Origin of the sequence: Cohnella endophytica (assembly GCF_003628305.1) — a bacterium.
Classification (GTDB): Bacteria; Bacillota; Bacilli; order Paenibacillales; family Paenibacillaceae; genus Cohnella; species Cohnella endophytica.
This window is the reverse complement of the sequence record NZ_RBZM01000010.1, coordinates 115344-284025: the sequence shown is the minus strand read 5'-3', so window position 1 is coordinate 284025 and position 168682 is coordinate 115344. Positions and strand designations below refer to the sequence as shown.

Sequence of the window (168682 nt, the reverse complement as noted above, 5' to 3'; positions counted from 1 at the left end):
TCACCCGTCCGCCACTAACCTAGAAGTTAGCAAGCTAACTTCTAGATTCGTTCGACTTGCATGTATTAGGCACGCCGCCAGCGTTCGTCCTGAGCCAGGATCAAACTCTCCATAATAGTGAAGCCGAAGCTTCTTATTAAAGAGCCTTTGAGGCTCAATCTGTATTGCTGGTTTGTCTCCGCCGACTCGAAAGTCGACCTCGACGATTGTTTGTTTCTTACGCTCAATGTTCAGTTTTCAAAGAACAATTTGTGTTTCGTTTTTCGTCGTCCGCGCTAACGGCGACTTGATTAATATATCACAGCGCCTACCTCGATTGCAACAAGTAATTTCTACCAGTTAACTTCTTTCTCTCGAGCCGACCGATGTGTCCATCAGGCGCGAGAAATAATATATCACGTCCGCCAAGTGCCCGTCAACCATTTTCGTAAACTTTTTTCACTCCTTAAAGTCTTCCCTACATTCGGCCAAGCATGCAACGAACAAAGAACCCGCTCCCGCAGGTTCCTTCATACAAGTAACGCCCATTGCAAGCCTAGCACCAGACCGACTCCCGGAACGCCCAGCACCGCGACAGTCCCGATCGTGAAGGGATTTAGAGGGACATACCACCCGTTCACCCAACCGGAGAAGTTCAGCGCATATAACGCCAACGCCGCCATGACCAGATGCAATCCAAAGCGCATCAACCAACCTTTGGGGGCTTTCCGTCTAATAAGCACGTAACCCAGCGATACGCCCGATACGACTAACAGCGCGAGCCAGAACGTTTTCATCCCGCCCCCTCGCTTTCCTTGATAACGGAGACATTGTTCCAATGCCACTTCGCTTGTTTATGAAGCATGCTAAGCTTTTTCTCCGCTGCTTCGAGACAATAGATCGCATAATCCACTTGATCTTCGCCGAGCGCGTAATGGAACCTCCACTCCGCGACGCTCCGTTCATGCTCCGCTTTGCGAATATCCGCAACCAGCCTTTGTTGTTCGATCGACTGTACCGGCGCCGATTCCCGTTTCTTATTCCAGACCACGACGATCCCTCCCGCGTCTCGCAAGGGGCAGCCCATTGGGACAACCCATTACTATATGTATACACGGGACGAATCGATTAGAACTCCAACCTGACTCAACTACGAAAAAAAGACGCCCAGGGGCGCCTCATTGTATAAGTTCGTTATTACCGCCAATTCCGCCATACCGCTAATAAAGCTCTCTCCGGCCTTCTAAGGCTTTGGAAATCGTCACTTCGTCCGCGTACTCCAAATCTCCTCCGACCGGAAGTCCATGAGCGATGCGAGTCACTTTAATGCCGAACGGCTTCACGAGACGGGAAAGGTACATCGCGGTAGCTTCTCCCTCAATGTTGGGGTTCGTAGCCAAGATGAGCTCTTGCACGGTATCATCGCCCAGTCTGCGCACCAATTCGGCGATCCGGATGTCATCGGGTCCGAGGCCGTCCATCGGAGAGATCGCGCCGTTCAGCACATGGTAATGGCCGTTGAATTCGCGGGTCCTCTCCATCGCCACCAAGTCCTTCGGCTCCTGGACGACGCAGATGACCGATACGTCCCTGGACTTATCCGAACAAATCCGGCAAGGGTCCGTATCGGTAATATTGCAGCAAATGGAGCAATAGGTGAGATTCCTCTTGACGTTAACCAACGCCTTCGCGAAATCGATCACGTCTTCTTCCTTCATTCGCAACACGTAAAAAGCGAGCCTGGCGGCCGTCTTCGGCCCGATGCCCGGAAGGCGGGAGAAGGAGTCGATCAGCTTGGCAATCGGTTCTGGATAAAACAAGGGCTCCAGTCTCCTCTATTTATCGTTTGCGGGGGTTTAGAATAATCCTGGGATTTTCATTCCGCCGGTGTATTTGCTCATGTCTTGGTTAGCGAGTTCATCCGCTTTCGACAACGCGTCGTTAACGGCCGTAAGAACGAGGTCTTGCAACATTTCCACGTCTTCAGGATCGACGGCTTCCGGCTTGATCTTAATATCGAGAAGTTTCTTGTGGCCGTTGATGGACACGGTTACGACTCCGCCGCCCGCCGTGCCTTCGATCGTCTTGGTTCCCAGCTCTTCTTGAGCTTTCATCATTTGCTCTTGCATCTTCTTCACTTGCTTCATCATTTGGTTCATGTTGTTCATTGAGGATAGCCTCCTAGAATATAGTGGTATGCCATGCGGCCGACCAACCTAAGTTAGTCGTCTTTAATCGTGACCAATTGTTCCCCGAACAATCGGACGGCTTCGTCGATTAGCGGCTCGGCCTTCTCTCCCGATTCGTCGTCCGGGATGAGCTGCAGTTCCTCTCCCGCGCGATCGGCTTTCGGTTGACCGGAGCTTTCCGCAACCGCTTCTTGCCATTCCTTCTGCATCAGGGTGACCAACTGGGTCGGTTGACCGTAAATAGAACTTAGAACCCCTTCGATAACGCCTTTGTTCGCGGGTCTCTCGGTCGTCTCGCGGTGAATCGTATTCTTGAACGCGACCGCCATCGCACCGTCCGCATATGCAACCGGTTCTCCGTCGGTCAGCCACGCATGAACGGTTACCCGTTCCTCCTTGACTCTCTGGAGAATTTGCGGCCATTTCGCGATCGATGGCCCCGAGCCGGCATGCGCCTCCACGAAAGCATTCAGCTTCGCGCGCGAGACTTGCGCCGGACGCGATGCGCCGGACCCGCTACCGCCGCCGACTGAGCTCGCCCTAGAACTGCCGCTCGAGCTTGATGGCGAAGAACCGCCCGAAGCGTGATTGCCGCCACCGCCGGCAAGCAAAGAACCGAGCTTGCTCTCCAGCGCCGCGATCTGCTGCTTGAGTTGACCCAGCTCTACGCGCCCGACTCCGCCGCCGGCAGCGTTAGCCTCCCCGGCGCCCGACGAAGCAATCGGTTCGTCCGAGCACAGCTTAAGCAAGGCGATCTCGAACATCGTCTGCGGATGGGCCGCGTACTTCATCTCGCCCTGATAACGATTGAGCAAGTCAATAATAGCAAATAACCGCTCGCGAGAAAATCCACTCGACATTTCCTTCAGTTCCGCTGGATTGGCGATACGACCCGAAGAGTCTCCGGCATCCGGCGCCAATTGCGCCAGCAACAGGTCCCTGAAGTAATGCATGAGCTGCTCCAGACTCTTATCCGCGCTCTTGCCCGCACGCATCATCTCGTCGATCTCCAGCAACACCTTGGAAGCATCGCGGTCGCGAACCGCGATCGCAAGCCTCGAGAATTGCTCGGAAGGCAAGCCTCCCGTCGCCTCGACCGCATGCGCCAACGTTACTTGCCCGCCCGTAAAGGAAGAGATCTGGTCCAACAGGCTTAGCGCATCGCGCATTCCCCCGTCGGATAACCGGGCGATATAACGAATCGCTTCCTCTTCCGCCCCGATCTTCTCCACCGAGCAAATTTCCCGAAGCCGGCTCGATTGCTCTTCCAATGAAACGCGCCTGAAGTCGAAACGCTGACAACGGGAAATGATCGTTGGCGGCAGCTTGTGCGGCTCCGTCGTCGCAAGCACGAACATGACGTGGCCGGGCGGCTCCTCCAATGTTTTGAGAAGTGCATTAAAGGCTTCCGTCGTCAGCATGTGCACTTCGTCGATAATATACACCTTACGCCGCACTTCCGTCGGCGAATATTTCACTTTATCCCGAATATCGCGGATTTCTTCGACCCCGCGGTTCGAGGCCGCATCGATCTCGACGACGTCCATGACGGAACCGCTCGTAATCCGCTGACATTGAGAGCACTCATTGCAAGGCTCGGTGGAGGGGCCGTGTTCGCAGTTGACCGCTTTGGCCAATATTTTCGCCGCGCTCGTCTTTCCCGTTCCCCGAGGCCCGCTGAACAAGTAAGCATGGGATAACCGATCCTCGCGGATCGCGTTCTGCAAAGTTTGTACGATATGTTGTTGCCCGACCATGTCCTTGAACGTCTGGGGACGCCAGGCTCGGTACAAAGCAAGATGTGCCATTGCTTGTCGCTCCCGTCAGCTTACCGTTTCATTCATTATACAACATAGGGAGACCGCGCTCCACCGGCAGTATGTATATTAATCCCCGCGTTCTCCCCCGTCGTAAGGAATCCACACGATAAATTTCGTGCCCTCTTCGCTCGATAACACCTCGATGCTGCCGCCTAAGTCATGAACGATCCGCTGGCACACGGATAGTCCCAGTCCGGTTCCTTGCGGCTTCGTCGTGAAGAAAGGGTCAAACACTTTGTCCAGGAAATCCGGCGGAATTCCCGGCCCCGTATCTTGAATCTCGATCGCGATTTTATCGGATTCGTACGGATAATGATTCTCGCGAATTATTAATGTCCCTCCTTCGCCCATAGCTTCGATCGCGTTTTTGCCAAGATTCAAAAATACTTGTTTCAGCAATTCCTTGTCTGCCAGTATCGGGGGCAGCTCCGGCTTTGGGCGATAGATCACGGTTACGCTATGAAGAAGCGCCTCGTTCCGGATCATCGGGAGTATTTCCTGCAGCACTTTCCCTACGCGCATGGAAGCCCGTTTCGCTTCCTTAGGCTTGCTTAGCAGCAGAAAATCGCTGACGAGATCGTTCACCCGCTCCAATTCCGTCAGGACGATGCCTACGAACTCCCTTTCTTTGACCATCTCCCGATCGGCCAGCGTCCTGTTCAGCAATTGCATGAACCCCTTGATCGCCGTTAACGGATTGCGAATCTCATGGGCCGTCCCCGCAGCGATCTGCCCGATCGTCTTCAGCCGATCGGAGCGTCTAATCTGCTCCTCCAGATTCAGCAAATGAGACACGTCCCGGAAGAGCACGAATGCCCCCGTTATCAGGCCGTCTTCTTGCAGCGTTTCTCCATCCAGCATTAATTTGATGCTAATCTTATCCCTCGTCCAATTTAGCTCTCGGTTACGGAACGACGCGCCCTCGATCAAACTTCGGTCAAACGGCCGTTGTTGCATGTCAACGAAGCTCATCCAGGCTTCCACCGGTTGATCGATTACGTCCGAGCGTTCGCAGCCGAATACGGCGCAAATCATATCGCTCGCTTCGACGATACGGAAATCCGAATTTATTAACAGTACGCCGATGCTCTCCAACGTCAGAAAACGATTCGCGAATTGCCGGATATAAGAGTCAAGGTCGTTGCGCTTCAGTTGTACGGAATCGTTGTCTGCGAGCATGGCCGGATCGTCTTTCATACGTCTCACCTCCGGTCAACGAAGCCAGCCCAAATGTAAATATTCGGTATATTGGGGTAATTCCCTCCTTTAGGCCTAAGCCGCGAGAAGTATTTTCTGAAAGTACCTGAAAGAAATGGGCGCATAACAAAAAGAAGCATCATGGCATGAAAGCCAAGATGCTTCGTTTATTCGCATTTGAGAACCGTGCACCTGATCTCGATAATTGCGATCCAGCCGTATAAGAGTGTGTCGCTCGGGCCGAGCAACCCTCCAGCACAAGAACTAAACCACTTATGGCTGCTTCCTTCCGGACCTGACCGGGTTCATGGCCGTCCCTTGCGGAGGACTCTGCCGTCAACACGGCACGAAACTTACCGGAACCTGCATCGCAAAACCTAAAACAGGAATTCAACCTCGCTGGAGCGGATTGCGAGTTACAGGGCACCGCTACCTCCCCGTCTAGCACGGCAAAGCTAAGTATAGCGAATTGCGGCGGGAAGTGCAACTGACGGAAGAAGTTCCCTCCCAAGTCTTATTAACCGCGGTCCTATTTGATCGACGTAACGTGAATCGTGTAACGCGGATAGTTAAACCGAAGAACGGTAGCGGCTTGCTGCTCCATCGTAGGAACTTCCCTCGCCAGCATTCCCGCCTTCCGTTTGATCGTTACGTAAGCATCCGCGCCGTTAAACGTAACGGTGGAACCCGCGACTCCGCGCAGGTTCTGGATCGCCTGCGTCATCGTGACGTTATCCCTCGAGTAATTCGTTACGACGTGATGACCGGGCAGTTGCGGATGGGCGTTCGTCATACCGAGATAACCGTCGTTCTTATAGCTTTTGGCGCTTAGCCCCTCCGCGTTGTTGCCGGTATTATTTTTGCCACAGCCTGCCGATGTAAGCAACACGCTAACCAGCATTGCCGTTAACAGCATCCTAATCCCTTGCTTGAGCATGAAAAAAACCTCCCTTTTATCCGGTAGGATTTCAAGGGAGGCTTATCTCTATACGGCAATTCGATTAAATTCCGTATTTCTTTTTGAACTTGTCTACGCGACCGCCTGCATCGATAAACTTTTGTTTACCTGTGTAGAACGGGTGGCAAGCCGAACAGATCTCTACTTTAAGATTCGATTTGATCGAACCTGTTTCGAAAGTGTTTCCGCATGCGCAAGATGCCGTAATCACATTGTATTGCGGATGAATGGATGGTTTCAAAGGGTTCACCTCTTTCTGCCCTGAACCTCATGCGGATCCAGAGTAATTGACACGTGAAAAGATTATAGCACGGCGGACCCTCAATGACAACATCCAAACTAAAGCCCGTCCATTTAGCCGTTTAGTTACGATCGTTCCGTTTGCCGCGGGAGATTCCAATCAGAATCCACTAAATCCAATGATTGTGACTAGGGTATTGTCGGTTTTTTCCTTATAATGAAGCTACATCGGCAGAAAGGCTGGGAGAGCATGAAAATATTGGTGGTAGACGACGAAGCCAGGCATCGGCGAGGCATGTTGAGCTTAATCCGATCTCTCAGACCGGACTATGAGGTACTGACAGCCAATAACGGCCTTGAGGCGCTCGCAACCGTTCAATCGGAGTTGCCCGAGATCGTATTTACCGATATCCGCATGCCCAAGATGGACGGACTCGCGTTTCTGGAGAAGCTACACGACCTAAAGGTTCGTCCGAAGGTCGTTTTTTTATCCGCCTACAATTTGTTCGAATACGCGCAAACCGCCCTCCGGCACGGGGCTTTCGATTATTTGCTGAAGCCCGTGGACACGGAGAAGGTGGAGACGATCCTGCTCCGAATTGAAGCTCATATGAATGACGGACAAGCCGAACACGGCGGCGCGAAGAAGGAATTGCCCGTGCTGGCCTGGCTGAACGGCCGTCTTGATCCGCCGCAGTGCGACGCGTTGGAAAAGGCGGGAATCGCCGCGGGAACCGGCTTGGTCGCATACACGGAATGCGCATGCGCGGACGACGGAAGGCATGCGGTACAAGGCGAGGCGCTGCGCGGCGATCTGGAGCGGGCATGGGAGCCGTTCGGATCGGCCCGGGCATACCTGATCGAAGCCGGAGAGGAAAAGCTTCGCGCCGTTACTGTGGTGAGCGGTTCGGAGCTGGCACTGGCAAATCGCCGGGAAATTCGCCGGCTGCTCGAGGGGATGGCGGACAGCTCGCGTTATGAGGGCGGGAAGCTGATTCATGGCATCGGAGGGTTTTGCAATGATCTGCTTGCGCAAGGTCCGGACTCCTATCGGTCCGCGCATTCGGCACTGCGCCTAACGTTCTATGACCGATGGAACGGGATCGTGTTTCAAGACGAACGAATCTCGACGTCGAACGAAACGCTGGAATTGGACGCGGAGGCGTTGTTCGAAGCCGTCCGCGGCGGGCAATCCGACCGGGCGATCGAAAATTGCCGCACGGCTTTCGACAAGCAGGCAGGCGATGGATGGACGGATCCGGCACGCATTTTGGAAAGCGCTTCACTTACCGTCATGAAGCTCAAGAGCCGCTGCCGGGAGTTGCTGGACCGGGATACCGCCGCCCGGCTGACGGACGCCGCCTGGACGGAAATACCCGCGTGCGAAACGTATTTCGCCGTTCTGTCCGTTATGGAAGCGCGGCTTCTTGATTTGTCGCACGCATTGCAGTCAACGAAGCGAGGTCGTAGCGAATACGCCATGGAGTCGTGCGTCCGCTTGATTCAAGAGCGCTATATGGAGGAACTGACGCTTGAAGTCGTCGCCGAACGGTATTATTTCAACTCCTCTTATTTCAGCACGATGTTCAAGAGCTATACCGGCCGTTCTTTCTCGGAATATTTGACGGAGGCGCGGATGAAGAAGGCCAGGGAATTGCTCGGCGATTCCGATAGCGTCCTCAAAGTATATGCTGTCGCCGAATTGTGCGGCTACCGCGATACGAAGTACTTTTGCCGGCTGTTCAAGAAACACGTCGGGATGACGCCGGAAGCTTACCGCCATCAGCGACTCGGGAGGATGACGCCATGAAGCTTGGATCCAGGCTGCTAATTAGCAATCTGATCTTGATTGCGCTGCCGTTGATCGTTCTGGGTACGCTGTTCTACCGGACGAGCTTAAATGTCGTGACGAAGCAGGCGCAGCAGAATGTTTACCAGATCGTCAAGAAGAGCAATGAAGTCATGGACACCAAGCTGAATCAGATCGAGGCCGACAGCATGACCTTGTTCGCGGACAAGGAGCTGTTCGATATTTTTAACCGTCTCGATCCGACCAGTCAGTACGAATTGCTCCAAGCCGACCGCAAAATATCCGCGATCCTCAGTCGCCAATTCTCGCAGCAAGAGGATTTGTACACTTATCAAATTTGGACGTCCTACTACGCATTCGGTTCCAGTCGCACGATGCCGCAAGGCGAACCAGCGCAAACCCTCATTTATCGGGAAGCCGTGGAGGCGGGCGGCAAAATGGTTTGGTACCCCACCTACGACTTTGTAGAGATGTTTAATCTATCGTGGCTGAAGACAGCCAATTATTACGATTATCGGTACTTATTTTCGGCGACCCGACTGCTCAATTTCTCCCACCTTGAAAACAGCACCATGATGAAACTGAATCCGGGCGTGGAGCGGCCGGTGCTGACGATCAATCTGAAAGCCGATCTGTTCCGCTCGCTGTTCGAACGGAGCATTCCCGCCGACTCTACGTATTTCGTCATTGCTCCGAACGGCAAGATCGTGGCCCATTCCGATTCCAGCAAGTTGACAACCACGTTCGAGGACGACTGGGTGCGTCCGCTGCTGAATGAGGGAACCGGTACGCAGAAGCTCAGATTGGACGGGAAAAACAGAATCGTCTGCTTCGACCGGTCCAAGGTGACCGGGTGGCTGTCCGTCGTCGTCATACCCGAGACGGCCTTGGTCGATCAGATCGTGCCGTCGATCCTGACTTCCACTTTGTCCACGGCCATTCTGCTCGGTTTGGTCGCCGTCACGCTGGCGTTTTTCGTCCTGCGTCGCATCACCGATCCGATCAAGAAACTGATGGCAGCCATGCGCTTCGTCGGGGAAGGCGATTTTCAGACCCGCGTGGAGCCGGCGGCTAACGATGAATTCGGCATTCTGATCCGCAAGTTCAACAATATGAATAACCGTATTCAACTGCTGATCAACGAGAACTACGAAATCAAAATGAAAGAGCAGGAGGCCGAGATCCAAGCCTTGAACCTGCAAATGAACCCTCATTTCCTCTACAACACGCTAAATGTCATGAACTGGATGGCAATCGAGAACCAGCAGAAGGAATTGAGCAAAATGCTCGTATGCCTGTCGAACATGCTGCACTATACGGTCAGCAAGGACTGGGATCTCGTCCACTTGTCCGAAGAAATCGAATGGTTGAACAATTATTTTCATATCATGTCCATGCGTTTTGAAGGCAAGTTCGAGGTGCGCTATGCGATCCAGCCTGACTTGTACGCCTATAAGGTGCCTCGCCTCCTTTTCCAGCCATTCGTCGAAAACGCCATTCTGCACGGCTTCGATCAGATGGAAGACGGCGGCGTCATCGTCGTTTCCGGTCGGATCGAGAACGATCGCCGCGTATTCGCGATTACGGATAACGGCCGCGGGATCGGCGGCGCGATCACTTCGAGCAACAATGACGGCAAAAGAAAATCCGTCGGCATCGGCAATATAAGATCGCGCATCCGCCTACAGTACGGCGAGGAATACGGGGTCGAAATTCATCCTTCCGCCGCGGGAGGAACGATCGTGGAGATCCTCCTTCCGCTCGATTCCGCGGAAACCCAAGGGAAGTCCACCAAATCGAATCAAAATCGGATTTAGCGGACGACAACCGGCTGATATAGTGAAGACATCATAGACTGCAGCTATGAATCGAAAACTAGCGAATTCGGGAGGGGCTTGAATTTGAAAAGATCATCGAAAGCGTTTGCATTTATTCTGATATTCCTATTGACGGCGGCAATAGCGCTACCCGCATGTTCGTCGAAGTCGGAAAACCCGGCGTCATCGGACGGTGCCGGAGCAAGCAGCCCGGAAGCCTCACAGACGAGCGGCTCGGACGAATTGGCGTCCAATGACCCGGTTACGCTCCGGCTGACCTTGTGGGGAAGTCCCGGCGAAGTACAGACATACCAAAAAGCGATCGACCGTTTCCATCAGAAGTATCCGAACATCACCGTGAAGCTGGAGCACATCCCGACCGACTATGACACGAAGCTCACGACGATGGTTGCGGGTAACCAGGAGCCAGACGTGGCGATGATGGAGTCCGGCTCCATCGCCTTCCCCTTGGCCGAGGAAGGCAAGTTCCTGAACCTCCAGCAATTCGTCGATTCGGATTCGGAGCTCAGCGCCGACCGCCTTATTCCGAACATCTCCTATTATTCCGAGCCCGGTAATCTGATCGGCATTGCCCCCGGCCCGGAAACGTTCTCCTTGTACTATAATGTCGACATGTTCAAGGACGCAGGCGTTACGCCGCCATCCGCGAAAGCGGCTGAAGCCTGGACGTGGGACCAGTTCGTCGAAGCCGCAAAGAAGTTAACGATTGACGAAAACGGTAAAAACGCGTCCGATCCCGATTTCAATCCGAAGAAAATCAAGCAGTTCGGCGTCAACGGCGCTAACGGTTGGTGGGGCCCCTGGTCCAACTTCATCTTTAGCAATGGCGGCGATTTCTTATCCGCGGACGGCAAGACGTTCGGCCTGAATCAGCCGGAAGCGGTGGAAGCGTTGCAGAAGGTGGCGGATTTGGTCAACGTGCATCACGTGGCCCCATCCCCGGTGCAATCCAAAAACGTGCCGGGCACGAACGTCGCACTGCAAACCAAGAAAGTCGCGATGGTCATTGACGGACAATGGGCGAACTTCGACCTGAGCAACACGAACGTCAACTACGATGTTGCGCCGTTGCCGGTTATGAAGACGCCGATCACGACGGTCGTGTGCGGCATGTTCTCGGTCTTCAAATCCACCAAGCATCCTCAAGAGGCGTGGGGGCTCGTCAAAGCGCTCCTCGATCCGGAAGGCACGCTGGAGCTGAACCAGAAAGGACTTTGGATGCCTGCGCTAAAGAGTTGGTATGAGGATCCTTCGCTGATCGAGAAGTGGACGGCGAATTCCAAGGGACGGACGCCCGGCTACCAGGACGCCGTCATCGACATGATGCTGGGCTACAGCCATCAGACTCCGACCGGTTATGTCAAAAACTTCAACAAGATCATGGACATCGTCAATCCGGCGTTGGATAAGGTGTGGCTCGGACAGCAGACCGCGCAGCAAGCGATGGATGCGATCGCGGAGAAAGCGCAAGCGCAAGTGAAAGGTCGCCGCGACGTGAAATAGGCGGCAAACGGAAGGGAGACGAGACGGCGACCATCGTAATGATCGCCGTCCGTTCACCTTCATCGCTTTCGAACAAGGAGGGCCGAAATGACAACAGACATCCTCTCGACTCCAGCGCCCGCGCGGGGCAAATCGATCCGTTCCAGGGAACGGAAAGCGCTGCTGTACGGGCTGTTATTCACGCTGCCGGCCACGCTGGGATTTATCTTATTTACGGCAGGACCCATGATCGCGAGCTTCATCCTCAGTTTGACCGACTACAACGTGTTCAAATCAAGGACGAATTTCATCGGCTTCGACCACTATGCCGTTCTGCTCTCGGGTAAAGACGAACTGTTCACCAAATCGCTGGGCGTCACCTTCTACTACGTTGTCCTGAAGGTGCCGGTCACGATTCTGATTTCGTTCGCAATCGCGCTGCTGCTGAACATGAACGTCAAAGGAAGGTCGATCTTCCGGACGATAATCTATTTGCCAAACATCGTGCCGGCAGTCGCAACCTCCATAATCTGGATGTGGCTACTGAACCCGGATCTGGGGCTCGTCAACACGGCGCTGAGCTGGCTGCATCTTCCGACGGGTCAATGGCTATACGCCGAAGGCTCCGTCATTCCGTCCGTCGTCATTACCACGCTATGGGGAATCGGCGGTACCGTCGTCATTTTCCTGGCGGGCTTAAGCGGCATTCCGGACCAATACTACGAGGCCATCGAAGTGGATGGAGGCGGTTGGCGGCACAAGCTTCTGCACATCACGATACCGATGATCAGCCCGACTCTCTTTTTCAATACGGTCATGACTCTGATCGGCTCGTTCCAGGTGTTTAGCGAAGCGTATATTCTTACGCAAGGCGGACCGAACAACGCCAGCCTTTTCTATTTGTTCTATTTATGGCGGACGGCCTTCCGGGACACGGAGATGGGGTATGCTTCCGCCCTTGCGTGGATCATGTTCGCCATCATCCTGGTCTTCACCCTGCTCGTCTTTCGAACCGCCAAATCGTGGGTGTATTACGAGGGGGACGAACGTTCATGAGAGACTCCACATTAAAGCTGAGCGTCGGATACGCTTTTCTCGTCGCGATATCGGCCTTGTTCCTCATTCCGCTGGTCTGGATGGTCCGCAGCGCTCTGATGGATTTGTCGCAAATTTTCGTCATGCCGCCAATCTGGATTCCGCATCCGTTCAAATGGGACAATTTTACCCGTGCGCTCACGACTTTGCCGTTCGACAAGTTCTTCGTCAATACGGCGGTGATCGTCGTTCTCGGCGTCGTTGGAACGGTCGTCAGCAGCACGATCGCGGCATTCGGTTTCTCGCGCATCCAATGGAAGGGGCGGAACCTCGTGTTCGGAATTTTGCTGTCGAGCATGATGCTGCCGGGTGCCGTGACCTTGATCCCGACGTTCCTCGGATGGAAGTCGCTCGGGTTCTACGATACGTACGTTCCGCTTGTTTTGCCCGCCTACTTCGGCGGGGGCATCTTCAACGTGTTCCTGCTTCGGCAATTTTACATGACGATTCCGCGCGATTTCGACGAAGCGGCGGTCGTGGACGGCGCCGGCTTTTTCCAAATCTATTATCGCATCATTCTCCCGCTTAGCCGGTCCGCCGTCATCGTCGTTTCGCTGTTTACGTTTCTGGGCGCATGGAACGACTTTTTCGGACCGCTGATCTATTTGAAATCGAGCGAAAAATTTACGTTGGCGCTGGGACTGCAGATGTTTCAGGGATCCTACACTTCGCAATGGGACTTGCTGATGGCCGCGTCGGCCGCCGTCGTGCTGCCTTGCGTAGTCGTGTTTCTGATCGGTCAAAAATATTTCCTGGAAGGCATTACCCTGACGGGGTTAAAGGGATAGCATCGCGAAGCGATTCAAGGGGGATTGGATATGACGTCAAACATCTCGGCGCAGGCGCACTGGCGGCCTGTGCCGTTCCATCAGGTCGCGTTGGCGGACGGATTTTGGAAGCGGCGGCTCGAAACGCTGAACAGCGTGACGCTCCGGGCCTGTCTGGATCAGTGCGAGTCGACGGGACGCATCGCAAACTTCGCCAAGGCGGGCGGATCGGCCGAAGGCGAGCACAAAGGAATGTACTACGACGATTCGGACGTCTACAAGGTGTTGGAAGGGGCGGCCTACTCTCTGATGACCGTCCGCGATCCGGCGCTGGAGGCCGAGATCGACCGGATCGTGGATCTTATCGCTTCGGCGCAGGAAACGGACGGCTATCTGTCGACCTATTACACGCTGCAAGCGCCGCAGTCGAAGTGGACCGACATGGAAAAGCATGAAATGTACAACGGCGGCCACCTGATCGAAGCGGCCGTCGCGTACTTCGAGGCGACGGGCAAGCGAAAGCTGCTGGACGTCGCCTGCCGATTGGTGGATCATTACGGCGACTTGTTCGGTCCGGACAAACGGCATTGGGTGGAGGGCCACGAAGAGATCGAGCTCGCCCTCGTTAAGCTGTACCGGACGACCGGCGAAGAACGTTATCTGAAGCTGTCGCAATGGCTGCTGGAGGAGCGTGGTCGCGGCCACGGACACGGAGCGATCTGGGAGAAGCCGGACTGGGGTCCGGCCTATTGTCAGGACGACGTACCGGTCAGGGAAATCCGGAAAGTGACGGGCCATGCGGTAAGGGCGATGTACCTCTACGCGGCAATGGCGGATATTGTCCGCGAGACGGGGGAGTCGACCTATGTAGACGCTCTCCATAACGTGTGGGCGCATACGGTGGAACGCAACATGTACGTCACCGGAGGGATCGGGCCGTCGCAGCACAACGAAGGCTTCACGCACGATTATGATTTGCCGAACGAGAGCGCCTATTGCGAGACGTGCGCGGCGCTCGCCCTTGCGTTCTGGAACCAGCGGATGAACGCGCTGTTCGGGGATGCCAAGTATGCGGACATCGTGGAGCGCGTGATGTACAACGGCGCGCTGTCCGGCATCTCGCTGTCCGGCGACAAGTTTTTCTATGTCAATCCGCTCGCTTCGCAAGGGGAACATCACCGGGTGGAATGGTTCCATACGTCTTGCTGCCCGACGAATCTGGTCCGTTTCCTGCCGTCCATCGGCGGATATGCGTACGCGTTGACTGACCGGGGACTGGCGCTCAACCAGTTCGTCGGCGGCCAAGTCGCCTTTCGTCTTCCGGACGGCATCCGCGTGGATGTGGATACCCGGACCGGATATCCATGGGACGGCGGCGTGCGAGTCGAAGTAAAGCCGGAGCATTCGCATTCTTTTCCCATCCTGCTCCGTATTCCCGGCTGGTGCCGAAGCTTTCGTCTGAAGCTGAACGGGGAGCCGGTTCTAGAGGAACGACTGACGGTCGAACGGGGATACCTTGTGCTGGACCGGTGCTGGGAAACGGGCGATTGCATCGAGTATACGATGGAGATGGCCGTGGTCACGGTGCATTCGCGGCCGGAGGTGGAAGCGAACCAAGGTCGCTTTGCCGTACAGAGGGGCCCGATCGTCTATTGTCTGGAGCAGGAGGACAACCCGTCGTTTACCTACGACGCGTTCACTCTGCGTCCCGACCTGCAGCTGGCTTGCGAATATTGTCCGGACACGCTTGGAGGCGTGACGGTGCTACGGGGTCGGGATCCGGAAGGTCTCCCCGCCACGTTCATTCCGTACTATTCGTGGGATAACCGGCGCCCCGGCTGGATGCAAGTTTGGATCAACGAGAAAGAAACAGGCGCGATTTATACATCGTAATCGAGTACTGGAGGATTATCCATGAGCAGGCAAGCTATTGCATTGCCCCGCGCCGAATACCCCCGCCCGCAATGGGTTCGGTAGAAGGCTACCCCTACGAGGGACAACCGATCATCGTGACCGAGTTTGGCGGCGTCGCCCGAACGCCGAAGCTTCCTGTCGAGATGATCAGAGCAATAAGATTAAACCTGTAGTAAAAACAGCAATCGCCCTTTACTTGACCATCTTGGCCAAATAAAGGGCGATTGCTTTATGTTTTGCACCGTTGCTGTCATCAAGGCTTGCTCTTCTGCTTCCGAGACTCAAGTGCGGCAATCACTGGCGAGCGACCGGCGGAACATGAGTGTACGAGCCAATGACGACGTCCGGAAGCTCCTGCCGATAAATGTCCAGCAGCGTCTTCATCCCGTAGATCTCGCCCTTGGCAGGCGGGATCAGAGACAGGTACGCATCCGGGTCGATGTTCAGATTGCGCATCTGAATGAGCTTGAGTCCGGTTCTGCGCGCGAACTCGATCATTGCTTCGATCTCTTCTTCCCGGTCTGTTACGCCCGGGAAAACCAAGTAGTTAATCGAGGTGTACACGCCTTTGTCCGTCGCGTACTTCAGCGATTTCTCTACGTTCTTCAGCGTATAGCCGCGCGGCTTGTAGTACGCGTCGTAATGCTCGTCGAGCGCGCTGATCGTGCTCACCCGCATCAAGTCGAGACCCGCGTCGGTAATCGCCCGCATATGATCGGACAAGCCCGCGTTCGTATTGATGTTGATGTAACCGATCGAGGTTTGCTCGCGCACGCGCTTGATCGCCTCGATAATCGTCTTCGCTTGCGTCGAAGGCTCGCCTTCGCAACCTTGGCCGAAGCTGATGATCGATTGCGGCGTTTTCAGATGCTCCAGCATGATCTGGACGACCTCTTCGACGTCGGGTTTGAACTTCAGCCGCGTTTGCGGCGCGACGAAGCCGCTATCGTCCGGTTGCTCCGAGATGCAGCCATAACAACCCGCGTTGCACGAGAAGGATACCGGAACGGCGCCTTCCAGCCGCTGCAAGAACGTATTGGAAGCCGTCAGGCACTCATACTCCAACGCGCAATGGGATAAATGCTTATATAGCTTATTGTCCGGATAGGTCTCAAGCAGCCGGTCGACCTCGAGCTTCAGCTCGTTGCGGTCGCAGTTCTCCGGGTCCCAAGGCTCGGGATCGTCGCTCTGTCCGGCCGCTACGTAGAAGCCGCCGTCCTTCCATACGACCGCCGTATAGCCGAACAAGGGAAACTTCTGAGTCTTGTCCGTCTTGGAATAACCGGGAACATAAAACCGGGTGAAGCCTTGCGGCAGCAGCGCTCCGACGGCTTGATAAGAACCGGGCAGTACTTGCATTTTCCCGCTGACCGGATCCATTCCGACCGGGCGCGTATAAGGAAGTCCGACTAAGGTCGCTCCGGACGGCAGCGGAATGAGCTCGTCTTCGAGAAGCTCCACCAAATCGTTGCCGCTGCGGGCGATACCATATAGTTCGGGATGGTCGAATACATTGCCTTGCTCGTCTGCGTATACTAGATGCATAGGTTAAGCCCTCCTTTACTTCATGATCTAGGTGGGCTGCTTCTCGTCGGACGGCGTACTCCGCCGGATCCCGAGGAAGACGGGCTAGGCGCGCTAGGCAACCCGCTCGTATCTAGGGAATCCAGGAACTCCTGATTCGTCTTCGTATTCGCCAGCTTCTTGAGGAAGCCCTCCACGAACTCCATCGAATCGTTCATGCTCTTGCGGATGGCCCACAGTTTATCCAACGATTCCTGGTCAAGCAGCAATTCTTCCCGGCGAGTACCCGAACGGCGAATATCCAACGCGGGGAAAATCCGGCGTTCCGATAGCTTGCGGTCAAGATGCAGCTCCATGTTGCCCGTACCTTTAAACTCTTCGTAAATAATATCGTCCATACGCGATCCCGTCTCGACGAGCGCCGTAGCCAAGATCGTCAGGCTTCCGCCCTCCTCGATATTGCGCGCGGAACCGAAGAAGCGCTTCGGACGATGGAAGGAAGCCGGATCAATACCTCCGGACAACGTGCGACCGGATGGCGGAACGACCAAGTTGTAAGCTCTTGCGAGCCTCGTAATGCTATCTAACAAAATCACGACGTCTCGCTTGTGCTCGACCAGACGCAACGCGCGTTCCAACACCAGCTCGGCAACCTTGATATGGTTCTCGGGCACCTCGTCGAACGTAGACGCGATAACTTCGCCCTTCACCGAACGTTGCATATCCGTGACTTCCTCCGGACGCTCGTCGATCAGGAGCACGAACAAATCGATCTCGGGATGATTGGTCGCAATGCTGTTGGCGATTTCCTTCAACAGCAAGGTTTTGCCTGCTTTAGGCTGCGCGACGATCAATCCGCGTTGTCCTAGTCCTACGGGAGCTACAAGGTCCATGATTCGAGTGGAGAGATGGGTAGGTGAATTTTCGAGCTTGATCTTCTTCTGCGGGTATAGCGGGGTGAGGGCGGGAAAATGCAGACGTTCGGCGGCCGTTTCCGGAGTGACGCCGTTAACGGCGTTGACCTGAAGCAGCCCGAAATAACGTTCGCTTTCTTTCGGCGCGCGGCATTTGCCGGAGACGAGATCACCCGTGCGCAAGTCGAACTTGCGAATCTGAGAGGCCGAGATATAGATGTCCTCGGCGCTAGGCAAGTAATTGATCGGCCTTAGGAATCCGAAGCCTTCCGGCAGGACTTCCAATACGCCTTCCATGAACATCAAGCCGCTTCGTTCCGCTTGCGCGCGCAAGATGGCGATGATCAATTCCTTTTTCTTCATCTGTGCGTAATTATTGATCTGGTGCTGCTTCGCAAGCTTATACAGCTCGGTTAGCTTCAACCCTTCCAGATCGTTCATCATTAAATCCGTCAATAGAATCCCCACTTTGTATTCAGAAATCGACAGCATGCGTTCTAGCCGTTGCGCCATACCTCCGCGCCCAAGTTGCTAAGTTGGGTTACCAGCTTTTCGTAACCCCGGTCAATGTATTCCACTCCGCTGATTTCCGTCGTTCCGTCCTCGACGGTTAGCGCCGCGACGACAAGAGCGGCTCCGGCGCGAAGATCGGCCGCACGTACTTTCGCGGCGTTAAGAGGTCCGCCCTCGATGATGGCGGAACGGCCTTCCACCCGAATGTTCGCGCCCATGCGGGCTAGTTCGGGCACATGTTTGAAGCGATTGTTGTACACGTAATCCGACAGAACGCTTACTCCGCGAGCTTGCGTCAGCAAGCTGGTCATCGGCGATTGCAAATCCGTGGCGAAGCCCGGATACACTAGCGCCTTCACGTCGACCGCCTCGTAGAGAGACTGTCCGACGACGCGAATCGCCTCGTCCATCTCGTACACGTGCACGCCCATCTCCTGCAGTTTGGCGGTCATGGCTTCCAAGTGCTTAGGAATAATATTATCGATAAGGACATCCCCGCGAGTTGCCGCGGCGGCTATCATGTATGTTCCGGCTTGTATGCGATCGGGAATGATCGAATGTCTGCAGCCGTGCATTTCCTGGACGCCCTCGATGCGGATCGTCTCGGTGCCGGCGCCTTTGATCTTCGCTCCCATCGCGTTGAGAAGCGTAGCCACGTCGATGATCTCGGGCTCTTTGGCCGCATTCTCGATTAAAGTCAATCCTTTGGCCCTGGAAGCGGCTAACATAATGTTAATCGTCGCTCCAACGCTGACGACGTCCAAATAAATCTTGGCGCCCCTTAATTCTTTCGCGCGAATCCGGATGGAACCATGGTCATTGGTCACTTCCGCGCCCAACGCCTCAAAACCTTTAATATGTTGATCTATCGGCCGCGGTTCGAAGTTGCATCCTCCCGGAAGTCCGATCGTCGCTTCGCCGAATCTACCTAACAAAGCGCCCATTAAATAATAAGAAGCCCTAAGCAGCTTCACTCTACCATTAGGCATCGGCACCGATCTCATGGCGGACGGATCGATAGACATCGTATCGTCCTGCCAAGTTACCTTGCCCCCTAGCTCTTCTAACAATTCCGCATAAACCGCCACATCGCTGAGTTGAGGAAGGTTGTCCAGCCTCACTTCCGATTCAGCCAGTATTGCTGCGGGAATTAGAGCGACAGCGCTATTCTTCGCGCCGCTGATTCCGACCGTTCCTCTGAGCGGCCGGCCTCCCCGGACCATCAATTTATCCATGAATGCCGTCTTCCTCCTCGTGTTGTTGGCGGCGAGGGAAATCACCCGCACATGAAGGAACGGGAAAACGCCTTTAAAGACGTTTTCCCGCATCTCATACAAAATAATGTTGAGTTGGATTAAGCTTTGTTGCTGCTTCCGAACAAACGGATTTTTTCTTGTACGACTGCTTTCATCGCGTTGCGTGCAGGCGTCAAGTATTTACGAGGATCGATAACGTCCGCGTCTTTAGCGAGAACTTGGCGGATAGCCGCCGTGCAAGCAACTTGGTTTTCCGTGTTGACGTTGATTTTGCCGGCTCCGGAAAGAATCGCTTCGCGAATCATTTCGTCCGGAACACCCGAACCGCCGTGCAGAACGATCGGTACTGGAATTTTGGAGACGACTTCTTTAATGATATCGAAGTGGATTTTCACTTCGCCTTTATACATGCCGTGAGCGGTACCTACCGCGATCGCCAAGCAATCGACGCCCGTTTCTTCGTAGAAACGGATCGCTTCTTCCGGCTTCGCCAATTGAGCGTGCTCTTCATCGACGCTCAGATCGTCTTCGACGCCGCCGATCGTTCCCAGCTCGCCTTCAACGGATACGCCCATTGCATGAGCGGCTTTAACGACTTCTTTGGTCAAGCGGATGTTGTCTTCGAAGCTATGGTGCGAACCGTCGAACATAACGGAAGAGAAGCCCGCGCGGATACATTTCATAGCGATATCGAAGTTGCTTCCGTGGTCAAGATGCAAAGCGATAGGAAGACCGGATTTCTCGGCGGCCGCTTTCGCGATCGCAACCGTGTATTCCATGCCCATGTATTTCAGGGCGCCTTCGCTTACGCCGAAGATGAACGGAGAGTTCTCTTCGATCGCCGCGTCCGTGATCGCTTGAGCGAACTCCAGGTTGTTCATGTTGAACTGGCCGACTGCGTATTTACCTGCTTTGGCCTGTGGCAAAAATTCGGTCATCGATACTAATGGCATAATGTAAAATTCCTCCTGCGGTTTTCATTCGATTTCTCACGACTCGTACATACTGCGTTATTATAACACAAAATGACTTTGCGAAGTAAACCGAACGGGTGTTTCCAGCTTGACCGCAAGTCGGTGAGTCGTTATCGGGTTAGGATCCGGTCGCGAAACGCGAAGCCGCGTCTCCGCCCATCTGCATGTTAACGGCCAGCCGCATCTCGTCGATATCGAACGGTTTCGTAAAATGCATGAGCGCGCCGAGATCGGTCGCTTCTTTGATCATATCCAGCTCGCCATAAGCGGTCATCATGATGACTTTAATGTTGCGATCGTATTCTTTGATCTGCTTCAGTATTTCCAATCCGTCCATTCCGGGAATCTTCATGTCCAGCAAAACCAAGTCCGGACGATGGCTTCTTACGATTTCAAGAGCTGCTTTGCCATTCGCCGCCTGGAAAGTATCGTAACCTTCCGTCGCGAACACTTCCAATAGCAAAATCCGGATGCCCACTTGATCATCTACGATTAATAACTTCTTCTTCTCCAAGAGCTCATCCCCCCGATTCACTATCCTAGCTTTATTCGTGAAAGGATGTCATAATTCCTCCTGATTATTTGTAAAAATTATGTAGCGCAACTTAAATATATATTATTATCGGTTAACAACTCTTCCATACCGCGGAATGCCGCCGATATGCAAAAAAACCGTTCAGGCGAGCTGCCTGAACGGTTTTTATTCATGTGCGGTGCGCGATTAGGCTTCCGAACGGCGAAGCGCCGCCTTCACGAACTCGCGGAACAGCGGTTGCGGGCGATTCGGACGGGACGTGAATTCCGGATGGAATTGAACCGCCAAAAACCATGGATGATCCGGAAGCTCGACCATCTCCACGAGGCGTCCGTCCGGAGACGTACCGGAAATGCGCAATCCCGCCGACTCGATACGCTCGCGGTATTCGTTGTTGAACTCGTACCGGTGACGGTGACGTTCGTAGACGAGCTCGTCGCCGTAGCATTGCGCGGCCAAGCTGCCCGGAATGAGCTTGCAAGGGTACAAGCCGAGACGCATCGTCCCGCCCAAGTCTTCGATATCTTTCTGCTCGGGCAGAAGATCGATAACCGGATAAGGCGTAGCGGGGTGGATCTCGGAGCTGTTCGCGCCATCCAAGCCGACCATGCTGCGCGCGTATTCGACGACCGCTACTTGCATGCCGAGGCAGATACCGAAGAACGGCGTGCCGCTCTCGCGGGCGTAACGAATCGCGGTAATCTTGCCTTCGATTCCCCGATCCCCGAAACCGCCGGGAACGAGAACGCCGTTAACGCCACCGAGCAATTCGCCTACATTGCCTGGCGTAATCTCTTCCGCGTTGACCCAACGGATTTTCACTTCCGCGTCCGCGTCGATGCCGGCATGCGCCAACGATTCGACGATGCTGAGGTATGCGTCGTGCAGAGCGACGTATTTGCCCACGATGGCGATTTCCGTCGTCTTCTTAAGCGATTTGACGCGAGCAACGAGAGCTTCCCACTCCGTCATTTCGGGCGCGCCCACATTCAGGTTCAGATGCTTGACGACGTAATCGTCCAACCCTTGCTCGCGCAGGTTAAGAGGAACCTCGTACAAGGTCGAAGCGTCGCGGCATTCGATGACCGCGTTGGCGTCGATATCGCAGAACAGCGCGATCTTGCGTTTCAGATCTTCGGCCAAAGGATATTCCGTGCGGCACACGATCATGTTCGGCTGGATCCCGATGCTGCGCAATTCTTTGACGCTATGCTGCGTCGGCTTCGTCTTCACTTCTCCGGCAGCTTTAATGTAAGGAATGAGCGTAACGTGAATATACATTACGTTGTCGCGGCCGATGTCGCTCTTGATCTGACGGATCGCTTCAAGGAAAGGCAAGCTCTCGATGTCGCCTACCGTTCCTCCGATCTCCGTGATCACGACGTCGGAGCCGGCTTCCTTGCCTGCGCGGAAGACGCGGTCTTTGATTTCGTTCGTAATGTGGGGAATAACCTGCACCGTTCCGCCGAGGTATTCGCCGCGACGTTCTTTGCTGATGACCGTCGAATAAATTTTACCAGTCGTCACGTTGCTGTTCTTCGAAAGGTTAATGTCGATGAACCGCTCGTAATGCCCTAAGTCCAAGTCCGTCTCCGCGCCGTCGTCGGTCACGAATACTTCCCCGTGCTGATAGGGACTCATCGTCCCCGGATCCACGTTAATGTAAGGATCGAACTTCTGAATCGTAACCTTAAGGCCGCGATTCTTAAGCAACCTCCCCAATGAAGCTGCCGTAATTCCTTTGCCTAGCGATGACACGACACCGCCCGTGACGAAAATGTATTTGGTCACTCTGAACGAAACCTCCCACCACATGCCCTTGCGGCATCCTCATTATCGTTACCAATTTAGTGCTTTAGCCCTTAGAAAACAGGGCGAAAAAAGAAAAAAGTGTCACCCAATAAATGGGGGCACTTTTTAAATTCCTATGCTATGGAAATGCTCGCTTCTAAAGCCCAAGCATAAGTTTAACGTGTCGAATCTGCGGTGTCAAGCTACGATTCGAAGAGTTAAATCATGCCTCTTCGTCGTCCTCGTCGTCCGCCAAATCTTCCTCGTCTTCGTCGAATCCGTCGTCATCGTCGTCTTTCTCGTCGATCTCGCCTTCGATCTCGGCGTCGTCGTCTTCCTCGATGAGAACCTCTTCGTCGGCTTCCGCCGCTTCTTCGCCTTCTTCGAACACTTCTTCGCGCTCTTCGTCGAAGAGACCGTAGGTTTCTTCGTCGGCGGATGCAACATCCTCTTCCTCGCCGTACAGATCGTCGTCGTCTTCGTCGTCATCATCGTTGATGATGCGCGGACGTTTAGCTCCGCCGTTCATCGGGTCGTCGGAGCGTTCTACCGGATACCAACGTTTAAGGCCCCAAACGTTGCCTCCGACGCACGCGAAACGTCCGTCGATGTTGATCTCCGTGTAGAGTTGGGCAATTACGTCGACGACTTGGCTGTCGGACAAGCCTCGCATTTTGGCAATCTCGATCATTAAATCACGGTAGTAAAAAGGGGTGTTCGCTGATTTAAGCAATTCGTAGGCCAGGTCAACCATCGGCATCTCGCGAATTTTCTCGGAGTCGAGTTTCAGCACGTAGTCGGCGCTCACGTGACTTCCATCCTCTCTGTATGTGAACCGGCAAGCAAAACGCCTTCACGTTGATTTGTCAACCTTTAGTAAACCGTATTTCGTATGAAAATGCAAGTCGCGGGAACGGACTTCCCGCGAAAAGTTTTCTTGTCCGAAGGCAACGGAAAAAGCGAAGGCGCATCTCTGGCGGACGCACCTTCGCTTTTCGACTGTACCCCTTCCCGGCCGCTCCGCGGGCGGAGGAACCGGCATGACCAAGAGTCTCGCCGGGAAACTCTCCATTCATCGTATGTCGATAGACGGGAAATGACACGGAACGCCGCCTATTTCCAGTCAAAAAAGGCGACATTCCCAAGCTTTTATCGGCCCCCCTTCATACAGTAGAGGACACGGCAGCACGGGACGCTCCTTACCTACCTTTCGCCCAGCTGTACAATCGTCCGGGAGGGAAGCCGCATTGGACGCAAGCGAAATCGCGGAGTGGCTCCGCCGCTCCACCCGCTCCTCCGAAGAACACGGGCGCAGGAGCATCCTCCGCTTCTGGAATCCCGAGGATTACGATAAGTTCGTGCAAACGTTGCGGGCGGATCGCCTTCGCGCCAAGCCGCTTCGGAACATCCGACGATTAAGCCTCATCCGCGCCGTATCGTGTCCGCTATTTCCCGAAGACTTGCCCCCCTCCTTGATCGGCAAAGCCTATTGGGAGGAAGACGTCCCCATGCGCGTCCATGCTCTGCCCATGGGAACGATCGTAACGGATACCGGCGTCCCATGGGGGGTCAAGCATATTCAGGCGCCGCTCGCATGGAGCCGTACGACCGGTTACCGCGTCAAGGTAGGGGTCATCGATACGGGCGTCGATTTCGAACATCCCGACCTTCGCCATTCTTTGGAGAGGGGCATCAATCTGCTGCAACGCATGTATCCGCCCCAAGACGATAACGGCCATGGTACTCATATTTCCGGCACGATTGCCGCGGCCAACGAGCTCGACGGCATAATCGGGGTCGCCCCCAGGTCAAAGATTTATCCCGTAAAAGCGTTCGACCATAACGGCACGGCTTTCGTATCGGATATTATTCTCGGCATCGAATGGTGCGTTCGCAATCAGATGGACGTCGTCAATATGAGCTTCGGCATGAAAACTCGAAGCAAAGCCCTGCTCAACGCCGTCAACTACGCCTACCATTCGGGCGTATTGATCGTGGCTTCCTCCGGCAACGATGGCCGAATCGGGGAAATCGATTATCCCGCGCGTTATAACCATACGATCGCCGTTGGCGCCACGAACTTGCAAAGACGGATCGCTCCCTTCACGAACCGCAGTCCTTCCATCGACGTGTACGCTCCCGGCGATCGTATCGTGTCCGCCTGGCCGCGCGGCAAACATCGCGAGATGAGCGGCACTTCGATGGCTACCTCGCACGTGACGGGCGCGATCGCCCTGCTGCTTTCGTTGAAGCCCGAGTTAACCCCGGCCCAGATCAAGGCGATCGTGAAATCGTCGGCTAAGCCTCTGAGAAACGGCAAAGCTCTCCGGGCGGCCGGAGAGCTGAACGTAATGCGTATGATCAAAGCCGCCGATCGGTACTAGCGGATCGAAAAATTACATTTTCTCCGGCGCGGAAACGCCGACGAGCGCTAGCGCGTTAGCGATCGTGATCCGGATAGCCGCGAGCAGTTGTAATCGGGCTTGGCTTTGCTCCGCGTCCTCGGTAATGACCCGCTCCGCTTTGTAGTAGCTGTGGAATTGCGACGCAAGCTCGTACACGTATCGAATAATGGCATGCGGCGCGTAGTTGCGGGCGGAATCCGCTATCGCTTCCGGCAATTCGCCGATTTTGCGAAGCAAATCGTATTCCTGCTCGGCGACGAGCTTCGACAGGTCCGCTTGCTGCCATGGCAGTACGGCAACGCCTTGCTCTTCCGCTTGGCGGAAAATGCTGCAAATCCGAGCATGGGCGTACTGCACGTAGAAAACGGGATTCTCGTTGGATTTCGATACCGCGAGATCCATGTCGAAATCCAGATGAGAGTCCATGCTCCGCATCGTGAAGAAATAGCGGATGGCGTCGACTCCGACCTCGTCCATCAAATCTTCCATCGTGACGGCTTTGCCGGTACGCTTGGACATCTTGACCTTCTCGCCGTTCTGGAAAAGGCTGACCATCTGCGCGATGAGTACCGTCAGCTTGTCCGGATCGTTGCCGAGCGCTGCCATTGCCGCCTTCATCCGCGGGATGTAACCGTGGTGATCGGCTCCCCAGATATTGATCATCTGGTCGTAGCCGCGTTTGTACTTATCCATATGATACGCGGCATCCGGCGTCAGGTACGTATAGCTGCCGTCGTTCTTGACGAGCACGCGGTCCTTGTCGTCGCCGAACGTCGTGGACGCCAACCATACGGCGCCATCCTGCTCGTACACGTGACCTTGAGCCCGAAGCGCGGCGAGCACTTCGGTCACTTTGTCGTTCTCGTAGAGCGACGTTTCGCTATACCATTCGTCGAATTGAACTCCGAACCGACCCAGATCGCGTTTGATCTTAGCCAATTCTTTGTCTAGTCCGTACGTGCGGAAATAGTCGAAACGTTCTTCGTCGCCCAAGCTCAACAGACGGTCGCCTTGCTCCGCCGCCAATTCCTTGGCGAAACCGACGATATCCTCGCCATGGTAGCCGTCCTCCGGCATTTCGGCGTCTTGGCCGAGCGCTTGGCGGTAACGGGCTTCGATCGAACGGGCGAGATTGTTCACTTGATTGCCCGCGTCGTTAATGTAATATTCTCGCGTCACTTCGTATCCCGCCGCCGATAGCACGTTGCAGAGCGCGTCGCCGACCGCGGCTCCCCGCGCGTGTCCCAGATGCAGACTTCCCGTCGGGTTCGCGCTGACGAATTCGACTTGCACTCTTTTGCCTTGGCCGGCGTTCATGTTTCCGTATTGCGCGCCTTGCTCGAGCACCTGTCCGACAACGGGATGCAGGTAGCTCTTGTCGAGCCGGAAATTGATAAAGCCGGGGCCAGCGATCTCCGCGGATTGTATCGAAGCGCGTCCCGGTTGAAGATTGCCGATAATCGCTTCGGCGATCTGTCTTGGATTTTTCTTCGCGATTTTCGTCAGTTGCATCGCCAAGTTCGTCGCCAAGTCCCCGTGCGTCTTATCCTTAGGCACTTCCAGCGTAATCGCCGGCAATTCGTCCTCCGACGAGACAAGCCCCGCCGCCAATGCCGCTTCGGCCAGCGCTTCCTTCACCGATGTTTGCAGTTGTTCCAATACGTTCATCGTCATTGTTCCTCCCGAATGTCGAGCCGGATGTGAAACACCCCGGCCGTTACCCCATGCATAGTCAACTCGTATTTCCATTCCAGCACGCCCCCGGATTCCGACAGCTCGGATTCCAAACGGGACGTAATCGCTTCTACCTCGTGGGTACCATAGGGAGTTTCCATCTTGCCCGGTAGCGACTCTCCCTTGCGGAAAAGCTGCTCGAAATAGATCGTCCCCCGGCGTCTGAGCCTTAGCTCGTTCCCGTGTATGAACAGGGTATTGTTCGTTTCTTTGCCGTTCTCGTCCGCGGGCTCCAGATACGTAAGCACCCACCCGGTTTCCAACCGGTACAGCTCCCCCGGCATTTCAAGCCGCTCCGAGGCGCCGTCTTGTTGCCGGCTGTGGAATCCGACGATCACGCTGCGCTTGTCTGGCATCGTTCCCTCTCCCAATTCCCACTTTACTCTTGTTAATACTATATACAGTTCGTCCTTTCAATTCAAATGGGGAAATTGAGGGTTGTAAGCGGCGAAGGAGATGGCTATACTGAGAAAAATAACGAAAACGACGATGAACGAGAGAGTATCTCCATGATCCTTGTTATCAGCGAGCCGGGAAGGTGCAAGCCGGCACGGGACATCGAGAGAAGCGCACTCGGGAGTCGGTTTCCTGAAAACGAAAGTAGGGAAACCCGGCAGCTGCCGTTAACGCATCAAGTGGACTCCCGCCAGGTGGGGATTGCCATAAGAGTGGTACCGCGGACTCATCCTCCGTCTCTTAACGAGACGGGGGATTTTTATTTTATCCGGAGGAGGTTATACGTCATGTTAATGAAAAGCGCGGCAGCGGCCATCGCGCCTCACTTGCCGTCGATAACGGCGGAGCAATTGCTCGGAATGCTCGAGGTTCCCCCCAAGAGGGAAATGGGCGACGTTTGCCTTCCCTGCTTCACGTTCGCGAAAACGTTGAGGCAGTCGCCTCAGATGATCGCCGAACGGCTTGCCGGCCAGGTGAATTCAGGCGGCGGTAATGGAGAGGAAGCTTTCGGAGGCGGCATTCGGGCATCCGCGATCGGAGGTTACTTGAACCTCTTTTTCGCGGACGCGCATTGGAAGAGCGATATCGTCGAGGCGGCGTTGGAGGAAGGATACGGTCTCTCGGCGGTCGGGCAAGACAAACGCGTCGTCATCGACATGTCGTCTCCCAATATCGCCAAACCGTTAGGCATCGGGCATCTTCGTTCGACGATGATCGGCAACGCGTTGGTCAACTTGTACCGGGCGACCGGCTACAAGGCGGAGAACGTCAACCATCTCGGGGACTGGGGAACGCAATTCGGCAAGCTGATCGTTGCCTACCGAAGATGGGGAACGCGGGAGGCGCTCGAGTCCGAGCCGATCAAAGAGAGCTTGCGGCTGTACGTGAAGTTCCACGAGGAAATCGAACGGGAGCCCGGGCTGGAAGACGAAGCTCGCGAGGCGTTCGCGAACTTGGAGAACGGCGATGACGAGACTCGGAGGTTATGGCAATATTTCGTCGACGAGAGCATGAAGGAGTTCCACCGGGTGTATGCTCGTTTGGGCGTAAAATTCGATCATTATTTGGGCGAAAGCTTCTACAACGACAAGATCGATGGCGTGGTCTCCGCGCTTCGCGAGCAGGCTTTACTGGAGGAGAGCGATGGTGCGCAAGTCGTGCGCTTGGAAGAGCTGGGGTTGCCGCCATGTATTATCCTGAAAAAGGACGGCTCGACGATCTACGGGGTACGCGACCTTGCTACGGCGATCTACCGGAAACAGGAAATGCACGCGGACGAAATTCTTTACGTGGTCGGCGCGGAGCAAAGCCTGCATTTCCGGCAGGTGTTCGCCGTCCTGGAGAAGATGGGGCATAGTTGGGCGGAGGAATGCCGGCACGTCCCGTTCGGCCTGATGACGGTGAACGGCAAGAAAATGTCTACCCGCAAAGGCAAAGTCGTATTCCTCGAGGAAGTATTGGACGAAGCCGTCGAACGCGCGTTGCAAATCATCCTGGAGAAAAGCCCCGAACTAAAGGACAAGGAAAAAGTTGCCAAAGCGGTCGGCGTAGGGGCCGTTATATTCGGAGACTTGAAGCATCATCGCCAGCTTTCCGTCGACTTCAATCTGGAGGACGCGGTCAGCTTCGACGGGGAGACGGGGCCTTACCTGCAATACACGCACGCGCGGATCCGGAGCCTGCTCGCCAGGGGGAATTATTCGGTTCTGGGCGACTCCTATTCCGTTAACGGATCGCACCTCGCGTCGGAGTCCACCTGGGAATGCGCGAAGACGCTGTCACGCTACGAGACCGTCTTGCAGGAAGCGGTCAAAGACAACGAGCCGTTCGTCGTCGCGAGGTACCTGTTGGACTTGGCGAAGGATTTCAACCGCTTCTACAACTCCGGCAAAATCTTAACCGCCGACGCGGACAAAGCCGTCGTGTTCTCGCAGCTCAGCCTCGCCGCCGCCGTTGCTAACGTACTGAGCCATGGGTTGGCGATGCTCGGCATCGAGGCTCCTCAGGAGATGTGAGCGCGAGCCGCGGGCGACTGATGGCGAGCGGTGAGCGACTGTGGCGAGAGGTGAGCGACTGGTGGCGAGCGGCGGTTGGGCGATGATGCGGCCGCATGACCATCGCGGGCATTTGGTGCGCGGGGCGCCAGGTCACGGTGGGCGTGGTACGACAAATGAACAATTAGCACGCTGTGAGCGTACTACGTGCCGCATTTTAGGTGCCCGATCAACATATCAAGCTTATCCGCTAAACGAAAATCCCCCAATTTCCGTGAAATAACGGAATTTGGGGGTTTTTACATTCGCATATGAAAGATAACCTAACGGATATTACTTAACGAATCCCAGCAGCATCTCCCGAATGAACTTCGATGCGACGATCGGAGTCATTTCCGTAGGGTCGTAGATCGGAGCCACTTCGACGAGGTCGAAGCCTACGACGTTCACGCCAGAACGGGCGATCGCGTGAATCGCTTCGAGCAATTCCTTCGACGTGATGCCTCCCGCTTCCGTCGTTCCCGTTCCCGGGGCGGCGGAAGGATCCAGCACGTCGATATCGATCGTCACGTATACGGGACGCCCGGCCAAGGAAGGAAGCTCCTTCTTCAACGGTTCGGCAACCTCGAACGGATGGAAGTGGATGCCCGATTCCTGAGCATAGGTCCAATCTTCCTTGGAACCCGAGCGAATGCCGAACTGGTAAATATTCGACGGTCCCATCAGCTCTGCGGCTTTGCGCAGCGGCGTGGAGTGGGACAGCGGCTCGCCTTCGTATTCTTCGCGCAAATCGGTATGCGCGTCGAAGTGAAGAATCGCGAGATCCGGATACTTCTTGTATACCTCTTGGATAACCGGCCAGCTCACGAGGTGTTCCCCGCCGAGGCCTACCGGAATTTTATCGTCGGCCAGCACGCCGCGGACGAAATCCCCGATAATGTCGAGGCTCTTAGCAGCGTTGCCGAACGGCAACATCAGATCGCCCGCGTCGAAGTATTCCAAGTCGACGATGCTACGATCTAAGTAAGGGCTATATTCTTCCAGTCCGACGGAAGCTTCGCGAATGCGGCCCGGACCGAAACGCGAGCCCGGACGGAATGAAACGGTATAGTCCATCGGCATTCCGTAGATAACGGCTTTGGATGCCGCGTAGTCGTCGGAACTGCAGATGAACACGTTGCCGGAGTAAGCTTGATTTAAACGCATGGTGTGTCTCCTTCTCGCCGGTTAGGCTTATCTTATTTCGTCAGATCTTCTACGAACTTAGGCAGAACGAACGCGGCTTTGTGCAAACGCGGCGTGTAGTATTTGGTATCCAGCTCAGGAATCGCGGACTCTTCGACGGCCAGAGGATCGTGTTTCTTGCTACCCATCGTAAATGTCCATAGGCCGCTCGGGTAAGTCGGAATGTTCGCGATATATACGCGGACGATCGGGAATACTTCCTTCACGTCGCGGTTAACGCTTTGAATAAGATCGGCTTTGAACCAAGGATTGTCCGTCTGCGCGACGAAAATCCCGTCATCTTTCAGCGCGTCGTAGATGCCTTGGTAGAAACCTTTCGTGAACAGGTTCACGGCAGGTCCGACCGGCTCGGTCGAATCAACCATGATAACGTCGTAAGTATTTTTATGGTCATGGATGTGCATGTATCCGTCGTTGACGATCACTTCGACACGAGGATCTTCCAATTTTCCTGCGATAGACGGCAAATATTGTTTCGAGTATTCGATGACTTTTCCGTCGATATCGACAAGAACGGCTTTTTTCACCTGAGGATGCTTCAGCACCTCGCGGATAACGCCGCCGTCTCCGCCGCCGACAACAAGCACGTTCTCCGGATTAGGATGCGTGAACAGCGCAGGGTGCGCAACCATCTCGTGATAGACGAATTCGTCCTTCTCGGTCGTCATGACCATTCCGTCCAGCACGAGCATGTTGCCGTACTCTTCCGTCTCGATCATCGCAAGCTCTTGGAAATCCGTTTGCTCGTGTACCATCGTGCGTTTGATTTTCATCGTTATACCGAAATTCTCGGTTTGCTTCTCCGTGTACCACAGTTCCATGGAAGACATGTGATCCCTGCTTTCTCTTCGCTATAATACGCCTGCTAGAATGTACCGAACAACATGTATTATATAAAATCAACGCCAAATTGCAACCTTATACCCCTATTTTAACTTTCGCCTAATATTCGCCTATTTTATATAGAAGGAATAGCCATTTCGATCGGGTCCCATACTAAGAGGAAACGAATTCCTCGCGGAAGGTAAAGGGGCCTCATTCATGGAAAATAAAGCGCGTACCGACAGCCCCGTAGCCGCTCCGCTTTCACGTTGGGGCAAGCTGCGCCGAAGGCTGGGCTGGATGACCTTATTCGCCCTTCTCGCGTTCGCGGGAACGGGTTTCCTGCTGCTCCGATACGCTCCGTTACCGGCGGGAGCGACGATGCAATCGACGAGAATCGTCGACACGAACGGCCAGCTCATCGCCTCCTTGCAGGGAGGAATAAACCGGCAAATCGCGAAGCTGTCCGATATTTCGCCTTGGCTCGTCAAAGCGACCCTCTCGGTCGAAGACCGTCGGTTCTACGATCACGCGGGCGTCGACCTGCGCGGCATGGCGAGGGCGGCCTGGGTCGATATGCGGCATATGTCCAAAGAACAGGGAGCGAGCACGTTAACCCAACAGCTTGCCCGTAACTTGTATTTGTCGCACGAGAGAACGTGGACCCGCAAGCTGAAGGAAGCATGGTATGCGGCGCGCTTGGAGCAAACCTATTCCAAGGATGAAATTCTGGAGCTGTACCTCAACCAAATCTATTACGGCCACGGAGCGTACGGCGCCGAAGCGGCTTCCCGGCTATACTTCAATAAATCGGCCAAAGAGCTGACGTTAGCGGAGAGCGCGCTGCTGGCCGGCATTCCGAAAGGACCGCGTTATTACTCTCCCCATCTCCATCCGACGGAAGCCCGCGCCCGGCAGAAGACGGTGCTGCAAGCGATGCAAGACACGGATCAATTATCGGAAGAACATGCGGAACTCGCAGCGAAACAGCCCGTTGCCGTTCGCCCGTTGCCCGAAGAAGAGGAACGCTCGGCTCCGTACTTCGCGGATTACGTCAAGAAGGTGGCCATCGAGCAAATCGGCATCGACGAGCGTCTAATGAACGAAGGCGGACTCACGATCCGCACGACGCTGGACGTCGGCATGCAACGGAAAGCCGAAGCGGCGGTCAAAAAAGGGCTTCAAGGCGGCAACGCCGCGCTGCAGACGGCGCTTATCGCCATCGATCCTCGCAACGGCTATATCAAAGCGATGATCGGCGGAAGAAACTATCGGAGCAATCAGTTTAACCGCGTATTCGCTCGAACTCGCCAACCCGGATCGTCTTTCAAAGCTATCTTGTACGCTTCGGCGCTGGAGCAACATTCGGTTACGGAGGACACTCGGTTTCGCAGCGAGCCGACGATGTTCTACTTCGACCACGATAGGCAAATTTATCGCCCCAGCAACTATAACGACCGTTACTTCAACGGGGAAATCGGCTTGAAGCAGGCAATCGCGGCATCCGACAACATCTATGCGGTCAATACGATCATGCAGGTCGGTCCCGAGGCGGTCATCGACATGGCTCGCAGATTAGGTATCACCGCGCCCCTTAAAGCCGTCCCCTCGCTCGCTCTCGGCACGTTTCCGGTTAGTCCGTTCGAGATGGCCTCCGCATTCTCGGCATTCGCGAACGAAGGCAAGAAAAATGTTCCGATCGCGATCACGAGCATCGAAGACCGCAACGGGAAGACGCTGTACGAAGCGCATCCCCGTGGCGAGCAGGTCATTACTCCGGCGTTAGCTTACGTGACGACTCATTTGCTTGAGAGCGTCTTCGATTCCGGAGGTACCGCGCATCGCGTAGCCAATCTGTTACAGCGCCCCGTCGCGGGCAAGACGGGCACGACCGATTCCGACGCCTGGTTCGTAGGCTACACGCCGGAGCTCGCGACCGCGGTGTGGGTCGGATACGACCGGGGGCGCCCGATTACTTCAAGCGAAGCTCATCGTGCCGCTCCGATTTTCGCCCGGTTCACGGAAACGGCGCTCGAAAGCTTTCCGCCGCAACCCTTCCCTATACCGGAAGAAGGCGTCGTCAACGTATGGGTAGATCCCGTCAACCACCTGCTGGCCTCGCCGGATTGTCCGAACCCCGTATTGGAAACTTTCCTCGCCGGAACGGAGCCGACCGAATCCTGCAACGTTCACAGGTCTTCGGAAGCGGAGCAAGGAAACGGATACGGAGGCAATCGGTCCATGTGGAAGAAGTTCCGCCGCTGGGTCGGCATATAAAAATCCGCATAGAAGAAAGCCTTTCAGAAGAAGACTCGCGCGGGAACTCTCCGCCCGGGTCTTCTTGCTTTCCCGCATGCCCGGGAAGCCCCGGATCCGCTTCCCGAACGCCGGGGAATCGGTTAAGATGGGATGGGAGCAATTCCCACCAGAGGAGGAAAGCCGGTTGAAAATCAAAGTGCTGATCGCGGACGATAACTCCTTCATTCGGGAAGGCATGAAAATCATCCTCGCTACGTTCGAGGAATTCGAAGTCGTAGGCACCGCCGAGGACGGGCTTCAGGCCGTGCAATTTTGCCGCGATAACGACGTGGACGTCGTCCTGCTGGACGTGCGCATGCCGAACATGAACGGCGTCGAAGCCACCCGCCTCCTTACGGCCGAAACCAAGGCGAAGCCGCTTATCCTTACGACATTCGACGACGACGAATTCATTCTCGAAGCCGTCCAAGCGGGGGCTCGCGGTTACTTGCTGAAGAACAACGATCCCGAACGCATTCGCGACGCGATCAAGAGCGTATATAACGACCACCACGTCCTTCAGGACGTCGTATTAAATAAAATCAAAACGAATCTGTTATCCGGCGCAAGCGCTGGAGCCGACGCCGGCAACGGAAACGCGACTCCCCAACAGCCCCAAGCCGCCTCCAGTACATCCGGAGCGATCGATCGCAGCTTGTTCACGGAACGGGAGCTCGACGTCATGACGCAAATCGCGAACGGCTTGTCCAACAAAGAAATATCCAAGAAGCTGTTTATCTCCGAAGGGACGATCGCCAATTACATTACCGCGATCTTGAATAAAACGGGACTCGAGCATCGTACGCAGATCGCGATTTATTATTTGACCGGAGAGACGAGAGGTTTGGACGGGGGCGCTTAGGGATGGATTTCTGGATGATCGGCAACAAAGCGGGCGTATTCGTTTACGTAGTCGCGGTGACTTTTTTCCTGACTCCGGCCGACGATCCTTCGCTGCACTTACTCGCGTTATTGATCTGCTTATGCTTGAATATGGCGATTCCCATCTTCAAGGCCCTCCCGCCCAAACGCATACTCGCCGTCGTATCGGCTTGTTTCCTCATCGCGTGCGCCTGGAAATTCGATCCGATATTTCTTCTGTTCCTTCCCGCCAACCTATGCGAGCTCGTCTTGCTATCGGAGAAGCGCTCGCTGTTCGCCGGCCTGGCCATTCTCGCGGTTCTCCCCTTCACGCCTCACGGCCTGATCCCCGCGTACGTTCTCGTCGGATTCCTTGGCTTGCTGCTCTTCGCGAGCGGACGCGCATTCCTTCGAAAGCTGAACAAGCTCGAGAGCGAGCAGGAGAAAGCTCGCGAGGATCTGGAACGGCTAACCCGTTCCTTGAACGAGAATAAAGAATATATGCGGCAATCGGAATATACGATCAAGCTGGAAGAACGCAATCGGATCTCGCAGCAGATCCACGACGATATCGGCCACGCGATGGCGGGAGCGTTGATTCAGATGGAAGCTTCGCGCATGGTTCTCGCCTCCAACCCCGACAAAGCATCGGAACTGCTGCACAATGCCATCTCCATCTCCAAGGAGGGGCTGGAGCGCATTCGGCTGACGCTGAAGGACGCGAAGCCGAAATCCGAGGAGCTCGGAATTCACCGGCTGCGTTTAATGGCGGACAAGCTCTCCGCCGATCGAAACATGCAGGCGACGGTTGCCCATACCGGGGATATCGACGTCATCTCGCCGCTTCAATGGAAGATCATTCAGGAAAACGCCGTTGAAGCCATTACGAATTCGCTGAAGTACGGTAAAGCGACCGGAATTCATATGGAGATCCAAGTGCTCAATAAGTTCGTGAAGGCGGTCGTATCGGACAACGGAGTCGGCGCGGTCAAAATCGCCAAGGGACTCGGCCTCGTCGGCATGGAAGAACGGGCGGCTTCCGCGGGCGGCACCGTGATCGCGGACGGAACGAAAGGCGGCTTCTCCGTGACGACCTTATTGCCTCGCTAAGGCAATCGCCGGAACGAGATGACTATTTTCATGGAGGGCCTCTTGTACTCGTGGAATAGAATATGAATTTTCTCATGCTAGAGGATGAACTTATGCACTGACATAAGGGCATCCTTTTTCTTTACAATACATTCATAACCACTTAAACCAATGGAGTGATTCGGATGAACGTGCTGGAGATACGCAATTTAACGAAGAAGTTCGACGATTTCGTCGCGGTAGATAATATGTCCCTTAGCGTAAGCGAAGGCGAGATTTTCGGATTCCTGGGAGCCAACGGCGCCGGCAAGAGCACGACGATCAGCATGGTCGCTTCGTTGCTCCGGACGACCAAGGGCGAGATTCTCCTGCTGGGCAAAAATATCGCAAGTCACGGCAAGTTCGCCAAGTCCAACATCGGAATCGTGCCGCAGGACATCGCGATCTACGAGAACATGACCGCCTACGAGAACGTAAGCTTCTTCGCGGGACTGTACGGCCTGAGAGGCGCTCTACTTAAGGAACGGACGATCGAAGCGCTTGAGTTCGTCGGGCTTAGCGACAAGGGCAAAGCTTACCCGTCCACTTTCTCCGGAGGCATGAAAAGGCGCTTGAACATCGCCTGCGCGATCGCGCACCGTCCGAAGCTGATCATCATGGACGAACCGACCGTAGGCATAGACCCGCAATCGCGCAATTACATCTTGAACTCGGTCAGAAAGCTGAACGAGATGGGCTGCACGATCATATACACGAGTCATTACATGGAAGAAGTCGAAGAAATCTGCACGCGCATCGCCATCGTCGATCACGGCAAGATTATCGCGGAAGGCACGAAAGAGCAGCTCAAGGCGATCATAACGGACGCGAAGGACATCTGGATCGGCGTGAAGAGCGAACGGCCTTCGGCCATCGATAATCTCAAACAAATTCCCGGCGTCATCTCCGTCAGACTGGAAGACAATGTCGTGAAGATCGCTTCCAAAGGCGAGATCAACAACTTAAACCAAATCGTTCAACAGTTGATCAAGGACCAAATCGAAATTCGCTCCGTCGAAGAACAGGCTCCGAATTTGGAGACGGTGTTCCTCACTTTGACCGGCCGAAATCTCAGGGATTAAAGGAGGAGAACGCCATGAACATTCTGATTATCGCGCTTAAGGAAATCAAGACGACCCTCCGTGACAAAAGAACCTTTACCTTCATGCTCCTCTTCCCTATCATCCTTATGCTCATTCTCGGTACGGCCCTCTCCAACGCTTTCTCCAGCACGACGCCCGTGGGAGACCTTAAGCTTTTGTACAAAAGCGACATTGCCGACAAGCAGCTGACGCAGTTCTGGCAAAGCTTCTCGCAAGCGATCGAAAAGGAAGGCATTGTCTCCGTGCCGATCGAGAAAGGCGTCGACGGCAAACAAGAAATTAGCGCAAACCATTATGCCGCCTACGCCGAGGTCGGCGATCAAGGCATCGCTTACTACGGCAGCAGCAAGAAGACGATCGAAAGCAATATCCTGCAGGGCATGCTCACCGCGTTCGCCGACAAATACAATCTGGCCGCGGCAGCCATGGCGACGGATCCTTCCCTGGCGGAAGGCATCATCCGGGACGCGAACGACTCCGCCGCGAAATACGTGAAGGAAACGTCTTTGATCGCGGATAAACAGCCGGGCTCCATCGATTATTACGCGATGGCGATGACGACGATGATCGCTCTCTATGCGTCCATCTCCGGCACTTTGCTGTTCTGGGTCGAGAAAAAGCGCAACACCATCGTCCGCATGATCGCTTCGCCGGTAAGCAAAGGAGAGATTTTCGCGGGCAAGGTCATCGGATGTACCGTTATCAACATCTTGCTCGTATTCGCCGTCATGTTGGTCAGCAAATTCGTCTTTCAAGCCGATTGGGGCAATCATCTCGGCATCGTGCTCGTCGTTCTCGTAACGGAAGTCATGCTGGCCGTCAGCTTGGGCCTTGTCCTCAGCTATTGGAAAGGCGATTCCGCCCGCTCCATCGTCATGATCTTCACGCAGATTTCTTCGTTCATCGGCGGCGCTTACTTCCCGCTCGGAAATTCGGGAGAGTCGTTCATGGGCTTCATCTCCGACCTGTCGCCGCTCCGCTGGGCGAATCAAGCGTTAACGAAAATCATCTATAACGGCGACCTTGGCGCCGCGTGGCCGGCCATCGGACTGAATGTGGGCATCGCCGCCGCTTGCCTCTTCATCGCCGTCGTATCCATGCGCAAAAAGGAGGCTTTCTAATTATGCTGAAGGACATGGCTTGGTTAATTCGCAAAACGTTAACGAATACTTTCCGCAATAAGAGAAGCTGGATCGTCTACTTCGGATTACCGATCTGCGGCATCGTGCTCTCCATGCTGCTCTATGGCAACGCGAGCAACGGAACGCTGCGGATAGGCATCGCTAACCACGACGGGGATCAGACGCTCTCCCAAGACGCGATCCGGTTCGTGCAAAGCTTGAACAATGTCAAAGTAACGATGACGGACGACGAGCAGGCGCTAAGAAGCGATATCGCCGCCGGCAAGCTCGATAGCGGGCTCGTCATCGGCGAAGGCTTCTCCGACGCGCTGAAGAACGGCAACCCCGATCCGGAGCAATTGACGCTCGTCTCCGTCAAGGGCGCCCAAGTCACCGCGTACGTCAAAGCGCTCCTTCAAGGTTACGTCGGCAACGTCGCCGCGATCGGCAAGCAAACCCATGGCGACTCCGCGGCTTTCGACGCGATCTATGCCGCTTACGCGAAGAAGCCGTTCCAATTCCATACGGAAGCGGTAAAGGATACTTCCAACAAGAAAGACATGACCTACCAATCGATCGGTTATCTCATTACGTTTATGCTGTTCTCCGCGGCAAACCTGACCGAGCTAATCTTGAAGGAAAAGGAAAACCGTACGTTCCTGCGCCTGATGTCTTCTCCAATATCGGCGAGATCCTACGTGCTCTCTAACGTAGCCGTTAACATCCTTATTCTGCTCATGCAGATCGTCGTTGCGTTATTCGTCATGAAGACGGTGTTGAAAGTCGATTCCGGCATCCCGTTCGCTCAGATGCTTTCTCTCCTCTTGCTGTTCGGGCTGGCCGCCATCGGCTTGTCGCTGCTCATCGTCGCTTTCGCCAGAAGCAGCTCCAGCGCCAGCGCGCTGCAGAATCTGATCCTTACGCCGACTTGCCTGCTGTCCGGCTGTTTCTTCCCGGCCAATATTATGCCGGAGTCCGTCAACAAAATCGCGAGCTTCCTCCCGCAGCATTGGTTGCTCGACTCGTTGCAGAAGCTCCAGAACGGGGAAGGCCTCGGAAGCTTGGGCTTAAACGTCGGCATCCTGTTCGCTTTCGCCGCCGCCTTCTCGTTAATCGCGATCTACCGTTTCGCCCGCAATAACGATACGAAGTCGTTCGTATAGACTTCCCGCATACTAACGCAAAGCACACGAAACCCACCTGCGGCAATCAACCGCCAGGTGGGTTTCGGCATTGCGGGGCGAGCGCCAGATAATTCTGTTACCCCCCTATATTGTCAGCTCCTCGCCGAACTCCGTACGGTAAGCAGCTGCGAAAGTCGCAAAGTGCTTGCGGGCTTTGTCCGCGAATCCTCTCCGTTCATAGACTTCGAACAGCAATCTGTTCATCCGCTCATCGAGCGGTTCAATAACCAAGTAGGCAAGAAGCCTGCTCTCGGCCTGTTCCCACTCGCCCATCGTAAAGTGACGCGACACGAGGCCGCGCGCTGCCGTCTCGTGTTGTCTGCCGTATACTTCCGCGAGCGAAGCTTTCCAGCTATAATCCTTAGTCTCCAACAGTTTGCCTTGATAAGCCGAGCAGATGTCCTCTTCCAAGGAATGTCCAGCCATCCCCGCATCCGACGACGCCGACCGTTGGAACGCCGTCAAATCATAAGCCAATCCTCCCGTATCGAGAGAATACCCGTCCTGCGTCTTATGGACGTCCATCTCGATTCCTTGCTCTTTCAGCACTTTTTTCAGCCGGTATACCGTATTATACAGATTGTTCATCGCCCGCTCTTCGTCCAACTCCGGCCAGATGGCGTCCGCAAGACGCCACTTGCCGATCTCCCGGTCCGGGTGGCAGAGCAAATAGGCGAACAATTCCTCCGTCTTGCGCGTTGGCCAACGGACGAGTTTTCCCTTCGCGTTCCTCGCTTCGAAAGCGCCGAAGCAACGAATTGAGGTTCCGCGCTCCCTGCGCTCGACCGAAACTTCCGGCTCCGCGGGCTGCAGTTCGTCCAAACGCGCCGTTACTCTCGCGATCGCCGCGGGCGTTACCGGCTTCAGGACATAATCGACGGCGTTCACGTCGAACGCGTCGAGCGCGTAATGGCGATAAGCGGTCGAGAATACGATTCTCGTTCGCGGAGACGTTTCGACGATCTTGCGAGCGAGTTCCAAGCCGCTCAGCTTCGGCATCTCGATATCGAGAAACGCGACGTCGGGAACGAGCGTACCGACCGCTTCCAGCGCTTCGAGCGGATTCGCGTACGTTCCCGCTACCGAATATCTCCCGTTCATCCCGATTACGTGAGTCATCAACCGGAGAACGGGTTTCTCGTCGTCCACGATTATAGCTTTGTAAAGCTTCATTCCAGTTCCTCCTTTCCGTTCCTACGCTCTTCGTTCAGTCCGAAAATCGGCAAGTACATCGTCACCTTCGTGCCCCGTCCGACGTCCGAGTCGATCTGCAAGCTCGCGCCAGGCACCGCTGCCAACCGCTTACGGATATTCGCGATGCCGATGCTTCCCTCGAGTCCGTCCCCGTTCGCCAACCGGTACGCTAAGTCGTCCGGAATGCCGATGCCGTCGTCCTCGACGGTCACTTTCAAATACCGGTCTCCCTCGTCGATTCGCAGCGACACGGTCCCGTTTTCCTTCTCGAACAAGCCATGTCTGATCGCATTCTCGACGAACGGCTGGATGCAAAGAGATGGAATCCGTTCATGGATAACAGCATCGTCGACCTCAAGCCGAAATTCGAAGCTATCCTCGAACCTCGCCTTCTCGATCTCGACGTAAGCCTCGACCAATTCCAATTCCTGATGCAACGGCACATAGGACGTATCCCTGTCCATATCCAGAATGTGCCTAAGATATTGGCTCAGCATCGTCAGCAAGTATGCGGCTCTCTCTCCGTCGGTGTAACAGAAAGAAATGACGCCGCTAAGCGCGTTATATAGAAAATGAGGCTTAATCTGCGCCTGATGGAATGCTTGCTCGTTACGGATCGCTTCCTTGAGCGCGGATTTCATCGCCAGAAGCGTATGGATTCGAGCAAGGAGCGTCTCCCCTTCGAATGGCTTCGTCACGTAATCGTTCGCGCCTGCCCCGAAACCCAGCGCGATGTCGTAAGGGGAATCCTTCACCGTGGCGAACAGTATCGGCAAATCCAATATCGACCGCCTTCTTCTAATCGAGCGGCATAGCTCGATGCCGGATTCGGCCGGCATCATCACGTCCAGGACGACCAGATCGATCTCCGGATGCCGAACGAGCTTCTCCGCGGCTTCGCGGGAGGAGAATGCCGTCACGACGTTGTAATCATGCCGCTTTAAGATGCTTAGCAACGCGTGAATATTGGAGGCCTCGTCGTCGACGATCAGCACCGTTGCCCCCGGGCGGCCTAGTACGTCCGAGAACGCATCCTCGCGATTCTGGGCAGCCGGCACCTCGAGCGAAGCGGCCGATTCCCGCTCGGAACTCGGGAGTTCCGAAGAAGGCAAGACGAGCGCCATGCGCGTGCCCCTTCCGAGCTCCGACCATTCGACGGCCAAGCTTCCACTCATCCGTTCGGCTAGCATTCTGCTGATATACAAGCCGACTCCCATGCCTGCATGCCGGCCTCTGCCAGACGGTAACTCGAGCTGTTCGAAGTAGCCGAACACCTTCTCCCGATCGGCCTGAGGGATGCCGACTCCCGTATCTTCGACGACGATACGCTCGAACTCTCCTTCCGATATCGAGTAAATCCGAATCGTGCCTCTCTCCGTATGCTTGATCGCGTTCTGCACGAGATTATAAAGCACCTGCAACAGCCTGTTTTCGTCCGCTTCGACGCCGACGCCTTCGTCGACCCGGTTGTCCAACGTAATATTTTTGCCGCCAAGCTCGAAGCGAAGAACGTCGCAAACAATCTGAGTCGTAACCCTAACGTCGACAGCCGTCGTCTCCAGACGCAATTCGTCATGCTTGAGACGCGTTACGTCTACCAAGTCGCGAACGATCATAGATAGCTTAATCGAAGTATCGCGAATGAGACCGAGCTGCTTGCGGTGACGGTCCGACGGAGGAGCCTCCCCGTCGGCGAGCACGTCCGCCGATAAATTCAAAATCCCGTGGAGCGGCGTCTGCAGCTCGTGGGACGTCATCGTTAGAAATTCGTCCTTCCTCCGGTTGGACGCAGCGAGTTGGCGTGCCAGTTGCTCGGTTTCTTTTAATGCGCGACCGAATCTTAACGCCAGCATGATATTCGTCAAGACGATGAAGCAGACGAGCGCACCCTTCGAGATCAGGTCGTCGGACACGATGCTTTCCGAATACAAGGTACCGTCCACGAGAAAGACGAGGAGAGACAAGCTACCCCCGATGAACAACGCCAGCTCTCTTCGCCCGTTCGGTTTTTTCAGCTCGCTAATGAACAACATAAGCAGCCGGAATAAAATAAACAGCATTAAGACGCTCGCATACACGAACAAGTACCCTTTCACCTCGACCAGTGCCGAGTATGGAACGACCGACAATCCGGCCATGTACAGAAAATACGGAGCCAGCAATACCGCAAGCGTCTTTCCCTTAAGGATCCGCGTGTCGATCGAAGCGTAGAACAAGAAGATCAGCGCCATGGAGGATATTTGCGCGAGCTCCAACAGCTTGTACGCCATTTCGAATGGGATTCCCGGCCAGACCCGGAGCGCGATTTTCTCCCCGTAGAACAATTGAACAAGGACTAACGCGAATAAATACAGCCCTCCGAACAAATACGTCTTTTCCCTTTTGCGGATAAAATTGAAGCTGAGCTGATACGCGCCGAACATTCCCAGAACGAAGACGGATGCGATATCGGTGCCGAGTTGAATGCCGCTCTTGAACGCGATGTCCTCCGGAAGCCCGAATTGAATCGCGCTGACGACGCCTCCGGTCACGAACTCGAAGTTGGCGATCTGAAGCACGACGTCGATGGCCTTACCGTCCGTTTGGAAGAAAGCGCTATACGGCGTATTTCCCGGCTCGTGGGCGGACGGCTCCGCTGCCGGATTGCCGCTTGAACCGATCAACGCGCCATTGACGTATAAGCGGTGGGACATGCGGATGCTATGGATTTTCAGTCCGTACATGCCCTCCGCTTCGGGCAGCAGAACTTTCAAATGGTAAGTTCCGAACCCTTTGCGGGGAATTCCGGCATTTTCATTGTTGCCCTTCCATGTGCCGGGTACATTCGAATAGACCGGAGCCGGCATGTCGGGATTAATAGAATCGCCCGGTTCGAGCAACTTTCCCCCATAAAATTCCCATTCGCCATTCAAATGGGCCAAGCCCTGCTCCTTGAAGTTCCAACCGGATAGGTCGAGCACGCCCGATTTTGCTTTCGGCGAATCCGCGGGAGGCCGAGACAGATGAAATATTCCTATAAACAACGCGAGCGCGAGCGCCGAGAATCCGACGATGCCGAACGCGTTACGCATTCCCAACACTTTCAAGCGTATCTCTCCTCCGTACAAGCCGATCTTCATTCTTTTTTCATTGTACGACATTCCTCTCTCATAAATCTCTCAAAAGTCCCGGCCCGACTATCCGTCGTCCGCGCAAATAAAAACGCACCTCCGGAAACATTGCCCGGAGATGCGTTCGCAATCGATGATATTTCGTTGTTCTTGATCTTAATTTAAGCCAACAAGTCCTTCAAAGCCTGCGGCGAGTTATCCCACCACTCCGAATTGTGCTCGATCAGCAGCTTGCTTAACGCCGCCTTCTCTACCGGTCCGATATTGTCCAGCATATACTTGCGCTTAATCGAAGCGTCGAGGCGGTTCACATGATCGGGAAGGATTTTCCAACCTTTCCTCGCTTCCGTGTCAATCAGCATCTCGCAAGAAGTTGCCCCCGCGTAATACGATCCCGTTTCGTTGCGGTCGACGGCCACCCAGACGATCCATGCGGAACGTCCGTTCGGAACGAGCGACTTGTCCGGCGAGAACTTAATGCCCTTCTCGATCTTGCTCTTCGCATGCATCGCGCCTACGTCGATGTAGGCTTCGCCTTCGTCGATGATTACGCAAGCGACTTGGCTCAGGTCGATCGAACCCGCTCCGAATCCTCTATGTTCCTTATTGCTGACAACGTTCAGGGATAACTTCTTTTTCTCGACCGGTTTGTCCTGATTATCCATGTTCAACCTCCGTATGTCCTTAGATATGAAAAAAACCGGCCCGGGCCCCTCGAAATCAAGGCCTTACCCGCTTCTTAATGCTTGAATTTATAGGAGAACGTATGTTCTAGGTGTTTTAGGCAATCCTGTACTCAACATCATAACAAACCGGAAAACATAAGTCTATTGTTTTTTCTCGAAATGCGTCAAAATAAGTAAAGTCATTATTCATCGCACGTTTGCGCTAGGAGGCTCTAATCAGTATGGATCAACAGACCCCGCAATACCGGGAAGAAAATCGCAGGCTTCAAGATACGTTCGAGGAGATCGATCGGCAACGCTCCGACATCGGCCCCGTCTACCGGGGGCAGGATTTCACCGAGCAGCTGCTGGAGGAAAAAAGGGAAGAAAGCCGCCAACGGCTGGCGTTGCTTAACAATGACCCTTATTTCGGACGGCTAGACTTCCGAGAAGACGGCAAGACGGAGCCCCAACCGCTGTACATCGGCAAAAGAGGCATGGACCTTAAGAAGACGGGCGAACCGTACGTCATCGATTGGAGGGCGCCCGTCGCCAGCCTCTTTTATTCCTTCACCGGCGGGGAAGCGCCCGTGGAATACGAAGCGCCCGAAGGGATCATAGGCGGCGACGTTCACCTCAAGCGCAACTTATCCATTCGCGACCGCGAGCTTCAGAGAGTCGTGGACAGCTACGAGCGCGGAGGCGACAACATCGGTCTCAACGACGAATTCCTCCTCTACAAGCTGGGCGACAAAAAAGATAACCGGCTTCGCGATATCGTATCCACGATCCAAGCCGAGCAGGATCAGATCATTCGCGCTCCGAGGTATAAGGCGTTGATTATCCAAGGGGCCGCAGGCTCGGGGAAAACGACGGTCGCGCTGCACCGGCTGGCTTTTCTCCTCTATCAATACCAACAGCAGATCAAAGCGGAGCGGATGGTTATTTTCGCGCCGAATACGATGTTCCTCGATTATATCTCGGGCGTTCTGCCGGAGCTCGGGGTAGGCAACGTCAAGCAAACGACGTTCGCGGAATGGGCGACGGACCGGCTGAACGCCAACGTCCGGCTCGCGCCGGGAACGACGGAAGGCAATGTCTGGTTCTCGCTCGAGGGCAAGCGTCCTGCGATCAACGACGAGACGCCGGGCCGGTTCAAAGGCTCTCTTGCGTTCAAGGCATGGATCGACGATCGGTTGACCGAGCTGGAATCGCAATTTCTCGGGGAACAGATGCAGCCTTTCGAAGCTTGGGATGGCCGCGCGTTGTCCGTCGAGGTCATCCGCGAATGGTTCGAGGTCGAATATCGGCATTATTCGCTGGCTTCCCGCCGCGATCGGTTAACCGCAAGGATTAACCGTTGGCTGGAGATGCAATTGAACACGATCGGGGACCCCAAAATCCGCAAAGACAAGAGCAAGACCGGTAAGCAGCGGCTTCGGGCGTATACGAACAAATTGCCTAAGGCGGATGCCCTCGAGTTCTATAAGAGCTTGTTCGCTCCCCCTTCCTCCGGCTCGGACGCAACGCCGATTCCAGGGAAGATCGTTAAAGAGACGCAAGCCTATTTGAAAAAGGGGTACGTCCAGCCCGAAGACTTGCCCGCGCTCGTCTGGATCCATTATCGGTTCAACGGAGCCGAGAACTTGATCTTCGACCATGTCGTCGTGGACGAGGCGCAGGACGTCTCCCCCTTCCAGATCGCGCTGCTGAATGCTTTCATGAACGAGCCGTCGTTCACGATTCTCGGCGATTTGGCCCAGGGCATTCACGCTTATCGCGGCGTCCAGCGATGGGAGGAGCTTTCCGCCGTATTCGACGACGAGCACAATTCCTACCACGTCCTCCAGCAGAGCTATCGCTCCACGCTGGAGATCATCGAATTCGCCAACCGGATCTTGTCCCATACCGACACGGGCCTTCCGCCCGCCGTACCGGTGTTCCGAAGCGGAGATCCCGTAGACATCGTCCGACTGGACAATCAAGAGGAGCGCCTCCCTTTCATCCGGACCTTCCTTGAGGACAACCGGGAACGCGGCATGCGGACGATCGCGATTATTGGCCGAACGGACGAAGCCTGCATCAGGTTGCATGAGGAGCTGCAAGCGGGGGGCATCGACGCGAACCTGATTTCCGAGGGACAAACGCAATACCGCGGCGGCGTGACGATCGTTCCGGTCTACTTGGCTAAAGGACTCGAGTTCGACGCCGTCCTCGTGGCCGACGCGGGCGAACGGCAATACGCGTTGAATCCACAAGACGCAAAGCTACTATATGTTGGTTGTACGCGCGCGCTTCACCGGTTAACGCTCTATTCGTACGGCAACGTGACTCCACTGATTTCCTGAACGCCTAACCCCCAAAGCCGCATTCTTGCGGTTTGGGGGTTTTTTCGCGACCTCGATGTATACTTTTCCTTCGCCGCTCACCGCCCCTTTTCTTCTCCCTCAGACAGCTTACCTGCATAAAGTACAGGCAATCTTGCCGATTGAACAAGAGTAGGGGATGCCACCTGCATTTACTACAGGTTATTTGGCGAGTTCAGCCGTCTTTTACTGAAAATTCATAGAAACGACTGCAGTAAATACATCTTGCAAACAAGAAATTAGCCATATCGCCGAAAGTGCCTGTACCAAATACAGGACGCCTCTCCGAAAAAGACCAACTCCCCCCAACTAACTTCTCCGCAATAAACCTATCTCATGGAAGATATAATCCGCGGACAACCCACATATATATCTCGTAGATGCTTGTCAACGGGAGGGTTATCCGTATGCCTAAGCGCCGTTCGCTGCGAATGTTACTTTTCGTCGCTGCCGCTGCTGTACTAGTAATATCCTTTAAATTCGGATTTGCCGACGCTTGGGTGGACCAATATGCGTTGCCGGCCGCCGCGGTATCGGACGAGGTCCTGCCGGTCGCCTCGTCGGCCGCGACGCCACCGAAAGCCGATCCGGTGCCCGACGTTCCCCAGCAGTCCGAGGCCGTCGTGCTTAGCAATCGCATAACGGAATACCACATCGCCGTCACTTTGGACGAGAAGAACGGGAAGCTGCTCGGCGAACAAACCGTCACGTGGAAAAACCCCGGGCGCAAAGCCGTCGGCGAGCTTTATTTGCACCTGTATCCGAACGCTTTCTCCCCCGGCAGTACGTTCTTGAAGGAATCCAGCGGCCAGCTTCGCGGGGACAAAATGAAGCCGGGAAGCGTCGGCAGCATGAGCATCACGACCCTGACGACTGACCAAGGCGAAACGCTCCTGCCGCGTCTGCACTTCGTCCAGCCTGACGACGGCAACAAGAACGATCGCACCTTGGTAACTTTCCGGCTTCCCGAACCGGTCAAGCCCGGCATGTCCGTGACGCTCCGCATGGGCTTTACGGTTACGCTGCCGGACGTCTTCGCCCGAATGGGCAAAGCCGATGATTTCGTCATGGCGGGACAATGGTTTCCGAAGGTTGCGGTATACGAGACGGCGGGCACGCGAGGACGGGCAACCGAAGGTTGGAACTTGCACCAGTATCATGGCAATTCGGAATTTTATTCGGACTTCGGCATCTACAGCGTTCGGATCGACGTTCCCGAATCTTACACGATCGCCGCGACGGGCTTTCAGACCAAATCCCCGGCTCTGGCGGGCGGGCGCAAGAGCTACCAATTTTATGCCGACGACGTCCATGATTTCGCTTGGTCCGCTTCGCCGAACTTCGAATACGTTGAGGACTCCTTCTCTTCTGCCGGAATACCCGGCGTTCGCATCAAACTCTACATAGACCCGCTACACAAGGAATTGAAGGACCGTTACATGCATGCCGCGAAATCCGCGCTCGCCAAACTTGGACAATGGTACGGAGAATATCCTTATTCCACGCTGTCGATCATCGTTCCGCCGGCTAACGCCAATGGGGCGGGCGGCATGGAGTACCCGACGCTCGTCACCGCCGCTGCAGCCAAGGACGACAATCCCGGATACGAGCTGGAGCGCACGCTCCTGCACGAGATCGCTCATCAATATTGGTACGGCCTCGTTGCCTCCAACGAATTCGAAGAAGCTTGGCTTGATGAAGGCTTCACCTCTTACACCGAAGACAAGCTCATGTCCAGCATCTACGGCGTGCTTCCGAATTTGCCGGTCGAAGCGAGCTATATGACGGCTCCGGAGCCGCTCGATCAAGTCTCATGGCGGTTTAGTTCCTCCAACGGCTATGCCGAGAACGTCTACCTGCGGGCCAAGTTGGTGTTATCCGCCCTTGAACGCCAGGTCGGGGATAAGACGATGAGCAAGATCCTGCGAACTTATTTTCAGAAATACGAGTTTAAGCACCCCTCCTCCGCCGATTTCCAGAAGGTCGTGGAGAGCATCACGAAGACGAAGTGGAACGACTTCTTCCGGTCTTACGTGCAAAATGGGGAAATGGCGGACTTCGCGGTCGACTCTATCCAAACGCAGAAGACGACGGACGGCTACGAAAGCATCGTGTTGCTGAAGCGATACGGCGGAAGCCCTCAGCCGGTGTCGATTTGGGTCCAATTCCAAGACGGTAAATCGGTCAGCAAAAGATGGGACGGAGTCCAGGATCATATCCAGCTTCAGCTTCGATCTTCGACTCCTTTGACCTACGCGGCCATCGATCCGGGCAATAACGTCGTGCTGGATAATCGAAGGTATAACAACTATCTCCAAGCCGAGGTGCCGAAAGAAACGCGTACGCGCTTCGCGACAGGAATAACGCAAATCATTGAAGGACTGTTCGGAACAATGGTGTGGTGAGGTGGTGAGAAGATGCGCGGATTGTTAAAAAAGGGATGGGACATGGCCGTCCGGCATAAATATGTAGTGGTTCTCCTTTTTCTGTACCGCTTGCTGTGGGGATTTTTCCTCTACCGGTTCGTCGATTCGGTCGTCACGCCGATCCTGGCGAGATATCCCGCAGCGCACCCGAACTCGGACGCGGCCCATCTGTTCCTCGTCGAAGCCCAGTTCCGCCTTCTCAAGACCGATATGGTCAACGAGACGCTTTGGCTGCTTGGCGGATTGCTTCTGATGCGGATGGCGCTGACCCCCCTGATCAATGCCGGCGTTTTTTACTCCTTCTACCATGCGACGGAAGACGAGGGGACGCGGGTATTGTCGGGCATGAAAAGAGTTTGGAAACCGGTAACCCTGCTTTACTGGTTAGAGAATGGACTGGCGTTACTGCCCGCCGCATGGTTGTTGCCGCTTGCCAGAGACCGCTTCTATTCGGAGCCCTCTCTGACCTCCTGGTTTCAGGGATTGTTGCCCTATGCGCTGGCATGGCTGGCATTCGGATTCCTGCTGCACCTGGTATTTCAATTCATGCAGTTCGGAGCCGCTTCCCGGGAGGGAATCTTCAAAGGTCTCGGTTTGGCGTTGGGCCGGGCACTCCCGCTTCTAGGAATTACGTTCATCCTGCTCGGCGTCGGTCTGGCGGTATCCGCCACGGCTTGGGCCGTCTCCATGCTCTGGTCAGGCTTTCTCGCCGTTATGCTGCATCAAGCTTTCTACTTCGTCCGCTCGCTCCTGACGCTGTGGACTTCCGCTTCGCAGTATCAGGTTTGGTGCGGTACGGAGCGTTAAGCTTCGCGTCCCGCTTTCGACAATATCCAACAGGGACATTCCCCGGTTTGCGCCTTTTCGAGGGCGTAACCGGGGTTTGGCGTTATTATCGGCGGCCTAAATCGGGACGAAAGGAGGGTACGAATCCCTAGTTTTGCACTCTAGATTAAGGAATTCTAATTTAGAAGATGCAGGAAATTCGTCACGATAACCGAATATGTAATCTTAGGAAAATCATAAACTGCCGAGTCCTCTCGAAATGAGGAACGGGGGAACCATTCTTTACGGGTGAATTGGCTTTCGCTTCACAGGAGCCATAGGGGAACCTTCTACCGAACCCTCCAGCTAACCTCGTAGGCATTGGAAGGAGTCACCGGTTTTGCGCAAGCTTTCTGTCATTCTTATCGCTTTATGCTTTGCTCTGGCTTTTCAGGTGGGAAGCGCGTTCGCGGATTCCAAGCTGGAAGAGACGGTTAAGCCGCTTCTGGGCATTAACTACAAGTCCGGCGGTTCGACGACTAACGGGTTCGATTGCTCCGGGTTCACGCAGTATGTGTTCAAGAAGCTCGGAATCAGCCTGAATCGTTCGTCGAGAGACCAAGCCATTCAAGGCAAAAAAGTGTCCCGCGACAACCTTCGTCCGGGAGACCTCGTGTTCTTTAACACGAACGGCAAAAGCATCTCGCACGTAGGCATCTACGTCGGCGACGGCAAATTCGTTCATTCCCCTTCCACGGGCAAGAGCGTCTCGTTCGCCAACATGGATGATAAATATTACGCGCAACGCTTTGTCACCGCTCGCCGGGTAATGGACGCGGATACTTACCAAGAAATCGCGACCGATCCGTCGGATGCTCCAGAATCGGATAACGCTCCAGCGGATGACTCCGCGGAATAATTCGATCGAAGGATTAGACAAAAGCCGCCTTCCCTTAGGAAGGCGGCTTTTGTTATGTCCGGGAGTTGCTAGGGGGAAGATGCGTTATACAAGGCGTCACGATTACCTCTTAGTCTCCGGCGGCTGCCGCTCCTTCACCTGCTCGACTTCTTGGACCGTAACTTCATGGACGCTGTACTTCGCCTTCTCGTATAGCTCGGTAAGCGTCGCTCGAACGGTAACCAACCATTTCCAATAGCCCGTCCGGCTATCTTTGTCGGCGGCAGGACGGCTGAATTGCCAACGCTCCAACTGCTCCAGCGTCTCGGCGGGAGTATGATTCGCTTGGAAGGAATAGCCCTCGCTTATGCCGGCCAGTACCGCCTCCTCATAGAGGCGCCTCACCTTCTCGGAGCCGCTAAGCCGCTCCCAATCCGGCCCTTTGCTTCGTCTCCGGAACAAAGCATCGAACACTCCCGGCCCCCGTTTCCGCTCCTTCGCCAACGTTCTTCTTTCCTCGACGAAAGGCAGCCGCTCCTCCTTCTTCTCCCGCTTGAACCAATTCCGGAGCGCATGAAGGAGCCCTTTCCATGTCCAAGTCCGATCATTCCATATCAGTCTCGCGAACCAGACCGCGCCGAATGCGGCAGCGACGATCACGACCCAGGTAACGATGTCCCATAGAACGGAAGGCTTGCCGTCTTTTTTCGCGAATTCCATCCATCCCTGATTGGCCGCGCCCGGATCGGGCGGCTGCAAAAACCGGTCCGGATCGATCCAACTGCTGTCCGGGTTCACGATATGCTTTGGCGTTAACAGCCGCTGGCCATAACTCGCGGTTAACGCGATCGCGAGAATGCCCGTCGCCAGGAAAATCAGCATGTATTTTCGGTTGGCCCGCCTTACCGGATTCGTAACGATGCGGTCCCCATGATCCGCGAGTCCCGCTTGTTCGATCAGGCTCCTGTTAAGCGAGACGAACCACGCGATCATCCACGCGATGCCCATAAGTATGAACGGCCACCGATAATCTGCCCAAGCCTCATTCTGGGATGTCAGCATTAGCGCAGCACAGCTGATCCCGAACGCAAGCCCGTAATGCGGATATCTCAGCGTAGAATATCTGCCCCTCCACATCAGGACGCCCATCCAGATCATGACGGGCATCGCTTGCGGATCCTTGATGACGCAGAACGCCAGAAGCGCGACGAACACGACGATCATGATCATGCGTCGCCACATCGCGGGAATCGCGTATAGCAGCAACCCGAAGGCGAAGAAAGCCATAGCGGAGAGCAGCATGCCTATTTTGCCTAAGGACCCCTTATTCGCGGCCAACATCAGCCCTATCGGGAGCCAGATGAGCGCCTCCGTCACGATGCGGGCTAACTTTCGGGTGAGCGTGGAGGAAGCCGATTGGATTGCCGGTTGAGTCGTATCCGCTTGTTGAACTTGTTGCGCCATCAAACGTTCGCCCCCTTGCCCAACTTAAGCAATTCCACCGTATTTCCTTGCCCGCGCAGTCTGCGGACGAGCATTTCCTGCTTCGGGTCGAGGTAAGCCGTAACGAGCAACGCATTCATGCCCCGCTGCCGCTCGGCGACCAACTGCTCCAACAAGAACGATAGACCCAGCGTCGTGACGGGCTGGAAGCCGGCCATCGCCTCCAACAGCATGTCCATATGCGCCGCTCCGCTCTTAGCGGGAGCCCGGAATACGGAGCCCTCGTGGCCATCCGTCACGCCATTATAGATAAACCCCGCTCTGCCCCCGCCGCTAATGACGTATTGGGCGGCCGACGCCGCATAACTCAAGGCTTTCTCGAATTCCTCGGGCGATATCCTTACGTTGTGGGCGGAGTCGAGGAGCTCCGCGTTCAGAATAATCGTCAGATCGTTGTCTTGCATGCTCTCCCGTTGATGGACGAGAAGCTCTCCGGTCTTGGCCGTCGCGTTCCAGTTCACCATGCGGAACGAATCGCCATGGCGATAAGGTCGAATTCCCGCGACGAAATAATGATCTTCTCTGATCGGACTCACCCTGCTTCGAACGCTCTGCAAATATTTGCGCGCTTCCAGAGGAAACTCGCTAAGCTGCTTCAACCTCGGATAGACGATCAACTCGTTATCTGCGGATTGCTGAACAGACTTGCCCGTTAAGCCGACAAGATCTCCGAACGTTAACGTGTAACTCGTAATTCGGTATTTGCCGCGGTACGGCAAGACGATCTCGTGCTTGCGCACGATCTCGGTATAAGAAGGCACGCTGAACAGACTCGCGTGGTTCTGCAACCGATCGCCGCTATGAATCGACATATCGGCTTCCCGATGCTTAAACACGAGCTGCGCGGGCAGCAACGATTCCACCCGCAACCACGGGAGCGGCAGACGCTTGCGATTCGCGAGCGTCTCTTGCATCCATATCGTCTGGCCCGCGAACAGCCTCGAGGCGCTGAACGTTCGGACGTAAGTGACCGACTTCAGCCCCGCAAAGCGATACACGGTCCTCTGCAGGGCGTACAGCGCGGTCATGAGCAGAATAACCCAGACAAGAACGGCCATAACCTACCTCGTCTCCAGCGCGGCTTCGGTCGGGACCGGAATTCCCGCGATCAAAGTATCGAGCAGCTCGTCCGCCCCGTTCGTCTCGCCCCGGAACGTGTCCTTCAGAATGATCCGATGAGCGAGAACCGGTTTAACCAGCGCCTTCACGTCATCCGGCACGACGAAATCCCGCCCGTGAAGCAAAGCCCTTGCCTGGGCGGCCTTCAGCAATTGGAGGCTCCCCCTCGGGCTTACCCCGAAAGAGATTTCGGGATGCAGTCGCGTCGCCGATACGATCGAGATCAAGTAACGATAGACATCGCCGCTGACGAATACCGTCGGAACAAGAGCCTGAAGCTCGATCACTTCTTCGCGGCCGAGCACGGGGTTCAGCTCCTCCAACGGATTGCTCTGCGTAAACCTCCGCAAGATCGCCTGCTCTTCAACTTCCGTCGGATAGCCCATCGACACGCACATCATGAACCGATCCAGTTGCGCTTCGGGCAACGGGAACGTTCCGTGGTTGTCGATCGGGTTCTGCGTGGCTATGACCATAAAGGGGGCTTCGAGCGGATACGTTACCCCGTCGATCGTTACTTGCCGTTCCTCCATGCACTCAAGCAAGCTGGATTGCGTACGCGGAGTGGCGCGGTTCAGCTCGTCCGCAAGCAGGATGTTCGCGAATACCGGCCCTTGGCGCAGCTCGAATCGTCCTGCTTGTTGGTTATAGAAATTGATTCCGGTCACGTCGGAAGGAAGCAAGTCCGCGGTGAATTGGATGCGGTTCATCCGGCAAGCCAAAGATTTCGCGAGCGACTTGGCGAGAAGCGTCTTTCCCGTCCCGGGCACGTCTTCAAGAATGAGATGCCCTCCGGACAGCAACCCGATGAGCAGATGCTCCAGTACTTGCTCTTTGCCAATGACCACGGAGCTAATGTTATTCGTTATCGCCTTAAGCTTCTGCTCGAGAATCCCTTTTTCCACGCAAAAACACCCTCCTCCGTTTTCTACATTTTAACAATGTCGGAGAAGGGCGTGAATAGCTATTTCTATGCTTTATATAAACGATGAACGTTTTACGCCATGGCTTGAACCCTTTGCCGCTCGATAGGCTCCTGTACGTTAGCCGCAACCAGACTTGGGGACGCTTCGCTCTCCTGATCCTCCACCAGCCCGTAAGGCAGGCAGAGAGGCGCTCCCGTGCGCGGATCCGGAATGATATCGGCGTCGATGTTGAACACGTCCCGTAACATGTCGCAGGTCATGACGGTTTCCGGGTGCCCCTCATAGAGAACCGTTCCCGCTTTCAGCGCCACAAGATGCTGCGCGTAACGAGCCGCATGGTTCAGATCGTGCACGACCATGATGATCGTACGCTTCTGCTCTTTGTTGAGCTTCTCCAGCAGGTTCATGACTTCCATCTGGTGAGCCATGTCGAGGAACGTCGTCGGCTCGTCGAGCAACAGGACTTCCGTGCCTTGCGCCAAGGCCATCGCGATCCATGCTCGTTGACGTTGGCCGCCGGACAAATGATCTACGGCCCGATCTCCGAACGCGGACATGCCGGTAGCCTGAATCGCCCAGTCGATCATACGATTGTCTTCGGAGGTCAGGTTGCCGAAGCCCTTCTGGTGGGGATACCGGCCGAAAGCTACGAGCTCCCGAACCGTGAGTCCTTCCGGAGCAGACGGATTCTGCGGCAATATCGCCAATTGCTTCGCTACTTCCTTCGTAGGAAGACGGTGGATCAGCTTGCCATCTAAATAAACTCCGCCTTGAGCCGGAGCTAGTATACGCGCCAAAGACTTCAGAATCGTCGATTTGCCTGACCCGTTCGCTCCCACTAGCGCGGTAATCAAACCGTCGGGAACTTGCAGGTTTAACTCCCGCACGATATTCCGGTTGCCATATGCGAGGGATAACTGATTGGTGTTTAACCGTGACATCGTCGCATCGCCCTCCATTGAAAACTATTCTCATTTAAACCTTCGATTTGAATGATAATCGTTCTCAATTCTATTGTCAATGGCATCGGGTAATTTTCTCATTAATTTCAATGGATCGTCACTTCTTCGACGTGGAGCACGAAAAAACCCCGGCAAGCGCCGAGGCGAATGGGAATTCCTGCTTAGTCGAATAAGTCTCCGAAAACGTCCATGACGCTTTTTTTCTTTTTCTTATACGGCGGGTACGAGGAGCGGTTATGTTCCGAATGCGACTGCGACTGATGGGCAGGGTAAGATTGCTGCGGTTTCCGAGGCTCTTGTACCCTCGGCGAATCGCCGTAATACCACTCGTTGTAATCCTGGCGAACCTCGCTAACGTCTTGCATCAGCTTGTCCAATTCACCCCGGTCGAGCCATACGCCTTTGCAGGTTGGACAGATGTCGATGAGGATGCCGTTTTTCTCTACTTCCTTCATGCGCGAACCTTCGCATACCGGACAATTCATTTCCTTCCTCCTCCTTAAACGGTTTGCCCTCTATACTACGGAGAGCTTCAACGGAGGTTTCCGGGAATTTGCCGCGCAGTTCTAGAGGCTACACCTAACCCCGCCGTGCCTTTTTGCAGCTTAAGTTGTAAGAACGCCCGTAACCGCGGCCGAAGCTTACGATTTTTCTTAACATCGAGGAATCCGCCAGCTTGGCGAAAGGACAGGGATCCGGCCGCGTATTCACTTCCAATATCCAAGTCCGATGCTTGCGATCGACCGCGATATCGAGCCCGAACTCCCGCATTCGGGGATAAGAGCGGGCGAAGCGATGCGCCGTCGCGCGAGCCAATCCGTTGAACTCCCGCAGCAGGCGAACACTCGATTCATGTCCCGTCAGTCCGCGCAGTAATATCGACGCTTCGAATATGCTTCCTCCTTGGCTACCGTTCGTTACCGCTTTCCTAGGATGCGCCACCCGGGCAGCCGTGCCGGTCACTTGCCATCCGACCTTCTTCCCTTTCTGGATCATCACTCGGAAGTCCACCGGTCTCCTCCGATAATGCAAAACGCGAATGCCTCTCTGCGCTAAATAAGAAACGCCTGCCGTCCTTCCGGCCAACCAACGGTACATCTGCCGGTATGATCCGAAAGAAAAGCGTTTAATCCCATCTCGAACGACCCACCTCCCCGCCTCCCGTTCGACGCGCATGACGCCGACTCCGCAGGAGCCGGATTCCGGTTTCACGTACGCCAATCCGAACGATCCGAGAAGTCTCCGCAGCGACGCTTCTGTCATTCTAAGCGTGGTCGGGATATGAGCGTCCAAGTAAGCCGATCCGGTTAGCACTTTCGTTTTGGTCCATTTGCTGGAGACTGCCGTCGAATGGTTCATCTGCCTCTTCCTCCTTCGATCGCCTAGCGAGCGATGCCGTTATACAAGATATGGTTTTTCATGCGAGAAGGAAGGGCTGATGCCCATGCATGCCGAAGAACCTGTGCGCCTGCCGCACATATACATGATTAACGCCTTTATCGGAAGCGGAGGAAACCCATCTTGGAAGATCGCCGATTCGCCGCCAAAATCGAACAAGTGCTCGAACGGTTTCCCTGGTACGGCCTTTTGCTCGGCGACCGAAGGACGGATCAAACCCTACCGCCTCAGCCCCCGCTGATGACGAGCGACGTGCTCGAACGATTTTATTACGGGATGGCTCAACCCTTCGCCGGTTTAAGCAACGTCACCTGTTATCGAACGTCCGGCACGAGCTCCCGCCACCGCAAAACCATTTATTACTCCGAGGAGGACGAACAAAGGTATATCCGTATCAAAACCGAGCTGTTCAGCCGCACCCTTGCGCCGACCGGCGCCCGCACGGCCTTGTCCGATATGGGAACAGGTCATGCCGCGAGCACGGCTTTGGACATTTTCGGTCAAATCGGCCTTGAAGCGGAATCGATTTCTTTCCGGAGGCCGATCTCGGAGCATCTTGACCGGTTGAAGACGCTTCGCCCTCACGTCCTCTATACGATGCCCTCCATCCTCGACCATCTGCTGTTCGCGTCCGAAGAGGATCCAGCCTCTTACGGCATTCGCCATGTCGTGCTCGTCGGCGAGATTGCTTCCCCCGCTTGGATTCATAGCGTTGCCGAACGTCTGAAGCTCGCACCGCGCGACATTACCGACACCTACGGCTCGATAGAGATCGGCACGATCGCTTATTACTCCCATGAGCACGGCCGTTACCTCTTCGCCGATGGCATCGACGCGGAGGGCATTCCGGCGGATGAGTTGGCTAGCGATATGGCTCCGTTGCAGGAAACGGACTCCGTGCTCGTTCTTACTTCTTACGCCAGGGAGCTTTTTCCCGCGCTCAGGTACGTCACTTACGATATCGTGAGAGATTTGCGGCCGATTCTCGTCGACGGGCATTGGAGACAGAGCTTTCAGGCGATCGTCGGGCGTGTCGGAACGGAGCTCAAGCATGGGGAGAAAATCAGCGTCTACGACATCGAAGAAGTCGTCTATCGCCATCTGAAGGAAGCGCATATCCGCATTCGCGCCGTCGACAACAAGCTTGAAGTCCACGTAGATAGCGAGGAACGGCGTCCGGAAGTGTTCAAACGGATCGAGCGCGAGCTGGCGGATCGCATTCCGGAGATCGGAGTAATGATTCGGGGCGGAATGCTGGACGCGCTGAGGGTCATTCCCGCCAAGGTAACTTACGACGGCTCGGTGCTGAAGCACAAAAAGATTTTCCGCGACGGGGAGGCGACATGAGATGCGCGAGGACAGGCGCGAGGAGCTTCTGAACGAACGGGATATTCTGAACGGTATCGGCAGCACGATCGGCAACACGCCGTTAGTTCCCTTGCGGCGACTATTCGCGGATGCGTCCTTCGAGGTGCATGCCAAGCTCGAGATGATGAATCCCGGCGGAAGCTCCAAGGATCGGCCTGCCCTCCGCATTCTTCGCGAAGCGATTCGGACCGGAGACGTCCGTCAAGGGACGACCGTCATCGAATCGAGCTCCGGCAATATGGCCATCAGCTTGGCGCAGCTCTGCAGAATTCTCGGGTTGAGATTCATCTGCGTCGTCGATCCCCGTACGACGGATACCCACCTGCGACTCATCCGATGTCTGGGCGGGGAGATCGAAAGGGTCGAGCAGCCGGATTCCGCGAGCGGCGATTATTTGCCCGCCCGCATCAGACGCGTTCAGCAGCTGCGCAAGAGCATCCGGAATAGCTATTGGACGAATCAATACGGCAATCCGAACAACTACTTGGCGCACTATGAAGGCACGATGTCGGAAATCTTGAGCGCGCTGCCGCGACTGGATTACTTGTTCTGCGGAGTCAGCTCGTGCGGCACGCTTCGGGGCTGCGCGGAGAAGCTCAAGGATAGCGGAAATCCCACTCGCATCATCGCGGTAGATGCGGTCGGGAGCGTCATCTTCGGCGGGAATAGGGGGAACCGACGCTTCCCGGGGTTGGGCGCGGCGATCGCGCCTTCCCTTAGCCGGCCCGAGCTGGTCGACCGGGTCGTCTACGTATCCGAGCGCGACTGCGTAGCGGGATGCATGGATCTCGTTCGGAGCGAAGCGATTCTGGCGGGCGCTTCATCGGGAGGCATCGTGTCCGCGATCAGAAGCTTGTCTGACGAGATTCCGCCGGGCGCCATATGCGCGGCGATCTTGCCCGACCGGGGAGAACGATATCTCGATACCGTCTTCGACGAGGATTGGGTGCGACGGCATGCTTTATTTGAATGACGGGCATATTCGCGAGATCGGAATCGAATGGCCTTTGCTCATCGACCGAATCGAGTCGACGCTGCGGATTATGGGCACCGAAGCCGTCTCGCAGCCTCTGAAGCCTTACTTGCGTTACGGGAACCCGGCGAACCGGATCATCGCGATGCCCGCGTACGTCGGGGGAGACGCGGACATCAGCGGCATTAAATGGATCGCCAGCTTCCCCGGCAACCTTGCGCGGGGCAAACCCCGGGCGCACAGCGCGATCGTGTTGAACGATCCCGCGGACGGCGTCCCCGTTGCGATCATTAACGGCGGACTGCTGAGCGAGCTGCGGACCGCGGCGGTCAGCGCGATCATGCTTCGCGAATACATGAAGCTGAAGAGACGGAGCGGGTATCGCGTAGGCGTAATCGGGTGGGGACCGATCGGCCGCAGTCAGATCGGCATGCTGATGGCGCAGCACGGTGCCGAAGTGGATGACATCCGGCTATTCGACCTTAGAGGCATCGAGCCGCAGTCGGCGCGGGATCCTTCCTTGCAAGCCAAAGCCGTCATCGTGCCGACTTGGCAAGAAGCTTACTGGGATCGCGATATCGTCTTCACGTGCACTTCCTCGGCCGAGCGTTATATCGACGAACCTCCCCAAGCCGGAGCGTTGCTCATGAATATCTCGCTTCGGGAGTATACGGCGGAGAGCTCGAGCGGGATCGGTACGGTCGTCGTGGACGATTGGCGGGAAGTATGCCGGGAAAATACCGACATCGAGTTGCTTCATCTGCAAGCGGGATTAACCGAGAAAGATACGACGACGTTACGCGAGGTCGCGTTCGGAGGGGCGCTGCGGACCGTGCCCGCTTCCGAGCCGATTTTCTTCAACCCCATGGGAATGGCCGCCTTCGATCTGGCACTGGCGGCTTATTATTGGCGGGAGGCGATGCGTCGAAGCATCGGCGTTACGTTGGAGGATTAAGGCGGACTTGATTGGCCGATCATTAAGCTTGCTCTCCCTCATTTCGGTTTGAGCTCCCGGTTTGTTACACTGGTAGGGAGCGACCAATGTTAAGGAGGAGTCAATATGATCGTTGCCATCAATACGATTAAAATCAAGTCCGGCCATGTAGGAGAAATCGCCGAACGCTTCAAGAACCCGAAGGGCGTGCAGCATGCGCCCGGTTTCGTTCGCATGGAACTGTTGACGGAAGCCGGCGAAGAGCATGACGAGCTCAAAGTTTGCACGACGTGGGAGAGCCGGGAAGCTTTCGACGGTTGGGTAAACAGCGACGCTTTTAAGCAGGCTCATGCCCATTCCCGCCCCAAACCGGAAGGCGCCGCTCCCGAAGGGCAACCGAGCCACGGCGGCCATGGCGGCGGCGCACACGGCGAGCAACCGAAGCCGGGCTCGGGCATCATGCTGGGCGCTAAGCTTAGCGTGCACGAGGTCGCGTTCTCTTATCCGGAAGCGGAGTAAGAAGTAAGAAGGCTACTCGCAAAATCAAACCTCATTTCGCAAAAAAACCTGCAAATACGCAGCTTTATTTCGAAGAATGGCTTCAGTAAGTCTAAAAACCTGCAAATAGGCAGTTTTTTTATGAGTTCTGGCTCGTTAATGACCAAACGACTCAGAAAAACTGCATACTTGCAGGTTTATGGCTGGCACTGGACTATCCTGAGAAAAATACTGCACTTTCGCAGGTTTTTTCATACTACGAAAGACCTCGGATAAACTCCCCTCGTCCATCCGAATTTCACGACAAACCCCTCACCCGGCGAAATCCGCCTCCGACTCCGTTTCCGTCTCCGTGCGGACGGCGATGAGCACGACGCTGATCCCGTCGCTGACGTTCCTGACCAGATGAGGCGCGCAGGCGTTCCAGCTAAAGGAATCGCCTTCCTCCAGCAATGCGGAATCCTCTCCTTGTTCGGCCAACACCTTGCCTTGCAGCACGAGATGCGACTCTTCCCCCTGATGCGCATGCGGAACTTCCCCCGTGGAAGCGCCCGGCGGGAATTCGACGAGCATCAGCTTGATGCCCTTGGATGCGCTGAGGTGTTCGACCTTAAGCTTCTCGCTCCCGCTCGTCGTCGCTTTGCGCTCTTCTTTGCGGACGATCGTCATTCTCTCTTCTTTTTTCATCAATAAATAAGTTAACGGAACGTTCAGCGCCTTGGCGATACTATCGAGCGTCGCGATCGAGGGAGACGTCTTGTTCGTCTCGACCTGGCTCATGAAGCCTTGGGACAAGCCCGTCTCTTCGCAGATTTGGGCGATCGTAATGCTCTTGCGCTTGCGGATCGCGCGAATGGTGGAACCGATATCCATACAAGGGTCACCCCGATCTGAAATATTAGTAATACTGAATTTAATTTTATATTAACAATAAAATGTTTGACAGTCTAGATCAACGGAGTTATATTAGCGATATAAAATTTACATCTCTATAAGTAATATTTTTCGAGCGAGACAGCTAATAAGGAGGAGCATGAATGAACGCTGATCAACCCTACATTTACGATATCCGGTTACCTGCCGCCCTTGAACCCGGCAAGAAATATCCGACCTTGTTTACCCTGCACGGCAAAGGCTCCAACGAACGCAACATGGCGGATTTAACATCCGATTTGGAGGATGAATTCATCCTCGTTCATATCCGCGGCGACCTGCTCTTGGGCGCGGGATTCCAATATTACGAGCTGAGAGGTCTCGGCAACCCGATTCGCGAGAGCTTCGACCGCGCGGTCGCCCAATTAACGGAGTTTATCCTTAACGCGACTAACGATCATCCGATCGATCCAAGTCGACGTTACCTGCTCGGCTTCAGCCAAGGCGCGATCTTATCGATGACCTTGGCGCTGACGATGGGCGAGCAATTAAAAGGCATCGTCGCTTTAAACGGTTATATTCCCGAGTTCGTGAAGACGGAATATGCCCTTCGGCCAACGGACGGCGTATCGATGTTCGTCTCGCACGGGCAATTCGACTCCGTATTTCCGGTTCGCATCGGTTACGAGAACGAAGCCTATCTGCAACGGAAAACGCGGAATCTAACGTTCAAGATTTATCCGACGGACCATGGCGTTTCGCCCGGCAATCAAAGCGATTACGCGGATTGGCTTCGCCGGGACGCGTGCGCGAATGAAGCTTGACGATACGCACAACCCTTTAACCCCCTAACAAATTAACGATATTAAAAGGAGAGACTACTATTATGATGCCCTCTTACTTCTTCGCGCATGGCGCGCCTTCTCTTGTACTCGAACAACATGCCTACACGGATTTCTTGAAAAACTTCGCGAAGGAATCGCCCAAACCGAAAGCGATCGTGCTGTTCTCCGCGCATTGGGAAAACCAAGAGCAGACGATCAGCAACGTCGATACGCACGGCACGATTTACGATTTTTCCGGCTTCCAAGACGAGTTATATCAAATGACCTATCCTGCTCCCGGGGAAGCGTCGGTCAGCGAGGAAATTCGTAAGTTATTCAATGAGCACGGCATCCCTAACGTCATGGACGCTAAACGAGGATTGGATCATGGCGCCTGGGCGGTGCTAAAGCTGTTGTACCCCGATGCGGACATTCCGGTCGTGGCGCTCTCGGTGAATCGTTACCTGACGAATGAACAACAATATCGAATCGGCAAAGCCTTGTCCGCGCTGCGCGAAAAGGATATTCTCATCATTGGGAGCGGCGGCACCGTCCATAACTTGCGCAGGTTGAATTGGCGGGCGCAGGAACCCGAGCAGTGGTCAACCGAGTTCGAGGGCTGGCTGCAAAACAAAATCGAGGCATGGGATACGGATTCGCTGTTCCGGTACGAGGAACTGGCTCCGTTCGCGCGCGACGCCGTTCCGACGAACGAGCATTTTATACCGCTATTGCTGGCGATGGGCACCGGCGACGCGAATCGGCAAGCGAAGCTGCTTCACCGCAGCTATCAACTCGGCACATTAAGCTTGTGCTGTTGGGAGTTCAAATAACATGAATTTGGGATTGCAAGGAAAGTCGGTATTCGTCGCGGCTTCAAGCAAAGGGCTAGGCAAAGCTTCCGCGCTCGAATACGCCAAGGAAGGCGCCCGGTTAACGATCGCGAGCCGCGATCTTGGGCAACTCGAGCAAGCACGGGACGACATTCGTGCCGCTACCGGGCACCAAGCGGTTATCGCGAAGATGGACGTCCGCAACGAAGTCGATATTCGGCAGGCGATTGCCGCCGCCGTATCGGCTCACGGAGGTCTCGACGCGTTGGTCACCAACGCGGGAGGTCCTCCGGGCGGGAATTTCGCGGACATGGCCGATAACGATTGGCAGACGGGATTCGAACTGAACCTGCTGAGCACGATACGGCTCATTCGCGAAGCGTTGCCGGCTCTACGCGCGGACGGCGGCGGACGCATCGTTAACGTTGCATCCACTTCGGTTAAGCAGCCGATCGAAGGGTTGATCCTATCCAACGTATTCCGCGCGGGAGTTCAAGCGCTCACGAAAAGCCTGGCGACGGAGCTCGCCCCGGACGGAATTCTGATCAATACGGTCGCTCCGGGCCGAATCTCGACCGACCGGATCTTCGAACTGGATCGCAAGCGCGCTCAGGATCGGGCCGCGACGCTTGAAGAGATCCAAGCTCAAGCGACTTCGCTCATTCCGCTCGCACGGATGGGGACTCCCGAGGAGTTCGCGCGCTACGTCGTCTTCTACGGCTCGTTCGCCAACACGTACGCGACCGGGCAAACGTTGCTCGTCGATGGCGGAATGGTGAGAGCGATATAGGTTAAATGGTATAATGGGCGTAACCGAATGAGGGGGACGCAGAACGATGCCGATGAACGAAGAGAAAGAGCGGTTAAGGGAAACGTATAACCGCCATGCCAACGAGAGAGACGGCGTTAAGATGGCGCCTTGGAAGTTCAAAGAACGCCAGCAATACATGCAATCGATACTGGAAGAGGACTTGAATTCGATTCTGGAGTTAGGCTCCGGCACAGGCCGCGACGGCCTTTACTTCCAGGAAAACCATTTCGAAGTCGTCTGCGTGGATTTGTCGGACGAGATGGTCCGGATTTGCCGGGAGAAGGGCCTCGACGCCCGGCGAATGGACTTCAGCGAGCTTAGCTTCGAGCCGGAAAGCTTCGATAGCGTCTATGCTATGAATTCGCTTCTTCACGTGCCTAAAGCCGAGCTGGACTCGGTTCTGGAGCAGGTCCGCCGCGTGCTCAAGCCCGGGGGGTTGTTCTATCTGGGCCTGTACGGAGGACAGAGCAGAGAAGGCGTATGGGATGAAGACCACTACGAGCCGAAACGCTTCTTCTCGATGTATTCGGACGAAGAAATTCAAGAGGTCGCGAAGCGTCTGTTCGAAGTAGAGGACTTTCACGCGGAATTGCTCGACGAAAGCTCGCGCTCCCCTCACTTCCAATCGTTGCTGCTGCGCAAACGCAAATAAACAAAACCGTCAGGGAAGTTTCCCTGACGGTTTTGTTCATTTCGAGGCTACGACTCGCCATTGTTGCTTTTGGCGACAAGGGGAGCAGGATCGAGCCGCAAGGATCTCTCTTGGCCTCTGAATCTCCGACATCCCTCGCCCCAACAACCGTCACTTGTTATTCTTGTTCGCCGCGATCTGCTCCGCGAGCTCATTCAACTCGGTCCATCGCTCCATGAGGCCGTCGAGCTTCGTCTCCAATCCTTGCTGCTCCTCGGCAAGCTCTTGCAGCCTGACGGAATCGCTGCTCGCCGCTTCCATCTTCCCGGCCACCGCCTTAATGGCTTCTTCCGTCTCGGCGATCCATCCGTCGATCTGCTCGAAATCCTTCTGATCCTTGTACGACATCTTTAGCACCGGGCGCTCTTTGCCCTCGGGCTTCTCCGAAGCTCCCGTCGCGGGAGCCTTGACCGGCGCAGCAGCCGCTTGGCGCTGCGCTTCTTGCCGTTCCGCCGTCTCCCGGTAATCGGAATAATTGCCTACGTGGTGCGTGACGACGCCGTCTCCTTCGAACGCCAATATACGGTCGACCGTCCGATCGAGGAAGTAACGATCATGCGATACGGTAACGACGACGCCGGGGAAATCGTCCAAGTAATCTTCCAGAATCGTGAGCGTCGAGATGTCCAAGTCGTTGGTCGGTTCGTCGAGCAGCAGTACGTTAGGCGCGTTCATGAGCACCCGAAGCAGCTGCAATCGGCGCTTCTCGCCTCCGGACAGCTTGGAGATGACGCTCCACTGCATCGCCGGCTCGAATAGGAACCGCTCCAGCATCTGCCCGGCGGAAATCGTCGAGCCGTCGGCGGTTTTCACTTGATCCGCGCCTTCGCGAATGTATTCCATCACGCGGAGAGACTCGTCCATCTCCTCGTGCTCTTGGCTGAACCAGCCCAGTTTCACGGTTGGCCCCAGCTCTGCGCTCCCGGAATCAGGCTCGAGCTTACCCGCGATCAACTTCAACAAAGTAGATTTGCCGCTCCCGTTGCGGCCGACGATGCCTACTCGATCTTCAGGCACGGCGATATAGCTGAAGTCCTTGATCAGCGTACGATCGCCGTAGCGTTTCGTCAGATGTTCGATCTCGATGATTTTCTTGCCCAGCCTCGAAGAAGCGACGGATACGTCCATCTTCCCTGCCGCCGCTTTCGGTCCCTGCGACTTCAGCGCCTCGAAACGGTCGATCCGCGCCTTCTGCTTGGTGGAACGCGCCTGCGCTCCGCGTCGAATCCAAGCCAGCTCGTTGCGAAGCAGGTTTTTGCGCTTCGCTTCGGACGCCGCTTCCCGCTCTTCCCTTTCCAGCTTCAGCTCCAGGAAACGGCTGTAATTCGCTTCGTAGAAATATGCTTGGCCCCGATCCAGCTCGATAACGCGATTGCTCACCCGATCGAGGAAATACCGGTCATGCGTAATCATGAGCAGGGCGCCCTTGCGTTTCTGCAGCATTCCTTCCAACCAAGCGACGGAATCGTTGTCGATATGGTTCGTCGGCTCGTCCAAAATGAGAATATCGGACGGCTGTAGCAGCGCGGCGGCCATCGCCACCCGTTTGCGCTGCCCCCCGGAGAAAGTCTCCACCTTCGCGTCGTAATCGAGAATGCCCAGCTTCGTCAGCGCGGCCTTGGCGTCGCTCTCCAGCTGCCACGCGTCCAGCTCGTCCATTCGCTGATTCGCGGAAATCAGTCTCTCCTGCAGCTTTGGATCCTCCGGATGAACGGCCAACGCCGCCATGATCTCGGCGTGGTCGCGAACGACGCGCAGCTGCGGCGAATCTCCTCCGAGCACATGCTCGAGCGCCGTCTCTCCGGGCGAGAAAGCAGGATCCTGTGCGAGCATGCGCATCGCGACGGAGCGCCCGATCGAGATACGGCCGGAATCCGCGGGTTCGAGTCCGGCGATAACTTTGAGCAGCGTGGACTTGCCCGTTCCGTTCACGCCGATGATGCCGATCTTGTCGCCCGTCTCGATGCCGAACGTCACGTTCTCGAACAACATTTTATCGCTATAGCTTTTGGTTATATTTTCAACGGATAATAGATGCATGGAAAAATACCCTCTTTCGGCAAAGAAATCGATCATCCGTATCATATCATAAATTTTTATCGGAATCCGGGAACCAAACGGCACCCTGCGAAGTCTGTTTGTTATCGGGAAGAGGAAGGGACGGCCGGGATGAGCGACGAACACTTGAAATACTTGTCCGCCATCGATCATTTCGATATTCGGGAGATCATGGAGCAATATGGCGAGGACGTATGGAACTACGCGTATTTCCTTACCCGCAAGCATGATTGGGCCGACGACATCTCCCAGGAGGTGTTCATTAAAGCCTATAAGAACATCGACGCGTTCCGGGGGCAAAGCTCCTTAAAGACGTGGCTGCTCAAGATTACCCGCAATACCTCCTTTTCCCATCGTAAGCTCGCGTTTTTCCGCAGGACGGTCGGCCTCGACGCAAGGATGCTGAAGCAAGTTCAGCCCTCCGCGGAAAACGAATACATGGAACGGAGCTACTCCGACGACATCTGGGACAAAGTGATGCAGCTTCCCGGCCGATACCGGGAAACGCTTCTGTTGAACGCGCATTACCACATGTCGCTGGAAGAAATCTCGCGGCACTTGAACATATCGCTCGGCACGGTGAAATCGCGTCTGCACCGAGCACGCAGCCGACTAGCCGATCTGATGGGGAGGGATTCGAACGATGCCGCGAACTGATGCCGATGAGCTCGAGCGTAGACTAGCCAACCGTCCGTTCCGACAACGGAGATTTTCGCCGACCCTCATGGATGCGGTCGAGCGAGAACTCCAAGCGCCCGTGGATGCACCGCGCCGGAATCGTAAGTTCTCTCGCCACGCGTACCTCGTATCGTTTGCCCTGATTGTGATCGCGCTCGTCTCGGGGGCGTTCTTCTACTGCAACGTCGTTCGGAAGGAACCGCTGTCGGCAGCGATCGACCCGACGGAACAACAAATCGTCAAAAACCAATACAAACTCGTCGTTCCGCGAGACTGGGACGCTTCCTTGGGCAATGATACGACCTTCTACCGCAACGGCACGGAGATCGGCGGCGTGGACATCGTCACCTATTATCCCGACCAACCGATATCCGCCTTGTATCCGAATCATCACGAGGTCGTGGAGAATGGGATGCTCGATAACCTTGCCGCGCCAACCGTCATCCGCACGCGAATGATCCTCACTTCGCCGGCCGCAGCCGAAGTGCAGACGAGCGAGGAGCAGCTCCATTATTATTTTCTGATGCCGGAGAGCAAGATCGCTTACGATTTGTACTTTAAAACGGCTAGCGTGGACGACGATACCGCCCAACGGATTGCCGAGAGCTTCGAAATATCGGTGGAGGACAAAGCTTCGCCCGAGGAGTCGCAGACGCCGGAATCGACGGAGACCCCTAAACCGCCGGAGTCGGATAAGTCTCAGTCGCAACCGCTGTGGGAGGAAATCGACCGCAATGGCGCGCTTACCCAGTATCCGGTCGGGGAACAGTTGGATGCTTTGACTTACGAACAAGTAATGGAAGGTTTAAGCGAGCCGAAGCCGCGGGTACGTTGGTATTCCGCGTACCGGATCGTCGAGTACGACAATGTGGACCGTCATGAGGCGATTATCTCGGCGCTTAATCGGTCGGTCGATGACCCGGAAGAACTTGTCGCGAACGCGGCCCGTTTCGCTTTGTCGGTAATGGAGGGGAAATACGAGGAAGCCGAAGGATCCTTGAAGTCTCCGGACGGCAAAGCCTATGCTTTCGTGAAATACCGGGAGGCGAAATTTAACGACGGTAAAATATGGCTGGCAAAGAACGGTCGAGCGACAACGGTTTATACTCCGGACATCGGAGGGATTCTTGACCTAGGCTGGTCTCCGGATAGCCAGTGGTTATTCGCGCGCTACGCGGTACAGACGGCTTCATGGATCGTGCTCGCGAACGCGAAGACGGGGGAAATCCGCGACAAATTCGATCTCGTCCAACGTATTATCGGCGATCCCGCCAACGGCTACGCCGTAGATCCCGCCAAAGCGCCGCGCTTCGACCCTGGAGAACAACTCGTAGACTGGAGTCCGAATAGCAAGAAGTTCCTGTTCCGATATTCGTTCGCGGACGAGAATTTCATGCCGTACGAGGGCTTCGGCGTCTACGATCTGGTTAACAATAAAATCGAGAAGGTGTATATGCTCCCGGCCAACGAATCGGCGGGCGGCATCGATAGCCGGCCGGAAGGATTTTCTTGGAATTGACGGGTTCCGCGCGAATATTGCACTGTTCTAACGCGCTTTAATCGCGCGCAAAATATAAGCTCCGATCGTTCCAAACAGGACGACGAGAATAATCGGAAGTGCCCCTATTCCGATGCCGCCGCCCCCGCCGCCTTTCGCCATTTGAACGATAGCGATGACGACATAACCGAACAAGGCAACGATCTCTAGATTCATCCAGCCTACCAGTTGCCTGGCAAGGGAGTATTGTTTAACCGCGTTAAGTTCCGTGATCGCCACCGGATAATTAAATACGTGAGGGAACCTGGTTAACCAAGTTAACCCCGCGTAGAGAACGGCGGAGATCGCGGGGAGAATCCATAACGTCCATTTGCTTCCCCATCCGTCCGCTTCTCCTTTGCCGTTGAAATGGGTCGCGATTCTGGAGGGCAGGCTCTCCCAATTAACCGCCAAATATACGATCGTCCCGATGAGCAAGAGAAGCGTAGCCAGCCTGAGAGCTCGCTCTCCCCCCGTTAGGGGAACCTCGATTTTAGGTCTTTTAGTTAGTGAATCGTTCATCCCGTTAACCTCCTTCGATAATGAACTTCGGGCACGATAAGGACGCAACAAAACTAGAAAGGTTTAGGCTTGCCTTCTTCGTGGTAATGATAAGTATACCAATGGATGGAGGCGCAACCATGATCTTTAACCATATTTTAGTTCCGTATGACGGATCCGAACCGGCGGCCAAAGCGCTGGATAAAGCCATGCAGCTCGTGAGAGGCGGCGCCGCGGGTAAATTGACGGTAGCGCACGCCATCAATCTGCAGCCCGTAATCATCGCGGACATGACCTTCGTACAACCGGACTTGTATCAAGACCAGGTCAAAGAGCAAGGTAACGCCGTCATCGACAAAATCAAGCAAATCACGGGCGACTTACCCGATACGGCCGTCGTAGTCCTGGCGGGTTCCCCGGCGGATTCCATCGTGGATTATGCCGCGGGGAACGACTGCGACTTGATCGTCATGGGGAGCAGAGGCCTCAGTTCCCTGAAGGAGTTCATGGTCGGCAGCGTGAGCCATAACGTCATCCTTCATGCGCGAATACCGGTAATGATCATGAAGTAAAGATTGCCTAAACGGCGGCGTCCGAACGCAATATAAGCATGGCATCGGAGAAGATGGACATTACGTCCATCTTCTTGTCGTTAAAGACGGGTTTCCCTGACATATTCTTCGGGGGACTTGTCCATGATGGCTTTGAAGTCGCGAATGAAATGCGCTTGGTCGTAATACCCCATATCGTGGGAAAGTTGCACCCAGTCTACGTTCTCGCCTTTTTCGATCCGTTCCGTCACCTCGTGCAGACGAAAACGTTGGATCACGCCCTTCGGGCTCACGCCGACATACTTGTCGAAGAGCCTCTGAATTGTCCTCGCCCCTAAAGAGAACCGGCTCGCCAGCTGTTCGACCCTGAGAATTCCGTGATCCGATACTAGCGTAGCCACGATTTCGTTCAGCAGCTCCACGTTATCGTCCGGTTGTTCCGGCAAGCGTTCAAGCAAGAACCGGTTCATGCGCTCGACTTGCGATCCAACGTCGTCCCTCGACAAAATGTCCTCTTCCAACGTTAAAGCCTCAGTACCGAAGACATCCTCGATGGCGAGGCTTTGCCTCGTCAAATTCGATAAAGGCTTCCGCCAGAAGGGATAAAAGCCGCCGGGATTAAACTTAACGGCGAATACCCTTCCTTTGCCTTGAAGCACTTGCGTAGACGTCTTCTCCCAAATGCCGTATATTCTCGTATTTCCTCGTTCTATCACTAGATTAACGTTAGGATGGGAAAGTACTGTCTGACGATAAGGCTCTTGCCCCCTCAAGTCCCACTCGACCACCCAATAATGCTGAACGAAAGTCCGTAACCGTTCCGCCGGATCGTAACGGGAAAGCTTGTATTTCATTTTGCCGGGGCCGGCTTGTACGATTCCTCGGGTAGAATGATCGGCGATCGGATCCATATGCGATTCCATTCCTTTCTTCCATGAGGTTGTCGCGTTTTTACAATACTTTACTACGGGGCTATTTTATCATAGTGAAAGACTCGATTCGATAAACGTTATCGCCGATTCGCCAATTCTGAAAGGAGAATTAACCATGGAATTGAAATTCGTCATTTACGTCGGGGTCACGCCGGATAAATTATGGGATGTATTCGTCAAGCCCGAAGGTACTCGCGCCACCTTCTTCGGCTCCGTCATTCAATCTACGTTCGAAAAGGGCAGTTCGTATGAATACGTGGGACCCGGGACGGACGGAGACGAAACCGTTCACGTTTACGGTAAGATTCTCGCGTTCGAACCGCACAAAGTATTCAGCGTACTCGAGCATCCGGGACCGTCCTATCGGGAAAATCACGCCGAGCTCAAGAGCCGCATCACGATCACGCTCGAGCCCGTCGGGGAAACGGGTACGACCAAGCTAACGCTCGTCAACGATAATTGGACGGAAAATCATCCTTCCTTCGAAAGCACCTCCGAGAGCTGGCCGATGATCTTAAGCAACGTAAAAACTTACGCGGAAACGGGCAAGACGCTCGACTTCGGCTGGTAAACGCCGAATAAAATTCATCCCCTTCGCGGCCTCCCGTAGGCCGTGAAGGGGATGAATTTTTAAAAAGACACCTAAGTCCTCCATATGGCTAGCCTATTTTCCGATCATCAACATCCTAACGACAGCAGATGCGGCTTCCGCTCGGGTAGTTAACGCCTGCGGCATGAATTTGCCGTCCGGAAGGCCTCCGACGATAATGATTCCGGTCTCTTCTGCTGTGGAAACGGAAGGTTTCGCCCATTTCGGAAGTTCTCCGTCGTCTGTAAGGCTAGTAGGCTTGTCGTTCAAGGGGAGCTTGGCTGCGTTGACGACCATGACGATCATCTCCGCATGGGTGATGTTATTATTAGGCCGAATCGACTTGTCGGAGTACCCATGGATAATGCCAAGCTTATAGGCCTTCTCCAGCGCCGGCAGTGCCCACGCCCCAACTTCGTTTTTATCTATGAAAGGCAGCGGTTTCCCTTCTTCGGCAGGCTTCAACCCTCTAATGAGCATGCTCGCAAACTCCGCACGAGTAACTTTCTCATTAGGTCTGAACGTTCCGTCCGGATAACCGAATACGACGCCTAAATCTACCGCTTTCTCAATGTCCGCTTTCGCTGCATTTCCCGTAATATCCGTAAATTTGGATGATATCGGTGACAGCGGTGGTTCCATAGTTGGCGGTTGCGGAGTCCCCATTACGGTTACGACGCAATAATCGGTAAATCCCCCGCTCACGGACTTTACTTTAATGGTCGCCATACCCTCCAACCGGCCCGTTACCTTGCCGGCACTATCCACATCCGCGATTTGGGAATCAATGCTCCAGGTCACTTCTCGATTCGCTGCGTTCGCAGGAGTGACGTCTGCTATCAACTTCTGAGTCTCCCCAACATTTAATGTGATTGCTTTGGCATTCAATTTCACGCCGCTTACAGCCACTTTATTGAGATCACCAAAATTAAGATCGAAATCCACGAGATATTTGTTGACTTTAATGTCGATGGGATTCGTTTGGATGATTGGAACATCCTTTATTTGATCGATAATCGTAGGCGGAACTTTCGTTTTAACGCTCAAATATACGTCTTCCGTCCCGTAATCCGGGCCATACCGGTCGATAACCATGGACAACTTGTAAATATAGACCGAACTCTTTTTGGAATCGGTCTGGTCGTCATAGCTGAGCGGGCCGATATGATCCGTTGTGTTATTTTTATAAAATGTCTTAGTTCCGTCTGGCCCATACCGGGTAATGATATAATTCGATTCCATGTTCGAATTGTCGTTCCACGTGAGCGTTACCTTTCCATCCTCTTTCGGCGTCGCGATAGCATCCGTAATAGATGCAGGTTGAAGGATTTTGTAGGGACCGATAATCTTCTCCGAGTAGTGCCTATCTCCAATGAGCGGGTTGAAATAGGTACTGAGACGGAACTTGGCCGACACCAACCGCGGGTCAATGGGCATGTAAATATACGGAGTCCAGAACTGCTTCCCGGAATCACCGACAAGCGTGACCCATGTTGCACCGTTATCGGTCGAATACTCCAGCTTCCGGTTCTCGAAACTCGTTGTGCTTGCCTTATCGGTATCGAAATCAATGTTATACAATTTACCCGCTATGACGTAGGTTACCTGGGCTTTGGTCATCGGATCGGTAATCCAAAAGCGATTGATTTGCGCTGCTTCCGATCGCTGCGTCGGCAATAGAACAACCACTGACAATAAAACGGCCATAAGCAATAAAATTTTGGCGAATTTGTTCACGAAAATACGATGCAGATAAAGTCCCCCTTCAACCCCATTAACATTCAGATCCATTCTAAAAGAAACGGCGTTTCAAAAGCGCTTCAGGGCAGTTATCCCGCTTTCGATATTTTGAAGCGCTTTTGAAGCGTTGTGACTGCTAAACTCCTCTTGTGAAATCGAAACGAATAATGGAGGAAGAAAATCGATGAAAAAAAAAGGGTTGATTTTATTGTTCGTCGCTACTGCCTTACTCTCGCTTTCGACCGGAGCATTCGCCGCAAGCAATATCAACGAGATCAAAGCTATTCTCAATAAGGACATCAAATTCGTCAAAAACGGCTCCAGTTGGCGTCCGACGGACGACCGCGGCTCACAGGTGCTGCCTATCGTTTATAACGGAACGACCTATTTGCCGCTTAGGGTTATCGCCGACGCATTTCAAATTCCGGTAAAATGGAACGCTGCGAGTCAAACGATCGAACTTGGAGAGGGCAACGGCCAAATCGATGTCACCACTTTCTTCTCGAAAGATGTGAAAGTCGATTTTTGGAGCGAGAAATCCTACGATGTGATCGATAAGAAGCAGCTTGTTTTCGAGGGTAAAACATACAACGGGGCTTACGCGTTTACCGCGGAAAACGTAGGGTTAGGTTGGTATGACGGATCGCCGAACGCGAAATTCAACTTCGGGAAAAAATATAACACTTTGCATCTGGCCTTGTACGCCGAATCTGCAATGAAAATCAGGGTGCTCAATGCGAACAACCAGCAATTATCCAAGGAGATGAGCTTAGAGGAAGGAAAGGTTACGGAAATAGATATTGACCTGCAAGGCAGCCAATACGCCATCGTATCCGCCTATGATGCACAGAATCAAGCCGTTAAACCGCTTCTTTACATTTTGAAGGATAGCTATGTGAAATAACGAATACCCCTCGATATTCCTGTGCTGCATCAGGAAGGTTTATCGGGGGGATTTCTCCATTCTTGAAACGCTATTTGTTTACAAAACGATCGATTTCATGGAGAACGCTCTTGGAGAACGTCATCCGTTGCGTAACCTCGGTTGCAAGACGAGGCATGGGACGCGCTTGGATCGATTCGACTGCACCGTCCATTTCCTGGATTCGATCGAGATATTCTTGTTTACCCGACTTCAAGTACAGTTCTACGTTTAATGAAAGCGCCAATCGCCGGCGTTCGGGCGATTCAGGATCCTGCTGCCACATCGCGAAGCGAATGGCCGCCTGATCCCTAGAATCCGGGAATGACTCGAGCATATCTTGCAACTGGCTCAGAGTTTCGGCGGAACCGATCCGCCCCCTGCTCGTCTTCAATTGGATGAGTTGAATCAAGACCCTAACCTGCATATCCCTTCGTTTGAGACGTTTTGCGATAACGAGCGCTTCTTCCGCGTTCTCCATGGCGATGTCATATTGACGCTGACGCATCCTCAGCAAACCCATGAAATAGAGCCCTTCGCACTCGAAAAAAGGAATTTGCACTTGCTTGGACAGCCTAATCGAGCGTTCAATCATGAGACCCGCTTCCTCATAGCGTAGCTGAACCATTAGATTGCATCCCTCGATACCGAGAACAACGGAAGTGATATGCAAATCCTTGATCAGAAACGCTTCTTCAAGACTGAAGATGAGGCATATCTCAGCAAGCTCGCAGGCCCCTAGCAAATGATAATATTTGCCCAACATCCCGATAGCCATAGCGAAGCCCATCCGGGCACCGATCGTTTTGCTGATTTCCATCTTGGCTACGGCGTAGTCAAAAGCCAAATCCATTTCATCCAATTCCATATATACGAGCGCCAATCCGCCCATCGCACCCTCGACGGAATACTCGTCCCCGATTTCCGTAGCAAGCGCAATTTGTCTTTTGAACCAATGAATCGCCTGTATGTAATCGCATTGGTCATAAAACAGAAATCCAATAAAGCCGAAATATCGGCAATCCTCCTTAGTTCGATGACCGACATTGGGCAATTCCATTCTTTCCAACAAATAATAGAGCGATCGGTCATAATCCGCCATGAAATAATACAAAACGCCGATCGTACCATATACGAGACTCAGTCCGTTTTGATCCTCCATCATGGTGAAATAGCGAAGCGCCCGCTCCAGATAAAACCTTGCTTCCTCGAATTTCCCCAGGAAACGCAAACAATTGCCCAATGCCACGTCGCAGAGAGCGCGTTCCTGAAGCGGAACGAGATATTCGAACCTCTCAAGCCAATTCTTGTACGAGATCTCCGCTTCATTCCAATCCCCGACGATCATCAAAGCATCGCCGAGCTTCATAAGAGCAGGAAGAATTCGTTCAGCAGGCAGCAAGCTGCACAGCTTTCGATAATATTTGATCCTGGATTCATTGGCGTACATTTTTTCCGCAGCCAGTGCGGCCATTTCATAATAAACGATGGCCTCCTGATCCATACCCGCCAGTTCGTAATGAAGAGCGATTTCCGCAGCTAACGCTTCGGATTGCTCTTGATGATAGGCGATCAGGCTACGCGCGATTTGCCCGTGACACCTGCGCCTTCTGCCATCGCTGTTTAGCCTGTACGCGGCTTCCCTTACTCGATCATGCGTGAAATCATACTTCCCGCCTCCAGCCTCTTGCAGCACTTTCACCTGAACCAATCGTTCTAAACTTTCCAACATCGCTTCCGCTTTTATATCCAATACGACCGCCATAAATGCCGCCAACACGGGTCTTCCGACTGCCGCAATTGTCGATGCCAACCGGCGTTGCGGAAGCGTTAGCTGGCATAATCGGTTCTCAATGACGGATTGCGCAGAAAGAGGAAGACGAAATACACCGTTGCCGTCACCCACCTGCCACTCTCGTATCGTCTCCACGATAAACAGCGGATTGCCTCCGGTTTCCGTATATACGCCGGCTGCATGAAGGTTTGCAAGCTCCTCGCCGACGATTTCGGCCAGCAGCCATTTCGTTTCTTGCTTGTTGAATGGATCCAGTTCGATTTCCATCACTTTACGTTCGATTCGAAGTTCGGAGATCACCCGTTCAACGGAATCGTCCGGAAATTCGTCCGTTCTCATCGTAGCTATAATGAGCAGCTTGGCTTTGGAATCGCTGCGGAGTAGATAAGAAAGAAATTGCAGCGATTCAGCGTCGCTCCATTGTATGTTATCCAGGATGAGTAATTGAGGCTGAGCGGCAAGAAGCATCCATTCGATCGCTTCATACCATTGATTCAACTGCCAGTTTTCCTGAACGGGATTCGGTTGCGGCAAATCGGGGAACCGTTCCGACAACTCTGGGAGCAAACGAGCCAATTCAGACAGCCTGGTAGGAGCGGCCTCCGGCAAGGAAACGCTTCTGAGCCATGCGGTGACGGGGGTATAGGACAGCGATCTCACAGACGGATAACATCCGGCGAATAAGCTCTGAATGCCTTGACTCTCCGCCCATGACTTAAACTCCAAAGCCAATCTCGTTTTTCCGATTCCCGCTTCTCCCCGCAACACGAGAAGGGACGGTCTGCCTTCCAATGCCTGCTTCCAGGCATCCTGCATGCTCTTCCATTGTTCGATTCTGCTGACCAACTGGGCTTTGCCATGAGGGACAGCCAATGGTTCGCCGCCACTTCTACAGAGCGTTTCAAAAAGCTGTACGGTTTCCTTTGTAGGTTCGATTCCGAGCTCGGCTTGCAACAGCTCGTTCAACTGTCGGTAAGTTTGCATAACGCCCGCCAAATCTTTATTTAAGGCATACAGCCGCATCAATAAACGGTACGTTTCTTCCCGCAAATGATTTCGAATCAGCAGCTTGTTCGCGAAAGACAGGGCCAGCGAATACTCCCGCCGGCTTTCTAAAATCGTAATAAGCTTGTCGAGAGCATGATAATACGATTGGGCTAACAGTTCCCTTTTCGCTTCGAACCAATACTCATAGAGCCCTTGAAGAAGCTCGCCCTGATAAAGTTCTGCCGCTTGGCTCAACTCGTTCAGGGTGTGTCCTTGAGCCGCTCGTTCGAATCGGCTTACATCCGAATATACAGGAAATTCCTCGCGCCACCGGATAAAAGTCGGAGTGATTTCGATATAACGGTCGATTTGCGGTACACTCTCGCGCAGATCATGAAGCAATTTGCGCAAATTGGACAAGGCTTGCTTCTCGGTGGAATCCGGCCAGAAATCGAACGCGATTTGTTTTCTTCTTATCGGCCTATCCAACTCCAGAGTCAAGTAAGCCAATAGCAGTCGGGCCTTTCCTGCTGAAATAACGGTCGTCAACTCTTCGTCGTCGATCGAGAGTTTAAAACCGCCTAACAAATAAATGCTGAAGCCTGACAAACCATCCCCTCCCATTCATATAAAAGATCCGCAATAATATGAGGGACTGACCAAACGGCTGATGGAGTTTATCGGAAATTAAGCGTTTACATGTATGCTTTCAGCGTATCTTCTCCTAAAGAATATTATATTTCGGTCGGCGCTACCACCCGCAATATTACAAATCGTATTGGAGCGGTTTTTTCGTACTTTATGCGTTCGCCAAGCGATTTTCTCGGCGGCCGCGAAACCCGCCGACGCCGAAAAGCTGAAGCGGACGATCTAGACGCTTCAGCAAGACGGGGACTTGAGCGGGATTCTGGGCAACACCCCCGCGTTCGTCAAGTATTTCGACGCCGACGGACACATCCACGGAGGCCGCTGGTATGCGACGGTGCTTGCCGGAATCGAGATCGAAGAGTTCGACGACCGCATAAAGCTCCAAGCGGTCAAATCCTAAGCGCACCGCTATTACTGAATCCGGAAAGGCTGCACTTTCGCCTTCAGCTCTTGCGAAAGGTTAGCCAGCAACGCCGCGGCGGCAGCGACTTGCTGCATCGATGCATTCTGCTGCTCCGCCGCCGTCGCGATCGTCCCGGAATCGTTCGCGTTCTTGGAAGCGAGCAGCAGCATGTCCTTCACGGACGCGGTCATTCCCGTCGCGCCCGCCTCGATCTGCCTCACCGATTCATATACGCCCTCCGCTTGTTGCGTTACTTTCTCGATGCTGCTTCCGATCTGCCCGTAAGAACGCTCCGCTCCGCGTGCCAGTTCGATTCCCGCTTCGACGGCTCCGTTTCCTTCTTCCATCGTTTGAGCCGCAAGACCGATCGTACCTTGAATCTCCGAGAGCAGACCGCTGACTTCTCCGGCGGCTTGGGACGCTTGATCGGCCAGCTTGCGTATTTCCATCGACACGACCGAGAAACCTCTTCCCGCTTCCCCCGCTCTTGCCGCTTCTATCGCCGCGTTCAGGGAGAGCAGACTCGTCTGCGAAGCGACAGACGTAATGAACGCTACGATCTCGTCGATGGCGTTGGAGTGTTGCTTCAGCCTTAAGACGTGCCCTGACGAAGTTTGAACCGCTTGATGGATTTCCTCCATCTGCTTAATCACGTGAGATAGCGATTCGTTCCCGCCTTCGGAAGCTTTCCGCGCTTTCGCCGCCAATTCCGTCATCCGTACCGTACTCGCATTGATTTGCTTCACCTTGCCCAGCACTTCCTGCGCGACGTCCTTGAAACCGACCACGATGCGGGCTTCGTGCTCCGCCCCGGCCGTGACGCTCTGAATGGCGCTGGCGATTTCCTCCGCCGACCGGCTAGTCTCTTCCGCGCTGCTCTTCATCTGGTTCGCTTGGGATGACATATCGAGCGAGGATAGCGAGATGCCCTGTAGCGTATCGCACAAGCCGTCCAGCGTTCGGTTGAAGCTGTCCCCGAGCGCTTGAAGCTCATTGCCGGAGCGAGTCTGGGTTCGCTTCGTGAAATCTCCTTCCGCCATCGCAATGGCTAGGCGGTTAATGTCCTTGACGTTGCGGAGAATATAGCGGCTGTAGAGATGCGCCATCCACGCCACGAGCACGCACGCCGCTACGATGATCAAGCTCAATGGTTCCAACAGCTTGTATAGCGGACCGTACAGCTCGCTCTCCGGAATCGACAACGCGAGCACCCATCCCGCATCGGGAACGGTGGCGTAATAAACTCTCATCGTTCGGCCCGACTGCTTGTAAGTCCCCTCCCCTTCGTTCATCGCGATGGCGGGAGCTTCTCCCGGGTCGGCCGCTATATGCGTATCCACGGGAGCTTCGCTATCAACTGCGTCGGTTACATCGGCTACATCGGCGCCATCAGCTACGTCGGAAGCACCTTGGCCGTCAACCTGACCATCCGTCTGGCCGTCAGCCTGCCCTTCGTCCGTCGTGCCCGCTTCATCGCCGAGATCGATGTCCAACCCGAGGTCGCCGAGGGACATTTCCGAATCCCCGGTATCCTCCTCGTCCACCGCGGTTTCGTCGCTAGGAGAGTTACTGCTTTCGCTTGAAACGCTCTCCGGCGTCGCTTGATCGACCGCTGCGTCGGACGCTTGTTCCGGAAACGGCTGCGCCAGCATTCGAGCCGCCAATCGGGTTAGCGACTTATTTCCGTCCTCGGTTAATTTCTGCTTCATATTTTTCGCATAGTCTTTAATGGAAATAATCATGCCCGTCCGGTCGATCAAGAAAGCCGAACCGTTACGCCCCACCGGAATGCTTGCGACTAATTGCTGCAGCTCGTCCAAGCCGATCGTCTGCTCCGCGAAGCCTAGGAAAGCTTGCGAATCGTCATAATAGGGAACCGAAGCCTTCACCATTGGCGTGCCGGTCGTTTCGTCCAAGAACGGTTCGGAGTAACGGATGTCCCGACCGAGAACGCCGTTCGCCTCCGCTACCGGGGCGAGGGCTTGCGGAGTCAGTATGGACGACAGCAACTTGCCCTGAATTTCGTTCACGTACCGATGCGTCTGGCCTTTCAGCTTTTCGTTCACGCCGTCCGTGATCAGATTACGGGAGAACGAATAACTCACCCCTGCCATCGCGATCGTGATGATCAGAATAGCAGACATGAAAATCAGTAAATATTGATTCTGGATCGTTCCGAGTATATCTAGCCATTTCTTCCCTTTTACGAAGCCTATCAAGCCTATTCCTCCTAAGAGTTGAACATTCCTTAGCTCAAACTCTAGCAGGATATATTTAACAGAAGATCAAGCGCAAGCAAGGTTTCTGTAAAATGATGTCGATAAATTCGCGTTTCCCGTCTATATTTCTCGGGAAATACTGGAATATGTTGAATATTCAGCTATAATAACGGCTGGGGCGAATAGGGGTGAGGGCCTACATCGCTTCCAAACCATTACCAACTAGGGAGAGTCATAGACAGATGAAAATGAAAAAACTCGGTTCGTTAATCCTTATGCTCGTACTCGTGTGCTTGTTAAGCGGATGTACTTTGACGGATGTATACAGCGTTAAGAACGCTTATGTATTAGCCAAGGGCACATCTAGCGGCGAAATATCCAAAGATCTGTTGGCGGTATCCGGAGCCACCGGTTATAGCGCGGACCGCAAGGCGGCTTTTCTATTAGCGGAGAGAAGTCTCAAATATCATTACGGAATAACCGACAATATCAGCGGTACGGCCAATATCGCCTACAACTTGTCCTATATCCTTAACCTTCCGGCAAAGCTTTATCGCAACATCCAAGTCGACCTCGGAATCGGCAAGCTTAGCAATCATTCCGACGACATGACGGGAGCAGCGTGGCAGATTGCCTCCTCCAAAGCTTCTGCGATCACGCTGATTCTACTGGACATCTGGTATGCCGTCATCGGACTCGTTTCCGCGCTCCTCATGCTGATCTTCGGAACGCTCATCGGTTTGTTTAATCATCCGATCCGGACGATCCTCGATATCCCCGCCTTGCTGTGGGGGTTGGTCAAGACGCTCTACTACGCGATCGCGCATTTCTTCTACTGGTAATGATTAAGTTAAGAACGACGAAAGACCGGAGCCGTCTCCTTGGAGATTGCCCCGGTCTTTCGTCGTTGTAACCTGCAAAAACTACATGTATTTTCGGTTAGGTTTTGCAATCCGAGAATCAACCTGCAAATTGTACAGGACATTCGAGCGAATTTGGAGTTTGGGATCATTTTAGCGAAAATCTACTGTACTAAATGCAGGTTGGTGGCTGACTTTCCTGATTCTAGGTGAAATCAACTGTAGTAAATGCAGGAGCTCCCTCGAAAAAAAGGGACGCTCCCCTCCGGTCATCGACGACCTTCCTGGACATCCCCTTTCGCAACGTATGCATGACGCTGACTGACTTACGTCTTCGCTCGACTGTTTCGCATCGCTTTGAGACGCTTCAATCGATCGTCTTCCAAGTTAGCCAACCGATCGTACTCTGCGGACTCCCTGGGGATGATCGCGACTTTGCCATCCGAGTCGAAATGCAGCCCCCAGCCGTATTTTTTCGGCAACATCGATGCTCTCATGCAAGCCTGCGGTTTACCGAAGAAGGCTGCGCGGATTTCCTCGCCCCTGGCAGACAACTCTTCCTCCGAAAACTCTTTTTGCCGGATATAAGTTTGGTACAGGATCTCTTCCTGCGTATAAGTATAGGGGTGATCGGCGATAAGCTCGTACTCGATTCCCGGCTTGGATTTGCCATTCTTCTTGTCCGGGGGTACCTTTCCCCTCTCCGTCGGACAATCCGCGGCTACCTCGATAAACGTATCGTAGTAATTCCATTCCATGGTTAAGCCTCCCAGATCGCCTTTTGTATCTCCATTATAACCCAATCCCGACGACGAAAATAAATCATACGCGTTCTTCGGCTACGGTACTTCGTCATATCCTTTATCGATACCCATTAGCGGGGTGGAGGAGGGGTTGCATGCTTGCTAATTCGCGAATGCTGCCGATCTTGAGCGAGGCTTACGGTCAACAGCCTCTGCTGTTCGTTCCGAATCGCGGACAAGCCGAGGCGAACGTCTCTTTCATCGCCGAGAAATTAGGGTATTACGTCGGCGTGTCGGCATGGGAAGTAAGCATGGCTTTGTGCAGAAGGAACGAAAGGCGGGCCGGTTTCCATCTCGCTTGGAAGTTTATAGGATCGAATAACGAGGCGACGGTGGAAGGACTGGATCAGGAACCGGGATTTTATCATTACTTCATGGAGTCGTTTCTCGCCCCGCATTGCACGAACTTGCCTTCTTATCGCAAGGTCGTCTTCCGTTCGTTATGGCCGAACATCGATGCGGTACTCCAGGAAAAGGATCAAGCTCCGAGATTAGAATGGATCGTTCATCCGGGCGGCAGGCCCGATCATATTCGTTTTGCATGCGAAGGTTGTTCTTCGATCCGACTGGATAGGGAAGGGCATCTGCTTATCGATACCGAGCTCGGCTTGCTGACCGATTCGAGACCGAACGCCTATCAGCCTCATGCCGAACATATCGTGCCCATCCCTTGTTTCTACAAGCTCGTATCGCAACGCGACGGTTCTATCGTCATCTGCTTCGAGCTGCCCGAAGGCTTCGACTCCTGCCGGGAGCTCTACATCGGCTCGGATCCAACCTGCCTAACTAACCTTGAATGATGTCCAATAGCTCGGTCCAGTTCACGATTCGCGGAATTTCAAGATGCCGATTATACGAATTGTCCTTGACGTATACGCGCAACTCCAGCCCTTCCAACGTTCCGAGCACGACCGGCTTGTCGTCGAAGTAATAGTCCAGCTTGAGCTTGCGGATAATGTCCGCCTTCTCCAGGTCGGCCATTCCGCAATAGAAGCGGCCATCTTCAACCGGAAAACCCGCCTCGAGTATCGCCGCTTTCGTTCGTTCGCAATGCTCGGCCGACCGCGCGGTAACGTAATAGACCTCGTGCCCTTGGCGAACAAGCTCCCGCAGCACCTCGACGGCTTCCTCGAAAGGCGGAGCGGAATAGTAGATTTCGTCGCGATGTTCGTTCCACAGCTCCCGACCTTCTTCTACGGTCAATCCAAAAGCGTCATGAACGGGAATGGTCGTTAGCGCGCGGAAAACGTCAATGCCGACGTCCCGTTCCAGCTTCTGGTTATAAATCTTAAAAGCATGCTCTCTCAGATTAAGCAATGTATCGTCGATGTCGAATCCAAACTTCATGAGCGTGCTCCTTATTCCGATTTAAGATTATTCCCCCAGCAAGCCGGGAATTTCGTTGCGGGCGTACTCGATCACGTAGTCGTTGATTTCGGTAACCCGATCTTCGTCGACCGCCTGAAATAACTTGCGTTCTACTCTAAGGTAACCCGTGCTTATATATTCATATTCTTGATCTCGGCCTTGGTCCGCGAACTTCAAGACGAAGCCCTGGCCGACCTGATCCGGGAGCTTAACCTCCCGATAGCCCAAACCTTTAACGTCTTCAATAATTCGGCGGATTAAATTCTCGTCGGTCAGCTTTAACGAATGGCCGTCTCCGAATTGAACCCCGATCTCGGTGGGTAAGTCTAGATCTTGGATCGCCGGCGAAACCGAGGCGTTCAAATGTTCGGACTGCGCGTTATCAGCGCATCCCGCGTTCAGCAAAGCCAGAATGACGATCAGCATCGAGAATAGCGACTTTCTCATCCAGACCCCTCCCCTTTGCTCACACAGACGAAACCTCGGGTCCGAAGGTTGCGGCTATACCTCGCCCCAATACACTTCCGTGACGTAATCGAAGCTAACCGTTCCATCCTGTTCATTCCGATCGAAGAGCTCTCTCAGCTCTTTCATCATCGGTTCGTAGTTCGGATGACCGGGCTCGGGGCTATAGGAGGAGGAGAGAAGCCGACCGCTGAGTCCATCGAAATCGAACAGCTGCCGAATGAAGAAGCGGGCTTCCCGGAGCGCTCCCGGCCGGAAAAAGTCTTCCAACATCTCGCGGGAAATATTCCGATGGTTGACCTCGCCATAGTCGGTGCCTAAGCGATGCAGCAGGCTTTCATAACCCTCCAAGAACGGCGTGCCCTCGAGCACTCGCGTATTCCAGACGAGAATCGCTTTGCCGCCAGGCTTAAGCACGCGCCTGAATTCGGTTTGCGCAGCGCTCCGGTCGAACCAATGGAACGCTTGGGCACATACGATCGCGTCGAAGGAATGCTCGGGCAAGCCGGTCTCTTCCGCAGACCCGGCGATTGCCCGGAAGTTCGTATCGCCTTCCGAAGCCGACTCGGCCGCCGCCCTCATTTCCGCGTTCGGTTCCACTGCGGTTACCGATGTGCCTTTTTCAAGCAACAGGCGCGAGAAAATGCCCGTTCCCGCTCCAATGTCTAGCACGTTCGACCGATCGCTAAGCCCCACCTCATCATAAAGATAATCGATCGCTTCCTTCGGATACGATGGGCGATACTTCGTATACTTCTCGACCCGACTGGAAAAACGTTGTTTGCCATTCATCTCACAGTCCCCCATTCCAGAAATTCAAGACGATTGCCGAACGGATCATCCGCATAGAACCGCTTTACGTCTTCGGCTTCTCTTAACCGATCATTGACGACGCCGATATTATGCCTAAAGAAATGTTCCCTGAGCAGATCGATGCTTCGAACCGAGAAGGCAGGGTGCGCTTTCGTAGCCGGCGCGAAATCCGCCTGGACGCCGATATGGACTTGATGGGCGCCGCATTGAAACCACACGCCCCCGCGGCCCGCCAAGGTTTCCGGTTTCGGTATTTCCGGCCAGCCCAAGAGCTCGCCGTAGAACTTTCGGGCTTCGGTCTCGCAGCCCGCGTATGCCGCTAATTGGACATGGTCGATTCCCAGAAATTCAACAGCCATGGTTCATATTCCTCCCCCACTTTTGTCGTTTCATTAGATGAAACTGGGTTTCATTTTATTTATATCCACATCATAAAAGAATCGCGTCATGAAATCCACACTTTTTTTTGCGGAGCTCTCCGAGCTTACGTGCATAGCAAGGCCGCAACTGCTATAATCATCATTAATTTCTTTATGCCTTCACTTAAATTCTGCCATGCGAGGTTAAACAATTGGACTATATCATTCTGGATATCGAATTTAACGGCCGCAAATTCGCCAGCGATCTGCCGATGGAAGTCATCGAGATCGGCGCCGTCAGGCTGGATTCGTCCCTTAAGCAGGTAGATGAATTTTCGTCTTTGATCAAACCGGTCTATTTTTCCAAGCTGAATTCTTTCATTAAGAAAAAAACCGGCATCCCGCAAGAAGAGATCGACATCGCGCACGGCTTCCCGAAAGTCATCGCCGAATTCACGAACTGGCTCAGCCGGAGCGAGTCCTTCTTGCTGTTCACGTGGGGCGGCGAGGATCTGAAACGCATCGTGTTCGATACCCGGATGCACAAGCTTGACGACGCCTTCTGGACGGGGGCTTACTATTACGACTTGTTGAAGGGTTATCTTCGCTATAAGAACGTCACGAACGACGTCAGCGTGGAAGCTGCCGTCGCCGAGCTCGGCATCGTGGCCGAAGGATCCGCGCATCGAGCATTGGACGACGCCAAGATGACGGCCGAGGTGTTCCGGAAAGTGCACGACAAGCTCGATCTGGAGCTCAAGCAACAATACAAAGACCAGTTCTCCAATTCCAAGGAACGCAGGCTGATCAAAAATGCGGTGAGGATGATGGCGAATCAGAAAAAGTTCCAGGAATGGGGAGCTTTCGTGGAAAGCTTCCTAGCCGCCAAAGTCGATCTAACCGACGAGAGAAAAAACGCCGAGCTTCAGGCCTACTTCCTTACGGAGCTGGAGAAAATAGCCCCTTCTAAATAATTGGCTGGGGGTTAGGATTGAGAAAAGGAGGGTTCCCGCGCGGGAACCCTCCTTTTTTGTCGCGTGCTTTACGTTGACTATAGATCGCAGACTTCTTTACGCGGCTTCAACAAACGCCATTGGATCCTCACCCGGCGCTGTACGGGGAATTAACCTTTCATCCCGTTTGCGTCGGAGGGCGCCAGCCGTTCTGCAGGTCTTGGATCGAATAACCGAAATCCATCTGCAGATGCGGATAGTCCCTAAAGCTCTTCCAATCGCCGCCCCAGGAAAATCCAAGCTTCTTGGCGATCGCCACCACTTCCAGCCAATCCGGCTTGCCGTTGCGGTTGCCGTCGTATTGCATGTCCCAGATCACTTTTCCGGCGGGAGTCCGTAGCGCAAAATCGATTGCGAGACCGTAATTGTGATAAGATTCTCCGCCTTTCGCTTGCGTTACGACCGCCCCGCCGTCCCCGCGCCCTTGGCGGTAGAGGGCATCTTGCTCCGCCATGCTCCGGAAGCCGTCGGTGATCACGACATCGATACCAAGCTTCGCGCTCTGCGCGACGAGCTTGTCCCTGCCCGCAGCTACGGCCGGGTTGAGTTGGGTCACGGGCTGCACTTCCTTGAACCAACGCAAGGGTACCGCGCGTTCGATCGGATAAGCGTCATGCGCTGCCCAAGAGACGAACGCGAGCATAGCCAATGCGGCTAGAATGAGCCAACTGCCCCTCTTGCGCGGCTGAGGGCGCGGTCGGGATCTTACGACGGCTTTATTGGTTTCATAAGCATTCATAGTCTTGGTTGCCTTGCCTTTCTTCCGCATGGCGGAGATCTGGTAACTCTATCTACTCTCTTACTAGAGTATCCATTATCCGGTTAATTATAATAGAGAACCTTTAAGCTAAAAGTACCTTCGCGGCTCACCTTCCATCTTTGTGAGAGACCACCCTTCTAATACGAGTGACTTGAGCTACAAGTTTCTTGCTAACTACAGCTCGAATTTCGAGTGTAGCACGGGCTCTAAGTGGGTTTTTGTTAACTACAGCTTGAATTTCGGGTGCGGCGCGCGCTCTAAGTGGGTTTTTGCTAACTACAGCTTGAATTTCAGGTGCGGCGCGCACTCTAAGTGGGTTTTTGCTAACTACAGCTTGAATTTCGGGTGCGGCACGTGCTCTAAGTGGGTTTTTCCTGACTGCAGCTCGGATTCCGGGAGTGGCGCCCGCTCTAATCAGGTTTTCCCTGACTACAGCTCGGATTCCGGGAGTGGCGCCCACTCTAATCAGGTTTTACCTGAATGCAGCTCGGATTCCGGGAGTGGCGCCCTCTCTAAGCGAGTTTTGGCAAAAGAATCAACGTAATTTACGAAAGAAAAACCCGCGCGGTTTCCGTTTTCGAGAAAAATCGTTATTATAGAACTAATGTCCGCACCGAGGACGCCAACGATAATTAAAGCAGCATTCGAGCTCAGAAGGGAATTTCCGTACAATGATTATCAAACCAAGAACGCGCGGCTTCATCTGCACGACCGCGCATCCGCAGGGCTGTGCCCGTCAAGTGCAGCAACAAATCGATTACGTCAAATCCAAGCCCGCCATTACCGGCGGACCGCGCAAAGTGCTCGTCATCGGCGCCTCCGCCGGCTATGGCCTCGCAGCGCGCATCGTCGCCGCATTCGGCGCCGGAGCCGCTACCGTCGGCATCTACCGCCAAGGAGAACGTTCCGGGGGCCGGACGGCATCCGCCGGCTGGTACAATTCCGCGGCGTTCGAGAACGCGGCGCAAGCGGCGGGCTTACGCTCGTATAGCGTAACCGGGGACGCCTTCACGGACGAGACGAAGCAGAAAGCCGTCGAACTGATCCGCAAGGAGCTCGGCCAAGTCGATCTCGTCGTCTATAGCGTCGCTTCCGCCCGCCGAACGAATCCTCGCACGGGCGAGACGTCCAACTCGGTGTTGAAGCCGATCGGCAAGCCTTACACGAACAAAACCGTCAACTTCCACGACGGCAACGTCACCGACATTACGATCGAACCGGCTACGGAGCAAGAAATTCGCGAGACCGTAGACGTCATGGGCGGCGACGATTGGCAGCAGTGGATCGAAGCTTTAAGCTCCGGCGGCGTTCTCGCGGACAACGCCACGACGATTTCCTATTCCTATATCGGCTCGCAGATCACGCAGGCGATCTATCGCGAAGGTTCGATCGGACAAGCCAAAGACCATCTCGAAGCAACGGCGCAAAAGCTGAATGAACAGCTCGGCGCAAGCGGCGGCCGGGCTTACGTGACGGTAAGCAAAGGACTTGTCACGCAGTCCAGCTCGGCCATTCCGATCGTCCCGTTATACATCTCCGCATTGTATAAAGTCATGAAAGAGAAAGGCATTCACGAAGGCTGCATCGAGCAGACTTATCGCCTCTTCTCCGACCGCCTCTATACCGAAGGAGGCGTTGTGCCCGTTGACGAAGAAGGACGCATCCGCATCGACGACTGGGAGCTCCGCGAAGACGTTCAAGAGGAAGTCGCGAAGATCTGGAACGCGTTAACGACGGAAAATATCTACGAGTTAACCGATCTTGAAGGCTACCGACGCGAATTCTTCCAGTTGTTCGGATTCGAGACGGACGGAGTCGACTACGAAGCGGACGTCGATCCGAACGTAAACGTGCTGAATGTAATTTAACTTGAACGTCCATCTATTCTGCTTCAAGAGAGTAGGCCGGAACCCTTATGGGTTCCGGTCTATTCGCCATTTCCCCGCCTGCCGCCCGCAATTTGACTCCCGCTACCCGCAGGAGTATCGTAAATCTATCCGCTGTTAATCATCTTACCGAAGAGGAGAATTTACCATGCAAATCGCTCCAGGCCTTGAAATGCTCGTCCTGACCCCGCCGAACGGCGGCGCTCCTTATCATCCGACGGTACTCTACGACGAGAATTCCCTCGTCCTTGTCGATACGGGCTTACCCGGCTTCTACGATCGAATTATAGCGTCCATTCAGCAAGCCGGACTCTCTCCCGCGAAGCTTACCGCGATCGTAATTACCCATCAGGACATCGATCATCTCGGCAGCTTGCCTCAATTTCTCGGCGCCCCCAGCGGCGAACGTCTCGACGTCTACGCCCATGAAGCGGATAAGCCGGTAGTCGACGGCCATCAGCCGATCATCAAAGTTCCCGAGGAACGGCTCAATCTCATTCTCGGCATGCTTCCCGAAACGCTCGCTTCGCAATATCGATCCGTCTTCTCGTCCGCTACTTCCGACAACGTGAACCGGCTGCTCGTTGATGGAGAACGCCTGCCGTTCGGCGGCGGCGTTACCGTCATCCATACGCCGGGTCATACGCCGGGTCACGTCAGCCTCTACCATCAACCAAGCAAAACCTTGATCGCGGGCGATGCCATGATCGTCAAGGACGGCGAACTCGACGGCCCGATTCCAGGTTTCACGCCGGACTTAAACGAAGCGCTTCGTTCGCTTGGAAAACTCGCCGCTTATGATATCGAGACGGTCATCTGTTACCACGGCGGAATCTATCGCGGACAAGCGAACGAACGGATCGCGGAATTGGCGGCGCAAGCGAACTAATGGCGAAATCCACAAAGGCTAGCACAAGCTTCATCGGATACGGTCTTACTCTAGTCATCGCGCTCGTCTTCGGGTATCTTTTTACGCTGATTCGTATGCCTATTCCCTGGCTGTTAGGCCCGATGATCGGCGTGTGCCTGGTCAATCGATTGGTCCCCTCGGCAAAGCTCAAATGGCCGGGTTCGGTGCGCAACGCCGGACTCGTCATCGTCGGATACACGATCGGTTTGTCCTTCACGCACGAAGCGCTTCTCGTCATCTCCGGGCAGCTTCCTTCGATGATCTTGCTAACCGTGATGCTCCTGCTCTTCTGCGCGCTCATCGCCTTTGCCATCGCCAAGATCGGCGGAGTATCGTTCCCCACCGCGCTAACGGGGAGCATACCGGGCGGCCTAACGCAGATGGTTGCGCTGGCCGAAGAGACGAAAGGTATCGATCTGACCGTCGTCGCTTTCCTTCAAGTATCCCGGCTCATGATGATCGTCGTGTTCGTGCCGCTTATCATCTTCAGTCCGCTGACAGGAGCCACGCATTCCAATGATCTGCCCGCCGTCGTCGCCGCGAACGCCGCGAATTGGGGAGATCTATTCCCGGATATCCTGCCTTACGCGATCGTCTGCACGGCACTTGCGCTGATCGGAAAAAAAATCAACTTCCCGACCGCGTTCCTGCTCGCCCCGCTGATCGGCGCGGCGATCTTGCACCTGTCCGGTTTGCATGCCCCCATCCTGCCTTCGACGGTTATGCAAACGGCTCAACTCATGATCGGCTGTTATGTGGGTTTGCTGCTGAGTCCGGAAAACTTGCCGAATAAAGCACGAATCGTAACGTTAGCGCTCGGCAGCGGCGTCGTCCTCATTATCGGAGCTTGCGGACTCAGCTACTTGATGACGTTAATACATCCGGTTTCCACGGCGACGTCGTTGCTCAGCCTATCGCCGGGCGGAATGGACCAGATGGGCATTATCGCGCACGAGATCGGCGCCGACGTCTCCGTCGTCACTTGTTACCAGCTGTTCCGCACTTTTTTTATCTTTTTCGCCGTGCCGCCGTTGCTTCGGATTCTATTCAAGAGAGTCCCATTCCGGGCATAATCGGCCTTCATTTCAACAGACAAAAAAACCGCTTCCCGGAATGCCGGGAAGCGGCCGTAACCTGTTATCTTTTTACTTCAGCTCAATGCTTAAACCGCGTCAATCGGTCGAGCAAGTCCTGCACCATCGCGCTGAGGTGATTGGCGGAAGAAGTCACCTCTTGCATCGTAGCCAACTGCTCTTCGGAGGCGGCGGCCACTTGGTTCGCGTTATCGGTCGACATGCGCGTGATTTCCTTCACGCTATCCACGGAGGCCATCGCTTGCTCGATCCCGGCGGAAAGCTGTCCGACGGAGGAGGATACTTCTTCCGCCTGAAGATGAACCCGCTTCATCTCTGCCGTAATCGACGAGAAAATCTTGCCGCTATCCGTCACGGTAGCTGAACCTTTAACGACCTCGCTCGACGTGAAAGCGATCACGTCCGTCATCCGGTACGTCTCCGTTCGGATCGATTCGATTTTCTCCTCGACCTTCAAGACCGCATCTCTAGTCTGTTCCGCCAGCTTGCGGATTTCCGTGGCGACGACGGCGAAACCTTTGCCGTGCTCGCCGGCCCGCGCCGCCTCGATCGAGGCGTTCAGCGCGAGAATATTCGTCCGCGAACTGATGCGGTTAATCAATTCGACGATGCTGCCGATCTCTTCCGAGTGCTCTCTCAGCCGATCCATCGAAGAAGTCGAACGGGTCATCGAGACGTTGACCTCATCCATCTGCTCGACGGCTTGCCGAATGAGCAGGTCTCCTTTTTCCGTCTGCGCGCTGACGTCCTTGGCCGATTCGAGAACCGCTATAGCGGATTCCGCGATTCTCCGCACCCCATCCGTGACCTCATGCATATTGCGCGACGTATTGGCGGCTTGATCGTTCTGTTCCGTCATCCCCGCGGCGACTTCTTCGACCGCTTTGGAGATCGATTCCGCGCTTGCCGTTACCTGTTCCGAGCTGGAGGTCAGCTCCTCGGAAGTCGCGCCGACGTTCATCGCGAGTTCCGAAGTATGCTTCATCATGGCTCCGAGAGATCCGGTCGTCTCGTTAAGATGGCTCGCCATCTGTCCGAACTCGTCCTGTATCGACACCCGCAACTTACCGGTAAAGTCGCCCAGGGCCAACTGTCGGATGCCCACCTGCATGCGCTTCAAGGGAAGCGTGATCATATATCTCGTAAGCAACCATATTACAATGCCAAGGACGATGATCGTCGAGAAGAACATAGTCATGACCTTCCGCTGGCTGCCGCGATACGATTCCGTTATTTTGGAGTAAGGAATCTCGGTCATTACGTACCAAATCTCGCCGTCACTAATCGTAAGCGGAACGAAGCTATAGAGCTGCTTAACGCCCTGCTCGTCGTTCGCGTATTGGGTCATCTCGCCTTTCCGCAGCTTCTCCCACATCGCTTGGTGCCCTTCTTGCTCCGCGAAAGACTTGCCGAGCAAGCTCGAGTCTTTTCCGTTCGCGATATAGTCCCCTTCGTCCGAGATTAACGACACGTTGCCCCCGTTAGGGTGGACGGCTTCCGCGTTCGTCTGAAGATCGTTAAGCGACAAGGAGACTCCGATCATCCCAAGGTACTTCCCGAAGTCGTTCACGACGCCGATGCTCAGCGTAGTAATCAGCGTCTGCTTATCTCCTTCTCCGGTAACGTAGGGCTTGGTCGCGAAGGCTACTTTCGTTCGCTTGGCCGCGACGTAATATTCTTCCTTCTCGAATCCGCGCGGTAACGAGGATTTCACGACATTGCTTCCGTTATACGTCGCCTGGACGGCGAAACGTCCTTGCATGGCTTGGTAAGTCGGATTCGAGAGATACGACTTGTCTTTGCCGTCGAAGCCGTCCGGTTCCCAGGCGGTGAAGAAGCTCAGCACGCCTCCGCCCTTTTTCTCGCGGATCGTATTGCCGATCGCTTCGTAGAACAGCTCGCGATCCGGTTTCTCGCCGCGGATCATTGCCATGGCTTCGTTCCGGTAAACCCCTAAACTCGTCGTCATATCCTTAAGCAGCTTCTTGTTCGCATCGGCGTATTCTTGACCGGAGCTCTGGGCTACAAGCTCTCCTTTGGCTATACTCTCTTTTTTCAACTTCGACAAGCTTTCGTTGTTCATGACATAGACCGCCACGAAAACGAATACCAGCAAAGCCGTTAAATACTTGATCGCGATTTTTACGCTTAATGCTCTCTGTATGATTTTATCCATCCCATTCTGCCCCCGACTCTGTCCTAATCCAACCCGATTTCATATGTCATTTCGCATCGCCAGCTATAGAGCGTTCGTGCGAAGAAGCTCAAGCGCTTTTCCCATCTTCTCGATGTACTCCGGGTCTCCGCTCGTGCACATCAACTTCACCTTGCCGCTGCCGCTACCCGAGACTACCCCGTAACGGTTAAGCAAGGAGGACAATCGTTTGATCGTACCGGCATTGCCGTTGACGATCTGGATATGGGGAGGCAGAATCTCGCGCAAAACGTTCGTGTAAAAAGGATAATGCGTACAGCCGAGCACCACGATGCCGTACTCGTTCAGATCGTAGGGGGCGAGCTTGTCCAGGAAATATTCCCGCAAAATCCGCCGATCGAATTGCAAATCCTCGCAGTAACGGACAAGCTCGGGCAGAGGCAGGGAATCCACGATTCCGCCTTCGTCGACGCGCGAAACGAGCGCGTAATATTTCGGCATCTTCAGCGTTAACTGCGTCGCGAAAACGAGCACCCGCTTGCCGGTCGCCCGATTCATTTCCACCGCGGGCTTGACGGCCGGCTCCATCCCTACGATGGGAAGGGAATACCGCTCCCTCAGGTCGTTAACCGCTATGCTAGTCGCCGTATTGCAAGCCACGACGAGGGCTTCGATGCCCTGCCCCATCATCGTCTCCACGGCTTCTAGAATGAAAGACCGCACCGCCTCTTCGGACTTCGTCCCGTACGGCACGTGAAGCGTATCCGCCATATACAAATAATCCTGCTCGGGGAGTCTGCGGAGACATTCCTCCATCACCGTCAGACCGCCTAATCCCGAGTCGAAGAAACCAATTGTCATCGTCATCGAGTCCCACTCTATGTAATAAAATATAACCTAAGAATAACGCTATGGAAGGTCGCTCCGCAATGTATATCTCTTCCATTTTCGACTGCCCGCAAAGGTACCTCATTATGATACACTAATTACGGATATGTACGCGAGAAGCAAGGGAGAATGGTTAAACATGAAGCTGGTATCATGGAACGTTAACGGACTGCGGGCATGCGCTAACAAAGGCTTCGGCGAGTATTTCAAGCAGATCGGCGCCGATCTGTTCTGCGTCCAAGAAACGAAATTGCAAGAGGGACAGATCACCCTCGACCTCGGCGAGGAATATACGCACTACTGGAACTACGCGGTGAAAAAGGGCTACTCCGGTACGGCCGTATTCACCCGAATTCAGCCGTTATCGGTACGATACGGGATGGAAACGGACGAGGAACCCGAAGGCCGAATCCTTACCTTGGAGTTCGATGGCTTCTATCTCGTAACGGTGTATACCCCGAATGCCAAGCGCGATCTCTCGCGGCTCGAATACAGGCTCGAATGGGAGGACAGATTCCGGGACTACCTGTCGCGGCTGGACAAGCTCAAGCCGGTAATCGTATGCGGCGATCTTAACGTCGCCCATCAAGAGATCGACATCAAGAACGCGAAATCCAATCGAGGCAATTCCGGGTTCACGGACGAGGAACGCGGGAAAATGACCGACCTGCTCGAGGCGGGCTTCGTCGACACGTTCCGTCATCTGCACCCGGACCGGACGGACATGTACACTTGGTGGTCGAACATGCCGGGGGTTCGCGCCAAGAACGTCGGCTGGAGAATCGACTACTTCCTCGCCTCGGCGAGGCTCGCTCCCGCCATTACCCATGCGGGAATCGACTGCGATATTTTAGGCAGCGATCATTGTCCGATCGTTCTGGAAGTGGCGATTTAACGAGATGATTCTAGTACGGTTGACGGCAAATGGTTGACGGATAGACAAGAAGATGGGTAACGCATCTGCTGCAGATTAGGACATGATGATCGTGTCCTCGTCTGCAGCTATTTATGCGTCGGCGTTGGAAGGCTGTTACGGTTCATAGACGACTGACCTGCATTCTGTACAGGTGATTTCGCTTAAACGACCGAAATCCGCCGATGACCTGCATTTTATACAGGTGATCCGAGGCATAATGGCCATTTTCGGTTGAATCGCTCCTTTTACCTGCATTTTTTGCAGGTTGTCCAGGCCTATAGCCGAAATCCGGCAAAAACGCCTGCACTTTTTACAGGTTGCACGCGGTGACGCCTCTTTTCTACGATGATTCCACTTTGCAACGTTCGACGAGAGAAGGCTTCGTTTCGACGATCCACCGCTTTAACAATTCCCCCGTCCGCCCCCCCTACCCAGCCCCGTACAAGTTCCAAATACTTTTTTAACAAACATTAGCCACTTCTATTAACATTCGTAGGTTATAATGACTAAAGTTGTTCGAGAGGGGATTGCAATGGAAAAGTGGATAACCGATTTGTTCGAGAAATTCGGGTTAACGAACCGCGAGCTAGAAGTGGCGACCCTGATTATCGTGAAGGGCTATTCCAACAAGGAACTGGCCGAAATACTGCATATTAGCGAGAAAACCGTAAAAAACCACGTAGCGAACTTCTTCGCGAAAATGAATATCGGGAACATCCGCCAATTAATGGCCTTGTGCATGGCCAGCTTGGCAAGCGACGCGTCGCGCAGGAGCGCTTGAGCTCTTAAACGCCGGCCTCCGGCCGAGGGGACTTCAGCGCATAGATCAGACTGCCGAATAGCAGTAGCATTCCCGCGCTTTGAAGGCCGTTCGGATGAAAACCCGTAATCAACACGTCAAGTACGATGGCAACCGCCGGATCCACGAAAATAAGAAAAGAAACGATGCCCGTAGGAAGCTGCCGTATGCTGTTAAAGAACAACAAGTACACGATGCCCGTATGAACGATTCCGGTGATGATCGCATACGTCCACTGTACCGGCAAAATGTCCGCATACGCCCCGTAATGGACGAACGGAACCAATAACAGCGTGCCGACGATCATCTGGAGCATCGTCGTCGCGTATACGCTAGTCTTGGAGATGCTTTTGCCGATAATCATCGTTGCCGCGTAGAAAACGGCAGCAAGCACGCCATCCATCATGCCTATCCAATCCGGAGAGGAAACGCGGAAACCGTCGGTGCCCATTATCATGATCGTCCCCGCAAAACAAACGGATATCGCCCCGACCGAGCGCAACGAAAGTCTTTCCCTGAACAGGAAACTGCCGACAATTAGCACGAGAATCGGAGCCAGATGATAGAGCGAGATCGCAATCGTCACCGAAATCCGTTCGAACGCCCGAAACAGAAACAACCAGTTTAATAGATTAGTTACCGCGCAAGCCAGAATGAGCCGCATTTCCTTCGCGTTCCACTTCTCTTGCTTATGATGGCCCGTAACGACCCAAGCCGCGCCTAGGAAAAGCGTCGCGCATACGCAACGAACGAACACGAGCTCGAGAGCCCGCAGCCCCGTCAGACCCGAGAAGAAACCGACGGACCCGAATATCGTCATCGCCAGCGAAAGCTGGAATACCGCCTTTTTGTTCATTCCGTCTACTCCTCTTTCCTATATAGAAAGCAAAATCCCCACGCCGCGGCAAGCCGCAAAAAAAGCCGCATATCCTCCGAAGAAGGATTCACGGCTTACCCGAATTCATTCCGCTTAAGATCAAAGGACTTTCTTACCCATGACATGATCGAGCGGGATAAAGCCGATCGCGCGGCTGTCTTCGCTATTGTTGCGATTGTCGCCCATGACGAAGATGTGGCCGTCCGGTACGACCCAACGTTCGCCGTCGCTTTGCTCCATCGCTTCTTTGACGTACGGTTCGTCGAGAGGCTCGCCGTTGCGATACACCTCGTGATCCTTAAGCTCCAATACGTCGCCCGGCTTGCCGATCACTCTTTTCACGTAGAAAGTACGATCGTCATTATTCCCCATGAGCTGGAACAAAGGATTATCCATGACATCGTCCATGAACGACCGATGACGGTGCACCCGGCTATCGATGATCACGATATCCCCGTAGTTCGGATAGTAAGAAAAGGTATGCGGAAGCTTGGATACGAATACTCTCTGCCCGTCCCGTAACGTCGGGTCCATGGAATGTCCGTCGACTTTGTAAGGTTGAATGAGGAAAATACCAACGATCATGGCCAGCACGAACGAAATCGCGATCGTGCCTATCCATTCCTTTGCGATTTTTAGCAGGAACATTCGGACGCTCCAACTCCCTTGCGCATTTTCTCCATTTTATCATATCCGCGCTTAACCCGCACGATAACGACGATAGCCGCAGCTACTCTAACCTGCTGGGAATCGCTACGTTATCATTCCCCTTCATGGTCATCGCCCGTTGGCGTGCGAGCTCCCATCCGGTACTCGGTGGGCGTCATATTGTATTTCTTGCGGAACACCTGGGTGAAATGCCTAACGTCCTGATACCCGATGCGCTCGGCGATCTCCGCCAGCTTCAAGCTCGGATTCCCGAGCAGCTCCTTCGCTTGCTGCAGCCGGAGCGAGATCACGTACTCCTTGTAACCTTGTCCCGTCTTCTGTTTGAAAAGCTGGCTGAAATAGACGGGATTCAGGAAGACGATCGAAGCGACCTTCTCCAGGGAAAGGTCCTGGTTGTAATGCGCTTTAATATAATGCAGGGCAATCTCGATCGCCTTGTCGCCGCCGCTCTCCATCGTCTCGAAGGAGCCTGAAGCGGACTCTTGGCGGAATTGGCCGACGACCCGGGGCACCTCCTTGATATCGTCCATGCGTTCCGAATGAAGGAGTTGGAACGGAATTTTCAGGTACCGCTTAAGATGAACGCGAAGTTCCCCGAGCAACGTATCGAAAGGAACTTCCTCCTTCAAGGTAACGAGCCCGAGCAAGCTTTTGCGATCGAAGCTCGTGACGAAGCCGTCTCCATGCATCTCGATCAATTCCCCAAGCACGTTCTCGACGATAAAATGCTCCAGGCTGACGCTTTGCGAATCGCCCGCATCCAGAGCGATCATGATTACGTAATACACCGGATGACTCTCGAAGAATGGCCCCAGGTCCAGCTTGCCGATATCGAGTCCCGCGGCAAGACGCTGGAACACCGCTTCGCGCAAATACTTTAGACCGTTGCGCAAAAACTCGCTTTCCCGCGAGGCTTCCTTCTCCACGCCGACCTCCTCCGAAAGCGTCCCGATCAACTCGTTGAGCTTCGGCTTGCCGATCGGCTTGAGCAAATAATCCCTTGCCCCTAGCCGGATCGCTTTCTGGGCGTACGCGAATTCCGAATGCGCCGAGATAACGACCCATTTCACGTTCGGATATTTCCGTTGGGAAATTCTCATGAATTCCAAGCCGTCCATTCCCGGCATCAGAATGTCGGTCAGCACGATATCGACCGGCATCCGTTCCATGATTTCTGCCGCTTCCGCGGCGCTCGCGGCCAGCTCGACCCGGAATTCGGGATACGTTGCCGCTATCGTTCGCTGCACGCCTTCCCGGATGACTCCCTCGTCATCCGCGACTAATATGTTGATCTCACCCATCGTTTAGTTCATTCTCCTCTAGTCTAGGGAGCGGCAACGTAATCCGAACAGCCGTACCTTGCGGCTGCGCATGGCCGATTTCAACCCCGTAGCCTCTCCCGAACATATAGATCAACCTACGCTGAAGATTTATGATGCCAATCCCCCCGCTACTGCTTCCGCTTTTGTGAGGAATCGACCGGACAGCTTCGATTTCGTTACCGTTCTCCCCGTTCCGATCCGCGTCTCCCGGCCCGGTCGCTTCCTCGAGCGATACCCGTAGTGTCGCCAATCGCTCGTCCGATATCCCGACTCCGTCATCTTCGACGATAACCCTTAGGTCATAGCCGAATTGCTCGGCGTATACGCGAAGCTTTCCGGATCGGCCCGACGGCTCCAAGCCGTGCTTGACCGCGTTCTCGATGACCGGCTGCAGCGTCATCTTCGGCATCCGCACGGACTTCCATTGTTTGTCGATGTCGATGACGACGGACACGCGTCCCTTAAGCCGCATCTCGATGATATTCAAATAGTGGCGGATTTGCTCTACTTCTTCTCCGAGAGTTACTTCTTCCTCCCAGTGGCTGCTATACCGGAACATCTGCGAAAGCGACAGCAAGACGCCTCCAAGCTCATCGTGGCCTTTCTCGTCAAGGAGCCAGTATATCATATCGAGCGTATTGTACAGGAAATGGGGATTCACTTGGGACTGAAGGGCTTGAAGCTCCGCATTCTTCTCGCTGACCGAAGAGATCTTCACCCGTTCGATTAGCTCCGCGATTCTCGCGACCATCTTATTGAACGATTCCGCGAGTTGGTCGATCTCCTGGTACGAGGTCAAATCCAGGACGCGGTTGAAGTTGCCCGTCTCCACCTGCTTCATCTCGCGAACGACGCGCTTCAACGGAGAGGAAATCGATCGGGATACGAGGCTCGCGATCAGAATCGACAATCCGATCAGGACAACGAAGACGATGACCAGGTATCTTTCCGTTCGCACGAGCTCGATGTTCAGTTCCTTCAACGGATTCAAACTGATGACCGTCCAGCCCGCGAACGGGACTCTGGAAGTGACGACGAGTTGATCTCCCTCGTAGCGGGTACCCTCGTCCATAATTGCCAGCACCTTGGGGTTCATCCCCTCGGGCAGGACGGGCGGTTCGATGGATGGAACGAGATCCCCGCTAAACGAAATGATAAACGCTTCGCTGCTAGGTCCTAGCTTCACGTTCTGCAGTGCGTCTTCGACCATCTCCGCGCGCGTTTCAATCAGCACGACGCCGATCGGCTTATGTCGGTCGAGATCGTAGATGAGCCTGCCGAACGAGAAAACCGGGTGCATCAACGTCTCGTCGACGATGGATTTCGGGTAGCTGCCCAGCCATACCATTTTGCCGTTGGAAAACTCGATGTCCCTGAACCAGCTCGTCTTCGCGTAATTCGGATCCGTGACGCTCATGACGTCTCCGTAGTTATACACTTTGCCGTCGAACGAGAACACGTGGATACCTCGGATATCTTCCCTGGAATAGTAAATAGCGCCGATCACATTCGTGATCGAGCGCTCGATGATGTAGTCAACGGCGGGGCTCTCGCTTTTCTCGGTCAGCATCCGAACGACATCGGAATTGTTGCTGATCGATTTGGACAAGCTGTCGTACCCTTCCAGAAGCAGATTGAACAAGGCGACGGTCTGCGAGCTGTTTTTCTGCGACAGATCGGTGATTTTCGATCGAAAATCCGCCGTCATCCGATTGTAGAACAGCACGCTGACGATCAACAAAATACCGGTCATGCTAATCGAGAAAAGAAGGAAGAGCCGGGATTGAATCGTCGTCCTGGTGAAAACCCTTTTGATGAATCCCGTCCTCAAACCCTCCCACTCCTCCATTAACCTTTAACGGCTCCATCGGCCATGCCCTTTGTAATCTTGTCGGACAATAAGAAGTAGAGCAAGATGACCGGCGCGGCTCCCATGATAAGGAAGGCTCCGATATCGCCATAGTTGGTCGAGTATTGGCTGACGAACGAGTAAACTCCGAACGGCAACGTCTTCAAGGCTTCCTTGGAGATGAACGTCGCGGCCATAATATACTCGTTCCAGATGTTGATGAACGTCAGAATACATACGGTCATAACCGGCGGGATCGAGATCGGTACGATGATGCTCCAGAAAATCCGGTAGGTGTTGGCCCCGTCGATGACGGCCGATTCTTCGATCTCGTTCGGAATTCCTCTCATGAACCCGCTCAAGATGAACACCGCGATCGGAGACGAGAACGCGATGTAGGGAAGAATAAGCGACCAGCGCGTATTCAAGATGTGCGCGTTCTTGAAAATAATCATAAGCGGCAATAACGTGGCTTGCATCGGAATCATCATCCCCAGCAAGAACACGAGCATGACGATGTTCCCGTATTTGAAACGGAAACGCGTAATCGCGAAGGCCACCATGGCGCTGAACAAAATCACGCAAACCATCGTCGAGAGCGTTACGATAACGCTGTTCGTCAAGTATTGCGTGTAATGGCCGCTGTGAAAGGCTTCGCTGTAATTATGCCATTGCGGCGTCTTAGGCAACGCGAAGAAGCTGCCGCTCAAAATTTCTTCGTTGTTCTTCAAGGAGTAAAGAACTAGCCAAAGCAACGGATACAACTGCGTAACGCATAAGACGGCGATCAGGAGATACACCAGTCCCTTTCTGAAGTTAACCATGGTTTGTATCTCCTTTCTTAGGTGTATTTACGCTCGACTTTGTTCATCACGTAATTGATTACCAACGTGAACGCGAGGCACAGAACCACGAGGAACGAAGCGATCGCGCTACCGTAGCCGTATTGCTGGGACATAAACGAGCTGTTATACATATGCGTCGATATGACGTCGGTCGCATGAGCGGGACCGCCGCCCGTCATGACCATGACAAGATCGAACTGTTGCAAGGAGCCGATAAACGCTAGGACAATCGATATCTTAAAGATCGGCACGATCATCGGGAACGTAATGTAACGGTCCGCTTTGAAGCCGTCGGCTCCGTCGATCTTCGCCGCTTCGTAAATTTCGGAAGGAATGTTCTGAACGCCCGTAAACTGGATCAGAAGGTGATAGCCGAAATATTGCCACAATGAAACGAGATAGATGCTGTACATTGCAATCTTCGGCTCCGTCAGCCAGTTGTGCGTCCAGCTGTCGAGGCCTAGAGATACGAGGATCCCATTGAGCATACCGCCCATGGACTCGGGATTGTAGATTGTTTTCCATAATTGGCCGATGATTACGACCGATAAAATAACGGGTGTAAAGTAAATCGATACGAGCGTGTTCGCCTTGCGAACATAACGGTTAAGCAGAACGGCCATGAGCAAACAAATCGGAATTTCCACCATGGAAGCAACCGCGTAGAGAAGCGTTCTCTTTACCGATGGCCAGAAGAACGGATCGTTGAACAGTAATCTATGGAAGTTGTCGAAGCCGATGAATTTGGATTCGCCGATTCCGTTCCAATCGAGCGTTCCCGTATAGAATGATACCCCGATCGGGATGAAAACGATGCAGATATAGATCAGTAATGCCGGCAAAATGAACACGGCTATCGTATGTGCGGGCACCTTAAGTACCTTCAAAACCGTCGCCTCCTTATATACGGATAAGATAAGCCCGAACACGAAGGAGCAGCGCATTCGCCGCTCCTTCGCATCCGTGAACGTATCGGGTAATCGTTGGGCTTATTTATTAGCTTCGAAAGCCGTTTGGTGTTCTTTAGCTACCGCGGCAGGATCTACGGATTGAACGAACAGGTTCTGCAAAGCGTTCAAGTGGACTTGAGATACCGCAGGGTTCATCGTGTTATCGAAGCTGAGGTCTCCGCCTTTAACTTTCGAGAACAGGTCCATGACTTCGATCGCAAGGTCGGAATAACCGGCAGCTTTCAGATCTCCGTCGACTTTTTGCGGTTGACCTACTGCGTTTTTCAGGTCGAACTGCACTTTAGGCAGGTTGAGCGTGTAGAAGTTCAAGAAGTCTTTGGCAACGTCCAGGTGTTTGCTGTTCGCGGAAAGCGCGAAGCCAGTTCCCGGAGCAAGCATGAAGTCGTTCAGATCGCCTTTGCCGTCGACTGTCGGGAATTGGAACGCTCCGACTTTACCCGCAACGGAAGAGGAATCGATCGCGCCTGTTTCCCAAGTTCCAAGGATGAACATGGCGGCTTTACCGGTTTTGAAGATGTTGGAACCCGCGTTAGCGTCAATGGAAGTCGCGCCGTCAGGGAATGCACCCGCTTTAACAAGCTCTTCGAATTTCGCGACCGCCGTCGTGAAGGCTGGATCGTTGAACGTTTTCGTTCCGGCAACTACGTCTTTCAGGAAGCCAGGACCGCCGTTCGTGCGAAGCAGGATGTTCATGAACAAGAACGAGCCTGTCCAAGTGTCTTTCTCGCCGATCGCCAGCGGCGTGATGCCTTTGGCTTTCAAAGCTTTAACGTCGGCCAAGAACTCGTCGAACGTAGTCGGGATTTTGTCGATGCCCGCTTGAGCGAACAATTCTTTGTTGTAGAATACGACTTCGATATTGTTGCCGTCCGGCAGAGCGTATACGTTGCCGTCGAAGCTGTAGTTATCGAGCAAGCCGCCTTGATACGTATCTTTCAGGCCGTTTTTGTCGAGAACGTCGTTCAGAGGAGCGAACAATTTCGCATCGACGAAAGGCTTCATTTGCGCCGCTGGGTTAACCATCGTGATATCGGGGATTTCTTTGGAAGCCGCTTGCGTTTTGAGCTTCAGCTTCTGTTGATCCGTGTTCAGAGTATCAAGCTCGATCTTAACGTTCGGGTGCTCGCTCTCGTATTGGGCAACCAGTTGGTGCATGGCTTTCGCGCTCGGCGAAGTCTCGTCCGGGTAGATGTTCTGGAACGTCAGCGTTACTTTCTCGCCCTTGTTCGGGCTTGCCGAGCCGGATGCCGCAGGGCTTCCGGAAGGAGCAGCGTTGTTATTGTTCGATCCGCATGCCGCCAAGCTCAACGTGAGCAAGCTCGACGCGAGTACGACACCAACAGTCTTGAAAGGTTTCTTTGTCATTTTGTTTGTAATCCCCCTTGCTTTGATGTACCCCCATTATCTTGTATCCGAACGATGTCGAACAATGCAGGAACTTTATAACTTAGGTTTGCTTTTTCAAGGTCAGACCATACGGTTTAATGCGCAAAAAGCCGAAAGCCCGCATGGTTGCGGACTTTCGGCTTTAGTGGACGGTTTGTAAAATTAAGATTCTGAGCTACTAGCTTACCTCTCGCCCAGCAGCACCTTGCTACTTAACCGCGATTTGCGTACGAGCACGGCGAATAACCAAGAAACGAAGAGCGCTGCTAATCCGCTTCCCAGAACGAAGAGATGGAAATAGTTCGGGAAGTTGCTCATGATTTTATTTCTCCAAATAAACAAAACAAGCGGATGAACGAGATAGATGCCGAACGAAGCGATTCCGATTCCCTTTAGCCAATTGGCGATAACGCCCCCGTTCTTGAACAACCAAGCCGAAATCGGAATCAAGGCGATGCTGCAAAGCGCGCAGAACCCGTACACCGTCACGAAATTGATCCAGGAACGATAAGGCAGCCCAATGTAGTGAGGATAATAAGTAATCAGGAACACATGCGTAACATGCGCCGCGCCTAATACTATGACCAATATGTACAAGATGACTTTCCGATGCCGTTTTTCCACGAGACTTCCCGTCTTTTGCAGACGAATACCCGCGTACGCGCCAACGAACAAATAGATGAAGTACGAGCCCACGAAGGTACCGATCTTGGTCATGTGGAATTCGTAATAATTGCCAAGATAGAAAGCGACCTGCAGCAGGATTCCGATCAAGATCAAATTCGAACGTACCCACTTATAGCGGGCAATCCAGAGCATGAACGGGAACAACACGAAAAATTGGATCATGATGACGAGGAAATACAGATGTGTGTAATTGCTGCCGTATAATAAGTTTTTGAAGAAGTCGGGCAACCGTTCCTCTACCGACGACCCGTTGTTGTATGTGACGAGCAAGAAATAAATAATCGACCAAACGACATATGGAACGACAACGGTAAGAATTCTTTTCAAGTAGAAAGTTCCCCATTGTATGCTGGTTCGTCCATCGTAATTGTAAAAATGGACTAGCGAGCTCAAGAACAGGAACGCAGGGACCGAGAAATGAGACGCCGAGTTAAGGATCAAATAAAGCGGATATAACGAATCTTCCTTAGGCAAAGCCCCAACGGCATAACCCGTCGTATGAATCATGATTACGGCCAAAATCGCGATGGAACGAAACACGTCCAGGTAATCCAATTTCAATCTGTTGTTTGTTTGACTCCCCAAGTAAAACCATCTCTCTTCTGTGGATGTTGCAGCTAGTTGTCAGCCTCTTTCTAGCATACAATCTTCCGCGAAAAAGTACAGATGGTTTGTTAGGTTTGTGTAAGCAATTTCTTATTTCGTCGCTTGGCCGGTTATGGATTGAGACTTAATTGCCAGGTTACGCCGTACTTGTCGGCAACCCATCCGAATTTCTTGCTGAAAGGGTATTCCGCAAGCGGCATGAGGACGCTGCCTCCCTCGGATAATCTGCCGAACACGCGATCGATCTCCTCTTCGGAATCGCAATTCACGTACAGGGAAATCGCAGGGGTAAAAGTAAACGCATGCTTAAAGTTACTGTCGATGCACATGAACGTTTGCCCGTTCAGGGAGAACCTCGCAAGCTGGACCGTCCCCTCTTCTCCGGCTCCGTTTGCTCCGTGCCGAAGGAGACTTAAGATTTCCGAACGATCGAACAGGGATACGTACAAATTCATCGCTTCTTCCGCTTGACCGGAGAACATGAGGAACGTCTTGATTTTTTGATCGGAATTCGCCATTGCAATGATCTCCTTCATTAGGGCTGTACGGGAGCCCGTCTATTTTTCCTTAGCATATCATTTGCAACTAATTTTTGGGAATCGCGTCTATAGAAAGGCGTGAACTCATTACCAATACCGAGGTGGAAACATGATCGAAACGACAGCTTTAAGGATAAAATCTTTAACGGTCGCTCTTCTAGGAACGATGGTTATCTCACTTCTTATGTTAGGATCATCTTCGGCGGCAACGCTACCTGTAACATTCCCGATCGCAAGCATGGATATCGGAGAAGGACACGCCCTCTTGGCATACAAGGACGGTACCGTAGCCGCTTGGGGCTGGAACAAGTACGGCCAGCTCGGCAACGGCAACAACTACGAACAGTATATCCCCGAACCGATCGCGAATCTTGCCGGCGTAAAGCAAGTGGCCGCGGGCAACAGATGCTCGATGGCGCTCCTTCGGGACGGCACCGTATGGCGCAGCGGAAGAAGCTGTCCCGGCAACGAAACGACCAGTTCCGCCGATTCGTTCAACACCTTCACGCAACTAACCAGTTTGCAGAACGTGAAACAGATCGCGCTAGGAAACCGCACCGCGGCCGTATTGCTGGAAGACGGTACGGTGTGGTCGTGGGGCAACGACCTTCTTCGCGGACAGGAGCAAGGTCTGTTCAAAGATCCGTCCGTTCCCGTTCAAGTGCCCGATCTAACCGATGTCGTTACGATCGAAGCCGGAGCCTACCATGTTCTGGCGCTCAAGAAAGACGGCACCGTATGGTCGTGGGGACAAAATGATTATGGCGAGATCGGCAACGGAAGCAAAGAGCAGCAGTTCGTGCCGCAGCAAGTAAAGGGTTTAACCGAGGTGAAGGCGATCGCCGCCGACCGTTATCAATCCGCCGCCCTGCAGGCAGACGGAACCGTAATGAGATGGGGGAAAATCATCGGCAGCATCAGCCTCAAACCCGTGAGCGTAAAAGGATTGGATCACATTGCCGCGCTTAAGCTGGGAACGACCCAATTGATCGCGATCCGGTCGGACGGCACGGTATGGCAATCGGGAGGAGAATCCGCTTATTCGAGCAAGCCGGGCAAAATCCCGGGCTTATCGAATATCGTGCAAATCTCCGCCGGAGATAATAAAGCGCTGGCGCTCGCCAAGGACGGAACCTTGTACGCATGGGGAAATAGCGCGCTGCCTAGCGCGGGTACTTACATGAACGGCAACCTCGATACGAAACCCCGGGTCGTACCCGAACCGATCGGATTCGCGGTGAACGGCCAAACCCTGAAGCTGGTTTTGTCCCCGGGCTACGACAACGGACAGCTCGCGGTCCCCCGCGCGGGACTATGGGAGAAAATCGGCGTTCAGGTAAAGCTCAGTTACTCCAAACCCGACGCGCTTCAGCATAACGCCGTCTACAACATATGGACGTTCTCGCGCGGCGACAAGTCCGTCGTCTTTGTTCAATCAAGCAAAGAGCCAACCGCTACGGTTAACGGAAAAGTCGTCAAAGACGCCCCGCGGCTGCTTACGACTTCAGGCACGTTCTCCAGCACCACGATGGTTCCTTTCGATTTCGTATGCAAAGCTTTGGATATCGCTTACCGTTGGGACGCCGCAACCCGAACCTATAGCTTCGATTCTTAATCCGCTCCGCGCTTCCGAAACCCCGGGCGGTCGCCTGACATACAATGGCTACGGGAGGTGATGTTCGCTTGCTGCAATCGCCATTATACGCGAAGGCCGCCACCCTCGTCGGTCAGCCCGTAGGCGTTTCGTTGTCGAACGGCCAAGGGGTAACCGGAATATTGTGCAGCGTTACCGCAGGCGTCGCGGTACTTCTGGAATACCTGTACCAAAGCCAGTTCGCAACCAAACAGTACCCGCTCAATACGATCCAAGACATCAATCCATTTCCCGGTTGCTCCGTTCAAGGTCCGTTCTTCTGAACTTCGCACGTAGTAAAGGCAGTCTCTAGGTGGAAAATCCCCTCCGGAGACTGCCTTTATGCGTATTCTCGCGTAAGGCAACTGGAGGGAGTCCTACAACATTATCAGGCTATCGAACGATTTGGGGAAGCCTGCGTGGCAGTTACTTCGTCCGAAGCAGTAATTCCTTACGGAAGCTCCATTTTGCTGGAAGTTACTTCGTCTGGAGCAGTAACTCCGTGCGGGGAGCTCCCTTTTGCTGGCAGTTACTTCGTCTGGAGCAGTAACTCCGTGCGGGGAGCTCCCTTTTGCTGGCAGTTACTTCGTCTGGAGCAGTAACTCCGTGCGGGGAGCTCCCTTTTGCTGGCAGTTACTTCGTCCGAAGCGGTAACTCTGTGCGGGGAGTCCCTTTTTGCTGGGAGTTACTTCGTCCGAAGCAGTAACTCCGTACGGGGAGTCCCTTTTGCTGGCAGTTACTTCGTCCGAAGCAGTAACTCCGTGTATGGTGCTCCTTTTTTGCTGGCAGTTACTTCGTCCGAAGCAGTAACTCCGTGCGAGGTGCTCCCTTTTGCTGGCAGTTACTTCGTCCGAAGCAGTAACTCCGTGCGAGGTGCTCCCTTTTGCTGGCAGTTACTTCGTCCGAAGCAGTAACTCCGTGCGAGGTGCTCCCTTTTGCTGGCAGTTACTTTGTCCGAAGCAGTAACTCCGTGCGGGGAGTCCTTTTAGCAGCCAGTTACTTCGTCCGAATCAGTAACTCCGTACGGGGAGTCCCTTTTGCTGGCAGTTACTTCGTCCGAAGCAGTAACTCCGTGCGGGGGAGTCCTTATTTTTTCTCAATCCTCGACGGTTATCGCATACAGTTCATGATCTTCCCATGTCCCGTTAATGTTCAAGTAACGACGGGCTAAGCCTTCGTAGCGGAACCCCGCTTTCTCTAGCACCCGCTTCGACGGCAAGTTTCTCGGCATGACCCCGGCCTGAACGCGATGTAATCCTAGCTCGCCGAACGCATAGGAGACGCAATCGGAAACCGCCTCCGTCGCGTAACCTTTGCCATTATGCGCTTGGTCGAGGAAATAACCGACATTCGCGTTCTGGAAAGGTCCGCGGGCGATTCCGGACAATTCGATTCGGCCAACAAGGTCGTTCCCTTCCTTCAGGAAGATTCCGAAAGCGCGGAATTGAGGTGCCAAGCCTCCTTGCACGCTTGCAGCAATCAGATTTCGCTGCTCCTCCAGCGTCCAATAACCTTCCAAGCGGATCGGCTCGAAAGGCTGAAGAAAGCTCCGATTACAGACTCTAAGGGCAAGCAATTCCTCCGCATCCGTTATTTCCAGAGGTCTGATGTAAATTCGTGAACTCGGCATATCGAAGCCTCCAATCTCCTTCTATTTCTTTCGATTATAGTATTGACAAATAAATATTTTTGTGTTATAATAATTAATTTACCAATTTACATCTCACCACGATTCTCATATGATAGAGGCACGATATCCCGGCCGGGTATTATGTTTTTGCATTTTCATTTGAGGAGTGGTGTAAATTGTTTATCGCCCCTGGAATAGCTACGCTAGATATATCCGCGCCCGTCATGGGCCGCGTCGATACCGTCCACCTCGCCTTGCTCTGGGACGATCAGGACGTCGTGCTCGTGGATACAGGTTTCCCAAGACAGCTTGATTCCTTGCAGGAGGAGATTAAACGTTGCGGCGTCCCGATCGAACGACTTAACCGCATCGTTCTTACCCACCAAGATATTGACCATATCGGCAATCTCCCGGACCTTCTCAAACGTATCTCTACGCCAATCGAAGTACTCGCCCATCCCGACGAGAAGCCGTATATCGAAGGGGAACGCCGATTAATTCGCTTCACCGACGAAGCGATCGCCAGCATCGACCGGATGCCCTCGCAAGTGCCGGAATCCTTCAAGCAAGGACTAAAAGCGCTCATGCTGAATCCTCCAAGCGCACCCGTCGACCGTACTATTTCCGGAGGAGAAACTCTCCCTTGGTGCGGCGAAATAGACGTAATCGATACGCCGGGACATACGCCAGGTCACATCGGTCTCTATCATAAGCCATCCCGAACGCTCATTGCCGGCGACTCGCTAACCGTAGTCGATGGCGATCTGCGCGGTCCGGATCCCGTCTCCACGCTCGATATGCCGACAGCGCTAGCCTCCTTAAGGAGGCTGCTAGAGCTTGAGATCGATACGGTCGTCTGTTATCACGGCGGCGTGTTCAAAGGCCCTATTCACGATAGACTCTCTTCCATTATCCAAGCTTAATAAGACGCAGCAAGGGCCGAACCCCTTCGTTATCGGGAGTTCGGCCCTCCTATCTCTACATGATCAAGCCTTGCGATCTTCCCCGACGTTCTGATAATGCCGTTCGCCGGTTGTTGGGTTGAACCACACCCGTTGCTTGACGCCGGTCGTCGGATCGATGGATAATTCATCCGTCGGAACGAAACCCCGCGGCGGATGCTCGTTCGGTCCTAATCTGCGACGCCGGTAAATTGCCGTGCCGATCAGGGATAACGCAACGATCAGAGCTCCCACGACTAGATACATAATGACAACCCACTCCACGAAATCAATCCCTTTCGATGACGACCGCCGTACCGTAGGCGACGATCTCGGACATCGTCTGTCCGATTTCTCCCGAATCGAAACGCATCATCACGACGGCGTTCGCCCCCATCGCATGGGCGTTCTTGATCATCCGATCGATCGCGGCCTTGCGGGCGTCCTCGATCATCTCCGTGTATTCCTTGATCTCGCCTCCGAAAATACTGCGAATGGAAGCCGTGACGTTGCCCCCGATTCCGCGGCTCCTTACCGTTACTCCGAAAGCATGGCCTAACACTTTATCAATGCGGTAACCCGAAATATTTTCCGTCGTGACGACGATCATGGTAACCCCTCCGATTGTTATTTTAATCTGACAGTAACATGCCCCGCATTTCCCGTCAAAGTCCTAAAGAATCGCGATGTCCGTAGATTTACTTAGCCCCCGCGGCCACAAGCGCATCCGTAAGTGCCTGCATATTGTTCGATTGGGCCAGGTAGAGCAGCCGGTCAAGTTGAGGCTGACTTAACGGCGAGAGACTTGCGTTATATTTCAGCACTAACATTTCGAGATTTTTCATATTCTCCGGGCTTGGGTTCCAACCGGTCACCATATATTGCGACACGATCAATTTCTGAGTCGCGGGCCGGTCAACCGCAGTTAATAAATCATAGAAAGCAATCGCGTTATGCGACTCGTCCACAGTAACCATTTTTAGCGTCTCGCCGTTAGGATCCGCGCCATGGCCGAGCATCCAGTCGAACCATTCCGTCTCCCTTTCCGCCATCGCGAAGTAGGCATCGGTAGAAGTGGCTTGAAGGCCGTGCGCAACCAGCATTTCGGCGATCTCGTAAGATCTAGGCGCCTTGAAGCTCTTCCTCTTCCCTTGGGAATCGTATCCGTAAACCGTGTAAATCTTGAACGCCTGACTCAAGTAAGAATTTTCTCCCATTATGGGAGGAGTCGAGTGTAGATCGACTTTGCCAGAGTCGAGCAGTGCTTGTACCGCTCCGGCCTGTTTGCTGATGACCGCTTCGTAGAAATACGGATTCGGATCCGCCCCCGCCTTCAACGCCGCCTGAATCCAAGCCGCATCCTGTTGATACTTAAGAATCAGATCGATGGTCTCGGTAGCGTTTAACCCATCGTTCAATAATTTGCCGAAGTACGCGAGATCGTTACGTTGCAGCGCGAGGTGCAACTGCGAATCGAAATCGATCAGGGAAAGCACCTTCGTTTTGTTATCCCATCTGACGCCTTTGCCGAAATACTTGGACAAGATCGCCGACGGGACATATAAGGCTCCGTTGATTTTCACGGTCGGCTGCGCGAGTTTCTCCGTCTCGTTATTGACCTTGATCGTCGCGGCGCCAAGCGCGATCACGACCGAGTTCCATTGCTTCTTTAAGGTTAGCGTCGTTTTGTCCGCGCCGATGATGACGGTAATGCCCATCTTGCTTAACGCGCTTAACGGAAGATAGATCGTGTTGTTCTGCAGTACTGGCCCCGGATTAAGCTCGGCCTTCTCGTAGTTAATCGTCAGTGTTATCGGTTTCGGTGCCGCCGCGGTCGTCTTGACGGCCGGTACGGTTTTCGCGTTCGCCGCATAAACCGACGAAGCATTCATCATCAACAAGCATGCCACTATGATGGTCAAAACTTTCTTCATTTGTTTCCCCCTCCTCCATCAATAGAAATATCTTCCTAATTATATCGTAATTTAGACTTCGAAAGTGACCCGATGACACCGCTAAAGTTGGCCTGGCAACATTAAATTACACTAAAGGAACTATTCTCGCCTAACGGACGAAAAAGCCCGAAATAGCTGCATTCGAGCAACTAATTCGGGCTTTTATTGGATAAAGCAGAAGTAACCGACAACCACTTGGATTAAAGCAGCTACTCTCGCAATTCTTGCGTTTATCTTCTATATGTATGACTTTTAAACAACTAGGAGAACGAAGTGCAGGAAGTTCGGGACAGGCGCACCGGATAAAAACCCATTTTATTGCAAATCATAGGCTCGCTATCGATTTTTCGGATATCTATTGCAATTCCGAGTAATCCGATGTACAATTCAACCTATTACATCGAGGCAAGATAGTCATGGAGGATGAGAAAGATGCGCAAGAAAATATTCGGTATCGCGGCAGTAACTTTACTAACCCTGGTCGTGAGCGCTTGCTCCGGCAACAACAATAACGGCAATACGGCTAGCAACGGCGACAACACCGCCCAGGCTTCTCCGTCGGCGAGCGGAAGCTCCCAGCCCAAAGACGGCGGAAATCTCATTATAGCAGTTGGCGCCGATCCCGTCATTCTTAATCCGAACTACGCGGGAGATCGTGTCAGCCTTACGATCGACCAATCGTTGTACGCTCCTTTGTTCCAAGTCAATAACGGCGTGAAGACATTCTACCTGGCCGACAGCCTGACGCCTTCGGCCGATAACCTGACCTATACGCTGAAACTCAAGAGCGGCTTGACGTGGCATGACGGCCAACCGCTGACCGCGGACGATGTCGTGTTCACGTTCGACAAGATTCTCGACGAGAAGCAAAACAGCTTCTTCCGCGAGAACTTGATCATCGGCGGCAAACCGATCCAAGTCGTTAAAGTCGACGACACGACGGTAGACTTCAAGCTTCCGCAAGTGAGCCCGGCTTTCGAAGCGACGCTCGTGCAACTGACGCCGATTCCGAAGCATATTTTCGAGAAGGAAGACAATATCGAGAAAAGCACGAAAAACGCGGCTCCGATCGGCTCCGGTCCGTTCAAGTTCAAAGAGTACAAAACCGGCGAATACGTTACGCTTGAGCGTTTCGACAACTATTTCGCAGGCAAGCCTCACTTGGATTCCGTTACTTACCGGATTGCCAAAGATACGAACGCAGCCAACCTGGCGCTTCAGAACGGCGAGATTAACGTCAAATATCTCGACCCTCAAGATGTAGGAACGATCGAAGCTACGAAAAACTTCGACATTCTTCCTTACAGCGAAGGTCGTCTGGCTTACCTGCTGTTCAACGAGAATAGCGACACCGGCGTCCTCGGGAAAAAAGAAGTTCGCCAAGCGATTTCTTACGCCCTTAGCCGCGACGAATTAATCGCAACCGCTTATAGCTCCAAAGACTACGCGGATCCAGCCAAATCGTTCGTTACTCCGGACGGGTTGTTCCACACGAACGACGTTCCTTCCTTCGACAACGACGCGGACAAAGCGAAGCAACTGTTGGAAGCCGCAGGCGTTAAGAACCTGAAGCTGCGCTTCATCGTATCGAGCGGCAACAAAGCTCAAGAAGCTGCTTCCCTATACGTGCAACAGAAGCTGAAAGCCGTCGGAATCACCGTCGAGCTCAAGAACATGGACGCTTCCGCTTACGGGCAGAAATTCGTTGATCCGAACGCCAAAGATTTCGAACTCGCTTACGCGGGCTACATCATGGGTTACGATCCAGACGCTTATAGCATTCTGTACAAAACGAACAGCACCTCCAACTACACGCATTATTCGAACAAAGAAGTCGATGCTTTATTCGTACAAGGCGCGGGCGAAGCTGACGCGACGAAACGCGGCGAAGCTTACGTTCAACTGCAGAATTTGATCGCCGAAGATGCTCCGATCTACCCGGTCGCTTACACGAAAACGATCGTAGCGGTCGACAAACGTTACGGCGGATTGGACGAAGCGGTGCTGAAGCCGGTTGTTATTTTCGAAGACTTGTCTAAAATTTACTTGAAATAAGCTTTTAAGCGAGAAAATAAGCTGGAACGTTCAGCTTATTTTTTTGCACGAAATCGACTTTTATTAGGAACAGCAGGGAGAACGTAACGTATGAGACAACTCATCGCAAGAAGACTACTGCAAGCCATACCGTTGCTGTTCGTCGTATCCGTCGTATGTTTCGGGTTGGTCAAGTTAGCTCCCGGCGACCCGGTGCTCTCTTTCGTCACGCCGAACATGCATGCCGAGGACATCGAACGAATCCGTCATAACCTAGGATTGGACCAGCCGGCCTACGTTCAGTATTATCATTGGCTCATGGAATGCTTGTCCGGCAACTTAGGTTATTCGCTCGTAAACCACCAACCCGTGTTCGATCAGATTGTGGACCGGATTCCCGCTACGGCGGGCTTGATGGGCATCTCGATCGCTCTTGCGATTCTGATCGCCATTCCTCTGGGCCTGATCGCGGGATCTAATCGCAATCGTTTCATAGACAAAGCCATTAATCTCTTTGCTTATATCGGCATTTCGGTCCCGACCTTCTGGCTCGGCATTCTGGCGATCTATTTATTCGCCATCAAGCTTCACTGGCTGCCTAGCATGGGCATGCGTACGATCGGCCAGAATTCGGCTTGGGATATTATTAAACACGGCATTCTGCCGTGCGCCGTATTGACGTTCGGCTTTCTCGCGAGTTACTTGCGTTATATCCGTTCCGGCACGATCAGCCAGTTAAAAGAAGATTACGTGCAAATCCAGTACGCTTTCGGTTCCAAAAAATCGACCGTGCTATTCCGGCACGTCATGAAGCATATTCTGCTCCCCGTTATTACTTTGCTGGGGCTTTCCATCGGCGATCTGGTCACGGGAGCGCTAGTTACGGAAACGGTATTTTCTTGGCCGGGCATCGGATCGCTTGGGATGACCGCGGTTCGGGGCATGGATTACCCCGTCATTCTGGGCATTACGATATTTTCCGCGCTACTGCTCGTTTTCGGTAATCTGTTAGCGGATATCTTGTACGGCGTTGCCGATCCGAGAATCAAATTGGGAGAGGTGAGCTCATGAACCGCAGCAAATGGCGCAATGTCCGAAACGAGCTGTTCTCGAACGCGTTCGGCATCGCCGCCCTCTCCATTCTCGCCATCTTCACGCTAGCAGCCGCATTCGCGTTCCTGTCGCCTATGGATCCGAATGCGCTGGACATTACGGCCAAGCTTCAACCCCCGAGCCTCCATCACTTGTTCGGAACCGACGATTACGGGCGCGACTACTTCACGCGCGCTTTATACGGCGGTCGGGTTTCCCTGATGGTAGGCTTCGCATCCATGATTCTCTCTACGGGCATCGGCGCGACGATCGGCATCGTCAGCGGTTATTTCGGAGGTTGGATCGACAATTTGCTAATGCGCCTCCTCGAGGTGTTCTTATCCATCCCGTCGTTCCTTGTCCTCTTGCTCCTCAGCGTTTTCTTGAGTCCGAGCGTCGGCAATATTATCGTCATCATCGCGTTCCTGATGTGGATGAATATTGCCCGGATCGTCAGGGCCGAGACGCTGTCGCTGAAAACCCGAGAGTACGTCTTGTACGCCCGGGCATCGGGACAGAACTCTTTCGGCATTATTCTGAAACATATTTTACCGAACCTCGTCCCCGTCATCATCGTCGGCGCGACGAACAATATCGCGTCCGCCATCTTGATGGAGTCCTCCCTGAGCTTTCTCGGTTTCGGGGTACAGCCCCCGAACGCGACTTGGGGCAGCATGTTGAACAACGCGCAAAGCTATGTCGTGAATTCTCCGAACCTTGCGCTGTTCCCCGGTTTGCTGATCTTGCTCACGGTGCTGAGCTTTAATATTCTAGGCGATATTCTGCGCGTCGGCTTCGAGCCGAAGCTCGGGCGCAGATAGACGGACGGTCTAACCGAGGCAGAGAAGGAGTGAATCACCTATGACAGAACGGTTATTGTCCGTCGACGGCTTGCGCGTTTCGTTCCGTACGCGAGACGGAGACAATCAAGCGGTTCGCGGCGTCAGCTTCCATATCGACGCCGGCGAAACCGTCGGCATCGTCGGAGAATCGGGCAGCGGCAAGAGCGTAACCGCCAAAGCGATTATGTCCCTCATCCAACCTCCGGGCGAGATTATCGCGGGAAGCATCGAATTCCGCGGCGAACGTCTGAACGACTTGCCGGAGAAAACATGGCGCAAGCTGCGCGGCAACCGAATCTCGATGGTTTTCCAGGATCCGATGACCTCGCTCAACCCGGTCAAACGGATCGGAGATCAGATGACGGAAGTCATCCGCCGTCATCGGGGACTTAAAGCGGACGAGGCGCTCGCCGAAGCGATCCGTTTGCTCCGGGAGGTCGGCATCGCCGATCCCGAGCGCCGCGTGCGCCAATATCCGCACGAATTCAGCGGCGGCATGCGGCAACGCGTCATGATCGCGATGGCGCTCTCGTGCAGCCCGGAGCTGCTTATCGCGGACGAGCCGACCACCGCGCTCGACGTGACGATTCAAGCACAGATTTTGGAGCTTTTTAAACAGCTTAAGGCGAATCCCGACACGGCCGTCGCCCTCATTACCCACGATCTGGGCGTCGTGGCGCAGGTATGCACCCGCGTTATCGTCATGTATGGCGGAATGATCATGGAGGAAGGAACGGTAGAGGACATTTTCTACCGCGCCCAGCATCCCTATACGTTAGGCTTGCTCCGTTCCGTTCCGAAGAGAGCCGGCGGAGGCAGGGAGCGCCTCATCGCCATCGAAGGCACGCCTCCGGACTTGCTCGATCCGCCTCCGGGCTGTCCGTTCATGGAGCGTTGCCCGCACGCGATGGCCAAGTGCGCGGAGCTCCCGCCGATGTTCCATATCGGACCGGGTCACCGTTCCCTGTGCTGGTTGGCGGAAGACGACCACCCCCCGGAGAAATCGGCATCCGGCGACGTCCGGCATAAGGAGGCGACCCTATGAGCAACGACTCCAAGATTTTGGTGGACGTTCGTAATTTGAAGAAACATTTCGTCAAGAGCAAGGACCTGTTGGGGCGTCCGTCAGGCGTACTTAAAGCCGTCGACGGCGTCAGCTTCCAGATTCGCCAAGGCGAGACTTTCGGACTTGTCGGGGAATCGGGCAGCGGCAAATCGACGGTCGGTCGTTGCTTGCTCAGACTATACGATTACACTGCCGGAGAAGTCCGCTTCGACGGGCAAAATATATCCTCGCTCGACGAGAAGCAGTTAAAGCCTTTTCGCAGGAAAATCCAGTCGATCTTCCAGGACCCTTATTCTTCGCTGAATCCCGGAATGAACGTGTTGGAATTGATCGGGGAGCCGATGAACATTCACGGCCTCTACTCGGGAGACGAGCGCAAGGAAGCCGTCGCGGCTTTACTCGAGAGAGTCGGGCTTAAGCGCGAGCATTTGTACCGTTATCCGCACGAGTTCAGCGGCGGTCAACGTCAACGCATCTCCATCGCGAGGGCCTTGTCCGTTCGTCCCGACTTCGTCGTCTGCGACGAGCCGATCTCGGCGCTGGACGTCTCCGTTCAAGCTCAGGTCGTGAACATGCTCGAGGATCTGCAGGCGGAATTCGGATTGACTTATTTATTCATCGCGCATGACCTGTCCATGGTTCGGCACATCTCCGATCGGATCGGCGTTATGTACAAAGGACGTCTCGTAGAGGTCGCGGACAGCGACGAGCTGTACGACAACCCGTTGCACCCCTACACGCAAGCTTTGCTATCGGCGATTCCGGTGCCGGATCCTCATGCCGTCAGCGAGCGGATCGTCTGGACGGACGCGATCGCGGAAGGCGAAGCGCACGAGCTGCGCGAGGTCAGTCCTGGGCATTTCGTAGCTTTGCCTTGAATAAACCATAGTTACAGAGAGAGAGGAGAGAGACAACCCATGACAACTTCTAATGGAGCGAGAGTGAAGCTGTCGCAATGGGATTCCCTCATGGTGGAATCCTTGCGGTCTCTAGGATGGACGAACGAGGAATTGATTCGCCGGGTCCAGGAGGGCGCCGGCGAGCTTCCGAAGGACGATAGCGATTTCCAGTTCGATTACGAAGCGCTGGCCGCGTTCGCGCGCCAGGAGCCGGAGACGTTCAGGAACGCCGTTAACGACGGCTATCAGATCAAGTACAACACCATACGGGGCATTCGTAGCTGGATTCTCGTCGCTCTAGGCAAACAGGCGGAACTCGCCCTCGAAGAAGGCAACGAGTCGGCCACCGCATCGCTGACCTCCGCGGAACGCGATCGCATGGCGTCCGTGCTATCGTTCGGCTGGAGCCTGGAAGACGCGGCGGGCTTGACGGACGAAGCGGCAACAACCGAAAAAACGTACCGTATCGCACCTACCCGACAGTAACTCTCATCGTAACGGGGCGGTTCTCGGCGATATCGTATACCCTTACGATGTTTTTCATCGCATCGAGCGACATTTTCGTCATTTCACGCCTGTTTTGCTCCTGTTACGATGTTTTTCATCGTAACAGGGCGGTTCTCGGCAATATCGCACATTCTTACGATGTTTCTCATCGCATGGAGTGACATTTTCGCCATTTCACGCCTGTTTTGCTTCTGTTACGATGTTTTTCATCGTATCGAGCGACATTTTCGCCTTTTCACGCCTGGAACCGTCAGGAATCATGCAGCTGCCGCGCTTTCGAGCATGATTTCAGAACAAAAGACGCCATCCGAGCTAAACTCCTTACGTAAAAAGCCGTTCCCGTGGTTCCGATAGTGATCGGAATCTTGGAACGGCTTTTTTCTATTTCACAATTCGCCGAAAATCTGTCCCAAATGGTGCTCCAGATGCTCGACGTAGTCAACCACGAGCCACTCCAACGTAACTGCACTCTCCCCGCCGTTGTCGCATGGAACTTGCAGCTTATCATCAGGAATGCCCGCGATGACGTGGGCCGCTTGCCCGTTCAAACTCACCCATAACTCCAAGACGCGAGCGGTACTCAGGCTCCGGTAATTCATGAGCTCCACCCAGTCGTTCTGCGCGTACTTCAACACCTTATAGGGCTCAGGCTCATATTGCGCCCGCACGAACCGTTGCAGGTTCGTAAGCGCGGAATCGCATAAGTGGCCGAGAATTTCTATTTTCGCCCATTTGTCCGGACGTTGCCGTTCGGCGAATTCACCCTCCGGGATCTCCTGTACCCGGATAGGCACCTCAATGATCCAATGGTTCAGCTTTTTCAACGCTGCCGCTCTATCCAACGAGAGTCGCCTCCTCTCCCAACGCGCCTTCGACCGGATTCCCTTCCCTGCGCCAGTATTCGATTCCGCCGAGCATCTCCTTAACTCTAAAGCCCAGTCCCGATAGACGCGCGGCGCCTTTCGTCCCTCCATTGCAAGCCGGTCCCCAGCAGTAAACGACGATGACCCGATCCTTCGGCAATGACGCGGTCGTCTTTTCGTCGATCTCCCCGGATGGCAGATTCATCGCTCCAGGTATGCGGCATTCTCCATAGGCTTTACGGCTGCGAACGTCGATCAGCGTAAATTCGTTTAATCCATGGAGCATATCGTATCTCACATCGGACACGTCCGTCTCGACGGCTAACTTGTTCGTATAGTGCCGATGAGTGTCCTCCGGCGAAGCCGCGGGCGTCTCGAGCACGAGAGAGTATTTCGGTTGCGGCTCGTTCATATCAAATGACCTCCAATAGGCGTAATCGCGAAGCGTATCGGCTTCTTGAAACTACATTAACACGCTTTGAAGCATCGGAGTTATCAATAGAATTCTATGACCCTCATCGATGATTTCGATCATTCATTTCGTCAAACAATTCAAGGAATCCGAGAAACGCCTTGGACTGCCATTTTTTCTTCGAATAAATGAGCTGCGTATAGAATTTACTTGCGGGATTATCGAAAGGTACGGCAACCATACGTCCGTTGCGAACGTCTTCGGCGACGACGATCCGCGGCAGCAGAGCGATGCCCAGCTCGTAGATCACGCATTGCTTGATCGCTTCTTGATTGCCGAATTGGTAGGCCAGCCGATAATCGACTTGCCCGTTCTTCAACGACTGAAGCAGCATCGCCCGATAGGAGCAGCCGTCCTCCGTCAGGATCAAGGATTCGTTCTCCAAGTCCTCCGCTCGGACGCGTTCGAGCCCCGCAAGCCGATGGTTGGGATGCGCCGCGATGACGAGCTCCTCTTCCCTCAGGACCAGGCAGTGAAGATCGGGATGCTCGAAACGAGGATCGAGTATAATTCCGATATCTTGCTCCCCGTCAAGGACGGCCTCGATGATCTCCGGCTCGTTGGAAGGCCTCAAGATCACGTTCATCTCCGGAAAAGATTTGCGATAGGCTTGCAGGTACGGAGGCAGGAAATGCGCGGCTAGCGTCTCGATCGTGCCGATCGTCAAAGTGCCCTTGGATTGCTTGGATACGTGTTCCCGCGCTTGCTCATTCAACCGCACGATCTCGTGAGCATAGGCGAGCAGCGATTCGCCGGCGACCGTTAGCCTCATTTTCCGCCCATACCTCTCCAGCAGGACGGCCCCGTAAGCCTCTTCGAGCTTCTGAATCTGCGCGGTAACGCTGGATTGCGCATATCCAAGCTCCTCGGCCGCCTTCGTAAAGCTGCCCCACTTCGACACTTCGCGGAAAGTCTTCAAGTAAGTCAATTCCATGCTCCGCTTCTCCTCTCTGACCGTCTTTCTTATCCTATGTTCAACCGGACCGACATCGTCCGATAGGTCTGCTCTGCAGCTATAGTCGAAAGTTTAACACAGGAGCGCGCCGGAGTTAACCCATAGACGAACGAAGAACCGGAAAGCCCGCAACGCGGCGAATTCCGGCCCTCTTCGCTTAATTCCTTAGACAATAGAGTACGATGGCTTGATGTACGTAGAGTAAATCCTTCTTGAAAGCATACCCCGCGAAAAAGTCCGAATCGATGACGTCCTCGGCGACTTCCTCCCCCCGGAAAAACGGCGGGCATGGATTTAACAAAGCCCCGGGACGCGCGAGCTTCATCCTGTCCAGGGTGATCTGGTAGTGCCGGATATAAGCCTCATGCCGAAACTCCTCTCGCAAGGAATCCGTAAGAACGATGTCGCTTCCCGCCAGCGCCGTCTCGAGATTCGCTTCGAACGCGTAATTGCGAGCGGGCTCGGCCTGCTCGTTCCCCGGCTCGCAGACGTGGGTCAGCTTGAAGTCCATCACCCGCGCCAGCGCCATCCACGAGTTCAGAATGTTGCCGCCCGGCCCGACGAAAGTATACGCAAGTTCCCTGCTGTCGGCTTTCCTTCTACTAATCGAATAAAAGTCGGCCAAAATCTCGCACGGATGATTGGCGGAAGTCATCGCGTTAATGACAGGAATCGGGGAATGCCGGGACAATCGTTCGAGCTTCTCGAAGTCCGCATGCCTGACGACTATGCCGTCCGCCTAATTCGCCGCATAACCCGTCACGTCGTCAAGCCGTTCCCGCTTATCCAGCATTTCGGGAGGGAACAGGATGCACTCCCCGCCCAACTCCTTGATTCCCTTCTCGAAGGTAATCCGGGTTCTCAGGCTGGACTCCGGGAAAAACAGCGCGAATGTTTTCCCCTTTAACGAATCCCGTTCCGCCCCGTCTTTTATTGCATCCGTTAAAGCGTATATTTCGTCGATTTGCTTCGGCGACAATTCGCCGATATCCATCAAGTTCATAGGCTTCTTCTCTCTTTGAAAATAATATTGTTGAAGCTCATTCCTCACTACTCCATGACGGCTTTAGCTTTCTTGCCCATCTTCACTACGCCGTACCCGAGCAGACCGAAGACGAGCAAATAAATCGCGATCACGGGGATAATAAATCCGACATGCTTCTCGCCGAGCCACCTGAGCCAATTCATCAAATTGGCGGACAGTATGACGAAATTCACGAGCAACATGACGGCCATTACCTTTTGGATTCGCATGTACAAGGCGGCGAGCGATTCGCGGTCCGAGTATAGACGAGGTTGATCTCCCGGCTCCCAAGGCCGACGATAATAGTGCCACATCGCCCCATATGAGTTCACGTACTCCCATCCGGCATCCCGGTATAGCTCGACGTACTCTTCTTTTTTCTCGGCCTTTAGTCCGGTTTGATAATCTAGCCGATACGTATAACGTATCGTTTTATCCTGAACGAACGTACCTTTGATCGCTCCCGCTTTCTCGAAATGCCAGCCTTGAAGGGACAATTCGTTAAGGCGCTCTTCCTCTTGCTCGTAATTCCAGCTGAAAAATAGATGAACCCTTTTCTCCCTACGCGGTTCCATCCGCTCATTCCCCCTTGGCGACGATCGCCTTTTTCCCGGACTCCAGAAGTTCCTCCAGCCTTGCGATTTCCGCCGCCACGACCGTTTTGCCGTCTTGCGTGATCTCGTACATTTTCCTCCGCGAGTCCGTCCCTTCGGGAACGGGGAAATTGTCGATCAAACCTTTGTTTAACAGCGTATTAAGCGCCGTATATAACGTTCCTGCACCGATCTTTACCCGTCCGCCGCTCATCTTCTCGACGTCCTGCATCATGCCGTATCCGTGCGAAGGTTCCGCGTACAGGGCGACAAGAATGTAGTAAAAGGCTTCCGTCAGGGGGAGCATTTCCTTCAAGTCTTTCATCGGCAATGTTCCTCTCATCACGTTCTCTATATCGATTGTCATTATATCGTTTTACGATATATTATCATCCTATATATCGACTGTCAATATATGTATGCCTATGGCAAAAAAATAGACCCTTGCGAAATCGATCGCATGGGTCTTTACGGGATGAGGTTTACTGTAAGTCAACGGCCCGTTCGTGCAGCGCGCGTAACGCTAACATTTGGATAACCGCGTCGTCCATCGGAGGGTTGTGAAGCCCCGCCCTGACGTCCCGGTACATCCGTTCCAAAGGCAATGTCTTGGACAAGCTCGCCCCGCCTACGATGCGCATCGCCTGATCCAAGATTCGGATGGCCGCGTTCGTAGCGAGCAGCTTCGCCAATCCAAGCTCCGGCTTCAGCGCTTCGCGTTGCTCCGGTTGCCGATCCCAGCGATCCGCCACGAAATACAGGAAGCTCCTCGCAGAAATAAGCTCCGACTCCATCATTCCAATCTGCCGTTCGATGTGCGGCAGCTCGGCGATCGGTTTTCCGATCGAGTTAGGTTTATGGTCGAGCGCGAACCGCAAGGCGAAATCTCGCCCCGCATGAGCGATTCCGATGTAACATGCCGGGATATGCAGCAAAACCCCCGCTTCGTCGGGCAGTTTCGTCTTCGGCGGCATTCCGGTCGCGAAGATCGTATCCTCGTCCGGAACGAATACCCGTTCCAACAAGACATCGTGGCTGCCCGTCGCGCGCATGCCGAGCGTATCCCACGTCTCCTCGACCGTAACGCCCGGTCCTTGGCGCACGAGGAATTCACCGACCGTATCGCTGCCTTCTATGCTGGCCGTCAAGGTGAAAAAGCGAACGATCGGACTTAACGTGCTATAGCTTTTGCGTCCGCTGATCAGCCACCCGCCATCCGCGCGAACGGCCTTCGTCTCCGGCTTGCCGCCGCGCGTCGGGCTGCCCGTTGCCCGCTCGCTTGAAAAATTGTTAATAAGCGCCCCGTCTTGCACGACCTCCTCGCACAGCTTCGCGAATAATCGTTCCGGCCAAGGGCGGGATAAACGTAATTGCATAAGTTGACCAAGGTGCCAGCCGACTGCGAGAGCGGTCGAACCGTCGCCTCTGGCCAATCTTTCCTGCGAGAGCACCATTTCGTAGAGCGAGGCCTCTTCGCCGCCGTATTCCCTCGGAAGGGTCAGCGTCAAATAGCCGGCATCCTTCATATCGGCGAAATTGGCGAATGGAAACGACCTATCGCGGTCATGCTCCGGCGCTCGCAGCGCGAATGAAGCTGCCAGTCGTTCGGCCCTTGCGGCAATCGCGGCTTCTCGATCATTGCGAATGAATAAATCGGACGGAATCAATGTGGACATGATCGAATCGCCTCCCTCCCCTTAAGATATCGCGAATAGCCGCGGGGTGCAACGCCCCCTGCGGCTCTCTTAGGCGACCTCCAAGCAAAGGTTGGCGCAATATTCGAGCTTAGACGTTCTCGCCATACTTCTTCAAGACAATGACCGCATTATGTCCGCCGAAGCCGAACGAGTTGGACATGCCTATGGAGAGGTCCGATGTTCTCGCTTCGTTCGGAACATAATCCAGATCGCAATCCTCGTCTCTCTGTCGCTGGTTAATCGTCGGCGGGATAATGCCGTTCTGCAAGCTTTTGACGAGCGCGATCGCCTCCAGACCTCCCGACGCCCCTAACGTATGCCCCGTCATCGATTTGTTCGCCGTTACCGGAATGCGGTAAGCCTCTTGGCCGAACAGCTTCTTGATCGCCGCCGTCTCCGATTTGTCGCCGAGCTCCGTGCTCGTCGCATGCGCGCTGATCACGTCCACTTCGCTAGGCTGAATGTCCGCGTCTTGAAGCGCAAGCTTCATCGCGCGGTATGCTCCGTCTCCCTCCGGATGGGTCGCCACCATGTGATACGCATCCGAGGTTGCCGCGTAACCGACGACCTCCGCATGGATTTTAGCTCCGCGGCTTAACGCATGGGAGAGCGATTCCAGTACGAGAATGCCCGCCCCCTCTCCCATGACGAATCCGTCCCTTCCGGCATCGAACGGCCGACTTGCCTGCTCCGGCTCGTCGTTCCTCGTCGATAACGCTGTCGCATTGGAGAAGCTCGCTAGCGAGAGTTCGTTGACGGCGGCGTCCGTGCCTCCCGCGAAAAGGATGTCGGCTCTTCCCGCCTGTATGTGATGGAACGCCTCGCCGATTGCCGTATTCCCGATCGAACAAGCCGTAACCGGAGATAACGACGCTCCCAAAGCGCCCAGCTTAATGCTGATTAACGCCGCGGCCATATTCGATATGATCATGGGAACAAGCGTCGGACTGACCCTTTCCGGCCCGCGTTCGCTTATCAGAGTATGCTGGTCCATCAGCGTCCGAAGCCCGCCGATTCCCGACCCTACGTATACGCCTATACGTTCCTTATCGATCCGTTCAAGATCGATCCCCGAGTCCTTGAGCGCTTGATCGGCCGCCGCCAACGCGAACTGGCTGAACCGATCCATGCGCCGGGCCTCCTTGAGACCGAATAGCTCCTTCGGATCGAAATCCCTGACAAGACCCGCGATCTTAACCTTATATCGCTCCGTGTCGAAAGTATCGATTCTCGTTACTCCGGAATCCCCCTTAACCAACCGGTTCCAGAATGTCTCGACATCGTTCCCGAGCGGCGTAATCGCCCCCATCCCCGTAATGACGACTCTTTCTAATTGTTTTGCTTGATTTGCAGCCATTATCGTTCCATACCTCCTTGATCGTCCCTGATTAACCGTCTACAATGATCATGTCACTCCCAATATCCTAGTACAAGTTGTTGTTTATCCTAGTATAAGAAGTAACACGATAACGAGCTCAAGGATGTGAGGCCATGAATCCCCAAGCTAGACTTCAAGCGTTGTCCCAATTCCTGAAAGCGCAAAGAGCGAAGCTTACCCCCGAATCCGCAGGGTTGCCGGCAGGTGGCCGAAGACGAACCCCCGGACTCCGTCGGGAAGAAGTCGCGCAGCTCGCCGGGGTTAGCCATACTTGGTACACTTGGCTGGAACAGGGGCGGGACATCAAAGTATCTTCATCCGTGTTGGATAACGTGGCCATGGCCTTGCGATTGACCGTGGACGAGCGGAAGTATTTGTTCTCGCTCGCGCTGGAAACGACATCGGGACTGAGCCATCGCGAGGAGGAGCTTCCCCAGATCAGCCCTTCCTTGCGCATGATTCTTCAAGAGCTTACCTATTGCCCGACGATCATATCGGACCGCAAGTGCCAGATCGTCGGATGGAACGATGCGGCCTCCCACGTATTCCTGAATTTCGAGCTCATTCCGCCCGAACAAAGAAACATGATACGCCTGTTATTCACGAGAAAAGAGTTTCAGCGGCTCGCCGTGAATTGGGAGCAATTCGCCAGCGGATTTTTGGCGATCTTCCGGGCTTACTACGGTCAATACGTAGAGGATGAATGGTACGCGGAGTTTCTGGAGGAAATGAAGGGCACGCATCCGGACTTCAATCGACTCTGGGAGCAAAGCAAGGTGAGCTCCGCCCCGGAGGTGCTCCTGGAGTTCAGACACGCCAAAGCGAGGAAAATGCTTTTCCAGCTAACGTCGCTGCAGGTACACGGGGGCACGGATCTCAGATGCAGCATCTACACGCCCGCCCCGGAAACTTCGACGAAATCCAAGCTGAAGCAACTGATGGAGCAGCCTTAGATTCAGGTAGGGGCTTGGTAGGGGCTGGGGCTTGGTAGGGGCTGGGGCTTGGTAGGGGCTGGGGCTTGGTAGGGGCTGGGGCTTCGCGGGAGCTTCTACTTCTATCGAGCCCCGACGTCCAACGTCCCCAGAGAGAGGCAAGATAAACAAAGAGGCTTTCTCGACAGATCCTCGCGCCAGATCTGTGAGAAAACCTCTATTGGGTCATAGATTTTGTTGGACGACCTGCATTTACTACAGTAGATTTTGCTCTTTTAGCGAAAAAGCGCTCTTCCACCTGCATTTTGTACATGATGTTTTCGAAAAAAAGGCTGAAACCCGTTAAACCGCTCGATTCTACTGTATTTTTTGCAGGTCGTCGGATTCAACGAGGAATTTCTGGGAAAATAACTGTACTTTCTGCAGGTTGTGCAACTTTCTGTCCGAGTACAAGTGACCTCAGCGACCCCAAACCAACTTTATTCGACCCTCTGCAGCTTCGGCTAACCCCAAACTACCAACTTTATTCGACCCTCTGCAGCTTCGGCTAACCCCAAACTACCAACTTAGACCTCAAACCAACTTTATTCGAGCATCTACTGCCTGACCAAATACAAGTGATCATCCGTAGCCTTCGACCAACCTCAAGCTACCAACTTCGACCCCAAACCAACTTTATTCGACTATCTGCAGCTCCAGCCAACCGCAAGCCATCAACTACGACCTTAAACCAACTTTATTCGACTATCTGCGCTTCGGCCAACCCTAAATACAATCGACCATCCGCAACCCGGCCACCCGCAACATCCAACCAATCCCAGCCTCCTTGCCGGAGCTTTGGCCGCGCTCGTGCGCTCCGAAATTGTCCCCAACGCTGGTCCTTTACCCCTTAAACGGTGGCCGAGCCGATGAACGCTCTGATCAGTGGGTGGACGACGTCCCTGAAGGCGGATCTCTCCGGTTGGAACAGCGCCCCTATGAAGAACGGGTGCCCATCGAGCTCCATGATCCTGGTTTCCCCGTCCCCATCTCTCCCCGCGACTCGGAATCCCGCTTTTTCGAGCAGCGGAGCAAACTCGGGGTTAGGTCCATAATTGCAAGTTCCATACTGCTCGATAACTTCTTCCGCACCATAGATGCTCGCGACCTGCGATCCGGGAACCAAGAAAAACTCGTTCGTCGTCTCGCTAACCGTACAAGTAAGCGGCGTAACCCATAAGCTCGAAGCCTCGGGATTCATCTCCGAATGATCCGCTTCCGCATGCCCCAGCATATGTCTCGCGATTTCGAGAATCATGTGCTGAAATCCCCCGCATGTTCCCAACATCGGAATCTTCCGTTCACGTGCGTAACGAATTCCGTTAAGCGCGCCTTGCATACTCTCGTATGGACTCGCGGGAACTACCCATAGCTTCTGATAACCGTCCAACGCCCGTTCGTAATCTTTCTCCAAAGTCGACGTCGGAATCCACTCGCATTCGGCTTCATAGCCGCTCCCGAGCTCCATCACCGCTAATTGAATCGCCTTAGGAATCGCTATATGCGCCTTGACTTGCGGATTATAATCCCCGATCAGCCCTACTCGAATCATTCATACCCGCTCCTTTACCCGCTTCAATTGGAAAAATAAGTTCTAAATATAGGTCAGCAACATTCGATTGTCAATCATTCCGATCAATTTAAATGATCATGACGGCAAAACCTATTGACAAAAGGGAGCTCTGCCTTTAAAGTTTGTAATTGTGATATTGATAATCATTATCAACAACTAAACAACTACTTACCACTTTCTTCACCAAAAGGAGACTTACCATGAACAAACGCTTGATCCCATTAACTGTACTTATCGCGCTAGTGCTCGTACTTAGCGCTTGCGGCAATAAAGCGAACAACAACTCCGCCCCCGCTAGCAACGACGCTTCCGCCAGCGGCAGCGCTTCTCCTAGCAGCAGCCCATCCGCAAGCGGCAGTGCCGAGAACGGCGACGCGCCAACCTTTATTTATCAATCACAGACCGGCCCTGTAGAGGTTCCCACCAACCCGCAACGCGTCATCGTATTGTCCTCCTATGCCGGGGACGTACTATCCCTTAACGTTAACCTCGTAGGAGTGGATTCCTGGTCCAAGATGAATCCGAACTTCGAGGCTAAGCTCAAGGACGTAGCGGAAGTATCCGACGAGAACCTGGAGAAAATCATCGAGTTGAAGCCCGACCTGATCATCGGCCTCGACAACGTCAAGAATCTCGAGAAACTGAAGCAGATCGCCCCTACCGTCGTATTCACGTACGGCAAGTTGGACTACTTGACCCAGCATCTCGAAGTCGGCAAAGCGCTGAACAAACAAAAAGAAGCTCAAGCTTGGATCGACGACTTCAAGAGCCGTGCTGAAACGATCGGGGCGGAGATCAAAGCGAAGATCGGCGAAGGCAAAACGGTTTCCGTCATCGAGAGCTTCGACAAGCAACTGTACGTCTTCGGCGACAACTGGGGACGCGGAACGGAAATCTTATACCAACAGATGCAACTGCCTATGCCGGCGAAAGTGAGCGAAATGACGAAGAAAGACGGATACTACGCGATCTCGCCGGAAGTCATTTCCGAATACATGGGCGACTACGTGATCTTCAGCAAAAACCCGGACGCGGATAACTCCTTCCAACAGACGGATACGTACAAGAATACGACTGCCGCCAAGAACGGCCACGTAATCGAAGTTAACGCCAAGGCTTTCTATTTCAACGATGCTCTGACGCTGGATTATCAGCTGGAAACGTTTAAGCAGCAATTCTTGGGCAACTAAATCCACGGGAGGAATTCATGATTACATGAGTTCCTCCTTCTATACTTAGGTTGGGAATGAAGAGGACCTTATGAACACGACGAAGAGATCAAAAACGAACTACGTATGGAAGTTGCTGGCGGGAGTCCTGGCGCTGATCGGCATGTTCTTCATCTCCATGAGCTTCGGCGCGGCTCACGTAACCGTGAACGACGTATGGCTCGTGCTCACGTCCGGCAAGAAGAGCGAAACCTTGACGATGCTCCGCGAGATCCGCTATCCTCGCGAAGTCGCGGCTATTCTCGTAGGCTCCGCATTAGCCGTAGCCGGCGCGATCATGCAGGGGTTGACGCGCAACCCGCTAGCCGACCCCGGTTTGCTGGGTCTTACGGCGGGAGCCAATGCCGCGCTTGCCATCTCGGTCACCCTGATCCCGGCGGCCGGCTATTTCGGCATCATGGTTGCCTGCTTCATAGGAGCAACGGGAGGTAGCCTTCTCGTCCTCGGAATCGGAGCCATGAAGAGGGGCGGACTCTCCCCGTTGCGACTCGTATTGGCCGGGGCCGCCGTATCCGCGTTACTGTACGCGGTAGCGGACGGGATTGGCCTCATTTTCAAAACTTCCAAAGACGTAACCATGTGGACGGCCGGCGGATTGATCGGAACGACTTGGGGACAGATTCAAGCGATCTCCCCGGTCGTCCTCGTCGGAATTCTCATTGCCGTTATTTTATCCAAGCAATTGACCATTCTAAGCTTGAACGAAGAAGCCGCCGTCGGGCTAGGCGTAAGCACGGTATACGTAAAAATCTTCCTCAACGTTCTTGTCATCCTATTGGCGGGTGCCGCCGTAGCGTTGGTTGGAAACATGGCCTTCATCGGCCTGATGATTCCTCATATCGTACGCTCCATGTTCGGAACGGACTATCGTAACATTATCCCGATGTCGGCCATCTGGGGAGCCGTCTTCATGCTTGCGGCCGATACGCTCGGACGTACGATCAACGCTCCGTATGAAACGCCCGTGGTGGCGATCATCGCGATGCTGGGATTGCCTTTCTTCCTATTCATCGTGCGCAAAGGAGTCAAGAGTCTGTCATGATTCATCGCGATTTAGTCAGAAAACAAAGAATCGTCGTTATCGCCTTATTGTTGCTCATCTTACTCACCATCGTGATCGGGATGGGAGTCGGCTACGCGTCGTTATCTTTCGACCGATTGCTTCCGACGATATTCGGAGACGGGACGTTTAAGGAAGAATTCGTCCTCTTCTCCATTCGTTTGCCTCGCATCGTCATTACGCTGCTTGCCGGCATGGCGCTCGCGTTGTCGGGTTCGATCCTGCAAAGCATTACAAGGAACGACCTCGCGGATCCCGGCATTGTCGGCATTAACTCCGGCGCCGGAGTAGCTGTCGCGATATTTTTCTTGTATTCCCCTATCGAGCCCGGATCGTTCGTCTATCTGCTTCCGCTCGTCGCGTTCGCCGGGGCTTTGCTGACGGCCGCCTTGATCTACGTATTTTCTTATAGCAAGACGCATGGACTTCATCCCGTTCGCCTCATCCTCGTCGGGGTCGGATTCTCGCTCGCGCTCTCCGGAGTCATGATCGTCATTATCTCTGCCGCCGAGCGCGTGAAGGTCGATTTTATCGCCAAGTGGCTCGCGGGCAACATCTGGGGAACGGACTGGCCGTATATTCTCGCGATACTGCCTTGGTTGATTGTCCTGATCCCCTATGCGCTATACAAGGCCAATACGCTTAATCTTCTGAGCTTGCATGAATCCGTAGCTATAGGTGCGGGCGTGCGAGTAGAGAGGGAGCGTATTCTGCTGCTTGCGACTGCGGTTGCCCTGGCCGCGTCCGCGGTATCCGTTACCGGAGGGATAGCCTTCATCGGGCTTATGGCTCCTCATATCGCGAAGGCGATCGTGGGACCTCGCAATCAGATGTTCATTCCCGTCTCCGTCTTGCTAGGCGGATGGTTGCTCCTTATCGCCGATACGATCGGACGTAACGTCGTAAGCCCCAGCGGCATCCCCGCGGGGATCATGGTTGCGTTCATCGGCGCTCCTTATTTCGTATACTTGTTGCTGAAAAAATAAACGCGGTCGACAAAAAGGCCTGGCATCCCACTAAGGGTGCCAGGCCTTTTGATTGCAACGAACTATTCTTTCGGCAAGACGATTCGGTTATTTACCGGCGAGGACAAAATAATCGACGTATTCACGGTGCCGTAGGGCATGAGCCGTTCCACGAGCTTCGTGAGGTCCTCCATGCTAGCGACGGCCGCCTTCAGCACATGGCTGGCCATGCCGGTAACGCGATGGCATTCCAGAATATCCTCGTCGTCCGCGATCCGTTGCTCGAACTCCATCGGGGATATTTTCAAATCGCTGATCTGGATGATCATTTGAATATTCCTGCCGATCGCGGCCGGCGACACCCTGGCTTGATAACCTTGAATAATGCCTTTTTCCTGCAAGCGCAACAATCGCTCCGATATGCTGGGACGGCTAAGGGCCATTTTTTTGGAAAGCTCGCTAACCGTCATTCGCCCGTCTTCCTGAAGTAGCTTAAGAAGCGAAATATCCAGTTGATCCATCCGATTCCACCCCTTTTACATAATGTCGGCGATTACGCAAATTTTCATTCAATATTAATCAGAATATCTTGAATGTCATTCATAATGGCATGTAAAGACTGCACTTTGTATTATATCATGAAATAGAGAAAAGCAAAGATGCCACGCGATAGGGGATTCCAGAAATGAGCGCGCAGTTGAAGGAAACGAGTCGTCAATGGTTACACGTCGCGCTGGGATGCCTGATCACGGCCCTCGGCCTGATTGTCTTAAAGCATTCGCAAGTCATTACCGGCGGAACCGCCGGCCTGTCGCTCGGCCTGTCCTATCTGCTGCATGTGGAATTTTACTATGCGTTCATTCTGCTGAATATTCCGTTCGTATTTTTTTCTTGTTGGAAATTGGGCTACGCCTTTACGGTACGCACCGTGGCCGCGATCGTCCTCTTGTCCTCCATGACCGCTCTTGACGCTTTGCTTCCCCAGGTTGCGATACCCGCGCTTGTGGGTTCGATCCTAGGCGGAGCCATTATCGGAGTCGGAGTCAGCTTCTTATTCCGTAGCGGAGCCTCTCTCGGAGGCTCGACGATTCTGGTCATTTATTGGCAGAGGCGTTATGGCTGGGATCCGGGTAAAACCAACTTCATCGGCGACAGTCTCGTCGTATTGGCTAGTTTCTCCGCTCTGTCGCTTAGCCAAGGGACGATCTCCATCGTCTCGATCGCGGTAACGTCCGGAGTTCTATCTTTCTACAAAAATCGTAGTCAAAGCTCGCGTCGGTCCAGGACAAGCACCTTATCCACTCCCGCCGCGGCATGACATAGCCCTCCCCAAGGGAACAATCCAGAAAAGCGAGAATCCGTATGCCGCGGGTTCTCGCTTTTTTTCTGTTCAATTCGGTCATTTTTCGATACAATCATATCAATATATGTCATATTTCCTGACATTAACGTGAATAAAGGAGATATTCGCCATTAGCCATTCGGACAGCAACGAGAGCTTACCGAGATTTCCGCAGGGAGAACTCCTTGCCTACTATCAACCGATCATCGCCCTGGAGACGCGCAGCGTCGTCGGATATGAATCGCTTGGCAGGCAAGTTATAGACGGTACCGTTCGCAGCCTAGGGCCATTCTTCACGGACGCGCGCATCCCCGTTCAAGAACACGTGCGAGTCGACCGTTTGTTAAGGGAGCAATCCTTCGCCAAGCTGAACGGACTCGCTCATCCTCCTACGCTCTTCTTAAACTTAAAGCCGTCTTGGATCTATGAGCAGTTCAAGCAGACCGGAGAGCTTCATACGCTACACTTGCTTAGGAAATACGATATTCCCGCGAACAGAATATGCATCGAGATTACCGAAGAGGAATTCAAGGGTTCCATGTCCGAGCTTAACGAGATCATGAATTTATATCGCGAGTGCGGCTGCCAGATCGCCATCGACGATATCGGTACGGGCTTCAGTAATTTCGACCGCATCGCGCAAATCCAACCCAATCTTCTGAAGGTCGACGTTCATCTCATGAAGAAGAGCGCGAGTCACAAGGGATATCTAGGCGCGCTCCGTTCATTCTCCACGTTGGCCGAACAGATCGGCGCATCGCTCCTGATCGAAGGGGTGGAGAGCAGCCAAGACTTGAAACGCGCCATAGAAATCGGGGCGCGGTACGTCCAAGGCTATTTGTTCTCCCCCGCCGAGCGGGACTTCCACCCCAAAGACGCCTTCACCTCGCTGATCGAAGCGGAGCTGCGCGAACATCGTTTTCGGTTGCGAGAATCCATGGAACATTGGGACGAGGTCGGACGCCGGATGATCGCCACCGTCTTCGAACGCGATATTCGCGACGAGTTCGATCAATTCATGAACCCCTTTCCAGGGGCGCGCATAGACGCCGACCTCATGAGCTGCGAACAGGCCGACCGGGTCGATCGGGCGATCGCGCGGATCCTTCCGCGATTGGACGATTCTTGCCTGCGCGTATATTTGTGCGACAACAACGGCATACAGCTTTCCTCCAACCACATCCGGACGGAGGACGGACATTGGCGGGTCGAGGAGGAATATCGGAACGCCGATTGGAGCTGGCGGCCTTATTTCGTGCCGCATCTTTCCCATGGGGAATCGCGTATCGAAGCGAAGCTGTCGCTTCGTTATTCCGATCTGGACTCGCATGCGTGGATCCGGACGGCTTCGGTTCCGATCGGCAGCTCCCTTCTCCTTCTCATGGACATAGAAGATAATCAAGACTAACCAAGAGCACGCGTTATTTCGCTTTATTTTGCACGGCTAAAGCCGACGACAATCCGGCAGCCTTGCATTTCATGCACGCATTATGCAAGGTTATTTTCAAACTAATTAGGTCTAAACATAACTAAATCATACAAAATGATATTTCTTATGTTAAAATCTTTAACATATCCGATCAGAAATGGAGGCCTTTCCGTTGAAAAAAATAGCCTTATCCGTTCTCTCCCTGCTTCTATCCGTTACCCTTCTGGTTACTGCCTCGCCGGTCCAGCAGGCAAACGCCGCGCAGAAGCAAACCGAGCTCCTCATCTCCGCCGCCGCAAGCTTGAAAGATAGCTTGGACGTCATCGAGAAGCAGTACGAGAAAGCTCATCCCGACATTAAGCTCACGTTTAACTACGGCTCGTCGGGCACGCTGCAGAAGCAGATCGAAGAAGGCGCGCCGGCCGATTTGTTCTTCTCCGCCGGCAAGAAACAGATGGACGCCCTAGAAAAACAAGGGCTGGTCACCGGCAGCAAAAACCTTCTCCTGAACGACCTCGTCATGATCGTTCCTTCGGATTCGAAGAAGAAATTCACGACGGTCAAGGAATTGACGGACAAAAGCATCAAGAAAATCGCGATCGGCCAACCGGAATCGGTGCCCGCAGGCCAGTACGCCAAGGAAACTTTAGAAACGCGCAAAGTATGGGATGCCTTGCAAGACAAACTCGTCTACGCGAAAGACGTACGTCAAGTCTTAACCTACGTCGAGACGGGTAACGTCGAAGCCGGATTCGTCTATAAAACCGACGCTCTCATCTCCACGAAGGTGAAAATCGCCATCCGGGTCGCCTCGGACGTACATTCACCGATCGTATACCCTGCGGGAGTCGTCAGCGATTCCAAGCATAGCGCCGAAGCCAAAGCCTTCTACGCGTACTTGCAGACCGCCGAAGCTAGCTCTATTTTCGTTAAGTACGGATTTTCGTTGCCAAAGTAAATGACGGTTGGTGATTCCGATAGACGCTTCGACTTTCTGGCAGCCCATCGGCCTCTCGATTCAGATCTCGTTGATCGCCAGTGCGATCGTGTTCTTATTCTCCGTCTTTATCGCCTGGAAAATGGCCAAGGCGCGTTTCATCGGTAAAAGTATCGTCGAGACTTTACTGCTGCTCCCGCTTGTGTTGCCCCCTTCCGTGATCGGCTTCATCTTGCTCGTCGGCCTCGGCCGGCGCAGCTGGATCGGACGAACGTACGAATCGATCTTCGGGCAGCCTATCGTATTTAGTTGGGAAGGCGCGGTCATCGCCGCGACCGTCGTCGCCTTCCCGCTTGCTTATCGCACGATGAGAGCAGGGTTCGAGGGCGTGGATTCCGATCTCGAAGATTCGGCGAGAGCCCTTGGCGCGTCGGAGTGGCAGGTGTTCCGATATCTTTCGGTTCCGCTTGCCTTCCGTTCCTTGACGGCCGGATATATTCTTGGGTTCTGCCGCGGTCTGGGGGAATTCGGAGCGACGCTGATGATAGCGGGCAACATTCCCGGCAAAACCCAGACGATTCCGACGGCCATCTACGTGGCGACCGACGGAGGTAGCATGCGGATGGCTTGGGCATGGGCGGGCGCGATACTCGCGTTATCGTTCCTCATGTTGATGCTGGCCAACAGGTTCACGAAAGATTAAACGATACGCCCCTCTTACCAACGAGCATTCGTGGTACGAGGGGCGTATTTCGTTGCATGTGCGCGTCAGGCTTCGTACACGATGTCTCCCGTTCGTGAGATATCGTAGCCTTCCATATTGACCAACTCGCTCCGGAAAGAGTCCGACCGCAAAATCGCGATAACCCCCTCGATCCAGATCCGGTTATCGTCCCTTTTCAGCATGACGAGATCGTATTGTTCTTGGATCAGCGGCACGAAATCCACGTTGCCGACGAGTAGCGCCGCCTTCTCGATGCCGACTCCGACGTCGGCCTCTCCCGCGGCGACTTTGCCAGCCACGGCGAGATGACTGTTCTCTTCGCCTTCGTAGCCCGATAACTGTGTTGAAGGAATACCATGCAGTCTGAGTTGCTCGTCAAGCAACACCCGCGCGCCCGAGCCCTTCTCGCGGTTGGCGAGACGGATGCCGGACTGACTCAGATCCGCCCAAGACTCCAGCTTGAGTGGGTTTCCCTTCTTCACATAGAGACCGGCCGAACGTCTCAGCATATTAACCACTACGTAAGACTGTCCGACAAAAAGCTTGCGGATGTAAGGCGTATTGTATTGACCCGTGTCTCCGTCCAACAGATGCGTGCTCACGATATCGGACTCGCCCCGGTACATCGAGACGAGACTATCCATGCTCCCCACGTAAGAGCGCAGCGGCCTCATTCCCGGCAATTGCCGTTCCAGATGCCTTGCCAGAATATCGAGGCTGACGTCCTGGCCCGTAATAATAATCGACCGTTCCCTCTGGGAGTTCGCCGAACCGTAGAGCGGTTGGGCGGACGCCACCGTGTTCGTTACGTTCGGACTGACCGCGGATATCCCTTTGGAGCGTTGCTTGTAAGCGTCCAAATCCGACGATTCGATGCGCATCTGCTTCCCGACGCGATAGGCCGGAATCTCGCCTTTTTTGAGCAGATCGTATACTTTCAGCTTGGAAATTTTCAGTAAAGCGGCTACTTCTTCGGGCGTGTAGGACGTATCGTCGATCATGGAAACCCCCGCGGTATTGAAATTAATCCCATTATACCAGAACGGATCGGTTTCGCTTGGTTTATGATGGATTCCGCGCGCCCTCCGTCGGGTTCCATACATGAATATTCAGGCTGGCGATCAACGCGATATCCGCTACCGAAGTTACGGCAAGGAAACCCGCTAACGTGTGATATCCGCTCGCGAACAAGGCCGCGGATGCCAGAAGGAAAACGACCAATTTCAGAACCGTGCGGATCGGATACGAGAGAACCGGGATCGACGCCTTGGGCGCAAGGAACATCGACCACAGCACGAGGATAACCAGCGGAATGCCAATGCCTGCGAAGACGTTCATGCGAAAACCCCAAACCCCGAATGCGGCGAGCGACGCCAGTTCAAGCATAAACATGTACGTTAATACGATTACCGTCAAGGTTGTCGTAGATTTCATTCTTAACCACTCCCTTATACTACTTATAGTAGTATAATAACTAATATTATTAGTTTTAGTCAATGGTTTTAATAAATAGAAAAGGAGCACTCCCGACGGTCTTGGAAATAAGACCGCGTGATTGCTCCTTCGGATTGCTTCTCGGGCGGATTACTCGTTAATTTCCCACGCCGGGTTCCATGCGACTTCCCACAGATGGCCATCCGGATCCATGAAATGACCGGAGTAGCCGCCCCAGAATGCTACGTGCGCGGGGTCCGTTATCGTGGCCCCTGCCTTGCGGGCAAGCTCCATCACCCGGTCCACTTCCTCTTTGCTGCCTACGTTGTGACCGATCGTCAATTCGGTCGAGCTCGGCGGAGCCAGAGGAACTTTGGCCTCGTGAGAAAGATCCCTGCGATTCCATAGGGCTAATCTTAAACCTCCCTGCAACTCGAAGAACGCCACCGCGCCATGCTCGAACTCCGTGCCGATGATTCCTTGTGTCGCGAACCCCAAGCCGTCGCGGTAAAACTTCAACGCTCTTTCCAAATCGTCCACGCCCAACGTAAGCACGGTAATCAATGGTTTCATCATCGCAACCTCCCCTCCACTTCATTAACTGTCTTCACTGCCGCAAGTAAATTGCTTAGCCGCGCCATTGATCAAGCTTTCGAACATATACCGTCCGGAATCGTTTGGATCCAACCCGTATATTTTTTCGATGCCGAATCCTTTTAGACCGGTCGTTTCGAATTCCCCGTTTTTCTCGGCGAGATGCACGGGAGCTAACCATGCATATCCGTCTCGTCTAACGATCCAAGAGATGGCCGCTTCTTCGTATTCGTAGAAGTCCGCCAAATAGACCTTGGACCCCTGCCATTCCTCGGCGCCCTCGCCGCGGATCATATCCTGGCAGAACGCTTTATCGTAGGCTTCGGCCGCCGCGATCATTTTCTCCTTGCGAGCCGATGTCCCGTAGTTCGGTTTATGCGGTTGCCCTACTTCAATAGAGAAGGTGTCAATCGTCTCATAATCGCCTTGGGGCCACTGGGGTTCTTCTTTGCCTGCTTGTCCGGCGCAGTACACGATTCCCTCTTTCATCGCGAATATGGCCAGTCGTTCGCTATTGCTCGTATGCCCGTATACTCTCCGGACTCCCTCGTCGTCGGTATAGATGCGGACCTCAACATCGATCGTCCGACCGATCAGGGCATCGAAGCCGGAATCGTTCCCAACGACTTTGGCGGGATAAAACCATAAACGATAATTCACGTATTCTTCGAACGCGTCTTGAAGAGCGTTCATGGAAAAGCCGGTCGGCAACATGCTCTCCGAGCTAGACCGAACCCCGATTGACGTCGCGGAAGCGGCTTTATCGGCATCCACTCTTTCGGCGCCGTTGCCGCTATTTGCTGAGCAGGAGCCGAGCAATAACGTTGTCGTCGTCAGCAACGCTAGGATAGCCGGCTTTTTTATCAATACGTTCGCCCCTCTTTTCACAGAAAATAAGTGCAAATATTTCAACTTTTCTCCAGTATAACCCATAATAAACTCGTTGATGGGAGAAAATCAGTTGTTGCGCTAACGCGGAAAACCCCCTTCGTCTTTAACTGGACGTCGGAGGTTTTCTGTGTTTCAACCGAATTAGAAAAGCGGACTTTCGAAGACGTTATAAAAACGCGAGCCGCGCGCGATCGTCAGCCAGACGAGCGCTGCCAGAACGACCGCGATGAACGCCAGCGCCCCATAATCTCCGGGACCGAACGGCCTGTCCTTGTACCAGGTACGGCGTTTGCCCCGCCCGAACCCTCTCAATTCCATCGCCGCGCTGATCGTCTCGATTCTCTCGATGCTCGACAAAATGAGAGGCATGAGAATGCCGATGACGTTGCGCAGCCTTTTTCCCAACTTCTCTTTCGCCGAAATATCGACCCCGCGCGCCTGGGCGGAGAACGAGATGTTCTGGAAATCCCGCTGGATGTCCGGAATGTACCGAAGCGCGATCGAGACCGCATAAGCGATTTTGTAGCTCACCTTGACCCGGTTCAAAGAGGCGGCGAACTCGCCGGGGTCCGTCGTCAGGATGAACAAGAACGCGATCGGGATGACCGCCAAGTATTTCAGAGCGATGTTCAGTTGGTAGAACAATTGCTCCGCAGTCAGGTCGTATCGGCCGGGGAGCTGCAGCAGCACGTGTTTCGTCCCGTAGATCTTGACCCCCTCTAGCGGGGAGAACAAGTAGATAGCTACGTGATTCAGCAGGAAGAAGGCTCCGATTAGATACAGGAGAAACGAATACTCCCGCAGCCGAACGCGGGATACCTTGAGCAAGACAAGTCCGAATACGATGAATCCGACGAGGAAACGCGTATCGAACGTAATCATGGCCCCCATCGACCACAAAGCGAAAAACAACAGCTTCGCAGCCCCGGTCAACCGGTGAATGGGGGAATCGAGCTTGGCGTAAGCGAGCATTTTCATCGGGATCGACCTCGCTTCGCTCTGTCTTCGGCAATGAACGTTCGCACGAAACCTCGCGGATCGGATAGTCCCGCTCTTCTCGCCAGGCCCATCAGCGACGTTTCTTTCAAAGAGGCTTCCCGCACGAGCTCCGGATCGGTCAGCACGTCATCCGGGAAAGCGTCGGCGAGCACGCCTCCATCGGATAGCACGATGGCGCGGTCCGTGTACTCGAGAAGCAGGTGCAAGTCGTGCGTGATGAATAGGACGGTCAAGCCTTCTTCTCTCAACCGCATTATAAATTCCATCATCTCATTATAATGGCGATAATCTTGTCCCGCGGTCGGCTCGTCAAGAATCAGAACCTCCGGTTGCAGGACGAGCACGGAAGCGATCGTTACCCGCTTGCGCTGCCCGAAGCTCAGCGCGGAGATCGGCCAATTGCGGTATGGCGCCAATCCGCATACGCGGAGCGCTTCTTGCGCGCGCCTCGCCGTCTCCTCTTCCCCGATGCCCCGCGCCTTGAGGCCGAGCGCGATCTCTTCGTGAACGAGCGTCTTGGAAATCATGTGGTTCGGATTCTGCAATACGAAGCCGACCCGCTGAGCCCTCTCCTTGATCGTGTCGCCGCCGATATCGCGGCCTTCGTAACGAATGCTTCCGGAAGTGGGCTTATGGAAACCGCAAATCAACTTGGACAGCGTCGATTTGCCCGCGCCGTTCTTGCCGACGATGCCGACTCTCTCCCCTTTGCGAATACTCAGCGAGACGTCCCGCAGTATAGGCTTACCCGGCTCGTAACCGAATCCGATGCCTGCCAATTCCAATAACGGCGGCTCGTGCGACCGCTCATGAGTCGCTCCGATCTCGAGACGGTCGTTAGACTGCCGCCCCTCCGTCCATGCTTTCAGCCGTTCCGCGAACGGCCCCAGTTCCATCGTGTCCAGTCGGCTCGGCCGATGTCGCGCTTCGACCTCTCCGCCCGCGTAACGAAGCGCCGTCAAATATAACGGCTCCCGGATACCCGCTTCGACGAGAAGCGGCGAAGTCAGCAGTTCATCCGGCTTCAGATCGGCAACGATCCGTCCTTCTTGAATGACGATGATCCTGTCGACCTGCCGGTGCAACGCTTCTTCGAGCCGATGCTCGATGATCAGGATCGTCTTGCCCGTCTCGCGGTGGATTCGGTCGATTTGCTCGATGGCTTTGCGACCCGCGTCGGGGTCCAAGTTGGCGAGCGGCTCGTCGAACAGCAGAATGCCGACGCCGCTGGAGATGACGCCGGCAACCGTAATTCGCTGCTTCTGCCCGCCCGACAACGAATGCGGCGACGCCTCCAAATGTTCGAGTATCCCCGCTTCCTCGGCGGCCGCCCGGACGCGCTCCTTCATCTCCGGAAGCGGAACCGCATCGTTCTCCATCCGGAACGCGATATCCTCCGCAACCGTCAAACCGACGAATTGCCCGTCGGGATCCTGCAGAACGGTGCCGACCCGATCGGAAAGCCGGAACAAATCGAGCTCCTTCGTCTCCGTCCCCCGGATTGTTAAAGAGCCGGTCGCGGTGCCGGGATAGAAATAAGGCGCGAGTCCGTTAATGCAGTGGGCGAGCGTGCTCTTCCCCGATCCGGACGGTCCGAGGATCAGCACCTTCTCGCCCTCGTAAATCTTAAGATGAATATCGGCGAGTGACGGACTCGTCTGCACGCGGTATTGATAGCTGAACCCGTCGAAAACGATGACCGGCTCGCGGCTCTGGTTGTCCATAGCGTCGCACTTCCTCTGGATGCAGGGTGTGATGTATTCGTATTTCTTCTAACGGGCGTTCCCTTCCGTGCGCGCATGGCGCCCGCCAGCCGCCTAGCAAGCGAAAAAGCCGGCAGCGTTCGCCGGCTTCCCGCATGCTTCGTTAGGCTTCCTTCGTCAGGCTGCCTTGCTTCGTTCTCGTCTTCGCGTAAGCCGTCAGAAGTAACGTGCCGAGCACGGCCACGGTCACGATGTTCGAAGCGCCCGCGACCAGGCCTTGCGTGTACGATTTGCCGGATGGCTCGGCATAGATCAGAATGTCCAACGTCGGCGCGACGACGAACCAAGCGATAGCGTTCGCGGCCGTCTGTACGACGTTAAACGTAATGATCTCTTTTCGGCCGAACTCTCCGTCCCTCGCGCGAATACGGTTTGCGGCCAAGCCGATGATCAAACCGACGATCGCCGAGGCGATAATCCAGCTGAACCAAGGCGAGACGTAAAAGATCGAGTCCTTCAACGTGTGCCCGATGAACCCGACGAGCAGGCCGACAAGCGGACCGTAAAGGATGGCGAACAGCGCCAGCAAAGCGTAGGTCGTCTCGATATTCGTGTCCGGCAAGCCTGAAGGCACCGAACCGAACCTGCCCAAAATGGCGAATAACGCGGAACCGATGCCGATGGCGACCGTGTTGCGGATGGAAAGCGGATTCGCGTTGCGAGCGGAAAAGAGACTCATGGAAAATCCTCCTCGAAAGTTATCGGACGGGATGCGTTTGTATAAATGCGATCTGATTTGAATAGATCGTAAGGGATAATCCCCACTATGTCAATCGGATTTTACATCCCATCTCAGTCCCGCCCGTCGCTATGCGTTATTTTCTCATTTCCCCCATCAGCATCATCTGTTTTCCCAAGTAACTCGGACTGTACGGAAATCCCTCGGATTCCGGACTCCCGGGGATTTATCGATTAAGCGGATGACGCTCCTTTGTTCGCGTGAATGGGAACGACCCGGCACAAACGATCGGACACCGCGCCTCCCCAGAAGGAGACGACGCCAAGCACGGCGGTCACGAACGCGGACAGCGCCAGCGGCGGCAGCATCGTCGAGAATGGAGCGACCGCGGCCAACGCGAGCAGACTGACAATAAACGGCAGCGGCAAGATGCCCGTGACGATTCTCATGAACAGCAGATTGCCGAGAAGGTACAAAGCGGATCCTCCGAGCATGACCGCCGCGACTTTCGCTTCGGCATGACCCAGAGGATGCGCGAGCAATAGCTCGTCCGCCACCGCCGACAGAATAATGCCCGCTACGACCAGCAGATGCGTATACGTATACGCCGAACGGGCTACCCTGCCGGGGTCCTCCGAATGGGCAATGTAATGATGACCCGTTTTGGCCACGGTTTCGAAATAAATCCACCACATGGCCACCGTTCCGCAGAACGAGACGGCGAACGATGACATCGCGGTCGGAGACCACTCCAGCATCCCGAAGTTCGCCCCCGTCATTAACACCGACTCTCCGAGCGCGATAATAATGAACAAGCCGCACCGTTCCGCCATGTGAGAGCCTTCGACGTCCCAGACGCGTGTCGAAGACCGGCCGATCTTCGGCATCCAGAAGCCCAGCGAAGGTCCGACGTACTCGATGAGGATGGCTACCGCCCACAGTCCGAGTCGCCATGAATTGTCCGCGATGCCGCCCGCGATCCAGAACGCGCCGGATGCGATCAGCCAGGCGAGAATACGCACGAAGTTGATTCGAAGCTCGTCCGAGCCCTTTCGCAACATCCACACCGTAAACGCCGTCCTCCCGACATGGAACAACGTATAGGAAACCGCGAAATAGATACCTAGTTTCCCGAACGACTCGGGAATCGAAGCCGACATGACTAAACCCAACAACATGAGGACAAGCAGCATCAGCTTGACCGGTTTCATCTCCGGATTGAGCCAATTGATCACCCACACCGTGAAAATCCACACCATCCACACGGCCATCGTGAGGAGTGCTAGCCTAACCGCTCCGTCCGCATTGAAATTCTCGAGGAAAAAATGAGACAATCTCGTCACCGCGAACACGAACACCAAGTCGAAAAACAGTTCTATAAACGATACTCTGCCCGAGTCGGCGTTACCTCTGCTTCTAAACCATGCTTTCTCCGTCAACTTCTCCATATTTTCCTCTCCCGCACGTTACGATTCCGAAACTCCCTATCATCCATCAAGCCTTGTCCCACTTCATACTTGTCGGCAATCGAAGAAGGGCTTCGACAGACGCCAGTAAGCAACTGAGTCAGCCCTCCGAAGAACGATTCCCGATCCGGCTCAATCCCTCGAAGCCTCGTATAACTTGTGAGCCATCAACGCGGGATCGGTACGAAAAAACGTCATGTGATCGCCCGGCGACTTAATCAAACGGAATTGTCCGAGCCGGCTCGACATATGCGGGTGCCAGCCGAAGCCTTCGGCTTGGGGTACCGCGGCATCTTCCGTCAAAAAGAGATAACTCTTCGGAACGTTCAGACTGAAGAACTTCTTAAGATCGAGCTTCTCGAAGAGGGGCTTGGCGGGCTCCGGCCTTATTTCGCTATACAGTTTTTGGGCCGTCGCAAGATCCGCCACATTTACGAAGGTGTCTCTGAACGTCTCGAAAGGAAGCATGATCGTATCGTCCTTCGACATTTTGCGTAGCTGCTCGAACCCTTGCCGCATCGAAGCGGGAAACTGATCCGCCACGGATTGTCCGTCGGCCACCACGAATCCGTCCATGAAGACGAGCCGTCTGATCCGATCCGGCACGAGCTCCGCCGCCTTCTGGACGACCGATCCGCCGAAGCTGTGCCCGACGAGTATAATATCGCGAAGATTGTTCGCAATAATGTAGTCGGCGACCGCCTTCGAGATCATTCCGTGCGTCACGTTCGGATTCAGATCGCTCCCATGGCCCGGAAACTCGGGAACGTAAACCGTGTGGCCCATTCTGCGCAATTCCATCGCTACTCCGTTCCAGAAGCTCGCGTCCGCCCACGAACCGTGGACAAGCACGAACGTAAGAGGCTGCGTCGCCTGAGCTTGAACCTCCGAATAACCATAGGCGCGCGGCCAGTCGTAATATACAGAATGCCCGGGAACGGACCAATAAGCTCCGTTCATAACGTAGGTTTGCATGCCTCATGTTCCTCTCTCGAATAAACGCGGGGTATGCGCCTATCTTATGAAAGGAGCGGCCTATCGGTTCTCAGAGCCAAAGAGTTGCGAAAATCGTCGTCACTGAGGGCAATGGATTTTACCTCCGAAGTAACCACCTTGCCGCCGTAGCCCCCTTAAAACAACTAAGCCCTTCGACTAAACTTCCTCCAGCAACCACGCCGCCAGCTCTCGAACGAAGAGGCTGGTTAAGATGCATAGCTACGTGCTGTTTCGTGGTTACGATGTTTATCATCGCATGGGGGCGAGAAATCGGCTTTTTTACCCTTTTCCGCCACTGTTACGATGTTTTTCATCGTAAGTAGGCCGATTTCATAGGAAAACTCCGCTATTACGATGTTTTTCATCGCATGGGAGCGAGAATTCGGCTTTTTTCACCCTCCCGGCCGCTGTAACGATGTTTTTCATCGTAAGGCATGCGGCTTCCTAGAAACCATCCCGTCGATCTGGAAGTCAGACCGCATTTTAGTTCCTTCGCTTTACGGACTGTCTCACACCGCGAAAAATTGCTCCAAGATCGCGTTTCCGTCTTCCTCCCGCTCGATCTCGAACACATCCAACAGCCGTTCTGCGTATACTTTTTTCCAGAACCTGACCGCAGGGACATTGCTCTTTAATTGAGCGCAGCAATATCTGCCGGGATATTGCGAGAACAATCGACCGGCAACCGCCATTCCGATTCCCCTTCTACGATACCTTTTCAGGATAAAAAATGAATTCAAGACATAGTCCGCATGTTCGGGGTTCGTATACTGTCCGCTTTGGATAAGAATGCAGCCCGTGATCTCTCCGTCCAATCGAACGAGATAAGGCGTTAAACCCTCTTTCTCGAAAAATAGATCCATCACGTCGAACCGGTGCATACCCATGTCGTCCACCTTGATATCGTCCGCGAATTCGGACAAATCGTGCAGGAAGAGGGCCATCAAATTTTCCATTATAGGCTTCTGCAGGATGCCCGCTTGTTGAATTTCGATGTTCATCGCGATAAAGTTCCTCCTTGGATACCTAATCACTGCCTCTAAACAGAGAAAAATCTTTTAAATCCCGTCACCTCTCAAGTCGTGAAATGTCCGCAATTCAGCAAACTTAATAAGTAGTCATCCAGTCGCTCGGCCATCATCTCGTCCGTTAGTCCAGTCACGCCCAGTGCTGTCCAGCCGCCGTAGACTTCGGGAGGCGGACCGTAGGCGAAATCGATTAGCGTGACGAGATCCCAATAAGGATCGTAGGTGAAGGACTCACCCGCATGGCGTCGATAGCCGGCGAGAAACTCGTCCGCGCTCGGCACGCCATGCAACAGAGCCAAGTTGACGCGGCAATGGCCAACGTCGATGCCGGCCGGACCGATACAGCCGTTGACCCAGTCAACGATGCCGCTCACTTCGCCGCCGGACCACAATACGTTAGCCGGATGATAATCCCGATGAATGAACCGCATTGTAGCCGGAGGACGGGAGGACGTCACAATGTCCGCCGCCGCCTTCCACTTGTCGGGATGCTTCGACCATGACGACGTATCCAGAGAAGCCGCGTCGCAATAAGAAGCATACGTCCAGTCGAAATCGCTAGCTTCCACTTCATGAATGCGACAGAGAGCCTTCGCCATGCCGTTCAGCCATTGCGCGGAATCCGCGGGCTCCAACACGACTTCCCCCGCAAGAAGCGTCATCAAGACGGCCGGCTTCCCGCACCGGCTCCCCGTTTCGTCAAAAGCAATCAGGCTTGGCGTGCGCACGTCGACGGTTCGGAATGCCCTGAGCAGGCTTGCCGCTTCGCGAGCAGCCAAATCAGGCTGCTCCCTTACCCATTCCGCGTTGTCGAACTGCCGCAGCACGACATCTTGTCGTTCTCCATTTATGCTTAACGACACGCGATGGACGAGAGCGGAGATTCCTCCTTGAAGCCGTTGCGCGGAGAGGACGATCGCCTCCGGATTTATCGCGTCGACCACCCATTGAACCGCGCTCTCGGATAGTTTCTGATCCGAAGGATTCATGTGACACCTCTTCCCGTCAGTCGGACGAATAATCTAGTTTAAGCTTAAGGAATAAGTGACTCCGATTACGCCGTTACCGTAGACGACCGAATCTACGAGCTTTAAGCGAACGGGATCGGCGATTTCATCGAAAAGACGCAAACCGGAGCCGACGACGACCGGGCATATATTAAGAGTAAGCTCGTCCAGAAGACCTTCGCGCAGCAACGACCTTACTAGCGTAGGGCTTCCGGGGATTTGAATGTTACGGCCGGGTTGGCTTTTGAGCTTCGCTAGCTCTTCGAAGAGATTCCCTTGGATCAGCGTCGCGGGCTGCCACTCGAGCGCGTCCGGCGAACTGGACACGACATATTTCGGCGAGCCGTTCAGGAACTTGGCCATCGGAATGTCATCGCTCTGGTGCTTCCAGAAACGCGCCAGTAGCGAATAGGTACGGGATCCTAGCAGCACGGCATCCGCTTGCGCGACGCCTGCGGCGATACGCCCCATCAACTCGTCGTTCGTCCACTCGTGAGGCGAAATTTCGGGAGCGTCCGCTATCCCGTCAAGCGATACGAATAATCCCGCGACGATTTTCCTCGTCGATACGGACATTGTCATTCCTCCTAGTCTAAGGCTAAACCCATTTTACCACATACTGGATAAAGTGCGTGAACGGATAAGGCTTAGCAAGGGGATATGCGGGAAATAGTCACCACTTAACCCGCGCTCAAGGGGGTTTAGTTGAGTAGCCGAATGATCCGTCCCCACTAGAGGGCTAGGACAAATTAAAACTAAAAATTGACAGTTTCAACTTGCCGCCTCTATACTTAGCTCAGATATTATTGATAGGGCTTGCGAAGCACGCAGCCGCTCTTTCCGATTAGCCCCGCGCTGATCCGAAGGGCGGCTTTATTATTTTCCGGAGGTGTACGATCATGGATTTCAATACCGCTTATGAGGCTTTCCTGTCCAAACATCGCATTTCTCGCGAAGGCGAGCGTCTGCGAAGATTAAACGAAGGTCACGGGCACTTGGAGAAGCTTATTCTGGAAAACGTCTGGTGGCCCGCCATTGGACATTTCGACGATTTGCACCCCGAGTACGAAGTATCCGATTTCCGCGACGGCGCACGATTCCTCGATTTCGCTTGGCTACCCGGCCCCATCCGCCTGAATATTGAGGGCGACGGGTTTGACACTCATGCTCGAAAAGTCACTCTTTCCGGATTCGACGACGACCGGATTAGGCAGAACCATCTCATTATCGACGGCTGGAAAGTTCTCCGATTTTCGCACAACATGGTGAAGGAGCGCCCCCGTCTGTGCCAGCAAATGCTGCTGCAGTTCATGGGAACGATTTACGGTATGCGGACCGCCGACGACGGAGCGAAGGCTCGACTATCCTCCGAAGAGAAAGAGATTGTGCGTCATGCTTTGCGGGTCCGCCAGCCTATGCACCCGAAAGATGTTAGTCAATTACTGCACGTCGAGGCACAAAAAGCGAGGAAGTTACTACACGGCTTGGTAAAGAAAGAAGTACTTATGCCCGCAGGGTCGGGAATGCGCCGAATTAACACTTATCGCCTTACCCCTTCCGTTAAACTTGATGATTTGGATTTATAACCCTCGTCGGCATACCGTAGTGATGTTTTTCATCGTAAGGGCGGCGATTCGATCTCGAAATGCCATTTTTCCGTCATCATGCGATGAGAAACATCGTAATAGCGTACGTTCTCGCCCATTTCGAGTTTCTTATGATAATAAACATCTTATCGGCGGCGTTCTGAGCCAAATTTGATGTTTTTCCACCTCCATGCGATGAAAAACATCGTAACAGCTCAGGTTCCCGCCCATTTGGGTAGCTTATGATGATAAACATCTTATCGGTCGCGTTTCGAGCCAAATTTACAGTTTTTCCGCCTCCATGGGATGAAAAACATCGTAACGGCGTACGTTCTCGCCCAATTCGAGTTCCTTACGATGAAAAACATCGTATCGACGGCGTTTCGGACTCGAAATGCAGGTTTTTCGTCACCATGCGATGAAAAACATCGCATCCGCCGCCCCCCCAGCCTAACTAGCTACTTTTTTCCTGTTTATAACAAAAACCAGCATATTGCTATAAGTAAAAACGATTTGTTACCCCCGACGAATTATGATAATTTCAAAGCGAAGTATGGTCATGGGTATTATCAGAATTCATTCTGAGAGGGGACAATTCCAATGTTACTTTCAAGCATACTGCCCAACGTCGCTAGCCTGAATCCAACCCATCCTGCGCTTAAATATAAGAACGAAACCCTAACATACGAACAACTATTGCGGCAGGCGAGCAGCGTCGCCCATGGCTTCCGCGAGCTCGGCGTTCGGCCAGGCGATCGGGTCGCTCTTCTTAGCCATCCCTCCCCGCTTCTTGTCGTAGCGGAAATCGCCGCCGTCGCTATCGGGGCGATTCCGTTTGCGATTTTCCCCCGCCTGACATCTAGCGACATCGCGCATATCCTTCAGGATGCCGACCCCGTTGCGGTTGTCTACGATTCCTCGGATTTGAAGCTCTCCGAATGCGTCTCTTTGCTAGTCAATACGAGCGTGACAGTAAACGCCATTCCCTGCAAAGCAAGCCACCACGCCCCCTCTCCGTCCATAGAAAGCTTTATCGCTACATGCCCGCCACTCGGCCAGTGGCATGAGGCCAACCCCGACGATGTCGCTTTGCTGATCTATACCGGTGGAACGACGGGCCGTTCCAAAGGCGTCATGCACTCCCATCGGACAATCCGCAGTTGGTCTTTCATGAATCCCGAGAGGGGCGGCGGACACTTGTCGTCCAAAAAAATGATTCTCCCCAATCAAGCCCATTTAACGGGTCAATTCATCCTTTGGACTACTCTATTCGAGGGCGGTTGCCTCATCTTCCCCGAATCCTACCCTCTGCAAGCCGAAGAGGTTATTGCTCTTATCGAACGCGAACAACTTAAAAATGTCGGCACGGTCGGGCTTCTTTTCAAAGATATCGTCGATTTGAAAAACTTATCGCCCGGATGCGCTCGGTCCGTGGAGGGAATTTCTTGCGGCGGAGCCCCCATCAGCGAAAATACTTTTCGCGCAGCCCGCGATATTTTTCCGAACGCGTACTTAACCGAGGTCTACTCGCAAACCGAAAGCGGCCAATTTATCAGCTACTTGTCCATTAATCAATGTTTCGCCGAAGGTAAGCTTAATCGGCTCCTATCCGTAGGCAAGCCCTCCGACGTCGCGGTTTGGGGGCAAAAACCTTTTCAAGTACGTATTGTAGACGAATCCGGGAATGACGTACCGCAAGGCCACACGGGCGAGATCATCTGTCAGGGAGATCAAATGATGCTTGGGTACTGAAACAATCCCGAAGAAACCGACAAAGCGCTGCGAAACGGATGGCTCCACACCGGCGATTTGGGATGCTTCGACCAAGACGGCTACTTATATTTGCTGGATCGCAACAAAGACATGATTATCGTGAACGGAGCCAACGTGTACTGTTCCGAAGTAGAGGCGGCGTTAAGCAAACATCCTCTGATCGTCGAAATCGCGGTCATCGGGACTCCCTTGCCGGTCGAAGGCGAAGAGGTAACCGCGGTAGTCGTCCTTGCACCCGGATCGAAGCTTACGATTGGACAACTACAAGCATTCGTCCAGGATCGGATCGCCCCGCATAAGATTCCAACCCGCATGGAGATCGTCGAGTCTCTAGCCCGAACATCCGTCGGCAAGATCGACAAGGCGGCCATTCGACGACCCTTCTGGGCGGGCAGAACGCGAATGATCAATTGAAGAACATGTACCGATCGGCAGCATATGCTGAAAGTAGCTAAGGGTGCGGTTCCGGAAAGGTCCGCTCGCGAGGGAAGGCGGAGATGGACAGATGATTCATTATGCCGCGATTGGGGATTCTCTGACCTCGGGCGTCGGGGATCTGTTCGGCGGAGGGTTCGTTCCAAAATACGGACGGATGATTGAAGATCGACTAGGGCAGCACGTCGTCTACGAAAAAATGGGGATAAACGGAGCGACAACGGAAAATATTTTGTCCGCCGTTCAATGCGATCATAGGATGAGAGCCTTCATTCAGAATGCCGATATCATTACGCTTACGGCAGGCGGCAATGACCTCTTGGATGCAGCCAAAGCTTATGCGACAAGCAAGAACGCCGACTTATTCAGGCAGGCGTTAACCGAGTGCCGGCAAAACCTTGCCGGAATCTTCGGAGTCATTCGGAAATTGAAACATGGCCGAGCCCCCTATTTGATACGCGCGGTCGACCTATACAATCCCTCCCCTTCCTTACCGGAAGCCAATGTATGGATCAAGCGATTTAACAGTCAGCTTGAGAGCTTTCAGGACGGCAACCTGAGGGTGGCGAATATTTTCGATTCTTTTCAGGGCAGGCAGAGGGAACTCTTATCGCTCGACCATTTTCATCCGAACGGAAGAGGATACGCGGTAATTGCAGATGCGCTGGATAGACAGGGATACAGGCCGTTGGCCTGATCTCGCCGGCATGCAGAAGGGGCTGTCCCATAAAAGAAAGAAGCCGCTCAAAAGTTTTCACTTCTGGGATAGCCTCTTGAGCGACTTCACTTTCATGGAAAGCTCTTCATCGCTTAATCGCATAACTGGGATTAAGAAACCTCGATTCGAATAACGTTCTTGTCACATACTTATAACCGCTTATGCCCGGCACAGTAATCGTCACATTCAGGTAGGAGGTCAGCTCCTCCTTATTAAACTGTATGTTTTTAGGTATAAAAATGACGCCCGTTGATTTTACATCGGAGCGAGAGACACATTTCTCCGCAGCAGTACAAGGAATCGATTTGCGATAATAGAATGGAACTACCGGACGATTAAAAGTGTTGTCTTTGGCACCTTCTTGTACAAAGTTTCCATGCACTTGCACGTCCATGTATTTCCAATTTTGCGTAGTTGTTGCCCTCGTTTTCGGTATAAGTACATAGGCTTGAATCTTAGGATTGAATGCCTTGTCCTGAAAAATGACATTGCGGGACAAGTCAGGTAACAGCTTTCGATTCGGATCCTTGGGATCGTTATAGTCTACGACAATCAATTGATCCAAATAGCCTTTGTAACTGTCTCTTGCACGCTCTAATGGCTTGCCGTACCCGTAATCCCAATCCTCCTGGGGTGTGACCCATCCTCTACCCGAGAGTTTAAATCCCTGATTAAACCATTGTGGAAGCATGCTGAATAGATTCGTATTATGCCAATAAATTTCCGCCGTGGTAATCGTGTATGGGTTAACAGGAAGTTGGTTTCCTTTGTTATAGGAGAGCATCCTTGCGATAGCGGCCTCTGCTTGAGCCCTTGTGGAGGTCGATTGCAGTAATAATTCTCCCTGTTGCGATCCGCTCAGCAACCCTCGCTTCATCGTTTCAAACACCATTTGCTTCGGGGTTGAAGACATTTTGGCAAAAATACGATCCGTATTATTCGTTATTCGCTCCTCCGTCAACTTCAGCTGACTAACAAAATTCCAATAACGACTATACGCAGGGTACATCTCAAGATTGTTCTTATTTACACAATTATGCTGTTTAATATACCAATCTTCAGCTTCTGGACTGCAATATTCTAAGCCAAGCTTCTCGTTTGCCGGAGCATATTCTTCCAGCACCTTGCGGTTATACCATTCATTTAGCTGCTCGAGCAATTGCTTGGGTTGACTGAAGTCGGCCAAGTTAACAATAGGAATATCTAACGATTTCAAATAGGTTATGTCCTTCGCATATTGAGGTAAATAGTAGGGCTTAAGCTTCTCAATATTCAGCTGCTCATTCTTAAGAGCCGCAATTGTATTGGCATATCCTTGTTTGTGAGTGGCTCTCTCCAAGGTCAAAGCCATTTCGCCACGAGTAATCGGGCTATTCAATGGCTCCACGTAATCTCCTTTGTATAGCCCATTGTCCTTGGCAACCTTCATAATGGTCGAGAATTTAAGCTCTCCATCATCCAAAGGAAGCTCTAATGCCCGAACGACCATCTCTAGAAACTGTTCCTTGGTCACAGCTTCTTCACTTGATTGTCTTTCGTCCGAAGCAGCTGTTGCTACGTTTAGGAACATTAGACTAAGCATCACAGCCACTAACAGTATAGCTGCTCTTTTCTTTCCTTTAATAAGCATAGGTTAGTTCCTTCCACTGGAGGGGTCATAGGTGATTAATAAGCTATAACCATTTCGACAAAAAGTGCATTTATCCTTGTTGCCGAGTTATATTGCTTAATAAATCCAATGGGCTGTCTCATAAGTATTGTTCGAGATTCAGCCGCCAATCGTTGCAGCGCATAAAGCTCCCCGGCGGATATTCGAAGCTGCACTCGGCCACAAACTCGAATCCGAGTCTCCGGCATATCGCGTTCGAAGCAGGGTTGTCGACGGATGGGAAAGCATGGATGCTCCTGTGCTTGCCCTCTCCCCTAGCGCTGGCAATGGCGGCTTGGGTAGCGGCAGCCGCTATTCCTCTGCCCTGGAACGGGGGCAAAACTCCCCAACCGATCTCGTATACGGTTTCCCCCTGCCAGTTACGTTCCCAGTATCCGATATTGCCCACTGCTTCAAGCTCCGGAAGCAGCACGATGGAGAACATGCGTCCGGTTCCTTTTGCTCCGATCTCGACGTATCGCTTGTGGCGCGCCAAGACTTGCTCATCGGTCTCCGGCCCGCCAAGGTGTTCCAGCATCTCCGGCGCGTTCAATCGATATAACAGCTCGAGGTCGGTAGCCGACCAGGGTTTTATCTGTACTTGCGAGCGATTAGATGTACTCGTCATATGTCCCACTCCTATTAAGGTATGAAGCTTCCTGATTCTTCTTCCCTTAATAATAACGAGAACGCACGTTCTTGTCATCTAATCGTTCTTCTAGTTTTTGGAGCGGACGAGCAGGTAAAGGAAATAAGGGGCTCCGATGACCGCTACGACGATGCCCGTCGGAATTTCCGTCGGCTGCAGAGCCCATCTGGCGAGCGTATCTGCCACGAGTACAAGCAACGCGCCGGACAAGGCGGTAGCCGGCAATAGAATTTGATGCCTCCGACCGACGAGCCTCCTGGCGAGATGCGGCGCGATTAGCCCGACGAAACCGATACTGCCGCTGACCGCGACGCACGAACCCGCGAGTCCGACCGCCGCCGCAAGCAACAAGAGCTGCTCTCGGTTAATCGACGCCCCTAGCCCTGTCGCAAGGGCATTGCCTAAGCTCAGAACGTTAATCGTGAGGGCTTTATAGAAAACGTAGGAAAGCAAGATCAGGATAAAAGGAAGCAATGCCAGAACAAAGCTCCAATCCTTGCCCCAAATACTCCCCGCCATCCAGGTCGCCACGAACTGATACTGCTGCGGATTAATCCGCAAAATTAACACGATCGTGACCGCCGAGATGCCGGAATTGACGGCGATACCGTTCATAAGCAATCGGTTCGAAGACAATCCCCGATGCTTGCGGAAGGACATCGCGAAGACGAGCAAGGCCGCGATACCGGCCCCTCCCCAGGCGAGCAAGGGAAGTACGTACGCCGGGGCCGCCGCCGCGGTCGGGTAAAACGCGACGAAGACGAGAATGACCATGCCCGCGCCCGCGTTAATGCCGAGAATTCCCGGATCGGCGAGAGCATTACGCGAGATCGCCTGCATAATACACCCGGAAACCGCGAGCCCCGCGCCGATCAATACGGAGATGACGATCCGCGGCAAGCGGAAGTCGAACAAAATCAGGTTCTGCTGCCTTGTGCCTCCTCCGAAAATCGTGCGAATCAGATCCAACGGAGAGAGCCGAATGAATCCGGTATTCATGCTCAGAACGAATGCCAGTACGATGGATGCGGCTAACAGGACCACTATCATAGAGTTGCGTCTGCGTTTGCGAAGCTCCTCCGGCGACAATCCGATAACGTTCATTACAGTTCCCTCCTTTCCTGATTCGCAAGATACAGGAAGAAAGGTACGCCTATGATCGCGATCAGTGCCCCGATAGGCGTCTCGGTTGGCGAGTTTACGGTTCTCGCGGCCAGATCGGCCAAGATGACGAACAGCGCGCCAAGAACGGCCGAACTCGGAATAATCCAACGGTAATCCATGCCTACTAGCTTGCGCGCCAGATGCGGAACGAGCAACCCGATGAAGGAAACCGCCCCTACCGCCGACACGGCGGATCCCGCCAGAATGACGACGATGATCGTTCCCGCCAGCTTAACGAAGCCGGAGCGAAGTCCGAGACCTCTGGCGACATCCTCTCCTAGACTGAGCAACGTTATCGATCTGGACAGCATAATCGCTCCGATAAGCGCCGCCGCTATCCAAGGCGACATGATCTTCAAATGTAACCATCTCGTTCCTGCTACTCCGCCCGCATACCAGAAAGCCAAATTTTGTCCAATTCGAAAATAAAGCGCGATACCTTCGCTAAGCGCCGTCAATAAGGCCGAAAGCGTAACGCCCGCCAGTACTAGCCGAATCGGAGTCAATCCTCCCTTGGCGAGCGATCCCATGGCGAAGACGAGCGCGGCGCTAATCGCGGCTCCCGCGAAAGAAAATAAGATGAGGTACAAATACGGCAATCCGGGGAAGAAGGCGAAGCAGACGGCAAGAGCGAACCCGGCACCCGAGTTCAAGCCGATCAATCCCGAATCCGCGAGCGGATTACGGGTCATTCCCTGCATGATCGCGCCCGCGACGGCGAAGCTGCTGCCGACCAGAGCGCAACCGAGTACTCTAGGCAATCGCAGCTCCAGAATAATCTGATGCTGCGTAATCTGATGCTGCGTCAATTGCTGGTGCTGGTTGTGATGAAAGATGGCTTCCCATACGGTCGCGAATCGAATGTCCGCGGCTCCGAACGAGACGGACAACGCCACGCTGAGCAAGAGCGCAACGAGACCGCCAACGATAATCAGAATTGCCGTGCGGGGGCGCGAATGAATACGGCTTGCTTCGTTGACCGCATCGGAGGCCACGAGTGGTGCTTCATTATGGTTACGATTGCGATTGATAGCTGTCACGATATTCGGATCTCCAGTCTTTTTCTGATACCCTATTGTTCGAATAACCTTGGAACCTCGTTCAAGAAGCGGCCGAGGGCGTCGGCCGAATACTCGTTCCACGGGGCCTCGTAGCAACCGGATGACGAAGTCTTGTGGATTTTTCGATTTTTTACCGCGCGAAGTTTCTTCCAAGCCTCGGTTTGAAATAGGTTGTTCCCTCTCGCTTGCGCGGCTGGACTCTGATCCACGTGGAGCACGATTCGGTCCGCGTTGATTTCCGTCAGTTCGTCCGCTTCGACAGACTTGATCCATTTAAAAGCTCGGATAGCCTCGGGCATAGTGAACCCGAGATCGTCGTAGAACACCGTGCCGGCCTGGTGCCCCCATATCGCCATTTGATTGGCGCCTACGGCAAGAACGATAAGCGAGTCCTTGCCGACGATAGGTTGAAGCCGTTCTCTGAGAGATGACGCTTTCCGGTCGTAACGGTCCAGCCACTGTATCGCGGCGTCTTCCTGCTCCAGAAAATTGCCCACGCTTGATAAGTGATTGCGCCAATCGTCGTCCCAGCTTAAGAACAATGCAGGAGCGACCGTTCTTAGCTTATCCTGCTCTTCGGCGGGAACGCACTCTACGATGCCGACGATGGCATCCGGCTGGGACGTCCGCAGAGCGCTCAGGTTAAACTCGTATTGATGGCTTAGGGGCACTTTGACCTCGTACTCGTACTTGTTTCGATAATGGCTCGTCCAATAGTGGTCCATAGGCGCGGCGAACGGAATCGTCTGCAATGCGAGAATCTGCCCGAAGTTAATCCAACTGTATGCCGCGATCTTCCGTTTCTGATTGCGTTGATAAATAGCCGGAGCGATTCCGGTCTGTTTTTTGAACAGGCTGCTGAAATAGCTTTCGCTCTTGTAGCCGACTTGGAAAACGATCTCTCCCAGAGACGCGGAATTCGGTTCACCCATTCGTTGCTTGGCGTCCTTTAGCCTAAGGTCCGTCCGATATTCCATGACGCCTCTGCCGTACCTCTCTTTGAATAAACGCATGAAGTGGTATCGGCTTAATCCCGCGATCTTAGCAAGGGAATCGATCGTGATCTCGCTTGCGTAATGCCTTTCCAGTTCCATGCGGGAGGCCTCTAACGCCAACTCGGCCTGCTGCTCCCGATAATCAAGGGAGAGGCCGAGCAGCTCCAACAACCCCGCTTCGCAGCGAAGAAGGGACGAAGGAGCGCCGTTGTTCCAACTGGAGCTAATTGCCCCGAAGAGATGGCCTGCCGTCGATGCAGACGTTACCGCCGCTTCGCACGGGAAAGGCAAAGCGACCTGCAGCGGAACTCCCGTAACGGTTGTTTCATCGGAAAGCAAACAATAGGCCTGAAAATAGATGAGCAATAATTCAAGCGGGTGGTCCGCGAAATTCGTTAGCTCGACCAATTGGCCGGGAGCGCATACGAATAACGATCCGGGACGCAGGACATGCAGTCGCCCGTCGATGACGAGCTTTCCTCCATGCGCGTTCGAGAGAAGCAGAAGATGGGACTTCGTCTCGATGAAGTTGCGTTCGGACTGTCGTGTATTCGACGCACCCCTGAGAACCCGCACGTCCAGCAGCCGATAACGAAGGAAACCCACAGCCGTTGGCTGCAGGTCGGGGGAGAGCTTTTTATCCATTTAAGTCCTTCAGAACATCTTCGATAATGAGCCCGTTGGCAATTGGGTTCGCATTAAACCAATGGCCCGAATCGGCTTCGAACACGTGTCCCGTTTTTACGGCCGCAAGTCCCTTCCATAGCGGGTTATCGACGGGAGGCTTGCCTCTGCCTTGGCCGGAGAGGACGAAAATATAGTCTACGTCCTTCAATTGCTCGAGCATCTCGATCGAGTACGTCTCGTACTCGCCCTTCAGCAAAGCCGGCTGCTTGAAACCGAGCGCGCCATAAAGCGTTGCGCCTCCGTAGAAGTTGGGACCGAACAGCTTGAAGCCCTTCTCTTCGTCCGCCTGCAACAGGACCGCCGTCTTCTCGGCCGGGAGTGTTCCCAGCGCGCTTTTCGCATCCGCGAGTTTCTTGTCGTATTGCTCCAACGCTAGTTTGGCTGCTTCTTCTTCATTCAGCAAAGCTCCGAGTTTCTCGAGATTCCCCCGCCAGTCCGCTTCGTTATCCGAGAGTACGAACGTTGGAGCGATCTTGGCGAACTGCTCGTAATTCCCGTTGGCCAAATAAGTCGGAGCCAGAAAAATAATCAGATCCGGAGCGTAAGAGAGCGCTTCTTCGGGCTTCAATCCTCCATTCATATCAAGCACCGGCACCCCCGCCAGCTTCTCTTGCAAGTAATGTTGAGGAACTCCCCCCGCGCCCCATTGGGCTATCGGCTTTATACCAAGCGCAGCGAGCGGATCTTCTATGAATGGCGCAATCACCTTCTGCGGGTGAGTGGGTACTTTAACCTCATGCCCCATTGCGTCGGTCAGCAGACGGTAGGACTCTTCTCCAGAAGCCGAAGGAGACGATGCCGCGTTCTCGTTCGAGTTACCCGAGTTACCGCAGGCTGCCAGCAAGGAAATAAGCAAAACTATGATTGCGGATTGCGAAAAACGTTTAATCGAATTCATTCCGTTATGACCCCTATCAGTAGTGAGATTGATTATCATTATCTATACTAAGTATAGAGCCATCCGATGTAAATGTGAATCAGGGATCGTGCTTTCTTTTTTAAATTCGCCGCATAATCGCTTTAACGGTAGGAATCTGCCGAAGCCCCCTACAACAAAAACAGAGCATGGCGAATATCTCGCCGTGCTCTGTTTGACATTTAACTATAGGAATAAATGGATGCTCAACGCTTATTCGCCGAGGAAGCTCTTAGTGAAGAACTCCAATTGATATTCCAAGCTTAGCGGATCGTTAAAGTAGAAAGCCTTCGCGTCGGCTTCGTAAACGTGATTGTTCTTAACCGCGTTCGTGCTCTTATACGTGTCCGTATTCTGGAACGAGTTGTCCTCGTCCGCGTTCTTGCTGAAAATGACGTAATCTCCGAAATAATCCTTCAACACTTCGGAAGATACCGCAAAGTATCCGTCTTTCTTCGTCGCTTCCGCGACTTTCTCCGGCTTGGCGAGTCCGAATCCTCCCGCGTACAGAAGTTCCGTACCGCGGCCGAAGTTATCGCCATAGACATAGAGTTGCTTATTGAACGTCTCGATGACAGAGACCGTTGCATCAGCGCCGATCTTCGCCTTGATCTTCTCTCCGGCTTCTTGCACTTTCACCTTGAAACTATCGACCCAAGCCTGCGCTTCCTTTTCTTTGTTCAACAATTTGCCGATTTCCAGTTGGAGCGCCGAGTAATCCAATTTGCCGTAGGTAAACGTAACCGTTGGCGCGATTTTCTTGAACTTGTCGATGTTCTGAATATCCGAGAGTCCGAGAATGAGGTCCGGCTGCAGTTCGATGATTTTCTCGACGCTTTCTTCCGAAACCGCCTCTACGTCTTTCAGCTGCTCTTCAAATCTTGGATTGGTCTTGGACATTTCATCTACGCCCACCACCGGAACGCCAAGCGCCATGACGTTACCCGTCAAGAACCGGGTGATTACGACGACGCGCTGTGGATTTTTCGGTACTTCGACCGGCCCGGACTCGGATTGGTAAGTAAACGTGCCGGATTCATCGGAATCGGATGCCGGAGCCGATGGCTCAACTGAAGAAGTGCTGCTTGCATTGTTGGAGTTATTCTTGGAATTGCCTCCGCAAGCGCTAAGTAGAAGGACAAGGATTAAAGATAACGGTATGAATAGCTTTTTCATGCATTGACTCTCCCTTTAAGCATCCCATGCTCAGTATGATCGATTAATCGATTCGCGTTAAATGTTCGTGCGGCCCTGTATTCATGGGGTGCGACTCATTTGTTGAGAATGATTATCATATTCATTGCTTTGATCATTGTAAAGGGCGCATCCAAACCTGTCAATACAAAATAGGAAATTTAGACGCAAAAGAACTGCAACGGACTACCTCCCGGCAATCCGTCACAGCCCCCAGTGAATAAAATCATGACCGTCCCTGCATGGACGGGATTCTCGTTTTGCTCTGAATTCGAATTCAACGTTTACTTTTGCTCAATCAGTTCCTTCGCCAGCTTCAAGAATTGCTCTTTAGATAAGCTTTTGTCCCCGTAGCTCGTCAGCGTATAGTAAGCATCCTGCTCTTCATTATACCAATTCAGGTACTCGTAACTGACGCTTTGTTTTTTTACGCTATTATAAACAACTTCGGTCCCAGCCACCCTTATTTTATCCGTCTTGTTTTCTTGCTCCTGCTCCACATACATGTCTCCTCCATGCATGAGGGTAGCATAAATGCCGATATGAGCCTTGCCCTTCGTATATATTCCGCTTACCGTCGCCGGCTCAGACCATGGCACGGCTTTCATGAACATCTTCTCCCCGCTAGCATCCTTATTCGCCCGTGCGGTAAGCTCTCTGAGGTTGTCCCGGTAAAAGGCTTTGCCCTTTTCCGCATCCGTAGAAGGGATCGAGGGGAAAACTTTACCGTAATCAAAAGCGTATCCGTTAGCGACTTCGGGAAGTTTGGGAGCGCCAGTACGTTTGATTTCCTTCTCAAAATCGGAATAGGAGCGAATGCGCTGCTCTTTATATTCGAATTGCAAGACAGCCTCTTTCTTCGAAGCTTTGTTATCTTTTACGTAATAAGCAATCAGTTCACCCGGCTTGGCAAATGCCTGAGCCAATTTGGCGTACTTATGATAAGCCGTTGCCGAGCCAGCCGCTTCATTCGTTGCCGGAATATACTGCACCTTGACCGTTCCGGCTGTATTCCGAATCTGAATGTATTCCGATGCGGCATACGCGGTTACCGAAACCATTAGAATTAGACCGATTAGGCTTCCCAATACCGTTGTATTTCTCATAATTCCTTGCAGAAAGGAGCTACGGCGATCCCCCAGACCGTTAATCCGTCCCATTACCCGTTCCACTACGTCTATTTCAGGTAAAGTTTCTTGATTCGAGGCCATGATTATATCTTGGTATTCACGTTTAATTGCTGCTCGCTCCAATCGATCTCCTCCTCGGAATTCATGGCTTTTTGTACTTTCCGTTTGATCCGTTTCATTCTCTTGATCAGAGCATTGGGTCTGATCTTGAAGATCTCGCTCATCTCGGTATAGGACTGCTCCTCGAACACCCTTAGAATGAGCAAACTCCGCTCCTCCGGCGACAGCATCGTCAAGGCCCTCGCTAACGAAGGTGTGTACCATCCGTTATCGATCTCCTGCGCTGGGCTTGCCGACAGAGTTTCCAATCGTATGATTCGCATGACCCGATTATGGAGGCGACGCTTCCGCAGCAGGTTCAGGCAATGGTGATAGGCCATCCGATAAAGCCAGGCCGAGAAATGCTCCGCCCTCTTATACAGGTGAAGGGTTTGGTAAGCCTTAACCAGAATATCCTGTACCGCGTCCTCCGCATCCTGCTTGTTAGCAAGCAACCGACAGCAATAACGGTAAATCGGCTGTTGGAAAGCTTTGACAATCACGGAATACTGCCGTACATCCCCCTCTTGAATTGTAGCGATCAATATTTCAAGTTCCTTTGCACTCATAGAATCTTGCGACGATGTCAACACCTCCTTAAGCTTTATATCTTCTATAACAATTAACGTCGGCAAAAAGTGCCTTGATTGATCGTTTTTTTAATGAAAATTTTTAACCTGACATCAATCTTCTACCACAGTTACGATGTTGCTCATCGTAACGAAACCGCAAGCCGATCAGGATAAGAGGCCGAGCGCTAATCGCGCACGGCCTCTTATTACAGCTTCCAAGTTAGACATTACTGGCATTGCTTCTTTATTCCCGGCAGATCGATTTATACCCGTCGGCTTGCTTCTCCACATTGCCGAGCATGTCGTCATCGTTGGTCATTTCGGCTTCGACCTCCGGCTCGTCGCTTCGGTCGTGCGGTTTAATCGGAGGATCGAGGAATTGATTTTGATGCGCTGCAGCTTGATCTTCATGTTCCGTATTGTTTTCGGTCATATCAAAGTCCCCTTTGTATCCCTTCCGTATCCACCGATAGCCTCCCCAAGTTCTGACTCGTTATGTACCAATAATCCTAATTTCTCCAAATCATGAAAAAAGATTGAATTTGCCGAAGTACTCTCTTATAATTTTACAGATTCAACCATTTCGAGGGGGTTGTCCATGCTCCAGGCGTATTGGTATATCACCAAAATGAAACTTCTGACTAACCTAGCATACCGCTTCGAGGTTTTCGCATCCGTCGGCACCAACCTGATTCTTATGCTCGCCTCCGTGTTTCTGTGGCAAACCGCCTATAAGGGCGGGGTCGGTACGGTGCAGTCGTTCAGTCTTCAAGATCTGACCACTTACACGATTCTATCGATCATGCTCGGGGCCATGTTCGTCTGCGACGTACAGGACACGATCTATTACAAGATCAGAGAGGGGCAGATCGTTACCGACTTTTACCGTCCCATCCCTCTGCTTGCTTGCTACCTGGCCGACGATATCGGCGGCATGCTCAGCGCGATGGCCAACAGGGTGGTCCCGTTGATCCTGCTCGCGTCCATTTTCTTTGGCATCCCCTGGCCTTCTTCGGCTCTAAGTTTGCTATTATTCTTCCCAAGTTGCCTATTAAGCTATGCCATACTTTGGCTGCTCAGCGCACTCGTCGGATTGGTCGCGTTCTGGGTCATGGAGCTCGGCAACATGGGAATGGTGAAGGACAGCATCGTGCGCGTATTGTCCGGCAGCATCGTTCCTCTCTGGTTTTTCCCGGAAAGCGTACAGACGATATCCAAATTCCTGCCTTTCCAATATACCTACCAAACGCCGCTCGGCATCTATATCGGTAACGTCGGTACCAAAGAAGCTCTCGGCGCGATGGCCATTCAAGCCTTATGGGTGGGGCTCTTGTTTCTTCTGCTCATGGCCGGGTGGAAACGAACGAAGAAAAAAACCTTAATCCAGGGAGGATGATGGATCCGCAATGCTAGCCTCGTTCAAACATTACGTCTCCGTCGCTTCTTGTTTCGCCAAACTCGCCGTGCAGCGGCAACTGGAGTATCCTTTGTTCCTCGTCAGTTGGCTGCTCATGATTCCTATTCAATATTTCTCGGGTATATGGATGCTCAAAATCATCGTCGACCGCTTCCAACCGCTGAACGGCTGGGACTTCCCCGAGTTAACTTTTCTCTACGGACTCGGACTTATCAGCCATGGTATTCTTGTCGTCTTTTTCATTAACACTTGGCACATCGACAATATGGTTATCAACGGCGGATTCGACCGATTGTTGCTTCGCCCGATGAACGTCTTCTTCCAACTGGTTGCGAGCTACGTCAACTTCATCGGCCTCATCGATTGCATACCCGGCATCGTTATTTTCCTTTACGGCTGCCACATCGTTGGATTCGATTGGTCATTAGCCAACATCGGCAAGCTGCTGCTCGTGCTCCTGGGCGGCGTCCTCATTCGTGCCGCGCTATTCATCGCGCTCGGAACGATCGCTTTCTGGACCAAACGAAACGCCTCGATGGTCGGCTTTGCCCTCTCGATGCTCGAACGCGCGACGATGTACCCGCTTAGCATGTACCCGTATATTTTGCAGGCGATCTTCACTTTCTTGATTCCGATCGGTTTCATTAGCTTCTATCCCGCGGCGGAGTTTCTAGGCAAGAGTAACGGAGTACTCGAGCTGCCGCTCAGCTTCGCCTTGTGGACGCCGACGATCGGTATCGTCTGCTTCTTGTTGGCACATTGGGTTTTCCGGATGGGCATGAAAAAATACGAGAGCGCAGGCTCATAACCGAACGAGGAGCGAATGGACATGGAAGCCGTCATCGAAGTGATCGACCTGGTCAAAGAATATACGATTGCCAAAAAAGGCCGAGGCTTGCGGGGTTCGCTCAAAAGCCTTTTGTTTCCCCAGAAGACGAAAGTAAACGGCGTAGACGGCATCAGCTTCTCTATTGCCCCTGGAGAGATCGTCGGCTATATCGGCCCCAACGGCGCAGGCAAAAGCACTACCATTAAGATGCTGACCGGCATTCTTCATCCGACCTCCGGTTCCATCAAAGTGTGCGGCATCTCTCCGCAAGCCGACCGCAAAGCGGTCGTCGGCAAGCTGGGTGTCGTATTCGGCCAACGGACGCAGCTTTATTGGGATTTGCGGCTAGGCGAGTCGTTTGAGCTGTTGCGGCGCATCTATCAAGTAGACAAAGCGACCTACGAGGAAAATATGGCCGTTCTCGGCGATGTGCTCAAGCTGAACGATTTCATCGATACGCCCGTACGTCAGCTGTCGCTGGGACAGAGAATGCGCGGCGACTTGGCCGCGGCGATGCTGCATTCGCCTTCAGTGCTGTTTCTGGACGAGCCGACGATCGGCCTCGATGCAGACGCGAAGCACGCCATCCGCGATTTTATCAAGGAAATGAACCGCAAGATGGGCTTAACGGTCATTCTGACGACCCACGACTTGGACGACGTCGAACAGCTTTGCAGCCGATTGGTCGTCGTCAATCACGGCAAGGTCGTGGAAGACGGCCCTATCGATTCGATCATCGGCAAGCTAACGCCGCACCGTCTCTTGGTCGTCGAGCTGGAACGGCCATGCGACGACCTCTCGCATCCTGCCGCGACAATCATCAAACAAGAGGGCCTGAAGGTCTGGTATCAGTTCGAGAAGGTACGCGTTACCGCGGCAGAGCTGATCTCCGATCTCTCGCAGAAGCTGCCCATTCAGGATCTAAGCGTGAAAGAGCCGGACATAGAGGATGCGATCCGAGCGGTTTATAAGGGTTACTGACCCCTTCGAGCAAAGAAGAGCCGCGATTCCGGGTATGCCGGAGTCGCGGCTCTTTTGCTTGATTTATTGCGCTTTGTGCAGCGAATCGGGATCAGCCGATAGGACGGTTCCGTGTCCACCGACGACGTAGATCTTCCCGTTGTATTCGACTACCGCGTTCAAATCCTCTTGCGTCAGTACATCCTGCTTCGACCAGTTAATCGCGTCAGGCGACAGGAAGATCGATCCTTCCGCGCCGGCGGCGACGAAGTAACCGCCAACGAAGGAAATGCCGTACAAGCCCGTGCGGGCGCTTCGGATCGTCAGTCCGTCCTCGATGTCCGTTTCCGTCCATTTCTGCCCGTCCGCCGATCTGAGGATCGTCGACGAATCGATATTGCCATAGTAACCGGCGGTCGTGACCGCAAAGGCACCGTTGCCCCAAGCGACGTCGTAGTAAGCGCCCTTGAAGTTCCGCGGCACCTTCGTCCAATTGCTGCCGTCTTTGGAGACGAGGATAAGCCCGGACTCGCCGACCGCTACGAACGTACTTCCGTTCCACGCTATCGAATTGATCGCGCCGGTCGCGTTCGACTTCAGTTTTGTCCACTTCTTGCCGTCTTTCGACGATAGGATGAGTCCTTTTTCTCCCACGGCGTAGAGCCTGTCTCCTGCCTTGATAACCTTATATAAGGATTCTTGGGTCGGGGAAACGAGCGCCTGCCAGACCACGCCGTCTTTGGACGTCTTCATCGTCCCTTTCGAGCCGACGCCGAGGAATTGGCTACCGGTCCATACGACGCTATAAAGCGGATATGCGCTCTCCGTCTGCGAGCCCGTCCATGCCCCGGTTTGACTCAACTGTAGGGAAGCCATCGAGCTTAGCTTTAACTCGTCCCGATCCTTATACCCGCCGACCGCGATCAGCTTTCCGTTGCCGACGGCCGCCGCGTTTAAGCTAAGCGGTTCGATAGGATATCGCTTGGCTTGCCGCCACGTCTTGGCATCCGTCGACGTCTGGGCGCCAACGTTCGTCACGGCCACGTACTGTTTGCCGTTATGGAGAGCGAAGTTCGGGCGTTGCGTCTTGTCTTGTTTGTTCGTTGCGGCAAGTCCGGCGTCCACCCACTTCGCGCCGTCCTTGGAGGTCAGGCTTACTTGAACCCATTCGTCTTTTTTCCGTTGGTTCGTCCAGTCTCCGCCCAATAAAATGAAGCGGTCTTTCGCCCAGTCGACGCGCGACCAGAAGCCCTTGGAGGGGACGTATTTCCACGAGAAGCCGTCCTTGGAAGTCATGATCGTGTAGTCGCCCACCGCGACGAACGTGCCGCCGCCGAAGGTCATGCTCCAGATTTGCTCGTAGTTCGGCTGCGACGTTTTAACCTTTTTCCACGTAATTCCGTCCTTGGAAACCGCCGCGACACCGCCCTCGTACCCGGAAGCGACGAATGTACCGTTCCCCCATGCGACGCCCGTGAGATTCGTGGCGATCAGATTCGGAGCCCTCCGGGTCCAACTCAATCCATCTTCGGACGTATAGATGTACCCGCTTCCGTTGCTTCCCCCGACCATGACGAATCTCTTGCCGTTCCAAGCCGCGTCGCGGATACCCGCATATCCGTCGTTCACGATGCCCTTAGCGTTCTCGGTCCAGTTCATCCCGTCCGCGGAAGTCCATACGTCGGTCGCTCTGGCTCCGAAGCTCCTCTGCCCGAAGGCGATGAACTTGCCGTTGCCCCAGACGACGACTTCGAAGTCGCCGCGGTAGCCTGTCCGGTATGTCTGCCATTGCACCCCGTCTTTGGAGGACTTGACGATGCCGTTAGGCCCGACCGCGACGAAGACGCCGTTCCCGTATGCATAGTCCCGAATCGGGAGGCTAACCTGCTTATCCGCCATGGTCCACGTAAGAAGTCGGGGGTCCGTCTCCTTAAATGCCGACGGCGCTTGCTTTTGCTTCCCGATATCGCCCGAAATCTTCACGTTGCGTTGCTTCAACGCGTCGATAACGGACTTCGTCGCTTCGTCGCCGAGGTTGATCGCATTATTCGTCGCCGTTATGGAGCGCAGTTGTCCCACGCCAAGCAGCGGGGCCAAATCCCGTACGTTATTGTCTTCGAAATAAACTTCGGAAAGACTTCTCATCGTCGGCAGAACGTCCAAGTTTTCCAGGAAGTTATGCGAAATGCTCAGCATTTGCAAGCCTTCCAGATTCGCCAAGCTGGAGATATCCTTCACGTTATTGTCGTCCAGCGTCAAATAAGCCAATTTGTTCAGTCCCGCCAACGGGGAGACATCCTCGATCCGGTTGCCGGGCGCGTCAAGCTCGTGCAGATTGACGGCATATTCGAGCCCCTTCAAGGATCGAAGCTGATCTTTGGTCTGGGATTTGCGCATGAATAAATATTCGACCTTGGCCATATCCGAACGCGTGATCGTTACGCCGGAAGGAAGATTCAGCTCTTCGCGGACGGCCTTCTCCAATACGGGATCCTCGATCAGGACGTCCGCGGCGCGAGCCGGAATCGAGGGTGCCGCCGCGACGGCGAGCATCGCCGTCAGGCATACGAGAAACAAAATACGTTTGAGGGAATAATTGCGTGAAAATAGCGTCATGTTGCTGATCCTCGTTTCTGTAATCTAGGGATAATAGGAGCGGTAATTCATAACTTCAAGTAGAATAGCATATCCCAAGGAAATATAAACCAGTAAACGTCGAATTTTTCCATGAAAAAACCTCGTCACCGCATGGGTAGCCATGGGGACGAGGTGTCTTAGTAATCCGATAAATTCGCGCAAAAAAAGAGAGACAGCGGTAACCCCGCTTTCTCTCCCGCGTTCATGAGCTTACAATTTCGACTTTATCGCTGCCAGATACTTGACCACTACCGCGAACGCGCCGACGTAATAACCGGCCTGCACGATCCATCCCGTAGAATCCATAACGGAAATCCCTGCAAGCACAATGAGCGGAAGCACGTAGTGTAAGATGTCTTTCAAGTAGCCCAGCACGGGTTCATAGGAGAGATTGCCGCCTGTCAGCGACTTGAACGCCCCGACCAAGAAATCGACGGCCATCGAACCCAAGACGATCCACATGGCGATTTCCATCCAATGCGTTAACGTACCTATCACTTTGCATCACCTCCTTGAAGGAGGAATACGATCCGTTAACAGGATATGCCGATTCATCGAAGGTTGTACCACGGCTATGTCAGAATCAACTCATGAAACAAGCGGATTCCTTCTTCAAGGAAGATCAAATCGCCATCACGACTCTCTAGCGTTAATGCACCCACTTCTCCGAATGGTAAGCCTTCATGAAATCCAGAAATTGCTCGAGCACGGCCATGCCCTTCGTCTCGGCTTCCTTCGCTTGACGCAAGAGCGCAACAGCGCGATCCGCGGTCTCGGGATCCTTCGGCGTTCCGCCTTGAGGGAAAGGGAACAACTCTCCGAGCTCCGCGAACAAGGCGGCAACGACATCATAATGCGCAGCTGCTTCCGAGGCATATTCGCGTACTTTACGTTCGACGAAGTTCGTCCCGTCCCATTTCCGGACGAGCTCCCGCAGGAACTGGGCCGCGAATTCGCGCGCATCGCCGACGACCCCGACGTTATAGGCGTTGCCCAATTCGTCCGCGCTCCTGCTCTCCATAACCTTGATCCAAGCCTCGTAGCCTTCGAGCCCCATCACGAAACGGTCTTTGAAAATATGGTTCCACTCACGGCCGCGCGCATGGTCGACGATCATATCAAGCGCCATCCGAAGCATTTCGTACTTGGAATGCGGAAGGCTTTCGCTGATCGTGATGAGGAACAGCACGTGGATTTTGGGATTAGCGAACTTCTCATAGGAGATCGTGCCGTCTTGGGACATGTCCTTCGCGTGAAAAAGCCGTTTCTCGTCGTCGTAACCGTAGATTAACCCGAATTCCGGCTCGAACAAATCAACGGCAATCGCGGGAATGCCCTTATCGATCGTCTCATGGACGAGAGCCATCGTTCGTTCCAACTGATCCGGTGTAGGCGGGGCTTGCGCTTCCCCCATGTTGCTGATGAAACCAAGATTGCATAGATTGCGGCGGAAAATGTATCCCCCCGGAAAAGAAGTCGGTCCCGCAATGTGAATCTCCCGAGGATCGATGTTCATCCGAAACGCATGTCCGGTGAGGCCCATGACGTCCACGAGGGACAATTCTTTTTTGTCGGTGTAGCGGACCGCGCCGTAGATCGCATAGGCGGCTGTCGTCCAAGTCTCGTTCCAGTTGTCTTTACGTTTGTTGGCCAAGAAGATTACCTCCCGATATAAAGTGGGTCGGCCGAACTTATGGAGGAGTCGAGAGAACTTTACGATTCGGCAGGCCTTGTTCCGCGCGTTTCTGAACGTAGAGTCCGATCGAGATGCGAATGCGCTCCTTGCGAACTTTCGCCCGCGATCGTGAAAGGCTGTTGTAGATATTAGCGGTAGTCGTGCCAAGTAGCTCGGCTATCTCCGAAGGAGGAAGTTCGCCGAAGAAATGCGCCTCGAAGATGCCACGTTCGCGCTTGCTCAAGACGGCAAGCAATTCTCGAAGTCCGCGAAGCATATCGGTCCTCATCAAGCATTCCGCAGGATCGCCGCGATTCCGGGCTTCTAATGCCGCAGCCGTCTGCAAACGGAACAGGATCCTGTCGACGTTGGTCCAATCCGTCTCTTCATTGTCCGAGTTAAGCGAATACTCCGCGCCTGCTGTCGCTCCTCCCCCGTTCTTACCGATGGCCGAGAAAGGTTGCTCCTTGGCGTGCGGACCTCCTCGTCTTAGCTTCTGATAAGCCTGGTTGCGGACGATCCGGTGGAACCACGGAACGAATTTGCTTGAATCCATCAGCGAGCCTAGGTGAAGAAAAGCCCGAACGAGCGCATCCTGAACGACGTCCTCCGCCATATGGGCATCCCGGACCATCCGGTTGGCCACCCCCAACGCTTCCGCCCTATGCTGCCTAACCAGTTCGCCGAACGCTTCCCGATTGCCGTCTCGAGCCTGTTCGATCAACTCGCGCTCGGTCATCCGCGGCCTTGGCCGCTCGCTTTCTTCCTGCTCGTCGGCAACAAGAGCAAACCTTCGTCCATTCTCGTCCATCCGCCACTCGACCGCCATTATCGTTGTCGCACTCCCTTAAATCCTTTTGTTTCGGCCCCTACTTAGACAGATGCCATGGGCGCGAGAAATCTATCCTATGTTTATATCTTTTTTTCTAAATTCCTTCACCCATATTTAACCATCTATTGACCGATCTGCATAGGCAGCAGCATCCGCAACAAAAAACCGCCTCTCGCCCGATTAGGGAAAGATGCGGTCTTCCGACGTTCTCTACAGAGCGCCCACGTCCCGGACGATTCGACTCGCCTGCTCGTAATCCTCTTCCTCTACGATGGCCACGAGCATAATGTCCCGGCCGCTTACCCGATTGTCCGGACCTCCCGAGCTATACCCGCTCGCGCTGACGCTCGAGG

The 168682-nt window shown here is 53.8% G+C and carries 156 protein-coding genes, 1 rRNA gene, 1 other RNA gene, 3 pseudogenes, 1 riboswitch and 1 other annotated feature (1 of these 163 running past the window's edge); of the genes and pseudogenes, 65 read left to right on the top strand and 96 right to left on the bottom strand.

Annotated features, from left to right (window positions below):
- The 10 genes from D7Z26_RS23055 to rpmE form a co-directional block, all read right to left on the bottom strand.
- Positions 1-116 (bottom strand): 16S ribosomal RNA (locus D7Z26_RS23055); the annotation flags it as partial.
- Between the two features lie 393 nt (positions 117-509).
- Entirely contained in the window at positions 510-776 is a 267-nt protein-coding gene (locus tag D7Z26_RS23050) for a pro-sigmaK processing inhibitor BofA family protein (protein WP_120979359.1), read from the bottom strand.
- The gene (locus D7Z26_RS23045; RefSeq protein ID WP_233567137.1) at positions 773-1030 is read right to left on the bottom strand and encodes a hypothetical protein; all 258 of its coding nucleotides are present in this window, start codon (positions 1028-1030) and stop codon (positions 773-775) included. The genes D7Z26_RS23050 and D7Z26_RS23045 overlap by 4 nt, the downstream gene beginning before the upstream one ends.
- Positions 1031-1199: 169 nt before the next feature.
- Positions 1200-1799 carry a recombination mediator RecR gene (recR, locus tag D7Z26_RS23040; RefSeq protein ID WP_120979358.1) on the bottom strand — a complete coding sequence of 200 codons (600 nt, stop codon included), beginning with the start codon at positions 1797-1799 and terminating at the stop codon, positions 1200-1202.
- Positions 1800-1835: 36 nt separating this feature from the next.
- Positions 1836-2147, bottom strand: coding sequence for a YbaB/EbfC family nucleoid-associated protein (locus tag D7Z26_RS23035; protein ID WP_120979357.1), 312 nt, complete (start codon positions 2145-2147; stop codon positions 1836-1838).
- A gap of 53 nt (positions 2148-2200) precedes the next feature.
- Entirely contained in the window at positions 2201-3976 is a 1776-nt protein-coding gene (gene dnaX, locus D7Z26_RS23030) for a DNA polymerase III subunit gamma/tau (RefSeq protein WP_120979356.1), read from the bottom strand.
- 78 nt (positions 3977-4054) lie between these two features.
- Positions 4055-5185 (bottom strand): two-component system sensor histidine kinase NtrB, encoded by a 1131-nt coding sequence (locus D7Z26_RS23025; protein ID WP_233567136.1) that lies wholly within the window; start codon positions 5183-5185, stop codon positions 4055-4057.
- 184 nt (positions 5186-5369) lie between these two features.
- Positions 5370-5635: signal recognition particle sRNA large type (gene ffs / locus D7Z26_RS23020), an RNA gene on the bottom strand.
- Positions 5636-5714: 79 nt separating this feature from the next.
- Entirely contained in the window at positions 5715-6122 is a 408-nt protein-coding gene (locus tag D7Z26_RS23015; protein ID WP_120979355.1) for a hypothetical protein, read from the bottom strand.
- Between the two features lie 64 nt (positions 6123-6186).
- The gene (gene rpmE, locus D7Z26_RS23010) at positions 6187-6384 is read right to left on the bottom strand and encodes a 50S ribosomal protein L31 (RefSeq protein WP_120979354.1); all 198 of its coding nucleotides are present in this window, start codon (positions 6382-6384) and stop codon (positions 6187-6189) included.
- 249 nt (positions 6385-6633) lie between these two features.
- On the opposite strand from rpmE, the gene D7Z26_RS23005 reads away from it, so the two are divergent.
- The 6 genes from D7Z26_RS23005 (at position 6634) to D7Z26_RS22980 (ending at position 15268) form a co-directional block, all read left to right on the top strand.
- Entirely contained in the window at positions 6634-8193 is a 1560-nt protein-coding gene (locus D7Z26_RS23005; RefSeq protein WP_158602411.1) for a response regulator transcription factor, read from the top strand.
- Complete coding sequence (locus tag D7Z26_RS23000; protein ID WP_120979352.1) at positions 8190-10010, top strand: sensor histidine kinase; 1821 nt, start codon at positions 8190-8192, stop codon at positions 10008-10010. The genes D7Z26_RS23005 and D7Z26_RS23000 overlap by 4 nt, the downstream gene beginning before the upstream one ends.
- A gap of 84 nt (positions 10011-10094) precedes the next feature.
- Positions 10095-11534, top strand: coding sequence for an ABC transporter substrate-binding protein (locus tag D7Z26_RS22995; RefSeq protein WP_233567135.1), 1440 nt, complete (start codon positions 10095-10097; stop codon positions 11532-11534).
- Between the two features lie 87 nt (positions 11535-11621).
- A complete protein-coding gene (locus D7Z26_RS22990; RefSeq protein WP_120979351.1) occupies positions 11622-12569 on the top strand; it encodes a carbohydrate ABC transporter permease in 948 nt (315 codons plus the stop codon).
- Positions 12566-13396 carry a carbohydrate ABC transporter permease gene (locus tag D7Z26_RS22985; protein WP_120979350.1) on the top strand — a complete coding sequence of 277 codons (831 nt, stop codon included), beginning with the start codon at positions 12566-12568 and terminating at the stop codon, positions 13394-13396. The genes D7Z26_RS22990 and D7Z26_RS22985 overlap by 4 nt, the downstream gene beginning before the upstream one ends.
- A gap of 30 nt (positions 13397-13426) precedes the next feature.
- A complete protein-coding gene (locus D7Z26_RS22980; protein ID WP_120979349.1) occupies positions 13427-15268 on the top strand; it encodes a glycoside hydrolase family 127 protein in 1842 nt (613 codons plus the stop codon).
- 315 nt (positions 15269-15583) lie between these two features.
- Here the strand turns inward: D7Z26_RS22980 and D7Z26_RS22975 are convergent, their stop codons facing one another.
- From D7Z26_RS22975 to rpoE, 7 genes are all read right to left on the bottom strand, one after another.
- Positions 15584-16834 (bottom strand): radical SAM protein, encoded by a 1251-nt coding sequence (locus D7Z26_RS22975; RefSeq protein ID WP_120979348.1) that lies wholly within the window; start codon positions 16832-16834, stop codon positions 15584-15586.
- Positions 16835-16854: 20 nt separating this feature from the next.
- Positions 16855-18219: a transcription termination factor Rho gene (gene rho, locus D7Z26_RS22970; protein ID WP_120979386.1), complete on the bottom strand. Its 1365-nt coding sequence runs from the start codon at positions 18217-18219 to the stop codon at positions 16855-16857.
- 5 nt (positions 18220-18224) lie between these two features.
- Entirely contained in the window at positions 18225-19475 is a 1251-nt protein-coding gene (locus D7Z26_RS22965; RefSeq protein WP_120979347.1) for a UDP-N-acetylglucosamine 1-carboxyvinyltransferase, read from the bottom strand.
- Between the two features lie 119 nt (positions 19476-19594).
- Positions 19595-20449, bottom strand: coding sequence for a class II fructose-1,6-bisphosphate aldolase (fba, locus tag D7Z26_RS22960; RefSeq protein WP_120979346.1), 855 nt, complete (start codon positions 20447-20449; stop codon positions 19595-19597).
- 139 nt (positions 20450-20588) lie between these two features.
- Entirely contained in the window at positions 20589-20984 is a 396-nt protein-coding gene (locus D7Z26_RS22955; RefSeq protein WP_120979345.1) for a response regulator, read from the bottom strand.
- A 207-nt stretch (positions 20985-21191) separates the two neighbouring features.
- Positions 21192-22796 (bottom strand): CTP synthase, encoded by a 1605-nt coding sequence (locus tag D7Z26_RS22950; protein WP_120979385.1) that lies wholly within the window; start codon positions 22794-22796, stop codon positions 21192-21194.
- A gap of 223 nt (positions 22797-23019) precedes the next feature.
- The gene (gene rpoE, locus D7Z26_RS22945; RefSeq protein WP_120979344.1) at positions 23020-23604 is read right to left on the bottom strand and encodes a DNA-directed RNA polymerase subunit delta; all 585 of its coding nucleotides are present in this window, start codon (positions 23602-23604) and stop codon (positions 23020-23022) included.
- A gap of 439 nt (positions 23605-24043) precedes the next feature.
- On the opposite strand from rpoE, the gene D7Z26_RS22940 reads away from it, so the two are divergent.
- On the top strand, positions 24044-25180 hold the full coding sequence (locus D7Z26_RS22940; protein ID WP_120979343.1) for a S8 family peptidase: 1137 nt from the start codon (positions 24044-24046) through the stop codon (positions 25178-25180).
- Between the two features lie 12 nt (positions 25181-25192).
- Here D7Z26_RS22940 and argS (D7Z26_RS22935) read toward each other — a convergent pair whose 3' ends face one another.
- A complete protein-coding gene (gene argS / locus D7Z26_RS22935; RefSeq protein ID WP_120979342.1) occupies positions 25193-26875 on the bottom strand; it encodes an arginine--tRNA ligase in 1683 nt (560 codons plus the stop codon).
- Positions 26872-27291, bottom strand: a complete 420-nt coding sequence (locus tag D7Z26_RS22930) for a DUF1934 domain-containing protein (RefSeq protein WP_120979341.1) — start codon at positions 27289-27291, stop codon at positions 26872-26874. Before D7Z26_RS22930 ends, argS (D7Z26_RS22935) begins: the two co-directional genes overlap by 4 nt.
- A 124-nt stretch (positions 27292-27415) precedes the next feature.
- Positions 27416-27635: a binding site (T-box leader), on the top strand.
- Between the two features lie 43 nt (positions 27636-27678).
- On the opposite strand from D7Z26_RS22930, the gene argS (D7Z26_RS22925) reads away from it, so the two are divergent.
- Positions 27679-29406 (top strand): arginine--tRNA ligase, encoded by a 1728-nt coding sequence (gene argS, locus D7Z26_RS22925; protein ID WP_120979340.1) that lies wholly within the window; start codon positions 27679-27681, stop codon positions 29404-29406.
- Positions 29407-29718: 312 nt separating this feature from the next.
- Here argS (D7Z26_RS22925) and speB read toward each other — a convergent pair whose 3' ends face one another.
- Positions 29719-30591: an agmatinase gene (gene speB, locus D7Z26_RS22920; RefSeq protein ID WP_120979339.1), complete on the bottom strand. Its 873-nt coding sequence runs from the start codon at positions 30589-30591 to the stop codon at positions 29719-29721.
- A 32-nt stretch (positions 30592-30623) separates the two neighbouring features.
- Positions 30624-31451 (bottom strand): polyamine aminopropyltransferase, encoded by an 828-nt coding sequence (gene speE, locus D7Z26_RS22915; protein WP_120979384.1) that lies wholly within the window; start codon positions 31449-31451, stop codon positions 30624-30626.
- A 220-nt stretch (positions 31452-31671) separates the two neighbouring features.
- Between speE and D7Z26_RS22910 the strand changes: the two genes are divergently transcribed.
- The 7 genes and pseudogenes from D7Z26_RS22910 (at position 31672) to D7Z26_RS22885 (ending at position 39126) form a co-directional block, all read left to right on the top strand.
- Positions 31672-33729 (top strand): transglycosylase domain-containing protein, encoded by a 2058-nt coding sequence (locus D7Z26_RS22910; protein WP_120979338.1) that lies wholly within the window; start codon positions 31672-31674, stop codon positions 33727-33729.
- Between the two features lie 166 nt (positions 33730-33895).
- A pseudogene (locus D7Z26_RS28140) lies at positions 33896-34307 on the top strand (response regulator); the annotation flags it as partial.
- An 86-nt stretch (positions 34308-34393) separates the two neighbouring features.
- Positions 34394-34612, top strand: a pseudogene (locus tag D7Z26_RS28135) (response regulator transcription factor); the annotation flags it as partial.
- A gap of 2 nt (positions 34613-34614) precedes the next feature.
- Positions 34615-35721, top strand: a complete 1107-nt coding sequence (locus D7Z26_RS22900) for a sensor histidine kinase (RefSeq protein WP_120979336.1) — start codon at positions 34615-34617, stop codon at positions 35719-35721.
- 164 nt (positions 35722-35885) lie between these two features.
- Positions 35886-36821: an ABC transporter ATP-binding protein gene (locus D7Z26_RS22895; RefSeq protein WP_120979335.1), complete on the top strand. Its 936-nt coding sequence runs from the start codon at positions 35886-35888 to the stop codon at positions 36819-36821.
- 14 nt (positions 36822-36835) lie between these two features.
- Positions 36836-37963, top strand: a complete 1128-nt coding sequence (locus D7Z26_RS22890; protein ID WP_120979334.1) for an ABC transporter permease — start codon at positions 36836-36838, stop codon at positions 37961-37963.
- Positions 37964-37965: 2 nt separating this feature from the next.
- Complete coding sequence (locus D7Z26_RS22885; protein ID WP_325050468.1) at positions 37966-39126, top strand: ABC transporter permease; 1161 nt, start codon at positions 37966-37968, stop codon at positions 39124-39126.
- 105 nt (positions 39127-39231) lie between these two features.
- Here D7Z26_RS22885 and D7Z26_RS22880 read toward each other — a convergent pair whose 3' ends face one another.
- From D7Z26_RS22880 to D7Z26_RS22870, 3 genes are all read right to left on the bottom strand, one after another.
- On the bottom strand, positions 39232-40320 hold the full coding sequence (locus D7Z26_RS22880) for a response regulator (protein WP_120979333.1): 1089 nt from the start codon (positions 40318-40320) through the stop codon (positions 39232-39234).
- Positions 40317-43421 (bottom strand): hybrid sensor histidine kinase/response regulator, encoded by a 3105-nt coding sequence (locus D7Z26_RS22875; RefSeq protein ID WP_233567145.1) that lies wholly within the window; start codon positions 43419-43421, stop codon positions 40317-40319. Before D7Z26_RS22875 ends, D7Z26_RS22880 begins: the two co-directional genes overlap by 4 nt.
- 191 nt (positions 43422-43612) lie before the next feature.
- Entirely contained in the window at positions 43613-44116 is a 504-nt protein-coding gene (locus D7Z26_RS22870) for a YwhD family protein (protein ID WP_120979332.1), read from the bottom strand.
- Between the two features lie 242 nt (positions 44117-44358).
- Between D7Z26_RS22870 and D7Z26_RS22865 the strand changes: the two genes are divergently transcribed.
- The 4 genes from D7Z26_RS22865 (at position 44359) to D7Z26_RS22850 (ending at position 50592) form a co-directional block, all read left to right on the top strand.
- A complete protein-coding gene (locus D7Z26_RS22865) occupies positions 44359-46464 on the top strand; it encodes a HelD family protein (protein WP_120979331.1) in 2106 nt (701 codons plus the stop codon).
- 425 nt (positions 46465-46889) lie between these two features.
- The gene (locus tag D7Z26_RS22860) at positions 46890-48887 is read left to right on the top strand and encodes a M1 family metallopeptidase (RefSeq protein ID WP_120979330.1); all 1998 of its coding nucleotides are present in this window, start codon (positions 46890-46892) and stop codon (positions 48885-48887) included.
- 12 nt (positions 48888-48899) lie between these two features.
- The gene (locus D7Z26_RS22855; protein WP_120979329.1) at positions 48900-49715 is read left to right on the top strand and encodes a hypothetical protein; all 816 of its coding nucleotides are present in this window, start codon (positions 48900-48902) and stop codon (positions 49713-49715) included.
- 211 nt (positions 49716-49926) lie between these two features.
- Positions 49927-50069, top strand: a riboswitch (cyclic di-AMP (ydaO/yuaA leader).
- A 4-nt stretch (positions 50070-50073) separates the two neighbouring features.
- Complete coding sequence (locus D7Z26_RS22850; RefSeq protein WP_120979328.1) at positions 50074-50592, top strand: C40 family peptidase; 519 nt, start codon at positions 50074-50076, stop codon at positions 50590-50592.
- Between the two features lie 102 nt (positions 50593-50694).
- Here D7Z26_RS22850 and D7Z26_RS22845 read toward each other — a convergent pair whose 3' ends face one another.
- The 6 genes from D7Z26_RS22845 to D7Z26_RS22820 form a co-directional block, all read right to left on the bottom strand.
- Positions 50695-52035 carry a carbon starvation CstA family protein gene (locus D7Z26_RS22845; protein ID WP_120979327.1) on the bottom strand — a complete coding sequence of 447 codons (1341 nt, stop codon included), beginning with the start codon at positions 52033-52035 and terminating at the stop codon, positions 50695-50697.
- Positions 52035-53132, bottom strand: coding sequence for a DUF58 domain-containing protein (locus D7Z26_RS22840; RefSeq protein ID WP_120979326.1), 1098 nt, complete (start codon positions 53130-53132; stop codon positions 52035-52037). Before D7Z26_RS22840 ends, D7Z26_RS22845 begins: the two co-directional genes overlap by 1 nt.
- 3 nt (positions 53133-53135) lie before the next feature.
- The gene (locus D7Z26_RS22835; RefSeq protein ID WP_120979325.1) at positions 53136-54098 is read right to left on the bottom strand and encodes an AAA family ATPase; all 963 of its coding nucleotides are present in this window, start codon (positions 54096-54098) and stop codon (positions 53136-53138) included.
- 92 nt (positions 54099-54190) lie between these two features.
- Positions 54191-55060, bottom strand: coding sequence for an ABC transporter ATP-binding protein (locus D7Z26_RS22830; RefSeq protein WP_120979381.1), 870 nt, complete (start codon positions 55058-55060; stop codon positions 54191-54193).
- A 182-nt stretch (positions 55061-55242) separates the two neighbouring features.
- The gene (locus tag D7Z26_RS22825) at positions 55243-55566 is read right to left on the bottom strand and encodes a TFIIB-type zinc ribbon-containing protein (protein WP_120979324.1); all 324 of its coding nucleotides are present in this window, start codon (positions 55564-55566) and stop codon (positions 55243-55245) included.
- A 94-nt stretch (positions 55567-55660) separates the two neighbouring features.
- Positions 55661-56440 (bottom strand): YheC/YheD family protein, encoded by a 780-nt coding sequence (locus D7Z26_RS22820; RefSeq protein ID WP_120979323.1) that lies wholly within the window; start codon positions 56438-56440, stop codon positions 55661-55663.
- A 162-nt stretch (positions 56441-56602) separates the two neighbouring features.
- Here D7Z26_RS22820 and D7Z26_RS22815 point away from each other — a divergent pair, with 162 nt between their 5' ends.
- The 4 genes from D7Z26_RS22815 (at position 56603) to D7Z26_RS22800 (ending at position 60273) form a co-directional block, all read left to right on the top strand.
- On the top strand, positions 56603-57826 hold the full coding sequence (locus tag D7Z26_RS22815) for a phenylacetate--CoA ligase family protein (RefSeq protein ID WP_233567134.1): 1224 nt from the start codon (positions 56603-56605) through the stop codon (positions 57824-57826).
- A 1-nt stretch (position 57827) separates the two neighbouring features.
- On the top strand, positions 57828-58820 hold the full coding sequence (gene sbnA / locus D7Z26_RS22810; RefSeq protein WP_120979322.1) for a 2,3-diaminopropionate biosynthesis protein SbnA: 993 nt from the start codon (positions 57828-57830) through the stop codon (positions 58818-58820).
- Positions 58804-59775, top strand: a complete 972-nt coding sequence (locus D7Z26_RS22805) for a 2,3-diaminopropionate biosynthesis protein SbnB (RefSeq protein WP_120979321.1) — start codon at positions 58804-58806, stop codon at positions 59773-59775. The genes sbnA and D7Z26_RS22805 overlap by 17 nt, the downstream gene beginning before the upstream one ends.
- A 105-nt stretch (positions 59776-59880) precedes the next feature.
- The gene (locus tag D7Z26_RS22800) at positions 59881-60273 is read left to right on the top strand and encodes an antibiotic biosynthesis monooxygenase (protein ID WP_120979320.1); all 393 of its coding nucleotides are present in this window, start codon (positions 59881-59883) and stop codon (positions 60271-60273) included.
- Between the two features lie 291 nt (positions 60274-60564).
- Here the strand turns inward: D7Z26_RS22800 and D7Z26_RS22795 are convergent, their stop codons facing one another.
- Complete coding sequence (locus D7Z26_RS22795) at positions 60565-61125, bottom strand: helix-turn-helix domain-containing protein (RefSeq protein WP_120979319.1); 561 nt, start codon at positions 61123-61125, stop codon at positions 60565-60567.
- A gap of 164 nt (positions 61126-61289) precedes the next feature.
- Here D7Z26_RS22795 and D7Z26_RS22790 point away from each other — a divergent pair, with 164 nt between their 5' ends.
- The 4 genes from D7Z26_RS22790 to D7Z26_RS22775 all read left to right on the top strand — a co-directional run bounded on the left by D7Z26_RS22790 (position 61290) and on the right by D7Z26_RS22775 (position 64245).
- Complete coding sequence (locus tag D7Z26_RS22790) at positions 61290-61949, top strand: alpha/beta hydrolase (RefSeq protein ID WP_120979318.1); 660 nt, start codon at positions 61290-61292, stop codon at positions 61947-61949.
- A 62-nt stretch (positions 61950-62011) separates the two neighbouring features.
- Positions 62012-62782, top strand: a complete 771-nt coding sequence (locus D7Z26_RS22785; protein WP_120979317.1) for a DODA-type extradiol aromatic ring-opening family dioxygenase — start codon at positions 62012-62014, stop codon at positions 62780-62782.
- A gap of 1 nt (position 62783) precedes the next feature.
- The gene (locus D7Z26_RS22780; RefSeq protein WP_120979316.1) at positions 62784-63572 is read left to right on the top strand and encodes an SDR family oxidoreductase; all 789 of its coding nucleotides are present in this window, start codon (positions 62784-62786) and stop codon (positions 63570-63572) included.
- A gap of 46 nt (positions 63573-63618) precedes the next feature.
- On the top strand, positions 63619-64245 hold the full coding sequence (locus tag D7Z26_RS22775) for a class I SAM-dependent methyltransferase (RefSeq protein ID WP_120979315.1): 627 nt from the start codon (positions 63619-63621) through the stop codon (positions 64243-64245).
- A 150-nt stretch (positions 64246-64395) separates the two neighbouring features.
- Here D7Z26_RS22775 and D7Z26_RS22770 read toward each other — a convergent pair whose 3' ends face one another.
- Positions 64396-66324, bottom strand: coding sequence for an ABC-F family ATP-binding cassette domain-containing protein (locus D7Z26_RS22770; RefSeq protein WP_120979314.1), 1929 nt, complete (start codon positions 66322-66324; stop codon positions 64396-64398).
- Between the two features lie 129 nt (positions 66325-66453).
- Here D7Z26_RS22770 and D7Z26_RS22765 point away from each other — a divergent pair, with 129 nt between their 5' ends.
- Together D7Z26_RS22765 and D7Z26_RS22760 are read left to right on the top strand one after the other, a co-directional pair.
- Positions 66454-66999 carry an RNA polymerase sigma factor gene (locus D7Z26_RS22765; RefSeq protein ID WP_120979379.1) on the top strand — a complete coding sequence of 182 codons (546 nt, stop codon included), beginning with the start codon at positions 66454-66456 and terminating at the stop codon, positions 66997-66999.
- On the top strand, positions 66986-68539 hold the full coding sequence (locus D7Z26_RS22760) for a hypothetical protein (RefSeq protein ID WP_120979313.1): 1554 nt from the start codon (positions 66986-66988) through the stop codon (positions 68537-68539). The genes D7Z26_RS22765 and D7Z26_RS22760 overlap by 14 nt, the downstream gene beginning before the upstream one ends.
- Positions 68540-68566: 27 nt before the next feature.
- On the opposite strand, the gene D7Z26_RS22755 is transcribed toward D7Z26_RS22760, so the two are convergent.
- A complete protein-coding gene (locus D7Z26_RS22755; protein ID WP_120979312.1) occupies positions 68567-69079 on the bottom strand; it encodes an SdpI family protein in 513 nt (170 codons plus the stop codon).
- A 119-nt stretch (positions 69080-69198) separates the two neighbouring features.
- Here D7Z26_RS22755 and D7Z26_RS22750 point away from each other — a divergent pair, with 119 nt between their 5' ends.
- A complete protein-coding gene (locus D7Z26_RS22750) occupies positions 69199-69630 on the top strand; it encodes a universal stress protein (protein WP_158602410.1) in 432 nt (143 codons plus the stop codon).
- 80 nt (positions 69631-69710) lie between these two features.
- On the opposite strand, the gene D7Z26_RS22745 is transcribed toward D7Z26_RS22750, so the two are convergent.
- Positions 69711-70532, bottom strand: a complete 822-nt coding sequence (locus D7Z26_RS22745; protein ID WP_233567132.1) for a helix-turn-helix domain-containing protein — start codon at positions 70530-70532, stop codon at positions 69711-69713.
- Between the two features lie 124 nt (positions 70533-70656).
- On the opposite strand from D7Z26_RS22745, the gene D7Z26_RS22740 reads away from it, so the two are divergent.
- Positions 70657-71112, top strand: coding sequence for an SRPBCC domain-containing protein (locus tag D7Z26_RS22740; protein ID WP_120979310.1), 456 nt, complete (start codon positions 70657-70659; stop codon positions 71110-71112).
- 93 nt (positions 71113-71205) lie between these two features.
- Here the strand turns inward: D7Z26_RS22740 and D7Z26_RS22735 are convergent, their stop codons facing one another.
- Positions 71206-72807, bottom strand: a complete 1602-nt coding sequence (locus D7Z26_RS22735; RefSeq protein ID WP_158602409.1) for an S-layer homology domain-containing protein — start codon at positions 72805-72807, stop codon at positions 71206-71208.
- A gap of 247 nt (positions 72808-73054) precedes the next feature.
- Here D7Z26_RS22735 and D7Z26_RS22730 point away from each other — a divergent pair, with 247 nt between their 5' ends.
- Positions 73055-73774 (top strand): stalk domain-containing protein, encoded by a 720-nt coding sequence (locus D7Z26_RS22730; protein WP_120979308.1) that lies wholly within the window; start codon positions 73055-73057, stop codon positions 73772-73774.
- A 70-nt stretch (positions 73775-73844) separates the two neighbouring features.
- Here D7Z26_RS22730 and D7Z26_RS22725 read toward each other — a convergent pair whose 3' ends face one another.
- Complete coding sequence (locus D7Z26_RS22725) at positions 73845-77183, bottom strand: AAA family ATPase (protein ID WP_158602408.1); 3339 nt, start codon at positions 77181-77183, stop codon at positions 73845-73847.
- 286 nt (positions 77184-77469) lie between these two features.
- Between D7Z26_RS22725 and D7Z26_RS27345 the strand changes: the two genes are divergently transcribed.
- On the top strand, positions 77470-77622 hold the full coding sequence (locus D7Z26_RS27345; RefSeq protein WP_158602407.1) for a hypothetical protein: 153 nt from the start codon (positions 77470-77472) through the stop codon (positions 77620-77622).
- 11 nt (positions 77623-77633) lie between these two features.
- Here D7Z26_RS27345 and D7Z26_RS22715 read toward each other — a convergent pair whose 3' ends face one another.
- Entirely contained in the window at positions 77634-79844 is a 2211-nt protein-coding gene (locus tag D7Z26_RS22715) for a methyl-accepting chemotaxis protein (protein WP_120979305.1), read from the bottom strand.
- A 242-nt stretch (positions 79845-80086) separates the two neighbouring features.
- On the opposite strand from D7Z26_RS22715, the gene D7Z26_RS22710 reads away from it, so the two are divergent.
- Positions 80087-80686 carry a hypothetical protein gene (locus D7Z26_RS22710; RefSeq protein ID WP_120979304.1) on the top strand — a complete coding sequence of 200 codons (600 nt, stop codon included), beginning with the start codon at positions 80087-80089 and terminating at the stop codon, positions 80684-80686.
- A gap of 344 nt (positions 80687-81030) precedes the next feature.
- Here the strand turns inward: D7Z26_RS22710 and D7Z26_RS22705 are convergent, their stop codons facing one another.
- Positions 81031-81462 (bottom strand): DUF6157 family protein, encoded by a 432-nt coding sequence (locus D7Z26_RS22705; RefSeq protein ID WP_120979303.1) that lies wholly within the window; start codon positions 81460-81462, stop codon positions 81031-81033.
- A gap of 140 nt (positions 81463-81602) precedes the next feature.
- Here D7Z26_RS22705 and D7Z26_RS22700 point away from each other — a divergent pair, with 140 nt between their 5' ends.
- Positions 81603-82307 carry a DUF7948 domain-containing protein gene (locus tag D7Z26_RS22700; protein ID WP_120979302.1) on the top strand — a complete coding sequence of 235 codons (705 nt, stop codon included), beginning with the start codon at positions 81603-81605 and terminating at the stop codon, positions 82305-82307.
- Here the strand turns inward: D7Z26_RS22700 and D7Z26_RS22695 are convergent.
- From D7Z26_RS22695 to D7Z26_RS22680, 4 genes are read right to left on the bottom strand one after another with little or no spacing between them, the layout of a single operon-like run.
- The gene (locus D7Z26_RS22695) at positions 82294-82854 is read right to left on the bottom strand and encodes a 5' nucleotidase, NT5C type (protein WP_120979301.1); all 561 of its coding nucleotides are present in this window, start codon (positions 82852-82854) and stop codon (positions 82294-82296) included. The two genes, D7Z26_RS22700 and D7Z26_RS22695, sit on opposite strands and share 14 nt — an antisense overlap.
- A gap of 27 nt (positions 82855-82881) precedes the next feature.
- Entirely contained in the window at positions 82882-83322 is a 441-nt protein-coding gene (locus tag D7Z26_RS22690) for a hypothetical protein (protein ID WP_120979300.1), read from the bottom strand.
- Positions 83323-83376: 54 nt separating this feature from the next.
- Positions 83377-84132: a class I SAM-dependent methyltransferase gene (locus tag D7Z26_RS22685; protein WP_120979299.1), complete on the bottom strand. Its 756-nt coding sequence runs from the start codon at positions 84130-84132 to the stop codon at positions 83377-83379.
- The gene (locus D7Z26_RS22680; RefSeq protein WP_120979298.1) at positions 84129-84512 is read right to left on the bottom strand and encodes a VOC family protein; all 384 of its coding nucleotides are present in this window, start codon (positions 84510-84512) and stop codon (positions 84129-84131) included. Before D7Z26_RS22680 ends, D7Z26_RS22685 begins: the two co-directional genes overlap by 4 nt.
- A 212-nt stretch (positions 84513-84724) precedes the next feature.
- Here D7Z26_RS22680 and D7Z26_RS22675 point away from each other — a divergent pair, with 212 nt between their 5' ends.
- Entirely contained in the window at positions 84725-85486 is a 762-nt protein-coding gene (locus D7Z26_RS22675; RefSeq protein WP_120979297.1) for a 3'-5' exonuclease, read from the top strand.
- A 157-nt stretch (positions 85487-85643) separates the two neighbouring features.
- Here D7Z26_RS22675 and D7Z26_RS22670 read toward each other — a convergent pair whose 3' ends face one another.
- Entirely contained in the window at positions 85644-86264 is a 621-nt protein-coding gene (locus tag D7Z26_RS22670) for a M15 family metallopeptidase (RefSeq protein ID WP_233567130.1), read from the bottom strand.
- 692 nt (positions 86265-86956) lie between these two features.
- Here D7Z26_RS22670 and fabV point away from each other — a divergent pair.
- The 3 genes from fabV to D7Z26_RS22655 all read left to right on the top strand — a co-directional run bounded on the left by fabV (position 86957) and on the right by D7Z26_RS22655 (position 90154).
- Entirely contained in the window at positions 86957-88153 is a 1197-nt protein-coding gene (gene fabV, locus D7Z26_RS22665) for an enoyl-ACP reductase FabV (protein ID WP_120979296.1), read from the top strand.
- A 166-nt stretch (positions 88154-88319) separates the two neighbouring features.
- Positions 88320-89060, top strand: a complete 741-nt coding sequence (locus tag D7Z26_RS22660; protein WP_120979295.1) for an MBL fold metallo-hydrolase — start codon at positions 88320-88322, stop codon at positions 89058-89060.
- Positions 89060-90154 carry an AbrB family transcriptional regulator gene (locus tag D7Z26_RS22655; protein WP_120979294.1) on the top strand — a complete coding sequence of 365 codons (1095 nt, stop codon included), beginning with the start codon at positions 89060-89062 and terminating at the stop codon, positions 90152-90154. The genes D7Z26_RS22660 and D7Z26_RS22655 overlap by 1 nt, the downstream gene beginning before the upstream one ends.
- An 82-nt stretch (positions 90155-90236) precedes the next feature.
- On the opposite strand, the gene D7Z26_RS22650 is transcribed toward D7Z26_RS22655, so the two are convergent.
- Together D7Z26_RS22650 and murI are read right to left on the bottom strand one after the other, a co-directional pair.
- Entirely contained in the window at positions 90237-92351 is a 2115-nt protein-coding gene (locus D7Z26_RS22650; protein ID WP_120979293.1) for a methyl-accepting chemotaxis protein, read from the bottom strand.
- A gap of 63 nt (positions 92352-92414) precedes the next feature.
- Positions 92415-93191 (bottom strand): glutamate racemase, encoded by a 777-nt coding sequence (murI, locus tag D7Z26_RS22645; RefSeq protein WP_120979376.1) that lies wholly within the window; start codon positions 93189-93191, stop codon positions 92415-92417.
- Positions 93192-93357: 166 nt separating this feature from the next.
- Here murI and D7Z26_RS22640 point away from each other — a divergent pair, with 166 nt between their 5' ends.
- On the top strand, positions 93358-94113 hold the full coding sequence (locus D7Z26_RS22640; RefSeq protein ID WP_120979292.1) for an exodeoxyribonuclease III: 756 nt from the start codon (positions 93358-93360) through the stop codon (positions 94111-94113).
- Between the two features lie 553 nt (positions 94114-94666).
- Positions 94667-94915, top strand: coding sequence for a response regulator transcription factor (locus D7Z26_RS22635; protein ID WP_233567128.1), 249 nt, complete (start codon positions 94667-94669; stop codon positions 94913-94915).
- A 4-nt stretch (positions 94916-94919) separates the two neighbouring features.
- Here the strand turns inward: D7Z26_RS22635 and D7Z26_RS22630 are convergent, their stop codons facing one another.
- The 9 genes from D7Z26_RS22630 to D7Z26_RS22590 form a co-directional block, all read right to left on the bottom strand.
- The gene (locus tag D7Z26_RS22630) at positions 94920-95789 is read right to left on the bottom strand and encodes a DMT family transporter (protein WP_120979290.1); all 870 of its coding nucleotides are present in this window, start codon (positions 95787-95789) and stop codon (positions 94920-94922) included.
- 120 nt (positions 95790-95909) lie between these two features.
- On the bottom strand, positions 95910-96458 hold the full coding sequence (gene lepB / locus D7Z26_RS22625; RefSeq protein WP_120979289.1) for a signal peptidase I: 549 nt from the start codon (positions 96456-96458) through the stop codon (positions 95910-95912).
- A gap of 113 nt (positions 96459-96571) precedes the next feature.
- Complete coding sequence (locus tag D7Z26_RS22620) at positions 96572-97771, bottom strand: response regulator (protein ID WP_120979375.1); 1200 nt, start codon at positions 97769-97771, stop codon at positions 96572-96574.
- Position 97772: 1 nt separating this feature from the next.
- On the bottom strand, positions 97773-99632 hold the full coding sequence (locus D7Z26_RS22615) for a sensor histidine kinase (RefSeq protein ID WP_407643545.1): 1860 nt from the start codon (positions 99630-99632) through the stop codon (positions 97773-97775).
- Between the two features lie 17 nt (positions 99633-99649).
- Entirely contained in the window at positions 99650-100474 is an 825-nt protein-coding gene (locus D7Z26_RS22610; protein WP_120979287.1) for a carbohydrate ABC transporter permease, read from the bottom strand.
- Between the two features lie 17 nt (positions 100475-100491).
- Positions 100492-101382 (bottom strand): carbohydrate ABC transporter permease, encoded by an 891-nt coding sequence (locus D7Z26_RS22605; protein WP_120979374.1) that lies wholly within the window; start codon positions 101380-101382, stop codon positions 100492-100494.
- A 102-nt stretch (positions 101383-101484) separates the two neighbouring features.
- Positions 101485-102831: an extracellular solute-binding protein gene (locus D7Z26_RS22600; RefSeq protein WP_120979286.1), complete on the bottom strand. Its 1347-nt coding sequence runs from the start codon at positions 102829-102831 to the stop codon at positions 101485-101487.
- 204 nt (positions 102832-103035) lie between these two features.
- Positions 103036-104124 (bottom strand): acyltransferase, encoded by a 1089-nt coding sequence (locus tag D7Z26_RS22595; RefSeq protein WP_147423888.1) that lies wholly within the window; start codon positions 104122-104124, stop codon positions 103036-103038.
- A 131-nt stretch (positions 104125-104255) separates the two neighbouring features.
- The gene (locus D7Z26_RS22590) at positions 104256-104663 is read right to left on the bottom strand and encodes a VOC family protein (protein ID WP_120979284.1); all 408 of its coding nucleotides are present in this window, start codon (positions 104661-104663) and stop codon (positions 104256-104258) included.
- Between the two features lie 130 nt (positions 104664-104793).
- Here D7Z26_RS22590 and D7Z26_RS22585 point away from each other — a divergent pair, with 130 nt between their 5' ends.
- Positions 104794-106299: an RCC1 domain-containing protein gene (locus D7Z26_RS22585; protein WP_120979283.1), complete on the top strand. Its 1506-nt coding sequence runs from the start codon at positions 104794-104796 to the stop codon at positions 106297-106299.
- A 68-nt stretch (positions 106300-106367) separates the two neighbouring features.
- Positions 106368-106601, top strand: coding sequence for a hypothetical protein (locus D7Z26_RS22580; RefSeq protein WP_233567126.1), 234 nt, complete (start codon positions 106368-106370; stop codon positions 106599-106601).
- Between the two features lie 812 nt (positions 106602-107413).
- Here the strand turns inward: D7Z26_RS22580 and D7Z26_RS22575 are convergent.
- On the bottom strand, positions 107414-107947 hold the full coding sequence (locus tag D7Z26_RS22575) for a GNAT family N-acetyltransferase (RefSeq protein WP_120979281.1): 534 nt from the start codon (positions 107945-107947) through the stop codon (positions 107414-107416).
- Between the two features lie 176 nt (positions 107948-108123).
- Between D7Z26_RS22575 and D7Z26_RS22570 the strand changes: the two genes are divergently transcribed.
- Positions 108124-108870: an MBL fold metallo-hydrolase gene (locus D7Z26_RS22570; RefSeq protein ID WP_233567124.1), complete on the top strand. Its 747-nt coding sequence runs from the start codon at positions 108124-108126 to the stop codon at positions 108868-108870.
- Between the two features lie 63 nt (positions 108871-108933).
- Here D7Z26_RS22570 and D7Z26_RS22565 read toward each other — a convergent pair whose 3' ends face one another.
- From D7Z26_RS22565 to D7Z26_RS22555, 3 genes are all read right to left on the bottom strand, one after another.
- Positions 108934-109155: a hypothetical protein gene (locus tag D7Z26_RS22565; protein WP_120979280.1), complete on the bottom strand. Its 222-nt coding sequence runs from the start codon at positions 109153-109155 to the stop codon at positions 108934-108936.
- Between the two features lie 22 nt (positions 109156-109177).
- A complete protein-coding gene (locus tag D7Z26_RS22560) occupies positions 109178-109498 on the bottom strand; it encodes a heavy metal-binding domain-containing protein (RefSeq protein WP_120979279.1) in 321 nt (106 codons plus the stop codon).
- Between the two features lie 88 nt (positions 109499-109586).
- Positions 109587-110822 (bottom strand): copper amine oxidase N-terminal domain-containing protein, encoded by a 1236-nt coding sequence (locus tag D7Z26_RS22555; protein WP_120979278.1) that lies wholly within the window; start codon positions 110820-110822, stop codon positions 109587-109589.
- 453 nt (positions 110823-111275) lie between these two features.
- On the opposite strand from D7Z26_RS22555, the gene D7Z26_RS22550 reads away from it, so the two are divergent.
- From D7Z26_RS22550 to D7Z26_RS22525, 6 genes are all read left to right on the top strand, one after another.
- Entirely contained in the window at positions 111276-112898 is a 1623-nt protein-coding gene (locus D7Z26_RS22550; RefSeq protein ID WP_120979277.1) for an ABC transporter substrate-binding protein, read from the top strand.
- Positions 112899-112988: 90 nt separating this feature from the next.
- Positions 112989-113948, top strand: a complete 960-nt coding sequence (locus tag D7Z26_RS22545) for an ABC transporter permease (RefSeq protein WP_120979276.1) — start codon at positions 112989-112991, stop codon at positions 113946-113948.
- Positions 113945-114790: an ABC transporter permease gene (locus D7Z26_RS22540; protein ID WP_120979275.1), complete on the top strand. Its 846-nt coding sequence runs from the start codon at positions 113945-113947 to the stop codon at positions 114788-114790. Before D7Z26_RS22545 ends, D7Z26_RS22540 begins: the two co-directional genes overlap by 4 nt.
- A gap of 40 nt (positions 114791-114830) precedes the next feature.
- Positions 114831-115856 carry an ABC transporter ATP-binding protein gene (locus tag D7Z26_RS22535; protein ID WP_120979274.1) on the top strand — a complete coding sequence of 342 codons (1026 nt, stop codon included), beginning with the start codon at positions 114831-114833 and terminating at the stop codon, positions 115854-115856.
- On the top strand, positions 115853-116755 hold the full coding sequence (locus D7Z26_RS22530; RefSeq protein ID WP_120979273.1) for an ABC transporter ATP-binding protein: 903 nt from the start codon (positions 115853-115855) through the stop codon (positions 116753-116755). Before D7Z26_RS22535 ends, D7Z26_RS22530 begins: the two co-directional genes overlap by 4 nt.
- Positions 116756-116794: 39 nt before the next feature.
- A complete protein-coding gene (locus D7Z26_RS22525; protein WP_199731764.1) occupies positions 116795-117262 on the top strand; it encodes a hypothetical protein in 468 nt (155 codons plus the stop codon).
- A gap of 407 nt (positions 117263-117669) precedes the next feature.
- Here the strand turns inward: D7Z26_RS22525 and D7Z26_RS22520 are convergent, their stop codons facing one another.
- From D7Z26_RS22520 to fabF, 9 genes and pseudogenes are all read right to left on the bottom strand, one after another.
- The gene (locus tag D7Z26_RS22520; protein ID WP_120979272.1) at positions 117670-118125 is read right to left on the bottom strand and encodes a DinB family protein; all 456 of its coding nucleotides are present in this window, start codon (positions 118123-118125) and stop codon (positions 117670-117672) included.
- On the bottom strand, positions 118118-118558 hold the full coding sequence (locus D7Z26_RS22515; RefSeq protein WP_120979271.1) for a rhodanese-like domain-containing protein: 441 nt from the start codon (positions 118556-118558) through the stop codon (positions 118118-118120). The genes D7Z26_RS22520 and D7Z26_RS22515 overlap by 8 nt, the downstream gene beginning before the upstream one ends.
- A gap of 103 nt (positions 118559-118661) precedes the next feature.
- A complete protein-coding gene (locus D7Z26_RS22510) occupies positions 118662-119552 on the bottom strand; it encodes a LysR family transcriptional regulator (RefSeq protein WP_120979270.1) in 891 nt (296 codons plus the stop codon).
- Positions 119553-119730: 178 nt separating this feature from the next.
- Positions 119731-120198 (bottom strand): hypothetical protein, encoded by a 468-nt coding sequence (locus D7Z26_RS27865; RefSeq protein WP_267901018.1) that lies wholly within the window; start codon positions 120196-120198, stop codon positions 119731-119733.
- A pseudogene (locus tag D7Z26_RS27570) lies at positions 120187-120567 on the bottom strand (ornithine carbamoyltransferase); the annotation flags it as partial. The pseudogene D7Z26_RS27570 and the gene D7Z26_RS27865, both read right to left, overlap by 12 nt.
- 56 nt (positions 120568-120623) lie before the next feature.
- On the bottom strand, positions 120624-121172 hold the full coding sequence (locus tag D7Z26_RS22500; protein ID WP_120979269.1) for a DUF2812 domain-containing protein: 549 nt from the start codon (positions 121170-121172) through the stop codon (positions 120624-120626).
- A 4-nt stretch (positions 121173-121176) separates the two neighbouring features.
- Positions 121177-121515, bottom strand: coding sequence for a PadR family transcriptional regulator (locus D7Z26_RS22495; RefSeq protein ID WP_120979372.1), 339 nt, complete (start codon positions 121513-121515; stop codon positions 121177-121179).
- A 157-nt stretch (positions 121516-121672) separates the two neighbouring features.
- Positions 121673-122866: an acyl-CoA dehydrogenase family protein gene (locus D7Z26_RS22490; protein WP_120979268.1), complete on the bottom strand. Its 1194-nt coding sequence runs from the start codon at positions 122864-122866 to the stop codon at positions 121673-121675.
- Positions 122867-122975: 109 nt separating this feature from the next.
- Positions 122976-124244 (bottom strand): beta-ketoacyl-ACP synthase II, encoded by a 1269-nt coding sequence (gene fabF / locus D7Z26_RS22485; protein WP_120979267.1) that lies wholly within the window; start codon positions 124242-124244, stop codon positions 122976-122978.
- A 134-nt stretch (positions 124245-124378) separates the two neighbouring features.
- On the opposite strand from fabF, the gene D7Z26_RS22480 reads away from it, so the two are divergent.
- Complete coding sequence (locus D7Z26_RS22480; RefSeq protein ID WP_120979266.1) at positions 124379-125218, top strand: helix-turn-helix transcriptional regulator; 840 nt, start codon at positions 124379-124381, stop codon at positions 125216-125218.
- Between the two features lie 868 nt (positions 125219-126086).
- On the opposite strand, the gene D7Z26_RS22475 is transcribed toward D7Z26_RS22480, so the two are convergent.
- Positions 126087-126788 carry a CTP synthase C-terminal region-related (seleno)protein gene (locus D7Z26_RS22475; protein ID WP_120979265.1) on the bottom strand — a complete coding sequence of 234 codons (702 nt, stop codon included), beginning with the start codon at positions 126786-126788 and terminating at the stop codon, positions 126087-126089.
- Between the two features lie 221 nt (positions 126789-127009).
- Here D7Z26_RS22475 and D7Z26_RS22470 point away from each other — a divergent pair, with 221 nt between their 5' ends.
- The 3 genes from D7Z26_RS22470 to D7Z26_RS22460 all read left to right on the top strand — a co-directional run bounded on the left by D7Z26_RS22470 (position 127010) and on the right by D7Z26_RS22460 (position 130084).
- Positions 127010-127999, top strand: a complete 990-nt coding sequence (locus tag D7Z26_RS22470; protein ID WP_120979264.1) for an iron-hydroxamate ABC transporter substrate-binding protein — start codon at positions 127010-127012, stop codon at positions 127997-127999.
- A 70-nt stretch (positions 128000-128069) separates the two neighbouring features.
- Positions 128070-129080: a FecCD family ABC transporter permease gene (locus D7Z26_RS22465; RefSeq protein WP_120979263.1), complete on the top strand. Its 1011-nt coding sequence runs from the start codon at positions 128070-128072 to the stop codon at positions 129078-129080.
- Positions 129077-130084, top strand: a complete 1008-nt coding sequence (locus D7Z26_RS22460; RefSeq protein WP_120979262.1) for a FecCD family ABC transporter permease — start codon at positions 129077-129079, stop codon at positions 130082-130084. The genes D7Z26_RS22465 and D7Z26_RS22460 overlap by 4 nt, the downstream gene beginning before the upstream one ends.
- Positions 130085-130146: 62 nt before the next feature.
- On the opposite strand, the gene D7Z26_RS22455 is transcribed toward D7Z26_RS22460, so the two are convergent.
- Complete coding sequence (locus D7Z26_RS22455; protein ID WP_120979261.1) at positions 130147-130584, bottom strand: Lrp/AsnC family transcriptional regulator; 438 nt, start codon at positions 130582-130584, stop codon at positions 130147-130149.
- Positions 130585-130748: 164 nt separating this feature from the next.
- On the opposite strand from D7Z26_RS22455, the gene D7Z26_RS22450 reads away from it, so the two are divergent.
- From D7Z26_RS22450 to modB, 4 genes are all read left to right on the top strand, one after another.
- A complete protein-coding gene (locus D7Z26_RS22450) occupies positions 130749-131381 on the top strand; it encodes a YitT family protein (RefSeq protein ID WP_120979260.1) in 633 nt (210 codons plus the stop codon).
- A gap of 136 nt (positions 131382-131517) precedes the next feature.
- On the top strand, positions 131518-132813 hold the full coding sequence (locus tag D7Z26_RS22445) for an EAL domain-containing protein (protein WP_325050469.1): 1296 nt from the start codon (positions 131518-131520) through the stop codon (positions 132811-132813).
- Between the two features lie 178 nt (positions 132814-132991).
- Positions 132992-133792, top strand: a complete 801-nt coding sequence (gene modA / locus D7Z26_RS22440; RefSeq protein WP_120979258.1) for a molybdate ABC transporter substrate-binding protein — start codon at positions 132992-132994, stop codon at positions 133790-133792.
- A 7-nt stretch (positions 133793-133799) separates the two neighbouring features.
- Entirely contained in the window at positions 133800-134474 is a 675-nt protein-coding gene (gene modB, locus D7Z26_RS22435) for a molybdate ABC transporter permease subunit (RefSeq protein ID WP_407643544.1), read from the top strand.
- A 65-nt stretch (positions 134475-134539) separates the two neighbouring features.
- Here modB and D7Z26_RS22430 read toward each other — a convergent pair whose 3' ends face one another.
- From D7Z26_RS22430 to D7Z26_RS22375, 12 genes are all read right to left on the bottom strand, one after another.
- The gene (locus D7Z26_RS22430) at positions 134540-135496 is read right to left on the bottom strand and encodes a helix-turn-helix transcriptional regulator (RefSeq protein ID WP_120979257.1); all 957 of its coding nucleotides are present in this window, start codon (positions 135494-135496) and stop codon (positions 134540-134542) included.
- 61 nt (positions 135497-135557) lie between these two features.
- Positions 135558-135929 carry a YrdB family protein gene (locus D7Z26_RS22425; RefSeq protein ID WP_120979256.1) on the bottom strand — a complete coding sequence of 124 codons (372 nt, stop codon included), beginning with the start codon at positions 135927-135929 and terminating at the stop codon, positions 135558-135560.
- Positions 135930-136079: 150 nt separating this feature from the next.
- The gene (locus D7Z26_RS22420) at positions 136080-136502 is read right to left on the bottom strand and encodes a VOC family protein (RefSeq protein ID WP_120979255.1); all 423 of its coding nucleotides are present in this window, start codon (positions 136500-136502) and stop codon (positions 136080-136082) included.
- Positions 136503-136526: 24 nt separating this feature from the next.
- Positions 136527-137390, bottom strand: a complete 864-nt coding sequence (locus D7Z26_RS22415; RefSeq protein WP_147423887.1) for a hypothetical protein — start codon at positions 137388-137390, stop codon at positions 136527-136529.
- A gap of 165 nt (positions 137391-137555) precedes the next feature.
- Positions 137556-138398, bottom strand: a complete 843-nt coding sequence (locus D7Z26_RS22410; RefSeq protein ID WP_199731766.1) for an energy-coupling factor transporter transmembrane component T family protein — start codon at positions 138396-138398, stop codon at positions 137556-137558.
- Positions 138389-140137, bottom strand: a complete 1749-nt coding sequence (locus tag D7Z26_RS22405; protein ID WP_120979253.1) for an ABC transporter ATP-binding protein — start codon at positions 140135-140137, stop codon at positions 138389-138391. The genes D7Z26_RS22410 and D7Z26_RS22405 overlap by 10 nt, the downstream gene beginning before the upstream one ends.
- Positions 140138-140279: 142 nt before the next feature.
- Positions 140280-140855, bottom strand: a complete 576-nt coding sequence (locus tag D7Z26_RS22400; RefSeq protein WP_120979252.1) for an ECF-type riboflavin transporter substrate-binding protein — start codon at positions 140853-140855, stop codon at positions 140280-140282.
- Between the two features lie 233 nt (positions 140856-141088).
- Positions 141089-142303, bottom strand: coding sequence for a low temperature requirement protein A (locus tag D7Z26_RS22395; protein ID WP_120979251.1), 1215 nt, complete (start codon positions 142301-142303; stop codon positions 141089-141091).
- A 150-nt stretch (positions 142304-142453) separates the two neighbouring features.
- Positions 142454-143296 (bottom strand): alpha/beta fold hydrolase, encoded by an 843-nt coding sequence (locus D7Z26_RS22390; RefSeq protein WP_120979250.1) that lies wholly within the window; start codon positions 143294-143296, stop codon positions 142454-142456.
- Positions 143297-143826: 530 nt separating this feature from the next.
- The gene (locus tag D7Z26_RS22385; RefSeq protein ID WP_120979249.1) at positions 143827-144318 is read right to left on the bottom strand and encodes a GNAT family N-acetyltransferase; all 492 of its coding nucleotides are present in this window, start codon (positions 144316-144318) and stop codon (positions 143827-143829) included.
- Positions 144319-144392: 74 nt separating this feature from the next.
- On the bottom strand, positions 144393-145334 hold the full coding sequence (locus D7Z26_RS22380; protein ID WP_120979248.1) for a phosphotransferase family protein: 942 nt from the start codon (positions 145332-145334) through the stop codon (positions 144393-144395).
- Between the two features lie 33 nt (positions 145335-145367).
- Complete coding sequence (locus tag D7Z26_RS22375; RefSeq protein ID WP_120979247.1) at positions 145368-145928, bottom strand: dihydrofolate reductase family protein; 561 nt, start codon at positions 145926-145928, stop codon at positions 145368-145370.
- Between the two features lie 323 nt (positions 145929-146251).
- Here D7Z26_RS22375 and D7Z26_RS22370 point away from each other — a divergent pair, with 323 nt between their 5' ends.
- From D7Z26_RS22370 to D7Z26_RS22355, 4 genes are all read left to right on the top strand, one after another.
- Positions 146252-146938, top strand: a complete 687-nt coding sequence (locus D7Z26_RS22370) for a DNA-binding response regulator (protein ID WP_120979246.1) — start codon at positions 146252-146254, stop codon at positions 146936-146938.
- Between the two features lie 600 nt (positions 146939-147538).
- A complete protein-coding gene (locus D7Z26_RS22365) occupies positions 147539-148690 on the top strand; it encodes a long-chain fatty acid--CoA ligase (RefSeq protein ID WP_120979245.1) in 1152 nt (383 codons plus the stop codon).
- A 90-nt stretch (positions 148691-148780) separates the two neighbouring features.
- Positions 148781-149125, top strand: coding sequence for an AMP-binding enzyme (locus D7Z26_RS22360; protein ID WP_147423886.1), 345 nt, complete (start codon positions 148781-148783; stop codon positions 149123-149125).
- A gap of 91 nt (positions 149126-149216) precedes the next feature.
- Complete coding sequence (locus D7Z26_RS22355) at positions 149217-149843, top strand: GDSL-type esterase/lipase family protein (RefSeq protein ID WP_120979243.1); 627 nt, start codon at positions 149217-149219, stop codon at positions 149841-149843.
- Between the two features lie 106 nt (positions 149844-149949).
- Here the strand turns inward: D7Z26_RS22355 and D7Z26_RS22350 are convergent, their stop codons facing one another.
- From D7Z26_RS22350 to D7Z26_RS22305, 10 genes are all read right to left on the bottom strand, one after another.
- Positions 149950-151494: a hypothetical protein gene (locus D7Z26_RS22350; protein ID WP_120979242.1), complete on the bottom strand. Its 1545-nt coding sequence runs from the start codon at positions 151492-151494 to the stop codon at positions 149950-149952.
- Between the two features lie 118 nt (positions 151495-151612).
- Positions 151613-152140, bottom strand: a complete 528-nt coding sequence (locus D7Z26_RS22345; protein ID WP_120979241.1) for a GNAT family N-acetyltransferase — start codon at positions 152138-152140, stop codon at positions 151613-151615.
- Between the two features lie 90 nt (positions 152141-152230).
- A complete protein-coding gene (locus D7Z26_RS22340; protein ID WP_120979240.1) occupies positions 152231-153265 on the bottom strand; it encodes a FecCD family ABC transporter permease in 1035 nt (344 codons plus the stop codon).
- Entirely contained in the window at positions 153265-154320 is a 1056-nt protein-coding gene (locus tag D7Z26_RS22335) for a FecCD family ABC transporter permease (protein WP_120979239.1), read from the bottom strand. The genes D7Z26_RS22340 and D7Z26_RS22335 overlap by 1 nt, the downstream gene beginning before the upstream one ends.
- A 77-nt stretch (positions 154321-154397) precedes the next feature.
- Complete coding sequence (locus tag D7Z26_RS22330) at positions 154398-156026, bottom strand: AraC family transcriptional regulator (RefSeq protein ID WP_120979238.1); 1629 nt, start codon at positions 156024-156026, stop codon at positions 154398-154400.
- The gene (locus tag D7Z26_RS22325) at positions 156019-156966 is read right to left on the bottom strand and encodes an ABC transporter substrate-binding protein (protein ID WP_158602406.1); all 948 of its coding nucleotides are present in this window, start codon (positions 156964-156966) and stop codon (positions 156019-156021) included. Before D7Z26_RS22325 ends, D7Z26_RS22330 begins: the two co-directional genes overlap by 8 nt.
- 231 nt (positions 156967-157197) lie before the next feature.
- Entirely contained in the window at positions 157198-158160 is a 963-nt protein-coding gene (locus D7Z26_RS22320) for an iron-hydroxamate ABC transporter substrate-binding protein (RefSeq protein ID WP_120979236.1), read from the bottom strand.
- A 302-nt stretch (positions 158161-158462) separates the two neighbouring features.
- Entirely contained in the window at positions 158463-159431 is a 969-nt protein-coding gene (locus tag D7Z26_RS22315; RefSeq protein WP_120979235.1) for a hypothetical protein, read from the bottom strand.
- Positions 159392-159952: an RNA polymerase sigma factor gene (locus tag D7Z26_RS22310; RefSeq protein ID WP_233567122.1), complete on the bottom strand. Its 561-nt coding sequence runs from the start codon at positions 159950-159952 to the stop codon at positions 159392-159394. Before D7Z26_RS22310 ends, D7Z26_RS22315 begins: the two co-directional genes overlap by 40 nt.
- Before the next feature lie 271 nt (positions 159953-160223).
- Positions 160224-160412: a hypothetical protein gene (locus tag D7Z26_RS22305; protein WP_120979234.1), complete on the bottom strand. Its 189-nt coding sequence runs from the start codon at positions 160410-160412 to the stop codon at positions 160224-160226.
- Between the two features lie 165 nt (positions 160413-160577).
- Here D7Z26_RS22305 and D7Z26_RS22300 point away from each other — a divergent pair, with 165 nt between their 5' ends.
- The 3 genes from D7Z26_RS22300 to D7Z26_RS22290 are packed head-to-tail and all read left to right on the top strand — an operon-like array spanning position 160578 to position 163206.
- Complete coding sequence (locus D7Z26_RS22300) at positions 160578-161375, top strand: ABC transporter permease (protein WP_120979233.1); 798 nt, start codon at positions 160578-160580, stop codon at positions 161373-161375.
- A gap of 10 nt (positions 161376-161385) precedes the next feature.
- Positions 161386-162204, top strand: coding sequence for an ABC transporter permease (locus D7Z26_RS22295; RefSeq protein ID WP_120979232.1), 819 nt, complete (start codon positions 161386-161388; stop codon positions 162202-162204).
- Positions 162205-162225: 21 nt separating this feature from the next.
- Entirely contained in the window at positions 162226-163206 is a 981-nt protein-coding gene (locus tag D7Z26_RS22290) for an ABC transporter ATP-binding protein (protein ID WP_120979231.1), read from the top strand.
- A 63-nt stretch (positions 163207-163269) separates the two neighbouring features.
- Here the strand turns inward: D7Z26_RS22290 and D7Z26_RS22285 are convergent, their stop codons facing one another.
- The 5 genes from D7Z26_RS22285 to D7Z26_RS22265 all read right to left on the bottom strand — a co-directional run.
- On the bottom strand, positions 163270-165801 hold the full coding sequence (locus D7Z26_RS22285; protein WP_120979230.1) for a leucine-rich repeat domain-containing protein: 2532 nt from the start codon (positions 165799-165801) through the stop codon (positions 163270-163272).
- A gap of 231 nt (positions 165802-166032) precedes the next feature.
- Entirely contained in the window at positions 166033-166320 is a 288-nt protein-coding gene (locus D7Z26_RS22280; RefSeq protein ID WP_120979229.1) for a hypothetical protein, read from the bottom strand.
- 151 nt (positions 166321-166471) lie between these two features.
- Positions 166472-167476, bottom strand: a complete 1005-nt coding sequence (locus D7Z26_RS22275; protein WP_120979228.1) for a hypothetical protein — start codon at positions 167474-167476, stop codon at positions 166472-166474.
- 37 nt (positions 167477-167513) lie between these two features.
- Positions 167514-168326: an RNA polymerase sigma factor gene (locus D7Z26_RS22270; protein ID WP_120979227.1), complete on the bottom strand. Its 813-nt coding sequence runs from the start codon at positions 168324-168326 to the stop codon at positions 167514-167516.
- A gap of 213 nt (positions 168327-168539) precedes the next feature.
- Positions 168540-168682 carry the 3' end of a hypothetical protein gene (locus D7Z26_RS22265; RefSeq protein WP_120979226.1) on the bottom strand. It continues 238 nt past the right edge of the window, so the window shows 143 of its 381 coding nt (coding positions 239-381); its start codon lies beyond the right edge, outside the window — the gene reads right to left on this strand; the stop codon is at positions 168540-168542.

Coding starts and splice junctions, on each gene's coding strand:
- D7Z26_RS23050 (WP_120979359.1), bottom strand. CDS start 776: ATGAAAACGTTCTGGCTCGCGCTGTTAGTCGTATCGGGCGTATCGCTG.
- D7Z26_RS23035 (WP_120979357.1), bottom strand. CDS start 2,147: ATGAACAACATGAACCAAATGATGAAGCAAGTGAAGAAGATGCAAGAG.
- dnaX (WP_120979356.1), bottom strand. CDS start 3,976: ATGGCACATCTTGCTTTGTACCGAGCCTGGCGTCCCCAGACGTTCAAG.
- D7Z26_RS23025 (WP_233567136.1), bottom strand. CDS start 5,185: ATGAAAGACGATCCGGCCATGCTCGCAGACAACGATTCCGTACAACTG.
- D7Z26_RS23015 (WP_120979355.1), bottom strand. CDS start 6,122: ATGCTCAAGCAAGGGATTAGGATGCTGTTAACGGCAATGCTGGTTAGC.
- D7Z26_RS23005 (WP_158602411.1), top strand. CDS start 6,634: ATGAAAATATTGGTGGTAGACGACGAAGCCAGGCATCGGCGAGGCATG.
- D7Z26_RS23000 (WP_120979352.1), top strand. CDS start 8,190: ATGAAGCTTGGATCCAGGCTGCTAATTAGCAATCTGATCTTGATTGCG.
- D7Z26_RS22990 (WP_120979351.1), top strand. CDS start 11,622: ATGACAACAGACATCCTCTCGACTCCAGCGCCCGCGCGGGGCAAATCG.
- D7Z26_RS22985 (WP_120979350.1), top strand. CDS start 12,566: ATGAGAGACTCCACATTAAAGCTGAGCGTCGGATACGCTTTTCTCGTC.
- D7Z26_RS22980 (WP_120979349.1), top strand. CDS start 13,427: ATGACGTCAAACATCTCGGCGCAGGCGCACTGGCGGCCTGTGCCGTTC.
- D7Z26_RS22975 (WP_120979348.1), bottom strand. CDS start 16,834: ATGCATCTAGTATACGCAGACGAGCAAGGCAATGTATTCGACCATCCC.
- rho (WP_120979386.1), bottom strand. CDS start 18,219: ATGCTGTCGATTTCTGAATACAAAGTGGGGATTCTATTGACGGATTTA.
- D7Z26_RS22965 (WP_120979347.1), bottom strand. CDS start 19,475: ATGGATAAATTGATGGTCCGGGGAGGCCGGCCGCTCAGAGGAACGGTC.
- fba (WP_120979346.1), bottom strand. CDS start 20,449: ATGCCATTAGTATCGATGACCGAATTTTTGCCACAGGCCAAAGCAGGT.
- argS (WP_120979342.1), bottom strand. CDS start 26,875: ATGACGATGAACGTATTGGAACAACTGCAAACATCGGTGAAGGAAGCG.
- D7Z26_RS22930 (WP_120979341.1), bottom strand. CDS start 27,291: ATGCCAGACAAGCGCAGCGTGATCGTCGGATTCCACAGCCGGCAACAA.
- argS (WP_120979340.1), top strand. CDS start 27,679: ATGTTAATGAAAAGCGCGGCAGCGGCCATCGCGCCTCACTTGCCGTCG.
- speB (WP_120979339.1), bottom strand. CDS start 30,591: ATGCGTTTAAATCAAGCTTACTCCGGCAACGTGTTCATCTGCAGTTCC.
- speE (WP_120979384.1), bottom strand. CDS start 31,451: ATGGAACTGTGGTACACGGAGAAGCAAACCGAGAATTTCGGTATAACG.
- D7Z26_RS22910 (WP_120979338.1), top strand. CDS start 31,672: ATGGAAAATAAAGCGCGTACCGACAGCCCCGTAGCCGCTCCGCTTTCA.
- D7Z26_RS22900 (WP_120979336.1), top strand. CDS start 34,615: ATGGATTTCTGGATGATCGGCAACAAAGCGGGCGTATTCGTTTACGTA.
- D7Z26_RS22895 (WP_120979335.1), top strand. CDS start 35,886: ATGAACGTGCTGGAGATACGCAATTTAACGAAGAAGTTCGACGATTTC.
- D7Z26_RS22890 (WP_120979334.1), top strand. CDS start 36,836: ATGAACATTCTGATTATCGCGCTTAAGGAAATCAAGACGACCCTCCGT.
- D7Z26_RS22885 (WP_325050468.1), top strand. CDS start 37,966: ATGCTGAAGGACATGGCTTGGTTAATTCGCAAAACGTTAACGAATACT.
- D7Z26_RS22880 (WP_120979333.1), bottom strand. CDS start 40,320: ATGAAGCTTTACAAAGCTATAATCGTGGACGACGAGAAACCCGTTCTC.
- D7Z26_RS22870 (WP_120979332.1), bottom strand. CDS start 44,116: ATGGATAATCAGGACAAACCGGTCGAGAAAAAGAAGTTATCCCTGAAC.
- D7Z26_RS22865 (WP_120979331.1), top strand. CDS start 44,359: ATGGATCAACAGACCCCGCAATACCGGGAAGAAAATCGCAGGCTTCAA.
- D7Z26_RS22860 (WP_120979330.1), top strand. CDS start 46,890: ATGCCTAAGCGCCGTTCGCTGCGAATGTTACTTTTCGTCGCTGCCGCT.
- D7Z26_RS22855 (WP_120979329.1), top strand. CDS start 48,900: ATGCGCGGATTGTTAAAAAAGGGATGGGACATGGCCGTCCGGCATAAA.
- D7Z26_RS22845 (WP_120979327.1), bottom strand. CDS start 52,035: ATGGCGCAACAAGTTCAACAAGCGGATACGACTCAACCGGCAATCCAA.
- D7Z26_RS22840 (WP_120979326.1), bottom strand. CDS start 53,132: ATGGCCGTTCTTGTCTGGGTTATTCTGCTCATGACCGCGCTGTACGCC.
- D7Z26_RS22830 (WP_120979381.1), bottom strand. CDS start 55,060: ATGTCACGGTTAAACACCAATCAGTTATCCCTCGCATATGGCAACCGG.
- D7Z26_RS22825 (WP_120979324.1), bottom strand. CDS start 55,566: ATGAATTGTCCGGTATGCGAAGGTTCGCGCATGAAGGAAGTAGAGAAA.
- D7Z26_RS22820 (WP_120979323.1), bottom strand. CDS start 56,440: ATGAACCATTCGACGGCAGTCTCCAGCAAATGGACCAAAACGAAAGTG.
- sbnA (WP_120979322.1), top strand. CDS start 57,828: ATGCGCGAGGACAGGCGCGAGGAGCTTCTGAACGAACGGGATATTCTG.
- D7Z26_RS22805 (WP_120979321.1), top strand. CDS start 58,804: ATGCTTTATTTGAATGACGGGCATATTCGCGAGATCGGAATCGAATGG.
- D7Z26_RS22800 (WP_120979320.1), top strand. CDS start 59,881: ATGATCGTTGCCATCAATACGATTAAAATCAAGTCCGGCCATGTAGGA.
- D7Z26_RS22795 (WP_120979319.1), bottom strand. CDS start 61,125: ATGGATATCGGTTCCACCATTCGCGCGATCCGCAAGCGCAAGAGCATT.
- D7Z26_RS22790 (WP_120979318.1), top strand. CDS start 61,290: ATGAACGCTGATCAACCCTACATTTACGATATCCGGTTACCTGCCGCC.
- D7Z26_RS22785 (WP_120979317.1), top strand. CDS start 62,012: ATGATGCCCTCTTACTTCTTCGCGCATGGCGCGCCTTCTCTTGTACTC.
- D7Z26_RS22780 (WP_120979316.1), top strand. CDS start 62,784: ATGAATTTGGGATTGCAAGGAAAGTCGGTATTCGTCGCGGCTTCAAGC.
- D7Z26_RS22775 (WP_120979315.1), top strand. CDS start 63,619: ATGCCGATGAACGAAGAGAAAGAGCGGTTAAGGGAAACGTATAACCGC.
- D7Z26_RS22770 (WP_120979314.1), bottom strand. CDS start 66,324: ATGCATCTATTATCCGTTGAAAATATAACCAAAAGCTATAGCGATAAA.
- D7Z26_RS22765 (WP_120979379.1), top strand. CDS start 66,454: ATGAGCGACGAACACTTGAAATACTTGTCCGCCATCGATCATTTCGAT.
- D7Z26_RS22760 (WP_120979313.1), top strand. CDS start 66,986: ATGCCGCGAACTGATGCCGATGAGCTCGAGCGTAGACTAGCCAACCGT.
- D7Z26_RS22755 (WP_120979312.1), bottom strand. CDS start 69,079: ATGAACGATTCACTAACTAAAAGACCTAAAATCGAGGTTCCCCTAACG.
- D7Z26_RS22750 (WP_158602410.1), top strand. CDS start 69,199: ATGATCTTTAACCATATTTTAGTTCCGTATGACGGATCCGAACCGGCG.
- D7Z26_RS22745 (WP_233567132.1), bottom strand. CDS start 70,532: ATGGAATCGCATATGGATCCGATCGCCGATCATTCTACCCGAGGAATC.
- D7Z26_RS22740 (WP_120979310.1), top strand. CDS start 70,657: ATGGAATTGAAATTCGTCATTTACGTCGGGGTCACGCCGGATAAATTA.
- D7Z26_RS22730 (WP_120979308.1), top strand. CDS start 73,055: ATGAAAAAAAAAGGGTTGATTTTATTGTTCGTCGCTACTGCCTTACTC.
- D7Z26_RS22710 (WP_120979304.1), top strand. CDS start 80,087: ATGAAAATGAAAAAACTCGGTTCGTTAATCCTTATGCTCGTACTCGTG.
- D7Z26_RS22705 (WP_120979303.1), bottom strand. CDS start 81,462: ATGGAATGGAATTACTACGATACGTTTATCGAGGTAGCCGCGGATTGT.
- D7Z26_RS22700 (WP_120979302.1), top strand. CDS start 81,603: ATGCTTGCTAATTCGCGAATGCTGCCGATCTTGAGCGAGGCTTACGGT.
- D7Z26_RS22695 (WP_120979301.1), bottom strand. CDS start 82,854: ATGAAGTTTGGATTCGACATCGACGATACATTGCTTAATCTGAGAGAG.
- D7Z26_RS22690 (WP_120979300.1), bottom strand. CDS start 83,322: ATGAGAAAGTCGCTATTCTCGATGCTGATCGTCATTCTGGCTTTGCTG.
- D7Z26_RS22685 (WP_120979299.1), bottom strand. CDS start 84,132: ATGAATGGCAAACAACGTTTTTCCAGTCGGGTCGAGAAGTATACGAAG.
- D7Z26_RS22680 (WP_120979298.1), bottom strand. CDS start 84,512: ATGGCTGTTGAATTTCTGGGAATCGACCATGTCCAATTAGCGGCATAC.
- D7Z26_RS22670 (WP_233567130.1), bottom strand. CDS start 86,264: ATGAATGCTTATGAAACCAATAAAGCCGTCGTAAGATCCCGACCGCGC.
- fabV (WP_120979296.1), top strand. CDS start 86,957: ATGATTATCAAACCAAGAACGCGCGGCTTCATCTGCACGACCGCGCAT.
- D7Z26_RS22660 (WP_120979295.1), top strand. CDS start 88,320: ATGCAAATCGCTCCAGGCCTTGAAATGCTCGTCCTGACCCCGCCGAAC.
- D7Z26_RS22655 (WP_120979294.1), top strand. CDS start 89,060: ATGGCGAAATCCACAAAGGCTAGCACAAGCTTCATCGGATACGGTCTT.
- D7Z26_RS22650 (WP_120979293.1), bottom strand. CDS start 92,351: ATGGATAAAATCATACAGAGAGCATTAAGCGTAAAAATCGCGATCAAG.
- murI (WP_120979376.1), bottom strand. CDS start 93,191: ATGACAATTGGTTTCTTCGACTCGGGATTAGGCGGTCTGACGGTGATG.
- D7Z26_RS22640 (WP_120979292.1), top strand. CDS start 93,358: ATGAAGCTGGTATCATGGAACGTTAACGGACTGCGGGCATGCGCTAAC.
- D7Z26_RS22635 (WP_233567128.1), top strand. CDS start 94,667: ATGGAAAAGTGGATAACCGATTTGTTCGAGAAATTCGGGTTAACGAAC.
- D7Z26_RS22630 (WP_120979290.1), bottom strand. CDS start 95,789: ATGAACAAAAAGGCGGTATTCCAGCTTTCGCTGGCGATGACGATATTC.
- lepB (WP_120979289.1), bottom strand. CDS start 96,458: ATGTTCCTGCTAAAAATCGCAAAGGAATGGATAGGCACGATCGCGATT.
- D7Z26_RS22610 (WP_120979287.1), bottom strand. CDS start 100,474: ATGGTTAACTTCAGAAAGGGACTGGTGTATCTCCTGATCGCCGTCTTA.
- D7Z26_RS22600 (WP_120979286.1), bottom strand. CDS start 102,831: ATGACAAAGAAACCTTTCAAGACTGTTGGTGTCGTACTCGCGTCGAGC.
- D7Z26_RS22590 (WP_120979284.1), bottom strand. CDS start 104,663: ATGGCGAATTCCGATCAAAAAATCAAGACGTTCCTCATGTTCTCCGGT.
- D7Z26_RS22585 (WP_120979283.1), top strand. CDS start 104,794: ATGATCGAAACGACAGCTTTAAGGATAAAATCTTTAACGGTCGCTCTT.
- D7Z26_RS22575 (WP_120979281.1), bottom strand. CDS start 107,947: ATGCCGAGTTCACGAATTTACATCAGACCTCTGGAAATAACGGATGCG.
- D7Z26_RS22565 (WP_120979280.1), bottom strand. CDS start 109,155: ATGTATCTAGTCGTGGGAGCTCTGATCGTTGCGTTATCCCTGATCGGC.
- D7Z26_RS22560 (WP_120979279.1), bottom strand. CDS start 109,498: ATGATCGTCGTCACGACGGAAAATATTTCGGGTTACCGCATTGATAAA.
- D7Z26_RS22555 (WP_120979278.1), bottom strand. CDS start 110,822: ATGAAGAAAGTTTTGACCATCATAGTGGCATGCTTGTTGATGATGAAT.
- D7Z26_RS22550 (WP_120979277.1), top strand. CDS start 111,276: ATGCGCAAGAAAATATTCGGTATCGCGGCAGTAACTTTACTAACCCTG.
- D7Z26_RS22545 (WP_120979276.1), top strand. CDS start 112,989: ATGAGACAACTCATCGCAAGAAGACTACTGCAAGCCATACCGTTGCTG.
- D7Z26_RS22540 (WP_120979275.1), top strand. CDS start 113,945: ATGAACCGCAGCAAATGGCGCAATGTCCGAAACGAGCTGTTCTCGAAC.
- D7Z26_RS22535 (WP_120979274.1), top strand. CDS start 114,831: ATGACAGAACGGTTATTGTCCGTCGACGGCTTGCGCGTTTCGTTCCGT.
- D7Z26_RS22530 (WP_120979273.1), top strand. CDS start 115,853: ATGAGCAACGACTCCAAGATTTTGGTGGACGTTCGTAATTTGAAGAAA.
- D7Z26_RS22525 (WP_199731764.1), top strand. CDS start 116,795: ATGACAACTTCTAATGGAGCGAGAGTGAAGCTGTCGCAATGGGATTCC.
- D7Z26_RS22515 (WP_120979271.1), bottom strand. CDS start 118,558: ATGAACGAGCCGCAACCGAAATACTCTCTCGTGCTCGAGACGCCCGCG.
- D7Z26_RS22510 (WP_120979270.1), bottom strand. CDS start 119,552: ATGGAATTGACTTACTTGAAGACTTTCCGCGAAGTGTCGAAGTGGGGC.
- D7Z26_RS22500 (WP_120979269.1), bottom strand. CDS start 121,172: ATGGAACCGCGTAGGGAGAAAAGGGTTCATCTATTTTTCAGCTGGAAT.
- D7Z26_RS22495 (WP_120979372.1), bottom strand. CDS start 121,515: ATGAAAGACTTGAAGGAAATGCTCCCCCTGACGGAAGCCTTTTACTAC.
- D7Z26_RS22490 (WP_120979268.1), bottom strand. CDS start 122,866: ATGTCCACATTGATTCCGTCCGATTTATTCATTCGCAATGATCGAGAA.
- fabF (WP_120979267.1), bottom strand. CDS start 124,244: ATGGCTGCAAATCAAGCAAAACAATTAGAAAGAGTCGTCATTACGGGG.
- D7Z26_RS22480 (WP_120979266.1), top strand. CDS start 124,379: ATGAATCCCCAAGCTAGACTTCAAGCGTTGTCCCAATTCCTGAAAGCG.
- D7Z26_RS22475 (WP_120979265.1), bottom strand. CDS start 126,788: ATGATTCGAGTAGGGCTGATCGGGGATTATAATCCGCAAGTCAAGGCG.
- D7Z26_RS22470 (WP_120979264.1), top strand. CDS start 127,010: ATGAACAAACGCTTGATCCCATTAACTGTACTTATCGCGCTAGTGCTC.
- D7Z26_RS22465 (WP_120979263.1), top strand. CDS start 128,070: ATGAACACGACGAAGAGATCAAAAACGAACTACGTATGGAAGTTGCTG.
- D7Z26_RS22460 (WP_120979262.1), top strand. CDS start 129,077: ATGATTCATCGCGATTTAGTCAGAAAACAAAGAATCGTCGTTATCGCC.
- D7Z26_RS22455 (WP_120979261.1), bottom strand. CDS start 130,584: ATGGATCAACTGGATATTTCGCTTCTTAAGCTACTTCAGGAAGACGGG.
- D7Z26_RS22450 (WP_120979260.1), top strand. CDS start 130,749: ATGAGCGCGCAGTTGAAGGAAACGAGTCGTCAATGGTTACACGTCGCG.
- modA (WP_120979258.1), top strand. CDS start 132,992: ATGGAGGCCTTTCCGTTGAAAAAAATAGCCTTATCCGTTCTCTCCCTG.
- D7Z26_RS22430 (WP_120979257.1), bottom strand. CDS start 135,496: ATGATCGACGATACGTCCTACACGCCCGAAGAAGTAGCCGCTTTACTG.
- D7Z26_RS22425 (WP_120979256.1), bottom strand. CDS start 135,929: ATGAAATCTACGACAACCTTGACGGTAATCGTATTAACGTACATGTTT.
- D7Z26_RS22420 (WP_120979255.1), bottom strand. CDS start 136,502: ATGAAACCATTGATTACCGTGCTTACGTTGGGCGTGGACGATTTGGAA.
- D7Z26_RS22405 (WP_120979253.1), bottom strand. CDS start 140,137: ATGGACAACCAGAGCCGCGAGCCGGTCATCGTTTTCGACGGGTTCAGC.
- D7Z26_RS22400 (WP_120979252.1), bottom strand. CDS start 140,855: ATGAGTCTCTTTTCCGCTCGCAACGCGAATCCGCTTTCCATCCGCAAC.
- D7Z26_RS22395 (WP_120979251.1), bottom strand. CDS start 142,303: ATGGAGAAGTTGACGGAGAAAGCATGGTTTAGAAGCAGAGGTAACGCC.
- D7Z26_RS22390 (WP_120979250.1), bottom strand. CDS start 143,296: ATGCAAACCTACGTTATGAACGGAGCTTATTGGTCCGTTCCCGGGCAT.
- D7Z26_RS22385 (WP_120979249.1), bottom strand. CDS start 144,318: ATGAACATCGAAATTCAACAAGCGGGCATCCTGCAGAAGCCTATAATG.
- D7Z26_RS22380 (WP_120979248.1), bottom strand. CDS start 145,334: ATGAATCCTTCGGATCAGAAACTATCCGAGAGCGCGGTTCAATGGGTG.
- D7Z26_RS22375 (WP_120979247.1), bottom strand. CDS start 145,928: ATGTCCGTATCGACGAGGAAAATCGTCGCGGGATTATTCGTATCGCTT.
- D7Z26_RS22370 (WP_120979246.1), top strand. CDS start 146,252: ATGGATTTCAATACCGCTTATGAGGCTTTCCTGTCCAAACATCGCATT.
- D7Z26_RS22365 (WP_120979245.1), top strand. CDS start 147,539: ATGTTACTTTCAAGCATACTGCCCAACGTCGCTAGCCTGAATCCAACC.
- D7Z26_RS22355 (WP_120979243.1), top strand. CDS start 149,217: ATGATTCATTATGCCGCGATTGGGGATTCTCTGACCTCGGGCGTCGGG.
- D7Z26_RS22350 (WP_120979242.1), bottom strand. CDS start 151,494: ATGCTTATTAAAGGAAAGAAAAGAGCAGCTATACTGTTAGTGGCTGTG.
- D7Z26_RS22345 (WP_120979241.1), bottom strand. CDS start 152,140: ATGACGAGTACATCTAATCGCTCGCAAGTACAGATAAAACCCTGGTCG.
- D7Z26_RS22340 (WP_120979240.1), bottom strand. CDS start 153,265: ATGAACGTTATCGGATTGTCGCCGGAGGAGCTTCGCAAACGCAGACGC.
- D7Z26_RS22330 (WP_120979238.1), bottom strand. CDS start 156,026: ATGGATAAAAAGCTCTCCCCCGACCTGCAGCCAACGGCTGTGGGTTTC.
- D7Z26_RS22325 (WP_158602406.1), bottom strand. CDS start 156,966: ATGAATTCGATTAAACGTTTTTCGCAATCCGCAATCATAGTTTTGCTT.
- D7Z26_RS22320 (WP_120979236.1), bottom strand. CDS start 158,160: ATGAAAAAGCTATTCATACCGTTATCTTTAATCCTTGTCCTTCTACTT.
- D7Z26_RS22305 (WP_120979234.1), bottom strand. CDS start 160,412: ATGACCGAAAACAATACGGAACATGAAGATCAAGCTGCAGCGCATCAA.
- D7Z26_RS22300 (WP_120979233.1), top strand. CDS start 160,578: ATGCTCCAGGCGTATTGGTATATCACCAAAATGAAACTTCTGACTAAC.
- D7Z26_RS22295 (WP_120979232.1), top strand. CDS start 161,386: ATGCTAGCCTCGTTCAAACATTACGTCTCCGTCGCTTCTTGTTTCGCC.
- D7Z26_RS22290 (WP_120979231.1), top strand. CDS start 162,226: ATGGAAGCCGTCATCGAAGTGATCGACCTGGTCAAAGAATATACGATT.
- D7Z26_RS22285 (WP_120979230.1), bottom strand. CDS start 165,801: ATGACGCTATTTTCACGCAATTATTCCCTCAAACGTATTTTGTTTCTC.
- D7Z26_RS22270 (WP_120979227.1), bottom strand. CDS start 168,326: ATGGCGGTCGAGTGGCGGATGGACGAGAATGGACGAAGGTTTGCTCTT.